This window comes from Rhodoplanes sp. SY1, from assembly GCF_046000175.1.
Lineage (GTDB): Bacteria > Pseudomonadota > Alphaproteobacteria > Rhizobiales > Xanthobacteraceae > Rhodoplanes.
This window is the reverse complement of the sequence record NZ_JBEOMB010000002.1, coordinates 1-172,597: the sequence shown is the minus strand read 5'-3', so window position 1 is coordinate 172,597 and position 172,597 is coordinate 1. Positions and strand designations below refer to the sequence as shown.

Here is a 172,597-nt window from a genome sequence, read left to right as displayed (position 1 = left end):
GCCGCCTCGATCGTCGCGTTGAGCGCCAGGAGGTTGGTCTGCTCGGCGATCGCCGTGATCAGCTTCACGACGTCGCCGATCCGGTTCGCGGCCTGCGACAGCTCGCCGACCCGCGCATCCGTCTTCTCCGCCTGCCGGACCGCGTTATCCGATATGCGGCTCGAGGTCTGTACCTGCCGGCTGATCTCGCCGATCGACGACGTCATTTCGTTGGTCGCCGCCGCCACGGCCTGCACGTTCGTCGACGCTTCCTCGGAGGCCGAGCTGACCGTGGAGGACAGGCCCTGTGTCATGTCCGCCGTGCGGGTCAGTGTCGTGGCGGTCGCTTCCAGCTCGTTCGCCGAGGACGAGACGGTGGCGATGATGCCGCCGACCGCGGCCTCGAACTGGTCGGCCAAGCGGTGCATATCCGCGCGACGCTGTGCTGCCGCTCGCGCCTCGGCATCTTTCTGCTCGGCTTCCAGCCGCTTGTTCTCGATGGCGCTCGCCTTGAAGACGGCAACGGCACCGGCCATGTCGCCGATCTCGTCGCGCCGGCCGATCCCGGGGACCTCGACGTCGAGCTTCCCGGAAGAGAGTTCCTTCATGGTGGCCGTCATGTTCTGCAGCGGCTTGGTGATCCGCCGGGCGACGACGGCCGACACGGCGAGCGTGACCAAGAGGACGACGAAGCCGACGAGGAGCAATTCCCGGGTCGCACTCGCGATCTGGCGATCGAGATCGTCGATGTAGACGCCGGTGACGATCGCCCAGCCCCATGGCGAGAAGCCGATCGCGTAGCTGAGCTTGGGCTGCGGCTCGGCGACGCCCGGCTTGGCCCAAACGTAATCGACGAAGCCGCTGCCGTTCTTGCGGACGGCGTCGACGATCTCCCCGACGAGGCGCTTCCCGTTCGGGTCGCGCGAGTCCGACATGTCCTTGCCGACGAGGTTGGCCGAGACGCCGTGCGCGAGAATGCGCGCCTGCAGGTCGGTCACGAAGAAATATTCGTTGCCGTCGTAGCGCAGCGCCGCGATGCGTCGGAGCGCGGTCGCCTTCGCATCATCGGCCGGCACAGCGCCCCGTTCGGCGGCCGCGTGCTCGTCCCTGGCGATCGACAGTGCGAGTTCCGCGAGGTGCTGGAGTTCGATGCGTTTCTGATCCGTCAGGCCGGAGGCCAGCTCCCGGACACCCAGTGCGGCGCTGCCGACGAGCCCCAGAAATCCGAGGCCGACCAGGGCGAAGATTTTGACACCGATGGTGAGCCGTAAATTCCGAAGCATGGTGTTCTCCTACCAATTTTCGCATTCCGAGAGTTCTCCCCCGAATGGGTTAATTGGGAATAAATTACCTCAATCGATGATTTACGTACGTAATAACGTATAACCAAGTTAAACCAACCGGAAAGAGCTATAGTCGCGGGTTGCGGCTCTGACCGGTGCGGAACCGGGCTCCATGTCTGATCACGTCCGCCGGCAGATCCGCGAAGCCTTCGTCGCTTTGGTGACCGGCCTGCCGACCACCGGTCCGCGGGTCCATTCCGGTCGCGTGCGGCCGCTCGGCTCCGGCCACGAGCCGTGCCTCCTGGTCTACGCCACCGACGAGTCCGCCGAGCGTGCGACCATCGGCCGGAATCCGCTGCTCGCCCGCACCCTCCTGGTCGCAGTCGAAGGTCGGGTGTCGGTGGCGTCTGCCCAGGCCGCCGAGGATCTGCTCGACACCATCGCGGCCGAGATCGAGGCGCGGGTCGCCGGATCGTCGCCGCGGCTCGGCGGGCTCGCGAGCGACCTCGTGCTCGCCGCCACCCGCATCCTCGTCACGGCCGAGGGCCACCGCCACGACGGCGAGATCCGGCTCCTGTTCCGCGTCTCCTACCGCACCCGCGCCGAAGCCCCGACCGTCGCCGAATAGCCGCCGCCGTCACCGGAATGCGCGCAGCGCCGTCCGGGGCCGCCGCCGCGTCACCCGAACGACGTCGCGGGTCGCTCCGCGTCCCGGCGCAAAATTCCGATCCACGTCCGAGGAGAGTCCGATGTCCTACCAGTCGCAATCGAACGCCTGGGTGGCCTTCAAGGCGCAGTCGGCGTTCGGCGCCGCCGCCTCCGCCGCCGGCGCGACGCTCCTGCGCACCACCGGCGGGCCGGGCGGACGGCTGACCAAGGCGACGTCGCCCTCGAACGAGGTGCGGCCGGACGGGATGCGCACCCGCGGCCGCCACGGCGGCAAGCGCACCAGCGGCTCCTACGCCTGCGAATGGTCGCTCGGCCTCGCCGATCCGGTGCTCGAGGCGGTGATGCGCGGCACCTGGAGCGCCGCCGATCTCACCCTCGACCAGGGTGACTTCACCTCGCTCACGACCGAGGCGGACGGGATCGTGCTGGCGAGCGGATCGCCGATCGGGCTCGGGCTGCGCGCCGGTGAGGTGGTCCGGCTCGTCGATCATGCGACGCCGGCGAACAACGGCCGCAACCTCCGCATCGCCGCCCTGTCGGCGAGCAAGATCACCACGGCCGAGACCCTGGTGGCGAACGCAACCCCGGACACCGCCTGCGCGATCGTCCGTCCCGGCCGGGTGCTGATCAATCCGCCGGAGCCGCTCAAGCGCTGGTTCACGATCGAGGAGCACGAGCGCGACATCGACGGCTCCGAGGTGTTCGAGGACTGTCTCTGGGGCTCGGTCCAGATCCAGATGCAGCCGAACGGCCAGCTGGTCTTCGCCCCGTCCTGGACCGGCACCGGCGCCTTCCGGGCGCTGACCGGCGGCGCCGCGCCGCATTTCACCGACCCGGTCCGCCCGGGCGGCGCGCCGATGGCGGTCGCCGACGCCACCGTCCGGGTCGGCACCACCGACGTGGTCGACCTCACGGCGTTCGAGATCACCCTCGACACCGCGCCCGGCGTCACCGACGTGATCGCCTCGAAGCTCTCGCCCGACGTCTTCCCCGGCCAGCTCGCCGTCACCATGAGCCTCACGGCGTTGCGCAAGGATCTTCAATACCTGCTCGATTTCGACGCGGAGACGCCATACGCGCTGCACGTCCTCGCGGTCGACGAGACGGCCGAACCGAAAGGCTTTCTGTCGCTGCTCGTCCCGAACTTCACCCTCGGCGAGGTGCAGAAGTCGGCCCTGTCGCGCGAGGGCGGCGCGCGGACCCAGACCATCCAGGTGCCGGCCGACCTGGTCGGCGTCGATACCCGGGGCGGCGCCTGGGATCACACCATGGTGAAGCTGCAGGTGAGCAATCCGGTATGAGGCTCCCGCCCGAGGCGCCGCAAAGACCGGACCGTTCGAGGTAGTCTTCGGTCGGTTCCGCGGGACGCGTCCGTCGGGCGCCGCCTGCAACGGCCGATGGTTCGGCCGCTCCCGGCCGCCCCGGAGGTGATCACGGATGGCTGACAGCTCGCCCGACCTCAAGGCGTTCCTGCTCGCGACCCCGTTCTTCGGGGGCCTTTCCGAGACCGGTCTCGACCGCCTGATCGCGATGCTGATCGAGCGGCGCGCCGACCGCGGCACCGCGGTCGTGAGAGAAGGCGAGCCCGGCCGTTCGCTGTTCGTCGTCGCCGCCGGAACGCTCACGGTCTCGAAGATCGGGGAGACGGGGGAGGCGATTCCCGTGGCCCGGCTCGGTCCCGGTGATTTCTTCGGCGAGATGACGCTGATCGAGATGCAGAATCGATCGGCGACGGTCGCCGCCGAAGAACCGACCGTGCTGTACGAGCTGACCGCCGCGAGCCTCTACACCTGCTACAAATCGGATCTCTCGGCCTATGTGATCGTGTTGCAGAACATCAATCGCGAGCTGTGCCGCCGCCTCCGCCGTGCCGACGAGCGGATCGCCACCCTCGCCAGCGGTCGCGACGACCGCGGAAGCGGTTCGCGGGCTCGGTGACGGAGCGCGGAGCGGGACGGCTGCGACGAGACTTCGATCGGCGAATTCGGTCGTCCTCGGCCGCGGTTCTCGATGACCATCCCCACCATGGGCTCCGCACCGGGCGGTTTCGATCGACGGGCTTCGATCTCTCAACAGGAGCGCATCATGATCAAAAACTGGGGCGGCCTCGCCGCCAACGTCACGATTCCGTGCCGCATGACCATCCGGCATCCGGCGACCGGGCAGCCGATCGTCGATGCGGCCGGGCGGCAGGCGCATGTCGATCTGCTCTCGCAGGACTCCGGCCCCGGGCGGCAGCTGTTCAAGGATCGGACCGCGGCCGAGATCGATCGCCTCGCGCGCGGCGAGAAGACCGCCGCCGGTCCGGATCCGATCGACGACCAGGTCGAGACGCTCGCGGTGCTGACCACCGGCTGGCACCTGGTCGATCCGGTCACCCGCGAGCCGATCGACTATGCGTTCGACGGGCCGGCCTCGGCCCGCGCGCTGTTCGCCGCGCCGGAGCTCGCCTGGCTGCGCCGTCAGGCCTGGTCGCACGTGGTCGACGAGCGAAATTTTATGCCGGCCTCACCGGCGAGCTGATCGCCTGGGCGAGGCACCAGTTCGAGCTGGCGCGCGCCGACGCCTCCGGCGCGACCGAGCGGGAGCACCTCGAAGGCTTGCTGAGGCGGGCCCGCACGGAGGAGAGGCAGCGTGCGCTCGCGGTCGAGCTCGCAGGCCCACCGTTCCCGCAACCACTGCGACACCTGTGGTCGCTGTTCTCCGAGATCGCCGAGGGCCTCGACGCCGGCGGCTTCGGTCCGGCCACCGTCACCTGGCAGAGCCTCGACGCCTGGTCGCGCCTGACCGGCGTGACCCTGGACCCCCGCGAGGCCGTGGCGCTGGTGCGGCTCGGCGCTGTCCGAGCCGAGGTGATGGATCGGTCGAAGGGCTGACGGAGGGCGGTCCATGGGCATCCGGTCCGACATCGATCCGCTCGAAGACGCGGACATCGAGAGCCTGGTCGCGGCGGACGCGCTGCTCGCCGAGGCGCTCGGAAAATTCGCGGGATCCGAGTTCGCCAAGGCGAACCGGACGAACCACGACGTCGTCGGCGATTGGGTGCCCTACAAGGTCATGGTCGATGGCCGGACCGTCCACGAGGGGCGCGGCGAGATCTTCCCCGAGCACCAGGTCGCGGCCTATATCCCGCGCGCGAGGACGCGCAGCGAGCGCCGGCGCGAGGCCGTCCGCCGGCTGCAGACGATCGTCGTCGAGTGAGTGTTCGCCTGGACCCGCAAGCGGCTGCTGCGACGCGCGATCGAGGGCTTGCTGGCGGCTCGGAAGACCTATTACGACGTTCAGGACGTCGGCAAGCTCGTCGATGTCATCCTGTCCTCGCCGGAGCTCGCCGACCTCGGAACCTATCTCGTCGAGCGCTGGATCACCGGCCGGACCCGCTGGTTCCGCGGCATCGAGGATGCCCGGACCATCTGGCGCGTCGTCAGCCTCTACCGGCGCGTCCGCGGCGCGGCGCGGGGCGGCGACGACGTCGATCCCGAGCGGGCCGACCTGTTGCGCTGGATCGCCGCCGAGCTGATCGCCCAGAGCCCGGTCGTGACCGGCGACTATCGTGGCGGCCACACCCTCTACGTCGATGGCAGACGCGTCGCCAGCGCCGAGGAGATCGACGCCGGTGCGGCGATCCCGGACGGCAAGGTCTATGCGTTCGTCGCCGGCGTGCCCTATGCCCGACGCCTCGAGGTCGGCACCGCCCGGACCGGGCGACGGAAGGGACAGCCGTTCGTGCGGCAGGGGCCGCCGCACATCTACGAGCGCGTCGCGGCGGCGGCCCAGGGCCATGCCGGCGCCGATGGGATCATCCGGTTCGACTACACCGACGTCGAGGACGGCCGGACGGCGCCGCGCTCCGGCTCGCGGTATCAGCTCCTGTTCCCCACCATCGTCGTGACGTTCCGCTGAGAGCGTTCCATGCCGATCGACGACGTCATCAAGCGCCTCACCGTCGTGCACACCACGCCGGGCGCCGAGACTGCGGCGCGCCGGATCCGCGACGTCGGCAGCGCGATGCGCGAGGCCGCGACGTCGTCGGTGACGCTCGAACGCGCGGCGGCACCGACCGATGCCGCCGTGTCGTCGATCGCGCAGCGCGTCACGGCCGCACAGCAGGCGTTGACCGGTCTGCGATCGCGTTATGCCGACAACGCCAGGGTCTATCAGCAGTACAATCAGATGCTGGCCGAGCAGGGCCGGCAGGAAAAGATGCTGACCGACCTGCAGATCGCGCGGCGCGCCGCGACCGCGACGGCGCGCTCGACGATCGCGGAGTCGGGCCTGCTCGGACCGGCGGCCGGCCTGGCCGGCGGCATCGCCGGCTTCGTCGCAACGGCCGCCGCCATCGGGATCGTCACCCGGACCGCAGGCGAAGCGGTCGCCGCCTATCGAAAGCTCGAAGACCAGACCGTCGTGCTCAACAACGTCATCGCCATGACGGGCGGCGCCGCGGGCAAGACGACGGCCGACGTGCTGCGGCTCGCCGACTCGATCGGCAACATCGCCGAGAGCCGGCAGGCGGCGCAGGCGCTGCTCGCGTTCCGTACCATCGCCGGCGCCACCTTCGACGCGGCGCTGCGGGCGGCGAACGACCTCAGCGCATCCGGCTTCGGCGACGTCACGACCGCCGCGAAGGCCATGGGCCAGGCGCTCGCCGATCCGGTGCAGGGGCTCGGCGCCCTCGAAGCGGCCGGGCTGCGGTTCTCCCGCACCCAGAAGGTCGTCTGGCAGGACATGGTCGAGACCGGCCGGTCGGCCGAGGTGCAGCGCCAGATCCTCGCGCGCGTCGCCGAGCAGGTCGGCGGCGCCGGCGCGGCGCGGTCGGGATCGCTGTCGGGTGCCTGGACGAACCTGTCCGACGCCATGCAGCGCGGCAGCGAGTGGTGGGGGCAGTCGATCGCGCAAGGGCTGCGACTGGCCGAGGTGCTCAACGGCGTCGCGTCCGCGATGGACCGGGTGAACAAGGCCCTGCCGAGCGACGAGCGCAGCGTCGACGACATCAAGGCCGAGCGGCAGTTTCAGAAATACGCGCTACGCCTGCAGGGGCGGACGCCGGGCGCCGTCTTCGGCAATGCGTTCGAGAGCGTGCCGGTGACCCGGCTCGGTCCGGCCCAGGACGTCTATTCGGCCGTCGGCCCGTTGCGCGAGCAATACGCCGACCAGAAGGACCGCATCGACGCGGTCGTCCAGGCGCTCGACCGAGAGGCGGAGGCGCTGCGCAAGACGGCGATCGAGCGAAAAATCGACGAGGAGCTGCGCAAGGCCCAGATCTCGGCGACCGATGCCGAGGCCGGCGCGATCTCCGAGCGGGTGAAGCGGAACGACGCCCTGCGCGAGGCGAACGAGAAGCGAGCCGAGGCGGAGCGCAAGGCGGCGGCCGAGGCGGAACGGGCGCGGGAGCTTTCGGCGCGGCGGAATCTGGAGGCCCGGCAGTCGCTGGAGACGGCGCAGCTCGAGATCGATCTGGTCGACCGATCGATCGCGCAGCAGACCGAGCTGCGCGCCAACCTGCAAGCCCGTCACCAGCTGGAGCAGGACGCGGCCCGGACCCGCACGGCCTTCGATCAGGCGGAGTACGAGCGGATCAAGGAGATCAACGCCGAGCTCGGCCGGCGCGCCCAGCTGCGGGCGGTCGCGAACCTGCGCAGCGAAATCCAGTTCGACTCCGACACGGCCTTCATGTCCTCGTCGGATCAGCAGATCGCCGCGCGGCTGCGCCAGGTCTACGGCGGCGAGTGGCGGTCGCACATGAACGACGCGATCGCCGATCAGATGCGGTTCAACGAGGTGATGCGGCAGACGTCGAGTCTCCTGGAGAGCAACATCGCGTCGGGCCTCGCCGACGTCGTGATGGGGACCAAGAGCTTCAAGGAGGCCTTCGTCGACACCTCGAAGGTCGTGCTGCGCGCCGTCGAGGAAATGGCGATCAAGATGTACATCCTCCGGCCGCTGATGTCGGGGTTGAGCGGCGTCCTCGGAGGCGGAGGCGGGGGATTCGACCTGACGACCATCGGCAGCCTGTTCGGCGCGGCACGCGGCGCGGCCTTCGAGAACGGCCGCGTCGTTCCCTTCGCGGCCGGCGGGGTGATCGACCGGCCGATCCTGTTCCCGATGGCGCGCGGCACGGGGCTCGCCGGCGAGGCCGGGCCGGAGGCCGTGATGCCGCTGCGGCGGGGACCGGACGGCCGGCTCGGCGTCGCCGCAGCGGGCGGGGCAGGGCCGTCCCGTACCATCACGGTGCACGCGCCCGTCACCGTGATCGCGCCGGAGCCGCAAAAGTTCAACCAGTCGCGCGGGCAGGTGTCCCGCACGATCGGGCGGGCCTGGAAGCAGGCGCAGCGGTACAGCTGACATGCCGGCCTTCGACGAGGTGCAGTTCCCGACCGGCATCTCCTACGGGGTCACCGGCGGCCCACGTCGGCGCACCGAGATCGCGACGCTCGCCTCCGGGGCCGAGGAGCGCAACGTCCTGTGGGCGGACTCGCGGCGCGAGTACAACGCCGGCTACGGCATCCGCTCGCACGACGATCTTCATGCCGTGCTGGCGTTCTTCGAGGCGCGGCTCGGACAGGCGCGGGCGTTCCGGTTTCGCGACTGGGCCGACTACAAGAGCGGCCCGCCGCTGCAGGCGCATGCGCCGACCGACCAGGTGCTCGGCACCGGGACCGGCGCGCAATCGGTGTTCCAGCTCGTCAAGGTCTATGCGTCCGGGCCGCAGTCCTGGACCCGGGTCGTCAAGAAGCCGGTCGCCGGCACGGTGCGCCTCGCGGTCGGCGGCGCCGAGAAGGTTTTGGGCTCCGACTTCACCGTCGACACCACCACCGGCGTGGTGACGTTCCTGCCCGGGCGGGTCCCGGGCGCCGGTGCCGCCGTCACGGCGGGTTTCCAGTTCGACGTGCCGGTGCGGTTCGCCACCGACTTCCTCTCGGTGAACCTGTCGCAGTTCGAGGCCGGCGAGATCCCGGATATTCCCCTCATCGAGGTGCGGATCTGATGCGCGATCTTTCCGCGACCATGGCGGCGAACCTCGCCAGCGGCGTCACCACCTTCTGCCGGTGCTGGCTGTTGCAGCGTGCCGACGGCGCGAAGCTCGGCTTCACCGATCACGACCGCGACCTCGTGTTCGGCGGCGTCACCTACGAGGCGCTCGCCGGCATGACGGCGTCGGCGCTTCATCAGACCAACGCGCTCGACATCGACACAATGGACGTCGCCGGCGCTCTGCAGTCGAGCCACCTCAACGAGGCGGACCTCGCCGGCGGGCTCTACGACAACGCCGCCCTGATGCTGTGGCTGGTCGACTGGAGCAACCCCGCCGATCGCGACATCCTGTTCGCCGGCTCGATCGGCGAGGTCTCGCGCGGCCGCACCAGCTTCAAGGCCGAGATGCGCGGCCTCTCGCACGCCCTCAATCAGGAGCGGGGCCGGCTCTATCAGCGGGGCTGCGATGCCGATCTCGGCGACGGCCGCTGCCGGATCGACCTCGCGTCCGGGACCTGGCGCGGCACCGGCACGGTGACCGGGGCGAGCGCGAACCACGCCTTCTCCGCCTCGGGCCTCGCCGGCTATGCGGACGGCTGGTTCACGGGCGGCAAGGTGACGTGGTCGTCGGGGGCGAACGCCGGCGCCGTCATGGAGGTGAAGACGCACGCGGCCGCCGGCGCCGTGGTGGCGTTCGACCTGTGGGAGTCGATGGCTTTCGACATCGCGGTCGGCGACACGTTTTCGGTGACGGCCGGGTGCGACAAGAGCCTCGCCACCTGCCGCGACCGCTTCGGCAACGTGCCGAATTTTCGCGGCTTCCCCTTCATCCCCGGCAACGACGCCATCACGGCCTACGCCAACACGGGAGACCGCAATGACGGACAGTCCCGCGGTTGACCGCGCCCGCATCGTCGCCGAGGCGCGGGCCTGGATCGGCACGCCGTACCGGCACCAGGCGTCGCTGCGCGGGGCAGGGTGCGACTGCCTCGGCCTGGTGCGCGGCATCTGGCGCGCGCTCTACGGTACCGAGCCGGAGGCGCCGCATCCCTACACGCACGACTGGGCCGAGGAGACCGGCGAGGAGACGCTTCGGGACGCCGCCCGGCGGCACATGCCGGAGCTCGACGCCGAGCCGCTCCGGCGTGGCGGCGACCTGCCGCTCGGATGCCTGATCCTGATCCGGATGAGGGACCGCGGTCCGGCGAAGCACGCCGCGATCGCGAGCGGCCCGCATACGATCGTGCATGCCTACTCGGGCCACGCGGTCGCGGAGAACGAGTTGCCCGAAGCCTGGGCACGGCGGATCGCTTTCGCGTTCGACTTTCCGGCACCGGCAGGCTGACCGCCGGCGGTCTCTATCTGACGCTCCATACCAGTCTTAACGGTCACGGAGAAGGATTAGAATAGTTCGGAGCTTCTCGAGATAAATCATGCAGTGAAGGAATTAGGATGCCATGAAGTACGCGACTTTTGATCCGATCTGCAGGCATTCCAATAATCAAATTTATCGCATGCGCGGACTGGTCGGCAAATGAAAGTAATTTACGGAGCTGATCATTGATCAAAGGAAGAAGCGGCTCGCGAGTAATCCATCCGTGCTGCCCATACAGCCATAAATAAAACTGGCGTCCATCTGAGGCGATGTTCGCGTTAGCTCCGCGATGTGCCAAGGCGTCTCTAAAGCTTCGCAGCTTCCAGAACCAATCAAAATCGGATGTCAGAACTTTTGTCACGGCCGGTCTAAGTCGAGTCTCATTTTTTTGAGACCAACTCAATAGATCTCGAAGTCCATTCTTGGGAACTTGCCCCGGCTTTTCCGATGCATATTCAGCTAACGCGGATGCTATCACATCACATGCGGTTCTTACGGTGTACATGAACGCTTCGGTCATTGCAGAGACAGCGACAACACTGCGTGCGTCCTGAATTCGGGATTGGTCCAGCCAGTTTAGGATTTCGTGGGTAAAAGTTGCCAGATTGACTATGTCATGACCAAAAGCGTCGGATGCAGCCGACAGGACCGTATAGTGTGAGGTCAGGCGAGGATCGATGGACTCCCAGTGGTCCCAGTAATCAAACATGCCCGAATAGAGATCATTCTCGGTCAGATCCCAGTCGGACCACTCGATGATGCTACCTAACGCCTTGAGTTTCAAAGTTACCTCCTTCGCTCTAGGTCAGATGGTGGCTTGAGCCTTTGTACCACCTGCACTGGCTGATGCGATTTGTCAGCAGAGCGTTGCTTCAGGTTACTTGCGGTCCCATCGGGGGCTGCGAATAGCGTGTCGCTCGTAACCGAGCGCAAGATTTGATTCACAGAAATGGCCTCGCTCGTCCTCGGCGCGGTCGGGAGCGCGGTCGGCGGTCCCGTCGGCGGGCATGATCGGTGCTGTCGTCGGGCCTGATCGACCGCGCCGTCGCCGGCAGCCTCCAGAACACTGCGAGCCCGGTCGTCTCCACTCAGGAGGGGCCGCGGCTGCAGAGCCTCGCGACCGCCCGCCGGCAACCATCGCCGTCGACTTTGCCAAGCCTTGTCTCGTAAGCGCCGGACACGCCCTGTACGAGCGATAGAGCGCCGAATTCTGCCGCCGCCTCGATCTCCCGTTCGATGGATGAGTGTCCGGCGCTCGGCTGCGCGTACTGCGCCGGTGCGCCGCGGGCAATTCGTTAATGGATTGTTACCCGCTGGATACACCCGGCAGGAATTGATTCTGGCTTTGTGGGTTTACGTATTTGCGGCTGCGGCCATCGACAGCAAGCTGGGGTTGAATCTGCTGCCGGGGTCGGGGGCGAGGCGGGAACGCCAGCGTTTGGCGCATCCTCGTCGAACAGGAATGGACATGGTCTCCGCTGTCCAGAGTGAGCCGCGCGGCGCCCATTGTGCACGGTTGCCGGCGTGGCGGCGTGCGTGGCTCTTCAGCGAAGCGATGCGGGCGCGCGTGCTGCGGCGCGTGGCTGCCGGCGTGCAGACTGCGGTGATCGTCCTGCTCGGTGCTTCGCTGCTCGCTGCCGCGCCCGCTCGTGCCGACGGGGGCGCCGGCGCGGGCGGCGGCGGGCCGGGCGGGGCCGACAACGCGACCGGTACGGGCGGCACCGGCGCGGCCGGAAATGCGAGCGCGAGCGGTGCCGGTGGCGGTGCCGGCGCCATAGGCGGCGCTGGGGGTAACGGCAACGGCGGCAATCTCGGGGGCGCGGGCGGTGCGACGCCCGGGGCGAGCGGGCAGAACGGGACACTATCAGGTCTTACCCTGGTCGGTGGATCGGGCGGCGGCGGCGGCGCCCATGGCTTCGTCGGCACCTCGCTCCCAGGCGTCGGCGCAACCGGTGGATCGGGCGGCGGCGGCGGGCAGGGCAGCGACGCCACCCCCGATCCATTTGGAACGGACCGGGGCGGCAACGGTGGCGGCGGTGGCGCCGGCGGCTGGGGTGCGGTCGTGACCGGCGAGGGTGCGCTCGGCACGCTCGGCGTCGCGGTCACCGGCGGGAACGGAGGTGGCGGCGGCTTCCCGGGTCAGGGGTCCACCAGTTCCGGACTCAACGGCGACGCCGGCAGTGCCGGCACCGGCGGCATCGGGCTCGCTCTCACCGGCGCATCGCCGCTCGTCACCATCGGCGCGGCTGTGAAGGGCGGCAATGGCGGCCCCGGCGGCAATGGCGGCAGCGGCGCCGGCGGCGATGGAGGCGCGGGCGGAGCGGGCATCCTTGCGACCGGCGCAACACTGACGATTCTCGGGCCTGTTACCGGCGGCACGGGGGGCGCACGCGGCTCTGGCTTACCCGACGGTGACCAAGGAGCGGGCGGCATCGGTGTCACCGGCACGAACCTGACCATTGTCGGCGGTGACGGGGGCTCGGTCACCGGCGGGCTTTCGGGTGGCGGCGTTCGCGCGAACGCGATCCAGTTCACCGGCGGCACCAACCGGCTCGAGCTGCAAACGGGCTTCACGATCATGGGCAACGTGGTCGCTTTCAGCGCCGCCGACACGTTGGCGCTGGGCGGCAGCGGCAGCGCGAGTTTCGACGCCTCGCAGATCGGGCCTGCCGCGCAATACCAGGGCTTCGGTGTCTTCCAGAAGATCGGCAGCAGCACCTGGACGCTGACCGGCACCACGGCCGCGGTCACCTCCTGGGCCGTCAACGCCGGCACGCTTGCCGTCTCGTCCGACGGCAACCTCGGCGCTGCTTCTGGCGGGTTGAGCTTCGATGGCGGGACGCTGCAGTTCCTGGCCGCCTTCAGCTCGAACCGCGTGATCGCCCTCGACGCCGGCGGCGGCAGCTTCGACAGCAACGGCAACACCGCGACGCTCGCCGGCACGATCGGTGGCACCGGCGGCCTGACCAAGCTCGGCGCCGGCACGCTGACACTGTCGGGCGCGAGCACCTATGCCGGGCCGACCAACGTCAATGCCGGCACGCTGCAGGCCGGGGCGGCCGACGCCTTCGCGCCGGCGAGTGCATTCACCGTGGCGAGCGGCGCGGTGCTCGATCTCGACGGCTTCAACCAGACGATCGGTTCGCTGGCGGGCGGCGGCAATGTGATGCTCGGCGCGGCCACGCTGACCAGCGGCGACACCACGTCGACGATCTATTCGGGCGTGATGGCGGGCGCCGGCGGCTCGCTCACCAAGACCGGCACCGGCACGCTGATGCTCACCGGCATCAACACTTATACCGGCGCCACGGTCGTCGATGGCGGCGCGCTGATCGTGAACGGGTCGATCGCGCCGTCGAGCGGCCTGACGGTGGACCCGGGCGCTCTCGTCGGGGGCAACGGGTTTCTGCCGACGACGATCATCAACGGCATCCTGTCGCCCGGCAATTCGATCGGCACCATCACAGTGAACGGCGACCTCACCTTCGGGGCAAGCAGCAGCTATCTGATCGAGGTGTCGCCGAGCGCCGCCGACCGCACCAATGTCACCGGCACGGCCAACCTCAGCGGCGTGGTGCTCACGAGCTTCGGGGGCGGCAGCGCGTTTCAGAGGCAGTATACGATCCTGCACGCCGATGGCGGTCTCGGCGGCACCAGCTTCGGCGGCCTTGCGACTGCGGGCGCCCCTTCGGGTTTCTCCACCAGCCTCAGCTACGATCTCACCAACGTCTATCTCGACTTGCGTGCGGTGCTGGGCCTCGGGACGCCGCTGAGCCGGAACGAGCAGAATGTCGCCACCGCCGTCAACACTCACTTCAACAATGGCGGGACGTTGCCGGCCAATTTCTCCAATCTGTTCTGGCTGACCGGAACAAATCTCGCCGCCGCGCTCGATTCGCTCTATGGCGAGGCGGCGACCGGGGCGCAATTCGGCGCTTTCCAGTTGGGCAATCAGTTCCTGTCGCTGATGCTCGACCCGTTCACGTATGGCCGCACCGGCGGCTTCGGCGGCGGTTTTTCAGGAGCGGGCGGAGCGCTGCCGTTGACCGCCGAACCGTCGGCGCTGCGGCCGGAGATCGCCCTTGCCTATGCCAAGGTGCCGACGGCGCCGGCCGATGTGCTGCCCGACCGTCGGTGGAGCGTGTGGGGCGGAGGCTTTGGCGGATCGAGCAGCACGAAGGGCGATCCCTGGAGCGTCGGCTCGCATGACATCACCACGCGTAGCGGCGGCTATGCGACCGGGATCGATTATCGCGCAACGCCCGACACCGTGCTGGGCTTTGCGCTTGCCGGCGGCTTCACCAATTGGGGGCTGGCGGGTGGGCTCGGCGGTGGCAACAGCGACGCCTTCCAGGCCGGCCTCTATGGTGTGACGCGTCACGGTCCCGCCTATCTCGCCGCCGCGGCAAGTTTTGCCGAACACTGGATCACGACCGACCGCCTCACCGCCTTTGCCGGCGATCATTTGCAGGCGAGCTTCGATGCGCAGAGTTTTGGCGGCCGCATCGAGGTCGGCTATCGCTTCGCCACCGGGCTCGCCGGCGTGACGCCCTACGCCGCTTTGCAGGCGCAGCACTTCCAGGCGCCGGGCTACAGCGAGACCGACCTCAACGGCCGCGGTTTTGGCTTGAACGTCCATGGCCGCGATGCCAGCGCGACGCGCAGCGAGCTCGGCGCGCGCTTCGACTGGCGGCTGCCGATTTCGAGCATCGCGTCGTTGGCGCTGCAGGCACGCGCCGCCTGGGCGCACGATCGGGTGAGCGATCCGACGTTGGCGCCGGTGTTCCAGACGCTCCCCGGTGCACCGAGCTTCGTCGTCAACGGCGCAATGCCGGTGAAAGACTCCGCGCTCACCTCTGCCGGCGCCGAGCTGCGTGTCCTCAACGGTTGGTCGCTCGGCGCGCGCTTCGATGGTGAGTTCGCCGACCGTTCGCAAACCTACGCCGGCACCGGCACACTACGCTACACGTGGTGAGCGTCGAAGGCGGCCTTGGGTCAATGTCCGCCTCGTGAACCGCTGCGAACAGCGCCTTGCTGCCAGACGCCGAGCCTCACACCTGATCCACTGACATGGCCTCCCTCGTCCTCGGCGCGGTCGGGAGCGCGGTCGGTGGTCCCGTCGGCGGCATGATCGGGGCCGTCGTCGGCGGCCTGATCGACCGCGCCGTCGCCGGCAGCCTGCAGAACACCACGAGCCCGGTCGTCTCCAATCAGGAGGGGCCGCGGCTGCAGAGTCTCTATGTCACCTCGTCGGCCGAGGGGGCGCCGGTGCCGCGCGTGATCGGGCGGCAGCGGGTCGGCCCGCAGCTGATCTGGGCGACGAATTTCCGCGAGGTCGTCACCGTCACGACGACGACCACGGGCGGGGGCGGCGGAGGAGGCGGCGGGGGAAAAGGGGGCGGCGGTGGAGGAGGCGGCGGGGGTGGCGGCAGTCCCGCCGTGACCACGACCACCACGACCTACGCCTATTTCTGCTCGTTCGCGCTCGGCCTGTGCGAGGGGCCGATCCAGGACATCGGCCAGGTGTGGGCGGACGGCAAGCCGCTCGACCTGTCGCCCTACACCTGGCGGCTCTACCGCGGCGACGAGGGGCAGGGGGCCGACCCGAAAATCGAGGCGGTCGAGGGGGCCGGCACCGTGCCGGGCTTCCGCGGGCTCGCCTACCTGGTCTTCGACGAGCTGCCGCTGGAGAAGTTCGGCAACCGCATCCCGCAGATCTCCGTCGAGGTGATCCGCCGGCCGGCGCCGACCGGCATTCGGGTCGAGGACATCCTCGCCGGGGTCACCATGATCCCGAGCCTCGGCGAGTTCGCCTATGCGGTCGACTCCGTCTATCGCGACGACGGGTTCGGGCACGCCGTCCCGGAGAACCGGCACGCCGCCGGCAAGTCGGACCTGCAGGTCGCCCTCGACCAGCTGCGATCGGCGGCGCCCAATCTCGGCACCGTCGCGCTCGTCGTCGCCTGGCACGGCACCGACCTGCGTTGCGGCGCGTGTGAGATCAGGCCGAAGGTCGAGGTCGGCGCCTCCAAGGTGACGACGCCGTGGAGTTGGCAGGTGTCGGGCCTGACCCGCGCGACCGCCGAGCTGGTGTCGCAGGACTCCTTCGGGGCGCTGCTCGGCGGGGCGCCGTCCGACCGATCGGTCGTGCAGGCGATCCAGGAGATCAAGTCCCGCGGCCTGCGCGTGCTGCTCTACCCGTTCGTCGTGATGGACATCCCGGGCGGGAACACGCTGCCGAACCCGTACAGCGACCATGCCGCCACGGCGGGCCAGCCGACCTTCCCCTGGCGCGGCCGGATCACCTGCTCGCCGGCGCCCGGCTTCGCCGGCTCGCCCGACAAGACGGCGGCGGCCGCCTCCCAGGTCGCGGCGTTCTTCGGCGCGGCGGCGCCCGGTCACTTCGGCGCCTGGACCAGCGACACCATCCCGTATGCCGGGCCGGCCGAGTGGTCGTTGCGGCGGATGGTGCTGCACTGCGCCGCCCTCGCGGCGGCGGCCGGCGGGGTCCACGCGTTCCTGATCGGCTCGGAGATGCTCGGGCTGACCAGCGTCCGATCGGCGGCCGGCACCTATCCGGCCGTGGCGCAGCTGAAGGCGCTTGCCGCCGACGCGCGCGCGATGCTCGGGGCCGGCACGAGGATCGGCTACGCGGCCGACTGGACCGAGTACGGCAACCATCGCCCGAGCGACGACTCCGGCGACGTGTATTTCCACATGGACCCGCTGTGGTCCGATCCGAACATCGACTTCGTCGGCATCGACAACTATGTCCCGCTCTCCGACTGGCGGGGCGGGCGGCTTCACCTCGACGCCCAGGCCGGCGCGAAATCGATCTACGACCGCGCCTATCTGCAGGCGAACATCGAAGGCGGTGAGCTGTTCGACTGGTACTACGCCTCGCCGGCGGACCGGACCGCGCAGGTCCGCACCCCGATCGGCGACGGCGCCTGGGGCGAGCCGTGGGTGTTCCGCTACAAGGACATCCGGTCGTGGTGGTCGAACGCCCATCATGATCGCCCGGGCGGCGTGCGGTCCGCCGCGACGACCGCGTGGGTGCCGCAGTCGAAGCCGATCTGGTTCACCGAGTTCGGCTGCCCGGCGATCGACAAGGGCACCAACCAGCCGAACGTCTTCTACGACCCGAAATCGAGCGAGAGCGTCTTTCCCTGGTTCTCGACCGGGCGGCGCGACGACCTGATCCAGCGCGCCTATCTCGAGGCGATCATCGACTATTGGAATCCGGCGAACGGCCGCAACCCGGTGTCGAGCGTCACCGGCGGCCGCATGGTCGACACCGCGAATCTTTATGCTTGGACCTGGGACGCGCGGCCGTATCCGCAATTCCCGACCGCGACGCTCGTCTGGCGCGACGGCGGCAATTGGCGGCGCGGGCATTGGCTGAGCGGCCGGCTCGGCCTCGCGACGCTCGCCGACACCGTCGCCGAGATCTGCGCCGGGCTCGGGGTCCCCGTCGACACGTCGGGGCTCAACGGCGTCGTGCGCGGCTATGCGATGCCGAACGTCATGAGCCCGCGCAGCGCGCTCGCCCCGCTGATGCAGACGTACTTTTTCGACGCGGTGGAGAGCGGCGGTGCGATCCGGTTCGTCCACCGGGGCGGCGCGGCGGGCGCGACCTTTACGGCCGACGACCTGGTCGACGGCGGGGCCGGGGCCGGGGGGGACGAGGTCGGGTACTATGCGCTGACGCGGGCGCAGGAGACCGATCTGCCGCGCACCGCGCATCTGCAGTTCGTCGACCGCGACAACGATTTTCAGGCGGCCGACGTCTACGCCCGGCGGCTGCGCGGATCGAGCGCCCGCACCATCGCGTCGCAGCCGCCGCTGGTGCTCGACGTCGGCGAGGCGCAGGGCATCGTCGACGCGCAGCTCGTCGACCAATGGGTGATGCGCGAGCGGGCCGAGATCACGCTGCCGCCCTCCGCCTACGCGATCGAGCCGACCGACGTGGTCCGCCTGCAGGTGAACGGCCGCACCCTGGAGATGCGGGTCGAGGAGGCCGGCTGGCAGCACGCCCGGCCGGCGAAGCTGGTGCGCACCGATGCTGCGACCTATGGCACGCCCGACGGCCCGGCTCCGACAAGGCGGCCGCAGCCCATCGTCGAGCCCGGCGCCGCGGTGCTGCACGTGATGGATCTGCCGGTGCTGTCCGCGGCCGAGGTCGCCGGCGTGCCGCGCCTCGCGGCCTACGCGGATCCGTGGGCCCGGGTCGCCGTCGCGCGATCGCCGGCCGCTACGGGTTTCGTGCTCGACCAGCTGATCGTCAACCGCTCGACCATCGGCAAGGTCCTGTACGACTTCTGGTCCGGGCCGGTGTGGACCTGGGACGCCGCCAACAGCCTTTATGTTCAGCTTCCCCCCACCCAGAGCCTCGCCTCGCTCGACGACCTGCTCGTCTTCGCCGGCGGCAACACGGCCGCGATCAGGAACGCCGACGACCAGTGGGAGGTGCTGCAGTTCGCCACCGCCGAGCTGATCGGGCCCGATCGGTACAAGCTGACGCGCCTGCTGCGCGGCCAGCTCGGGACCGAATACGCCATGCGCGACCCGGTCGCGGCCGGCGCGGCCTTCGTGCTGCTCGACGCCACTGTGATGCAGTCCTCGATCTCGCCCTCGGAGCGCAACCATCCGCTGAACTGGAAATGGGGACCGTCGACCAAGGCGATCGACGATCCGACTTGGCGCGTCGCGACCATCACTTTCACGGGCGCCGGCTTGCGGCCGTTGAGCCCGGTGCAGCTCGCCGGCCGGCGTGATCCCGCATCGGGCGACTGGACGCTGACCTGGATTCGCCGCACCCGGATCGACGGCGACAACTGGGAGGCGCCCGAGGTGCCGCTCGGCGAGGAGGTCGAGCGCTACGAGCTCGACATTCTCCACCCGGTCTCCGGGGCGGTGCTGCGCACCGCCGCGATCGGCGCGCCGAGCTTCGTCTATGCGGCGGCGATGCAGACGGCCGACTTCGGCGGCGCGCAGACGCAGGTGACGTTCGCCGTTCATCAGATCAGCCTCGCCTACGGGCGGGGGACCGGCGCGACCCGAACGGTGTCCTGACATGGCCGACACACCCCATCTCGGGCTGCCGCTGATCGCGGCGAGCCAGAACCAGAAGCACGTCACCCACAACGCGGCGCTCGTCGTTCTCGACGCCGTGGTGTCGTTGTCGGTGGTCGACTCCGGCCACACGGCGCCGCCCGGTGCGCCCAACGAGGGCGACCGCTACAAGGTCGCGTCCGGCGCGACAGGCCCATGGGCCGGCTGGGACCTGAATATCGCCTTGTACACCAGCGGCCAGTGGACCAAGCTCGTCCCGCGAAAAGGCTGGTTCTGCTTCGACGAGGCGACCGGAGCCATGACGGTGTGGACCGGCGCGGCCTGGACCGACCTCGGCGTCGCCGCCGGGTTCCTGAGCTTCGGCACGGCCGGGAACGGCAGCCTGACCCGGCTCGGCATCCTGACGGCGGCCGACACCACCACCCGGCTCGCCGTCAAGTCGAACGCCGTGCTGTTCAGCCACGACGACGTGACGCCCGGAACCGGCGACATTCATGCGGTCGTCAACAAGGCGGCGGCGCTCAAGGATGCGGGCTTCGTGTTCCAGAGCGACTGGAGCACGCGCGCCCTGTTCGGCCTGCTGGCGAACGACGACTTCACCGTCAAGGTGACGCCGGACGGATCGACGTTCCACACCGCGGTCGTGATCGAGCGGACGAGCGGCGCCGTAAGCCACGTGCGCGGCTCGAAGTTCTCGGCGTTCCTGAACTACGGGCAGGACTACGCGGCCGGCGCCTGGCGCGATCTCCAGTTCAACAACTTCCGTCACAACGATCAGGGCCACGCCGCGATCGCGTCGAACGTGCTGACCTTCACGGCGCCGACCGCCGGCGTCTATCTGTTCGGGCTGTCGGCGACCTACGAGGCGGGGAGCGGCCCGAGCAAGATGCAGATCGGCCTCTCGGTCAACGGCGCCGCGCCGGCCGCCGACACGCTCGGCACCACCGGTGATGCCGCCGTGGTGTCGGGCGAGACGCAATGCAGCGCCACCGCGCTGCTCAAGCTCGCGGCCGGCGACACCGTGGCCCCGAAGATCCTGTTCTCCGGCGCGAACGGCCGGGTGCTGGCGAACGAGAACAGTGTGTGGGGGGCTCGGATCGCCTGAACCTGTCGGCTCCTCTCGCCGGCGCGGGCACACGCGGATCGTGACGCGTCGCCCGGCGCGTCTGCCTGGGCGAGGGCCGCGGCGAGGTCGTGCGACTTCGAGACACAACGGTTACGGGAAATTTGCATCTCGCGAGTACGGTGCGTCCGCGTCGTGGGAGGTCGCCATGCTCGAGAATCTGTTGCCGGGAGTGCCGTCCGACCGTATCGAGGCGATCTATGGTGGAGCGCCAGGGAACGAGATCGACAGCGGCAAGTTCGCGAGTTCCGAGTCGTCGGCGGCCCTGGTGGCGAACACGTTCGGCTTCTTCATCCATCGATGGCACTTGCTGCCGCCGCTGCCCGGGACCGAACGGGACGGCTGGCCCGCGACAGCAGGCGAACTCGAACAGATCGTTCGCTTCCCCTGGCGTGGAGGTCGCCATCCTTGTCTCGACGTCCTGTTGCGGACGACCGGCGCCCTGATCGGGATCGAGTCGAAGCGGTACGAGCCGTTCCGGTCACACCATCGGACGTCGATGTCGAGTGCCTTTCTTCGGCCGGTCTGGGGCGATCGGATGAAAGGCTATCAGATGATTCGGGACGACGTTCGAGGCGAGACGTCGTGCTTCCGTCATCTCGATGCCGGACAGCTGGTCAAGCACGCTCTCGCGCTTCGCCATGCCGCGAAGGTCTCGATCGGAGAGCCCGAAATCAGGCCAGTCCTCGTCTACCTCTATTCCGAACCCGATCGCTGGATGAATTCCGATCGTCGCATGTCACCCGACGAGATCATGGTCCATCGACGGGAGGTTCGGTCCTTCGCTGATCTGGTGGCGGAGGACGAGGTGCGGTTCGTGCCTCTCCGATACGCCGATCTGCTCGACTCTTGGTCGCTCGATCACGATCCACGTGTCCGAGATCACGCGGCAGCCGTTCGCGCCTGTTTCCAGGTGTGACGAGGAGAGCGGCGCGATGAGCGGGACGCAGCGGACCTCCGTCGACTGGACGGAGGTGAGAGGCCTTCTCGACCGGATGGACACTTCGATCGACCGCCTGGCGGCACTCTTTCCCGGGCGGAAGTTCACACTGGACGGGCACCTCGTCGGAAGCATCGGCGAGGTGGTCGCCGCTCACATGTTCGACCTCGATCTCTCCCGGAGTTCGACCAAGGCTCACGACGCGGTGGCGTCGGATGGCCGGCGTGTCCAGATCAAGCTGACGCGAAGGAATGTGGTCGCGATCCGTCACGCGCCGGATCACCTGATCGTCCTCCGCCGAACGAGACAAGCCCCTCTCGAAGTCGTCTACAACGGGCCGGGGATGTGCGCCTGGGCAGATGCGGGCCGGCTGGGGAGCAATGGTCAACGACCGATTTCGGTGAAGCGGCTTCGGGAGCTCGATCGGACCGTGTCGGAGTCCGATCGTCTGCCTCCCGTGCGGCCTGCCCCCCTCTGATCGACGGTGATAGAGCCGCGGCCTGTCCACCGGCGCGCCTGCCGCCGGGCAGCGCTCACGGCACCTCCCGATCGGCCCGGGCACCCCCAGGCCACTCCCGGCCTCGGGAACGGCGCCGGTAGGCCGAACGGCTACGCACCGCGGATCCAGAACCAGAGCAGTTGGAGCGCCGGATAGAGCGGCGCGAGAAAGGCCGGCCACAGCGCCAGGCCGAGCACCAACAATGCGGCGTCGGCGGCGCGCTCGCGCCGGCGTTCGGCGTGGCTCGGCACGCGCAACCGGATCGCTTCGCGCCTCGCTTCGGGGATCGCATCGGAGATCGCATCCGGGACCGGTGCCGTCGTGACCGCGGCACGGACATGCGCACGCCCGTGCATGCGCAGCGCCCTCCGGGAGGTGCGGTGACGGTGACGGTTCGGGCGGCCGACGCGACGCATGACCCATCCTAGCGTCTCTGCCGCGCGCGCGCATCGACGCGGGAACGCTGTCGTCGAACCCGCGCCCGGCGGCTTCCGGGCATTCCACCAACAATCGGAGATCCTGCCATGGCCCCGACGCCAGCGCAGACCGCGAGCGGTTACCGCAACCTTTGGGACCGCGCCGTCGTCGACCCCGACCGTCGCGACGACGCCGCGGCGGTCGCTCAACGGATCCTCCGGGTGAAGGACCGATACGGGCCGGTCCAGGCCGCGACCGGCGTGCCGTGGCCGATGATCGGCGCGCTGCACGTGCGCGAGAGCGGCCTGTCCTTCGCCGGCCACCTGCATAACGGCGACAGCCTGAACGGCTACACCCGGCAGGTGCCGGCCGGGCGGCCGAAGGTGGGACACGGCCCGCCCTTCACCTGGACCGAGAGCGCCGTCGACGCGCTGGCGCTCAAGCGCCTCGACAAGGTGACGGTCTTCTCGCTGGAGCGCATCCTCTACGAGTGCGAGCGCTACAACGGCTGGGGCTATCTCGGGAAGACCAACAGCCCTTATCTGTGGAGCTGGACGAGCCTCTATACGGGCGGCAAGTACGTCCGCGACCACGTCTACTCGGCGACGACCAAGGACCGGCAACCGGGCTGTGTCGCGATCTTCAAGGCCCTGATCGACGCCGACCCGGCGGTCGCCGTGCTGTTCGCCGCGGCGCCGCGCGAGGCCGTCCCGCCGGCGGAGGTGCATGCCGAGGCGACGCGACGACAGCGGGCGATCCGCAATGCAGGGGCCGCCGGCACGGCCGCGGGCGGCGGCGGCGAGGCCGCCAGGCAGGCCGGCACCGTGCAGCCGGATACGCCGGTCCTGCATCCAGTGCTGATCTGGTCGCTGGTCGGGATCGGCGTAGCCGTCGCCCTCGCCGCCGGCATCGCCATGGTCCGACGCCGCAGGGTGATCACGGCGGCCTGGACCGGCGCGAGGCCGCCGGGCGCGACGGCGGTCGAGGTGCCGGTCGATCCCAAGTCCACCACCTGATCGGGGAGGTTTCGATGCTTGCGACGGGGCTCGCGATCGTCGTGCCGTTCGGCACGGCCATCGCCGTCTATGTCCTGGTGCTGCGGCCGGTGCTGCGTCAGCGGTCGTGGCTGCGTCCCTTCTACGATCGCGCCGACACGGTGTGGGGACGGATCGGGCTCTACCTGAAGGGCTGGAAGACCGTCGTGGTCGGTCGCCTGTCCTACATCGCCGGCTGGGCGACCGTGGCGCACGAGGCGATCGTCGTCTTCCTCCAAGAGAGCGCGCCGGGGCTCGACTGGACGCCGCTCACCACGCTGGTGCTCGACCGCCTGGGCGTGCCGGCCGAGATCCGGCCGACGATGGTCATGCTGGCCGGGGCCGTCCTGGTCGCGGCGCTCGGCCACACCATGGTGGCGCTGCGCAAGGTGACCGACGGTCCCGTCGGTCACAAGGGCATCGGCGAGCCGGGAGCGTGACATGGCCTGGCTCGTGACGCTGCTCTTCCGTTGGCTCGATCCGGACACGCTGATCCGGAGCGCGATCGACGCTTGGGCCAAGGCGAAGGACGTCGATCTCGAAAAATTCCGGACCGCCGCAACCACCAGCGACAGCATGGTGGCGCACATCGTGGAGGCGAACGTCGCGCACGGCCGGACCAAGGCGCAGTACGCCCTGAGCGTGCTCGCCTGGTGGCCGTTCAGGCTGATCCTGTTCGGGCTCCTGTTCTTCCCGGCCGTGCACTTCGTTGCCATCGTGCTCGACTCGAGCTGCCCGCAGGCCTGGGGCCTGCATCTCGTCGGCGGCCGCAGCGTCGGCGGCTGCGGCTGGGGCGTCCCGGCCATTCCCGATACGGTCCGCGACATCTATCGCGAGCTGCTCCTGTTCTTCGTGATCGCCAAGCCGGCCGACACCGCGATCAGCGGGGCGCTGGCGCTGGCGAGCGCCCGGTTCGGGCGGAGGTGAGCCATGCCCGACGACTGCCCGATGCCGGGCCGGCCGTGCCCGTTCGACGGCGAGGCGCGCGAGCGGATCGCCGTGCTCGAGGCGGAGGCCCGCCACACCCGCGAGACGCTCGACAAGATGGCCCGCAACGTCGAGCGCATCACGCTCGACCTCGACAAGGTCTCCGACAAGTTCCTCGAGCCGAAGCGCTGAGCCGTGCTATGCTTGCTTATATGAGTGATCGGTCGAACCCGTGGAATGCCTATCCGGGCTACTGGGGACCGTTCACTGTCGTTGGCGAGGGTGGGGCTGTAGAAAAGCCGGTTGGCCAAAGGACCGGCGAGACGTCCGGCAAAGCTGACCGCGGTGACGGTTTCCCCCTGTTGCCCGGCGCTCGGCCCATTCGCAGCTCGCCCAGTTTTCGAAGGAATTGGGATCCGTGAGTGCCTGTCGACCGTCGATGGCGACCTTGAGAGAACCGTGCCCACTTCGCCGTCGGGTCACGATGGCGAACCCACAAGACAACCACCCCGGCCAGAAAGGACGCTGCCGGCTGGACCAGCCCGCGATCACTAAGGTAGCGAATGAAGCGAGGGCTGCCTGATGGCGCTCCGTTTCAACATGTTGCTGGAAGACGCGGGGATTGCCCCTTCCGACGTGCGTCTTCTGAGGCACCAGACAGTGAGGGTGATCGGCCGGACTCCCTATTCGCTTTGGCGAGATGATCCCGCGGCCTTCGAAAGTTACCAAGCCATACAGGACGGCACTCCGCGGCACCGGGCGCGCTTCGGTGGCCGATACTGGGCGAGCTTCGTTGCGCCGTCCCCAGCAAGCTCGCTATTCGTAGGACTGTACGAGGTCCGGCTGGTCGGCCCGGTCGTGGCTGGAACCATTGATCCGCTTACAAGGCTCCCCGTCGGCGGGAACCTCGAACGATATCTGCTGTTCGACCGCTACGATTGCGTGAAAATGACTGCGCTCTCCGATTACATCGGTCGGCTGTCCGTGCATTGGGGAGACACATCCAGCGCACGCCGAGCATGGGTGCAGCGCGCCGACAACCAGGACAAGGAGATCGTCGAACTCAACAGAGTCTTCCAGGAGGAGCAGTTTCCGGGCTTCACTAAGCTGATCCGGCCACTGTCTGAGATAGAGACCATGCCCCGTACATGGAAGGAGATCCTGCGCGCGAGCTGCGGCGTCTATCTCCTAGCCTGCCCCGCCACCAGAGAGCATTATGTAGGCTCCGCCTATGGAAAAGACGGTTTTCTAGGGCGATGGCAGTCCTATGCCGCTAACAATCACGGCGGCAATGTCGGGTTGAAAACCCGCAATCCAAGTGACTATTTCGTCAGTGTTTTGGAGGTAGCAGGATCGGCATCTACGGTTGAGGAGATCCTAGCTTTGGAGAACACCTGGAAGGCGAAGCTTCACAGCCGCGACATGGGTCTGAATCATAACTGACTGTCCCAGCGGAGTGCCCAGTTCAGTGATGCGCTTCAATTTTTAAGTAGAGGATTTCGAAGGGGAAAAGGGGCAGAGATTCGTTTGATTTCTGGTGCGTTTTTTCAATTTGGGACCGCCGTACCTCTGCTTGTGCGTTGAAGTCATGGATGAAAACCATGATTGGTGCTGCCTTCCAAGCTGTTGACCTGGATTCGATTCCCGAGCTGCCGCACGCAGAGCACGAAGGTGCGGGAGGCCGGGTGAGCGGAAGGCGGCAGAATTTCCCGTCGCCCAGCTTCATCACCGCCCGGAACCGACGAGCCGCCATTGGAAAGGCAGTGTACGGGGGGATCGACCGTATCGGACCTCCGCTACCATTTGTTCACCACCCCGCGGCACAGCCGACCTTGCCCCCGCTCCGCGGGCGGGCGCGTCGAATCGCGGCCGCCACCGACCTCGCTCGGGGCTCTGTCCGAACTCCCGGGACGCCGGGTTCGTAACCTCCCGATAACCAGCCCGACAGCCTCCGTAATCGTGCGGATTCAGCGCCTGTGGGGCCGTCCCGCAACGGCTCCGGCGCTGCTGCGGCGCAGCGTTCACGGTCCCTAAACGGCTCATTCAGCGGGCATTCATGTGCCGGCTCACAGGTTGCCGGCCGTGAGAGGCTGCCGGCTCCAAAAGCCTCGGGGGAAGCGCAGGACCACCCATCCCGTCCGTGTCGTCGCGCGCGCCGCATCGGCGGCGAGCGGCACCCCCTCACCACCGGGACCCGGCAGCACGGTACGTCAGCACGACCTCGGCCCGGCGCGGGCAACCGCGCAGGACCGCAACCAGAGCAGACCGATGGCCCATCGTATCGACTTCGGCGACCTCCGCGACGGCGCGACCGGCGGTTCGGCCCGGATGCAGGAGGCGCTCCGCGCCGGCCTCGCCGCGGGAGAGGGCGAAAGTCTGGGCCAGGGCCAATCCCAGGGTCATGCCCAAACGATCGGCGGCCACGACGTGCTGTTCTGCGGCAGCCCCGACCCGTCGCCGCGCTGGCGGGCGGGCGAGCGGCTGAATCATCTGTTCGAGGACGCGGCCGATCGGTTCGGCCGCAACACCGCGGTGGTCACGTCCGACGCGACGCTGACCTATGCCGAGCTCGACCGCCGCGCCAACCAGGTCGCGCGCCATCTCGTCGCCCGTGGCGTGAAGGCCGGCGATCGCGTCGGCCTGCTGTTCGACAAGACCGTCGAGACCTACGTGGCGCTGGTCGCCGTGATGAAGGCGAACGCCACCTATGTGCCGCTCGATCCCGGCCTGCCGGCCGAGCGCATCCGCTACATGCTCTCCGACGCCAAGATCCGCACCATCGTGTCGATGGCGAGCTTTTCCGAGCGCCTCTCCGCCCAGGACGCCACCGCGGTGCTGCTCGACGCCGAGCGCGCCGAGATCGACGCCCGTGCGCCCGACCGGCTGTTCGCCGGCGAGGTCGGCGAGACCGACGACCAGGGCTGCTACGTCATCTACACGTCGGGCACCACCGGCAACCCGAAGGGCGTGCTGGTCGAGCATCCGAGCATCTGCAACTTCGTGCGCGTCGCCGCCGACCGCTACGGCTACCGGCCGGGCGATCGCGTCTACCAGGGCATGACCATCGCGTTCGACTTCTCGATCGAGGAGACCTGGGTGCCGCTGATGGCCGGCGCCACGCTGGTGCCGGCGCGCGCCGGCGGTGGGCTGGTCGGCGAGGAGCTGGCCGACTTCCTGCACGAGCGCCGCGTCACCGCGATGTGCTGCTGCCCGACGCTGCTCTCCACCATCGAGCGCGACCTGCCGCATCTGCGCCTGCTGATGGTCGGCGGAGAGGCGTGCCCGCAGAACCTGGTGATGCGCTGGAGCCGGCGCGGCCGCACCATCCTCAACACCTATGGTCCGACCGAGGCGACCGTCACGGCGACCGTCACCGAGCTCGTGCCCGAGAAGCCCGTCACCATCGGCATCCCGATGCCGACCTACTCGATCGTGATCCTCGACCCCACCGAGCCGCGCTCCATGGCGCGCGGCGAGCTGGGCGAGATCGGCATCGCCGGCATCGGCGTCGCCGCCGGCTATCTCAACCGCGAGGAGCTGACGGGACAGAAGTTCATCGCCGACTTCGTCGGCATCCCGAACAACGCGTCGAAGCGCATCTATCGCACCGGCGACCTCGGCCGGATCAACGACGCCGGCGAGATCGAGTATCTCGGCCGCATCGACACGCAGGTGAAGATCCGCGGCTACCGGATCGAGCTGGTCGAGATCGAGTCGGTGATGATGGAGATGCCGCAGATCGCCCAGGCCGCGGTGTCGACCTTCGAGCCCGAGCCCGGCCAGCCCGAGCTGGTCGGCTATTATGCGCTCAAGCCCGGCGCGGCGGCGCTGCCCAAGGCCGAGATCGTGCAGGCGCTCAAGCGCCGGCTGCCGGCCTACATGGTGCCGGCCTATCTCGAGGAGCTCGCCGCGATCCCGATGTCGGCCTCCAACAAGGCCGACCGCAAGCGGCTGCCGAAGCCGACCGGCGGCCGCGTCCAGGCCGGCGGCAGCGACAAGGTGGTCGCCGCCCGCACCGACAACGAGCGCCTGCTGGTCGAGGCGATCGCCGAGATCCTGACCGTCGAGCGCGTCTCGATCGAGGACCACTTCTTCGACGACCTCGGCGCCAACTCGCTCCTGATGGCGCGCTTCTGCGCCCGCATCCGCCGTAACCCGGGCATGGAGAACGTCTCCATGCGCGACATCTACACCAACCCGACGATCGCGAAGCTCGCCGCGATCTTCGACGCCGACGGGCAGGCGGCCGCGGTCGCGGTCGCCCCCGAGCCGTTCCACGTCCCGTCGGACTTTTCCTATTACGCCTGCGGCGCCGCGCAGCTCCTGTTCTACGGCGCGATGAGCCTGCTCGGCCTCGCCGTGTTCGACATCGGCCTCGAATGGGCCTATGCGGCGGCCGGCGACCCGGTGCAGCTCTATCTGCGCAGCGTCACCGCGGCGGTCGCCGGCTTCTTCGGCCTGACGGCCGTGTCGGTGATCGGCAAGTGGCTGCTGGTCGGCCGCTTCACGGAGGAGCGCATCCCGATCTGGTCGGCTCGCTACTTCCGCTTCTGGGCCGCCAAGACGCTGATCCGCAACGCGCCGGTCGCGCTGTTCGCCGGCCACCCGATCTTCAACGTCTATCTGCGCCTGCTCGGCGCCAAGGTCGGCCGCAACACCATCGTCAAGACGCGCTTCGTGCCGGTCGCGACCGACCTGATCTCGATCGGCGACGACACCATCCTGCGCAAGGAGACGATCCTGCTCGGCTACCGGGCGCAGTCGAACTACATCTACACGGGCCGCGTCAGCATCGGCGACCGCGCCTTCGTGGGCGAGGCGAGCGTGCTCGACATCGACACCGCGATGGGCAACGACACCCAGCTCGGCCACGCATCCTCGCTGCAGAGCGGCCAGCGCGTGCCGGACGGCAAGCGCATGCACGGCTCGCCCGCCGTCGAGACGACCGCCGACTACGTGCGGGTCGAGGCGCAGCCGGCGTCGATGCTCCGCCGCGTGCTGGCCGAGACCGTGCAGCTCGCCGGCCTGTTCGCCATCGTCATCCCGCTGCCGATCGTCGCGCTCGCCATGTGGGACCAGCACACGGCCGTCGCCGCCGGCGCCGCCGCCGCGACCGGCTTCTGGACCTCGCTGCCGACCGTGCTGGCCGTCTCGGTGATCTCGTTCTTCGGCTCGCTCGTCACCGGGCTCGCCGGCGTGTGGGCGGTGCCGCGGCTCGCCCGCCTCTTCCTGAAGGAAGGCCGCACCTACTCGACCTTCGGTATCCACGCCTGGCTGCAGGGCCTCACCGAGAAGTTCTCGAACTCGCAGTTCTTCAACGTGCTGTTCGGCGACTCGTCGGCGATCGTCCACTACATGCGCTTCGTCGGCTGGAACCTGAACAAGGTCGACCAGACCGGCTCGAACATGGGCACCAACCAGAAGCACGACAACCCGTTCTGCTGCGAGATCGGCTCCGGCACGATGGTCTCGGACGGGCTGTCGATGATCAATCTGGAGATGTCCGCCTCGGCGTTCCGGCTCTGCCACACGCGGATCGGCGACAACAACTATCTGGGCAACAACATCCACTATCCGCCCGGCGGGCGCACCGGCGCCAACGTGCTGCTCGGCACCAAGGTGATGATCCCGATCGACGGCCCCATGCAGGAGAATGTCGGCCTGCTCGGCTCGCCGCCCTTCGCCATCCCGCGCATGGTCGAGCGCGACAAGTCGATGCTCGGCGCCATCCCCGAGGACGAGCGGCTGCGCCGCCTCGCCGCCAAGAACCGCTACAATGCCGTCACGGCGGCGCTGTTCCTCGCCACCCGCTGGCTCCTGGTGTTCGCCTCGCTGGCCGTGTGGCAGGCGGCGCTCCTGACCTACGACCGCTTCGGCGTGCTCTCGCTGTTCGCCGCCGGGGCCGTCACGTCGGCCGCGGCGGTGCTGTGGTTCACGTTCCTGGAGCGCGCCTCGCTCGGCTTCGGGTCGCTGAAGCCCGAGATGGTGACCATCTACGACCCGTATTTCTGGAGCCACGAGCGGCACTGGAAGCTGTCCGACTGGCCGCACGTGCAGCTGTTCGGCGGCACGCCGATCAAGAGCCTGATCCTGTGGCTGATGGGCGTGAAGGTCGGCCGCAAGGTCGTCGACTTCGGCTGCTCGATCACCGACCGTAGCCTCACCCAGGTCGGCGACTACGCCAACCTCAACGAGGGCAGCGTCCTGCAGGCGCACTCGCTGGAGGAGGGCGTGTTCAAGTCCGACCACATCCGCATGGGCGCCGGCTGCACGCTCGGGCCGTCGGCCTTCGTGCACTACGGCGTCACGCTCGGCGAGCACGTGGTGATCGACACCGACGCCTTCCTGATGAAGGGCGAGGTGGTCGACTCCCACACCACCTGGCGCGGCAATCCGGCCAAGCTGTTCCGCCGGCACGGCTCCGCCGACGGCGCGCTCGGCGCCGCCGTCTACCGGGCCCCGGAGGCGGTCGCCCCGGCCTACCGGATCGCGGCGGAGTAGATCCGTGCCGCCGACCGACCTGATCACGTCGACAAGCATGGCCGGGCTCGCCCCGGCCATTCGCGTTGTTCGCGCCGGCCGCGGCCGGGCGCGCCGCCGGAGCATGCAGCCGTGGACATGACGACGAAGCCGAGAGCCCAGCGGTTCTTCCCCGGCGCTCCAGCGCCGGCGAGCGTGCGGCTCGCCGACGTGACGGCGGACAATTGGCGCGACGTCGCCGCGCTCGAGCTCGAGCCCGAGCAGCGCGATCTCGTCGCCGGCAACCTCTACTCGATCGCCGAGTCGAAGTTCGACCCGCTGGCGCGGCCGCGCGCCATCTACGCGGGCAGCGAGCTGGTCGGCTTCCTGATGTACGACGTCGGCAGCGACGATCCGCGGCGCGCCGTCATCTACCGGTTCATGATCGACCGCCGCTTCCAGGGCTTCGGCTACGGCCGTGCGGCGCTGGAGCGGGCGCTCGACGAGATCCGCGCCGTGCCCGACGTCGCCACGATCGCGATCTGCTACGAGCCGGCCAACCCGGCCAAGAAGCTCTATGCCAGCGTCGGCTTCGTCGAGATCGGCTCCGACGAGGACGGCGAGGTGATCGCCGAGCTTCCGGTGTCGGCGGCATGAGGCGGGGGACGGATGCTGCTCGACGGTGACACGATGCACGATGCGCTCACCGCGGCGGGGCGGGTGCTCACCGGGACGGCCCGACACCCCGAGGTCGCGGCCCTGCAGCGCGCCCTCGACGCCTTCGCGCCCGGCGTCGCGACCGGCTGCCGGCCGATCCTTCCCGGTGACGAGGCGGCGCTGCACGAGGCGGAGGCCGACTCGATCGCCTCGTCCATCGTCGCGGTTCGGCGGGCCAGCGGCGCCGCCCGCGCCCTGGCGCGCGGCCTTCTCGACGGCTTCGGCCATCGCGACGTCGCCCTGGTGCGGACCGCTTCGGGTGCGCCGGCTTGGCCGGAGGGAATCGTCGGCTCGCTGGCGCACGACCAGGAGGTCGCGGTCGCCGCGGTGGCGCTGCGGTCGCGCATCGCGGCGCTGGGCATCGACGTCGAGCCGGCCGACCCGCTGCCGGACGACATCGTCGATCTCGTGATGACGGTCGCCGAGCGCGACGGCCTCGAGCGCGGCGGCCTCGACCGCGATCCTCTGCACGGGCGCCTGCTGTTCGCCGCTAAGGAAGCCGTGTACAAGGCGATGCATCCGCTCGAAGGGGTTTTTCTCGACTTCCACGATATCGTGGTCGACCTCGCCGCCCGCACGGCCGTCGTCCCGAGTGGCCGCATCCTCGATCTCGCCGTCTGCCGCGCGCCGCGGATCGTCGTTCTCGCCCTCCTGCGCGCGTGAGGCCGGGGCGACGCCCCGCAGAGCTCATGATCACGATCTACAGTGACGCGCACGCCCTGCACGACGGCAAGGCGGAGTTGCACGACGGCAAGCTGGTGTCGAGCTTCGAGATGCCGCGCCGGGCCGAGCTGGTTCTCGCCCGCGTGAAGGAGGTCGGTCTCGGGCCGGTGTCGCCGCCGAAGATCTTCGGGCTCGATCCGGTGCGGCGCGTGCATGCGCCCGACTACGTGGCGTTCCTCGAGACCGCCTGGGACGAATGGGTCGCAGAGCACGGTGAGCACGACGCGCTGCCGTTCACCTGGATCGGTCCGGGTATGCGGCGCGTCGTGCCCGATCATATCGACGGCAAGCTCGGCTATTATTCGTTCGACGCCGGCACGCCGATCACGGCCGGCACGTTTCGTGCGATCAGGAGCGCGGCGGACGTCGCGCTCACCGGCGCCGAGCTGATCGTGCGGGGCGAACGCGCCGCCTTCGCGCTCACCCGGCCGCCCGGTCATCACGCGCATCGCGCCTGCTACGGCGGCTACTGCTTCTTCAACAATGCCGCTGTCGCGGCGCAGGCGCTGCGCGACGCCGGGGCCGATCGCGTCGCCGTGCTCGACATCGACTATCACCACGGGAACGGTACCCAGGACATCTTCTATTCGCGCGGCGACGTGCTGTTCGTCTCGCTGCATGCCGACCCGGTGCAGGAGTACCCTTATTATCTCGGTTTTTCCGATGAGACCGGAGAGGGAGCGGGCGAGGGCGCGAACGCCAATTACCCGCTGCCCTTCGGCACCGGCTTCCACACCTGGCGAGCGGCACTGGACGACGCGCTCGCGCGCATCGCCGCTTTCCGGGTCGACGCGCTCGTCGTGTCGCTCGGCGTCGACACCTACAAGGGCGATCCGATCTCGCGCTTCCGGCTCGACACCGCCGATTATCCGCTGATCGGCGCGGCCCTCGCCGGCGCGGGGCTGCCGACCCTGTTCGTGATGGAGGGCGGCTACGCCGTCGAGGCGATCGGCGTCAACGCCGTCGGCGTGCTGCAGGGATTCGCGGACGTCGCGTGACATACGGGCGCGCAAAACCATCGGTGCGGACTCCGCACCGATGGCTCTGCGTGACCAGATCAGCTCATCAGATGCCGTGGGATCACGGGCAGTACCACACCGGGCCGATCTGGATGCAGCCACGGTTGCGCCAGCCCGGCGGACGACCGCCGTAGCGCCGCCAGCCGGGCGGCGGGCCACGATAGCCGCGACGCGGCCCGTCCCAGGCGCGGCCGCGCCGCCAGTCGTCGCGCCTGCCGACGCGCCCGTCGCGACCGTCGAAGCGCCGCTCGTTCATCCGCCCGTCGCCCGGGCCGCGCCCATCGCCGGGCCCGAGGCCGCGTTGCGCGAGCGTGATCGGCGCTTCGGCCGAAACCGCGCCGCGCGCGGCGCCGTCCTGCGGCGCGCCGGCCGGTGACGCGGCGAGCGCCGGCGCTCCGCCCAGCATCAGAACGACGGCCGCTGCGCTCAGGAAACTCTTCGGCATGCACTGTCCTCCGGGATGTCTCGCGTCGTGGGTGGTGATCGCTCTCTGAGGACAAAGCCCGACCGGCGCACAAGTTTCAGGAGGCGCGGCAAATCGCCCGCGACGGTTTGCATCGCGCCGTCGTTCCGGCGACAATGACGGTACGCAAGGCAGGGCGAAACCGGACGGGTGGTGCGGGCCGCGCGATGCAGGACGGGGTTGTATCCATCGCGGTGGTCGACGCCGACCGGGCCCGTGCGGCGATCGTCGAGGAGGGCCTGCGCGCCGCCGGCATTCCGCGCGTCGCCATCGTGCCCGACTCGCCCGATCTTCTCGACCGTCTCGTCGCGCTGGCGCCCGACGTCGTGGTGATCGCCCTCGACAGCCCCAACCGTGACGTGCTCGAGCAGATGTTCAAGGTCTCGCGCGTCGTCGAGCGTCCCGTCGCGATGTTCGTCGACCGCTCCGATGCGGCCACCATGCAGGCCGCGATCGACGCCGGCGTGTCGGCCTATGTGGTCGACGGGCTGAAGCCCGAGCGGGTGCGCGCCATCGTCGACATGGCGGTGATGCGCTTCAACGCCTACAGCCGCATGCGGCGCGAGCTGGAGGAGGCGAAGACGGCACTCGCCGACCGCCGGACCATCGACAAGGCGAAGGGACTCCTGATGGCCCGCAAGGGCCTGTCCGAGGAGGCTGCCTACGCGCTGCTGCGGCGGACCGCGATGAACGAGAAGAAGCGCATGGTCGAGATCGCCCAGGCGATCATCACGGCGGCGGAGCTGTTCTGATGGCCAAGACCCGTCTCACCGTGGGCTGGGTGCCGCTCACCGACGTCGCCGTCCTGATCGCCGCGGCCGAGCGCGGTTTCGCGGCCGCCGAGGGCCTCGACCTCGTGCCGGTGCGCGAGACCTCGTGGGCCAACACCCGCGACAAGCTGGTGTTCGGCCACTTCGACGCGGCCCATATGCTGGCCCCGCTCGCCGTGGCGACGACGCTCGGTCTCGGCCATGTCGCGCTGCCGCTGGTCGCGCCCTTCATGTTCAACATCGGGGGGCATGCCGTGACGGTGTCGCGGCCGCTCGCCGGCCTGCTCGCGCCGCGCGGCGGCCTGTCGGGCCGCGTCGAGGACGCTGCGGCGGCGCTCGGTGACGTCGCCCGCGCGCGCGCCGCCGCCGGGGAGGGGCCGTTGACCTTCGCGGCCGTGTTCCCGTTCTCGGTCCATGCCTATCTGCTCCGCCGCCTGTTCGTCGCCGCCGGGCTGGATCCCGAGCGCGACGTCCGCCTCGTCGTGGTGCCGCCGCCCTTCATGGTCGACGCGCTGAGGCGCGGCCTCGTCGACGGCTTCTGCGTCGGCAGCCCGTGGAACAGCGTCGCGGTCGATCAGGGTGTCGGCACCATCGTGCTGCTCGGCAACACGGTCGTGCCGGGCGCTCCCGACAAGGTGCTGGCGCTGCCGGCCGACCGCGCCGACGCGCCGGAGGCGGCGGCGCTGATCCGTGCGCTGGCGGCGGCGGGGGCCTGGTGCGCGGCGCCGGAGAACCGTGCCGATCTCGCCGGATTGCTCGCCGAGCCGCGCCACCTCGATCTGTCCGCCGACGTGATCCTGCGCACCTTGGAGGGCGCACTGGTGATCGACGGCGAGGCGACGGTGCGCAACGACCCCGGCTTTCTGGTGCTCGGCGAGGGCCGGCCCGAGCGCGCCCAGGCCGACTGGCTGCACGACGCCATGGTCGCGGCCGGCCATCTGCCGGACGGCGCGCGCGATGCCGTGCGCGCCGTGTTCCGCGGTGACCTCTACGATTCCGCCTGCGCCGCCGCGGCGCCGGGCTGAGGCGTCACGTCTGCTTACGACGTATTCATCTGCTGCTTTTGCAGTGCCGAAAAGTCGCGCATCGTGACGAAGCGTGGCGATCGCTCGCATGCAGCACGCGCGTCCTAATTCACAGACACTACGTGATTTTCCGCAGCGCGGCAGGTTTGGCACGGGCCTTGTATATAACATTCGAGTAGCCCCGCCGACGCTGACGGGGCCGACTCCCAAACGCAGCAACGCCGCTGCTTCGATCTGTCCAGCGCTCCGCATCCCGGGCGGCGCGTCGTGTCGGTTCGAAGCGGCGGCGTTTTTTTGTTTTTTCGCCGACCGAGGACGAGAGAGCATATGATCAGCACCCCCCGCGCGCCGCGCTCCACCCGCCGCCGCTTCCTGCGCGACGTCGCCAACACGGCCGCCCTCCTCGCCGCCGCCAAGGCCGCGCTGCCGGCCGGTGCGTTCGCCCAAGGGGCAGGCCCCGAGGTGAAGGGCACCAAGCTCGGCTACATCGCGCTCACCGACGCCTCGCCGCTGATCATCGCCAAGGAGAAGGGCTTCTACGACAAGCACGGCCTGCCCGACATGGACATCGCCAAGCAGGCCTCGTGGGGCGCGACGCGTGACAACATGGCGCTCGGCACCGAGCGCAACGGCATCGACGGCGGCCACATCCTGCGGCCCAAGACGCATCTCTACGCGACCGGCAAGGTGATGCAGAACAATCAGCCGCTGCCGATGTACACGCTCCTCAATCTCAACGAGGACTGCCAGGCGATCTCGGTCTCCAACGAGTACAAGGACCTCAAGATCGAGAAGGACGCCTCGCCCCTGAAGGCCGCGTTCGAGCGCAAGAAGGCGCAGGGCAAGGAACTCACCGCCGCCATGACGTTCCCGGGCGGCACCCACGACCTGTGGATCCGCTACTGGCTCGCCGCCGGCGGCATCGACCCCGACACCGACATCAAGGTGATCACCGTGCCGCCGCCCCAGATGGTGGCGAACATGAAGGTCGGCAACATGGACTGCTTCTGCGTCGGCGAGCCGTGGAACGAGCAGCTCGTCAACCAGAACATCGGCTACACGGCGCTGACCACCGGTGAGCTGTGGTTCCGCCATCCCGAGAAGATCCTCGGCATGCGGGCCGACTGGGTCGACAAGAGTCCGCGCGCCGCCAAGGCCCTGATGATGGCCGTGATGGAGGCGCAGCAGTGGTGCGACAAGCCCGAGAACAAGGACGAGATGGCCGCCATCATCGGCCGCCGGCAGTGGTTCAACGTGCCGGTGCCGGACATCATCGGCCGCATCAAGGGAGACATCAATTACGGCCTCGGCCGCACCGCCAAGGGCACCAATCTCTACATGAAGTTCTGGGGCGAGGGCGGCTCGACCTCCTATCCGTGGAAGAGCCTCGACACCTGGTTCGTCACCGAGAACATCCGCTGGGGCAAGTTCGATCCGTCGTTCGACATCAAGGCGCTGGTCGACAAGACCAACCGCTCGGACCTGTGGATCGAGGCGGCGAAGACCCTCGGCGTCTCGGGCATCCCGACCGCCGACAGCCGCGGCGTCGAGACCTTCTTCGACGGCGTCAAGTTCGATCCCGCCGACCCGATGGCCTATCTGCGCGCCCAGCGCATCAAGCGCGTGACCGTGTGAGGTCGAGACCGACCTCGACGGTGCAGTCCTCGGTCATTCCGGGGCGCACCGAAGGTGCGAACCCGGAATCCAGCAACGATGTCGGAGTGTCCCGCTGGATTCCGGGTCCGGCGCTTCGCGCCGGCCCGGAATGACCACTCGAACACATCGACCCAGGAGCCAACCGTGGCGACATCCATGCCGAAGCTCAAGACCGTGTCGCAGGTGCGGCTCGCCGCCGAGAGCGGCGCGCCGCCCGCCGTCGTGCCTGCCGCGCAGAAGCCCGCGACCGTCGTTCCGCTCGCGCTGAAGACGCCGCCGCTCGCGGCGCGCGTCCTGCCGGTCGTCCGTCGCGTCGCGTCGATGTTCGTGCCGCCGCTGATCGTCACAACGCTCCTGTTGCTCGTGTGGGAGATGGCGTGCTGGAGCCCGACCTCGTCGCTCCCGCCGCCCTCGCGGGTGTGGAGCGAGGCGAGCGACCTGATCCTCGATCCGTTCTTCGTCGCCGGTTCGCAGGACATCGGGCTCGGCTGGCGCGTGCTCACCTCGCTGCAGCGGGTGGCGATCGGGTTCGGCCTGGCGGCCGTGGCGGGTGTGCTGATCGGCGCCGTCGTCGGCCAGTCGGTGTGGGCGATGCGCGGCTTCGATCCGGTCTTCCAGGTGCTGCGCACCGTGCCGCCGCTCGCCTGGCTGCCGATCTCGCTCGCCGCGTTCCGCGACGCCAACCCGAGCGCCATCTTCGTGATCTTCATCACCTCGATCTGGCCGATCCTGATCAACACCGCGGTCGGCATCCGCAACATCCCGCAGGACTACCGCAACGTCGCCCGGGTGCTGCGGCTCAACCACCTCGAGTTCTTCGTCAAGATCATGGTGCCCTCGGCGGCGCCCTACATCTTCACCGGCCTGCGCATCGGCATCGGGCTCGCCTGGCTCGCCATCGTGGCGGCCGAGATGCTCACCGGTGGCGTCGGCATCGGCTTCTTTATCTGGGACGCGTGGAATTCCTCGCGGCTCCCCGACATCGTGGTCGCGCTCGCCTATATCGGCGGCGTCGGCTTCCTGCTCGACCGGCTGGTGGCGGGTGCCGCCGTGCTGGTCACCCGCGGCACCGCGTCGAACTGATGGAGCCCGCCATGGACGCCTGTCTCAAGGACGCCTACCTGAAGATCGACCACGTCGGCATCAGCTTCTCGCGCGCCGGTACCACGTCGGAAGTGCTCCGCGACGTGACGTTGCGCATAACGGCCGGGGAGTTCGTCTCGATCATCGGCCATTCGGGCTGCGGGAAGTCGACGCTCCTCAACATCGTCGCCGGCCTGCTGCGCGCCTCCACGGGCGGCGTGATCCTCGAGGAGCACGAGGTGAACGAGCCGGGGCCGGACCGCGCCGTCGTGTTCCAGAACCACAGCCTGCTGCCGTGGCTCACGGTCTACGAGAACGTCGCGCTCGCCGTCGACAAGGTGTTTCGCGGCAAGCGCTCGCGGGCCGAGCGGCGCGAGTGGATCATGGAGAACCTCGCGCTCGTCAACATGGCGCACGCCAAGGACAAGCGGCCGGCCGAGATCTCCGGCGGCATGAAGCAGCGCGTCGGCATCGCCCGGGCGCTCGCCATGGAACCGAAGATCCTGCTCCTCGACGAGCCGTTCGGCGCGCTCGACGCGCTCACCCGCGCGCACCTCCAGGATCAGGTGATGGAGATCCACGCCCGCCTGAACAACACGATGATCATGATCACCCACGACGTCGACGAGGCCGTGCTGCTCTCCGACCGCATCGTGATGATGACCAACGGCCCGGCCGCCACAATCGGCGAGGTCCTGACCGTGAATCTCGCCCGCCCGCGCCGCCGCCTCGAGCTGGTCGACGACCACGAGTACAACCGCTGCCGCGCCGCCGTGCTCGAGTTCCTCTACGCCCGCAACCGCTTCGTCGAGGCGGCGTGAGGGGATGATGGTGGGGATGTCGGGACGCGCGGTCGTGAGACGCTTGTCTCATATCGGGTACAGCGCCGGCTCTCCCTCTCCCCGCACGCGGGGAGAGGGGTGGGGTGAGGGGGTGTCTCGTGGATACGGAAACGCCCCCTCACCCGACATCCGCGCTGATCGCGCGAATGTCGACCTCTTTGTCGCGGCAAGTGCCGCGATCCCGCGTGCGGGGAGAGGTGAAGGCTCGTCGGCGTGGGGATCCCGTCATGCGTGAGCGTCTGGTCGTCGTCGGCAACGGGATGGTCGGTCTGCGCTTCGTCGAGGAGGTGACGCGGCGGGCGCCGGACCGTTTCGACATCACCGTGATCGGCGCCGAGCCGGTGCCGGCCTACAACCGCGTGCTGCTCTCGGCGCTGCTCGCCGGCGGGGTCACGGACGACGACTGCCGATTCCGCGACCGCCGCTGGTATCTCGCCAGCCGGGTGCGGCTGATCACCGGCGCGCGGGCGACCGGCATCGACACTGCGGAGCGCGAGGTTCACATCCGCGGCCACGGCTTCGTGCCGTTCGATCGTCTCGTGCTGGCGACCGGCTCGGAGCCGATCCGGCTGTCGGCGCCCGGCATGGACCTGCCCGGCGTGATCACGTTCCGCGACCTCGCCGACGTCGCCGTCATGCGCGCGGCGGCGCAGCGGAAGACACCGGCCGTGGTGATCGGCGGCGGTCTGCTCGGCTTGGAGGCCGCCTACGGCCTCGCCCGCGCCGGCGTCGCCGTCACGCTCGTTCATCTCGCCGACCGGGTGATGGAGCGGCAGCTCGACACCGGCGCCGCGCGGATCGTCGAGGCGGCGATGCGCGAGCGTGGAGTCGATATCGTGCTGGAGGCGCAGACCGCCGGCGTGGTGGGTCGTGATCAGGTCGAGGCGGTGCGGCTCGCCGATGGTCGCACGATCCCGGCCGGGCTCGTGGTGGTCGCGGTCGGGGTACGGCCGTCGGTCGGGCTCGCCGTCGGGGCTGGTCTTTCGGTCGAGCGTGGCATCGTCGTCGACGATGCCCTCGACACGTCGGCGGACGGCATTCACGCGATCGGCGAATGCGTGTCGCATCGCGGCATCGTGTACGGCCTCGTCGAGCCGGGCTACGCCCAGGCCACCGTCCTGGCGCGCCGACTCGCCGGCGAAGATGCACGCTATACCGGCACGCTTCTTTCGACGCGCCTGAAGGTCTCTGGCGTGCCGGTGTTCTCGGCCGGTGACGTGACGCCGCCCGTCGGCGCCGAGGTGATCACGCTCTCCGATGCGTCGGCCGGCCGCTACGCCCGGCTGGTCGTCGAGCGAGACAGGCTCGTCGGCGCCATCCTGGTCGGCGAGACGCGCCATGCCGGTTTCTTCCAGGAACTGATCACGAACCGAACGGACATCTCCGGGAGTCGCGACGAGCTGGTGTTCGGGCCGCGCCTCGCGTCGGCGTCCGCCGCGATCGAGAATCAAGCCGAGCCAGCCCCCGAGCCGGCCGCCGACGTGGTCGCCGAGGCGGCCTGAGGATCGTCCGATGACCGACTTCTCGGCCGAGCAGAAACGGTATCTGGAGGGCATGGCGGCCGGCATGGCCGTGATGAAATCGGTCGCCGACGCCGGACCCGCAGCCGCGGCGCAGCCTGCTCCGAGCGGACCGGATGCGCCGCATCTCGCCGCTCAGGACAAGGCGCTGGCCGAGGGAAAGAAGCTCGCCGATCAGGAGAAGTGGAAGCGGGCCGAGCACCCGCTCGACGCTTACGCACGACTGAAGCGCGAGGCCGATGCCGGCAAGGCGCCGAACCCGCAGGACAACTTCCGCTGGCGGTATCACGGACTGTTCTGGGTGGCCCCCGCTCAAAGTTCCTACATGGCGCGGCTGCGCATCCCGAACGGAATTCTGAATCACTGGCAGTTCGCCGGGGTGGCCGACCTCGCGGAAAGACACGGGGGCGGCTATGTGCACGTGACGACGCGCGCCAACCTGCAGATCCGCGAGATCGCGCCCGAGAGCGCGGCCCCTTTCCTCGAAGGCCTGTCCGACCTCGGCCTCATGGCGCGCGGCGCCGGCGCCGACAACATCCGCAATGTCACCGGCTCGCCCACCGCCGGCATCGACCCGCAGGAGCTGATCGACACGCGGCCGTTGGCGCGCGCCTGGCACTTCCATGTCCTCAACGACCGGTCGTTGATCGGCCTGCCGCGGAAATTCAACGTGTCGTTCGACGGCGGCGGAAAAATTCCGGCCCTGGAGGAGACCAACGATATCGGCTTCCAGGCAGTCGAGGTTCTGGACGGCGCCGCCGTGCCGGCCGGCGTCTGGATGCGGCTGGCGCTCGGCGGAATCTCGGGCCACCGCGATCTCGCGCGCGACACCGGGGTCGTGGTGAAGCCGGCCGACTGCACGGCGGTCGCCGATGCGATCGTTCGGGTGTTCATCGCCGAGGCGGACCGCACCAACCGGGCCAAGTCGCGGCTCAAATACGTGCTCGACCGGGTCGGCTTCGAGGCCTTTCTCACGCAGGTCGAGGCGGTGCTGGGCCGCGCGCTCGATCGGGTCGATGCCGCGCATGTCGCGCCGCGGCCGGCGACGGACCGCATGGCGCATCTCGGCAGGCATCCGCAGGTGCAGAACGGGCGCGTCTATGTCGGCGTCGTCGTGCCGGTGGGCCGCCTGACCGTCGACCAGATGCGCGGCGTCGCGGCGATCGCCCGGGATTTCGGCGACGGCGACCTCCGCCTCACCGTCTGGCAGAACCTCCTGATCTCCGGCGTCGCGGCGGACCGGGCCGGCGAGGTGGAGGCGCGGCTCGCGGCCCTCGGCCTGTCGGCGCAGCCGACCTCGATCCGGGCCGGTCTCGTCGCCTGCACGGGGATGACCGGCTGCAAGTTCGCCAACGCCCACACCAAGGAGCATGCGCTCGCGATCGCCGATCGGGTCGAGGCGCGGCTGGCGCTCGACATGCCGATCAACATCCATCTCACGGGTTGTCCGAACTCCTGCGCCCAGCACTACATCGGCGACATCGGCCTGATCGGCGTGAAGGTGCCGGTCGGCGACGACGGCGACACGGTGGAAGGCTACGACATCGTGGTCGGCGGTGGCTTCGCCGAGAACGCGGCGATCGGCCGCGTGCTGTGGACCGGCGTTCGCGCCGACGCGGCCGCCGATCACGTCGAGGCGCTGCTGCGGGCGTATCTGGCCGGCCGCACCGGCCCGGCCGAGACCTTTCAGCACTTCACGTCGAGGATGGGCATCGATCATCTGAAGGGTGTGGCGCCACGTGAGACGCGCGCCCTGGAGGCCGTCGAATGAACGCATCCGTGCAACCTCCGCCCGTCTTCGTGCTGCCCGAGACGGCGCCGTTCTCCACCGAGCAGCGCGTGTGGCTCGGCGGCTTCTTCGCCATGCTCGTGGCGCCCGGCACGGCGCCGCTGCCCGTCGCTGCGCCGGACGGAACCGCCGCGTCCGCGGGTCCGGCGCTCGCCGACAACGACGACGCACCGTGGCACGACCCGGCGCTGCCGCTCGCCGAGCGTCAGCAGCTCGCGAAGGAACGCCCGCTGGCGCCGCGTCTGATGGCGGCGATGGCGCAGCAGGATTGCGGCCAGTGCGGCTACACCTGCGCGGCCTATGCGAACGCGCTCGTCACCGGCGCCGAGGCGCGGCTCAACCTGTGCGCGCCGGGCGGCAAGGACACGTTCCGGGCCGTGAAGGCGCTCGCGGCCGAGATCGGTGCTAACGAGAAAGCCGCCGCGCCGTCGCTCGCCCCGGCCGTGATCGCGACCGCGTCTGTCGTGCCGGCCGAGCGCGGCTATGCGCGCGAAGCGCCCGTCGAGGCCGTGTTCGTCGGCCGGCACCGTCTCAACGGGCCGGGCTCGGAGAAGGAGACCTTTCATATCGAGCTCGATCTGTCCGAGAGCGGCGCGACCTACACGGTCGGCGACAGCCTCGGCGTGCTCGCGCGGAACGCGCCGGGCCTCGTCGATGCCGTGATCGCGCAGCTCGGCGCCCGGCCCGAGGGTCTCGTCGGCGGCAGGCCGCTGTTCGAGGTGTTGTCGCGCGACGTGTCGCTCGGCGTCGCACCGGACGCGCTGTTCCAGCTCTTCTCCTACGTGACGGGCGGCGCGCTGCGCCGGAAGGCCCGCGCACTCGCCGCCGGCGAGGACCCGGACGGCGACGCGGCGTCGCTGGACGTGCTCGCGGCGCTGATGAAGTTCGGCGTGCGCCCGTCGGGGGAAGCTTTCGTCGAGGCGCTCGATCCGCTGCAGCCGCGGCTCTACTCGATCTCCTCGTCGCCGAAGGCCAACCCGGGCCGCGTGTCGCTCACGGTCGACGCGGTGCACTACACGGTGAACCGGCGCGGCCGCTTCGGCGTCGCTTCGACGTTCCTGGGCGAGCGACTCACGGTCGGCGCACGTGTTCCGGTCTATGTCCAGCGGGCGCACGGATTCGGCGTGCCGGCGGATCCCACGACGCCGCTGATCATGATCGGGCCCGGCACCGGCATCGCGCCGTTCCGCGCTTTCCTCCAGGAGCGCGCCGCGACCGGCGCGCCGGGGAAGAACTGGCTGTTCTTCGGCCATCAGCGACGTGATCACGACTTCTTCTACGAGGGCGAGATGACCGCACTGAAGAACGCCGGGGTGCTGACGCGGCTGTCGCTCGCCTGGTCGCGCGACGGCGCCGAGAAGTTCTACGTGCAGGATCGCATGCGCGAGGTCGGACCCGAGCTGTTCGCGTGGCTCGAGGAGGGCGCGCAGGTCGCCGTGTGCGGTGACGCCAAGCGCATGGCCAAGGATGTCGAGCGCGCGCTCGTCGACATCGTCGAGCAGCACGGCGGCACCACGGCGGACGCCGCCGTCGCCTACGTGGCGGCGCTGAAGAAGGCGGGCCGCTATCAGGCCGACGTGTATTGAGGGCGCTCACCATGGCTTCCGGGACTGCGTCGGTGCGCACCACCTGCCCGTATTGCGGCGTCGGCTGCGGCGTCGTTGCGACTCCGGACGGGCAGGGCGGTCTCGCCATCGCGGGCGATCCGGATCACCCGGCGAATTTCGGGCGCCTCTGCTCCAAAGGTGCGGCGCTCGGCGAGACGCTCGGGCTCGCGACCCGCCTCCTGCATCCGGAGGTCGATGGCCGCCGCGCGGACTGGGAGACGGCGCTCGACACCATCGCGTCGCGTCTCTCCGATGTTATCAGAACGCACGGCCGCGACAGCGTCGCGTTCTATCTCTCGGGTCAGCTCCTCACCGAAGACTATTACGTCGCCAACAAGCTGGCGAAGGGGTTTCTCGGCACGCCGCATGTCGACACCAACTCGCGGTTGTGCATGGCGTCCTCGGTCGCCGGTCATCGCCGCAGCTTCGGCGCCGACGTGGTGCCGGGCTCTTATGCGGATCTGGACGAGGCCGATCTGATCGTGCTCGTCGGCTCCAACGCGGCGTGGTGCCACCCGGTCCTGTTCCAGCGCATCGTCGCGGCGCGCCGCGCCCGCGGCACGCGGCTGATCGTGATCGATCCGCGCCGCACCGCGACCGCGGAAGAGGCGGACCTGCATCTCGCGATCGCGCCCGGTCAGGACACGGTGTTGTTCTCCTGGCTGCTGACGCGGCTCGCCGACGGCGGAACGCTCGACCGTGCGTTCATCACGACGCACACGACCGGGCTCGACGAGACGCTCGCCCGCGCCCGTGAGATTGCGCCGTCGCTTGCCGCCACAGCCGCCCGCGCCGGTGTGACGGAGACCGCCGTGACGGCGTTCGTCGGCGCTTGGCGCGACACCGAGAAAGTCGTCACGGTCTACTCGCAGGGAGTCAACCAGTCGGCGCAGGGCACCGACAAGGTGACCAGCATCGTCGCCTGCCATCTCGCCACCGGCCGCATCGGAAAGCCCGGCACCGGGCCGCTGTCGTTCACCGGGCAGCCGAACGCGATGGGCGGCCGCGAGGTCGGCGGTCTCGCCAACATGCTGGCCGCGCACATGGGCTTCTCTCCGGCCGAGGTCGATCGCGTGCGCCGCTTCTGGAACGCACCGCACATCGTCACGGGCGAGGGGTTGAAGGCCGTCGATCTGTTCGGCGCCGTCGCCGACGGCCGCATCAAGGCGCTGTGGGTGATGGGTACCAACCCGGCCGCGTCGCTGCCGCGCGCCGACGCGGTGCGGGCGGCGCTGCAAAAGCTCGATCTGCTGGTGGTCTCCGAGAACGTCGCGTCGAATGACACGCTGTCCGCCGGCGCGCATATCAGGCTGCCGGCGGCTGCGTGGAGCGAGAAGGACGGCACCGTCACGAACTCCGAGCGGCGCATCTCGCGCCAGCGCGCCGTGCTGCCGCTGCCCGGCGAGGCGAAGCCGGACTGGTGGATCCTGTCGCGCGTCGCGGCGCGGCTCGGTCACGGCGCGGCGTTCGACGACACGAGCCCGGCCGCGATTTTCCGCGAGCACGCGGCGCTCTCCGGCTTCGAGAACGACGGGGCGCGGGCCTTCGACATCTCCGGCCTCGCCGATATCGCCGACGCGGAATACGACGCGCTGGCGCCGGTCCAGTGGCCGGTCCCGCGCGGAAAGCCGGAGGGCACGGCACGGCTGTTCGCCGCCGGCGGCTTCGCCACGCCGGACCGGCGCGCCCGCTTCGTGCCGACCGCGATCCCGGCGCCCGCCGCCGCCGCGTCGCCACGTTTTCCGCTGCGCCTCAACACCGGCCGCATCCGCGACCAGTGGCACACGATGACCCGCACGGGTCTCGCGCCGCGGCTCGGCGCGCACCGGCCCGAGCCCTTCGTCGAAGTTCATCCCGACGACGTCGCCCACTTCGGCCTTTCGGATGGCGGCTTCGCCAGGGTGGAGACGGCGCACGGCAGCGCGGTGCTGCGCGTCGTCGCGACCGACGTGGTGCGGCCGGGCGAGATCTTCGCGCCGATCCACTGGACCGCCGAGACGTCGTCGCACGGCCGCGTCGGGCCGCTGGTGCAGGGCGCGACCGATCCGTATTCGGGCCAGCCCGAAATGAAGGCGACACCTGCGGCCGTTGTCTGCGTGACGATGCGGCGCGCCGGCTTCGCGCTCTCGCGCGGGCCGTTGTCGCTGCCACGTGATCTGTGGTGGTCGCGCATCGCCGTGACCGGTGGATTCGCCTGGAGCCTCGCCGGAGACGCGCCGATCGAGGTGCTGGTGCCGTCCCTACGCACCCTGTTCTCGCAGTCCGAATGCGCCGAGCTTCACGATCCCGCCCGCGACGTGATCAGGATCGCGGCGTTCGCGGACGGCCGGCTCGCCGGCGCCGTCTTTCTCGGTCCGGCTGTGCGGGCACCGCGCTGGGAGACGCTGGCGCCGCTGCTCGGCGCGGCCGTCGCGCCGTCGACGCGCCTCGCCGTGCTCTCCGGCCGCGCGCCGGAGGGGACGCCGGCTTGCGGACCGCTGGTCTGCTCGTGCTTCTCGGTCGGGCGCGACGCGATCCTCGCGGCCGCCGCGGACGGCGCGACCGACACGGCCGCCATCGGCGTGGCCGTGAAGGCCGGCACCAATTGCGGCTCCTGCCTGCCCGAGCTGAAGCGGCTTCTCGCGGAGGTGTCTCGTGCGGCAGCCTGACCGTCACGCGGTTGAACGCCACCCGGAGGAGACCCGCGCCGGTGGGCTCGCGCCGCTCGCCGTGTTGCCCGTGTTCGTGCCGTTGCGTGGCCAGCGGGCGGTCGTGATCGGCGGCCATGCCGGCGCGGCCTGGAAGGCGCGGCTGCTCGCCTCGGCCGGTGCCTGCGTCGACGTGATCGCCGAGGAGATCTCCGACGAGATGCACGCCGCGCCGCAGTCGGTGCCGGACGGCGCCGTCGCGCTCCATGCTCGCGCCTGGCGGCCCGACGATCTCGCCGGCGCACGCTTCGTCGTCGTCGCGCTGGAGGACGAGGTGGATGCGCAGGCCGCCGTCGCGGCGGCGCGCCAGGCCGGCGCCATCGTCAACGCGGTCGACCGGCCGCATCTGTGCGACGTGCAGTTCGGCGCCATCGTCAATCGCTCGCCGCTCGTCGTCGGCATCTCGACCGACGGGGCCGCGCCGGTTCTCGCCCAGACGCTGCGCTCCAGGATCGAGGCGCTGATCCCGCTCGGCCTGGCGCGTTGGCTCGACGCCGCCAAGGCTTGGCGGGCCGAGGTCGCTGATCGCGTCGCTTGCATGACGGCGCGCCGCGCCTTCTGGCAGCGCTTTGCCGACCGCGCATATCAAGAGCCCGATCGCAGCCCGACGCGGGACGACCTCGACGATCTGCTCGCCGGCGGCGCCGGCGACAAGGAGGGGAGCATCGTGCTGGTCGGTGCCGGTCCGGGCGATCCCGAGCTGATGACGCTCAAGGCCGTGCGGGCGCTGCGCAGCGCCGACGTGGTGCTCTACGACGATCTCGTCTCGCCCGAGGTGCTCGCCTTTGCGCGGCGGGAGGCCCGCACGCTCCTCGTCGGCAAGACCGGCCATCGCCCGTCCTGTCGGCAGGACGACATCAATGCCCTGATGGTCGGTCTCGCCCGGCAGGGCAAGCGGGTGGTGCGGCTGAAGAGCGGCGATCCCGGTGTGTTCGGGCGCGCCGGCGAGGAGATCGCGGCGGCGCGCGCGGCCGGGATCCGGGTCGCCGTGGTGCCGGGCGTCACGGCTGCGCAGGGCGCGGCGGCCAGCCTCTCCGTGTCGCTCACCGCCCGCGGCGTCGCGCGTCGCGTGCAGTACGTCACGGGTCACGATCGCGATGCACGCCTGCCCGACGATCTCGACGGCGCGGCGCTGGCCGATCCGTCTGTCACCACCGTCGTCTACATGCCGCGCAAGACCTTGCCGGCCCTTGTCGCGCGGGCGCTCGCGGCCGGGCTGCCCCCGACGACGCCCGCCATCGCCGTGGCGAGCGCGAGCCGACCCGACGAACGCGACGTGATCACGACCGTCGCGTCATTAGCTGAGGATATCGAAGCGCTCGCGGCTGGTCCGTGCGTCGTGATGATCGGCGAAGCGATGCGGGCGGCGGCACGTGAACGACTCTCCGACGACGTGAGTCAGTATTCGTCCCGAGGTCCGGCCTGCATGACCGCCATGCGGAATTCTGTCGCGGCGCGTGTCTGATCACGTCGGATCACAACGTCAGGGCAGTCGAAACGGCGCTCCACGGAATGCCGCGTTTACGACGTTCGAGCCAGCGTGGTCGGGTCGAAATGCCACGGCCCGTTGCATGTTTCCATGTTCGCGACGGTCCGGTGACGGTGCAACCGGTAACGCCGCGGCCTCGGGTCGAGATGAATTATAAACGATATTTCTGGAGTCTTTATTAGTAAGTGCACATTACCGGGGCGATCACCTGTTAAGTCTGGCTTAAAGCCGGACCGGGTAAGTCCCGTGGCGGAAAGACCAAAGGCGGCAATGCCATAATCGCATCGCCCCGACGATCGCCACAGGTGTGTACCGTGATCACTACCAATCAGAATGCTGTTCCGGAGGTCGCGGTCGTCGACCTCGCCGGTGCGCAGACGGTCCGCACCATCGCGGCTGCGCACGAGCGACTCCGGGCCGAGCTCGACCGCGCCGACGCGGTGCGGATCCGGCTCGACGACGTCTCCGAATTCGACCTCACGCTCGTCCAGCTCGTTCTCGCCGCCCGGCGCAGCGCGCGGGCGGCCGGCAAGTCTCTCGATCTCGCTGCGCCCGCCAGGGGCGCGCTGCGCCGCGCGCTCGATCGCGCCGGCTTCCTCGCCACCGATCCCGCCGACCCGTGCGGCGGCGCTGCGTTCTGGCTGCAAGCAACGGATCATCCATGAGCAAGACCATCCTCAACGTCGACGACTCCGCCAGCGTGCGCCAGATGGTGCAGCTCACGCTGCAGGGCGCCGGATACCGCGTGCTGCAGGCGAACGACGGCGCCGACGGCCTCGCCAAGGCGAAGGCCAACCCGGTCGACATGATCGTCACGGATCTCAACATGCCGGTGATGAACGGCCTCGCGCTGATCCGCGAGCTGCGCAAGCTGCCGAGCTATCGCGGCGTGCCGATCCTGTTCCTCACCACCGAATCCGACGCCAACGTGAAGAAGGAGGCCAAGGAGGCGGGCGCCACCGGCTGGATCACCAAGCCGTTCCAGCAGGATCAGCTCGTCGCCGTGGTCAGGAAGGTCCTCGGCGCATGACCATCGTCGACGCAGCGGACACGTTCCGCCAGGAAGCCCAGGAGCTGCTCGAGCAGCTCGAGCACACGCTCCTCGACCTCGAGCACCGGCCCGGCGACGCGGACCTGATCGACGCTGCCTTCCGGGCGCTCCATACGTTGAAGGGCTCGGGCGCGATGTTCGGTTTCGACCGGCTCGCCGCCTTCACGCATCACGTCGAGACCGCGTTCGATCGCGTCCGCAAGGGCGAGGTGGCGGCGACCGCCGAGCTGATCGCGCTCACCCTGCACGCGAAGGATCAGATGCGGCGCCTGATCGAGGCGCCGGTCGAGGCCGACGAGGCGGCCAGCGACACGATTCTTCGTGGGCTCCACCTGATCCTCGCGAGCGGGCCGACGACCAGCGCGGCGCGCGCCGCCGCGACCGGTGTGGCACCGCCCGCCGGCGCGGTCCCGGTGGCGGCCGGCGCAGAGCAGATCTTCCGGGTGACGTTCCGTCTGCCCAAGGGCGCGATGGCGACCGGCACCAATCCGCTCCTGCTGATCGAGGATCTTCATTCGCTCGGCACCGCGACCGTGATGGCGCGCATCGGCGAGGTTCCCGCACTCGACGAGATCGATCCGCTCGATTGTCACGTCGGCTGGGAGGTGCTGCTCACCACCGCGAAGCCGCGCGACGCGATCGAGGAGGTGTTCATGTTCCTCCTCGACGACATGGAGCTGAGCATCGAGACGGTCGCTTCGGACGCGGCTGCTTTCGTGCCGCAAGGCACTTCGACGGACGTTCCGGTCCTGTCCGATCCGCCGGCCGGGTGGAGCGCCCTCGATCGGCGCAGCGACGCCGGCGAGCCTCGCAGCGAGCCTCTTGCCGGTCCGCGTGCCGACTCTCGCGCCGCGTCGTCCACCGAGACGGCCGCTCCGGCCGCAGCGGGTCAGGCCGCGTCCGGCAACGGCGCGGGAGCCGCGCCCGCCGGCCGCCACGGCGCCGGCAGCATCCGGGTGCCGGCCGAGCGGCTCGACGAGCTGATGGACCGGGTCGGCGAGCTCGTCATCGCCCAGTCGCGGCTCAAGCAGATCGCCGCCGCCTCGCACGACCCGCAGGTGAAGTCCGTCACAGAGGAGATCGAGCGGCTGGCTCGCGAGCTGCAGGACACCACCATGGGTGTCCGCATGATGCCGATCGGCTCGCTGTTCGGCCGATTTCGCCGACTCGTTCACGACCTCTCCCGCGATCTCGGCAAGGACATCGAGCTCATCACGTCCGGCGAGGAGACCGAGCTCGACAAGACCGTGATCGAGCGGCTCGCCGATCCGCTCGTCCACCTCATCCGCAACGCCGCCGACCACGGCCTCGAGCCGCGCGACGGGCGCGCCGCCGCCGGGAAGCCGGCGACCGGCCGGGTCTCGCTCACCGCCCGCCACGCCGGGGCCGCCGTGCTGATCTCGGTCGGCGACGACGGCCGCGGGCTCGATCGCGATCGCATCCAGGCGCGCGCCGAGGAGAACGGGCTGATCGCGCCGGGCACCCGGCTCGCCGACGAGGAGCTGTTCAAGATCATCTTCGCGCCGGGCTTCTCGACGGCCCGCGAGGTAACGAATCTGTCCGGCCGCGGAGTCGGCATGGACGTGGTGAAGCGCACCATCGACGACCTGCGAGGCTCGATCGACGTGAAGAGCACGCCGGGCCTCGGCTCCGAGGTGACGTTGCGCCTGCCGCTCACCCTGGCCATCATCGACGGCCTCCTGGTCCGGGTCGGCAAGGGCCGCTACGTCATCCCGCTCGGCGCGGTCGAGGAGTGCGTCGAGCTCACCCCGGAGGAGGATCTGCGCGCAAAGGGCCGCTGCTTCCTCAACATCCGGGGCGATCTCGTTCCCTATATCCGGCTGCGCGAGCAGTTCGCCTCGCGACTGCCGCCCGATCCTTATCAGAAGGTCGTCATCGTCTCGGCCGCCGGCTTCCGGGTCGGTCTCGTGGTCGACCAGGTGATCGGCGACCATCAGACGGTCATCAAGTCGCTGTCGCGGCTGCACGCGGGCATCGGCGTGTTCTCCGGCGCCACCATCCTGGGAGACGGCAGCGTCGCCCTCATCCTCGACGTGCCGCAGCTCGTCGCCGACGGGCAGGCCGCCGAGGAGCGGCTCAAGGCCGCGAGCTGAGCCGCGAAGGATCACGCCATGAACCGCTTCGAAACGTCAGATCACGATGCCGGCCGGCCCCTCGAGGTGCTGACCATGGATCTGCAGGGCCAGACCTTCGCGCTCGAGGCGTCGCAGGTCCGCGAGATCCTCGATCTCGTGCCCGTCACCGAGGTGCCCGGCAGCGAGCCCTTCGTCAACGGGCTGATCAACGTGCGCGGCAAGGTCGTGCCGCTCGCCGACCTGCGCCTGAAGTTCGACATGGAGCAGGGGCCCGACACGATCGACACCCGTATCGTCGTCACCGAGATCGAGATCGACCGGGTGCCGACCGTGATCGGAATCCGAGCCGACAAGGTCCACGAGGTGACCGAGCTCGCCGCCTCGGCGTTGGAGGACGTGCCGCGCGTCGGCACCCGCTGGCGGCAGGACTATATCCGCTTCATCGGCAAGCGCGGCGACGACTTCATCGTCGTTCCCGATCTCGCCCGCATTCTGTCACCGTCGTCGGCCGATCCGGCTCTCGACACAACCAAGTCAGAGCGACGACCGACCTGTTCGCCGGCCGCGCGTTCAGGAGATCTGTGATGCGCTTCACCATCAAGCTCAAGCTGGCCCTCGCCTTCGCCGTGGTCATCGTCCTGTCCGGCGTCACCGCCTGGCTCGGCATCTCGAACCTCGCCTCGCTGGACGCGACGCTCGCCCGGGTCGTCGAGGTGCCGGTCCAGCGTCTGGCCTTCTCGCTCGAGATGAACACCTCCCTCGTCTCGATCGTGCGTGCCGAGCTGAACATGCTCATGGCCGAGACCAAGGACGAGGTCGCCCGCTACGGCAACGACCTCGTCCAGGAGCGGCAGTCGCTCATGAGCCGCATCGACAAGGCCGACGAGACGGCGGCGGCGCAGTACAAGTCGATCTGGGCCAACAACCGGAGCCTGCTCAACCAGATCGGCGGGCTGCAGGACAAGATCCGCCTGCTGGTCGACCAGGGCGCCCGTGATCAGGCGCGGGCGATCTCGACCGGCGAGCGACGCAAGCTGACGGCCGATCTCCAGAAGCAGTTCGAGCGCGGCGCCGACATCAATCGCGGTCTGCTCGAAGACGCCAAGAAGGCCGCCAATGCGCAGTACGAGAGTGCCCGTGATCTGATGCTCGGCGTCGTCGGCGCCTCGCTCCTGTTCGCCGCCGTGATCGCGATCTGGATGGCGACCGGCATCAGCCGCAGCCTCGCCCGGGCCGGCGCGCTCGCCCAGGCGGTCGCCGCCGGCGACCTCACCCGGACCGTCGACTCGGCGTCCAGGGACGAGATCGGCGACCTCATCGGCCACGTCAACGCGATGGTGGAGAAGCTGCGCCAGGTCGTCGCCGAGGCGCTCGCCGCGGCCGACAACGTTTCGGCCGGCAGCCAGGAGCTGTCGTCGAGCGCCGAGGAGCTGTCGGAAGGCGCGACCGAGCAGGCTGCGTCGGCCGAGGAGGCCTCGTCCTCGATGGAGGAGATGGCCGCGAACATCAAGCAGAACGCCGACAACGCGACCCAGACCGAGACGATCGCCCGCAAGTCGGCCTCCGATGCCGAGTCGAGCGGCGACGCGGTGGGCCGCGCCGTCGAGGCGATGCGCACCATCGCCGAGAAGATCACCATCGTGCAGGAGATCGCCCGTCAGACCGATCTCTTGGCCCTCAACGCGGCCGTCGAGGCGGCGCGCGCCGGCGAGCACGGCAAGGGGTTCGCGGTCGTCGCGTCGGAAGTGAGAAAGCTCGCCGAGCGCAGCCAGACCGCGGCGGCCGAGATCGGCACGCTGTCGTCGCAGACCGTCAAGGCGGCCCAGGAGGCCGGCGAGATGCTCACGCGCCTGGTGCCGGACATCCGGCGGACCGCCGAGCTGGTGTCGGAGATCAGCGCGGCGTGCCGCGAGCAGGACATCGGCGCCGAGCAGATCAACACGGCGATCCAGCAGCTCGACAAGGTGACGCAGCAGAACGCCTCGGCGTCCGAAGAGATGTCGGCGACCTCGGAGGAGCTGGCCGCCCAGGCCGAGCAGCTCCAGGCCAGCATCGCCTATTTCCGCACCGAGGAGAGCGCGACGGTGGCGCCCGTCGCGGCGGTGCGACGGGCGACGGCCGGCAAGGCCGCGGCCGTGAAGTCTGGCGCGGCGGAGCGCCCGATGCGTCCGGCCGGCAAGGCGGCGAGCGGCGCCAACAAGCTCGTCGATCAGGTGCGCGCCGCCTATGCGACGCCTGCCCGGGCGCCGGGCAAGGCCGGCTTCCGCCTCGACATGACGTCCGGCGGGCCGGATGCACACGACGTCCAGTTCGAGCGGGCGAGCTGACCCCATGTCGCAGACCAGTGCCGGCGAGACCTTCTATGTCACGATCGGGATCGGCCGCGAGATCTTCGCCGTCCCGGTGTCCATGGTGCTCGAGATCCTGCCGACCCAGCAGGTGTTCCGCATCCCCGACGCGCCGGCGCATCTCGACGGCCTGATCGACGTGCGCGGTCGCGCCGTCGCCGTCATCGACCTGCGGACCCGGCTCGGCCTGCCGCGTGTCGCGGGCGACGAGCAGACCCGCATCGTCGTGCTCGACGTGCCGCTGCCCGGCCGCACCCTCGCGATCGGCCTCACCGCCGATCGGGTGTTCGAGGTTGCGGCCCTCGACGAGGGGCGGCTCGAGCCGCCGCCCGACATCGGCGTGGCGTGGAGCCACGATCACATCCTCGGCGTCGGCCGTCACGGTGGCGGCTTCGTCGCCGTGCTCGACATCGTCCGCCTGTTCACGTCGGACCCGGCCGTCCTCACCGCGCAGCGGGCGATGCCCGCGGCCCGGGACGACGGCGCGGCCCCGACCGTGCGAGCCGCCTGACGTATCGCTGACGTGCCCTGAAACGCCCTGACGTGCCTGAAGTACGCTGAACTACCCCGAAGTGCCCTGAAGTGCCCTGAAGTGCCCTTACCAGGAATGCCCCGATGCGACTCACGATCAAGCTGAAGCTCGCTCTCGCCTTCGCGACCATCATCGTCTTGTCGGGCATCACGGCCTGGCTCGGCGTCTCGAGCCTCGCCGCGCTCGACCAGACGCTGCAGACCGTTGTCGACGTTCCCGCCCATCGTCTCGCGATGTCGCTTCAGATGAACGCCGATCTTCTCACGCTGGTGCGAGCCGAGAAGAACGCCGTCCTGGCTTCCGGAAGGGACGAGGTCGACCGGTTCGCCGGTGAGATCTCGACCCGTCGCCGCGACCTGATGTCCCGCTTCGAAAAGGCGGAGGAGGGAACGACTGCACTGGGCAGGCCGCTGTGGGCCGCGGCCCGAAGCGGCCTCCATCAGCTCGGCGCCACCCAGGACAAGATTCTCGACGCGATCCGCCGAGGCAACCGCGACGACGCGGCGGCGCTGTCGTCGACCGAGGCCCGCCAGCATGTCGGCGAGGTTCAGAAGAGCCTGGAGAGCCTCAACGACATCAACCGAAAGCGCCTCGCCGACGCGAAGGCCTCTGCCGCACAGCAATACGAGAGCGCCCGGACGATGCTGATCGGCCTCGTCGCCTTTGCGCTCGTGGTCGCGGTCGGTACCGCCCTGTTCATGGCGCTGTCGATCAGTCGCGGCCTCGCCAAGGCCGGCACGCTCGCGAAGGCGGTCGCCATCGGCGATCTGAGCCAGGAGATCACCGTCAAATCGAACGACGAGATCAAGGATCTGGTCGACTCGCTCAACCAGATGACGGACAACCTGCGGACCAACGCCCAGGTCGCCGACACGATCGCCAACGGCGACCTCACCGTGCGGGTGGAGCGCTTCTCCGACAAGGACACGCTCGGCATCGCGCTGGAGCGCATGGTGGCGAAGCTGCGCCAGGTCGTCGCCGAGTCGCTCTCGGCGGCCGATAACGTCTCGGCCGGCAGCCAAGAACTGTCGTCGAGCTCGGAGGAGCTGTCGCAGGGCGCGACCGAGCAGGCCGCCTCGGCCGAGGAAGCGTCGTCCTCGATGGAGGAGATGGCCTCCAACATCAAGCAGAACGCCGACAACGCCACCCAGACCGAGAAGATCGCCCGCCAGTCCTCCGAGGACGCGGAGAAGAGTGGCGAGGCGGTCGGCCGTGCCGTCGAGGCGATGCGCACCATCGCCGAGAAGATCACCATCGTGCAGGAGATCGCCCGCCAGACCGATCTGCTCGCGCTCAACGCGGCTGTCGAGGCGGCACGCGCCGGCGAGCACGGCAAAGGCTTCGCAGTCGTCGCGTCCGAGGTGCGGAAGCTCGCCGAGCGCAGCCAGACCGCGGCGGCCGAGATCGGCACGCTGTCGTCGCAGACCGTCAAGGCGGCGCAGGAGGCGGGCGAGATGCTCACGCGCCTCGTGCCCGACATCCGGCGGACCGCCGAGCTGGTCTCGGAGATCAGTGCGGCGTGCCGCGAGCAGGATATCGGCGCCGAGCAGATCAACCAGGCGATCCAGCAGCTCGACAAGGTGACGCAGCAGAACGCCTCCGCCTCCGAAGAGATGTCGGCGACCTCGGAGGAGCTTGCGGCCCAGGCCGAGCAGCTGCAGACCAGCATCGCTTATTTCCGCACCGACGAGAGCGCGGCGGCTGCGCCCGCCGCGGCGCGCCGTCCGGCCGCCGGCCGGACGCCCTCCGGCAAGCCGGCCGCCTCGAAGGCGACCATGGCGGAGCCGCCGGCACGTGCCGCTTCCCGCCCGGTCGCGAGCGGCGCCAACAAGCTCGTCGAGCAGGTGCGGGCCGCCTACGCCCAGCCGCAGGCCAGGGCCCAGACCACGACCCAGACGCGCGGCGGCTTCAAGCTCGACCTCTCGTCGGGCGGGCCGGATGCGCATGACGCGCAGTTCGAGCGTGCGAGCTGAGGCGGGCCGAGGTCGTGAGCCGAGCACTCGCCAGGGCGTCCGCCGATGCCGACACCGGGGCCGCCGAGCCGAGCTGGGTCGACGGCCACGATCGGCTGGGCGCGCGGGACTTCCAGCGTCTCGCCGCCTTCATTCACGACTACAGCGGCATAAAGGTGCCGCCGTCGAAGTCGACCATGATCGAGGGGCGGCTGCGCAAGCGCGTGCGGGCCCTCGGCATGCGCAGCCTCGACGAGTACTGCAAATACCTTTTCAACGGTCAGGGGCTCGCCGCCGAGGAGGTCCATCTGATCGACGTGGTCACCACCAACAAGACCGAGTTCTTCCGCGAGCCGGAGCATTTCCGCATCCTCACGGAGAGTGTGCTGCCGCAGATCGCCGCCGAGCGGCGGATCTCGGTGCGTGCGCCCGTGAAGGTGTGGAGCGCTGCCGCCTCGACCGGCGCCGAGGCCTACACGATCGCCATGGTGCTGGCCGAGCAGCAACGCCGCACGCCGGAGCTGTCCGGCGTCGTCTATGCGACCGACATCTGCACCGAGGTTCTCGGCACCGCGCAGGGCGGGATCTTCCCGCAGGAGATGGTGGCGCCGGTCCCGGCCGAGATGCGCACCCGCTACGTGATGCGGGCGAAGGACCGGTCGTCGCGCCTCGTGCGCATGGTGCCGGAGCTGCGCGCCATGGTGCAGTTCGGCCGCCTCAACCTGATGGACGCGAGCTACGCGATGGAGCGCGACCTCGACATCGTGTTCTGCCGCAACGTCCTCATCTATTTCGACAAGCCGACGCAGCTCGCGGTGCTGCGCCGGCTCTGCGATCATCTTCGGCCGGGGGGCTGGCTGTTCCTCGGCCATTCCGAGACGCTGTCGGGCTTCGACCTGCCGGTGCGGCCGGCCGGCACGGCCGTCTATCGTCGGAGCTGAGCCATGGCGGCGCCGGTCCGGGTTCTGGTCGTCGACGACTCCGCCTCGGTGCGGCAGACGCTGGCCGGCATCCTGGCCGAGGATCCGGACATCGCGGTGATCGGCACGGCGTCCGATCCGTTCGTGGCGGCGAAGCGGATCCAGTCCGAGGTGCCGGACGTGATCACGCTCGACGTCGAGATGCCGCGCATGGACGGCATCACGTTCCTGCGCAAGCTGATGAGCCAGCGGCCGGTGCCCGTGGTGATGTGCTCGTCGCTCACCGAGGCCGGCTCCGAGACCCTGGTCCAGGCGCTGGAGGCCGGCGCCGTGGACGTCATCCAGAAGCCCCGGATGGGCGTCACCCAGTTCCTGATCGAGTCGCGGCTGCGCATCTGCGACGCCGTCAAGGCGGCGGCGCGGGCGCGGCTGCACTGCCTGCCGCGCCGATCGACTCTCACGGTGCAGAAGAAGCTGACCGCCGACGTGATGCTGGCGCCGCCGCGCGCCAGCCAGGCGATGGCGCGCACCACCGAGACCGTGGTCTGCATCGGCGCCTCGACGGGCGGCACCGAGTCACTGCGCGCCGCGCTCGAGGTGCTGCCGGCCGACTGCCCGCCGATCCTGATCGTCCAGCACATGCCGGAGATGTTCACGGCCGCCTTCGCGCGCCGGCTGAACGGCCTGTGCGCCGTGGAGGTGAAGGAGGCGGCCAATGGCGACACCGCGCTGCGCGGCCGCGTGCTGATCGCGCCGGGCGATCGCCACATGATGCTCCAGCGCAGCGGTGCGCGCTATTACGTCGAGATCAAGGACGGGCCGCTGGTGTCGCGTCATCGCCCCTCGGTCGACGTCCTGTTCCGCTCGGCCGCACGCTATGCGGGGGCGAACGCGGTCGGCATCATCATGACCGGGATGGGCGACGACGGGGCTCGCGGGCTCCTCGAGATGAAGCAGGCCGGCGCCCACACGGTGGCCCAGGACGAGGCGACCTCGGTGGTGTTCGGCATGCCCAAGGAGGCGATCGCGCTAGGCGCCGCCGACCGTGTGCTGCCGCTCGATCGCCTGCCGGCGGAGATTCTTCGCGCCGGCGGGTGAGACGCGTCGCTACTCCACTTTCGTATTGGACGAATCAGATCCAGCGTCCGCTCGTCTCCGCGAAAGCGGGGACCCAGGGGCGACATGGCCCGGTGCCCTTGTATGCCGCCTTCGCGGGCATGAGCGGAGACCGGGGCGACGTCGGCCGGGGCGGCTTCAGACTCCGGACAGGCTCCCGCCGGCCTCGGACGACTCGAGATTTCAGAAGAGGAAGTCGTCGACGCTCGCCTCGGCCGCTGCCGCGACGGCCGGCGCCGGCGCCGCGGCGGCGAGTGGCGGAGCCCCGGCGTGGAGCGGCAACCCGCCGGAGCGGCGGGGGGCGGGCGCGGTCCGGGCGTGGACCTCGCGCTCGCGTGCCATGGTGTATCGGCTCGCGATGTCGGCCAGCATGGCGTCGGCGGCGGCGCCCTTCGGCAATGGTCCTGTGCCGGTCGCCGCCGCGGCGAGCCGCGCCGCGTTCTCGCGCAACGCCGTCTCGATCGTCTCGGCGCGGGCGAGCCCGGCCGCCGTGTCGGCGAGGAGGTCGATCACGGTGGTTCCGTCGCGTCCGAGCGAGGCGAGCGCCTCGGCCAGTGTCGCGCCGACGCCGTGCAGGCAGGCGATCGCGGTGCCGATGTCCTCGATCACGCCGGTGATCTCGGCGCGCCGCGCGGCCTGTCGCTCGCCCGCCAACGCCTCGGCCGTGTCGACGATGGTGCGCACGTCGGTGCCGGCCGCAACGGCCTCGGTCGCGGTGCGGGCCGACGACCGGGTGAGCTCGTCCGCGACGACGGCGAGCGGCCGCCCGACGGTCCCGAGCCGGCTGCTCTTCAGCGTCGCGTTGACGCCCATGATGCGGATGTCGGCCTCGACGGCCCGCACCGTGCCGATATGGCCGACCAGCCGCTCGGCGATGCGCAGCACCTGCGCCATGATGCGGTCGGCGGTGTCGCGGGCGGTGCGCACGCTCTCGAACAGCAGGCGGGTGCGCGACACGTCCGCTTCGAGCTCGCTCAGGAAGGACTCGTCGCCCCGGCTCGCCGAGCCGTAGACGTCGCGGCCGAGCCGGACGACCTCGCGCGCGTCGTCGCCGAGGCGGGCGAGCGAGCGGTGCACGGCCGCGATCTCGCCGGCGAGCTGGTCGGCCGCGTCGGCGAGCTGCGCCGCCTGCAGGGCGCAGCCCTGGCCGACGAGGGAGCGCCGTGCGTCGGGATCGAGATCGGCGAAGGCCCCGCTGCGGTCGTGACCCTCGGCGATCCGGGCCAGGAGGCCTGCGGTCGCGACGACGTGCTCGATGCGCTGCCGGGTGGCGTCGCCGCATTGCAGCGCCATGACGACCCGTCCGACCCCGTCGGCGAGCCGCCGGGACCGGATGCCCACCTCGGCGGCGGCGCCGGCGGCGCAGCGCGACCGATCGGTGATCAGCGCGATGCTCGCCTCCAGCCGGCGCGGCACCTGCGCGATCGTCTCGGCGTGGCGGGCCGAGAACTCCGACTCGCCCTTCGAGGCGGAGCCGAGATGGGCCGCGACCTCGGCCAGCTCGGCGCGGAAGTTCTGCAGATTGGTGGTGGTGACGGCGAGCGAGCGCCCGATGCCGCCGATGTAGTCGAGGAACTCCGCCCCCGCCGAACCGATGCCCGACGCGGTGATCCGGGCATTGATGGTCAGCACGTCGATGGTGCGGATCTCCTTGGCGATCTCGTCGATGCGCCGGCGCAGCCGATTGGTCACGCCGATCAGCTCGTCGAGCGCGGCGTGCTCGTCGCGACGATCGCCGCCGAGGGTGGCGGCCCGCGCCGCGACGGCCGACAGGCTGCCGGTGGCGCGCCGGAATGCGTCGCCGTCCAGCTCGCCCTGCAGGCTGCCGAACCGCTCGACGAGATGCTCGAGAAGTCCGACCGCATCGCCCAGCCGGCGCCCGGTGTCGAGAAACGTCTCCTCCGCCACGCCGGCCGTATCGCCGAGTGCCTTGGCAGTGGCGAGGATGATGTCGCGCAAGGTCGGTCCCGCAGGCTCGGCGGCGGCCGCGATCGAGGCCGGACAGGGAACCGCCGCCGCGCCGCCGGCGACGAAGGTGACTTACCATGGTGACTTCGGGTTAAGGTCCGGTTGAGGCGGCGCCCCGGCGCGTGCGGTCGACGCGCGGCGGCTCTGCGTGCAAATTCGCACGCTGGGCGCGGTGATTCCGGACCACCGTCTTCGGATCGCCGTGGCGTTCAAGCAGGGGCGAGGTCGGGCGATCTCCGAGCGCGGCGAAGTGTGGAACAAAGGTGCTTCAGTAAAACTGCGTTTGTTCGGTGTTTAACGTTCCGGGAGGCCGTCGTGGTGTAGTAGGCATCGGTACGCATCATGACAGTTCTGCGTGGTTTTACCGAAGTGTCTGAATTTTGATCTTTCTATATTGAGTTTGTTTTCGAGGAGCCTGCATGAACATCGGATGGACGCCGAGGGCGTCGTCTCCGCCCCCTCCGCACCCGTCCCCGGGCACGGCGGCCGGGCCGGCGCCCGTCGGCGGCGGCTTCGCTCCGTCCGGCCTGTCGATCCGCCAGCGTCTCGTGCTGATCGTGCTGATGGCGGCGATCCCGATGGTGCTGCTGTCGGTCGACATCGTCTGGCGGCTGGCCGAGCGCGAGCGCGACAACAACACCCAGGCGATCCTCTACGCGGCCCACTCGGTGCTCAGCGCCGTCGAGGCGCAGCTCGGCAACTACGCCGCGGTCGGGCAGGCGCTCGGCGAATCGCCGGCGCTCCAGAGCGACGATCTCGCGGTGTTCCGAGGCGAGGCGGAGCGCGCCATGATCGGCCTCCCCGGCGCCTGGGTGACGCTGATTTCGGCGGACGGGCAGCAGGTGATCAACACGCTTCTGCCGCCCGGCGATCCGTTGCCGCGCGCCCCCGAGAGCGTCATGGCCGGGGCGCGCTTGGCGTTCGCCGAGCGGCGCGTCGTGATCACCGATGTGGTGAAGGGCCCGGTGGCGGGCGGACCGGTGGTCGGCGCCGGCGTGCCGGTGCTGCGCGACGGCCGGCCGGCCTACTATCTGGTGATCGGGGTGCTCGCCGATACGTTCCGGGAATTGCTCAACACCCGGCAGATGCCGCAGGGATGGATCGCCGCCATCGTCGATCGCGACGGAAATTTCGTCGCCCGGTCGCTCGATCACGAGCGTTGGGTCGGCCGGCCGGCCTCGCAGGGCTGGCGCGCCGTCATGCATGCCGACGGCATGTCCGAGGTCAACAGCGTCGAAGGGCGGCCGCTGATCACGGCGACCTCGCGGTCGTCACTCGGCTGGGCCGTCGGTGTCGCGACCGAGAAGACCGTGTTCGAGGCGCCGATCCGCCGCACCATGCTCACGGCGGCGTTGCTGACCTCCGCCGTGGCACTGATGAGCATGCTGCTCGCCGGCTTCGCGGCGCGCCGCGTCACCGGACCGATCGCGGCGCTGGAGGCCGGTGCCGTGCGCCTGGAGCGCGGCGAGCCGCCCGATGTCCGCCCCACGGGCGTGCCGGAGGTCGACCACGCGCTGTTCGCGCTCGACACCGCGGCCCGCACGATCGCTGCGCGCGAGCGGTCGCTGCGCGAGAACGAGAGCCGCATCGCCGCCATCCTGGATGTGCTCCCGGTCGGCGTCGCCCTGGTCGATCGCGACGGCCGGATCATCGTCGGCAACGGCAACTACCGCCGCTTCGTCCCGCAGGTGGTGGCGTCGCGCGACGAGATGCGGCAGGAGCTGTGGGAGGGCTGGGACGCCAACGGCCGGCGGATTGCGCCCGAGGCTTTCCCGTCCGCGCGAGCCCTGCGCGGCGATCCGGTCTGGCCGGGCGTCGAGCTGTTCTTCCGCGGCGACGACACACAGCCGGCGACCTGGACTCGGGTCGCGGCGCTGCCGTTCCGCGACGAGAGCGGCGAGATCTCCGGCGCCGTGCAGATGATCGTCGACATCGATATGGAACGCCGGGCCGAGGAGGAGCGCCGCACCCTGCAGGCCGAGCTGCTGCATCTGTCGCGAGTCTCGGACATGGGCCAGATGGCGGCGGCGCTCGCCCACGAGCTGAACCAGCCGCTCACCGCGGTCGCCGTCTACATCGGCGCCTGCCAGAAGCTGGTCGGTTCCGGCCCCCTCGAAGAGGGACGCCGCGACAAGCTCGGCGAGCTGCTGCGGTCGACCAGCGAGCAGGCGTTGCGGGCCGGCGAGATCATCCGCCAGCTGCGCGAGTTCGTCCGCAAGGGCGAGAACGAGCTGCGGGTGGTGAGCGCCGCCGCACTGATGCGCGAATCCTGCACGCTGGCGCTCGCGGCGGCGCGCCACAAGGACGTGGTGGTCCGGCTCGACGTCGACGCGCCCGGCGAGATCCTCGTCAACAAGGTGCAGATCCAGCAGGTCGTGTTCAACCTGGTGCGCAACGCGGTCGAGGCGATGGAGACGAGCGAGCGCAAGGAGTTGGCGATCCGGCTCGTCACCGGGCGGGACCGGATGGAGCTGCGGATCGCCGACACCGGCAGCGGCCTCGCTCCCGAGATCGCCGACCGGCTGTTCATGCCGTTCGTCTCCACCAAGACGCAGGGCATGGGCATCGGCCTCTCGGTGTGCCGCAACATCATCGAGGCCCATCACGGGCGGATTTCCGCCGAGCCCAACCCGGGTGGCGGCACCGTTTTCAAGTTCTGGCTGCCGCTGCTGCGCGACGAGTGAGGACGGCGCCGGCCGCCGCGCAGCCGGTCCTCACGGGCGACCGCCGACCCGCATGGCCGGCATGGCGGTCGGGGCTCCGGTCGCCTGCGCGTCGGGGCTTCCGGTCGGCTCGCTCCCCGACCGGACGCCGGATGCCGCGGCGCGCGCCGCCGCCCGCCGGGCCTCCCGTTCGGCGCGGCGTTCCGCCCGACGCGCGGCGCGTCGCTCGGCCTTGGTCTGCCGGCGCGACTCGACTTTGCGGTCGGGCTCGGGGTCGGCTGCCGCGGCGAGCCGCTCGGGTGCATAGGCATAGGCGCGGTCGATCTCGCTCAGATATTGTCGAGTCGCCTTCGGCAGGCGTCCGGCTTCGCGCAGCGGCGTGAAGTCCGCGGCATCGTGCGGCGCGCGGCCGCGTCCGGTGAAGACGTGCACGCCGGCCTCGGTGACGACGATGTCGCCGCGTTCCAGCGTCGCGTCCTCGCGCAGCCGCGCCAGCGCTCCCTCAACGGAGGCGCCGCAGCGGCAGCCGGGCGTCAGCGACGTGCGGTGCGCGAAGGCGGTCGGGAGGGCGCCGTAGCGCTTGCCGCGCGACGAGACCGCATCGGCGATGCCGTCAGGGCCGTCGTCGCCGCCGCGGAACACCATCGTCTCGGTCCCCGGGCAGAGCGCGTCGCAGCGCCGCTCGGCGGCCGCGCCACTGAGGTCGTTGCCGATCGGGATGTAGTAGCCGTCGCAGGTTCGCACGCACCAGGCCCGGCCCCTAGTCGACCGGCGGGTCTCGGTGCCGCGCGAGCGCGGCGTGATGGTGATCGACGGCCGTTGCGGCTTGCCTTGCGGCGCGCCCCATGGATGCCCGAAGGGTGTTCCCCAGGATGGGGCTCCCCAGGACGGGGCTCCCCACGCCGGCCGTGCCGGCGCGCTGCCCCAGCCCGACCATTCGCGTCGCCAGAAGTCGAGTGCGTCGTTGGCCTGCGACGAGACGGCGATGCCGCAGAACGTCGCGAGGCAGAGGGCGAACAGGATGCGGATCATCGGACGGCCTCGTCGACGTGGATGGTGATGCAGCGAGGTGGCGCTCAGACAGGGGACCGCGACGGCCGTCACGGCGAGGCCGCCGTTTCGAGAACCGGAGCACAGGCCGACGGTTCCTCGTCCGGTGTCAGGTGCCGGACGGTCGCGCGGTCGATCACTTGCAACGCGGCCGCGGAGGGACGCCGGCAAGGAACACGCCGGTGCCGCACTGGTTGATCCCCGGGCGCAGCACACCGTGGCCGCCCCAGCTCACCCCCTCGACATCCGGAGACCGTGATGACGCCGCAAACCGCCCGTGACCTGTTCGTGACCGGCCTGCGCAACGCCCATGCGATGGAGCGCCAGGCCGAGGAGCTGATGGAGCGCCAGATCGAGCGCACCGACGCCTATCCCGAGGTCCAGGCGCGGCTGCGCCGGCATCTGGAGGAGACGCGCGCCCAGATCGGCCGGCTCGACCGCTGCCTGGAGGCCTGCGACGCCAGCGCCTCCACCCTCAAGGACGCGACCATGGCCTTCATGGGCAACATGGCCGCCATGGGCCACATGCCGGCGGCCGACGAGATCCTCAAGAACACCTTCGCCAACAACGCCTTCGAGCACTACGAGATCGCTGCCTACAAGTCGCTGATCGCGCTCGCCGAGCGTGCCGGCATCGACGCCTCGGCGCTGCTGTCGCAGTCGCTGAAGGAGGAGGAGGACATGGCCGCGTGGATCGATGCACACGTGAAGGACGTCACGCTCGCCTATCTGGCGCGCGAGGCGAGCGCCGCCTGATCAGGTCCCTGGTAGCCTGATCACCATCCATGATCCTGCGACCCATGATCCTGCGATGTGAAGACGCCCGGGGGTGCAGCTGCACCCCCGGGCGTCTTCACGTCCATCCCGGCAAATGACGTGATCAGCTCCGGCCGGAGCCCGGCTCGGCCATCTTGCGGTGCTGCTCGGCGAGCGTGCCGGACGGCGTGACGGTGGCGAGCATGGTGGCGAGCTTGTTCTTCCAGCCGCTGACCACGTCACCCTCGCCCTTCATCATCGCCTGGAAGCCGGTCTCGGCCACCATGGCGGGATCGTCCTTCGGGGCGGTGCCGACCTTGGTGTCCATCATGCCGGCGCGCTCGAAGAACTCGGTGTCGGTCGGGCCGGGCATCAGGCACGTCACGGTGACGCCGGTGTCCTTCAGCTCGTTGCGGAGCGCGAACGAGAACGAGTCGATGAACGCCTTGGTGCCGTTGTAGACGGCCTGGTAGGTGCCCGGCATGAAGCCGGCGATCGAGCCGGTCAGCATGATGCGACCGTGCCCGCGCGCCCGCATGTCGCGCGCGACCTTCTGCACCAGATAGATCGTGCCGGTCACGTTGGTGTCGATCACGTGACGGAAATCGTCGAACGGCTGGTCGAGGAAGCCGTGGCCGAGCCCGCGGCCCGCATTGGCGAGCAGCGCGTCGATCGGTCGGCCCCCGGCCGCGGCATGGAGGCGGTCGACGCCCTCCCGGGTCGCGAGATCGGCCTCGATCGCCTCGACGCCGGCGCCGAGCTCGCGGAAATTCTCCGCGGCGTTGTGGATGCGCGGCTCGTCGGCCGCGACGATCAGGTCGTAGCCGTTGCGGGCGCAGACGCGGGCGAGCTCGAAGCCGATGCCGGTCGAGGCACCGGTCACCATGGCGAGAGGGCGGGGGGCGGTCGGCATCGGGGGCTCCAGTCGGATCGGGTGGGCGGCTCAGGTCGGGCGAACCCGGTTCCGGGGCGACGGGCCGGCCGACGGCGATCGGGCGACAGGCGATCCAGAGACAGGCGAACCAGGGACAATTGTCCGGTCGGCCGGGCGTTCCTGGCGGTAGGTGGCGCCGGGCCGGCATGCCGCCGGGAGTGCGGCCTGCGGCGTTCACGCATCCTCGTCGACGCGGAGCGGCAACCCGCGGGCCGCGATGGCGTTCACCCATGACGGGCCGACGGATGCGGCTCGGGAGCCAAGCGTGACACCCAGGCGGAATGGACGAGGCGATCATGGACGATCCGACGCGACAAGACCGGCGCGGCACCCGACAGCTGATGATGGCCGCCGCCGCATTGGCGATCGTTCTCGGCATCGGCGTGATCGTGTGGATGGTGATCCCGGGCTACGATCGCCACCAGTCGACCCAGGACGCCACCGGACCGCGCTTCGGCCAGGATGCGGGGACCAGCACGGTCGGGCGCTCGCCGGCCCCACCGGACGCGGCCGCGGCGCCGCCGGACGATATCGCGGTCGGCCGCAACCAGGGCATCTCGGCGACGGCGCAGAACCGCGTCGACGTCACGCCCGAGCAGCAGCAGGCGCTGCAGACCTTCGCGCAGGCCAATGCCGGCCAGCAGGTCGATCAGGTCGCCTTCACGGTGGCGGTCGGCGTCGCGGTGCCGCGGCAGGTGGCGCTGCAGGACATGACGGCGGAGCTCGCCGCCGCCTTTCCGGAGTACCGCGACGCGCAGTACCTGCTGATGCCGGGGAAGGTTGTCATGGTCGAGCGCGAGACGCGGCGCGTCGTCGCCATCCTGCCGACGGCGGCCTGACGACGAGCCGTCGCGGCTCGACAGCGTTTCGGTGATCGGGAGGGCGCAGGGGACAGCTCGCCGGCGCGCTCGACCTGTCGGTCGGCCGTGCGGTCGGGCCGCGGTTAACCTGGCGTTGACGCCCGGAGCGCATGCTCGGTCGGCTGTAAAACCGGGTGTTGCCGCGATGCAGAACCGTTCGCCACGTTCCGCGGTGCGCCGGCCCCTTCAGGGGCGCCGGGTGGCGATGATCAGCGGCGTCTTCTTCGCCATGATCGTCGCGACGCTGACGATCGAGCAGACCTTCGACAGCCCGCTTCGCCGGCTCCTGTCGGTGCCGCCCGTCGAGCGGGAGGTCAGCCACGTCGGCTCGATCCGGCTCGGGCCGGGCCATGACGGCCGCTGCCCGCAATATGTCTTCGACAACGACACCGGCTGGATCGTGCCGTCCGGACGCGTCTCCTGCGACCTCTTCGATCAGCCGCCAGCCCGCTTCGGCGCAAACGGCACCGACCGCATGGACACGATCCGCGACGGCTTCCGCCGCCGCTGAGCCGGGCCCTCCCTCCGAAGCGAGTGTTTCCGACGCCGGACCGCACGGGTCCGGCGCGCCGGCGGGATCACGGCTGGACGATCCGCCCCTCCGGGTCGTCGGATCAGAACAGCCAGATCAGGAACAGGATGAAGACGACCAGGCCGATCAGGAAGTTGCGCTGCTTGAGCCCGAACTTCACGAACGCGGGCTTGATCTCGGCGAACAGCACCTTGACGTCGGCCCAGACATACTGGGCATAGGCCTGGGTGACCTGGATCGCCTTGTCGACGATGGTGGTCGGCGGCTCGCGGCGCGGCGGCGGGGGCGGCGGCGGCGGCTCGCTGGCGCGCGGCGACACGATCGGCGGCTCGGACGGGGCGACCGGCGTCTCCACCGGGGTGATCGTCGGCTTGGTCACGGGCGAGGGATCGGACATGATCGAAAGCTCCTGATACGGCGTTTAAATCCGGACGGCCGAGGCCGCGAGCGGCAAGACGGCGGAAATCTCTCCAGAAGGGTGATCCGATGATTGCAACCGTGGCGCCTCGTGCCCGAGTGAGTGCCCGAGTGCGACCGCCGGCTCGTCGATCGGCTCTCCTCCCGATCCAAATCGATGTCCCAATGGACAATCCCGATCCACGGACAAATCCAATCCAAATCGCCGTTCGCCGCATCGCGACGTGCGGAACGTGCTGCGAGGCGCCGCCGACATGCGGCCCGGCACCATGCGCATGTTACCTTGGATGAGCGCGCGATTCGAGAATTTGCGTCAAGCGGCGGGGCGCGCCGGGGCGCGGCCGTCCACTGCCGCTTGGTCGCACGTCCGCGCGGGTGTATCGACGGGCGGCGCCCTGTCCTGAAGGATGTGTCCCGCGTGTCCTCTGGTTCCGTCCCGGTCGAAAATCGTCCCACCCCGGGTGCGGCTCCCGTGCTGCCCGTGCACGTGCTCACCGGCTTTCTCGGCAGCGGCAAGACGACGCTGCTCACCCGCCTGCTCGCCGACCCCGGCATGGGCGAGACGGCGGTGCTGATCAACGAGCTCGGCGAGGTCGGCATCGATCACCTGCTGGTGCGCCGGCTGGAGGACGACGTCGTCCTGCTCGAATCGGGCTGCCTGTGCTGCACCGTCAAGAACGAGCTGGTCGAGACGCTGGCCGATCTCGCGGCGCGCCGCGCCGCGGGTGACCTGCCGGCGTTCCGCCGCATCGTCGTCGAGACCACCGGGCTCGCCGATCCGGCGCCGATCGTCCACACGCTGATGACCGACGCGCGGCTGACCCCGCATCTGCGCCTCGCCGGCGTCACCGCCACGGTCGACGCGACGCTCGGGGAGGGCACGCTCGCGACCCATGCCGAGGCCGTGAAGCAGGCCGCGATGGCCGATCGGCTGGTGACAACCAAGACGGATCTGGCCGACGCCACGACCCGCACCCGCCTCGCCGCCCGGCTCGCCGCGCTCAATCCCGGCGCCCGCCGGTTCGAGGCGTCGCTCGCAACCGCCCCGTCGCCGGCGGACCTGTTCGAGGGCGAGACGTTCTCCATCGGCGCCGGCACGGATGTCGCGACGTGGCTGGCCGCCGAGGCGGCGCACGAGGATGCGCATGACGATCATGATCATCACCATCACGGCGAACATGATCATGAAGACGATCACTCTAGACACCACCTCCATCATCACGACCCGCAGCGCCACGGCGATCGCGTCGCGACGTTCTGCCTGACCGCCGACGCGCCGCTCGACTGGGACGTGCTGACACGCTGGCTCGAGCTCCTGCTGACCGCGCGCGGCGAGCAGATCCTCCGGCTGAAAGGGATCGTGAACGTGCGCGGGCGTGAACGGCCGGTCGTCGTGCACGGCGTCCAGCACGTGCTCTATCCGCCCCGGGAGCTCGCCGCCTGGCCGGACGACAGCCGCGCCTCGCGCATCGTCGTCATCACCCGCGATCTGTCACGCAGCGCGGTGGAGCGCGCGTTCGTACGGGTGACGGAACGTCGTGCTTAGTGCCGATGTCGGCTGTCGCGCAACTCGCTCCGTCCTCACCCTGAGGAGGCCGCGAAGCGGCCGTCTCGAAGGGCGAGGACGGCGCTGGCGGCGGGCCTCATGGTTCAAGACGCGGCCGGAGTTTACACTCGGGCCGCGCACAGCGCGGACCCGGGTGGCCGCTCCTCACCATGAGGGGTGAGCGGCGATGAGCGCGATCCTCAATCATACGTCGTCGTCGTCACCGGGGTCGCGCCCATCACCAGGCCGGCGCGGCGGACGACGTCGGCGGCGCGGCGGCGCGCCTCCACATGGAGGGCCTTCTCGTCGACCGTCGCGACGCAGCCGTTGGCGTAGAGGGCACGGCCGTTCACCCAGGTCTGGGCGATCGAGGCCGGGCTCGACGAGTAGACGACCGCCTGCAGCGGGTCGCCATAGGGCACCCACTCGAAGTGATCGAGGTCGAACAGCACGAAGTCGGCGCGCTTGCCCTTTTCGATCGAGCCGATCTCGTCCGCCCAGCCGAGCGCCTGGGCGCCCTCGATGGTCGCCATGCGCAGCGCCTTGCGGGCGCCGACCAGCGTCGAGTCCATGCGGCTGTCCTTGAACATGCCGGCGACCATGTAGAGCTGGCGCATCAGGTTCATGGTGCCGCCGGCCGAGACGCCGTCGGTACCGAGCCCGACATCCATGCCGGCGTCCATCATCTCGGGATACTTGCCGATGCGGGTCGCGCCTTTGGCGAGCTTCACGGCGGTCGCCGGGCAGAACGCCACCTTGGTGCCGGCGTCGGCCATCAGGCCGACCTCCTCGTCCTGCACGGCGACGCAGTGCGCGATGACGAGGTTCGAGGCGAGGCCACCATGCTTGGCGATGCGCGAGATCGGCCAGAGGCCGTGCTTGCGCTCGCACACATGCGCCTCCTCGATGCTGGTCGCGAGGTGATAGGTGGTGCCGACGCCGAGCTTCTCGGCGAGCGCCCGGGCGCCGACATGCAGCTCCAGGCTGCACGGCTCCTTGCCCTCGATGTTGCACCACACCCGCACCCGGCCGCCGCCGGCGCCGTCGAAGTCCTTCACGGTGCGCTCCAGCGCGGCCAGCGCCGTCGTGTGATCCGGGAAGAAGTGATGCGCCATCATCTCCTCGGTCCAGCCCGGCGGAATCACGTCGGGCCGCACGTCGGCGGCGTGGCGGCCCGTGATGCCGCGCATGCCGATCCTGTCGATCGCGGCGACGACGCCCGCGACGTCGTTCTGGGCGCCCATGTCGAGGAAGCAGGTGGTGCCGCAGCGGAGCATCTCGGCCATGCCGAGCGTCGCCCCGCACACCTCGTCCTCGCCCGTCACGCTCGCGTAGAACGGCTTCGCCCAGTGGAACACCCAGGCGCGGGTCGCCAGGCAGTCCGGGAACACGGCGCGCGACAGGGTCTCGGAGAGATGCACGTGCGAGTCGACGAAACTCGGCGTCATGCCGTAGCGCGAGCCGTCGACGATCCGGTCGAAGCTGTCTCGCGAATAACGGGACGCGATGACCGGCGCGGGCGCGACGTCGGCGATGCGCTCGCCGTCGATCACCACCGAGGCGCCGGTCAGCACCGTGTCGGCCTTGTCGACGGTGAGGACGAATTCGAGATTCTCGATCAGCGTGCGCACGGGCGGGACCTTTTCTGGAGCACGACGATGGCGGGTGGTGCGCCGGCGGGACGGAGAGCTTAGCCGGACGCAAGGACGAGGCCAACGCCGCGCCGCCGCACGCCGCGGCGACCCTCTCCCGCTGCGTCGCCGTGGTTCACGGTTGCGGTGGGGCGGGGTCCGGCTCTAACGTGCGGGGCGTCAGTTCGGAAGGATCGCCGTGGCCATCATCGACTGGTCGAAGCTCGTCATCGGCATGCTCGGCGGCGACCGCCGTGAGCAGGAGATCGCCCGGCTCGCCGCTCTCACCGGCGCCGAGGTCCGGGCCCACGGTTTCCCGTGGCCGGAGGGCGGCATTCCCGGCGTGAAGCGGCTCGACGATCCGGCCGCGGTGCTGCGCGGCGCCAAGATCGCGCTGTTCCCGATCCCCGGCATCGCGCCGAGCGGCGCCCTGTTCGCACCGGCGGCGACGTCACCCATCGTCCCGGACCGGGCCATGCTGGCCGGCATGGCGCCACGCGCCCACATCGTGCTGGGTTGGGCCGACGCCAACCTGAAGGCGCATGCCGACGCGCTGGGCATCGGCCTGCACGAGTACGAGTGGGATCGCGCCCTGATGCTGGAGCGGACGCCCGCCATCATCGAGGGCCTTCTCAAGATCGTCATCGAGAACACCGAGACGACGATCCACAATTCCGAGGTCTGCGTGGTCGGGCAGGGGACGATCGGCACCGTGCTGGCCCGCTACATGGTCGCGCTCGGGGCGCGCACCCACGTGGTCGCGCGCAATCCCGAGCAGCGCGCCGCGGCGTTCGTCGCCGGGGCGACGGCGCACGGGCTCGAGGCGCTGCCGGAGCTCGCGCCACGGCTCGACCTCCTGTTCTCCACCGTGCCGTCGCGGGTCGTCGGCGCCAACGTGATCGGCATGCTGCCCGACCACGTCCTGATCGTCGATCTCGCGGCACCTCCGGGGGGCGTCGACTTCGAGACGGCGAAGCGGCTCGGCCGCAAGGCGATCTGGGGGCGGGGGCTGGGCAGCCGGGCGCCCGTCACGGTCGGCGGCAGCCAGTGGCGCGGCATCAGGGCTCGGATCGAGAAGATCGTCCAGGACGAGCACTGAGCGCCGCGCTCGCGCGCGCCGCCGTGCCGTTCCCCGCCTTCCGTCACACCCTCACCACGCCCAGCCCGCAGAGAGGACCAGCATGCCCGTCGTCACGGTGGAGATGTGGACCGGCCGCAGCCGTGAGCAGAAGCGCGCCTTGGTGCGCGCCATCACGGATGCCATGGTGACGCATGCCGGGGCCAAGCCCGACAACCTGCACGTCATCATCCACGAGGTGCCGAAGGAGGACTGGGCGCTCGCCGGCGTGATGGGCGACGAGCGCAAGGACTGACCCGGCCCTGCGGTCGGGTCGATGCGGGCGCGCCTGCGCGGCGCGCCGGCCGGCTCAGTACATGTCGCCCTTGCGGCGCGCCTTCTTGGCCGCCTTGCGGGCGGCGTAGCGGGCGTCGCGCGCGGCCTTCTGCTCGGCCTTGAGGGCGGCGTCGGCGACGGCCCGCTCCTCGGCCTCGCGCGCCTCGCGCTCGGCCCGCTCGGCGGCCTCGCGGGCGGCGATCGCCTCGGCCTCGATGCGGGCCTTCTCGGCCGCCTCGGCGGCGATTCGCGCCTTCTCGGCCGCCTCGGCCTCGCGCTTCGCCCGGATCGCGTCGCGCTCCGCCTTGCGGGCGAGCCGCTCGGCCTCGAGCGCCGCGCGGCGCTCTTCGAGCGCCGGATCCGCCACCGCGGTCCGGAATTTCTCCAGCAGGGCCTTCTTGGCGGCGTCGGCGTTGCTCTTGCGGTCCTGCAGGTCTGTGTCGCGGAAGCGAGCCATTCGGTCTCCGGTGTCGTGCACAAAGGCCGGACCGGGCCCGTGGCCCGCGGTCCGCCCGTTCGAGGTCTCGATTGGGAGCCGCTGATATAGTCCGACCGGCCGGCCGCATCAACGCTTCCGACGCATACCAACCGTGCGTTGCGTGGTCGCCCGGCACCGTCACGCCAGCGCGACCACCACGACCGGGAAGGCGGCGAGTGCGCCATTGGCCAGCGCATGCGCCACCATCGGCACGATGCTGCTGCCGCTGGTCAGGCGGAACATCCCGAGGACGCCGCCCATCACGATGTAGTGTGCGACCGAGAGCAGGTCGACGCCGCCGGCCCGCATCCAATAGCCCCAGTGGAAGGCCGCGAACACTACGGATGTCCCGGCGAGGGCCGCGACCGCGCCGTGCCGCCGGGCGATGCCGTGCCACAGGAAGCCGCGAAACACCGTCTCCTCGACAAACGGCGCGAGCAGCACGGTCGACCACCAGGCGAGCAGGATGGCGACCGGCCCGGCGCCCGGCGGCGTCCGGCCGGTGCCGCCGGCATGCACGTCGGCGGTGCCGGCCAGCAGCGTCAGCGCGACGAGCCCGGCGTAGAGGGTGAGCACGAATCCGGCCGCCAGGGCGACATCGGCGAGCCGCGGCCGCCGCCACGCGACATACTCGCGCAGCGGCACGTCGGTGAGCCGCACCGCCAGCACGACGACCAGCAGGACCGAGCCCCAGCGCACGAGCGTATCCAGCGCCCGCGGCAGGCCGCCGACGGCGTATCCCCGCAGGCCCCAGACCGGCAGCCCGGCCGCCGCCATCAGGTCGCGCAGCGGACCCTCGGCCGCGAAGGCCAGCACCACGAAAGCGAGCGAGGTGGTGACGCCCCACGGGCCGCGCAGCGGGGCGACCGAGGAGGTCGGCGCCATCGCGACGGCGGCACGGCGATCGAGAGAGGACATCGCGACGCTCCGGGGTGCCGAGCCCCGCGTGGAAGGTTCTGCGCGGCAGGACCGTCGTCACGGGGACGTTTCGGCAACCCGGCAGACGCCGGCCGGTTCGGCGGCCGCACGGCACCACCGCTGCGGCACCGCGGCGCAGCCCTCATGGCGCGTCGGTGGCGTGGGCGGTCAGGCCCGGACCGTGTAGCGGGCGATCTTCGCCTCGTCGGCCGCGATGCCCATGCCGGGCCCCTCGGGCAGCACGATCGCGCCGTCGACGAGCCGCATCGGCGCGGCGATCAGGTCGTCCTTGTAGTAGATGCCGCCGACCCGGCCAGCGAGCGCTTCGGCCGGCGTCGACACCGGCACGACGCAGGACAGCGTCACGGCCGGCGCCGCCGCGGCGAGCTGGATGTTGGCGAGGTTGCCGATGCCGGTCTCCACCGAGCCGTTGACGTTGCAGACGATGCCGGCGGCCCGGCACACCGCGGCGACCTCCATGGCCTTGAACAGGCCGCCCGGCTTGGTCGTGTAGATAGACACGATCTGGGCGGCGCGCTTCTCGACGATCTGGATCACGTCGTGGGCGTTCCAGGCGCTCTCGTCGGCCATCACGGGCGCATCGATGGCGCGCGCCACCTCGGCGATGCGCTCGATGCCTTCGACCGGCTGCTCGAAATACTTCAACTCGCAATGCTCGATCTTGCGGAAGGTGCGGATCGCCTCGCCCGGCGTCGCATAGCCCTGGTTGGCGTCGACGCACAGCGTCGTCTTCGGTCCCACGGTGGCGCGGATGCGCTTGACCATCTCGACGTCGCGGTCGGGATCGACCCCGACCTTGATCTTGATGGTCCTGATGCCCTCCTCGACGACCTTCGCGACCTCGCGCTCGGCCTCCTCGAAGCCGAGGAGCCCGATCGAATGCGTCACCGGAATGCTCTTGCGCGCGGCGCCGCCGAGCAGGCGGTGCACGGGCAGGCCGCACTGCTTGCCGGCGAGGTCGTAGGCGGCGAACTCGACGGCCGCCTTGGCGTAGGGGAAGCCCTTGATGATGCGGTCCATGCGGGCGTGCAGGTCGACGATGTCGCCGGGCACGGCGCCGACGACGACCGGCGCCAGATAGGATCTGATCACCTCCATGGTGGTGCCCGGGCTCTCGCCGAAATAGCGGCCGAACTCGCCGCCCCAGTCCTTCAGGGCCGGCGCCTCGCCCCAGCCGGTCACGCCGTCGCGGTCCGTCATCTTGACCAGCACATAGCCGCCGATCGGCTCGGTGAGCCCGGTCCATTTGTGCTCGCGCCGCGTGGGCAGGGCGATGTGCACGAGGTCGACGGAAGCGATCGGAGAGTCGGTCATGATGGTTGCGGACTGGATTTGAGGAATGAAGGGCGGGAGCACCAGCATAAGCCGCGCGAGGTCGGTATGCAAAGTGGCGTAGGGTGGGCATGCGACGGCATGCCCACGCCGTAAAACGTCGATCAGACGGAGAACTCGGACGGCGTGGGCACGGCGCGTCACGCCGTACCCACCCTACGGCTTCGCGTCCCGGATCATCTGCCAGACGCGGATCGGCGTCAGCGGCAGCGCGCACGGCTCGATGCCGAGATCGGCGAGCGCGTTCGCGACCGCATTGGCGATCACGCCGCCGACCGGGATGATGCCGCCTTCGCCGCCCCCCTTGGCGCCCAGCGGGTTGCCGGGCGCCGGCACGATGTCGATCGCGCGGGCCGAGATCGGCGGCACGTCGATCGCGGTCGGCAGCAGATACTCGGCGAGCGAGGCGGTGACGATCTCGCCGTCGTCGTCGTAGACGATCTGCTCGAAGAGCGTGCCGCCGAGCCCCTGCACGATGGCGCCGACCGTCTGGCCGTGCAGGGTCGCCGGATTGATCGCCCGGCCGACATCCTCGACCGCCGTGTAGGCCAGGACCGCGACGACGCCGGTCTCCGGATCGACCGTGACATGCGCGGCGTGCGCGCCGTAGCTGTAGGCGCGGGCATTCGCCGCGAACCTGCCCTCGGCGTCCGGCACCTTTCCGGCGAGGTCCTTCAGCACGATCGAACGGCCGTCGGGCCCGCGGGCCGTGCCGTCGTCGAGCGTCACGTCGTCGGCCGCGCAGCCGAGCGCCTCCGCGGCTGCGGCCCGGATCGAACGTTTCAGACTTTCCGCCGCGGCCAGCACGGCCGAGCCGCCCATCACGACCGCGCGCGACGAGTAGGAGCCGAAGCCGTCGCGCACCGCGTCGGTCGAGCCGTGGACGACGCGGGCGATCGCGTCGAGCGGACGCTCCAGCGCATCGGCGGCGATCTGCGCCATCACGGTCTCGAGCCCCTGGCCGAGCGCCGAGGAGCCGACATGCACGGCGACCCGCCCGTCGGGCTCCAGCCGCAGCATGGCGCTCTCGGCCGGCCCCGGCGCGCCGCCTTCGAAGTAGCAGCCCGTCGCGATGCCGTGATAGCGGCCGTCGATCAGCCGCCCCTGCAGCGCCGACTTCTCCTCCCAGCCGAAATCGGCGAGGCACTGCGCGAAGGTCGCGGCGTAGTCGCCGCTGTCGCATTCGCTCTCGATCCCGAGCGGCGTCACGGTGGGGAGCCGCCACGGCATCTCGTCGCGACCGACCAGGTTCTTGGCCCGCATCGCGACCCGGTCGACTCCGAGATCCTTGGCCGCCATGTCGATCAGCCGCTCGCGAAAGAAATCCGGCTCGAACCGCCCGGGGCCGCGATAGGTGCCGACCGGCGTCTTGGTCGTGAGCATCAGATCCACGTCGATGGCCACGTGCGGAATGCGGTACGGCCCGGGCAGGAACTGGGCGATGCTGCGGGCCGGGGTCGCCCCGGTGGTCCGCACATAGGCGCCGAGATCGACCGTCGCGGTGCCGCGCAGCGCCAGGATGGTGCCGTCCCGCGTGCAGGCGATCTCGATCGTCGCCTCCATCTCGCGGGCGTGATTGGTGGCGAGGAAATGCTCGCGGCGACCCTCGATCCAGCGCACGGGCCGCCCCAGTGTCCGGGCCGCGAAGGGGATCAGGAAGTCCTCCGGATAGAACTCGCCCCGCACCCCGAAGCCGCCGCCGACATCGTCCTCGACCAGCCGCACCGCTTCCTCGGGCAGGCCGAGCTGCCCGGCGAGGATCTTGCGGTTGGCGAACGGCACCTTGGCGGCGCCGTGCAGGGTGAGGCGGCCGGCGGCCGCGTCCCAGGCGGCCAGGAGCCCGCGCGGCTCCATCGGCACAGCGGTGTGGCGATGGATGCGGAAGGTCTCGCGCCGCGTGTAGTCGGCGCGTGCGAACGCCGCGTCGGCGTCGCCGCGTCGCCCGGAGAGCGTGCCGGCGCGATTGTCCGGGATCGTGTCGAACAGCCGCGTCGCGGCGTCGCGTGCCGCTGCGACGCTGGCGATCGCCGGCTGCGGGTCGATGGCGAGCCCGACCCGCTCGGCCGCGTCCTCGGCGAGTGCCGCCGTGTCGGCGATCACGATCGCCACCGGCTCGCCGACATAGCGAACCACCGCGTGCGCGATCACCGGCTGCGCGGCGCGAACGAAGTCGGGCGAGGAGTCCTGCCGCAGCGGAATATCGGGGACCGCGCCGAGCGCCGCGATCACGTCGGCGGCCGTCAGCACGCCATGGACGCCGGGCATCGCGCGCGCTTCGTCGATATCGATGCCGCGCAAAAGACCGTGGGCGACGGGGCTGCGCACCACCACGGCGGCGAGACGGCCCGCCATGGCGACATCCCCGACATAGCGGCCTCGGCCGGTGACCAGCCGGAAATCCTCCAGCCGCGGCACGGCGCTGCCGATCAGGGCGTTGCGGGGCGGCACGGGAGGGGCGGTCATGGGAAACGGGGAGCTGCGATCGGCGGGATCGCGAGGATGGATCACGTCACCGCCTGCGACAAGCCCCGCGGAGTGCGCCCGAGCGCGATGAGGATCGCGGCGACGATCTCCTCGGGCGTCCTCGCGATGTCGACCGTGACGGCATCGTCCGGCTCCTCCAACGTGGCGAGCTGGCTGTCGAGCAGGGCCGGGTTCATGTAGTGGCCGGTGCGGCCGGCGAGCCGCCGCGCGATCAGATCCGCCGATCCCTTCAGGTACACGAAGGTCACGTCGCCGTTCGGCGCGAGGACTTCGCGATAGGTTCGCTTGAGGGCCGAGCAGGCGAGCACGTGGTCGACGCCCCGTGCCTCCCAATCCTCGATCGCCTTGCGCAGCGCCATCAGCCACGGCCGCCGGTCGTCGTCGTTCAGCGCGATGCCGGCTCGCATCTTCTCGACATTGGCAGGCGGGTGGAAGCTGTCGGCGTCGGAGAAATCGCAGCCGAGCCGCGCGGCGAGCAACGTTCCGATCGTGGTCTTGCCGGAGCCCGAGACGCCCATCAGCACGACGATCATGTCCGCCTCCGTTCAGGCCCCGAGCGCCAGAGGCAGCGTGAATCAGAACGGGCGGAAACGAAAGCGGCGCGGCCTCGCGGTCCGCGCCGTCGAATTCAGCTCGCGTGGCGCGGCGTCACTGCCGCCGCCCGCGGTCAGCGCTCAGCGGGCACTCTGGCGCACCGGTGCCGGCGCGTCCGGCTTGTTCGCGGCGGCCTTGCCGTCGGCGGGCTTGGCGTCGGCGGGCTTGGCGTCCGATGCGGCGAACGAGAACGGCGCGGTGATGGCCGAGAACACGGCCGGCACCTGGGCACCTCCGGTCGCGCGTGCGACCGTCAGCCGGGTGCGGTTGAACGCCTCCTCGACGGTCTGGCCGGTGTTGCGCATCTGGGCGATCAGCTCGCGGGCGAACACGCTCTGGCCGTCGCTCTCCTGGTCGGCGACCTTGCCGGGCGCCACCGCGTAGAGCACCAGCGTGCCCTCCGGCCCGGCGATCGGCGCGAGGCCGGACGAGAAGCCGCGCAGGCGGCGCTCGAACGGATTCTTGCGGGCGGCATCGAGCACCACCAGCTTTCCGGCGGCCCCGCGCGCGTCCATGGCGGCGACCACCGGCTCGAGGCCGATGCCGTCGCGGCGCACGTCCTCGGGACGCCAGATCTGGGCGCTGACCGGCACCAGGAAGCTCTCGCGGCCGATCTGCAGGCCGTGGCCGCTGAAATAGAGAAGCGCCGTGGCGCCGGGCGTGATCTTGGCGGTGAAGCGCTCGACGGCGCGCTCCATCGCCTGCTTGCTCATGTTCTCGCCGAGCTCGACGTCGAAGCCTTTGCCGCGCAGCTCGTCAGCGACGGCGCGGGCGTCGGCGATCGGCGCCTGGAGCGGGGCGTCGCCGTCCGGATAGGCGCCGTTGCCGATCACCAGCGCCAGACGCGGGCCGGTGGCCGCGACCGGAGCCGGAACGTCGGCCGCCGCCGCGACATCGAGCCGGGCAGGGACCGGCCGCGTGTCGCCGGTCGCGTCGCCGCGGCTCGGCGCCAGGGCGACCCGGGTGGGTTCGCTCCGCGAGGATTCTGTGCGCGAGGACTCGGCACGGTTGTCGAACTGCTGCCCGACCGCGGTCCGGATGACCTCCGCCGAGACCAGCGTCAGGCTCACGAAGGCGAGCGCTGCCGCCCCGGCGAATTTCACTGTCCGCATGATCCCTCCACGTTCCGTCGCAGCGCGACATACAGACAAACCGAACGCAAGGCAAGCTTTGCTGAATTTTGTCTGGATTGGGGCGCGGGAGGTGGCGCGCGGGCATCAAGCTGAGAGTGTGTATACTGAAGTATAAAAGTGATCTACCAGATTAAAATACGCTGCCGTTGAACGGATCATCAGAATTGTGGCAGTGAAGGTCGCGTCGGTACAATCCCGTAATCCAATCGACGAAGGCTGTTCACGATTTCGTCAGTGAAAACGATACCGCCGGCCCGAGCGGGGCGCGGGCCGGCGGTAGTATTGCGCTGCAGCAAAACGGTAAATGGATCCGGCCGGTCAGCCACCGAGCACGCGCACCGGCATGCCGTTCAGATACGCGCGGATGTCCTCGACCATGTCGCGGAAGTAGATGGCGTAGTTCTGCTTCGTCACGTAGCCGAGATGCGGCGTGGTGACGACCGTGTCGAGCCGGCGGAACGGATGGTCCACGGGCAGCGGCTCGACGTCGTAGACATCGAGCCCGGCGCCGCCGAGTTTGCCGCCGGTCAGCGCCGCGACGAGGGCCGCCTCGTCGACGATCGGGCCGCGCGACGTGTTGATCAGGAGGGCGTCCGGCTTCATCAGGCCGAGCTCGGCCGCGCCGACCATCCCGCGCGAGCGGTCGGACAGCTGCACGTGGATGGAGAGGATGTCGGCGCGGGCGAATAGCTCCTCCTTGCTCACCAGCGTGGCGCCGCCGGCCTGCGCCTTCTCGGCCGTCAGGTTGGGGCTCCAGGCGATCACCGGCATGCGGAACGCCTGGGCGATGCCGGCGACCCGGGTGCCGAGCTTGCCGAGCCCGAGGATGCCCATCGTCTTGCCTTCGATGTCGTCGCCGATGGTCGCCTGCAGGGGCGCGCCGGCCTTCATGCGGGCGTTCTCGAAGCCGATCCTCCGGGTCAGCTCCAGGATCAGGCCGAACACGATGCCGATGGTCGGATTGCCGTAGCTGCCGGTGCCGCACACCGTGACGCCGTGCTCGCGCGCCGCCGGCAGGTCGATCGCCCGATTGGCCGCGCCCGTGGTGATCAAGAGCTTCAGGTTCGGCAGCCCGGCGAACATGGCCCGCGGGAACGGGGTCCGCTCGCGCATCAGGCAGACGATCTCGAACGGCTGGAGCGCCGCGCGGGCGGCATCGGGGGTGGGGAAAGGCGTATCGAAGACCGTGACGTCGACGTCACCGGTGACCACCGACCAGTCGGCGGTGGAAAGGGCGACGTTCTGATAGTCGTCGAGGACGGCGCAGCGGACGGCCATGGGCCGGAACTCCCTTGTCGGTCGCGAGACACCGCGAGCTAGCCCGTGGCCGCGGAGAGAGACAAGGGATTTCGATTGAGCGCAGAGGGGGCCGGACGAAAGCGGCGGTGCCGTGCAGCCGGCGCCGCCGCGCCAGTCGGTCAGGGAGGGTACTCAGACGCGAACGCGAATCCGGGCGGGGCGGCTGCGCATCGAGCGGTCGGGCCGGATCACGATGTGGGTAATGGTGTTCTTCGCCCGCCATTTCGGACCGGGGCCGCGCATGTAGTGGCGCTCCGGCCGATAGGTGGTGAAGAGATCGGTCAGGATCGAGCGGCAGGCGGCCAGCAGGGTCTTGCCGATGGGGGCACTCGGGGCACTGGAGGCGTTCATGACACGCTCCGTGGGTTGGCGATCCAGGTCCGGCTTTCTGCCGCTGACGATGATCCTGAGGGTCGCTCTAAGGCCTTTTGTGGATCGAAATCGTTAAAATTCGGTTCATTTTCGGGATCCGTCGCAACTTCGTCGCGCAGCGTTGCCGGTTCGTTACAGTCGGACGTTGCGTCCCGGCGACACGCGGACCGTGATCGGGGGGCGGCAGTAGCGATCCAGCTTGCGCGTTGTTGGGCGGACACGGCGACGCTCCATCGGCTCTCGCAGAATGGGTCGCCGGCGGATGGTTCGGGGTTTGTGAGGCGGATCACGCAAGCCGCGGGACGAGCCCGGCGGATGCGACGGGGGAGGGCCCGGCGACGCCGCCAGCCGCCCGGGCGCCCAGCTTGCCCTCGGGCGCGGCGGTCGCTACATCAGCGCGCGAATCCCGACAACCGGACGAGGACGAGGCGCGGCAATGGCCCGGCAGTTCATCTACCACATGCAGGGTCTGTCCAAGACCTATCCGGGCAACCGCAAGGTGCTCGACAACATCCACCTCTCCTTCTACCCGGACGCCAAGATCGGCGTGCTCGGCGTCAACGGCGCCGGCAAGTCGACCCTGCTGCGCATCATGGCCGGCATCGACAAGGAGTACACGGGCGACGGCTGGGTGGCCGAGGGCGCCCGCGTCGGCTACCTGCCGCAGGAGCCGCAGCTCGAGCAGAGCCTCACGGTGCGCGAGAACGTCATGCTCGGCGTCGCCGCCAAGAAGGCGATCCTCGACCGCTACAACGAGCTGATGATGGACTACTCCGACGACACCGCGGAGGAGGCCGCCGCGCTCCAGGACAAGATCGATCACCAGAACCTGTGGGATCTCGACTCGCAGGTCGAGCAGGCCATGGACGCGCTCGGCTGCCCGCCCGACGACTGGGCGGTCGACAAGCTCTCGGGCGGCGAGCGCCGCCGCGTCGCGCTGTGCCGGCTGCTGCTCGAGCAGCCCGAGCTGCTGCTCCTCGACGAGCCGACCAACCATCTCGACGCCGAGACGGTGAACTGGCTGGAAGGGCACCTGCGCAACTATCCGGGCGCCATCCTGATCGTCACCCACGACCGCTACTTCCTCGACAACGTGACGGGCTGGATCCTCGAGCTCGATCGCGGCCGCGGCATCCCCTACGAGGGCAACTACTCGTCCTGGCTGAAGCAGAAGCAGAAGCGGCTCGAGCAGGAGGGCCGCGAGGAGGAGACGCGCCAGAAGACGCTGGCGCGCGAGCAGGAGTGGATCGCGTCCTCGCCGAAGGCCCGCCAGGCCAAGTCCAAGGCGCGCTACCAGCGCTACGAGGAGCTTCTGCAGAAGGCCAACGACAAGGCGCCGACCACGGCCCAGATCGTCATTCCGGTGGCCGAGCGGCTCGGCCAGAACGTCATCGACTTCGAAGGTCTGACCAAGGCGTTCGGCGACAAGCTCTTGATCGACGATCTCACCTTCAAGCTGCCGCCCGGCGGCATCGTCGGCGTGATCGGTCCGAACGGCGCCGGCAAGACGACACTGTTCCGCATGATCACCGGCCAGGAGCAGCCCGACAAGGGCACGATCGTGATCGGCGACTCGGTCAAGCTCGGCTATGTCGACCAGTCGCGCGACAGCCTCGATCCGAAGAAGACCGTGTGGGAGGAGCTGTCCGACGGTCTCGACATCCTCATGCTCGGCAAGCGCGAGATCAACAGCCGCGCCTATTGCGGCGCCTTCAACTTCAAGGGCGCCGACCAGCAGAAGAAGGTCGGCAACCTGTCGGGTGGCGAGCGCAACCGCGTGCATCTCGCCAAGATGCTCAAGTCCGGCGCCAACGTCCTGCTGCTCGACGAGCCGACCAACGACCTCGACGTCGACACGCTGCGGGCGCTCGAAGAGGCGCTGGAGGACTTCGCCGGCTGTGCCGTGATCATCAGCCACGATCGCTGGTTCCTGGACCGCATCGCCACCCACATCCTCGCCTTCGAGGGCGACAGCCACGTCGAGTGGTTCGAGGGCAACTTCCAGGACTACGAGGCCGACAAGATGCGCCGGCTCGGCACGGATTCGATCCTGCCGCATCGCCTCAAGTACAAGAAGTTCTCGCGCTGACGGTCGTGACGCCGGCCCCGCGTCGCCGCGGGACCGGCGTGTCGCCGATCATACCGGTGCGGCAATTGCGGCGCGCCGGCTGCGGCGCATGTCCCTCGTTTCGCCCTATTCCTGCCCCCATACCGGGCATCGGGAAAAGTGTGTTCGGCCGTCCGGCCGTGCGTGGGGGATATCGATGAAGCGGTTCGGATCGGCGGCGCGCGCCGCCGTCATGGCCTCGGGCCTCGTGGCCTCGGGTCTGGCGCTGACGCTGGCCGGCTGCGCCGGGGATCCGGCCACCGGCATCGGGGCGCGCGAGCAGACCGGCACGCTGGTCGGCGCGCTCGGCGGCGCGGCGCTCGGCGCCGCCGTGACGGGCGGCGGCACCGGCTCGAAGCTCGCCGGCGGTCTCGCCGGCGCGGCGATCGGCGGCCTGCTCGGCAATCGCATCGGCGCCGCCATGGACGACGAGGACCGCCGCCGCGCCTACGAGGCCCAGATGGCGGCGCTGGAGACCGGCCGGTCGGGCGCCCCGGTGTCGTGGCGCAATCCCGACTCGGGCCGCTACGGCACCATCGTGCCGGGGCCGGCCTATGACCAGGGCGGCCAGAACTGCCGGCAATTCACCCACACGATCTATATCGACGGGACGCCGCAGACGGCGCGCGGCACCGCCTGCCGCAACCCGGACGGCTCGTGGACGCCGATCGGCTGATCGGCGCGGCCCAACCGGTACCAAATTACGGATTGGTTTGACGGATCGCGGCGTCTGCCGCGCTCCGTTTAACGCGTTCTTCAGATCGCGCCCCTATACCCGAGCCAGGATATTCCGCTCGGCAAGGTGTGTGGATGGCAGGCGAGGAGCAAGCCTCCGAGAAGTTGCGCGCGTATCTGCGTCAGCTGTCGCCCGAAGCGCGGGCCATGCTGATGGCGGAGGTCGAGCGCGGCCTGCAGGCCGGCCACGACCATCTGCCGGCGCCCGACCTGCTGCTCGAGCATCTGCGCGAGGTGCTGCGCGAGAACGAGGACGATCCGGCCCCGGAGCGTGCCGCCAACCCGTCGCGGCTGTTCTTCGTCCCGATCGAGCCGTTCGTGACCGACGACGAGTCCTCGGCGGAGCCCGACGGCCGGGTGTCGCGCGCCAGCCTCGCCCCGCTGTGGGACTGGATCGTCACCGAGATCGCCCCGGCCGAGGCCAAGACCTTCGTCGCCGACGTCGGCCGGCATCTCGCCGCCAAGGACCAGGGCAAGGCCGATTTCGCCGCCCGCGCGTTCCAGGATCTCGTGGTCCGCAAGCTCGGCGACATCCTCCAGGCCGCCGGCAAGGACGACAAGGCGCGGCGCCGCATCGCCTTCCGCATCGGCACGGCGCGGGCCCAGTCCGACGTCGTCGAGTTCTTCACCATCATGAAGAACCGCGACACCCTCTCGGCGATCGGTAGCCGCCTGCCGTCGCGCATCCGCTCCGCCGCCGGCGACCAGCTCGACCAGATCGTCGGCGTGATCGACACCGCGGTCGCACGCGACAAGGCGCTGATCCGCTACGGCCTGATCCTCGTCATGAACCGCATGTCGGCGCCCTGGCATCTCGTCCGGGTGGCGGTGCGGGCGGCGCAGTCCGACAAGGCCGAGCGGATCGCCGAGAGCGCCTACGGCCTGGCGCTCGGCATGGTGCTGACCGAGACCGAGCGCGCCATGCGGGAGCTCGTCCACCATTTCCGCCGCGGCCAGATGGGCCGCGCGATCGAGTGCCTGAAGGACGTCCACGAGGCGGTGCGCGGCCTGCGCAGCGAGGTCAACATGTCGTCGGGCACCGGGCCGGCGCGGCAGCTCGCCGCCATCCGGGCCGGCGTCGCCGACGCGCTGAAGTCCGAGCTCGACACCATCCCGGGACGGGTCCGCCGCATCATCCGCATCGTCCCCGGCAAGCACCTGCCGGCCGGCGCCGCCATCGACCAGGGCGAGGTCGCCGAGATCGAGGCGCTGCTCGGCTTCCTGGCGGCGTGCAAGAACTACGCGAGCGAGCTCGCCCTCAACGAAATCACCCTGCGGGTGCTCTCCGACCTGCAGAGCCAGCTCGACAACGGCTCGCGCTCGATCATCGACGTGCTGCGCGCCTGCGAGCCGGGCGAGCTGCCCTACCGCAAGGCGCAGATGGAGGCGGCGATCCGCTTCTGCGCAAAAATTCTCGGCGACGAGTTCGCCGCCGTCATCGCGCGCGCCGCCGAGGTCGCGGTGAGCAGCGAGCGCAAGGCCGCCGGCAAGGTCGCCGCGAAGGGGTGAGGCGTCGCGCCCCGCCCGCGGGACACGAGGCTGCTCCGAGCGCCGCCGACGGCGTCTCGCGCACCCGGCCATAATTTTCCCGAACCGTCGCCCTATCGGGCTGCCGGCTGCGTCACGGGGCTTTGACATTTCCCAAGGTTGCGACCGGGGGCGTCATGGTCAATGACGGGGCCACCGGCTAGGGTCTCGCCCATGACGCTCTCCATATTGCTCGCGCTGATGACGGCGGTGGCGCTCGGCGCCGCGCTGTGGCCGCTGGTCCGCCGCACCGGACCCGGGCGCGGCGGCGACGATGCCGCCGTCTATCGTGACCAGCTCGACGAGATCGAGCGCGACCTGTCGCTCGGCGCCATCGGCCCGGCCGAGGCCGAGGCCGCCCGGGTCGAGGTGTCGCGCCGGCTGATCGCCGCCGCCGAGGCGGCCGCAGCCGCGCGCCCGGCGTCGCAGCCCGGCGGCGGGTCCGCGGTGCGCAAGGTGGCGGCCGCCGTGCTGGTGGCGCTGCCGCTCGCCGGGCTCGGCTGGTACCTCGTCACCGGATCGCCGGAGATGCCGGGCCAGCCGCTCGCCGAGCGGCTCGCCCGCCTGCATGCCGGGAAGAGCGGCGAGACCGACCAGAACGCCGCCATGGCCGCCATGGTGCCGAAGGTCGAGGCGCATCTGCGCAGCAATCCCGAGGACGGCCGCGGCTGGGCCGTGCTGGCGCCGGCCTACATGCGGCTCGAGCGATTCGACGACGCCGTGAAGGCGTATCGCAACGCCATCCGGCTGCTCGGCGAGACCGGCGACCGGGTGGCCGATCTCGGCGAGGCGCTGACCGGCCAGGCCGGCGGCACCGTCACGCCGGCCGCCAAGGCGCAGTTCGAGCGCGCCCTGGTGATCGACCGCGAGCACGTCTCCGCCGCCTATTATCTCGGCCTCGCCGCCCAGCAGGCCGGCCGGCCCGACGAGGCGCGCACGATCTGGCAGGGGCTCTTGGCGCGGGCGCCGGCCGACGCGCCGTGGACCGGCTTCGTCAAGACGGCGCTGTCGCAGCTCGATCGCGGCAGCGTCGCAGCGCCCGGTGGCGTGTCCGAGGACGTGCCGCAGGCGCTGACCGAGGACCAGAAGGCGATGGTGCGCGGCATGCTCGCCCAGCTCGCCGCCCGCCTCGAGAAGGACGGTACCGATGTCGACGGCTGGCTGCGGCTGATCCGCTCCCACATGGTGATGCGCGAGACCGACAAGGCCCGCGCCGCGCTCGCCGAGGCGCGGCGGGCGCTCGCCGACATGCCGGACCGGCTGGTGCGGCTGGAGGCCGAGGCGAAGCCCTACCGGCTCGATGCCGGCGTCGCGACCGCGCCGGCGGCCCCCGCCGGCCCGCGCGTCGCTGCGCCGGCGCAGAGTCCCGGCATCGCGCTACCCTCGCTGCCGGCCCCGGCCCGGCCGGGTGCGGCTCAGGGGGCAGGGGCGGGCGAGCAGTCGGCTGCGACCGGCGGCGGTGCCGACTACGACGAGACCATGCGGGGCCTGATCGACCGCCTCGCCAGGAAGCTCGCCGCCGACGGCAGCGACGTCGACGGCTGGCTGCGCCTGGTGCGCACCCATATCGCGCTCGGCGAGCGCGACCGCGCGACCGCGGCAGCCGCCGACGCGCGAAAAGCGCTCGCCGGCGCGCCCGAAAAACTCGCCCGCATCGATGCCGTCGCGAAGGAGCTCGGGCTACCCGAGCCGCGACCCGCGTCCGGTTCCGGAGTCGTGCAATGACCCGCAAGCAGCGTCGCTTCGCCCTGATCGCCGGCGGTGTCGCCGTGCTGGCCGTGGCGGTCGGCCTCGTCCTCAACGCGCTGACAGACTCGATCGTGTTCTTCAACTCGCCGACCGACGTCGTCGAGAAGAAGGTGCAGCCCGGCACGCGGCTGCGCATCGGCGGTCTGGTCGCCCCCGGCTCGGTGGAGCGCGGCGAGAATCTGGCGGTGCGCTTCCAGGTGACCGACGGCGCCAACACCATCGCGGTCGCCTACAAGGGCATCCTGCCGGATCTGTTCCGCGAGGGGCAGGGCGTGATCGCCGAGGGCGTGCTCGACGGCTCCGGCGTCAAGGCCGACAGCGTGCTCGCCAAGCACGACGAGAAGTACATGCCGCGCGAGGTCGCCGACGCGCTGAAGAAGCAGGGCCACTGGCAGGCCGACTACGACAAGGGCAAGGCGCCCAACGCTGCGCCCGCCGCCGCGCCGGCCGCGGCGCCCGGCCCGCAGTCGTCGGTGACGATGCCCGCCGCCACGGGAGCCGCGACGCGATGATCCCGGAGCTCGGCCACTACGCTCTCGTCCTGGCGCTGGCGCTGGCGCTCGCCCAGGCCATCGTGCCGTTGATCGGCGTGAAGACCGGCGACGACGCCCTGATGGCGGTGGCGAAGCCGACCGCGCTGGTGCAGTTCGGGTTCGTCGCGCTCTCCTTCGCGGCGCTGACCGCGAGCTACGTCGTCTCCGACTTCTCGGTCGAGAACGTCGCGGCGAACTCGCACTCGACCATGCCGCTCGTCTACAAGTTCACCAGCGTGTGGGGGAACCACGAGGGCTCGATGCTCCTGTGGGTGCTGATCCTCGCGCTGTTCGGGGCGATGCTGGCCGCCCTCGGCCGCAACGTGCCGGCCGTGCTGCACGCCGCCGTGCTCAGCGTGCAGGCGATCGTCGCGATCGCGTTCTACCTGTTCATCCTGATCACCTCCAATCCGTTCGCGCGGCTCGCCCAGCCGCCCTTCGAGGGGCGCGACCTCAATCCGATCCTGCAGGACATCGGCCTCGCGATCCATCCGCCGCTCTTGTACGTGGGTTATGTCGGCTTCTCGGTCGCCTTCTCGTTCGCGGCCGGCGCGCTCTTGATCGGCCGTATCGACGCGGCGTGGGCGCGCTTCGTGCGACCGTGGATCCTGATCGCCTGGATCTTCCTCACGCTCGGCATCGCGATGGGCTCCTACTGGGCCTATTACGAGCTCGGCTGGGGGGGCTGGTGGTTCTGGGATCCGGTCGAGAACGCCTCGCTGATGCCGTGGCTCGCCGGCACGGCGCTCCTCCATTCGGCCCTGGTGATGGAGAAGCGCGACGCCCTCAAGGTGTGGACCATCCTGCTCGCCATCCTCACCTTCTCGCTGTCGCTGATGGGCACGTTCCTGGTCCGCTCCGGCGTGCTCACCTCGGTGCACTCCTTCGCCACCGATCCGACGCGCGGCGTGTTCATCCTGGCGATCCTGGTCGTCTTCATCGGCGGCTCGCTGACGCTGTTCGCCTGGCGCGCCCCGATGCTGCGGCAGGGCGGCCTGTTCGCGCCGGTGTCGCGCGAAGGCTCGCTGGTCTTCAACAACCTGTTCCTCACCACGGCCTGCGCCACCGTGTTCGTCGGCACGCTCTACCCGCTGGCGCTCGAGGCGCTGACGGGGGCGAAGATCTCGGTCGGAGCCCCGTTCTTCAACATGACGTTCGGCCCGCTGATGGTGCCGCTGCTGATCGCCGTGCCGTTCGGCCCGCTGCTCGCCTGGAAGCGCGGCGACCTGTTGGGAGTCGCGCAACGGCTGGTCACCGCCGCGGGCGCCGCCGTGCTGGCGCTGGTGATCACGTTCGCCCTGCAGGGCGGACCCGTGCTGGCGCCGCTCGGCATCGGCCTCGCCGCGTTTGTGATCGTCGGCGCCGCGACCGACGTCGCCGAGCGTATCGGCCTGTTCCGTCTGCCGGCCGGCACGAGCTTTCGGCGCGCCGTCGGCCTGCCGCGCTCGGCCTGGGGCACGGCGCTCGGCCATGCCGGGCTCGGCGTCATGCTGCTCGGCATCGTCGGCGAGTCGCAGTGGAACATCGAGCGCATCGTCGCCATGAAGGCCGGCGACGTCGCCACGGTCGGCCGCTACGAGCTGGTGTTCGACGGGCTCGACCAGCGCGAGGGCCCGAACTACCGCGAGCTGTCGGTGCGCTTCGCGGTGCGCGAGGGCGGCGTGAAGATCGCGACACTGGCGCCGGCCAAGCGCGCCTTCACGCATCGCGAGATGGCGACCACCGAGGCCGCGCTGATGCGCCACGGCGTCGGCCAGCTCTATGTCTCGCTCGGCGACCTCAATCCGGACGGCTCGGTCGCCGTGCGGGCCTACGACAAGCCGCTGGTGCTGCTGATCTGGATCGGCACCATCGTGATGTCGATCGGCGGCGGTCTGTCGCTGTCGGATCGCCGCCTGCGCGTCGGCGCGCCGCGCCCCTCCAAGGCGAGGCTCGCCGCCCAGCCGGCGGAGTGAGAAGGTTGTCGCCGGCCGTGATCGCGCGCCGAATGCGCCGCGTCTCAGCGGTGGGGCGTCTTGCGGCCGGCTGCGCGTTGCGCGGCTTTCTTGCGCGATGGTGCTTCGGGCGATCCGAGGTCGTTCTCGACGGGCGCCAGGAGATCGAGCGGCACGGAGAGCACCCGGGCGAGCTTCCGGTGCAGGGCGAGCGGTCCTGCTCGCTTGCCGCTTTCGAGGTCCGACAGGTAGCCTTGGGTGATCCCGAGCGCAGTGGCGAGCTCGACCTGGGTCATTCCGCGAAATCCGCGCAGCACGCGGATCGGGTTTTCTCCGTCGGCGAGCGCCTCCGCGACCGCGAGCGGAAAGACCGGCGCGCCGGCCGCGATCTCCTCGCGGGCCTTCGCGACCAGTCGGGCCGTGCCGGCATCCTCGGCGGCTTCCGCCGCGAGGGCGACGAGCCGCTCGTATTCGGCGCGCGGCAGGATCGCCACCTCGCCCTTCGGGGTCGTCTCGAAGCGGACCTTCATGTCGGCCTCCCGGCCTCTTTCGTGTCAATCGTAGATGTCGCGGCGATGGCCGACCGCCACCACCACGATGGTGTCGCCGTCAGGGTCGAAGATCACCCGCCAGTCGCCGACCCGAAGGCGTGCCCCGGCCCGGCCCTTCAGCACCTTGACGTCGCCGTGGCCGGTGGCCGCGTAGGCCTCCAGCCGCGCCCTGATGCGGGTCCGCGCCGCCTTGGACAGCTTCGTCCACTGCCGCGTCGCGGCCGGAGTGAAGACGATCGACCGCATGCCTCGATATCGCATTCTGCGATATCGAGGTCAACCGGGATTATGCCGTGATGATCCGACGACTGTTGATTTGCGTTTCGATGGCGCTCGCGATCGCCGGTCCCGCTCTCGCCGTGCAGCCCGACGAGATGCTGAAGGACCCGGCGCAGGAGCAGCGGGCGCGCGACATCTCGCAGCATCTGCGTTGCCTCGTGTGCCAGAACCAGTCGATCGACGATTCAGACGCCGGGCTCGCTCGCGACCTGCGCCTGCTGGTGCGCGAGCGGATCGAGAAAGGCGACAGCAACAGCCAGGTGATCGACTATCTGGTCGCCCGCTACGGCGAGTTCGTGCTCTTGAAGCCACGCTTCTCGTGGCAGACCGCGATCCTGTGGGTCGCGCCCGCCCTGATCCTGCTCGCCGGCGCGATCGGCTTCGGCGTGATGCTCCACCGCCGCCGCGACGCCGCCGAGATGGCCGTCGCCGCACCGCTCAGCGACGAGGAGAAGAAGAAGCTCGCCGAGCTGACGAAGGGCTGAGGTTTCGGCTGTTCGATCCATTCGGTGGTCATTCCGGGGCGGCGCGCAGCGCCGAACCCGGAATCCAGCCCAGATCGCGGAGCTCGAGCTCGCCGCTGGATTCCGGGTTCGCGGCTTCGCCGCGCCCCGGAATGACAACGCCGCGTGCAAGAGGGAACGCCCCCGTTCCTACAGCCACCCCACCCGGCGGAACCACCAGAACAGCCCGCCGCAGGCGGCCAAAATGCAGCCGACCACGACGTAGTAGCCCCACACCCAGTCGAGCTCCGGCATGTGCTTGAAGTTCATGCCGTAGATGCCGGCGACCGCGGTCGGCACAGCGAGGATGGCGGCCCAGGCGGCGAGGCGCCGCGTGATCACGGTCTGCTGCATCTGCCCGACCATCAGGCCCGCTTCGAACGCGAAGGCCAGGACCTCGCGCAGCGCGTCGATCTCCGACTGGACGCGCTTGATGTGGTCCGTCACGTCGCGGAACAGCGGCTGCAGATTGGGGTCGATGGCGGTGAGCTTGGAGTGCTCCAGCCGCTGGCACACGTCGACCAGCGGGCCGGCGGCGTTGCGCAGCCGCAGGAGGTCGCGGCGCAGCGTGTAGAGGCGCTCGATCGCCTCGGTGCCGAGGCTGTTCTCCAGCACCCGGTCCTCGATGCGCTCGACCTCCTCGGTGATCGCCTCCAGCACCGGGGCGTAGTTGTCGACGATGAAGTCGAGCACCGAATAGAGGATGTAGTCCTCGCCCTGGATCAGCATGTCGGGCGAGGCCTCGCAGCGCCGCCGGATGTCGGCATAGGAGCGCGAGGCGCCGTGCCGCACGCTCACCACGTAGCCGTGGCCGACGAACAGATGCGTCTCGCCGAAGGCGACGCGGCCGTCGACCATCTGGGCGGTCCGCGCGACGACGAACAGCGTGTCGCCGTACTGCTCGAGCTTGGGCTGCTGATGCGCCTTCTCGGCGTCCTCGATGGCGAGCGGATGCAGGGCGAACTGCTGCTGCAAGGCGGCGAGCAGCTCGTGGTCGGGCTCGTAGAGGCCGATCCAGACGACATGGCGGGGGCGTTGCGCCCAGCTCCCGGCCTCCTCGACCGGGATGTCGGCGAGCCGCCGTCCGTCGCGGTAGACGACCGCGTTGACGAGGCCGTGCGCGTCGCCGTCCCGCGGCCGCAGGGCGGTGAGGGCGGGCGGCGCCGGCGCGGGCGGCCGGTCCGGCAGAGTCTCGGTCATGCTCGGTCTCCGCGGCCCGGCCGAGGCGACCGCCGCGACGTGCCGCGGCGGGACGGGCAGGGGCCGATGTAACGCGGCGGGGCGCCAGCGCCAAGCCGCGCCTGGCCGGGGGCGCCTTGGTTCGGTCCAACTGATTGAAATAAATAAGGTTTTATGAGCCCCCCCAGATTACGGAGTTTTAATCCGGCGGTCAGGACGCGGTAATCCGGCGATCTCCATCTTCTCCGACGACGGTGATGCGGTTCGCGCCGCCGAACGAGCCGAACGACGTGATGTCGGACGACATGATGCCGAACGACCTGAAGATGGAGCCTTCGATGAACGAGACCGAATCCCTGACCGGCAAGGTGCGCAGCCTGGTGTCGGCGCGGCGCCTGGCGCTGCTCGCGACGGTCGGCGCACTCGGTGCCGGCGTGCTGTTCGTCAATCCCGATTTCGTGCCCGGCAGCCGCCAGACTGCGCTGCTCGCCCCCGCCTATGCCCAGAACACCCAGCGCCCCGCCGGGTTCGCCGACATCGTCGACAAGGTGAAGCCGGCCGTGATCTCGGTGAAGGTCAAGGTCAGCAACGAGCGGCCGCGGGTCGGCACCCGGGGCGAGGATCCGTTCGGCCAGGGCTCGCCCTTCGAGTTCTTCTTCCGCCGCTTCGGCCAGGGCCAGGACGGCATCCCGGACCAGCCGCAGAACCCGCGCCGCCGGCAGTTCTCGACCGGCCAGGGCTCCGGCTTCTTCATCACGCCGGACGGCTACGCCGTGACCAACAACCACGTGGTCGACAAGGCCGAGAGCGTCCAGGTGACGACCGACGACGGCAAGACCTACACGGCCAAGGTGATCGGCACCGATCCGCGCACCGACCTCGCGCTGATCAAGGTCGACGGCCGCACCGACTTCCCCGCCGTCGCGCTCGGCGACAAGGCACCGCGCATCGGCGACTGGGTGCTGGCGGTCGGCAATCCGTTCGGCCTCGGCGGCACTGTCACGGCCGGCATCGTCTCGGCTCGCGGCCGCGACATCGGCGCCGGCCCCTACGACGACTTCCTGCAGATCGACGCGCCGGTGAACCGCGGCAATTCGGGCGGCCCGAGCTTCGACATGGACGGCAACGTGGTCGGCGTGAACACGGCGATCTTCTCGCCGTCCGGCGGCTCCGTCGGCATCGCCTTCGCGATTCCCGCCGAGACCGTCCGCACCGTCGTCGCCCAGCTCAAGGACAAGGGCAAGGTGTCGCGCGGCTGGATCGGCGTGCAGATCCAGTCGGTCACCGACGACATCGCCGACAGCCTCGGGCTCAAGACCGACCAGGGGGCGCTGGTCGCCGAGCCGCAGTCCGGCAGCCCGGCCGCCAAGGCCGGCATCAAGTCGGGTGACGTGATCACGGCCGTCAACGGCGAGCCCGTGAAGGACTCCAAGACCCTCGCCCGCACCATCGGCATGATGGCGCCCGGCGCCACCGTGAAGCTCGACGTCTTCCGCAACGGCAAGACCGAGACGCTGAACCTGACGCTCGGCGAGCTGCCCAAGGAGCAGCGCCTCGCCTCGCGCGGCGACGGCGACGGCGAGCGCTCCGGCCGCAGCGGCGACACCAAGGTGCCGCGCCTCGGCCTGACGCTGGCCCCGGCCGGCGCGGTGGCCGGCGGCGGCAGCGAGGGCGTGGTCGTCACCCAGGTCGATCCCGACGGCGCGGCCGGCGACCGGCTGCGGACCGGCGATGTCATCCTCGACGTCGGCGGCACGACCGTGAACTCCCCGGCCGACGTCCGCAAGGCGCTCGGCGAGGCCCAGACGGGCGGCAAGAAGACCGTCCTGATGCGCGTCAAGACCGGCCAGAACACCCGCTTCGTCGCGGTGCCTCTCGCCAAGGGCTGACCGCCGCCTCGGGGCGCTGCCGTCGGTCCTCGAGTCGCCCCGGCCCGGCAGCCTCCGAACACGGGACGGTCTCGGCCGTCCCGTCTGTCTTCGCGCCCCGAGGGCCGGCCTGCCGGCTCTCGGTCGTAGGAACGGGGCCGGCTTGCCGGCTCTCGGTCGTAAGAACGGGGCCGGCCTGCCGGCTCTCGGTTGTAATACGGGGACGTTCCGCCGCCACCGGTCACGACGATCGGGACGGCGCGCCCGTCCCGCCTGCCATCTGACGGATCCGGCATATCCTCGCCCCGCCGGGCCGTCGGAGGAGGGGACGGCGGTCCGCCGTCGTCCCCTTTCCGCTCCGCCCGGCGGTGTGCCGTGCGATCCGATCCCCGGCGCGGTTGTCATGGCGTCGAGGGCTCGCTACTTCTCCGGATGGAGGCGCCCGTGTCACCCGTGTCCACGTCACCCGTGTCCGTGTCGCCCCTGTCCGGGTCGCCGATGCAGCGGATGCCGACGGTCGAGGCGCCCCCCGAACGGACCGCCGTCGGTCCCGAGGCCAAGGTTCACACCATGCGCCTGTTGATCATCGAGGACGATCGCGACGCCGCCGACTATCTGGTCAAGGCGCTGCGCGAGGTCGGTCACGTGGCGGATCACGCCGCCGACGGCGAGGAGGGCCTGGCGCTCGCCAGCCACGAGACCTACGACGTCCTGATCGTCGATCGCATGCTGCCCAAGCGCGACGGCCTCTCGGTCATCGGCGCGCTGCGGGCCAAGGGCGCCACGGTTCCGGCGCTGATCCTGTCGGCGCTCGGCGCCGTGGACGATCGCGTCAAGGGACTGCGCGCCGGCGGCGACGATTATCTCGCGAAGCCGTACTCGTTCGCCGAGCTGCTCGCCCGCGTCGAGATTCTGGCGCGGCGCCACGGCGGCCGCGAGGAGACGGTCTACCGGGTCGGCGATCTCGAGCTCGACCGGCTGTCGCACCGGGTGACCCGCGGCAAGGAGGAGATCGTCCTGCAGCCGCGCGAGTTCCGCCTGCTCGAGTATCTGATGAAGCACGCCGGCCAGGTGGTCACCCGCACCATGCTGCTGGAGAACGTGTGGGACTATCACTTCGATCCGCAGACCAACGTGATCGACGTGCACGTCTCGCGTCTGCGCGGCAAGATCGACAAGGGCTTCGCGCAGCCGCTCCTCCACACGGTCCGCGGGGCCGGATACATGATCCGTGACGGCGCTCGCTAAGCTCCTCAAGACCACGGTCTTCCGCCTCACCCTTCTGTACCTCCTGGTGATGGTGCTGTTCGCCGCGTTCCTGCTCGGCTATTTCGCCCTCAACACGCGGCGGTTGATGAACGAGCAGATCGTCCGCACGGTCGAGACCGAGACGGACGAGCTGACCCGCCAGTACGAGGCCGCCGGCCTGCGCCGGCTCCTCTTCATCGTCGAGAGCCGCGGCAACCAGCCGGGATCGAGCCTCTATCTCGTGACGACGCCGACCGGCGGCGGCATCGCCGGCAACGTCGCCTCGCTGGAGGCGGGCGTGATCGAGCGGTCGGGCTGGGTCGAGACCAGCTATCGCCGGCTGGAGGAGCCGGACGGCGGCGACCACACGGCGCTCGTCAAGGTGACCGAGTTGCCCGGCGGGTTCCGCCTCCTGGTCGGCCGCGACCTCGCCGAGCGCGAGCACCTGTTCCGCATCGTCGCCACGGCGGGGCGCTGGTCGGTCGCGATCGTCGTCGTCCTCGGCCTGCTGGGGGGCGTGTTCGTCAGCCGCCGGGTGCTGCGCCGCATCGACGCGATGACCGACAAGGCCCGTGTCATCATGGCGGGTGATCTCGCCGGGAGGCTCCCCGTGGCCGGCTCCGGCGACGAGCTCGACCGCCTGGCGACCAGCCTGAACACCATGCTGGAGCGCATCGAGACGCTGCTGCGCGGGCTCAAGGAGGTCACCGACAACGTCGCCCACGACCTCAAGACGCCACTCACCCGGCTGCGCAACCGCAGCGAGGCGGCGCTACGCCATGCGTCGAGCGAGGCCGACTATCGCCAGGCGCTCGAAGCCGTCATCGAGGAATCGGACGGGCTGATCCGCACCTTCGAGAGCCTGCTGATGATCGCCCGCGCCGAGTCCGGGGAACCGCGCGCCGACATGGTGGTGTTCGACGCGGCCGCGATCGCCCGCGACGTCGGCGAGCTGTACGAGCCGCTCGCCGAGGAGAAGGGGCTCGCCTTGCGGGTCGAGGCGGCGGAGGCGGCGCCGATCCGCGCCAACCGCGAGCTGATCGGCCAGGCGCTCGCCAATCTGATCGACAACGCCATCAAGTACGCGGCCGAAGCGGATGCCGCGGACCGGGCGACCGCGGCGTCGCCGGCCGGCCTTCCGGTCGCGGTGGGCGCCGGCGCCGGCGTGGGTGCGCCGGGAGACGGCGGGACCATGGTGGCCGAGGCTCCGCCCCAGGTGCCGCCCGACATGCCGCCGATGTTCCCGCCGCCGCCGGCCGACGTGGTGGTCGCCGCCGCGACGCTCGGCGACCGGATCGAGATCTCGGTCGCGGATCGCGGCCCCGGCATCGCCGCCGCGGATCGCGGCCGGGTGCTCGAACGCTTCGTCCGGCTGGAGAAGAGCCGCTCCCAGCCGGGCTCCGGGCTCGGATTGAGCCTTGCATCCGCGATCGCGCGGCTTCATGGAGGTGAGCTGCGGCTGGAAGACAATGCGCCGGGTCTTCGGGTCGTCCTCTCCCTCCCTCGCGCGGCGCCCGCCTGAAGGACCCTCCGTGGCGAACCAGCCGGCAGCGATGGCCGTCGAAGCAAGGTCCGCGACGCTCGCGGAGCGTCTCGTCCGTGCACCCCTTCTGGTCGATGCGGAGGCCGCTCGGGCCGCCGTCGACGAGTGGATCGTCGAGGCGGGCGAGGCCGGCGCAGCCTTCGCGGAGATCGCGGCGGTGCATCCGCTGGCCCGCGCGCTGACCGAGGCGCTCGCCGACGGCTCGCCCTATCTGTGGGAGCTGATCCGGCGCGATCCCGCGTGCTTCGTCCGGCTGCTCGACCGCGATCCCGACGCGCATCTGCGCGACCGCATGTCGGAGACGTTCCGGGCCGTGGCGCACGGCGCCGACGACGCCGAGGTGATGCGGCTCTTGCGTCGGCTCAAGGCGGAGGCGGCGCTGCTGATCGCGGTCGCCGACATCGGCGGCGTGTGGCCGCTCGCGCAGGTGACGCGGGCGCTGAGCGATCTCGCCGACACGGCCGTGCGGGCGGCGGTGCGCCACCTGCTGCTCTCCGCGATGCGGGCCGGCAAGCTGGTGCCGCGCGACCCCGACCACATCGAGGAGCATTGCGGCTATGTCGTCTTCGCGATGGGCAAGGGCGGCGCCCACGAGCTCAACTACTCGAGCGACATCGACCTGATCGTCTTCTACGACCCGGCGGCGCCGCTCGCCCCCGACATCGAGCCGGGTCCGCAATTCGTGCGGATGACCCGCACGCTGATCAAGCTGCTGCAGGAGCGCAACGGCGACGGCTACGTGTTCCGCGTCGATCTTCGCCTGCGGCCCGACCCCGCCTCGACCCAGGTCGCCGTCTCGGTGCCGGCGGCGCTCGACTACTACGAGAGCGTCGGCCAGAACTGGGAGCGCGCCGCCTTCATCAAGGCGCGGCCGGTCGCCGGCGACCTCGCGCTCGGCGGCCTCGTGCTCAAGGAGCTGACGCCGTTCGTCTGGCGCAAGTATCTCGACTTCGCGACGCTCGCCGACGTGCACGCGATGAAACGCCAGATCCACGCCTACAAGGGGCACGGCGACATCGCGGTCGAGGGCCACAACGTCAAGCTCGGCCGCGGCGGCATCCGCGAGATCGAGTTCTTCGTGCAGACCCAGCAGCTCATCGCCGGCGGCCGCAATCCCGGCCTGCGCGGCCGCGAGACGCTGGAGATGCTGGACGCGCTCGCCGAGGGCGGCTGGATCGCGCCGGAGGCGGCGACCGAGCTCGCCCGCGCCTACCGGTTCCTGCGCGAGGTCGAGCACCGGCTGCAGATGGTGGCCGACGAGCAGACCCACAATCTGCCCTCCGACCGGCCGGCGCTGGAGCGCTTCGCCCGCTTCCTCGGCTACGAGAGCCGCGACGCCTTCGCGACCGCGCTGCTCGCCGAGCTCAACGTCGTCCAGCGCCATTACGGTGCGCTGTTCGAGCACGCGGCGCTGCGCGCCGCCGAGCAGCGCGGGCTCGCCTTCCCGACCGACCGCGACGACAAGGAGACGCTCGACAAGCTCGGCGCCATGGGGTTCCGCACCCCGCTCGAAGTATCGACGACGGTGCGGCGCTGGCTCTCCGGCGCGCCGCGGGGCCTGCGTGGCGAGGCGGCGCGCAGCCACTTCACCCAGCTCGTGCCGATGCTGCTCGATCAGCTCGCCGCCGCCGAGAATCCCGACGCTGCGGTGCTGGCCTTCGACCATTTCCTCGCCGGCCTGCACGGCGGCGCGCGGCTGTTCGCGCTCCTCAACCAGAATCCCGACCTGGTCGCGCTGGTCGGCCTGCTGCTCGGCACCGCGCCTCGCCTCGCCGACATCCTCGCCGCCCACCCCCAGGTGATGGACCCGCTGATCGACCCGGCCTTCTTCGGCGCGCTGCCCGACGCGGGGAGGCTCGACGAGGAGCTGGAGCGCTCGCTCGCCCAGGCGCGCTCCGACGAGGACTTCCTGGACCGCGTGCGGCTGTTCGGTCAGGAGCACATGTTCCTGATCGGCGCCCGCATCCTCTCCGGCACCGTGTCGGCCGTGCAGGCCGGCGACGCCTTCGCCGGGCTCGCCGACGTCGTCATCAAGGCGCTGCACCGCTCCGTCGAGACGAGCTTCTCGCGGATCTACGGTCGCATCCCGAAGGGCGAGAGCGCCGTGCTCGCGATGGGCAAGCTCGGCGGCCGCGAGATGACGGCCTCCTCGGATCTCGATCTGATCGTCATCTACGACTTCGACGAGGCGCATCCCGAATCCGACGGCGAGCGCTCGCTCTACGGCAGCCAGTACTTCGCCCGCTTCACCCAGCGGCTGATCAACGCGCTCACCACCCAGACCAATCACGGCCGCCTCTACGAGGTCGACATGCGGCTGCGGCCGTCCGGTCGCTCCGGCCCGGTCGCCACCTCGCTCGCCGCCTTCCGCGATTATCAGCGCAGCGATGCCTGGACCTGGGAGCACATGGCGCTGACCCGGGCGCGCGTCGTCTCCGCGTCACCGGCCTTCGCGCGCGGCGTCGAGCAGGCGATCCGCGCCGTGCTGTGCGTGCCGCGCGACGCGAAGACCATCGCTGGCGACGTCGTCGAGATGCGCCGCGCCATCGCCACCGAGAAGGGCGACGGCGACCGCTGGAGCCTCAAATACGTCGCCGGCGGGCTCGTCGATATCGAGTTCGTCGCCCAGTACCTGCAGCTCGTCCACGCCGCGAAGACGCCGGCGATCCTCGACACCTCGACCATCCGGGTGCTGGAGAAGGCAGCCCGGCTCGGCTTCCTGTCGGTCGAGGACGCCGAGGTGCTGCGCCCCGCGGCGCGCCTCTATCACGACCTCACCCACGTGCTGCGCCTGTGCCTGCCCGGGGCCTTCGAGCCGGAGAAGGCGGGTGCCGGTCTCCTCGCGCTGCTCACCCGCGCCGCCGACGTGCCCGACTTCGCCACCCTCGAAGCCCACCTCGCCGAGACCCAGGAGCGCGTCCGCGCGAGCTTCGTGCGGGTCTTGGGGGAGGAGCCGTAGGGGGCGGGGCCCGGTCCTCTTGCGTATCGCTTTCAGTAGCGCGATATTCTGAAATCGAAACGCAATTGCTCGTGGGTCAGCTCATGTCGACGGCCGTCAGCCGCATTCTCGATCGGCTCCGGGAGGGGGGCGGCCTCCAGGGGCGCGACATCGCCAACATCGTCGCGGTGTCGCCCGCGACGGTCTCGCGGTGGTCGAGCGGAAAGGCGATGCCCGACCTGAAGACCCAAACCGTGATGGCCGAGCTTCGCTATGTCGTCGACCGGCTGGCCGAGTTCTACACGCCGGACGAGACGCGCCTCTGGCTGCACGCCAAGCATCCGATGCTCGGTGGCGATCGGGCGATCGACCTGATCCATGCGGGCCGTACCGAAGCGGTGCTGGCGATCATCGACGCGCTGGATCAGGGCGCCTTCACTTGATGCCGCCCGATGTCCACCGGGCTCGCGATGTCGCGCTTCTCGATCTCGTCGATGCGTGTGCTCGCGAGCCGTTCGACGGCGAGACGTGGCGTGTCTGCCGCGACGGACGCGACCCCTGTCTGGGGGGAGCTTCGCTCAGCCGGTGGTGCAACGGGCGCTTCGAGGTCCTCTATACGGCGTTGGCGCGCGACGGCGCGGTGGCCGAGATCCATGCGCTCCTCTCGTCGCAGCCGGTCTTTCCGTCCCGGCCACGCTGGTTTGCTCATCGGCTTCGCGCCGCGACCGCGCGAACCCTCCGGATCGCCGACATGGCGATGCTCGGCCGGCTCGGTGTCGACACGGCCCGATGGACCGAGCGCGACTACGACAGAACCCAGGAAATCGCCGACGCCGCGCACTTCCTCGGTTTCGATGGTCTCTTCGCTCCCAGCGCGCGCTGGTCGTGCCTGAACTTGGTGCTCTTCACCGATCGCCTCCCAGCCGACGCGATCACGGTGGTCGCCAGCGAGCCCGATCCCATCGACTGGACCGAATGGCGGCGGCGCGCCCGTCGCTGAACCGTCCGTTCACCCGCAGCTGCGGATCGGCGTGGCGACCTCGCGGTCCTTGTTGTAGAGCGCGGCGTCGAAGCGGCGGGCGGCCGCCTGCAGGGCGTCGATGCCGGCGCTCGGCTTGCGCGTCCCGCCGATCGGCAGACGCACGACGACGATCGTGCCCTTGTTGAGCGTCGAGCGCAGCCGCATCGAGCCGTGGTGAAGCTCGACCAGCGACTTGGAGATGGCGAGCCCGAGGCCCGAGCCCTGGTGGCTCTTGGTGAACTGGTCCTCGACCTGCTCGAACGGCCGGCCGAGCCGGGCCAGCGCCTGGCGCGTGATGCCGATGCCGGTGTCGGCGATGGCGATGACGATGTCGTCGCCGCTGCGCCGTCCATGCACCCGCACCTCGCCGCCGTCCGGGGTGAACTTCACGGCGTTGGAGAGGAGATTGAGCACCACCTGCTTGACGGCGCGGCGGTCGGCGACGAGGCCGATCTCCGGCGCGATGCAGGACGTGACGGTGAGGGCCTTGTCCTGGGCCCGCTTCGACACCACCCGGATCGCCTCGCCGAGGATGCGATCGGCGTCGACCGGCTCGAAGTCGAGGCGCAGCCGCCCGGCTTCGATGCGCGACATGTCGAGAATGTCGTTGATGACGTCGAGCAGATACTGGCCGCTCTCGCGGATGTCGCGGCAGTACTCGTCGTAGCGGTCGACGCCGAGCGGGCCGAACAGCCGCGCTTCCATCATCTCGGAGAAGCCGAGGATCGCGTTGAGCGGCGTGCGCAGCTCGTGGCTCATGTTGGCGAGGAACTGCGACTTGGCCTGGTTGGCGTCCTCGGCGCGGGTCTTCTCGGCGGCGTATTTCTCGGCGAGCTCGGAGAGCTGGCGGGCCTGGGTCTGCAGCGCCTGCTGGGAGTTGCGCAGATCGTTGATGGTCGCCATCAGGCGCCGCTCGCTCTCGATCAGCTTCTCCTCGTGGCGCTTGATCTTGGTGATGTCGGTGCCGACCGAGACGTAGCCGCCGTCCTTGGTGCGGCGCTCGCTGATCTGCAGCCAGCGGCCGTCGTCGAGCTGCGCCTCGAAGGTGCGGCCGCCCGTCGTAGCGCCGCTCTCGGCCACGATGGTGCGCACCACGTGCTGGCTGCCGGCGGCGAGCACGGCCTCGTAGGAGGTGCCGGCGACCACGGCCGAGTCGGACAGGTTGTACAGCTCCTGGAAGTTGGAGTTGCACATCACGAGCCGGTTTTCGGCGTCCCACAGCACGAAGGCCTCGGGCACCGTCTCGATGGCGTCGCGCAGGCGGATGTCGGCCGCGACCGTCTTCTCGACCAGGCTCTTCTGCTCGGTGATGTCGACCGCGATGCCGATCAGATGCACGCCGCCGTCGCCCTGGCGGATGATCTCGCAGCGCACCCGCAGCCACACCCAGTCGCCGCGGGCGTGCCGCATCCGGAAGGCGCGGTCGATCGCCCGGGTCTGGCCGTCGGCGATCTGGGCGGCGAGCCCGGCGAGGTCGACGTCCTGCGGATTGACCAGCGCCTCGAGGTCCTCGAACTCCAGAAGCTCGTCGCGGCATTCGATGCCCAGGATGGCGAACATCGAATGCGACCAGAAGATCCGGCCGGAGGCGAGATCCCAGTCCCACAGGCCGCAGCGGCCGCGGTTGAGCGCCGTGTCGATGCGGTGGCGCACCGTGTCGTGGATCAGGTCCGCCTCGCGGGCCCGCATCGCCTGCCAGTGGAAGGCGAAGCCGAGAATCAGGACGACGAAGCCGGTGGTCGCCGACAGCGTCACCGTCATGGCCGTGTCGGAGCGCCACCCGGCCGTGGCGTTCGCGGCCGGCGTGATCACGAGCATCCGGCCGAGCGGGGCGGGGAGGTCGCGCAGCGTGACGAAACCGCGGCCGCCCTCGGCCAGGGTGCTCTCGACCACGCTGCCGCGCCGGCCGAGCAGCGCGGTCCCGGCGATCGGCACGGCGAGCTCGGCGATGCGCCGGCCGCGGCCGCGCTCCGGCGGGGTCGAGGCGATCACGACGCCGGCCGCGTTGGCGACGAAGACGTCGCGGTCGCGCAGCATCGGATCGGCGCCGATCGCCGCCGTCACCTCGTCCTGCAGGCGGGTCGGCGCGGCCGCCAGCGCGATGATCTCGAGGCGTTGCGCCAGCACGGCGGCGACGAGCTCGAGCTCGTCGGCCGCCGCCGCGACGGCACGACGATGATTGTCGCGGATCTGCACCGCGGCGCCGGTCGCGATGGTGATCAGGAAGACGAGGATGAGAACCGGAACCGCCCGTCGCAGCACGGGCTCGGCGATCAGCAGTCGGCGATACGCGGGCTTGGCGACGCTCTGCGCCAGAGCCTTGATGGAATCGGTACTCGCCGACGCGCTCGCACCGTGAGCGGGCGCCATCGCCAGCCTCCGTTCGGATCAGTCCTGAAAATGTGCCGGAAGGATGTGCCGCATCTCCCCGAACGGCGGCATTTGAATCGAATATTAACGATTTGTCGAGAGTCCCGGAATCGATTTCGGAGCCGCTTTTCGGGCTCGTGAAATACCTGAATCATTTGAATCGCGTAGGCGGCGGGAGCGCGACCAGCGACGCCCGCCGCAGACCGGTCTCAGCGCTCGCCGAGCGACCGCTCGACGATGTCGGCGAGATCGCGTGACAACGAGGGATTCGCGGCGACCCGCTCGAGTGTCGCGCGCGCCTTGTCGCGGCGACCGGGCTCGAGCGCCCGCCAGCTCCGGAACGCCGTCATCAGCCGCGCCGCGACCTGAGGATTGCGCCCGTCGAGGGTGAGCACCATGCCGGCGACGAAGTCGTAGCCCTTGCCGTCGGCGCGATTGAACTGGGTGTGGTTGGCCTGCGCGAAGGAGCCGAGCAGGGCGCGCACCCGGTTCGGATTGCCGAGCGAGAAGGCCGGATGGTCGATCAGCCGCTCGACCCGCGCGAGCGTGCCCGGATCGGGGATCATGGCCTGCAGGGCGAACCACTTGTCGATCACCAGCGGGTCGTCGCGGAAGCGCTCGGCGAAGTCGGCGAGTGCCGCCTCGCGCTCGGCGGTGTCGTGCAGGCTCAGCGTGCCGAGCGCCGCCATCCGGTCGGTCATGTTGTCGGCCTCGGCGTACTGGGCGGCGGCGAGCGCCACGGCGCCGGCATGGCCGGGCGCCGCCAGGAGATCGAGGCAGACATTGCGCAGCGCGCGGCGTCCGGCGCTCGCTGCGTCGGGCGAGTAGGGGCCGTCGTCGCGCAGGCGGTCGTAGAGGACTCGCAGCGTCGGCGCGAGGTCGTTGCCGATCGCCCGGCGCAGCGCGTGGCGGGCGTTGAAGATCGCCTCGGGGTCGACGTCGCGGCCGATGTCGCGGGCGATGTCGCCCTCGGACGGGATCGACAGCACCTGCGCGACGAAGGCCGGCTCCAGCCGCTCGTCGTCGAGCACCGAGGCGAGGGCGTGGACGAGGCCGCCGTCGTGGCGCACCCCGCCGCCCGCCCGGATCACCGCGACGTTGCCGATCAGGATCTCGGAGGCGAGCGTCTGCACGGCCTGCCAGCGATTGAACGGATCGGAATCGTGGGTGGCGAGGAAGCGCAGGTCGTCGCTGCCGAGATCGGCCTTGATCTTCACCGGGGCCGAGAAGCCGCGATTGAGCGACGGCACCACCGGCACCGTGATCCCGTCGAACACGAAACGCTCGGCCGGCCTGGTGAGCACCAGCACGCCGCGCTCGACCGGGCCGTGCCCGCGGCGCACCAGCGGCACGTCGCGGCCGTCCGGCCCGACGAGTCCCAGCACCAGCGGAATCTGCATCGGCGACTTCACCGGCTGGCCCGGAGTCGGAGGCACCACCTGGGCGATGTCGAGGACGAGGGTGCCGCCCTGCGCGTCGTGGCGGCGCGTCACCGCGAGCTCGGGCGTGCCGGCCTGGCCGTACCAGAGCATGAACTGGGAGAAGTCGGTGTCGCCCGCCTCGGCGAAGCAGGCGACGAACTCCTCGATGGTGGCGGCGCGGCCGTCGTGGCGGGCGAAGTAGAGATCCATGCCGGCCCGGAACGTCTCCGGCCCGAGCAGGGTCTTGAGCATGCGCACCACCTCGGCGCCCTTCTCGTAGACGGTCGCCGTGTAGAAATTGTTGATCTCGCGATAGGTCTCCGGCCGCACCGGATGGGCGAGCGGCCCCGCGTCCTCGACGAACTGATGACCGCGCAGCACCCGCACGTCGGCGATGCGCTTCACCGGCCGCGAGCGCATGTCGGAGGAGAATTCCTGATCGCGAAAGACCGTCAGGCCCTCCTTCAGGCAGAGCTGGAACCAGTCGCGGCAGGTGATGCGGTTGCCGGTCCAGTTGTGGAAGTACTCGTGCGCGATCACCGCCTCGATATGGGCAAAGTCGGCGTCGGTCGCGGTCTCGGGCGAGGCGAGCACGTACTTGTCGTTGAAGATGTTGAGGCCCTTGTTCTCCATGGCCCCCATGTTGAAGTCCGCCACCGCGACGATGTTGAAGACGTCGAGGTCGTATTCGCGGCCGAACGCCTGCTCGTCCCAGCGCATCGAGCGCTCGAGCGCGGCGAGCGCGTAGCCGGCGCGGTCCGCCTTGCCGGGCTCGACATAGACGGCGAGCTCGACCGAGCGGCCCGACATCGTGGTGTAGGTCGTGCGGCAGACATCGAGCCGGCCGCCGACCAGGGCGAACAGATAACAGGGCTTCGGGAAGGGATCGTGCCAGACGGCGAAGTGTCGGCCGGTGCCGGGCACGTCGCCGCGCTCGACCAGATTGCCGTTGCCGAGCAGCACCGGCGCCTCGTCGCGGTCCGCCTCGATGCGGGTCGTGTAGACGGCCATCACGTCGGGCCGGTCCAGGAAATATGTGATGCGGCGGAAGCCTTCGGCCTCGCACTGGGTGCAGTAGTTGCCGCTCGACCGATACAGGCCCATCAGCTTGGTGTTGGCGGACGGGTCGATCTCGGTCTCGACCTCGAGGACGAAGGGGCCGGCTGGCGGCTGCGGTATCTCGAGACCGTCCGGTCCGGCCGCGTAGGCGGTTTCGGGCAGCGCGGCGCCGTCGATCGTGACCGACAGGGGCGTCAGCTCGTCGCCGTCGAGCACCAGCGGGGCCGGGCCGCGCGCCGCCGGGTTGGGACGCAACGCGAGGCGGGCCTTGATGCGGGTGCGGCTCGGGTGCAGCGCGACATCCAGATGGACCGTGTCGACCAGCCAATCGGGGGGACGATAGTCCGAGAGGCGGATCGGGCGTGCATGTTCGGTGCGCATGAAGGTCCTCGGTGTCTGCGAACCCCATGTAATCCGGACGGCAGCGGAATTCCATCCGCCCGCGGCACCGGTGCAGCCATTTCGCCGCAGCGATGGGTTCGCCGATCGGATTTGCGCGATGCGACCTTTGTGGTTTAGTGGCGAGATCAGCGCGGTGTCCAGGCACGGACATCGCGGAGCGACAACGCGAGACACATCGCGGCGCAACAAAGCGATCGGCCCCGCCCTGCATTCACCGATCGCCTCAGGAGGATTCGCGACGGCGCCGAACCGGCGCCCGCCGGACGAACAACAGCGGACCGTCGCTCCCGCGAGCGGCGCATGTCCCGCGACGTCATCAAAAAACCAGGGAGAAGACGCCATGACACTGCTCGACACGAGACTCTTCGGGCCGAAGGCCATGAAGACCGCCATCGCGGCCGGGGCCGCGCTGATGGCGATGGCCCTGCCCGGGGCGGCGCAGACCTCGGGGAGCGACGCCGCCGGCGCCTATCCGAGTCAGCTCGTCAAGATCATCGTACCGTTCGGCGCCGGCAGCATCACCGACAACCTCGCCCGCATCCTGGCCGACAAGCTCGGCGAGATGTGGAAGCAGCAGGTGATCGTCGAGAACCGGCCGGGCCTCACCGGCACCACGGCGGCGGCCAAGTCGCAGGCCGACGGCTACACGCTGATGCTCACCTCCAACGGCCACACGGTGGCCGGCACGGTGAACAAGAACATCCAGTTCGATCCGGTGAAGGACTTCGTCGGCGTCGGCAAGGTCGCCTCGGTGCCGCTCGTCGCCATCGTGCCGCCGGAGCTCGGGGTGAAGTCGCTGCCCGAGTTCCTCGCGATGGCGAAGGAGAAGCCGGGCAAGCTGAATTTCTCCTCGGCCGGCGTCGCCTCGACCTCGTTCCTCGGCTCCGAGCTGATGCGCCAGGGCGCCGGCGTCAACATCGTGCACGTGCCCTACAAGGGCGTGCCGGACGCCGTCACGGCGGTGGTGCGCAACGACGCGCAGCTCTATTTCGCGCCGATCCCCAACGCCCAGGAGCTCGCGACCGCCGGCAAGGTGCGGATGATCGCCATCAATTCCAACACCCGCAACGCCAAGCTGCCCGACATCGCCACCGTCAAGGAGGCGGTGCCGAGCTACGACTACGATTCGTGGTTCGCCGTGCTGGCGCCGGCCGGCACCCCGAAGGCGATCGTCGCCAAGGTGAACGCCGACATGACCAAGGTGCTGCGCATGCCCGACGTGGTCGAGAAGCTCGACACGCTGGGCGCCGTGGCGTCGCCCGGCACGCCGGAGGCGCTCGACACGCAGCTCGCCAAGGAGACCGACTTCTACGCCAAGGTGCTGCGCGAGGCCGGCATCGGCGGCACGAACTGAGGCGGCTGCATCTCGACCTGTGGTCGATGCAGCGATCTCCGTTTCACCTCTCCCCGGCGGGGAGAGGTCGTCGCGCGGAACGCGGCGGGTGAGGGGGCCGTCGTCTCCACCGAGGCAGACGCCCCTCACCCCGGTCGCGCGCCGTGCTTGAGCCCGACCCTCTCCCATCGGGAGAGAGGTCCGGTGCAGACCGTTCGCCCGACGCGCTCGTCGCGCGCAACTCTTGCGCTCGGCCCGCGGCGGCGCCACGTCCGGATGTGAAGACAGCCTCCGGAGGCGGCCATGCCGGGCGATGCCACATCGAGCGATGTCGTGCGTCCCGAGACCATGCGGGCCATGGTGCTGGAGCGTCCGGGCACGCCGCTGGTGCTGCGCAAGCGGCCGGTGCCGCGGCCCGGACCCGGCGAGGTCCTGCTGCGGATCGCGGCCTGCGGTGTCTGCCGCACCGATCTCCACGTCGTCGACGGTGAGCTGACGCATCCGACCCTGCCGGTCGTCCCCGGCCACGAGATCGTCGGCCGGGTGCTCGCGGTCGGCGACGGAGTCGCAGGCTTCCAAACGAACCAGCGCGTCGGCGTGCCGTGGCTCGGCGCCACCTGCGGCACCTGCCCGTATTGCCGCGACGGACGTGAGAATCTCTGCGACGCGCCGGGCTTCACCGGCTACACGCGCGACGGTGGCTACGCGACTCATGCGCTCGCCGATCATCGCTACTGCTTCGCGCTTCCGGACGGCACCGGCGGCGGTGCGCTCGACGACGCCCACATGGCGCCGCTTCTATGCGCCGGACTGATCGGCTGGCGCAGCTACAGGATGGCGGGCGAGGGGATCACCGGCGAGGAGATGGCCGGCGAGGCGCGGGTGCTCGGCCTCTACGGCTTCGGCGCCGCCGCCCATATTCTCACGCAGATCGCCGTGCAGCAGGGGCGCCGCGTCTTCGCCTTCACCCGCGCCGGCGACGACGCCTCGCAGGCTTTCGCCCTGACGCTCGGGGCCGAATGGGCCGGCGCCGTCGACGCGACGCCGCCGGCGGCGCTCGACGCCGCGATCATCTTCGCGCCGGTGGGCGCGCTGGTGCCGCCGGCGCTTCGGGCGGTGCGCAAGGGCGGCCGCGTCGTCTGCGCCGGCATCCACATGTCCGACATCCCGAGCTTCCCCTACGCGATCCTGTGGGAGGAGCGCCAGCTCGTCTCGGTCGCCAACCTGACCCGCGAGGATGCGCAGTCGTTCTTCGCGGCGCTGCCGTCGCTCGACCTGAAAACCGAGGTGACGCTCTATCCTCTGGCGCGAGCGAACGCGGCACTCGCCGATCTGCGGGCCGGGCGGCTGCAGGGCGCAGCGGTGCTGCAATGTTCGCCGGCCGACGAAAAGTCGAACCAAGTCAACGGCTCCCGTCTCGCCTAAGGGAAAATACTTCCGTCACGGCGGAACCTCCCTCCAACACGGCCGTTCTATGTCGGAGTGTCGCCGGATCGAACGTGCGGGGTTCCGCTCCTCGCATCACCAGTGAACTCATCATTCCAATCGGGGCGGGGGAGCGGACGAGGGACAGCATGGCTGTTGCGCGCAGGATTCGTCGACGCGGCTGGATGACGGCCGCCAACAAGACCAACCAGACCGTGGAGCCGAAGCGACCGGTGGTGCGCCATCTGGCGGTGCGCTCGCGCGCCGGCGGCTCGCTCGCCGAGGCGAAGGCCTACGTGTTCGTGGTGGAAGGCGCCGTGATCGACACGGTGCTGACGTCGACGAACTGCTGGCTGCAGACGCTCACCGAGTTCGGCCACACGTTCCGCACCGCCGACGTGCATCGTTATCACGGCATGGATCCGGACGCGCTGCTCGACGCCCTGCTGCCGGTGGTCGACACGCCGGAGACCAAGGAGTTCATCCTCGCGAAGTATCGCATGCGCTGGGCCGGCGAGGTGATGCCGACGCTGCGTCCCTTCCCCGGCGTGCGCGAGCTGATCGTCGATCTGGCCTCGCGCGGGGCCGCGGTGGCGCTGGTCACCCACGCTTGCGGCGAGGAGCTGACGCAGATGCGGGCGCTGCTCGGGCTCGACGAGACCGTGACGGTCGTGTCGGGCGACGACGTCCCGCGCGGCATGCCGCATGCCGACCGCATCGGTGCCGCGCTGGAGCGGCTCGGGATACGCCAGCCCGGCGATGCCCTCGTGGTCGGTGCGAGCCCGTGGGACGCCGAGGCGGCGCACGCGGCGCACACCCGCTCGGTCGGCGTGCTCTCCGGACTGTTCGCCCGCGCCGACCTGCTCGAGGCCGGCTGTCAGTCGGTGTTCCTCGACGCCAAGAGCCTCGCGGGCGCGCTCGCCACGCCGGAGATCGCGGCCTGAGGCCGGCCCGCGATACACATTCGTTTCGCCATATGCCTTCGAAGCCGCCGCGACCGACCCGTCGCGGCGGCTTTTTTTTTTGTCGAGCCGACATCCTGCGACGAAGGTCGAGGCGGACCGGGCCGCAACCGGCTTGCCGGCCGGCGGCCGGGGCGCATAAGCTCTCTCATCAAACAACAGGAGCGCCCGGCCGCATGGACCGGAGCGCCGAGGGAGCGCCGATGACCGATCTCTTCACACGCCCGAATTCCGTTCTGCCGCGGGCCGCGCTGTCGCGCGGGCTGTCGCGACGCGCCTGTGTCGTCCTCGCCGCCGTCGCCGCGACGACGCTCGGGCTCGCCGCCACGGCGGTCGCCGCCCTCGACTATCCGACGCGGCCGGTGCGCTGGATCGTCTCCTATCCGCCGGGCGGTGCGACCGACATCACGGCGCGCCTCGTCGGCCAGGCCGTGTCGGAGCGGCTCGGCCAGCAGGTCGTCATCGAGAACCGGGCCGGCGCCGGCAACAACATCGGCACCGAGATCGCCGTCAACGCCGCGCCGGACGGCTACACGCTGTTCTTCGTCAATCCGGCCAACACCATCAACGCCACGCTCTACAAGAAGCTGTCGTTCGACTTCGTGCGCGACATGCAGGGCGTCGCCGGCATCATCCGGGTGCCCAACGTGATGGTGGTGAACCCGTCGGTGCCGGCCAAGACCGTGCAGGAGTTCATCGACTGGGTGAAGGCCAATCCAGGCAAGGTGAACCTCGCCTCCTCGGGCAACGGGACATCGATCCATCTGTCCGGCGAGCTGTTCATGGCGATGACGGGCGCCAAGATGACTCACGTGCCGTATCGCGGCTCGGCTCCGGCCGTGACGGATCTGCTCGCCGGGCAGGTGCACGTGATGTTCGACAATCTCCCTTCGGCGATCGAGCACATCCGGGCCGGGCGGCTGCGGGCGCTCGCCGTCACCACGGCGGAGCGCTCGGCCATGCTGCCCGACGTGCCGACCGTCGCCGAGACCGTGAAGGGCTACGAGGCGAGCGGCATCTTCGGCATGGGCATCCAGAAGGCGGCGCCCAAGGAGATCGTCGACAGGCTCAACGCCGCGGTGAACGAGTCGCTCGACGATCCCAAGCTGAAGACGCGGCTCGTCGAGCTCGGCGGCATCGTGATGAAGACGACGCCGGCCGAGTTCCAGAAGACCATCGAGGACGAGACGGCGAAGTGGGGCAAGGCCGTGCAGTTCTCCGGCGCCTCGGTGGACTGACGCCGGCGGACGATTGACGGGGTGTCATTCCGGGGCGCGAGCCGAAGGCTCGTGAACCCGGAATCCAGCGCAGGCCTCCGTAACGGCGGCTGGATTCCGGGTTCGCGGCTTCGCCGCGCCCCGGAACGACGGATCGATCGGATCCGCACGTCGTGACAGAGCCGCAGCCGCTCAGTGTCGGTCGCGATCTCGCGGCACGCCGCCCGTCGCCGGTCGACGCAGCCCGACAATCCGCGGCGCTTTGCTCACCTCGCATTCACGCTCCGACGAAGGTTCGGTTGTCTGTGGGCGCCTCTGCCTCTTACGATTGATGCAACCAGAAGCCGAGCGAATCGGCCGGGCCTGACAGGTGGCGGCGACGTGCCGCGAAGGAGGAATGGAAATGCGAGTTTTCGGACAATTCGGCTCGAGCTTGGCGGCGGTCGCGCTGACGGCGACGCTGACGGCGAGCCTGGCGGTCGGCACGGCGGTCGCCGACGATGCAGCGGATTATCCCAGCCGGCCGGTGCGCATCGTGGTGCCGTATCCGCCCGCCGGCACCACCGACATCCTGGCCCGCATCGTCGGCCAGCACATGTCGGAGACGCTCGGCCAGCAGTTCATCGTCGAGAACAAGCCCGGCGCCGGCAACAATATCGGCACCGAGATGGTGGTGAACTCGGCGCCCGACGGCTACACGCTGCTGCTCGCCAATCCGGCCAACGGCATCAATGCGAGCCTCTACAAGAAGCTGTCGTTCAACTTCCTGCGCGACATCGTCCCCGTCGCCGGCATCGTGCGGGTGCCGAACGTGATGGAGGTCAACCCCAACTTCCCGGCCAAGACGGTGGCCGAGTTCGTCGCCTACGCCAAGGCCAATCCCGGCAAGGTGAACATGGCCTCCTCGGGCAACGGCACCTCGGTGCATCTGTCGGGCGAGATGCTGATGGCGATGACCGGCATCAAGATGACGCACGTGCCGTATCGCGGCGCAGGCCCCGCGCTCACCGACCTGATCGCCGGCACGGTCGACGTGATCTTCGACAACCTGCCCTCGTCGATCGCCCACATCCAGTCCGGCAAGCTGCGCGCGCTCGCGGTCACCACCGATGCGCCCTCCGAGCAGCTTCCGGGCGTGCCGACGGTCGCCGCCACGGTGCCGGGCTACGAGGCGAGTGCCTGGTTCGGCTTCGGCGCCCCGAAGGGCACGCCGCCGGCCGTGATCGCCAAGCTCAACGCCGCCGTGAACAAGGCGCTCGCCGATCCCAAGGTGAAGGCGCGCCTCGCCGAGCTCGGCGGCGCCCCGCTCGTCGGCCCACCCGAAGCCTTCGGCAAGGTGATGAAGGACGAGACCGAGAAGTGGGAGAAGGTGGTCAAGTTCTCCGGCGCCAGCGTCGACTGACCTCGCCGCGGACACCGCGTGCCCCGGACAAGGCGCGTCGGGCCGAAGGCCCGATGCGCCGCGGAGCCGGGGCGAAGGGGCGACACGACGGGCGCGGTGCGCTGTCGCCCCTGGGGCCCGGGTCACGACGCTTCGCGTCGCGCCCGGGACACGAGTCGTGCGCCGTTGCCGCAAAGCGGGGTCTCGTCGGAAGCGGATTGCGCTCCGTGCCGTCCGGGCTACGCTGACGCGCCCCCTTCGAAACCCGCCGGCATTCCCGTGACATCTCGCAAAAAGACTCCCGAGACGCTGCGCAGCCATCGCTGGTTCGGCGTCTCCGATCTGCGCTCCTTCGGCCACCGCTCGCGGCTGCGCCAGCTCGGCTACGATGCGGCCGACTGGGTGGGCAAGCCGGTGATCGGCATCGTCAACACCTGGAGCGACATCAATCCCTGCCACGGCCATCTGCGCGCCCGCGCCGAGGACGTGAAGCGCGGCGTGCTGCAGGCCGGCGGCCTGCCGATCGAGCTGCCGGCCATGTCGCTCGCCGAGCCGATCGTGAAGCCCTCCGCGATGCTCTATCGCAACTTCCTCGCGATGGAGACCGAGGAGCTCGAGCGCAGCCATCCGATCGACGGCGTCGTGCTGATGGGCGGCTGCGACAAGACCACGCCGGGCCTCCTGATGGGCGCGATCAGCATGGGCCTGCCGGCCATCTACGTGCCGGCCGGGCCGATGCTGCGCGGCCACTGGCGCGGCGAGACGCTCGGCTCCGGCTCGGACACCTGGAAGTACTGGGACGAGAAGCGCGCCGGCCGCATCGGCGAGGCGGAGTGGACCGAGATCGAGGGCGGCATCGCGCGCTCCTACGGCACCTGCATGGTGATGGGCACGGCCGCCACCATGATGGCGATCGCCGAGGCGCTCGGCTTCACGCTGCCCGGCGCGTCGTCGATTCCGGCCGTCGATGCCTCGCATTCCCGCATGGCCGCGGCCTCGGGCCGCCGCATCGTCGACATGGTGTGGGACGATCAGACTCCCGCCCGCATCCTGTCCTCCGCGGCCTTCGACAACGCCATAAAAGTTCACATGGCGATGGGCGGCTCGACCAACGCCATCATCCATCTGGTCGCCATCGCGCGCCGCGCCGGGCTGACCATCGACATGGCCCGCTTCGACGCGATCTCGCGCGAGATTCCCGTGCTGGCGAACGTGCGCCCGTCCGGCCAGTGGCTGATGGAGGATTTTTATTACGCCGGCGGCCTCAAGGCGCTGATGGGCGAATTGCGCGAGGCGCTGGATCTCTCCTGCGTCGGCGTGTCGGGAAAGCCGCTCGGCGAGGCGCTGGCCGGTGCCCGCGTCCACCGGCCCGACATCATCCGCACGCTGGCCGATCCGGTGTCGCGGGCCGGCGCGACCGCGGTGCTGACCGGCAATCTCGCGCCGCGCGGCTGCGTGATGAAGCCGCCGGCCGCCGATCCGCGCCTCCTGAAGCACTGCGGTCCGGTGCTCGCCTTCGAGGACTACAACGAGATGGCGGCGGCGGTCGACCGCGACGACCTCGACGTGACGCCCGACCATGTTCTGGTGCTGAAGAACGCCGGTCCCAAGGGCGGCCCCGGCATGCCGGAATGGGGCATGCTGCCGATCCCGAGGAAGCTCCTGCGCGCCGGCGTGCGCGACATGGTGCGGGTGTCGGACGGCCGCATGAGCGGGACGAGCTACGGCGCCTGCATCCTCCACGTCTGCCCGGAGAGTTACGTCGGTGGCCCGCTGGCCCTGGTGCAGACCGGGGATCGGCTGGAGATCGACGCCGACGGGCGGCGCATCCATCTGCATGTCGGCGAGGAGGAGCTGGCCCGCCGCCGCGCCGCCTGGACCCCGCCGCCGCCACGCTTCGAGCGGGGCTGGGGCGCCATGTACGCGGCCCATGTCGGCCAGGCCGACGAGGGCTGCGACTTCGATTTTCTCTCCGGCACGGCGCCGACCGCTGAGCCGGAGATTCATTGAGGGCTTGTGGTCATGCCGGGGCGCTGCGCAGCAGCGAACCCGGCATCCAGCGACGAACTCCGAACGCTCGGCTGGATTCCGGGTTCGGCGCTGTGCGCCGCCCCGGAATGACCGAGCACATGATGCCGGCGCTCAGAACCGGGAGCTCGTCATGCCCGCGCTCGTCACGGGCATGACGAGTTGAAAGCTCGGAAGGACAAGATCGTGGATGGCCGGGACGAGCCCGGCCATGACGAAAGACGTGAGTCGTCGTCGACGAGGGCCGCTCTCACACCGGCTCGAAGTTGACCGACTTCAGAAGCTCGCTGTTGCGCTTCACGTCCTTGACGATGAAGTCGGCGAACGCCTCCGGCGTGCCGCTGACCGGGTCGATGCCGAACTCGGCGAGCTTGCCCGAGGCGGCGAGGTCCTTGATGGCGGCGTTGCAGGCGGCGTTGAGGGCCGTCACGGTCGCGGGCGGCATGCCCTTCGGGCCCCACACGCCGTACCAGGTCGCGTATTCGAGGCCCGGCATGCCGCTCTCCGCGGCGGTCGGGATCTCGGGGGCGAGCCCGGCCCGGGTCTTCGACGTGACGGCGAGCGCCTTGACGTTGCCGCCGCGCGCCATCGGCAGCAGCGCCAGCACCGGGTCGATCATCAGCTGCACATGCCCGGCGGCGACGTCGGTGAGGCCCGGCGCGGTGCCGCGATAGGGGGCGATCGTCAGGTTGATGCCGGCGAGCTTGTTGAACAGAACCGTGGCGAGATGACCCGGCGCGCCGAGCGCGGCCGTCGCGAAGGTCCACTTGTCGGGCTGCTGCTTGGCGTCGGCGACCACCTCGGTGATGGTCTTGAACGGCAGGCCCGGCGCCATCACGAGCAGCATCGGCGCCTCGCCGACACGGGCGATCGGCGTGAAGTCCGTCACCGGGTCGTAGGGCGGGCTCTTCATCACCTGCTTGGCCATGGTGTGCGTCATCGCCGAGAACAGGAGCGTGGTGCCGTCCGGCTCCGCCGAGCGCACGGCCGAGCCACCGATCGAGCCGTTCGCCCCGCCGCGGTTCTCCACCACGATCGTCAGGCCGTACTTCTCCTTCAGCTTCTCGGCGAGCAGGCGGGCGAACACGTCGACGCCGCCGCCGGCCGCGAACGGCACGACGAGGCGGATCGGGCGCTTGGGCAGCGCGTCGGTCTGCGCGAGAGCCGGCGCGAGGCCGAGCGTCCCCAGAGTCGCGGTGGTGGCGATCAGAAAGTCCCGGCGATGAATCATGGTGCAGTCCTTCTTCTTGCTCGTGCGATAGGCGGGCAAAGCGCCCGGATGACCGGCGTCGCCACCGGATCGGCAGCGGCGTTGACGAGACGCGTTCGGCGCGCGAGGTGCGCGCCGCATTACAAAGCGTGGACGGAGCCCGAAGGGCCGAAGACGTCGAAGTCGAAGGTCGGAAGCTCGAGAACCAGAAGTCCGGATGGAAGAGTCCGGGAAGCCAAGTCGAAAACGAAGAGAGAATGGCCGGCCCGAAACCGCGGGCCGGCCGAGTTGCCCCAGGTCAGGGAGACAGTTCTTCCAGCACGCGGCCCTTGGTCTCGATGGCCATCAGCGTGGTGACCACCCCGCCGAGCACCGCGACCCCGGCGAACGCCGCGAACACGTAGGAGATGCCGTAATCGGCCATCAGGAAGCCGACCATCAACGGGCCGATCGACGAGCCCGCCCGCAGCCAGGCGCTGCCCATGCCGGTGCCGATCGCCCGCAGGCGGGTCGGATAGAGCTCGGCCGAGTAGAGGTAGAGCGAGAAGGCGATGGTCTGCAGGATCGCGTAGACGCAGGTCGCCAGCACGAGCACCTGCACGGCCGAGGTGCCGCCGAGGAACGACAGCAGCAGGAGCGGGATCGTCGCCAGGAAGAAGGCGGCGATGTACCAGGGCCGACGGCCGACCTTGTCGATCAGGAGGGCGCAGGCGATGGAGGCCATGACGCCGACCGCCGAGGTGGTCCAGCCGTAGGCGAGCGCGGTCTGCAGCGGCAGCTTGAACACGCTCTTGTAGAGGGTCGGAAGCCACGTGATCATGCCGTTGTTGATCATGTAGGCGCAGACCCACAGCGACCAGATGGTCAGGGTGCGCTTCAGGTAGATGCCCTTGAACAGCTCACGCCAGTCGGACTTCGCCGTCGCCTTCGGGTCGATCGGGCGGACCACCGGCTCGGGCAGCGCGACGCCCCGCTTGGTGACGTCGTTCTCGAGCATCTTGACGACCTTCTCGGCCTCCGCGATGCGGCCCTTCGACGCGAGCCAGCGCGGCGATTCCGGCATCAGCCATCGCAGCGGGATGGTCAGCACCGAGGGGACCAGGCCGACGATGAACATCGCCTTCCAGCCGTAGATCGGCACCAGGAAGTAGCCCACCATGCCGGCGAACATCAGGCCGATCGGGAAGATCACCTCGTAGAGCAGGAAGAAGCGGCCGCGCTTCTTGGCGCCGATGAACTCGTTGATGTAGGCGCTGGCGACCGGAACCTCGGCGCCCGTGCCGATGCCCTGGAAGAAGCGGAACACCATCATCGACAGGCCGCTCCAGGCGAACAGGCAGCCGATGTCCATGGCGACGAACAGGATGATCGTGAACATCAGGACGTGCAGGCGTCCGATTCTCTCGGCGAGCCAACCGAAGAACACGGCGCCGAAGAGCTGGCCGACATAGCCGGCCGAGATGATGAACCCGACCTCCGACGGCGTCAGCTTCCATTCGCCGACCAGCGCCGGCATCGCGAAGGCGATCGCGAGAACCGTGTAGGCATCGAAGAAGGTGGCGATTCCGACGATGACGCGGATCAGCATCAGCCGGCGGGAGACCGGGAGACGCTCGATCCGGGCGACCAGCATCTGGATCGCTTCGGGGGAGACCGCGGGCGCGGCGGCCTTGGTGGCCGCGGCTTGTGCGGCGCCCGCGTAGGCTTGGACGGACATTGGAAACCCCTGTTGTCGCGACGGCGGCCCGCTCGGGGGTGCGAAGGGCACGAGCCTCCAGGTCCGGGCGGCCGATAGGGCCGCCCGGGATGGTCGCGTTGCGGAAGAGAGCGCGGCGCCGCCGGTCGCCCGGCGACGCCCGGCGTCGTCAGGCCGCGATCGCGGCGGGCTGGTCGCTGACGAGACCGGCCGACTTCATCGCGTCGGCGATCTCGACATCGGCACCGGCCGGCAGCGGCAGCAGCGGGGTGCGCACGGTCGCATGGTCGAGGATGCCGCGGGTGACGAGGGCGTGCTTGAGCGCCACCGTGCCCTCCATGTGCGAGCCGCGGTGATACACCGCCTTGGTCACCGGCAGCAGGCGATCGTGCAGGGCGCGCGCCTTGGCGTAGTCCTGCGCCTTGCCGGCCTCGATGAGGGCGATCAGCAGCTCCGGCGCGATGTTGCCGTAGCCGACCAGCGCGCCGTCGACGTCGAACATCGTGTGCAGCAGATACTCGTCGTGGCAGGTGAGCACCTGCAGGTCCGGATGGGCCTTGCGGATCACCGGGATCTCGGTGTCCCAGCGGCGCATGTTGCGCACGCCGTTCTTCATCGCGAAGACGCCCGGCTGCGCGGCGATCTCCATCAGGGTGTCGAGATTGTAGGTCGCCTTGGTGGCGTCCGGATACTGGAACAGGATCAGCGGCAGGCCGGACTCCTCGTAGACGGCCTTGTAGCGGTCCTGCGGGGCGCCCTTCTGATAGCCGAAGCGCAGCCAGCCGTGCGACGGATAGAGGAGGCCGGCCTTGGCGCCCGCCTTCACGGCGCGCTTCGCCTCGGCGGCGGCGACGCCGGTGCCTTCCAGCGTGATGCCGGCGATCACCGGGACGCGGCCGTCGGTCGACGCGACGAAGCTCTCGATCACCGAGGCCTGCTCGTCGGCGGTGAGGAACGTGCCCTCGCCGGCATGGCCGAGCACGACGAGGCCCTTCACGCCCTTGAAGCTGCCGAGCCACGAGCCGAGGCGCTTGATGGCGGCGTGATCGATGGCGCCGTCACGGGTGAACGGCGTCACGGGGGCGGGCACGAGACCCCTGAGATCGAGCTTGTTCTTGGTCGACATGTGGTTCTCCTTTTTGAAGGGGCAGGTGAAAATTCGAAGGGGTAGGTGACGCGGGACGCGGGGGGGCGACGCCGGCGCCGGCCGGCGACGTCGTTTCGGGTTCGGCTCAGAGGCCGGGGACCGAACTGGTGCTGCCCACCGCCTCCTGGGCGCGGGCGATGTGGTGCGCGGTCGCGAGCATCGGCTCGAGCGCGCGGGCTTTCAGATCCTCGTCGGAGGATTGCGACCACGGGGCGACGACGCTGATGGCGCCGGTCGCCCAGCCGTCGGCGCCGATCACCGGCACTGCGAGCAGGCGCAGATCCGGGGTGATGACCGACTTCTCGAGCACGTAGCCGTCGCGCCGCAGGGCGGCGAGCAGCGGGTCGAGGGTGGGGCGGTCGGGAGTCTTCAGGGTCGGGCTCGGATGCCGCGGCGGCGTCGCCAGCACCCGCTCCAGCCGGTTCTCGGGCAGGAAGGCCAGGATGGCGCGGCCGATCGAGGTGACGGCCGCGGGAATCGTCGTGCCGATGCGGATGTCGACGCCCAGTCGTGTGAAGCCAGCCCGCACCCGCTCGATATAGAGAACGTCCCCGCCTTCCAGCACGGCGAAGCTCGCCGCCTCGCTCACCTCGTCGACCAGCGTCTGCAAGAGCGGCCGCACGATGTCGCGCAGATCCTTGTGGGCGATGGCGTTGAAGCCGAGGTCGAGCACCTTCAGCGACAGGCGGAAGCGCCGGCTCTCCGGGATGCGGACGACGTAGCCGGCCGACACCAGGGTGTTGAGCATCCGGAAGGTCGTGCCGGCATCGAGCCCGGACGCGGCGGCGATCTCGCTCAGCGTCATCTCGTCGATGCCGGGCTTGAACGCCTCCAGCACGCGCAGGCCCTTGGCCAGCGACTGGACGGAGCTTTTGCCCTCTTTCGGATCGAGGCGGCGAATCCCCATCGGAGCGGGGCTCATCGTCGTGGTGCCGTTCGGAAGGGACATCGTCATTTCCCTCTTGACACTTTCGGACTGCGAAATTATTTTCGCCTCGTTGAGCAGAAAGTATGACCGGTCGCCGATTGTGTCAACGGCGGACCGACACCTTTGCGCCTGTATCCGCAATCATACGGAAGGCGATAAGTTTTTCGGAATCCGAACAAATTTCAGATCGCGCAACACAGTGGGAGGTTGATCCGGGGGTGTCGCCGCCGGGTGAGCACCCTTCAGCGGCGCGTCGGCGCGGTCATCCGCCGCGCGGCCGGCGCAGCAGCGGCAGCAGCGCCATCACGAGGACGTTCGATCCGAGCATCAGCACGAAGGCGGCGTCGTAGCCGCCGAGCCGGTCGAACGTGACGGCGCCCACATAGGCGCCGAGCCCGCCGGCGATGTGATGCACCATCGTGATCAGACCGGTCAGCCCGCCGAGATGGCGGCTGCCGAAGTGCTGATTGACGAACACCACGGTGAGCGGCGCCGTCACCAGGAAGGTCGCGCCGAACACCAGCGCGAAGATCGCGACCGACACGGGCGACTGGTCGATCAGGATCAGGCCGAACACCGCGAGCCGTGCCACGAAGGACGCGGTCGCCGGCCACAACGGGCCGGCCCGGTCGCTCCAGGCACCCGCCGCCATCACGCCGATCAGCGCGGTGAGCCCCATCACGGCGAGCAGATTGCCGGCCAGATACGCATCGAGCCCGCGGTCCTGCGCCAGCGCGACGACATGGGTGGAGACGAAGAAGTCGTCGAGGCCGCAGATCGCGTAGACGCCGAGCAGCGCCCAGAACGCGCGGGTGCGCGCCGCCTGCCGGATCGACAGGCCGGTCGCGTCGCGTCGCGTGTGCGCCTCGCCGCGCGCCGCGCCGCCGCCCCGGATCGCGCCGAGCAGCAGCGGCAGCAGGATCAGATGCGCGGCGCCGAGCCAGACGAACACCGAGCGCCAGCCGATCGCCACCAGCACGGCGGCGAGCACGGCGATCATCACGAGCTGGCCGAGGCTCATGCCGGCCGTCACGGCGGCGTTGGCGAGCCCGGCGCGGGCCGGGAAGGCGCGCGTCACCATCACGCTCACCGGGATCAGCGAAGCGGCGCCGTTGCCGGCCGCGAACACGACGCCGTACAGCACCAGCGCGTGCCAGGGCGCGGCGACGAGGCTCATCGCGCCGATGCCGATCCCCGCGACGAGCAGTCCGCCGGCGAGCACCAGGCGCGGGCTCGCCCGGTCCGACAGCCGGCCGGCGAGAAACATGCAGACGGCCGACACGACCTGGAACAGCGCCACCGCGAGCCCGAGCTCGGACCGCCCCCAGCCGAGATCGTCGACCACCGCCTTGAGCGTCAACCCGATCGCGAAGCGCGCCCCGCCGCCGACGAACAGCACCGCGAAGCCGGCGACCAGCACCAGCGCCGCGCCGGCGGGGAGGGAGGATTTCGGGGGCATGCAGTTACGGTCACCAGTGGGAAACGACACACGACATCCTGCCAGAGCCGGACAGAGTTTTCCCAGCCTCGTGGTGGCCGAAATGCCCCTTGGCTTCCGCCGCCCGACGGCTTACCTCCTGCGGCGCCACCTTCCAGAAAAGCAGCCCCCGATGAGCAGCAACGAAATCGTCTTCGACAAGAGCTTCGCCCTGCCGCCCGGGCAGGTGGAGGAGGTGGCGCCGGGAGTGCGGCGGCTCTTGTGCGACAACCCGAGCCCGTTCACCTGGAAGGGGACGGTGAGCTACATCCTGGGCCGCGGCAATGTCGCGATCGTCGATCCGGGGCCGGACGATCCGCGCCACGTCGCGGCGCTGCTCGACGCCGTGCGGGGCGAGACCGTCACCCACATCCTGATCACGCACACGCATCGCGACCACTCGCCCGCCGCCGCCGCCGTGAAGGCGGCGACCGGCGCGCCGATCTTCGCCGAGGGGCCGCACCGGCCGTCGCGGCCGATCAATGTCGGCGAGGCGCCGCGGCTGGACGCCAGCGCCGACACCGACTTCCGGCCCGACCATGTGCTGGCCGACGGCGACACGCTCACGGCGGGCGGCTTTTCGGTCGAGACCGTGACGACGCCCGGCCACACCGCGAACCACGTCGCCTTCGCGCTGCGCGGCACCGGGATCCTGCTCTCCGGCGATCACGTGATGGCGTGGGCGACCTCGGTCGTGGCGCCACCCGACGGCGCGATGAGCGACTACATGGAGTCGCTGCGAAAGCTCGCGCGGCGCGGCGAGGCGCTGTACCTCCCCGGCCATGGCGGCGCGGTGCGCGACGCCCAGAACTTCGTCGTCCAGTACATTCGCCATCGCGAAGGGCGTGAGGCCTCGATCCTCGGCCGTCTCAGGAAGGGCGCGGCCGACATCCCGACGCTGGTGCGGGCGATCTATATCGGGCTCGACCCGCGCCTCGTCGGCGCCGCCGGCCTGTCGGTGCTGGCCCATCTCGAGGACATGGCGGCGCGCGGCGTCGTCGTGACCGAGGGCACGCCCTCGGTGACCGGCACCTATCGCCTCGCCGACTGACCGCCCTTGGCGGGGGCGGCCGGCTTCGGCGGCGCCCGTTCCGGCTTCACCACGCTCGTCACGTCGTCGATGTCGTCGAGCAGGCTGCGGACCCGCGCGGCGTTGCTGCCGAAATCGATGCGGCCGTAGCGCGAGGCCGAGCGCATGTCGATGCGGCTGCCCGGCCCGACGGCACGGATGCGGATCGCCACGTCGTCGCGGAACGCCATGATCGGCGTCAGCGCCACGGCCTCGATGAACCCGTCGCGGCGCCCGGCCTGCGGGCTGCGGGCGTTGACGACGCGCCACTTGCGCTTGGTCACCAGCGCCATCGTCGCCTCGTAGGCGGCCTCGGGCGGAACATTGACCATCAGGGGCTCGATGTCCGGCCACATGGCGCGCTGCTGCTCGGCCGTGTAGAGCCCGGCATAGAGCACCGGATTCGCCTGTCGGGTGCGCAGCCGCGCGATCGCCTCGAAGCGCGGCGGGTCGAGCGCGTCGGTGGTGATGTCGGCGATCATCGGCAGCTTGCTCGCCTTGTATCCCAGGTAGGACGGGTAGGCGATCAACGCGGCGCCGAGCGCGAGCGCCGTGACGGCGTGGCCGAAGCCGCGCGCCCCGGACTGCCAGATCACCCCGAAGGCGACGAAGGCGACGAGAATTCCGAGCACGGCCAGCACCAGGCCGGCGCCGAGCGTGACCAGCACGGGCAGCGTGTCGAGCAGGCCGGCGCGGGCGATGACGATCGCCAGCAGGACCACGGCGAGCGAGAACAGGACGAGCCGCCGCGACCAGACGGCGAAGCGGGACAGCGGTTCCTCGGGCAGCCGGCGGCGCGCCATCGTTCAGCCTTTCCGGGCGCGCATGCGTCGGCCCGCCGGCCGCATCGATAGAGCGAAGCGGTGCGGCTGGCAACGTCCGGTCGGGCCTTGCGCCGGGCCGTGCCCGGCCGCGTGATTCGGCGAGCCGTGCCGCGGGCCTCGGCGGCACGGGCACCCGCGCGCGCCGGCGCCGGTCCTGCTATGGTGCCGCACCGCCCCCCGTTTTGCCTGCCTCGTGAAAGTTTCAGCCATGACCGTATTCGGAAACCAAGCCGTCCGCGACATCGAGACCGTTCTGCATCCCTACACGAACCTCGCCGCCCACCGCGACACCGGCCCGTTGATGCTGGAGCGCGGGCAGGGCGTGTTCGTCTACGACACGAGCGGCAAGGACTACATCGAGGGCATGGCGGGCTTGTGGTGCCTGTCGCTCGGCCACGGCAACGAGGAGCTGATCGAGGCCGCCTCCGCGCAGATGCGCAAGCTCTCCTTCGCGCATCTGTTCAACGGCAAGAGCCACGATCCGGCGATCGAGCTCGCCGAGACCCTCAAGGCCCTGATGCCGGTGCCGACCTCAAAGGTGTTCTTCTGCAACTCGGGCTCCGAGGCGAACGACACCCAGGTCAAGCTGGTGCGCTACATGAACAACGCGCTCGGCCGGCCGGAGAGGAAGAAGATCATCGCCCGCGACAAGGCGTATCACGGCGTCACGGTGGCGTCGGCCTCGCTCACCGGCCTGGCCGCGAATCATGCCGACTTCGACCTGCCGATTCCCGGCATCCTGCGCACCGCCTGCCCGCACTACTACCGGGGCGCGCAGCCGGGCGAGAGCGAGGACGACTTCGCGACCCGCCTCGCGGCCGAGCTTGAGGCGCTGATCGAGGCCGAGGGGCCCGAGACGGTCGCCGCCTTCATCGCCGAGCCGGTGATGGGGGCGGGCGGCGTCGTGGTGCCGCCGGCGAGCTACTTTCCGAAGATCCAGGCGGTCTGCGACAAGTACGAGCTGTACGTCATCTCCGACGAGGTGATCTGCGGCTTCGGGCGAACCGGCAAGATGTTCGGCTGCGAGACGCTCGGCTTCCGGCCCGATTCGATCTCGGTCGCCAAGGCGCTGTCCTCCGCCTATGTGCCGATCGCCGCCGTGACGATCCCGGACGTCATGTACGAGGCGATGCTGATCGAGAGCCGCAAGATCGGCACCTTCGGTCACGGCTTCACCTATTCTGGTCATCCGGTCGCGGCCGCGGTCGCGCTGAAGACCCTCGAGATCTATGCGCGGGAGAAGATCGTCGACAAGGTCGCGGCCAGGGCGCCGCAGTTCCTCGGCCATCTGGCGCGGCTCGCCGATCACCCGCTGGTCGGCAACGCCCGCGGCGTCGGGCTCGTCGGCGGCATCGAGCTGGTCGCCGACAAGGCGACAAAGCAGGGCTTCGAGCCGAAGCAGGGCGTCGCCGCGGCCTGCGTGCGCTTCGCCGAGGAGGAGGGCCTGATCGTCCGGGCGCTCGCCAACGACACGATCTCGGTCTGCCCGCCCATGATCATCACGGCCGAGGAGATCGACGAGCTGTTCCGCCGCCTCGACCGGGCACTCGCCCGCACCCAGGAATGGCTACGGAAGGGGTGAATTGCTGTTCGTCCCTGGCGCGTCGCGATAGGCGATGCCGTTGCCCCGAAGGGCTGCCGCGTGCCCCGGACAAGGCGCGGCAGGCCGCAGACCTGATGCGCCGCAGAGCCGGGGCCCAGAAGCCGCCCGACGGGCTGCCTCGTCCGATCGCTCTTGGGTCCCGGTTCACGGCGCGTCGCGCCGCGCCCGGGACACGAGGCCACAATCCAGGCGGCGCCCCGAAATGACGGCCGACCAAGCGAGCCGGGCCGGAGCGCATAAAAAAAGTCCCGCGCCTTCGAAAGACGCGGGACTTTGGATGGCGCCGTGAGCCCCCCAGCCCGGCGCGCAGTGATCAGTCGATCAGTTGTTGCCGAGGCCGGCGACCTTCGCCCCGCTCATCGGCGAGGGCTGGCCGGTGCCGGGCGCCAGCACGACGACCGTCGTGCCCGTCTTCACCCGGCTGTAGAGGTCGATGACGTCCTCGTTGGTCAGCCGGATGCAGCCCGACGAGATCGCCGTGCCGATGTACTCCGGCTGGTTGGTGCCGTGGATGCGGTACAGCGTGTCCTTGCCGTTCGCATAGAGATAGAGCGCGCGCGCGCCGAGCGGGTTCTCGGGACCGCCCGCCACATGCGCCGGCAGGCCCTCGATGCGCTTGTGGATGTCCGGGGTCGGCGTCCAGCCGGGCCACTCGGCCATGTTGCCGACCTTGGCGATGCCGGAGAAGGCGAGCGCCTCCTCGCCGACCGTCACGCCGTAGCGGATCGCCTTCTTGTTCGGCAAAACGAAATAAAGGAACCGGGCATCCGAATCGACCACGATGGTGCCGGGCGTCTCGTTGCGGTGATAGTCGACGATGTGCCGCTGATAGGGCGCCGGGATCGACGCCTTCTGATACGGCGCCCGTGCGAGAAGCTCGCGGTCGCGCGGCTTCAGGGTCGCTTCCGGCGCCGGCTCCGGCGTCGCTGCCGTCACGCACGCGCCGAGAGACAGCCCCGCAAGGACAACCACGATCGCCTTCGGAATCATCACCGGCCCCATCCCGTTCCTGTATTTCGGTCGACTCATGGTGTAACGAAATCCGCCCGGCCGTTCCAGGCTGCGGCGCGCCGGCGTGGCAAGAACGCCCGTGGCTGTTGCGGTTTTGCCGCACATTCCCGGAACTTGGCGAAAATACGGCGAGTTCTCGGGACTTTGCCGGACGCTTGGCATGATTTCGGATGCTGCCAGCATTCCGCGATTAACATGCCGAGCCTTTCGCGGCTCCTTTAACATATGAGCGCTCAACTCGGGCCGACGGCTCGTCGCACAGCGGGCATCCGACCCGTTGCAGGACGGGCATCCGGCCCGTCGATCGGCACCGAATGGCCGCGCTCTCGGACGGTTTTCCACCCAAATCCGCCGAGGTCGGTCGCCATTTCCGGGGCGCCCCGGCCGAGGCCGCCGGGTGAAGCCCCTCGAGGAGTTCGACATGACGAAGACTGCCCAAGATAAGGCTGTGTCAGCCCAGGCTGTGTCGGCCCAGGCTGCCGGCGCCATCGCCGACGCCACCCACGACCAGCATTTCGCCCGCATCGGCATCGGCGCCGTCGCGGCGGCGGTGAACTGCCAGCATCTCCCGGAGCCGGCCAAGCTCGTCCACACCGCCGAGGACGACGAGTGCTGGGGCGGCCACCACGACTTCGCGGCCTGACGGCCCGAAGCCATCCGACCCAGACCGCGACGATCCGGCGCCGGGCCGCGTGCCCGGGCCGGCAAGCCGCCGCCGCGCCGCCCTGGCGCGGCCCATCTCCGGCGTCGTCTCCGCGCGCTCGGGCCGGGGCGGTGCCGCGCCGGCGTCGGCGGCCTCCTGCGTCTCCGGTCTTTGGCTCTCCACCCGCCTCTCGCCCCCGCCCGCGCTCGCATCGCCGACGCGCGCGTCGCCGCTCCCGTCGGCGATGCGGCCGGACCGCGGCATCGCCCGCAAGGGACTTGCGAAAATCGCCGAATAGGTCTCGATTACGCTCAGCCGCTTCGGCGGAGTTCCTTGTCACCGCCGAGGCCCGATGCTCGTCGTCAAGCTTCCCACCGGCACGACGCTCGAGGGGCGCGTCATCGCGCCCGACGAGGAGATTCCCGACTCGGCCGTGTGGATCGACCTCGTCTCGCCGGTGCCGCCCGAGGACAAGATGGTGGAGCGGGCCGTCGGGGTCTATGTCCCGACCCGCGAGGAGATGCAGGAGATCGAGCCGACCAGCCGGCTCTATGTCGAGAACGGCGCCCGCTACATGACGGCGACGCTGATGTGCCGCTCGGACTCCGACAGCCCGACCACCACGGCCGTCACCTTCATCCTGGCCGGCCACCGGCTCATCACGGTGCGCTACGACGAGCCGAAGCCGTTCAGCCTGGTCGCCAACAAGCTCGCCCGCCAGTGCTCGGCCACGATCTCGGGCGAGATCGTGTTGATGGAGCTCCTCGACGCCATCATCGACCGCTCCGCCGACATTCTCGAGCGGATCGGCACCGAGGTGGACGCGGTGTCGCGCACCATCTTCCTGCCGGAGCGGCCGGGCGGGCGCATCCGCAGCCAGGACATCCTGCGCGAGATCGGCCGCACCGGCGACCTCACCTCCAAGGCGCGCGAGTGCCTGGTCTCGATCGGCCGGCTGGTGCTCTACCTCGCCAACGAGGCGGACGGGCTGCGCTGGGCCAAGGATCAGCGCGCGACCCTCAAGGGCATGCAGCGTGACGTCCAGTCCTTGTCCGATCACGCCACGTATCTCGCCAACAAGATCACGTTCCTGCTCGACGCCATGGTGGGTGTCGTCACCATCGAGCAGAACAACATCATCAAGATCTTCTCGGTCGCCGCCGTGGTGCTGATGCCGCCCACGCTCGTCGCGTCGATCTACGGCATGAACTTCAAGCATATGCCGGAACTCGACTTCCCTTATGGCTACCCGATGGCGCTGGTCCTGATGGTGGTCGCGGCGGTCGTGCCCTACGTGTTTTTCAAGCTGAAGAAATGGCTGTGACGCGCGCCGGCCGGCCGCCGGGCGACGCCCTCCAGGGCCGCGGCGCGGTCCCGTCAGCGATGCAATTGCGGGAATTTACCTATGCGATGCGCGCTCGCCCGCATGGCGAGTGTTCCATGAAGCTGCTATAGCCCGACAGATCGACACTGGAGCGGACCGAGGGACATGTTGGCGACGACGAAGATTCCCCCCCATGTGAAAAGCGAGCGCCTGAAGGCCTGGGTGACCGAGATGATCGCCCTGTGCAAGCCGGCGGACGTGCACTGGTGCGACGGGTCTCAGGAAGAGTATGACGATCTCTGCGAGCAGCTCGTCCAGGCCGGCACCTTCAAGCGCCTCAACCCGGCCAAGCGGCCGGGGTCGTACCTCGCCTTCTCCGACCCGAGCGACGTCGCCCGCGTCGAGGACCGCACCTACATCTGCAGCCTCAAGAAGGAGGATGCCGGGCCGACCAACAACTGGGTCGACCCCAAGGAGATGAAGGCGACGATGACGAAGCTGTACGACGGCTGCATGGCCGGTCGCACGCTCTACGTCATTCCGTTCTCGATGGGGCCGATCGGCTCGAACATCTCCTACATCGGCTACGAGATCACCGACTCGGCCTACGTCGTCACCAACATGAAGCTGATGACGCGCATGGGGCGCGCCGTCGACGAGGCGCTCGGCGACTCGGACGTCTTCGTGCCGTGCCTGCACTCGGTCGGCGCGCCGCTCGCGCCCGGCGAGAAGGACGTCTCCTGGCCGTGCAATCCGACCGTGAAGTACATCGTGCACTTCCCGGAGGAGCGGCTGATCTGGTCCTACGGCTCGGGCTACGGCGGCAACGCGCTCCTCGGCAAGAAGTGCCTCGCGCTGCGCATCGCCTCGGTGCTCGGTCGCGACGAGGGCTGGATGGCCGAGCACATGCTCATCCTCGGCGTCACCGACCCGAAGGGCCGCAAGACCTACGTGGCGGCGGCGTTCCCGAGCGCCTGCGGCAAGACCAACTTCGCGATGCTGATCCCGCCCAAGGAGATCGAGGGCTGGACGGTCTCGACCATCGGCGACGACATCGCCTGGCTGAAGCCCGGCGCCGACGGCAAGCTCTACGCCATCAATCCGGAGGCCGGCTATTTCGGCGTCGCGCCGGGGACGAACTACAAGACCAACCCCAACGCGATGCGGACCATCGAGAAGAACACCATCTTCACCAACGTCGCGCTGACCGACGACGGTGACGTGTGGTGGGAGGGCATGGACGGCGAGCCGCCCGCGCACGCGATCGACTGGCAGGGCAAGGACTGGACTCCGGACTGCGGCCGCAAGGCGGCGCATCCGAACAGCCGCTTCACCGTGCACGCCTCGCAGAACCCGGCGATCGATCCCGAGTACGAGAACCCGAAGGGCGTGCCGATCTCGGCGCTGATCTTCGGCGGTCGCCGCTCGACCGTGACGCCGCTCGTCTACCAGTCGCTGTCGTGGGCGTTCGGCGTCTACGCCGCCGCCACCATGGGCTCGGAGATGACGGCCGCCGCCTTCGGCAATATCGGCGAGGTGCGCCGCGACCCGATGGCGATGATCCCGTTCTGCGGCTACCACATGGGGAGCTACTTCAACCACTGGCTCGACATGGGCCGCAAGTTCCCGATCCCGCCGCGCATCTTCAACGTCAACTGGTTCCGCAAGGACAAGGACGGCAAGTTCCTGTGGCCGGGCTACGGCGAGAACATGCGCGTCCTGAAGTGGATCGTCGAGCGCGCGAACGGCAACGCGCGGGCCGTCGAGAGCCCGCTCGGCTACACCCCGACCTACGACGACATCGACTGGCGCGGCAGCGACTTCACCCACGAGCAGTTCGAGGAGGTGATGTCGGTCGACCGGGCCGAGTGGATGAAGGAGATCCTCAGCCACGAGGAGCTGTTCATCAAGCTGTTCGACCGCCTGCCGAAGGAGCTGCTCGCCGTGCGCGACCTGATCCTCTCCGGCCTCTACCGCTCGCCGAACCGCTGGCTGCCGCCGGACTACGGCACGATCAACAGCTGATCTTTATCGCGATCACGCGAGACGCGACGGCCGGGCGAAAGCCCGGCCGTTTTGTTGTGAGACGGCTTTGCATGAGAAGTCATCCCGGGGCGCGGACCCGAGGGTCCGCGGGCCCGGGATCCACGACACCGGCGGCCGCGAACCTCGACCCGTCATCCTGAGGTGCTCGCGCAGCGAGCCTCGAAGGATGCGGTCCGGGCCGTCGCCCTTCGAGGCCCGGCTTCGCCGGGCACTTCAGGTGACGGGGAGAGTCGATCGTCCGAGCCTTTGGTATGAGTCTCGGCGTTGGCGGCTCTCGACAGATCGAAGATATGGGTTCCGGGCTGGCTGCTTCGCAGCGCCCCGGAACGACGGGGGACGGAGGTGCGCCGCGCCGCCGTGCCTTCCGCACCAATGGCCCGATTGGTCGCTCGCCGGGCCTTTCACCCTGCGCGGGGCTCGGGCTAGAGTGGAGCCACTGAAGTCGACCCACCTTCCGCTCGGTTCCGCGCAAGCGGGACTCCTGAGCTGCACGTCGTGACGCCCTTGGGTCCCCGCCTTCGCGGGGACGAGCGGACGCTGCCGATTCAGCGCCACCGAAACTCGCTGCAGACTCGCTGCCCGTTCTTCGAGAGACCTCCGATGCCTGTCGATATCCCCCATTTCGTCGCCGGGGCGCGCGTGCCCGGCCGCAGCGGCCGCACGGCCCCGGTGTTCGATCCCGCCACCGGCGAGGTCACCGGCACGGTGCCGCTCGCCTCGCGCGACGAGGTGAACGCCGCCGTCGCCGCCGCGCACCGCGCCTTTCCGGCCTGGGCCGCGACCCCGCCGCTGCGCCGCGCGCGCATCCTCGCCCGCTTCCTGCGTCTCCTGGAGGACCGCACCGACGATCTCGCCGCCGTCATCACGGTCGAGCACGGCAAGGTGCTGTCGGACGCCAAGGGCGAGGTGCAGCGCGGCCTCGAGGTGGTGGAGTTCGCCACCGCCGCGCCGCAGCTCCTCAAGGGCGAGATGACCGAGAATGTCGGCACCAGCGTCGACAGCCACTCGATCCGCCAGCCGCTCGGCGTCGTCGCCGGCATCACGCCGTTCAACTTCCCGGCCATGGTGCCGCTGTGGATGCTCCCGGTGGCGCTCGCCTGCGGCAACTGCTTCGTGCTGAAGCCGTCGGAGCGCGACCCGTCCGCGTCGCTGCTGCTCGCCGACTGGCTGAAGGAGGCCGGCTTGCCGGACGGCGTGTTCTCGGTGGTGCACGGCGACAAGGAGGCGGTCGACGCGCTCCTTGAGAACCCCGACATCGCGGCGGTGTCGTTCGTCGGCTCGACGCCGATCGCCAAGTACATCTACGAGACCGCGACCCGCAGCGGAAAGCGGGCGCAGGCGCTCGGCGGCGCCAAGAACCACATGGTGGTGATGCCCGACGCCGATCTCGACCAGGCCGTCGACGCGCTGATGGGCGCCGCCTACGGCTCGGCCGGCGAGCGCTGCATGGCCGTGTCGGTCGCCGTGCCGGTCGGCGAGAGGACGGCCGATGCGCTGATCGCCCGCCTCGCGCCGCGCGTCCGGGCGCTGAAGATCGGCCCCGGCACCGATCCCGAGGCCGAGATGGGGCCGCTCGTCACCAGGCAGCATCTCGACAAGGTGCGCGGCTATGTCGACGTCGGCGTGCAGGAAGGCGCCGAGCTCGTCGTCGACGGGCGCGGCCTGAAGCTGCAGGGCCACGAGAACGGCTTCTTCATCGGCGGCTCGCTGTTCGACCGCGTCACGCCGTCGATGCGCATCTACAAGGAAGAGATCTTCGGCCCGGTGCTGGCGGTGGTGCGGTCCCAAAGCTTCGAGGATGCGGTGGGGCTGATCAACGCGCACGAATACGGCAACGGCACCGCGATCTTCACCCGCGACGGCGACGCCGCCCGCGAGTTCGCGACGCGAATCCAGGTCGGCATGGTCGGCATCAACGTGCCGATCCCGGTGCCGATGGCGTTCCACTCCTTCGGCGGCTGGAAGGCGTCGCTGTTCGGCGACCATCACATGCACGGCCCCGAAGGCGTGCGCTTCTACACCCGCCTCAAGACCATCACGACCCGCTGGCCGACCGGCATCCGCTCCGGCGCCGAGTTCGTGATGCCGACGATGAAGTGAGGACGACGCGACGGAGCGGCTCGGCGAGTCGACTCTGTTCCGCCCTCGTCCAGAGGAGCCCGGTGCGAGGCCTCGTGCCCCGGACAAGGCGCGTCAGGCCGCAGGTCTGACGCGCCGCAGAGCCGGGGCCCAGGGGCCGCACGACGGGACCACGAAAAGCCGCTCGGCGACCGCCTCACGTGGCGCCCCTGGATCCCGGTTCGCGGCGCGTCGCGCCGCGCCCGGCACACGAGGCCTCGGCCGGTGGCCGCATGGTTCGAGACGCGCTCCTTCGGAGCGCTCCTCACCATGACGGGAGAGGCTACACGTGCTGGCCGCCGTTGATGTGGATCTCGGCGCCGTTCACGTAGGACGAGGTCTCGGTGCACAAGACGTAGATGATCTTGGCCACCTCGTCGGTGGTGCCGAGCCGCTGCATCGGGATTTGCGCCACGATCTTGTCGGTGCCGGGGGACAGGATCGCCGTGTCGATCTCGCCCGGCGCGATGGCGTTGACCCGGATGCCGACCCGGCCGAAGTCCGACGCCATCTCGCGGGTCAGCGCGGCGAGTGCCGCCTTCGAGGTCGAGTAGGCGGAGCCGGCGAACGGATGCACGCGCGAGCCGGCGATCGAGGTGACGTTGACGACCGAGCCCTTGGCCGCCTTCAGCTCGTCGATCAGGCCGCGCGCCAGCATCACGGGCGCGAAGAAGTTCACCTGGAACACCGACTGCCAGGTGTCGAGCGTCGTGTTGATGGTGCTCAGCCGGCCGCCCTCCTCGTCCTTGGGCGAGATGCCGGCGTTGTTGACCAGCGCATGCAGCTCGCCGTCGAGCCGCTCTTTCACCTCGGCGATCGCCTCGCGGGTGGAGGCCGGATCGGCGAGGTCGACCTGGATGTGGTCCTCCGGGCCGCTCGCCCACGGGCAGTTCTCCGGGAAGGCGTGGCGCGAGCAGGTGATGACCCGCCAGCCGGCGGCCGAGAAGCGCTTCACGGTGGCGTGCCCGATGCCGCGGCTCGCACCGGTGAGCAGAAGTGTGCGGCGCGGCTGGTTGCTGATCGGCGTGGTCATGAGCGGCCTCCGGTCGACGGGTCGAAGCGTCGGGTCAATGGCAAGGTGGTGAAAAGATCAGGACAAGATCGGGAGCAGGGTCGGGTCAGGGGTAGAGACGGAACTTGGTCCACGGGGCGCTCGGGCGCTCGCGCTTGAACACGACGCGGTCGTGCAGGCGGAACGGCCGGTCCTGCCAGAACTCGATCGACAGCGGCGCGATCCGGTAGCCGACCCAGGTCGGCGGCCGCGGCACGCTGCCGATCGCATACTTGGCCGTGTAATAGGCGACCGATTTCTCGAAGGCCAGTCGGCTCTCCAGCGGGCTCGACTGCTTGCTGGCCCAGGCGCCGATCTTCGACTGGCGCGGCCGGCTGTCGAAATAGGCGTCCGACTCGGCGTCCGGGACCTGCGAGACCGGGCCGCGCAGCCGCACCTGGCGCTGCAGCGACTTCCAGTGGAAGACCGCGGCGGCCGACGGGTTCGCGGCGATCTCCTGGCCCTTCTGGCTGGTCTGGTGCGTGTAGAACACGAAGCCGCGCTCGTCGAAGCCCTTGAGCAGCACCATCCGGACGTTCGGCATGCCGCCGGCGTCGGCCGTGGCGATCGCCATGGCGTTCGGGTCGGCCGGCTCGCTCTTGCGCGCCTCCTCGAACCAGGTCTCGAACAGCACGAAGGGCTCGTCGGATTCGGTGAAATCACCGGACGTTAACCGGATCGGTTGTTCAATCGGACGAGTGTCGGACATGGTTCGGAGCACCTCTTGGCAGTCGATCAGCCGGCTTTCACGGTCGGGTCCGGGCCTTATAGGCCCGGTGGCCCCGGTCGCCTACGCCGCCGTGGTGGGGGCCGCCACCGGCGTGGCGTATGGGCCGTCGGGGTCGCCGTCGCGCTGCTGACCGGGCTGCTCGGCAGTGGCTGTGCCTATCAATTAGGGTCGCTCGGCGGGAAAGACGAGGACCAGCTCGCCGCCACCGGGGCGCTCGGGGCGCGAACCGTGACCGGCGGCCATATCGGCGCGACCGGCACCGGGTCGCCCGCCGAGGCGGCGCTGCCCGGCGAAGCCGACCTCGCCCTCGCCCGCACGGCGATCGCCGAGGCGCTCGGCAAGAGCGGCACCACCACGAGCTCGTCCTGGGAGAACCCGACGACCGGCGCGCGCGGCACCGTCACGCCGATCACCTCGGCCTACCGGGAGGACGGGCGGACCTGCCGCGACTTCCTGGCGAGCCATGTCCGCGACGGCGCCGAGACCTGGCTGGAGGGCGGCGCCTGCCGGGCCGGCCACGGCCGCTGGGAGGTGAAGCGGCTGAAGCCCTGGAAGCGAGCCTGAGCCGGGCGCGCCCGGCGCGGCCCCGCGCCGTTATCCATCCCGTCGATCGGCGCCCGAATCTTCGCGTCGAACCGCCGTGGAGACGTCCGCCTCGCGTTGCGAAATGGGGCGATTCCCCCCACATTTACCCGCGAACGGGTGAATCGCCCGACCTGCGTTTCGGAGTTTTCAGAGCATGCGCAACCCCTACGAGGTCCTCGGGGTGCCGCGGACCGCGGACGCGGCCGCGATCAAGAGCGCGTTCCGCAAGCTCGCCAAGAAGCTGCATCCCGACGCCAACCAGGACGACCCGAAGAGCGCCAAGCGCTTCGCCGAGATCAACCAAGCCTACGAGATCATCGGCGACGAGAAGAAGCGCAAGGCGTTCGACCGCGGCGAGATCGACGCCGAGGGCAAGCCGCGCTTCCACGGCTTCGAAGGTTTCGGCGCCCATCCCGGCGCCGGCGCGGCCGGCGGCGGCCCGGGTGGCGCCCATTTCGAGAACTTCTCGTTCGGGCCGGAGGGCTTTCGGCGCGCCGGCGGTGGCGCCGGCGCGCGCGGCTTCGGCGGCGGCTTCGAGGACATCCTCAAGGACGTGTTCGGGGCGGCCGCGGCGGGCCACGGCGGCCGCCGCACCGGCTTCGGCGGAATGCCGTTCGAGGCCGAGGACATGCATCAGCCGGCCGGCCGCGACGTCGAGGCTGCCGTCACCATCACGCTCGCCGAGGCCGCCAAGGGCGGCACCCGGCGCGTCCACCTGCCGACCGGCAAGGAGGTCGAGGTCAAGATCCCGGCCGGCCTCGTCGACGGCCAACAGATTCGCCTGAAGGGGCAGGGGCTTCCCGGCCCCGGCGCGGTCGGCGACGCGCTCGTCACCGTGACCATCGCGCCGCATCCGCTGTTCGAGCGCGACGGCGCCAACCTGCGCCTCGACCTGCCGGTGACGCTCTACGAGGCGGTCCTGGGCGGCAAGGTGCGGGTGCCGACCCTCGACGGCGCCGTCGAGCTGAACATCCCGCCCGGCACGTCGAGCGGCCGCACCTTCCGGCTCAAGGGCAAGGGCCTTCCGGCGAAGGGCGGCACCAACGGCGATCTCCTCGCCAGCATCCGCATCGTGCTGCCCAAGGAGCACGACATCGAGCTCGACGAGCTGATGCGCCACTGGCGCGACGCCAAGCCCTACGATCCCCGCCGCGACATGGAGTGAGCGGGGCCGGACGGCCGTCCGCCCGCGGGCGGACGCCGTTTTCCCAAGATCCGTTTCAAGATCCGTTTCCGGCGTCCGCCGATCGTTGCCCGCGGGGTTCCCGATCGCCCCCGCGCCGTTGCCGACCGGTCCGGCTCGGTCTGGTGAAAACGTTTTCATCGTAAAGGCTTGGCGCTGTTGTTGTGAGGCGCGACGGAACCGGTCGCGCGGTCCGGATGCGACGGGCGCGGAGCGTGAGGGTGAGTCCGTGTCGCACGATCCAACCAATGGCGGGCCGCGTGGGCGTCCGCCCCGCCTTGCCGCCGCCCGGCCCGGCGTGCCATAGGTGCGGCCGCGCCGGTCACGGCGGTTCAGAGGATCATCATGCCGGATACTGCAGGGCTCCTGCGCGGCAAGCGCGGGCTCATTTTTGGCGTTGCCAACAATCGTTCGATCGCCTGGGGGATCGCCAAGGCGGCCCGCGCCCAGGGGGCGGAGCTCGGCTTCACCTACCAGGGCGACGTGCTCAAGAAGCGGGTCGAGCCGCTCGCCGCCGAGCTCGGCGCGCGCCTGCTCGGCCATTGCGACGTCACCGAGCCCGAGACCATCGACGCCGTTTTCGCCGCCGCCGCCGAGGCGTGGGGCACCATCGACTTCGTCGTCCATGCCGTCGCCTTCTCGGACAAGGACGAGCTCGACGGCCGCTATGTCGACACCTCGGTCGACAACTTCACCAAGACGATGCTGATCAGCTGCTACTCGTTCACGGCGATCGCCCAGCGGGCCGAGAAGCTGATGCCGAACGGCGGCGCGCTGCTGACGCTCACCTACTACGGCGCCGAGAAGTGGATGCCGCACTACAACGTCATGGGCGTCGCCAAGGCGGGCCTCGAGGCGTCGGTGCGCTACCTCGCCGCCGACCTCGGCGCCAAGGCGATCCGGGTCAACGCCGTCTCGGCCGGCCCGATCAAGACGCTGGCCGCCGCCGGGATCGGCGACTTCCGCTACATCCTGCGGTGGAACGAGTACAACTCGCCGCTCAAGCGCACCGTGACGATCGACGAGGTGGGCGACACCTCGGTCTATCTCCTGTCCGACATGTCGCGAGGCGTGACGGGCGAAATCCATCATGTCGACGCCGGCTATCACGTCGTCGGCATGAAGCGGCCGGACGCGCCCGACATCTCCGTCGTCAAGGAGTAGCCGCCGCGACCGGTGCTCCGGGCCGGCCTGCCGGCTCGGCCGGACGGCCGATTTGACCCCCGGGGTTCCGGCGCGCTACCAGACCGGCAGCGCAGGACCCCCGTTAGAAAAATGTCGTTCAACACCTTCGGCCATCTGTTCCGGGTCACCACCTTCGGCGAGAGCCACGGGGTGGCGCTCGGCTGCGTGGTCGACGGCTGCCCACCGCGGATTCCGATCGAGGCGGCCGAGATCCAGGCGTTCCTCGATCGTCGCCGGCCCGGCCAGTCGCGCTTCACGACGCAGCGCCGCGAGCCGGACGCGGTGAAGATCCTCTCCGGCGTGTTCACGGATCCGGAGAGCGGCGTCCAGGTGACCACCGGCACGCCGATCGCGCTCGTCATCGAGAACACCGACCAGCGCAGCAAGGACTACGGGGCGATCAAGGACGCCTACCGGCCCGGCCACGCCGACTACACCTACGACGTGAAGTACGGGCTGCGCGATTATCGCGGCGGCGGCCGCTCCTCGGCGCGCGAGACGGCGGCGCGGGTCGCGGCCGGCGCGATCGCGCGAAAGGTGGTGCCGGGGTTCTCGGTGCGGGCCGCGCTGGTCCAGGTCGGCCGCCACACCATCGATCGCGGCCGCTGGGACTGGGACGAGGTCGACAAGAACCCGTTCTTCTGCCCGGACGCCGAGGCGGCGCGCGTCTTCGCCGACTTCCTCGACGACGTGCGCAAGGCCGGCTCCTCGGTCGGCGCCGTGGTCGAGGTGATCGCCGAGGGGGTGCCGCCGGGTCTCGGCGCGCCGGTCTACGGCAAGCTCGACGCGGACCTCGCCGCCGCCCTGATGGGCATCAACGCCGTGAAGGGGGTCGAGATCGGTGCCGGCTTCGCGTCCGCCGCCCTCACCGGCGAGGAGAACGCCGACGAGATGCGCCTCGGCAACGACGGCGCACCACGCTTTCTCACCAATCACGCCGGCGGCGTGCTCGGCGGCATCTCCACGGGCCAGCCGCTCGTCTGCCGCTTTGCCGTCAAGCCGACCTCCTCGATCCTGACGCCGCGGGCGACCGTGAACCGCTTCGGCGAGGAGACCGAGATCCTCACCAAGGGCCGCCACGACCCCTGCGTCGGCATCCGGGCCGTGCCGGTCGCCGAGGCGATGGTTGCGTGCGTGGTGGCCGATCATTATCTGCGCCAGCGCGGGCAGGTCGGCACGCCGCCGGCCTGGCCGTTCGCGCGCCCTGCCGGGGCTCCCGAAGAGATCCCCGCCGCTCATACGAAAGTCCGCGAATGACCAACGAGAACAGCAGGCGCGTGGAGGCGGCTGTCGCCGCCTTCGCGCGGGGCGAGCTGGTGATCGTCACCGACGACAACGACCGCGAGGACGAGGGCGATCTGTTCGTCGCCGCCTCGATGTGCACGCCCGAGAAGATGGCCTTCGTGATCCGCCACACCTCGGGCATCGTCTGCGCGCCGCTCTCCGCCGAGGAGGCGCGGCGGCTGCGGCTCGACCCGATGGTGGCGTCGAACGACGCGCCGCTCGGCACCGCCTTCACGGTGTCGGTCGACGTGAAGCGCGGCTTCGTCACCGGCATCTCGGCCGAGGAGCGCACCAACACGGTGCGGGCGCTCGCCAACCACAACACCGTCGCGTCCGACTTCGTGCGGCCCGGCCACGTGTTTCCGCTGGTCGCCCGCGAGGGCGGCGTGCTCATGCGCTCCGGCCACACCGAGGCCTGCGTCGACATGTGCCGGCTGGCCGGCCTGCCGCCGGTCGGCGTGCTGGCCGAGCTGATGAACGACGACGGCACCGTCATGCGCGGCCCCGAGGTCGCGACCTTCGCCCAGAAGCACGGGCTCGTGTCGATCTCGGTCGCCGACCTGATCGCCTACCGGCAGGTGCGCGACAAGCTGGTCGAGCGCATCTCCACCTTCACGGTGCAGACCGAGATCGGCCCGCTGAAGGGCCATGCCTATGTCACGCCGTTCGAGGCCGTGCACCACATGGCGCTGGTGGTCGGCGACATCGGCGACGGCCGCAACGTGCCGACCCGGCTGCACCGCCACAACCTGCTGCGCGACACCTTTGGAGGCGCCCCCACCGTCCACGCGGCGCTGCGGCGCTTCAAGCAGGAGGGCCGCGGCGTGCTGGTCTTCCTGCGCGACGGCACGGTCGGCGTGCCGGCCGCGGACCTGCCCAAGAACGGGAATGTCAACGGGAACGGTGGCGGGACCGCCGACGCTCCGACCGAGTCCGAGGCGGCCCGCACCCTGCAGTGGCGCGAGATCGGCGTCGGTGCGCAAATCCTGAAGGATCTCGGCGTCACCTCGATCCGCCTGCTCACCTCGGCCGAGCACAAATATGTCGGCCTCGCCGGCTTCGGCATCGAGATCACCGGCACCGAGCCGATCGGGGCGTAGCGGGCTTACGACGCCCGTCGTACCGGGGCGGCGCGGAGCGCCGAGCCCGGAACCCATAACCCCTGCGTTCCGAAAGCAATTTGGACCGGGCGTATGGATTCCGGATAGCCGCTTCGCGGCTTCCGGAATGACCCTTCCTCCGTTTATGCCCGATAAATCGATCGTGAACTCCGGTTCAGCGCCGTCCGTGAGAGCATTGCGATTCTCGGCACGGCGGAGACGGGCATGCGCACGGGGTATTCGGCGGTTGCGGCGGCGGTGCTGGCGGGGCTCGCGGCCCTCGTCGTGGCGGGCGCCGGGCCGGGACTCGTCGCCGCGCCGGCGGTGCGACTCGCGGATCTCCCGAAGTCGCAGGCCGACTCGACCGTCGACGTCGAGCTGGTGCTGGCCGTCGACATCTCCTACTCGATGGATCCGGAGGAGCAGGCGCTGCAGCGTGAGGGTTACGTGTCGGCGCTGACCTCGCCGGAGTTCCTCGCCGCCCTCAAGCAGGGCATGCACGGCAAGATCGCCGTCACCTATGTCGAATGGGCGGGCTCGGCCGACCAGCGGGTGCTGGTGCCGTGGCGCGTCGTCGACGGTCCCGGCAGCGCCGAGGCCTTCGCGGCGTCGATCGCCGAGGCGCCGTATCGGCGCGCCTACCGCACCTCGATCGCCGGGGCGCTCCTGTTCTCGGCCGATCTGTTCAAGGACAGCGGCCAGCGCGGCATCCGCCGCGTCATCGACGTCTCGGGGGACGGGGCCAACAACCAGGGCGCCCAGGTCGATCACGTCCGCGACGAGGTGGTCGCCAAGGGCATCACCATCAACGGCCTGCCGCTGGTGCTCAAGCGCCCGAACGCCGCCACCATGGATCTCGAGGCGCTCGACATCTACTACGAGGATTGCGTGATCGGCGGCCCGTCCGCCTTCATGATCCCGATCCGCGACCGCACCCAGTTCAAGGAGGCGACCCGCACCAAGCTGGTGCTGGAGATCGCCGGCCGCACGCCGGAGGTCCGGGTGATCCCGGCCGCCGACACCGAGCCGCGCGCGACCCCCCGGGTCTCCTGCACGATCGGCGAGCGCATGTGGCAGCAGCGCTGGGGGCGGGATTTCAATTAGGCGGGTCTCGAGACGCGGGTCGCCCCGGTGTCATCAGCCGTCATGCCCGGCCTTGTGCCGGGCATCCACGTCTTTCGCTTCGCTGAATGGTCGAAGATCGTGGATGGCCGGGACGAGCTCGGCCATGACGATGGCAGGGCCTGATCACGTCATCGCCCTTCAGCGCTTCTTGATCTCGAGAAGCCGCGCCGGCGCCCGCTCGTCCCCGCGAAGGCGGGGGACCCAGGGGCGACACGGCACGCGGCTTCTGGATCCCCGCTTGCGCCGGGATGAGCGGTGCATGGGGCCGCATCAGTGGAAACCGCGCGAGCTACCGCACGAACTTCGCGACGATCTCGACGTGATAAGAATACCTGAACTGGTCGACGGGCGTGACGTCGGTCAGACGGTAGCCGCCGGCGGTCAGGATCGCGGCGTCACGGGCGAAGGTCGCGCTGTTGCACGACACCGCGACGATGACGGGCACGCGGCTCGCCGCGAGCGCGCGGGCCTGCGCCTCGGCGCCCTGGCGCGGCGGATCGAGCACCACGGCGTCGACCTTCATCAGCTCCGCCGCGACCAGCGGCCGGCGGAACAGGTCGCGCGCCTCGGCCGTCACGGGCTTCAGCCCGGACGTGTTCTGGGCGGCGCGTGACAACGCCTGCACGGCGGCGGCGTCGATCTCGACGGCCCGCACCTTCGCGCGTTCGGCGAGCCGCAGCGTGAACGGCCCGAGGCCTGCGAACAGGTCGACGACGCTCTTCGCGTCCCCGACATGGGCCTCGACCAGCCGGGCGAGCGTCGCTTCGCCTTCGGCGGTCGCCTGCAGGAACGGGCCGGGCGGCAGCGCCACCACGGTCCGCCCGATCCTTATCGTCGGCGCGACCCTTTGGGCGACCAGCTCGCCGTGCCGCGTGAGACGCGCGAGCCGGTGCTTTTCGGCGACCGCGGCGAGCGCGCCGGTGCGGCCGGAATTGAGCGGGCCAGAGCCGCGCACGTCGACGTCAAGGCCGTCGTCGGTCGCCGTCACCTGGATGTCGAGCGGCTTCTTGACCGGCCCGAGCGCCTCGGCGATCGCCCAGGCGACCTCGACGAAGCCCTTCAGGCCGGGCGCCGTGACCGGGCAGCGGTCGATCGCCACGATCTCGTGGGCGCGCTGCGCCGAGAAGCCGACCTGGAGAATGTCGCGGGTGCCGCGCCGCGCATGCAGGGTGACGCGGCGACGGCCCTCGCCATGCGCGTCGACGAGATCGCCAACCGGCGCGTCGATCCCGGCGGCGCGCAGCGCCTCGACGAGAAGCTCGCGCTTCCAGGTCCGGTAGGGCGCCTCGGCGAGGTGTTGCGTGGCGCAGCCGCCGCACACGCCGAAATGCGGGCAGATCGGCACGATCCGGTCCGGGCTCGCGGCCTCGACCCGCACCAGCCGGCGGCGGTCGGGATGGCCCGGGACCGGCTCGGCCGCGACCGTCTCGCCGGGCAGCGCATAGGGCACGTAGACCGGGAACGCGGGTCCGTCGACGACGCCGTCGCCGCGCCGCCCGAGCGACGCGATGGTGAGGTGCTCGGTCACGTCGGGGCTCCGGGCGGCGCGCCGCGTCGGGCGACGAGCAGGAATTCCCGATTGCCGTCGCCGCCGGCGATCGGGGAGGGGAGCAGGGTGCGGACCTGGCAGGCGAGCGCGCGCACCCGTGCCGCGGCGCTTTCGCACACGGCGTCATGCACGGCGGGATCCCGTACGATGCCCTTCTTCAGGTGCTCGCGGCCGGCCTCGAACTGCGGTTTTATCAGAACCACGAGGTCGCAGGCGGGGGCGGCGAGCGCGAGCGCCGCCGGCAGCACGAGAGCGAGCGGGATGAAGCTGACGTCGATCACGACGAGGCTCGGTGCGGTGTCGAAGGCGTCGGGCGTCAGCGCGCGGATGTCGGTCGCCTCGCACGAGACGACGCGCGGATCGGCACGCAGCTTGGGGTGGAGCTGATCACGGCCGACGTCGACCGCGTAGACCTGCGCGGCGCCGCGGCCGAGCAGCAGATCGGTGAAGCCGCCCGTCGAGGCGCCGACGTCGAGGCAAACGCGGCCGGCCGGGTCGATCGCGCCCGCGTCGAGCGCCGCCGCGAGCTTCAGGGCGCCGCGCGACACGTAAGGATACGCCGGCGCGGCTGCGATCACGGCGTCGACCGAAAGCGTGTCGGAGGGCTTGCCGACCGGCACGCCGTCGGCCGCGACGAGGCCGGCCGCGATGGCGGCCTGGGCCTTGGCGCGGCTCTCGAACAGGCCGCGCTCGACCAGCAGTCGATCGGCGCGCAGGCGAGGGGACATGATGTGTTGACGAGTCGTGCTGACGTGTAGGGTGGGCAAAGCGAAGCGTGCCCACCGTGTCGTGTTCGATCGTCGAAGCGATCGATCATCCGAGGACCGGACGCCGAAGCGACAGATCGTCGAGCCCCGATCGCGTGGGCACGGCGCTCGCGCGCCTTTGCCTACCCTACGGTTCAGGCCGCCCGGCTCAGGCGAGCTTGGCGATCTCCTTGGCGGCGTCCTTGCCGAGCGCCTCGAACACCTTGGTGACGATGCCCTTCCGGTCGAGGCCGGCGACCGCGTACATGGCCGGCTGGGTGTCGTGGTCGATGTAGCTGTCGGGCAGCACCATCGACCGCACCTTCAGGCCGCGATCCAGGAGGCCGTGCTCGGCGAGCGCGTGCAGGCAGAAGGCGCCGAAGCCGCCGATCGAGCCTTCCTCGATGGTGATCAGCACCTCGTGCTCGCGGGCGAGCCGGGCGAGCAGGTCGACGTCGAGCGGCTTGGCGAAGCGCGCGTCGGCGACCGTGGTGGAGAGCCCGAGCGCGGCGAGCTCGTCGGCGGCCTGCAGGCACTCGGCGAGCCGCGTGCCGTAGGAGAACAGGGCGACCTTGTGGCCCTCGCGCACGATCCGGCCCTTGCCGATCGGCAGCGGCGTGCCCTCGAGCGGCATCTCGACGCCGTTGCCCTCGCCGCGCGGATAGCGCAGCGCGGTCGGGAACTCCTCGCAGGCGACCTGGGTCGCCACCATGTTGACCAGCTCCGCCTCGTCGGCGGCCGCCATCAGCACCATGTTGGGGATGCAGCCGAGATAGGCGATGTCGAACGAGCCCGCATGCGTCGGGCCGTCGGCGCCGACCAGGCCGGCGCGGTCCATGGCGAAGCGCACCGGCAGCTTCTGCAGGGCGACGTCGTGCACCACCTGGTCGTAGGCGCGCTGCAGGAAGGTCGAGTAGATGGCGACGAACGGCTTGTAGCCCTCGGTCGCGAGGCCGGCCGCGAAGGTGACGGCGTGCTGCTCGGCGATGCCGACGTCGAAGCAGCGTTCCGGGAACAGCTTGCCGAACAGATCGAGCCCGGTGCCGGACGGCATCGCGGCCGTGATGGCGACGACCTTGGAGTCCTTGCGGGCCTCCTGCACCAGTGCCTCGGCGAACACCTTGGTGAAGGAGGGCGCCTTGGCGTTGGACTTCACCTGGGTGCCGGTCGCGACGTCGAACTTGACGACGCCGTGATACTTGTCGGCGGAGGTCTCGGCCGGCGGGTAGCCCTTGCCCTTCTGGGTCACGCAGTGGACCAGGATCGGCCCCTTGCGCTTGGCGTCACGCACGTTCTTCAGCACGGGCAGCAGGTGGTCGAGATTGTGCCCGTCGATCGGGCCGACATAGTAGAAGCCGAGCTCCTCGAACAGCGTGCCGCCGTGGGTGATCATGTTGCGGGCGAACTCTTCGGCCCGCACCGCCTGCTCGTGCAGGCGCCGCGGCAGATGCTGGGCGAGCTGCTTGCCGATCTCGCGCAGCGACAGGTACGGCTTGCCCGACATCAGGCGCGCCAGATAGGCCGACAGCGCCCCGACCGGCGGCGCGATCGACATGTCGTTGTCGTTGAGCACCACGATCAGGTTGGAGTCCATGCCGCCGGCGTTGTTGAGCGCCTCGTAGGCCATGCCGGCCGACATCGAGCCGTCGCCGATCACCGCGACGACGTGATTGTGCTTCGTCTTGTCGAGGTCGCGGGCGACCGCCATGCCCAGCCCGGCCGAGATCGAGGTCGAGGAGTGGGCGGCGCCGAACGGGTCGTAGGGGCTCTCGGTGCGCTTGGTGAAGCCGGAGAGGCCGCCGCCCTGGCGCAGCGTGCGGATGCGGTCGCGCCGACCGGTAAGGATCTTGTGCGGATAGGCCTGATGGCCGACATCCCAGATCAGCCGGTCGGCCGGCGTGTCGAAAATGTAGTGCAGCGCCACCGTGAGCTCGATGACGCCGAGGCTGGAGCCGAGATGGCCGCCGGTCTGGGAGACGGCGGCGATCGTCTCGGCGCGAAGCTCGTCGGCGAGCTGGCGGAGCTCGCTCGTCTCGAGGCGGCGTAGATCCTCGGGAAGGACGACGCGGTCGAGCAGCGGCGTTTGCGACGGCTGGTGCGACGGCTGGGGCAAGACACTACCTCCCTCGAGGGGTCAACAAACACGTCCAGTCAAGGACTTATCGTACAAGAGCCAGTCCGACAACTCGGCCGGGCAGGGGGCGTCTTCGCAATTGCGTCATCGCCCCGGCCGGAACCGCTCGCCGGCATTCAGCGTTCTCACTCAACCACTTGGCAAACAGATCGACCCCGCTCGAACAGTCCGGACCGACATGTCGGCACGTGCAAACCCTAAAACTTACCTCGAACGGCCGGCTCTGTCATGTGGGCGTCACCACCTGCTCCCGGCCGCCCGGCGGCTCCGTCTCAATACACTTAGTCAAACGAAGTGGCATCGGGTTCGCAACATTATGGTGGATTCCGGGGCCGGCGCGTCGGCTCCGAGCGACGACTCCGTGTTTCCGTACCGCGCGTTCGGCCGGATCGCTCCGCTCTACCTCGCCGCTTCTTACGATACGGTTCCCGACGTGGCGACCAAACCCCGGGGCGGTAAGAGCCGGTGATGGCACTCGACCTCTATCGGCAGAAGCGGAAGTTCGACGTCACCCCGGAGCCGCGTGGCCGCAAGGCACGGACGAAGGGCTCGACCTTCGTCGTGCAGAAGCACGCGGCGCGGCGGCTGCATTACGATTTCCGGCTCGAGCTGGACGGCGTCCTCAAGAGCTGGGCCGTCACCCGCGGCCCCAGCCTGGTGCCGGGGGAGAAGCGGCTCGCGGTGGAGACCGAGGACCATCCGCTCGACTATGGCGGCTTCGAGGGCACGATCCCGAAGGGGCAGTACGGCGGCGGCACCGTGATGCTGTGGGACCGCGGCCGCTGGATCCCGGACGGCGATCCGCATGCCGGCCTGAAGAAGGGGCACCTGCAGTTCACGCTGGAGGGCGAGAAGCTCAAAGGGCACTGGCATCTCGTGCGCATGCACAAGCGCGCCGGCGAGACGCACGACAACTGGCTGCTGATCAAGAGCGAGGACGCGGCGGCCCGCACGCCCGCCGACCCGGACCTGCTGGAGGAGGCGACGCTCTCGGTCGAGACCGGCCGCTCGATCGACGAGATCGCCGCCGGCAAGGCGCCGAAGCGCAAGTCCAGCGTGAAGGCCGCCGCGGTGTGGCAGTCGTCGCGGACGGAGACACCCGACAAGACAAGAAAGAGCCCCCCACCCCCGACCCCTCCCCGCCACGCGCTTCGCGCGCGGGGGGAGGGGAGTCGAGGTGTTGCGGCTCCCCTCCCCCCATTCGCGTTAGCGAATGGCGGGGAGGGGTCGGGGGTGGGGGGAGCAGCGGCTCCGCAAGCTCGAAGCTCCCGACGCGGCAAGGCCGCGCTGCAACCCGCCGCCCCGACGAAAAGCAAGGCCAGGCCGACCCGCGCCCCGAAGCCCAAATCGAGCTTCGCCCCGCTCCCCGACTTCGTCCCGCCCTGCCTCGCGACGCTGGCCGATGCGCCGCCGGACGGACCGGACTGGATCCACGAGATCAAGTTCGACGGCTACCGCATCCAGGCGCGGCTGGAGGACGGGGCGGTGGTGCTGCGCACCCGCAAAGGACTCGACTGGACGAAGCGCTTCCGGTCGGTCGCCAAGGCCGTCGCGGCGCTGCCGGCCGCGACGGCGCTGATCGACGGCGAGATCGTCGTCGAGACCGCGGCCGGGGTGTCGGACTTCGCCGCGCTTCAGGCGGCGCTCGAGGCGGGCCGAGACAACTTCGTCTACGACGTGTTCGATCTTCTTCATCTCGACGGACGTGATCTGACGACCCTGCCGCTCGCCGAGCGCAAGGCGGCGCTCGCCGCGCTGATCGCCAACGCCCCCGGGGGCACGCTGCTGCGCTTCTCCGACCATCTCGCAGAAAGCGGCGCCGTGGTGCACGAGCATGCCTGCCGGATGGGACTGGAAGGCATCGTCTCCAAGCGCAGCGACGCGCCGTATCGCTCCGGCCGCGGCACCGACTGGATCAAGAGCAAATGCGCCGACCGCCAGGAGTTCGTGGTCGGCGGCTATCGGCTCGCCACCGGCGCGACCCGGGCCGTGGGGGCGCTCGCGGTCGGCACGTTCCAGGACGGCGTTCTCCAGTACGTCGGCCGCATCGGCACCGGCTACACCGAGAAGACCGCGCGCGATCTGTTCAAGCGCCTGTCGCCGCTGAAGGTCGACAAGATGGCGTTCGAACGCCTGCCGGCCGACGAGCGGCGCAAGGACATCGTCTGGGTGAAGCCGGAGCTCGTGATCGAGGCCGAGCTGCGCGGCCGCACCGGATCGGGCCTCCTGCGCCACGCCGCCTTCAAGGGACTTCGCGAGGACAAGGCATCGCACGAGGTCGTGCGCGAGACGCCGGTGCCGGTGCGCGACGTGGAGGAGACGATGGCGACAGCGAGGAAGTCTGCATCGAAGACGTCACGCGCCGCGTCGCCTCTCCCCGCGCGCGGGGAGCGGAATCGCGGTACCGCGGCCGCGACGGCTGCCCCACCCAAGCTCACCAATCCGCAGCGGGTGTACTGGCAGGACGTCGACATCACCAAGCAGGGGCTGGCCGACTATTACGCGCAGGTGTGGGACTGGATCGCGCCTCACGTCGTGCGCCGGCCGCTGGCGCTGCTGCGCTGCCCGAACGGCGTCGGCTCGGAGTGCTTCGTCCAGAAGCACGCGCACGCGACCTTCGACAAGAGCCGCATCCTCACGGTCGACGACGACGGCGAGAAGCTGATCGCGATCGACAGCCTCGACGGGCTCCTGGCACTGGTGCAGGCCGGCGTGCTGGAGATCCATGTCTGGGGCTCGACCATCGACCGCGTCGACCTCAACGACCGGCTGGTGTTCGACCTCGATCCCGGTCCCGACGTGACATGGGTCGACGTGGTGGCCGGAGCGAAGGAGGTGCGCGACCGCCTCGCCGACCTGAAGCTCGAGAGCTTCGTGAAGACCTCGGGCGGCAAGGGGCTGCATATCGTCGTGCCGCATGCCGGCGCCGACTGGGCGACCGCCAAGGAGTTCTCAAAAGCGATCGCGCTCGCGATGACGGCGGACTCGCCCCAAAAATATCTGGCGAAGATGACCAAGAGCGCGCGGGTGGGGAAGATCTTCGTCGACTATCTGCGCAACGGTCGCGGTGCCACCGCGGTCGCGGCCTACTCGCCGCGCGCCCGCCCCGGTGCGCCGGTGTCGACTCCGGTCGCCTGGAGCGAGGTGACGGCGAAGCTGTCGCCGGCGCGCTGGACCGTGCTGAACCTGATGGATCGCCTGAAGCGCCTGAAGTCCGATCCCTGGGCCGAGATCGGCAAGGTCAAGCAGAAGCTCCCGAAGGCCTGATCGCGACCAGCCTTCGATCGATGCCGCCGCCTCACGGCTTCGGAGCCGACGCCGGATCGGCGCCGAGCGCGACCCAGGTCAGCACGGCGTCGTGGAAGCGGCGCGCCGGCGCAAGGCCGGTGATCTCCTCGAACTGCCGCAGCCGATAGGCGAGCGTGTTGCGGTGGATGCCGAGCGCCGAGGCCGCGGCGCTGGCGTCGAGATTGGCGGTCAGCACCGCCGCGACGGTCTCGCGCAACGCCGGACGTCGGGCGAAGGCGGCCGCGATGCGCGCCGCGAGGGGCTGCGCCGCAGCGCCGCCGTCGCCGGCCATCAGGCGGTCGCGCAGATAGTCGGCGAGCAGCGGCTCCTCCGTCACGGCCCGCACCGGCAGGCGCTTGCCGGCGCGGGCGAGCGCGAAGCGCGCCTGCCGGAACGAGGCAGGGAACCGCCCGGGCGTCGCGTGTCCGCCGACGCCGGCGCGCACCACCAGCCCGGATCGTCGCGCCAGATCGCGTCGCACGGCATGGACGCGGGCGAGCAGCGCCGCGTCCGGCGGGCCGGCCGCCGCGAACAGCACCGCCACGGTCTTCTCCAGCGTGCCGACGAAGTCGCCCGGCTGCAGCGTGCCGCTGCGCCGCAGGTGATCCTCGCAGTCGGCGAGCGGCATCGCGGCGAGGCTGCCGACCCCCTCGGCCGCCGTGGCGCCGGGGCCGGCATCGGCCACGAACAGCGCGACGATCCGGGCCGGCTCGACGTCGAAGCCGACCGAGCGGGCGAGCCGGCGCGCCGCCGCCGGCAGCTCGTCGCCCTCGTGCATCAGGAGGAGCTGGGTGAACTCCTCGCGCATCCGGCGCGTCGCGCCGGATTCCCGCTGCAGCGACTCGCGCTCCAGCACCAGCTCGGTGATCATCTTCACGAGCTGGGCGGTGGCGCGCACCTCGGGCGGATCGCCGAACACCCCGACGACGCCGATCGGCCGCTCGTCCTGGATGATCGGCATATTGATGCCCTGCAGGGCGCCCGGATAGCGGGCGAGCTCGTCCGGGAAGATCTCGATGGTCTCGCCGTGCTCGATGGCGATGCGGGCGCCCATGTGCACGGTGCCGATCCGGTGCGGATGCCCGGAGGCGATAATCTGGCCCCGCAGATCCATAAGGTTCACGTTGCGGTGCACGACCGGGATGATGATGTCGACGATCCGCTGGGCGAGGTCGGGGCTGATGTGCATGGTCGCCGCCTTTTGTGCAGGGCGCACAAAAACGGATTAACGGGCGAGCGCCTTCGCAGCAAGCTTCCTGTTCGCGGCGCGCACCGCCGCGCCTATCCTCGCACCGTACTCACCGGCGCAGATCGAGCCTTCGCTCTCCCCCGCCGTGCCCCGCTCCGGGGCACGGAGCGCTGTCCTTCGCCTCCGCGCCAGTCGCCCCGCTGGAGCCTTCGCTGGAAGGACACCATGACAACGGAACTCTATCTGCTGGTGCTCGTCGCCAGCATCGTCCTGCTACTGGTGCTCACGATCGCCGTGAAGCTGCACCCCTTCGTGGCGCTCGTCACCACCACGGCCTTCGTCGGCTTCGCCACCGGCATGCCGCTCGATCAGATCCTGAAATCGATCGAGGGCGGCATCGGCGGCTTTCTCGGCATGCTGGCGCCCATCCTCGTGCTCGGCGCCATCGTCGGCAAGATGATGGAGGTCTCGGGCGGCGCCGAGCGGCTCGCCCGCGCGCTCATCCGCGTGCTGGGCAAGCGCAACACCCACTGGGCCATGATGATCGTCGGCTACATCTGCGGCATCCCGGTGTTCTTCCAGGTCGGCATCGTGCTGCTGATGCCGCTGCTGTTCAGCGTCGCGCGCGCCGCCGGCATGTCGCTCGTGATGGTCGGCCTGCCGATGATCATCGGCCTGTTCACGGTGCATTGCGTGGTGCCGCCGCACCCGGCCGCGACCGCGGTCGCCGTCGCCCTGCACGCCGATCTCGGCAAGGTGATCCTCTACGGCCTGATCGTCGGCCTGCCGGCCGCCGCCGTCGCCGGCCCGATCTTCGGGCGGATGATCGGCGACAAGTTCACGCTGCAGCCGCCCGAGCGGCTCAAGCAGATCGCCGCCCTGCCGGACGAGGCGCTGCCCCGCCTGGACGTGACGCTGATCACCATCCTGTCGCCGCTGGTCCTGATGATCAGCAAGACCGTGTTCGAGATGGCGCTCGGACCGAAGCACCCGATCATGCCGATCGTCAACTTCGTCGGCCAGCCGATCACGGCGCTGTTCATCGCCGCGATCCTGTCCTACTTCACGCTCGGCCTCGCCCGCGGGCGCGACATGACGTCGCTGCGCGAGTTCAGCGAGCAAGCGATCGGGCCGATGGCCGCCATCCTGGTGATCATCGGGGCGAGCGGCGCCTTCAACAAGGTGCTGATGGACTCCGGCATCGGCGCCGCCCTCAAGGTGGTGCTGACCGCCTGGCAGATCGACCCCTATCTGCTCGCCTGGGGCACGGCGCTGATCATGCACATCGCCATCGGCGGCGCGACCATCGCGATGCTCACGACCGTCGGCCTGATCCTGCCGATCCTGCCGCTCTATCCGGGCGTCGACCCGGCGCTCGTCGCGGTCGCCATCGGCATCGGCACCATCGGCTTCTCGCACGTCAACGATCCGGGCTTCTGGTTCGTCAAGGAATACTTCGGGCTGTCGATGCCCGACATGTTCAAGACTTACACGGCGTCGACCGTCATCGCCGCCTTCGTCGGACTGGCCGCCCTGATGGCCTTCCGCTTCGCCATCGGCGCTTGAGAGGAGAAGTCCCATGAAAGTCACGGTCGCGATGGACAACAATGTCCCGATCAGCGCGCCGCTGCCGCTCACGGCCGAGCACGGCGCCGCCTTCCTGATCGAGGTCGACGGCAAGACCATCCTCTACGACACCGGCCAGACCGGTGCCGTCACGGGCAACATCGCGCTGCTCGGAAAGCACCCGCAGACGCTCGACACGGTGGTGATCAGCCACGGCCATTACGACCATGTCGGCGGTCTCGTGCGGGTGCTGCAGGAGGCCCGCAAGGACATCGAGGTGGTGATGCACGCCAAGGTGTTCGGCGATCGTTATTCGGTCGCGGGGGGCCGGCGGCGGCCGATCGGCGTTCCTTATCCGGAGGACTATCTGCGCTCGCACGGCGGGGTGTGGGATCTGCGCGAGACGCCGCGGAAGCTCACCCCGCATCTGTGGTTCTCCGGGACGGTGCCGCGCGTCACCGACTTCGAGTTCGGCGACACCTGGCTGGTGCTCCGCGGCGACGAGGGCGACGTGCAGGATCCGATCGAGGACGACGCCGTCCTCTACTGCGAGGGCGAGCGCGGCCTGATCGTGATCGGCGGCTGCAGCCACTCCGGGCTCGTCAACATCGTCAAGCACGGCTTCGCCGTGACCGGGCTCAACCGGCTGCAGGGCTTCGTCGGCGGCACCCATCTGGGTCCCGTCTCGAAGGCCCAGCAGGACAAGACGATCGAGCAGCTCGTCGCGTGGAATCCGGAGTTCGTCGCCGCCAACCACTGCACCGGCTTCGCCATGATGGCGCGGCTGAAGGAGGCGTTCGGCCAGCGCTTCATCCCGGCCTTCGTCGGCGAGTCGATCACCACGAGCTGAGATCGGGGATCCCCGGCCGCGACCATTTGCAATGGTCGCGCGGCGTCGGTGGCATTGCATGACTTGGTCATTCCGGGGCGGCGCACCGCGCCGAACCCGGAATCCAACCCCGAATGTCGAGGTCGCCGCTGGATTCCGGGTTCGCGCCTCGGCGCGGAATGACGGCTGATCCAAAGCACTCGCCGCGGCGAAGCCCTCATACGCCGCAGTGTGTTCGATTGAATCGACGGGTCGGCGGACGCTCGGGTGTTCGCTCGCCCCGCGTCACTCCGGCAGCGGGATGAGCTCGCTCTCGCCCGGCACGGCGGCGAAGCGGCCGGCCTTCCAGTCGGCTTTTGCCGCCTCGATGCGGTCCTTTCGCGACGAGACGAAGTTCCACCAGATGTAACGTGGTCCATCCATGGGCGCGCCGCCGAGAATCGCGAGCCGCACCAGCGTCAGCGCCGTCACGGTGATGCGGTCGCCGGGGCGGAAGACGAGCAGCCGCCCGGCCTCAAAGCGGTCGCCGGCGATGTCGACCGCGCCCGAGGCCAGATAGATGGCCCGCTCCTCGGCGGCCGGATCGAGCGGCAGCAGCGCGCCGGCCTCCATCGTCACGTCGGCGAACAGCGTCTCCGAGGCGGTGGCGAGCGGCGAGGTGCGGCCGAACAGCGAGCCGGCGACGATGCGGACCGTCTTGCCTTCGGCCGCCTCCACGGGCAGCGCGGCGCTGTCGTGATGCACGAAGGCGGGCGCGCTCTCCTCGCGGGCCGTCGGCAGCGCCACCCAGCACTGCAGCCCGTGCAGCGGCTCGCCACCGTGGCGGTGGTCCGCCGCCGTGCGCTCGGAATGGGCGATGCCGGAGCCGGCGCTCATCCAGTTGACGGCGCCGGGGCGGATCGCCTGCGCGGTGCCGAGGCTGTCGCGATGAAAGATCTCGCCCTCGAACAGATACGTCACGGTGGCGAGGCCGATATGCGGATGCGGCCGCACGTCGAGCCCGTCGCCGACCTTGAACTCGGCCGGTCCCATCTCGTCGAGGAAGACGAACGGGCCGACCATCCGGCGGCGCGCCGAGGGCAGGGCGCGGCGCACCGCGAAGCCGCCGATGTCGCTGGTGCGCGGCACGATCACTTGCGCGATGGCGTCGCACGCGAAGGCGTCGCCGGGAGCGGGGTCGTTCGCCGGGAAGAAGCTCATCGGGCCTCCGGGGGTACGAGGCGTTTTTTACGCGGGGTGCTTCGAGTGATGCGGGTGCATCACCCGACGTCAAGCGGTTCGGTGCCCTTCGGCTTGCCGGCGGCATCGAGCGTGATCTTCTGCACGCGCGCCTCGGCCTGGGTCAGCAGCTCCTCGCAGCGCCGCTTCAGGCTCTCGCCGCGCTCGTAGATCGCGACCGATTCCTCCAGCGGCACGTTGCCGCTCTCCAGGCGCTCGACGATGCTCTCGAGCTCTTCGAGCGCCCGCTCGAAGCTGAGCGTCGCGACCTCGACTTGCTTCTTCTCGGCCATCCTGTCCGTCGACTCCGTTTTTCTCGGGCCGCAGAAGAGCCCGGCGCGGCGCGTTTGTCCACCGCCGGCCGAGCTACCCCGCCGGCGCGCCGGCCGGGATCGACGCGTCGGCGGTGCGCGGCTCGGCGTGACCGATGGCGCGGCGGATCTCCGGGAAGCGCCGGCGCAGGTCGCGCTCCAGCGCGTCGACCGCCTCGTGCACGTCGATGACGCTGCGGGCCGGGTCGATGTGGCAGTGGAACACCACGATCTCGCCCTCGGGTGTCTCGCGCACCCGCACGTCGTGGACGTTGCGCAGCGGCTCGTGCTCGCGGGCGAGGTCGGACAGGGTGCGCGCGAGCGCGGCGACCCGGTCGGGCGTCGCCTCGCGGCCCGGAATGTTGGGCGCCTGCAGCGGCTCGATATGGGTCTCGACCTCGACCGAGGGGCCGAGCTCGGCCGCGACGGCGTCCTCCAGCGCGCTCGCGATCTCGTGGGCGGCGCCCATCGGCATGTCGCCGTCGACCTCGATGTCGAGCGCCACCGCGAGCCGCTCGCCGATCGCCTGCACGGTGAGGTGATGGACGGCGAGCCCGCGGTTGCGGGCGATCACCATGATGCGCTCCTGCACCGACTCGTCGTCGAGCGCGACCGGCGTCGTCGTGATCGTCACGTCGGCGTCGGCGTCGCCGAGCGTCGCGGCGATGGCGTCCTGCAGCACGCCCTTGAGGGCGGCGACGCGATCGAGCGGCAGCGTGCGCGGCACCGCGATCGCGAGGTCGACGAAATGCCGCGGGCCGACGGTGCGGACCCGCAGCCGCTCGACCCGCACGACGCCGGCGACGCCCGACACTACACGCGACACCCGGTCGCGCACGCCGGGCGGGGCGGCGTCCATCAGCGCCTCGATGGTGCGGCGGCTCATGCGCAGGCCGAGCACCGCGATGATGACGGCGACGACGAGCGCGGCGGCCGCGTCGCCCCAGCCGTAGCCGTACGCCGCCAGCCCGAGCCCGATGATCACCGCGACCGAGCCGTACATGTCGGAGGCGAAGTGGAGCGAGTCGGCCTCCAGGGCCTGGCTGCCGGTTTCGCGCGCTGTCTTCTTGAGCACGTGGGCGCGCCAGCCGTTGACGACCATCTCGATCGCCAGCACGCCGAAGGGCAGGAGCGAGAAGGTCGGCGCGCTGCCGCCCTCGCGCAGGCGCTGCACGGCCTCCACGGCGACGCCGCCGGCGAGCAGGAACAGGAGCGCCGTCTCGGCGAGCGCGGCGAGGCTTTCGACCTTGCCGTGGCCGTAGTGATGGCTGGCGTCCGGCGGCCTGTCGGAGACCCGCACCGCGTACCAGGTGACGAGGGTGGCGCCGAGATCGATCAGGCTATGAAGGGCGTCGGAGATCAGCGCGAGGCTGCCGATCGCGACGCCGATGACGAACTTGGCGCAGGCGAGCGTGCCGCTCGCGGCGACCGACACGGCGGCCACCCGCTCCTTCTTGCTCAGCATGGTCGCGGTCGCGTCCCCGTCGTCGCTCCGGCCCGTCCCTCCGCGTCGAAGGTCGCGCCGAGCAGAATGCCCGTGCTCGCCGATCGGGTGCACGGCCCGATCGCGCACGCCAGGATAGCCGATCGCGGTCGGGGATTCACGGCGGCCGCCACCACCCGCCGACACGTCGTTGGGACCTCGGATCGAGACGACGCCCCGGCCGGGTGGGGCGGCCGCCCCGCGGACCTGTCGCCGCCAATTGCGGCATCAACGTGCCGCAGCGCAGCAGAGCCGACGATTTCTCACAGGCGCCGATTTTTCACAGCATCTCCAGCGCCGTCTTGCGAACCGGTGGCGGAAAGGCGCGATCGAGCGCGGCGAGGTCCTGGGTGTCGAGGGTCAGGTCGAGGGCGCCGCGATTCTCGCGCACGTGTGTCGCGTTGCCGGCGCGCGGGATGGCGATGGTGCCGGGTCGGCGCAGCGCGAAGGCGAGCGCCACCTGGGCGGGCGTGGCGCCGTGGCGCGCCGCGATCGAGACCAGCGTGCGATGCTTCAGCACGCGGCCCTGCTCGATCGGCGAGTAGGCCATCACCGGGATGTTGTGCTGCTCGCACCAGGGCAGGAGATCGAACTCGATGCCGCGCCGCGTCGGATTGTACAGCACCTGATTGGTCGCCACCGCGTTGCCGCCGGGAACGGCGAAGAGCTCCTCCATGTCGTCGGTGTCGAGATTGCTGACACCCCAGTGGCGGATCTTTCCGGCGCGTTGCAGCGTCTCGAACGCCGCGACGGTCTCCGCGAACGGCACGCCGCCGCGCCAGTGCAGCAGATAGAGGTCGATCCGGTCGGTGCCGAGCCGATTCAGGCTCGCCTCGCAGGCTTTTATGGTGCCGGTCCGCGAGGCATTCCCGGGCAGCACCTTGTCCACCACGAAGACCGTGTCGCGTCGGCCCGCGACGGCGCGCGCCACCACCTCCTCGGCGCCGCCGTCGGCATACATCTCGGCCGTGTCGATCAGCGTCATGCCGAGGTCGATGCCGAGCTGCAGCGCCGCCACCTCCTGTGCCGGCGACCGCGATCCCTCGCCCATCCCCCAAGTCCCGAGCCCCAGCACCGGCACGGCCTCGCCGGAGGGCAGGAGGGTGGTCGGAACGGCGGAGAGCGGCGAGGACGATGCGGGCACGGCGGGACTCGTTGATACGTGAGGGATGGGCAGACCTTTCCTAACGCCCGAACACGGCGGCGGCAAAGGCGCAGCGCTGCACGTCTGGGCTGCGACCGGGCCGATCCGCGCCGGGCGTCCATCAGCCGTTGCGTCCGCCGCCATTGCGTTCGCGCCGTCGCGGCGGCAAGGAGAGGCGGCATTTCGGAAAGGCAATCGCGATGGACCGCCGCTCGCTTCCCCACACCGATCTCACCGTCTCGCGCCTGTGCTTCGGCACCATGACGTTCGGCAAGCCGGTCGACCAGCCGACCGCCGACCGCATGGTGGCGCGCTGCCTCGACGCGGGGATCGACTTCTTCGACACGGCGAACGCCTATCAGCTCGGCGGGTCCGAGGAGATCCTCGGACGGGCGCTGGGGGCGCGGCGCAAGGACGTGGTGCTCGCCACCAAGGTGCAGCACAAGATGGGCGAAGGCGCCGACCAGCAGGGGCTGTCGCGCGCCGCCATCCTGCGCCAGATCGACGAGAGCCTGACGCGGCTTCGCACCGATTACGTGGACCTCTACTACCTGCACCAGCCCGATCCGGCCGTGCCGATCGAGGAGAGCCTCGCGGCCATGGACGCGCTGGTGAAGGCCGGCAAGGTGCGTTACGTGGCGACGTCGAACTACGCGGCCTGGCAGGTCTGCGAGATGTTCTGGCTGTCGGAGAAGAACGGCTGGCGGCCGCCGGCCGTGTCGCAGCCGATGTATTCGCTGGTGGCGCGCGGCATCGAGCAGGAGTACCTGCCGATGGCGAAGCGCCTCGGCGTGTCGAGCTTCGTCTACAATCCGCTCGCCGGCGGCCTGCTCACCGGCAAGCACGACCCGAAAGCGGTGACGGCGGGCGGGCGCTTCGACACGGCGTTCTGGGGCAAGTCGCTCTACGCCGACCGCTACTGGCACCCGCGGACCTTCGAGGCCGTGGAGCGGCTGAAGGCGATCGCCGCCGAGGCCGGCCGCTCGCTGGTGAGCCTCGCCTTCGCCTGGGTGCTGCACCACACCGCCGCCGACGGCCTGATCCTCGGCGCCTCGCGCCCCGACCAGCTCGACCAGAACCTCGCCGCCTGCCGCGAAGGCCCGCTGAGCCCCGAGACGGTCGCAGCCTGTGACGCGGTGTGGGACGCTTTCCGCGGGCCGGTGCCGGTCTATAATCGCTGAACTTGCGGCGTCTTCGCGAGACACACAGCCTCGTGTCCCGGGCGCGGCGCAGAGCGCCGTGACCGGGACCCAGGAGGAGGGCCGTCATCGCCCATAAAGAACCGCACTGACTCGTCTCAGGACCGCGCCCGCCGCGGCCTCCCCCTCACACGCACGTGTCTGGACTGTCGTCGGATACCTCCGCAGGTTTCGTCCCCCTGCCATTGCGAGTGCCCGACATGACCACGCGACGCGACTTCGTTCAGGCGGTGCCGGCGCTCGGTGCCGCGTTCTGTGTCGCCGGCAGCCTGGCGACGGGCGACCGGCCCGCCCAGGCTCAGACCCAGAGCCAGCCGGCCGCCGGCCATTTCCATCCCAAGGGCAAGGCGCCGTCGCGCCACACCGCCGAAGTCTTGAAACGGGCGCGCGACGGGCTGCCCTTCGCCGACACGCGCGACCTCGAGGAGCAGAAGCGCGGCCTGATCGCGCCGATGAAGGACATGACGATCATGGCCGACGGCGGCCATGTCGCCTGGGACATGGAGCAGTTCCGGTTTCTCGACACGCCCGGCGAGTTCGACAGCATCCATCCGTCGCTGCTGCGCATCGCGCGGCTGAACAACAATTACGGGCTCTACGAGGTCGTCCCCGGCATCTACCAGGTGCGCGGCTTCGACCTCTCGGATCTGACGATGGTGCGCGGCAAGACCGGCTGGATCGTCTTCGATCCGCTGGTCAGCGCCGAGACGGCGCGGGCGGCGTGGACACTGTTCCAGCAGCATGTCGGACAAGGCCTGCCGATCTCGGCTGTCATCTACTCGCACACCCACGGCGACCACTGGGGCGGGGTGCGCGGCATTCTGGACGAGGCTGACGTGCGCTCCGGCAAGGTGCCGATCATCGCCCCGGTCGACTTCATGGCCCACACGGTGGCCGAGAACGTCTATGCCGGCAACGCCATGAACCGGCGGCTGTTCTATCAGTACGGGCTGCTCCTGCCGGTGGCGCCGCACGGCTTCGTCAGCCAGGGGCTCGGGCAGCGCGTCTCGGCCGGCACGGTCGGGCTGATCGCACCGACTCGCTTCGTCGAGAAGCCGATCGAGGAGATCGAGGTCGACGGGGTGCGGATGATCTTCCAGAACACCCCCAACACCGAAGCGCCGCGGGAGATGAACACCTACATCCCCGATCTGAAGGCGCTGTGGATGGCCGAGAACGTCACGGCGACACTGCACAACATCTACACGCTGCGCGGCGCCCAGGTGCGCGATCCGCTGAACTGGTCGAAATACATCGCGGAGGCGCTGTATCGCTTCGGCGTCGAGGCCGAGGTGATGTTCGCCTCGCATCACTGGCCGCGCTGGGGCAATGCGCGCATCCAGGAGGTGCTGCGGGCACAGCGCGACCTCTACGCCCACATGAACAACCAGGTTCTGCATCTCGCCAATCAGGGCGTCACGATCAATCAGATCCACAATGTCTACGAACTGCCGAAGAGCCTGCAGCAGAAGTGGGAGTGCCGCGGCTATCACGGCTCGGCCCAGCACAATGCCCGCGGCGTCGTGCAGCGCTTTCTCGGCTTCTGGGACTGCAACCCGACGACCCTGATCCCGCTGTCGCCGTCCGACAGCGCGCCGCTCTACGTCGAGATGATGGGCGGGGCCGACAAGATTTTGGCGCGCGGCCGCCAGCTGCACGACGAGGGGCGTTATCTGCTGGCGCAGGAGATCGTCAACAAGCTCGTCCAGGCGGAGCCGGGGAACCGAGCCGCCAAGGATCTGCTCGCCGACATCTTCGAGCAGATCGGCTACCAGCAGGAGAACCCGGGGCTGCGCAACAGCTTCCTGTCCGGCGCCTACGAGCTGCGAACCGGCATCCCCACCGGCGAGGCGGCGAACTCCTCGAGCCCGGACGTGATCCGGGCGATGTCGACGGAGCTGTTCCTGAACTTCCTGGCGATCCGCATGGACAGCCGCAAGGCGGAGGGGCTGCGCTTCACCATCAATCTGGTCACGCCCGACACCGGCGAAAAATTCGTCGTCGAGCTGGAGAACGCCACCCTCACCAGCATCGCCGGCTTCCAGGCCGACAAGCCGGACCTGACGCTGACCATCGATCGCTCCGCCCTCGAGCAGACCATGATGGGAGCCAAGACCCTGGAGGCCCAGATCGCCGACGGCACCGCGAAGGTGCAGGGCGACCCGAGCGTGCTGGCCAAGCTCGCCGCGACGATGGTGGACTTCGATCCGCGCTTCGAGGTGATGCCGGGCACCAAGGCGCGCCCCGCCGCCGTGCAGCACGCCGACGCCTACCAGGCCGTGCCGGAGCGGATCATCGCGGAATAGCCCGCGCGACCGGCCTCACGCTCCGGCACCACGGGAGGCGCGCGAACATGGTCGAGGCGCACTCCTTCGGAGCGCGCCTCACCATGAGGGGCGAGTCGATCCCATCGCTCGACGGTTTGACGGAATCACCCCGCGCGGCCGCCGATCCGCCGGCGGGCCGGGCTGCGACGCACGACTTCGGATACTTCGACGACATCGGCCCAGCGGTCCCACTGCGAGACGTTCTTGAGCCGCTCGTAGCGGCGCTCGGCCCGCGCGACCGCGCATTCGGGGGTGTCCGCGTTCCTCACCTCGAGCCGGTCCTGCAGACAGCAGAACGGGTGACCGTCCGAGCTGAGCAGCCGCTTGAAGAAGCGGATCTGATAGGTCGCCATCGAAACCTCCCGGTGGTGTCTGCACCTCCGTCTTGGTCTCTCGGATGCGTTTCCTCAGGGTGGCACTCTACGCCGCTTCGCGTCGCGGGATTTGTCCGCAGTGGGATCCCACGATCAAACGCCCGTGATCATCACTCGAGAATGGTATCCAAGTGAGTCAGGGCGCCGTGCCGGACGGGCCGCCGGAGCCCGGCGGCCGCTCCGCTGCCGCCTCGCTCGCCCGGCGCACCCGCTCGCGGCTGTTGGCGAGGTGCATGCGCATGCCGGCGCGGGCCGATTCGGCGTCGCGGCGGCGGATCGCGTCGAGGATCGCCTCGTGCTCGCGGTTGGTGCGCGACAGGTAGGACTCGGCCGTCTCGGCGGCGAGCGTCGAGGTGTCGATCCGGGTGCGGGGGATCGTCGCCGTGCCGAGCTGGCGGAAGATCGTCTCGAAGAAGCGGTTGCCGGTGGCGAGCGCGATCTGCATGTGGAAGCGGAAGTCGGGGTCGACGCCGTTGCGACCGGCGCTGATCTCGGCCTCGAACGCATCGATGGCGCGCTGCATCTCGGCGAGGTGCTCGTCGCCGCGTCGGCGCGCCGCCAGCGCCGCCGCCTCGGTCTCCAGGCTGATGCGCAGCTCCAGCATGGCGAGCACGTCCTGCACCGTGACGACGGTGCCGATCTGCACCGGCCCTGCCGGGCTCTCGCACACGAAGGTGCCGACGCCGTGCCGGGTGGCGACGAGGCCGCTCGCCTGCAGGCGCGACATCGCCTCGCGCACCACGGTGCGGCTGACCCGCAGCTCCGCCATCAGCTCGGGCTCGGTGGGCAGCTTGCCGCCGACCCGGTAGACGCCGCCGCGGATCCGTTCGCCCAGCGTGCGCACCACCGTCTCGGCGAGGTTCGGCCGGCGGGTGCGCTCGACCGTGGGAGCGGGCGTGTCGCAGGGTGGAGCGGGGTCGATGGTGGACATGGGCTGACTCGGTCACCCGACCGGGAGTGGTGGGCTCAGTCATCATACGTCTTATGAAAAAGGACGCAAGCGGCCTCTTCCATCACGGGCGAGAATTCAGTAATATTTCGGATTGAGGCCTCATCCTCGTTGCGGCACTTGTTTGCCAAGCCGTCCCGTCGCCGCTCCAATCATACGACGACAGATGTTTTCCTGCTGGCCGATCCAGCAGGCCGCGTTCGCCGCTCGTTCGCCACGGAGTCGAGCCCATGACCACCGAAGCCGCGACCCGGACCAAGCCGCTCCGCATCAAGGTGCATGCCGACGACAACGCCGCGATCGTCGCCACCTCCGGCGGGCTGCCGGCCGGCACCGTGTTCGACGACGGGCTCACCCTCGTCGATCACGTCCCGCAGGGCCACAAGGTGGCGCTCGAAGACATCCCCGAGGGCGGCATCGTGCGCCGCTACGGCGAGGTGATCGGCACCGCCGACCGCGCGCTGCCGAAAGGCGCGTGGATCGACGAGTTCGCCCTGCTGCTCCCACAGCCGCCCGCGCTGGAGAAGCTGCCGCTCGCCACCCGCGTGCCGCCCGATCTGCCGCCGCTCGAGGGCTTCACGTTCGACGGCTACCGCAATCCGGACGGCTCGGTCGGCACCCGCAACATCCTCGGCATCTCCAGCAGCGTCCACTGCGTCGCCGGCACGGTCGATTACGTGGTGCGGCTGATCAAGGAGCGCCTGCTGCCGCGCTACCCGAATGTCGACGACGTGGTCGGGCTCAATCATCTCTACGGCTGCGGCGTCGCCATCAATGCGCCGGCCGCCGTGGTGCCGATCCGGGCGCTGCAGAACATCGCGCTCAACCCGAACTTCGGCGGCGAGATCATGGTGATCTCGCTCGGCTGCGAGAAGTTGCAGCCGGAGCGGCTCGTGCCCGAGGCTTACGAGGGCGCGGCGGACGACACGATCGTCCGCATGCAGGACGAGCGCTTCACCGGTTTCGGCGCGATGGTCGACGCGATCCTCGCAGCGGCCGAGACGCATCTGAAGACGCTGAACGGTCGCCGGCGCGAGCCGGTGCCGGCATCCGAGCTGGTCGTCGGCACGCAGTGCGGCGGCTCCGACGCCTTCTCGGGCATCACGGCGAACCCGGCGGTCGGCTTCTGCTCGGACCTGCTGGTGCGGGCCGGCGCCACCGTGATGTTCTCCGAGGTGACCGAGGTGCGCGACGCCGTGCATCTGCTCACGCCGCGTTGCAGGACGCCGGAGATCGGCCGCGCCCTGATCCGCGAGATGGCGTGGTACGACCGCTATCTCGCCGCCGGCGAGACCGACCGCAGCGCCAATCCATCGCCGGGCAACAAGAAGGGTGGCCTCGCCAACATCGTCGAGAAGGCGCTCGGCTCAATCGCCAAGTCGGGCACCAGCCCGATCTCGGCCGTGCTGGCGCCGGGCGAGAAGGCGACCACCAGGGGCCTGATCTTCGCGGCGACGCCGGCCTCCGACTTCGTCTGCGGCACCATGCAGCTCGCCTCCGGCATTACGCTGCAGGTGTTCACCACGGGTCGCGGCACACCCTACGGCCTCGCCGCCGTGCCGGTGATCAAGATGGCGACCACCAAGGACCTCTCGGCGCGCTGGCACGACCTGATCGACATCGACGCCGGGCGCATCGCGACTGGCGAGAAGACCATCGAGGAGATCGGCTGGGAGCTGTTCCACCTGATCCTCGACGTCGCCTCAGGCCGCAAGAAACCGTGGTCCGACCAATGGGGCTTGCACAACGCGCTCGCCGTCTTCAACCCCGCGCCGGTGACGTGACGACCACAAACTCGACGACCATCAACTAGATGCCATCGACCCGACGGCGATCGACCCGACGACTTCAACGAGAACAACAGCAGCACCTTCCAGCCTAAAAAACCCCCGGGAGAAACGCGATATGACGACAGACCTCAGCCGCCGCACGCTGCTCGCGCTCGCGGGCGGCGGTGCGACGCTCGCTCTCTTCCCCGCGCCGGCCTTCGCGGCGTGGCCCGACAAGGCCGTCACCGTGGTGGTGCCGTTCCCGCCCGGCGGCTCGACCGACATGGTCGCCCGCCAGGTCGGCCAGAAGCTGAACGAGCGGCTCGGGCAGCCCTTCGTGGTCGAGAACCGTTCGGGCGCCACGGGCGCCATCGGGGCGACCTCGGTCGCCCGCGCCCAGCCGGACGGCTACACCATCCTGGTCGCCTCGATCGGCGTCTACGCGACCAACCCATTCCTGCAGCCGAAGCTGCAATACGATCCGCTCAAGGACTTCGATCTTCTGACCGTCGCGGTGCGCGCCCCGAACGTGCTGGTCGCCAACCCGAAGTTCCCGGCCAACACGGTCGACGAGCTGGTCGCCGAGCTGAAGAAGAAGCCCGGCAAGATCTCCTTCGCGAGCTCGGGCGCCGGCTCGTCCGATCATCTCACCGCGGCGTTGTTCTGGCAGAAGACCGGCACCACGGGCCTGCACGTGCCGTATCGCGGCGGCGCGCCGGCGATCAGCGACCTCGTCGCCGGCCACGTCGACGTGTCGTTCCAGAACATCAACGCGGTGATCAGCCAGATCAAGGGCGGCAACCTGAAGGTGCTCGCCGTGACTGGCGACAAGCGCTCGCCGCTCCTGCCGAACGTGCCGACGCTGTCGGAGGCGGGCGTGTCGGGGGCCGACGTGTTCTCGTGGCAGGCGATCGCCGCGCCCAAGGGGCTGCCGGCCGACGTGAAGTCCAAGCTGCACGGCGAGATCGTCGCGTCGCTCAACGCGCCCGACGTGCGCCCGCGCATGGAGGAGCTCGGCTTCGAGATCGTCGCCAACACGCCGGACGAGTTCCGCGCCTTCCTGGTGCAGGAGCTCGCCCGCTGGAAGCAGGTCATCGAGGTGGGGAAGATCTCGATCGAGTGAGATCGAGAGGAGCCACGGGGTCTTGGTCATTCCGGGGCGCCGCGCAGCGGCGAACCCGGAATCCAGACCGGATGTCGACGTGTGTCGCTGGATTCCGGGTTCGCGGACCTCACGGTCCGCGCCCCGGAATGACGGGAATCGAACGAGACGCGCGTCAAAGAGTGGCGCTGCGCAGGAGAGAGACGACGCCATGACCACCAAGGATGCGGCCACCGCGCAGGGCACCGCCGTGAAAGGCACCCCGGTCGTCACCGGGCTGCGGGTCGTGCCGGTCGCCGGCCGCGACAGCATGCTGCTGAACCTCAGCGGCGCGCACGGGCCGTTCTTCACCCGCAACCTCGTGATCATGACAGACTCGTCGGGCCACACCGGCGTCGGCGAGGTGCCGGGCGGCGAGGCGATCCGCAAGACGCTGGAGGACGCGACGCCGCTCGTCGTCGGCCAGCCGATCGGCGCCTACAACGCGATCCTCAACGGCGTGCGAAAAACCTTCGCGACGCGCGACGCCGGCGGCCGCGGCTTCCAGACCTTCGATCTGCGCGTCACCATCCACGCCGTCACGGCGCTGGAGTCGGCGCTGCTCGATCTGCTCGGCCAGCATCTCGGCGTACCGGTGGCGGCGCTGCTCGGCGAGGGCCAGCAGCGCGACGCCGTCGAGGTGCTGGGCTATCTGTTCTATGTCGGCGACCGCAACAAGACGCCGCTGCCCTACGAGGCGCCGCCCGCCAAGGGCGCCGACTGGCAGAAGCTCCGCCACGAGCCGGCGCTGACGCCGCAGGCCGTGGTGCGACTCGCCGAGGCGACCGAGGCCCGTTACGGGTTTCGTGACTTCAAGCTGAAGGGCGGCGTGCTCGCGGGCGACGAGGAGGTCGCGGCCGTCACGGCCCTCAAGCAGCGGTTTCCCGAGGCGCGCATCACCCTCGATCCGAACGGCGCCTGGCATCTCGACGAGGCGATCCGGCTGTGCCGCGGCCTCGGCCACGTGCTCGCCTATGCCGAGGATCCGTGCGGCTCGGAGGGCAACTTCTCCGGCCGCGAGGTGATGGCCGAGTTCCGCCGCGCCACCGGCCTGCCGACCGCCACCAACATGATCGCCACCGACTGGCGCGAGATGGTGCACTCGCTGGTGCTGCAGTCGGTCGACATCCCGCTCGCCGATCCGCATTTCTGGACTCTTCAAGGCTCGGTGCGGGTGGCGCAGACCTGCCGCGACTTCGGCCTCACCTGGGGCTCGCACTCCAACAACCATTTCGACGTGTCGCTCGCCATGTTCACGCATGTGGCGGCGGCGGCGCCCGGCCGCGTGACGGCGATCGACACGCACTGGATCTGGCAGGACGGCCAGTTCCTCACCCGCAACCCGCTGCAGATCGAGGGCGGCCGGATCGCGGTGCCGACGGCGCCGGGGCTCGGCGTCACGCTCGACATGGACGCCGTCGAAAAAGCATACCGGCTCTACCAGGAGCACGGGCTCGGCGCCCGCGACGACGCGGTCGCGATGCAGTACCTGATCCCGGGGTGGACGTTCGACCGCAAGAAGCCCTGCCTGGTGCGCTGACTTTTCCGTGCAGACAACCATGCGCTCTCTCGGGCGCCTCACTCCCGCAAGACCGACGGATCCACGATGAGCACCCCTTACTGTCCCTTTCCAAATCAGTTCCGCGCCGACATCCGGTCCGGCAAGACCGTGATCGGCTGCTGGGCCTCGCTGGCGAGCCCGATCACCACCGAGATCCTCGGCCTCGCCGGCTTCGACTGGATTCTTCTGGACGCCGAGCACTCGCCCAACGACGTGCTGTCGCTGGTGCCGCAGCTGATGGCGCTGAAGGACAGCGTCTCGGCGCCGGTCGTCCGCCCGCCGTGGAACGAGCCCGTGATCCTCAAGCGGCTGCTCGATGTCGGCTTCCACAACTTCCTCATTCCCTACATCGAGAGCGTCGAGGAGGCCGAGCGCGCCGTCGCCTCCACGCGCTATCCGCCCGCGGGCATCCGCGGCGTCTCCATCGCCCAGCGCAGCAACAACTACGGCACGCTGAACCCGAAGGGCTACTTCCCGGGCATCAACGACAACATCACGGTGCTGCTGCAGATCGAGACCCGCAAGGGCGTCGAGGCCGTGGACGCGATCGCCGCCGTGGACGGCGTCGACGGCGTCTTCGTCGGGCCGAACGACCTCGCCGCCGCCTACGGGCATCTGGCGAACCCGGCGCATCCGCAGGTGCAGGAGGTGATCAGGCACATCTTCGATCGCGCCCGCGCCGCCGGCAAGGCTGCCGGCATCCTCACCGGCGTCGAGGCCGAGGCGCGCCGCTATCTCGAGTGGGGCGCCACCTTCGTCGCGGTCGGCAGCGACCTCGGCCTGTTCCGCAACGCGACGCAGGCGCTGCGCGACAAGTTCAAGGCGGGCTGAGGCCGGCATCGTCCGCCTTTCGTTCCACACATCGGCGTCGCGCGAAAAGCACCGGCGGCGCACCTCCGAAGGAGAGACACATGAGCAAGATCGGCTTCGTCGGCCTGGGCATCATGGGCACGCCGATGGCGGGCCACCTGATCGCCGCAGGCCACCAGCTCTTCCTGTACGACCTGCGGCCGCCGAAGGCCGAGCTGACCGACAAGGGCGGCGTCGTCTGCGCGTCCGGCAAGGAGGTCGCGGAGAAGTCGGACATCATCTTCGTGATGGTGCCGGACACGCCGGACGTCGGCGCCGCGCTGTTCTCCGAGGCCGGCATCGCGGCCGGCCTGTCGAAGGGCAAGATCGTCGTCGACATGAGCTCGATCTCGCCGGTCGAGACCAAGGAGTACGCGGCCAAGATCGAGGCGCTCGGCTGCGAGTATCTCGACGCGCCGGTGTCGGGCGGCGAGGTCGGCGCCAAGCAGGCGTCGCTCACCATCATGGTCGGCGGCAAGGACGCCGTGTTCGCCACCGTGAAGCCGCTGTTCGAGCTGATGGGCAAGAACATCACGCTGGTCGGCGGCACCGGCGCGGGCCAGACCTGCAAGGTCGCGAACCAGATCATCGTCGCGCTCACCATCGAGGCGGTCGGCGAGGCGCTCTTGTTCGCCTCCAAGGCCGGCGCCGATCCTGCCAAGGTGCGCCAGGCCCTGATGGGCGGCTTCGCCAACTCGCGCATCCTCGAGGTGCACGGCGAGCGCATGGTGAAGCGCAACTTCGATCCGGGCTTCCGCATCGAGCTCCACCAGAAAGATCTGAACCTCGCGCTCTCCGCGGCCCGCAAGATGGGCCTGAGCCTGCCCAACACGGCGACGGCGCGCGAGCTGTTCAACGCCTGCGAGGCCCACGGCGGCAAGGCCTGGGATCACTCCGGCATGGTGAAGGCGCTGGAGATGCTGGCGAACTTCGAGATCGGCCAGAAGAGCTGATCGGGACGGAGCGTCGCCTCTGATTTCGTCCTCATGGTGAGGAGCGATCCCCCCGGGTCTGCGCTTCGCGCAGCCCGAGGGCAGGCTCCGGATCGCGTCTCGAACCATGTGGCCCCGTTCCGGGGCCGCCCTCACCCTTCGAGACGGCCGCTTCGCGGCCTCCTCAGGATGAGGGCGGAACGAGAGCTGACGTCGCCTGTTGCGACCGCCGTCCGGCCGACCGCTTCTCCTGGCGGGGACCGGACGGTGACTGCCAGACGCGCCGCTGTTCGGCGCGGTCGGTCACTGCGGCCGGGCGAGAGCCCGGCCGATTTTTTTCAGATCAGCTTCTGTCGTGACGAAACGGCCCCGAGTTCCGCTCGTCCCCGCGCAGGGGTCCAGGGGCGACACGGCGCGACGCTCCTGGATGCCCGCCTTCGCGGGCATGAGCGGAGTGTGGGGCGCTTTCAATCGAAACTACACGTCGCGCCCCGGGACGGCCGCGCTCACCACTCCAGGCTCTTGCCGTCGTAGTTGAAGAAGCCGCCGGTCTTGTCGATCGTCAGTTCGTCGATCACGCCGACGATGCCGCGGGTCGACTGGGCGACGGTGAGGGCCGCGCCCTTGCCGCCCATGTCGGTCTTCACCCAGCCCGGATGCACGACCGCGACGGCGATGCCCATCGGCCGCAGCTCGGCGGCCAGCCCTTGCATCACCTTGTTCACGGCGGCCTTCGACGTGCGATAGGCGACGTCGCCGGCGCCGCCGCCGGAGAGCTGGCCCATGATGCTCGACACCGTGATGATGCGGGGCCGCTCGCCGCGGCGCAGGTTCGGGAACAGCGCCTGGGCGACGCGCAGCGGCGCCAGCGTGTTGATGGCGAGCGTCTGCGCGAAGCCGTCGAAATCCATGTCGAGCGCGCCCTGGCGGTCCGGGCCGCGCACGCCGGCATTGTTGACCAGCACGTCGACTGCCTGCCCGTCGAGGCTGCCGGCGAGCCGGGCCACCGAGTCCTGGTCGCCGACGTCGAGCCGATGTGTCGTGATCTGCTCCGGGTGGCGGGCGGCGACCGCCGCGAGATCGGGCGCGGCGGGATCGCGGGCGCAGGCGAGCACGCGGTCGCCGCGGGCGGCGAGCCGCTCGACGAGGCCGAGTCCGATGCCGCGGCTCGCGCCGGTGATCAGGAACGTGGTCATGCAGTCACTCCAGCGAATGCGGCGACCGGCCGCGTCGCTCGCGCGAGCCAGTCGCGGGTCGAGGTATCGAGCGCGGGCGACAGGGTCTCCCGCACGCGGGCGTGATAGGCGTCGAGCCAGGCGATCTCGTCGGCGCTCATCAGCGATGGAGAAACCAGCCGCAGGTCGATCGGTGCCAGCGTCAGCGTCTCGAACGCGTTCAGCGGCTTCTCGGCGCCGGGCACGAAAGGCGCTTCGGTGACGAGCAGCAGATTTTCGATGCGGATCCCGTAGGCGCCGGTCTTGTAGTAGCCGGGCTCGTCGGACAGGATCATGCCGCGCATCAGCGGCGTGGTGCCGAGCTTGGAGATGCGGGCCGGCCCCTCGTGCACCGAGAGATAGCTGCCGATGCCGTGGCCGGTGCCGTGGTCGAAGTCGAGCCCGGCCGACCATAAGAACATGCGAGCGAGGCTGTCGAGCTGGGCGCCCGTGGTGCCGTCCGGGAAGACGGCGCGGGCGACCGCGACATGGCCCTTCAGCACGCGGGTGAAGCGGTCGCGCATCTCGTCGCTCGGCGTGCCGATCGCGACCGTGCGGGTCACGTCGGTGGTGCCGTCGACATACTGGGCGCCGGAGTCGATCAGGAACAGCTCGCCGGACGCCAGCCGCCGGTTGGTCCGGCGCGTCACCCGATAGTGGACGATGGCTCCGTTCGGGCCGGCGCCCGCGATGGTCGGGAACGACACGTCCTCGAGCATCCCCGAGTCGGCGCGGAACCGCTCCAGCGCCTCGACGGCGTCGATCTCGGTCGGCATGCGGTCCGCCGCGCCGTCCCGGCAGGCGCCGTCGAGCCAGGCGAGGAAGCGGGTGAGGGCGAGGCCGTCGCGGCGATGGGCCGTGCGGGCGCCGTCGATCTCGGTCGGGTTCTTCACCGCCTTCATGAGCGCGATCGGATCGGCGCCGCGCGAGATCTGGCCGCCGGCCTCCGTGACGATGCGGGCGATGGCGTCGGCGCCGGTCGCGTCGTCGATCCGAATGGTCGCGCCGGTGGCGGCGAGGCGCGCGAGGTCGCGCTCGAAGGCGTCGGGGCCGGGCAGGTCGGCGAGGCCGGAGAGCGCCTCGCGCACCGCCGGCTCGATCTTGTCCGGGTCGACATGGAGGCTCGGACGGCCCTCGGCCGGCACGATGGCGGTCGCCAGCGGCAACGGCGTGTGGGCGACGTCGCTGCCGCGGATGTTGAACAGCCAGGCGACGGCGTGCGGATCGGAGACCACCAGGGCGGCCAGGCGGCCGGCGGCGAGCTCGCCGCGCAGGCGGGCGAGCTTGTCGGTCGCGGCCTCGCCGGCATGCCGGGTGTCGTGGATCACCACGGCGCCGCGCGGCGGCGCCGGCCGGTCGGCCCACACCGCGTCGACCGGGTTGGTCTCGACCGGCACCAGCGTGCCGCCGGCCTGCGCGCAGGCGCTCGCGAGCTTCTCGGCGCCCCGCACCGTGTGGAGCCACGGGTCGTAGCCGAGCCGGCGGCCGGCCGGCAGGTTCGCCTCGATCCAGTCCGACGGCGGCGTGTCGGTGAGATGGGCGATCTCGAACAGGTCGGGGTCGACCTGCTCGGCCGCCTGCAGGGTGTAGCGGCCGTCGACGAACAGCACGGCGCGATCGGCGAGCACGATCGCCGCGCCGGCCGAGCCGGTGAAGCCGGTGAGCCAGGCGAGCCGCTCGTCGCAGGGGGCGACATACTCGTTCTGCCAGCGGTCGGCGCGCGGCACGACGAAGCCGTCGAGGTCTCGGCGCGTCAGCTCGGCCCGCAGCGCCGCGAGGCGCGGTCGTGTCGCGGCCGGATCGGCCGGATCGTCGAAGCTCTGGAATCGGGAGGGCATGGCGGCAAGCTATCGGGGCCGGCGCAGCGCGGCAATGCCGCCCGCCGGGCGTGAATGCCGACGGCGGATCGCCGCAGCGGTCCGCTGTCGCGATCCGCCGCGTTCGATCTCCCGCGCGGGGGCATGGCTGCCATGCAGCCCGGATGTCGCTCCTGAATGAAAATGCGCGGCCGGGGAGCGGGGCGAAACGAGCCCGGTGCGCAACCGTGCCGGCGCGAGCATTCGTGTCGCGGCGCCGGACCCGCCCCGCGGCGGTTGTCGGACGCCCTCTTCACGGCGCTCGAACGCGGAGCTAACCTTCAGAAAAACAAGACGATACCAGGGACGACCAGGGAGGCTGTCGTTCGAAAGGAACGATCGCCATGTCGATTCTCAGCTTGAACCACGTCGGTTCGCTCGCGGACGGCAAGCCGGTTCCCCACGAGACCTTGCTCGATCGCGTCTTCCGGGCGCTCTATCGGGCCCGGATGGCCCAGGCCGAACGTGTCATCAACCATTATTGCCCGATCATCCACCAGGCCGGCGTCCCCACGCCCGGCGACCCGCCGAGCTGTCGGACGCACTGATCCTCGACCGGAGAGGGGGCAGCCCGCCGCCGTGGGTCGGGGATATCCCCGTTGGGGGCGGCAGGCTGCGCCACGGCGAGGGTTGCTCGCGGCTCATGTTGCGACGCACAAGATCGCCGCGGATCGTCGCGCGGACCCCCTGCCTGTGAATACAAGTCTGGCTAGTCGCATCTGATCAATTCTCGCAATAAGCGAGAAATCTTCTCTTCATGTGAAAGAACATTTCACCCTTGCGACAAAGGCGGGTCCGAATCCGGGTTTTCCCGCTGTCGCGAGTCGCGCGGCACGCCTATGTTGGCATTGCAGCAAAAAACACTGCAGTGCAGAAAATCGCTGCTGAGCACGGGTGGGAGACCGACAGGAGGGCGCAGACCAAAAAGGATCATGCGCCATGCCCACTGACAACAGCCCCGAAAAAGCCGCGGCCGTTTCGCCGTTCGCTCCGTACTACGCGTTTTTCGCCGATTTTTACGAAGCCCAGATCACCAACGCCAAGCACGTGCTCGATTATCACCTCGCCATGGTGAAGAGCTTCGGCCGCGTCAACGAGGACTTCCACTCCTACGTGGTCGGCAGCGCCATCGAGGCCCCGGATGCCGTCGCGCGTGCCTGGGCGATGCGCTACACGGCCGGCGGCCTGTCACCCTCGGCGTAGGACCAGCGTCGCCCATCCGTCGAGGGTGAGGCGGCCGGCGAGGCGGAGCCCCTGCGCCCGATAGGCCGCGAGGGCGGCGTTCGCCTGCGACGCCAGGAGCCCCGACAGGATCACGACTCCGCCCGGCCCGAGCGCTCCCGCGATCGGCCGGGCGAGCCTTTTCAGCGGCCCGAGCAGGATGTTGGCGAAGACGAGCCGGGCTTTTCCGCGCTCGCGGAATGCCGGTGCCGTCAGCCCGGCGCCGATCGCCAGCGCGACGAAGCCTCCGGCCCGGTTGAGCCGCACATTGTCGCGCGCCACCCGCACGGCGGCCGGGTCGATGTCGCTCGCCAGCACGGGCCGGTGCAGCGCGCGGGCCGCCGCGATCGCCAGCACGCCGGTGCCGGTGCCGATGTCGAGGATGGCCGATCCGCGCCGCCGCCGGTGGCCGGCGGGCCGGCGCGCCGGGCGGGGACCGTCGGTCTTCAGCAGGCGGTCGAGCGCCACGAGGCAGCCGCGCGTCGTGCCGTGATGGCCGGTGCCGAAGGCGAGCGCCGCGTCGATTTCGATCGCGATGCGATGGGTCGACACCCGGGCCCGGTCGTGGGCGCCGTGGACGACGAAGCGGCCGGCCGGCACCGGGGCGAGCCCCTCCAGCGAGGCGGCGACCCAGTCCTTCTGCGACAGCGTCTCGAAGACGAGCCCGGCCGCGGTCGCCGGGTCGGCGGCGAGGGCCACCAGGTCGCGAACGGCCGCCTCGTCGGGGGCGTGCTCGAAATAGACCTCGACGCCCCAGCTCCTCTCGTCCGGCATCTCGTAGGCCGCCACCGCGGTTTCCTCCGGATCGAAGCTCTCGCCGAGCAGGTCGGCGATGCGACGCGCCTGCGCCTCGGTGGTGACGAGGCGGGCGACCGTGGAGGGCCGGGCGGGCTGGAGTCCTTCGCGCATGCCGGCTGGTGTGGCCCGGCGCCGGGGCCGATGCAAGCGGCACGACGGCGACGCCGGGCTGCGCGGGGCGGGAGCGCGGCGCGGGCGCGGCCGATCGAGAGGCTGTTCCGGCGAGGGCCTCGATCGAAATCCTCACGATTCACATTAACGATCTAAAGCCGTGCGGCCGAGTTCGACCGAAATATCAACAGTCGGGTCTTAAGATTTATGGTTAACGATATGTAAATGCAGAAATTTCATCAGCTCGGTGACGGTCGCATGACGGTGGCCAGAGCGCGGCTCGGGGACGACACGATCCGGTCGCGGCGGCCCGCGACAGCCTCACGCGCCGCCGAATGTCCCCACCAATTCACAGACCAGTTCACAGGTCTCGCCGGGTCTCTTCCACACAGCTGTGCACATGCCTGTCCAATCGGGGGTCACAGCTCGTGCATGGCCTGTCCACAGGTTTGTCCACGGACCTGTCCCGGGCTCGTCGCCTGCTCGCCCACAGACTCCGCACAGGCTTGTCCACAGGCCTGTCCACAAACTTTCCCACTGGCCCGCCCGACCACCTTACCAGCGCTGATACGGGTACGGCGGCGGCGCGTAGGGGGCGAACGGACGGTAGACCGGCGCGTAGGCGGGGGCCGGGGCGTAATAGGTCCGCGGCGCGTAGACGACCTCTGCCGGACCGTCCGAAACCACCCTCCGGGGCGCCCGCGCCACCGCGGCCGGCGCGGCGCCAGTGACGACGATCCGGGTCGCGCCGGTGCCGTGCTGCTTGACCAGCGAGAACAGGGTCGCGGCATTGGACGGGTGCAGCCGCACGCAGCCGTGCGAGGCCGGGCCGCCGAGCCGCGAGATCTCGTAGGAGCCGTGGATCGCGTAGCCGCCGTGGAAGAAGATCGAGTAGGGCATCGGCGAGTTGTAGTACTTCTTCGAGAAATACGTCCGGTGCAACCGCTGCGGCGAGTAGGTTCCGCTCGGCGTGCCGTAGCCGGCCCGTCCGGTCGACACCGGCCAGGAATACCGCGGCGCGCCGTCGGCCACGACCGACATGGTCTGGGTCGACTTGTCGATGCGGACCAGCAGGGCCGCCGCGGCGGGGGCGGCCGGGATTACGAGCGACGGGACGACGAGCGCCGCGGCGAGGATCGCCGGGCGGACCAGCACGCGAAGACGGGTCATCACGCGAAGACGGGTCATGGGCTCACTCGGACTGGGGCCGACACCGGCCGGGTGGTTTTGCGCGCGACTCAACGTGCGACCCTGGGGTCGGTTCCGGAGGCTCGCATGAAATGGTTAGCGCAGACGGGTGGCGGGGAAGGGGCGCAGTGAGTCAGGGGGAGGGCGACTTCAAGCCGCGTCGGCTGCGACCGGCGCCGGCACCAGCGCCACCATGTGGGCTGCGATGTCGCGGGCGACCTCGGGGTCGCGCTTCAACTCGGTCAAGGTGCGGGCCGGCGGCATCGTGCGGCCATCCTCGGCCAGCGCCCCGGCGTAGAGCGCCACCGCCTCGGGCGCGTTGCGCAGAGCCTCGTCCAGATCATCGCCGCCCGAGAAGCACCCGGGCAGGTCCGGAAACCAGACACCCACGGCGGTACCCGGCCCAGCCTCCTCGACGATGGCGACGTAGTGGGTCATAGGGCAGGGCTATCGCGTTT

The 172,597-nt window shown here is 70.0% G+C and carries 140 protein-coding genes; 94 read left to right on the top strand and 46 right to left on the bottom strand.

What is annotated here, in order from left to right; translation table 11 throughout:
- The coding region (locus ABTU92_RS01020) for a cache domain-containing protein (protein ID WP_408086774.1) at positions 1-1,262 on the bottom strand (1,262 nt) is incomplete at its 3' end.
- 172 nt (positions 1,263-1,434) lie between these two features.
- On the opposite strand from ABTU92_RS01020, the gene ABTU92_RS01015 reads away from it, so the two are divergent.
- The 11 genes from ABTU92_RS01015 (at position 1,435) to ABTU92_RS00965 (ending at position 10,251) form a co-directional block, all read left to right on the top strand.
- Positions 1,435-1,890, top strand: a complete 456-nt coding sequence (locus ABTU92_RS01015) for a hypothetical protein (protein WP_408086772.1) — start codon at positions 1,435-1,437, stop codon at positions 1,888-1,890.
- 121 nt (positions 1,891-2,011) lie between these two features.
- On the top strand, positions 2,012-3,232 hold the full coding sequence (locus ABTU92_RS01010; RefSeq protein WP_408086770.1) for a phage tail tube protein: 1,221 nt from the start codon (positions 2,012-2,014) through the stop codon (positions 3,230-3,232).
- A 136-nt stretch (positions 3,233-3,368) separates the two neighbouring features.
- The gene (locus ABTU92_RS01005) at positions 3,369-3,869 is read left to right on the top strand and encodes a Crp/Fnr family transcriptional regulator (protein WP_408086768.1); all 501 of its coding nucleotides are present in this window, start codon (positions 3,369-3,371) and stop codon (positions 3,867-3,869) included.
- A gap of 147 nt (positions 3,870-4,016) precedes the next feature.
- On the top strand, positions 4,017-4,454 hold the full coding sequence (locus ABTU92_RS01000; RefSeq protein WP_408086766.1) for a hypothetical protein: 438 nt from the start codon (positions 4,017-4,019) through the stop codon (positions 4,452-4,454).
- 77 nt (positions 4,455-4,531) lie between these two features.
- Positions 4,532-4,807 carry a hypothetical protein gene (locus ABTU92_RS00995; protein WP_408086764.1) on the top strand — a complete coding sequence of 92 codons (276 nt, stop codon included), beginning with the start codon at positions 4,532-4,534 and terminating at the stop codon, positions 4,805-4,807.
- A 13-nt stretch (positions 4,808-4,820) separates the two neighbouring features.
- A complete protein-coding gene (locus ABTU92_RS00990) occupies positions 4,821-5,132 on the top strand; it encodes a hypothetical protein (RefSeq protein WP_408086762.1) in 312 nt (103 codons plus the stop codon).
- The gene (locus tag ABTU92_RS00985) at positions 5,133-5,834 is read left to right on the top strand and encodes a hypothetical protein (protein ID WP_408086760.1); all 702 of its coding nucleotides are present in this window, start codon (positions 5,133-5,135) and stop codon (positions 5,832-5,834) included.
- Between the two features lie 9 nt (positions 5,835-5,843).
- Positions 5,844-8,276, top strand: coding sequence for a hypothetical protein (locus ABTU92_RS00980; protein WP_408086758.1), 2,433 nt, complete (start codon positions 5,844-5,846; stop codon positions 8,274-8,276).
- Between the two features lies 1 nt (position 8,277).
- Positions 8,278-8,919, top strand: coding sequence for a TIGR02217 family protein (locus ABTU92_RS00975; protein ID WP_408086757.1), 642 nt, complete (start codon positions 8,278-8,280; stop codon positions 8,917-8,919).
- A complete protein-coding gene (locus ABTU92_RS00970) occupies positions 8,919-9,806 on the top strand; it encodes a DUF2163 domain-containing protein (protein WP_408086755.1) in 888 nt (295 codons plus the stop codon). The genes ABTU92_RS00975 and ABTU92_RS00970 overlap by 1 nt, the downstream gene beginning before the upstream one ends.
- Positions 9,784-10,251, top strand: a complete 468-nt coding sequence (locus ABTU92_RS00965; RefSeq protein WP_408086753.1) for a peptidase P60 — start codon at positions 9,784-9,786, stop codon at positions 10,249-10,251. Before ABTU92_RS00970 ends, ABTU92_RS00965 begins: the two co-directional genes overlap by 23 nt.
- A gap of 43 nt (positions 10,252-10,294) precedes the next feature.
- On the opposite strand, the gene ABTU92_RS00960 is transcribed toward ABTU92_RS00965, so the two are convergent.
- Positions 10,295-11,065, bottom strand: a complete 771-nt coding sequence (locus tag ABTU92_RS00960; protein ID WP_408086751.1) for a hypothetical protein — start codon at positions 11,063-11,065, stop codon at positions 10,295-10,297.
- A 678-nt stretch (positions 11,066-11,743) separates the two neighbouring features.
- Between ABTU92_RS00960 and ABTU92_RS00955 the strand changes: the two genes are divergently transcribed.
- The 5 genes from ABTU92_RS00955 to ABTU92_RS00935 all read left to right on the top strand — a co-directional run bounded on the left by ABTU92_RS00955 (position 11,744) and on the right by ABTU92_RS00935 (position 21,897).
- Entirely contained in the window at positions 11,744-15,256 is a 3,513-nt protein-coding gene (locus tag ABTU92_RS00955; protein WP_408086749.1) for an autotransporter domain-containing protein, read from the top strand.
- Positions 15,257-15,351: 95 nt separating this feature from the next.
- Complete coding sequence (locus tag ABTU92_RS00950; protein WP_408086747.1) at positions 15,352-19,356, top strand: glycoside hydrolase TIM-barrel-like domain-containing protein; 4,005 nt, start codon at positions 15,352-15,354, stop codon at positions 19,354-19,356.
- Position 19,357: 1 nt separating this feature from the next.
- Positions 19,358-20,461, top strand: a complete 1,104-nt coding sequence (locus ABTU92_RS00945) for a DUF2793 domain-containing protein (RefSeq protein WP_408086745.1) — start codon at positions 19,358-19,360, stop codon at positions 20,459-20,461.
- Between the two features lie 166 nt (positions 20,462-20,627).
- Positions 20,628-21,398, top strand: coding sequence for a hypothetical protein (locus ABTU92_RS00940; RefSeq protein ID WP_408086743.1), 771 nt, complete (start codon positions 20,628-20,630; stop codon positions 21,396-21,398).
- Between the two features lie 16 nt (positions 21,399-21,414).
- Positions 21,415-21,897 carry a DUF6998 domain-containing protein gene (locus ABTU92_RS00935; RefSeq protein WP_408086741.1) on the top strand — a complete coding sequence of 161 codons (483 nt, stop codon included), beginning with the start codon at positions 21,415-21,417 and terminating at the stop codon, positions 21,895-21,897.
- Between the two features lie 131 nt (positions 21,898-22,028).
- On the opposite strand, the gene ABTU92_RS00930 is transcribed toward ABTU92_RS00935, so the two are convergent.
- Entirely contained in the window at positions 22,029-22,334 is a 306-nt protein-coding gene (locus ABTU92_RS00930) for a hypothetical protein (RefSeq protein ID WP_408086739.1), read from the bottom strand.
- 108 nt (positions 22,335-22,442) lie between these two features.
- Between ABTU92_RS00930 and ABTU92_RS00925 the strand changes: the two genes are divergently transcribed.
- From ABTU92_RS00925 to ABTU92_RS00885, 9 genes are all read left to right on the top strand, one after another.
- Positions 22,443-23,351 carry a hypothetical protein gene (locus ABTU92_RS00925; RefSeq protein WP_408086737.1) on the top strand — a complete coding sequence of 303 codons (909 nt, stop codon included), beginning with the start codon at positions 22,443-22,445 and terminating at the stop codon, positions 23,349-23,351.
- 14 nt (positions 23,352-23,365) lie between these two features.
- Positions 23,366-23,809 carry a hypothetical protein gene (locus tag ABTU92_RS00920; protein WP_408086735.1) on the top strand — a complete coding sequence of 148 codons (444 nt, stop codon included), beginning with the start codon at positions 23,366-23,368 and terminating at the stop codon, positions 23,807-23,809.
- Between the two features lies 1 nt (position 23,810).
- Positions 23,811-24,296: a hypothetical protein gene (locus tag ABTU92_RS00915; RefSeq protein ID WP_408086733.1), complete on the top strand. Its 486-nt coding sequence runs from the start codon at positions 23,811-23,813 to the stop codon at positions 24,294-24,296.
- Positions 24,297-24,299: 3 nt separating this feature from the next.
- Complete coding sequence (locus ABTU92_RS00910) at positions 24,300-24,488, top strand: hypothetical protein (protein ID WP_408086731.1); 189 nt, start codon at positions 24,300-24,302, stop codon at positions 24,486-24,488.
- A gap of 390 nt (positions 24,489-24,878) precedes the next feature.
- Complete coding sequence (locus ABTU92_RS00905) at positions 24,879-25,739, top strand: GIY-YIG nuclease family protein (protein WP_408086729.1); 861 nt, start codon at positions 24,879-24,881, stop codon at positions 25,737-25,739.
- 825 nt (positions 25,740-26,564) lie between these two features.
- Positions 26,565-30,797 carry a Pls/PosA family non-ribosomal peptide synthetase gene (locus tag ABTU92_RS00900; protein ID WP_408086727.1) on the top strand — a complete coding sequence of 1,411 codons (4,233 nt, stop codon included), beginning with the start codon at positions 26,565-26,567 and terminating at the stop codon, positions 30,795-30,797.
- Between the two features lie 117 nt (positions 30,798-30,914).
- Positions 30,915-31,412: a GNAT family N-acetyltransferase gene (locus tag ABTU92_RS00895; protein WP_408086790.1), complete on the top strand. Its 498-nt coding sequence runs from the start codon at positions 30,915-30,917 to the stop codon at positions 31,410-31,412.
- Between the two features lie 12 nt (positions 31,413-31,424).
- Entirely contained in the window at positions 31,425-32,135 is a 711-nt protein-coding gene (locus tag ABTU92_RS00890; RefSeq protein ID WP_408086725.1) for a 4'-phosphopantetheinyl transferase, read from the top strand.
- A 26-nt stretch (positions 32,136-32,161) separates the two neighbouring features.
- Positions 32,162-33,193 (top strand): histone deacetylase family protein, encoded by a 1,032-nt coding sequence (locus tag ABTU92_RS00885; RefSeq protein ID WP_408086723.1) that lies wholly within the window; start codon positions 32,162-32,164, stop codon positions 33,191-33,193.
- Positions 33,194-33,275: 82 nt separating this feature from the next.
- Here ABTU92_RS00885 and ABTU92_RS00880 read toward each other — a convergent pair whose 3' ends face one another.
- Positions 33,276-33,659, bottom strand: a complete 384-nt coding sequence (locus tag ABTU92_RS00880; protein WP_408086721.1) for a hypothetical protein — start codon at positions 33,657-33,659, stop codon at positions 33,276-33,278.
- A gap of 185 nt (positions 33,660-33,844) precedes the next feature.
- Here ABTU92_RS00880 and ABTU92_RS00875 point away from each other — a divergent pair, with 185 nt between their 5' ends.
- From ABTU92_RS00875 to ABTU92_RS00785, 19 genes are all read left to right on the top strand, one after another.
- Positions 33,845-34,429: an ANTAR domain-containing response regulator gene (locus ABTU92_RS00875; RefSeq protein WP_111360652.1), complete on the top strand. Its 585-nt coding sequence runs from the start codon at positions 33,845-33,847 to the stop codon at positions 34,427-34,429.
- Complete coding sequence (locus ABTU92_RS00870; protein ID WP_408086718.1) at positions 34,429-35,472, top strand: CmpA/NrtA family ABC transporter substrate-binding protein; 1,044 nt, start codon at positions 34,429-34,431, stop codon at positions 35,470-35,472. The genes ABTU92_RS00875 and ABTU92_RS00870 overlap by 1 nt, the downstream gene beginning before the upstream one ends.
- Positions 35,473-35,799: 327 nt before the next feature.
- Entirely contained in the window at positions 35,800-37,107 is a 1,308-nt protein-coding gene (locus tag ABTU92_RS00865) for a CmpA/NrtA family ABC transporter substrate-binding protein (RefSeq protein ID WP_408086716.1), read from the top strand.
- A 177-nt stretch (positions 37,108-37,284) separates the two neighbouring features.
- Positions 37,285-38,211: a nitrate ABC transporter permease gene (gene ntrB, locus ABTU92_RS00860; RefSeq protein WP_408086788.1), complete on the top strand. Its 927-nt coding sequence runs from the start codon at positions 37,285-37,287 to the stop codon at positions 38,209-38,211.
- 11 nt (positions 38,212-38,222) lie between these two features.
- Complete coding sequence (locus tag ABTU92_RS00855) at positions 38,223-39,032, top strand: ABC transporter ATP-binding protein (RefSeq protein ID WP_408086714.1); 810 nt, start codon at positions 38,223-38,225, stop codon at positions 39,030-39,032.
- A 248-nt stretch (positions 39,033-39,280) separates the two neighbouring features.
- Entirely contained in the window at positions 39,281-40,555 is a 1,275-nt protein-coding gene (locus ABTU92_RS00850) for an NAD(P)/FAD-dependent oxidoreductase (RefSeq protein WP_408086712.1), read from the top strand.
- A 10-nt stretch (positions 40,556-40,565) separates the two neighbouring features.
- The gene (locus ABTU92_RS00845; protein WP_408086710.1) at positions 40,566-42,344 is read left to right on the top strand and encodes a NirA family protein; all 1,779 of its coding nucleotides are present in this window, start codon (positions 40,566-40,568) and stop codon (positions 42,342-42,344) included.
- Positions 42,341-43,948 (top strand): sulfite reductase subunit alpha, encoded by a 1,608-nt coding sequence (locus ABTU92_RS00840; RefSeq protein ID WP_408086708.1) that lies wholly within the window; start codon positions 42,341-42,343, stop codon positions 43,946-43,948. Before ABTU92_RS00845 ends, ABTU92_RS00840 begins: the two co-directional genes overlap by 4 nt.
- Positions 43,949-43,959: 11 nt before the next feature.
- A complete protein-coding gene (locus tag ABTU92_RS00835) occupies positions 43,960-46,617 on the top strand; it encodes a molybdopterin-dependent oxidoreductase (RefSeq protein ID WP_408086706.1) in 2,658 nt (885 codons plus the stop codon).
- The gene (gene cysG, locus ABTU92_RS00830) at positions 46,604-48,121 is read left to right on the top strand and encodes a siroheme synthase CysG (protein WP_408086704.1); all 1,518 of its coding nucleotides are present in this window, start codon (positions 46,604-46,606) and stop codon (positions 48,119-48,121) included. Before ABTU92_RS00835 ends, cysG begins: the two co-directional genes overlap by 14 nt.
- Before the next feature lie 338 nt (positions 48,122-48,459).
- Complete coding sequence (locus ABTU92_RS00825) at positions 48,460-48,810, top strand: STAS domain-containing protein (protein WP_408086702.1); 351 nt, start codon at positions 48,460-48,462, stop codon at positions 48,808-48,810.
- Positions 48,807-49,175, top strand: a complete 369-nt coding sequence (locus ABTU92_RS00820) for a response regulator (protein ID WP_408086700.1) — start codon at positions 48,807-48,809, stop codon at positions 49,173-49,175. The genes ABTU92_RS00825 and ABTU92_RS00820 overlap by 4 nt, the downstream gene beginning before the upstream one ends.
- Entirely contained in the window at positions 49,172-51,310 is a 2,139-nt protein-coding gene (locus ABTU92_RS00815; RefSeq protein WP_408086698.1) for a chemotaxis protein CheA, read from the top strand. Before ABTU92_RS00820 ends, ABTU92_RS00815 begins: the two co-directional genes overlap by 4 nt.
- An 18-nt stretch (positions 51,311-51,328) precedes the next feature.
- On the top strand, positions 51,329-51,877 hold the full coding sequence (locus ABTU92_RS00810) for a chemotaxis protein CheW (RefSeq protein WP_408086696.1): 549 nt from the start codon (positions 51,329-51,331) through the stop codon (positions 51,875-51,877).
- Positions 51,877-53,619, top strand: coding sequence for a methyl-accepting chemotaxis protein (locus tag ABTU92_RS00805; protein WP_408086694.1), 1,743 nt, complete (start codon positions 51,877-51,879; stop codon positions 53,617-53,619). Before ABTU92_RS00810 ends, ABTU92_RS00805 begins: the two co-directional genes overlap by 1 nt.
- Positions 53,620-53,623: 4 nt before the next feature.
- On the top strand, positions 53,624-54,151 hold the full coding sequence (locus ABTU92_RS00800; RefSeq protein WP_408086692.1) for a chemotaxis protein CheW: 528 nt from the start codon (positions 53,624-53,626) through the stop codon (positions 54,149-54,151).
- Positions 54,152-54,255: 104 nt separating this feature from the next.
- Positions 54,256-56,145, top strand: coding sequence for a methyl-accepting chemotaxis protein (locus tag ABTU92_RS00795; RefSeq protein WP_408086690.1), 1,890 nt, complete (start codon positions 54,256-54,258; stop codon positions 56,143-56,145).
- Positions 56,146-56,240: 95 nt separating this feature from the next.
- Positions 56,241-57,065 carry a CheR family methyltransferase gene (locus ABTU92_RS00790; protein ID WP_408086786.1) on the top strand — a complete coding sequence of 275 codons (825 nt, stop codon included), beginning with the start codon at positions 56,241-56,243 and terminating at the stop codon, positions 57,063-57,065.
- Positions 57,066-57,068: 3 nt separating this feature from the next.
- Positions 57,069-58,142, top strand: coding sequence for a chemotaxis response regulator protein-glutamate methylesterase (locus ABTU92_RS00785; protein ID WP_408086688.1), 1,074 nt, complete (start codon positions 57,069-57,071; stop codon positions 58,140-58,142).
- A gap of 201 nt (positions 58,143-58,343) precedes the next feature.
- On the opposite strand, the gene ABTU92_RS00780 is transcribed toward ABTU92_RS00785, so the two are convergent.
- Entirely contained in the window at positions 58,344-60,119 is a 1,776-nt protein-coding gene (locus tag ABTU92_RS00780; RefSeq protein WP_408086686.1) for a hypothetical protein, read from the bottom strand.
- Between the two features lie 428 nt (positions 60,120-60,547).
- Between ABTU92_RS00780 and ABTU92_RS00775 the strand changes: the two genes are divergently transcribed.
- The gene (locus tag ABTU92_RS00775; RefSeq protein ID WP_408086684.1) at positions 60,548-62,812 is read left to right on the top strand and encodes an ATP-binding protein; all 2,265 of its coding nucleotides are present in this window, start codon (positions 60,548-60,550) and stop codon (positions 62,810-62,812) included.
- A gap of 30 nt (positions 62,813-62,842) precedes the next feature.
- On the opposite strand, the gene ABTU92_RS00770 is transcribed toward ABTU92_RS00775, so the two are convergent.
- Entirely contained in the window at positions 62,843-63,823 is a 981-nt protein-coding gene (locus ABTU92_RS00770) for a DUF2865 domain-containing protein (protein WP_408086682.1), read from the bottom strand.
- Positions 63,824-64,099: 276 nt separating this feature from the next.
- Here ABTU92_RS00770 and ABTU92_RS00765 point away from each other — a divergent pair, with 276 nt between their 5' ends.
- Entirely contained in the window at positions 64,100-64,597 is a 498-nt protein-coding gene (locus tag ABTU92_RS00765; RefSeq protein WP_408086680.1) for a ferritin-like domain-containing protein, read from the top strand.
- 124 nt (positions 64,598-64,721) lie between these two features.
- Here the strand turns inward: ABTU92_RS00765 and ABTU92_RS00760 are convergent, their stop codons facing one another.
- On the bottom strand, positions 64,722-65,510 hold the full coding sequence (locus ABTU92_RS00760; protein ID WP_408086678.1) for an SDR family NAD(P)-dependent oxidoreductase: 789 nt from the start codon (positions 65,508-65,510) through the stop codon (positions 64,722-64,724).
- A gap of 317 nt (positions 65,511-65,827) precedes the next feature.
- Between ABTU92_RS00760 and ABTU92_RS00755 the strand changes: the two genes are divergently transcribed.
- Positions 65,828-66,370 carry a DUF1236 domain-containing protein gene (locus ABTU92_RS00755; RefSeq protein ID WP_408086676.1) on the top strand — a complete coding sequence of 181 codons (543 nt, stop codon included), beginning with the start codon at positions 65,828-65,830 and terminating at the stop codon, positions 66,368-66,370.
- 220 nt (positions 66,371-66,590) lie between these two features.
- Complete coding sequence (locus ABTU92_RS00750; protein ID WP_408086674.1) at positions 66,591-66,902, top strand: hypothetical protein; 312 nt, start codon at positions 66,591-66,593, stop codon at positions 66,900-66,902.
- A gap of 103 nt (positions 66,903-67,005) precedes the next feature.
- Here the strand turns inward: ABTU92_RS00750 and ABTU92_RS00745 are convergent, their stop codons facing one another.
- The gene (locus ABTU92_RS00745; protein WP_408086672.1) at positions 67,006-67,320 is read right to left on the bottom strand and encodes a hypothetical protein; all 315 of its coding nucleotides are present in this window, start codon (positions 67,318-67,320) and stop codon (positions 67,006-67,008) included.
- Positions 67,321-67,812: 492 nt separating this feature from the next.
- Between ABTU92_RS00745 and ABTU92_RS00740 the strand changes: the two genes are divergently transcribed.
- Entirely contained in the window at positions 67,813-68,886 is a 1,074-nt protein-coding gene (locus tag ABTU92_RS00740; protein ID WP_408086670.1) for a CobW family GTP-binding protein, read from the top strand.
- Between the two features lie 200 nt (positions 68,887-69,086).
- On the opposite strand, the gene ABTU92_RS00735 is transcribed toward ABTU92_RS00740, so the two are convergent.
- Positions 69,087-70,517: an amidohydrolase family protein gene (locus ABTU92_RS00735; RefSeq protein WP_408086668.1), complete on the bottom strand. Its 1,431-nt coding sequence runs from the start codon at positions 70,515-70,517 to the stop codon at positions 69,087-69,089.
- A gap of 199 nt (positions 70,518-70,716) precedes the next feature.
- On the opposite strand from ABTU92_RS00735, the gene ABTU92_RS00730 reads away from it, so the two are divergent.
- Both ABTU92_RS00730 and ABTU92_RS00725 read left to right on the top strand, forming a co-directional pair.
- Positions 70,717-71,616, top strand: coding sequence for a dipicolinate synthase subunit DpsA (locus ABTU92_RS00730; protein WP_408086666.1), 900 nt, complete (start codon positions 70,717-70,719; stop codon positions 71,614-71,616).
- An 82-nt stretch (positions 71,617-71,698) separates the two neighbouring features.
- The gene (locus ABTU92_RS00725; protein WP_111360130.1) at positions 71,699-71,890 is read left to right on the top strand and encodes a 2-hydroxymuconate tautomerase; all 192 of its coding nucleotides are present in this window, start codon (positions 71,699-71,701) and stop codon (positions 71,888-71,890) included.
- Between the two features lie 54 nt (positions 71,891-71,944).
- Here the strand turns inward: ABTU92_RS00725 and ABTU92_RS00720 are convergent, their stop codons facing one another.
- From ABTU92_RS00720 to ABTU92_RS00685, 8 genes are all read right to left on the bottom strand, one after another.
- Positions 71,945-72,367 carry a DUF6481 family protein gene (locus ABTU92_RS00720; protein WP_408086664.1) on the bottom strand — a complete coding sequence of 141 codons (423 nt, stop codon included), beginning with the start codon at positions 72,365-72,367 and terminating at the stop codon, positions 71,945-71,947.
- 159 nt (positions 72,368-72,526) lie between these two features.
- Positions 72,527-73,306, bottom strand: a complete 780-nt coding sequence (locus ABTU92_RS00715; protein WP_408086662.1) for a lysostaphin resistance A-like protein — start codon at positions 73,304-73,306, stop codon at positions 72,527-72,529.
- 168 nt (positions 73,307-73,474) lie between these two features.
- Positions 73,475-74,641, bottom strand: coding sequence for a mandelate racemase/muconate lactonizing enzyme family protein (locus ABTU92_RS00710; RefSeq protein ID WP_408086660.1), 1,167 nt, complete (start codon positions 74,639-74,641; stop codon positions 73,475-73,477).
- Between the two features lie 174 nt (positions 74,642-74,815).
- Positions 74,816-77,122, bottom strand: coding sequence for a xanthine dehydrogenase family protein molybdopterin-binding subunit (locus tag ABTU92_RS00705; RefSeq protein WP_408086658.1), 2,307 nt, complete (start codon positions 77,120-77,122; stop codon positions 74,816-74,818).
- A 41-nt stretch (positions 77,123-77,163) separates the two neighbouring features.
- Positions 77,164-77,676 carry a gluconokinase gene (locus ABTU92_RS00700; RefSeq protein WP_408086656.1) on the bottom strand — a complete coding sequence of 171 codons (513 nt, stop codon included), beginning with the start codon at positions 77,674-77,676 and terminating at the stop codon, positions 77,164-77,166.
- A 141-nt stretch (positions 77,677-77,817) separates the two neighbouring features.
- On the bottom strand, positions 77,818-78,849 hold the full coding sequence (locus ABTU92_RS00695; RefSeq protein ID WP_408086654.1) for a caspase domain-containing protein: 1,032 nt from the start codon (positions 78,847-78,849) through the stop codon (positions 77,818-77,820).
- A 339-nt stretch (positions 78,850-79,188) separates the two neighbouring features.
- Positions 79,189-80,148 carry a D-2-hydroxyacid dehydrogenase family protein gene (locus ABTU92_RS00690; RefSeq protein ID WP_408086652.1) on the bottom strand — a complete coding sequence of 320 codons (960 nt, stop codon included), beginning with the start codon at positions 80,146-80,148 and terminating at the stop codon, positions 79,189-79,191.
- Between the two features lie 153 nt (positions 80,149-80,301).
- Positions 80,302-80,520: a hypothetical protein gene (locus ABTU92_RS00685; protein ID WP_408086650.1), complete on the bottom strand. Its 219-nt coding sequence runs from the start codon at positions 80,518-80,520 to the stop codon at positions 80,302-80,304.
- 457 nt (positions 80,521-80,977) lie between these two features.
- Here ABTU92_RS00685 and ettA point away from each other — a divergent pair, with 457 nt between their 5' ends.
- From ettA to ABTU92_RS00655, 6 genes are all read left to right on the top strand, one after another.
- Entirely contained in the window at positions 80,978-82,630 is a 1,653-nt protein-coding gene (gene ettA, locus ABTU92_RS00680; RefSeq protein ID WP_408086648.1) for an energy-dependent translational throttle protein EttA, read from the top strand.
- Between the two features lie 175 nt (positions 82,631-82,805).
- A complete protein-coding gene (locus ABTU92_RS00675) occupies positions 82,806-83,324 on the top strand; it encodes an RT0821/Lpp0805 family surface protein (protein ID WP_408086646.1) in 519 nt (172 codons plus the stop codon).
- Between the two features lie 134 nt (positions 83,325-83,458).
- The gene (locus ABTU92_RS00670) at positions 83,459-84,892 is read left to right on the top strand and encodes a hypothetical protein (protein ID WP_408086644.1); all 1,434 of its coding nucleotides are present in this window, start codon (positions 83,459-83,461) and stop codon (positions 84,890-84,892) included.
- A 192-nt stretch (positions 84,893-85,084) separates the two neighbouring features.
- Positions 85,085-86,635, top strand: a complete 1,551-nt coding sequence (gene ccmI / locus ABTU92_RS00665) for a c-type cytochrome biogenesis protein CcmI (protein WP_408086642.1) — start codon at positions 85,085-85,087, stop codon at positions 86,633-86,635.
- Positions 86,632-87,171 (top strand): cytochrome c maturation protein CcmE, encoded by a 540-nt coding sequence (gene ccmE / locus ABTU92_RS00660; protein ID WP_408086640.1) that lies wholly within the window; start codon positions 86,632-86,634, stop codon positions 87,169-87,171. The genes ccmI and ccmE overlap by 4 nt, the downstream gene beginning before the upstream one ends.
- Entirely contained in the window at positions 87,168-89,147 is a 1,980-nt protein-coding gene (locus tag ABTU92_RS00655; RefSeq protein WP_408086638.1) for a heme lyase CcmF/NrfE family subunit, read from the top strand. Before ccmE ends, ABTU92_RS00655 begins: the two co-directional genes overlap by 4 nt.
- 44 nt (positions 89,148-89,191) lie before the next feature.
- Here the strand turns inward: ABTU92_RS00655 and ABTU92_RS00650 are convergent, their stop codons facing one another.
- A complete protein-coding gene (locus tag ABTU92_RS00650; protein ID WP_408086636.1) occupies positions 89,192-89,656 on the bottom strand; it encodes a helix-turn-helix transcriptional regulator in 465 nt (154 codons plus the stop codon).
- A gap of 24 nt (positions 89,657-89,680) precedes the next feature.
- Complete coding sequence (locus tag ABTU92_RS00645; RefSeq protein ID WP_408086634.1) at positions 89,681-89,923, bottom strand: type II toxin-antitoxin system RelE family toxin; 243 nt, start codon at positions 89,921-89,923, stop codon at positions 89,681-89,683.
- A gap of 80 nt (positions 89,924-90,003) precedes the next feature.
- On the opposite strand from ABTU92_RS00645, the gene ABTU92_RS00640 reads away from it, so the two are divergent.
- Positions 90,004-90,441: a cytochrome c-type biogenesis protein gene (locus ABTU92_RS00640; RefSeq protein ID WP_408086632.1), complete on the top strand. Its 438-nt coding sequence runs from the start codon at positions 90,004-90,006 to the stop codon at positions 90,439-90,441.
- 168 nt (positions 90,442-90,609) lie between these two features.
- Here the strand turns inward: ABTU92_RS00640 and corA are convergent, their stop codons facing one another.
- Positions 90,610-91,659, bottom strand: coding sequence for a magnesium/cobalt transporter CorA (gene corA / locus ABTU92_RS00635; protein ID WP_408086630.1), 1,050 nt, complete (start codon positions 91,657-91,659; stop codon positions 90,610-90,612).
- A gap of 305 nt (positions 91,660-91,964) precedes the next feature.
- Here corA and ABTU92_RS00630 point away from each other — a divergent pair, with 305 nt between their 5' ends.
- The 6 genes from ABTU92_RS00630 (at position 91,965) to ABTU92_RS00605 (ending at position 100,235) form a co-directional block, all read left to right on the top strand.
- Positions 91,965-93,527, top strand: a complete 1,563-nt coding sequence (locus ABTU92_RS00630; RefSeq protein WP_408086784.1) for a Do family serine endopeptidase — start codon at positions 91,965-91,967, stop codon at positions 93,525-93,527.
- Positions 93,528-94,076: 549 nt separating this feature from the next.
- Positions 94,077-94,754 (top strand): response regulator transcription factor, encoded by a 678-nt coding sequence (locus ABTU92_RS00625; protein WP_408086782.1) that lies wholly within the window; start codon positions 94,077-94,079, stop codon positions 94,752-94,754.
- Positions 94,738-96,276, top strand: coding sequence for an ATP-binding protein (locus tag ABTU92_RS00620; protein ID WP_408086628.1), 1,539 nt, complete (start codon positions 94,738-94,740; stop codon positions 96,274-96,276). The genes ABTU92_RS00625 and ABTU92_RS00620 overlap by 17 nt, the downstream gene beginning before the upstream one ends.
- Positions 96,277-96,307: 31 nt before the next feature.
- On the top strand, positions 96,308-99,256 hold the full coding sequence (locus ABTU92_RS00615; protein WP_408086780.1) for a bifunctional [glutamine synthetase] adenylyltransferase/[glutamine synthetase]-adenylyl-L-tyrosine phosphorylase: 2,949 nt from the start codon (positions 96,308-96,310) through the stop codon (positions 99,254-99,256).
- A gap of 83 nt (positions 99,257-99,339) precedes the next feature.
- A complete protein-coding gene (locus ABTU92_RS00610) occupies positions 99,340-99,678 on the top strand; it encodes an antitoxin Xre/MbcA/ParS toxin-binding domain-containing protein (protein ID WP_408086626.1) in 339 nt (112 codons plus the stop codon).
- Complete coding sequence (locus tag ABTU92_RS00605) at positions 99,678-100,235, top strand: RES family NAD+ phosphorylase (RefSeq protein WP_408086778.1); 558 nt, start codon at positions 99,678-99,680, stop codon at positions 100,233-100,235. The genes ABTU92_RS00610 and ABTU92_RS00605 overlap by 1 nt, the downstream gene beginning before the upstream one ends.
- A gap of 9 nt (positions 100,236-100,244) precedes the next feature.
- Here ABTU92_RS00605 and ABTU92_RS00600 read toward each other — a convergent pair whose 3' ends face one another.
- Together ABTU92_RS00600 and pepN are read right to left on the bottom strand one after the other, a co-directional pair.
- A complete protein-coding gene (locus tag ABTU92_RS00600) occupies positions 100,245-102,626 on the bottom strand; it encodes an ATP-binding protein (protein ID WP_408086624.1) in 2,382 nt (793 codons plus the stop codon).
- A 209-nt stretch (positions 102,627-102,835) separates the two neighbouring features.
- Complete coding sequence (gene pepN, locus ABTU92_RS00595) at positions 102,836-105,487, bottom strand: aminopeptidase N (RefSeq protein WP_408086622.1); 2,652 nt, start codon at positions 105,485-105,487, stop codon at positions 102,836-102,838.
- 361 nt (positions 105,488-105,848) lie between these two features.
- On the opposite strand from pepN, the gene ABTU92_RS00590 reads away from it, so the two are divergent.
- From ABTU92_RS00590 to araD, 6 genes are all read left to right on the top strand, one after another.
- Positions 105,849-106,862: a Bug family tripartite tricarboxylate transporter substrate binding protein gene (locus ABTU92_RS00590; RefSeq protein ID WP_408086620.1), complete on the top strand. Its 1,014-nt coding sequence runs from the start codon at positions 105,849-105,851 to the stop codon at positions 106,860-106,862.
- 327 nt (positions 106,863-107,189) lie between these two features.
- Positions 107,190-108,266: a zinc-dependent alcohol dehydrogenase family protein gene (locus tag ABTU92_RS00585; protein WP_408086776.1), complete on the top strand. Its 1,077-nt coding sequence runs from the start codon at positions 107,190-107,192 to the stop codon at positions 108,264-108,266.
- Positions 108,267-108,415: 149 nt separating this feature from the next.
- On the top strand, positions 108,416-109,210 hold the full coding sequence (locus tag ABTU92_RS00580; RefSeq protein ID WP_408086618.1) for an HAD family hydrolase: 795 nt from the start codon (positions 108,416-108,418) through the stop codon (positions 109,208-109,210).
- A gap of 221 nt (positions 109,211-109,431) precedes the next feature.
- Positions 109,432-110,466, top strand: a complete 1,035-nt coding sequence (locus tag ABTU92_RS00575) for a Bug family tripartite tricarboxylate transporter substrate binding protein (RefSeq protein ID WP_408086616.1) — start codon at positions 109,432-109,434, stop codon at positions 110,464-110,466.
- Between the two features lie 382 nt (positions 110,467-110,848).
- Positions 110,849-111,847: a Bug family tripartite tricarboxylate transporter substrate binding protein gene (locus tag ABTU92_RS00570; RefSeq protein ID WP_408086614.1), complete on the top strand. Its 999-nt coding sequence runs from the start codon at positions 110,849-110,851 to the stop codon at positions 111,845-111,847.
- Positions 111,848-112,105: 258 nt separating this feature from the next.
- A complete protein-coding gene (gene araD, locus ABTU92_RS00565; RefSeq protein ID WP_408086612.1) occupies positions 112,106-113,836 on the top strand; it encodes an L-arabinonate dehydratase in 1,731 nt (576 codons plus the stop codon).
- 268 nt (positions 113,837-114,104) lie between these two features.
- Here araD and ABTU92_RS00560 read toward each other — a convergent pair whose 3' ends face one another.
- From ABTU92_RS00560 to ABTU92_RS00540, 5 genes are all read right to left on the bottom strand, one after another.
- Positions 114,105-115,085 carry a Bug family tripartite tricarboxylate transporter substrate binding protein gene (locus ABTU92_RS00560; RefSeq protein WP_408086610.1) on the bottom strand — a complete coding sequence of 327 codons (981 nt, stop codon included), beginning with the start codon at positions 115,083-115,085 and terminating at the stop codon, positions 114,105-114,107.
- Positions 115,086-115,362: 277 nt separating this feature from the next.
- Positions 115,363-116,781, bottom strand: coding sequence for an MFS transporter (locus ABTU92_RS00555; protein WP_408086608.1), 1,419 nt, complete (start codon positions 116,779-116,781; stop codon positions 115,363-115,365).
- Positions 116,782-116,929: 148 nt separating this feature from the next.
- Positions 116,930-117,886, bottom strand: coding sequence for a dihydrodipicolinate synthase family protein (locus tag ABTU92_RS00550; RefSeq protein ID WP_111355435.1), 957 nt, complete (start codon positions 117,884-117,886; stop codon positions 116,930-116,932).
- A gap of 106 nt (positions 117,887-117,992) precedes the next feature.
- Positions 117,993-118,856: an IclR family transcriptional regulator gene (locus tag ABTU92_RS00545; RefSeq protein WP_408086606.1), complete on the bottom strand. Its 864-nt coding sequence runs from the start codon at positions 118,854-118,856 to the stop codon at positions 117,993-117,995.
- Positions 118,857-119,097: 241 nt separating this feature from the next.
- Positions 119,098-120,294 carry an MFS transporter gene (locus ABTU92_RS00540; protein ID WP_408086604.1) on the bottom strand — a complete coding sequence of 399 codons (1,197 nt, stop codon included), beginning with the start codon at positions 120,292-120,294 and terminating at the stop codon, positions 119,098-119,100.
- A 151-nt stretch (positions 120,295-120,445) separates the two neighbouring features.
- Here ABTU92_RS00540 and ABTU92_RS00535 point away from each other — a divergent pair, with 151 nt between their 5' ends.
- A complete protein-coding gene (locus ABTU92_RS00535; RefSeq protein ID WP_408086602.1) occupies positions 120,446-121,363 on the top strand; it encodes an MBL fold metallo-hydrolase in 918 nt (305 codons plus the stop codon).
- Here ABTU92_RS00535 and ABTU92_RS00530 read toward each other — a convergent pair.
- Complete coding sequence (locus ABTU92_RS00530; RefSeq protein ID WP_408086600.1) at positions 121,345-122,184, bottom strand: DUF1499 domain-containing protein; 840 nt, start codon at positions 122,182-122,184, stop codon at positions 121,345-121,347. The two genes, ABTU92_RS00535 and ABTU92_RS00530, sit on opposite strands and share 19 nt — an antisense overlap.
- A gap of 229 nt (positions 122,185-122,413) precedes the next feature.
- On the opposite strand from ABTU92_RS00530, the gene ABTU92_RS00525 reads away from it, so the two are divergent.
- Positions 122,414-123,787: an aminotransferase gene (locus ABTU92_RS00525; RefSeq protein ID WP_408086598.1), complete on the top strand. Its 1,374-nt coding sequence runs from the start codon at positions 122,414-122,416 to the stop codon at positions 123,785-123,787.
- Between the two features lie 342 nt (positions 123,788-124,129).
- Here the strand turns inward: ABTU92_RS00525 and ABTU92_RS00520 are convergent, their stop codons facing one another.
- A complete protein-coding gene (locus ABTU92_RS00520) occupies positions 124,130-124,837 on the bottom strand; it encodes a L,D-transpeptidase (RefSeq protein ID WP_408086596.1) in 708 nt (235 codons plus the stop codon).
- A gap of 403 nt (positions 124,838-125,240) precedes the next feature.
- Here ABTU92_RS00520 and ABTU92_RS00515 point away from each other — a divergent pair, with 403 nt between their 5' ends.
- The 4 genes from ABTU92_RS00515 to ABTU92_RS00500 all read left to right on the top strand — a co-directional run bounded on the left by ABTU92_RS00515 (position 125,241) and on the right by ABTU92_RS00500 (position 130,932).
- Positions 125,241-125,462 (top strand): hypothetical protein, encoded by a 222-nt coding sequence (locus tag ABTU92_RS00515; protein ID WP_408086594.1) that lies wholly within the window; start codon positions 125,241-125,243, stop codon positions 125,460-125,462.
- A 352-nt stretch (positions 125,463-125,814) separates the two neighbouring features.
- Positions 125,815-126,786 (top strand): magnesium transporter CorA family protein, encoded by a 972-nt coding sequence (locus ABTU92_RS00510; protein ID WP_408086592.1) that lies wholly within the window; start codon positions 125,815-125,817, stop codon positions 126,784-126,786.
- A gap of 165 nt (positions 126,787-126,951) precedes the next feature.
- A complete protein-coding gene (locus tag ABTU92_RS00505; protein WP_408086590.1) occupies positions 126,952-128,811 on the top strand; it encodes a phosphoenolpyruvate carboxykinase (GTP) in 1,860 nt (619 codons plus the stop codon).
- Positions 128,812-129,432: 621 nt separating this feature from the next.
- The gene (locus ABTU92_RS00500; RefSeq protein ID WP_408086588.1) at positions 129,433-130,932 is read left to right on the top strand and encodes a CoA-acylating methylmalonate-semialdehyde dehydrogenase; all 1,500 of its coding nucleotides are present in this window, start codon (positions 129,433-129,435) and stop codon (positions 130,930-130,932) included.
- Positions 130,933-131,233: 301 nt separating this feature from the next.
- Here ABTU92_RS00500 and ABTU92_RS00495 read toward each other — a convergent pair whose 3' ends face one another.
- Together ABTU92_RS00495 and pdxH are read right to left on the bottom strand one after the other, a co-directional pair.
- Positions 131,234-131,983 carry an SDR family NAD(P)-dependent oxidoreductase gene (locus tag ABTU92_RS00495; RefSeq protein ID WP_408086586.1) on the bottom strand — a complete coding sequence of 250 codons (750 nt, stop codon included), beginning with the start codon at positions 131,981-131,983 and terminating at the stop codon, positions 131,234-131,236.
- Positions 131,984-132,068: 85 nt separating this feature from the next.
- Entirely contained in the window at positions 132,069-132,710 is a 642-nt protein-coding gene (gene pdxH, locus ABTU92_RS00490; protein ID WP_408086584.1) for a pyridoxamine 5'-phosphate oxidase, read from the bottom strand.
- Positions 132,711-132,725: 15 nt separating this feature from the next.
- On the opposite strand from pdxH, the gene ABTU92_RS00485 reads away from it, so the two are divergent.
- The 6 genes from ABTU92_RS00485 to ABTU92_RS00460 all read left to right on the top strand — a co-directional run bounded on the left by ABTU92_RS00485 (position 132,726) and on the right by ABTU92_RS00460 (position 139,172).
- Entirely contained in the window at positions 132,726-133,295 is a 570-nt protein-coding gene (locus tag ABTU92_RS00485) for an RT0821/Lpp0805 family surface protein (RefSeq protein WP_408086582.1), read from the top strand.
- 175 nt (positions 133,296-133,470) lie between these two features.
- On the top strand, positions 133,471-134,481 hold the full coding sequence (locus ABTU92_RS00480) for a DnaJ C-terminal domain-containing protein (protein ID WP_408086580.1): 1,011 nt from the start codon (positions 133,471-133,473) through the stop codon (positions 134,479-134,481).
- 363 nt (positions 134,482-134,844) lie between these two features.
- Positions 134,845-135,663: an enoyl-ACP reductase FabI gene (fabI, locus tag ABTU92_RS00475; RefSeq protein ID WP_408086578.1), complete on the top strand. Its 819-nt coding sequence runs from the start codon at positions 134,845-134,847 to the stop codon at positions 135,661-135,663.
- A gap of 111 nt (positions 135,664-135,774) precedes the next feature.
- Entirely contained in the window at positions 135,775-136,941 is a 1,167-nt protein-coding gene (aroC, locus tag ABTU92_RS00470; RefSeq protein WP_408086576.1) for a chorismate synthase, read from the top strand.
- On the top strand, positions 136,938-138,068 hold the full coding sequence (gene ribB, locus ABTU92_RS00465; protein WP_408086574.1) for a 3,4-dihydroxy-2-butanone-4-phosphate synthase: 1,131 nt from the start codon (positions 136,938-136,940) through the stop codon (positions 138,066-138,068). Before aroC ends, ribB begins: the two co-directional genes overlap by 4 nt.
- 225 nt (positions 138,069-138,293) lie before the next feature.
- Positions 138,294-139,172, top strand: a complete 879-nt coding sequence (locus tag ABTU92_RS00460) for a DUF1194 domain-containing protein (protein WP_408086572.1) — start codon at positions 138,294-138,296, stop codon at positions 139,170-139,172.
- Between the two features lie 310 nt (positions 139,173-139,482).
- Here the strand turns inward: ABTU92_RS00460 and ABTU92_RS00455 are convergent, their stop codons facing one another.
- The 3 genes from ABTU92_RS00455 to dxs form a co-directional block, all read right to left on the bottom strand.
- Positions 139,483-140,721: a class I SAM-dependent RNA methyltransferase gene (locus tag ABTU92_RS00455; protein WP_408086570.1), complete on the bottom strand. Its 1,239-nt coding sequence runs from the start codon at positions 140,719-140,721 to the stop codon at positions 139,483-139,485.
- Positions 140,718-141,470, bottom strand: a complete 753-nt coding sequence (locus tag ABTU92_RS00450) for a TlyA family RNA methyltransferase (protein WP_408086568.1) — start codon at positions 141,468-141,470, stop codon at positions 140,718-140,720. The genes ABTU92_RS00455 and ABTU92_RS00450 overlap by 4 nt, the downstream gene beginning before the upstream one ends.
- Before the next feature lie 187 nt (positions 141,471-141,657).
- Positions 141,658-143,601 carry a 1-deoxy-D-xylulose-5-phosphate synthase gene (gene dxs, locus ABTU92_RS00445; RefSeq protein WP_408086566.1) on the bottom strand — a complete coding sequence of 648 codons (1,944 nt, stop codon included), beginning with the start codon at positions 143,599-143,601 and terminating at the stop codon, positions 141,658-141,660.
- A 489-nt stretch (positions 143,602-144,090) separates the two neighbouring features.
- Here dxs and ligD point away from each other — a divergent pair, with 489 nt between their 5' ends.
- Positions 144,091-146,889, top strand: coding sequence for a DNA ligase D (gene ligD, locus ABTU92_RS00440; RefSeq protein WP_408086564.1), 2,799 nt, complete (start codon positions 144,091-144,093; stop codon positions 146,887-146,889).
- A gap of 31 nt (positions 146,890-146,920) precedes the next feature.
- Here ligD and ABTU92_RS00435 read toward each other — a convergent pair whose 3' ends face one another.
- A complete protein-coding gene (locus ABTU92_RS00435; RefSeq protein ID WP_408086562.1) occupies positions 146,921-148,099 on the bottom strand; it encodes a CdaR family transcriptional regulator in 1,179 nt (392 codons plus the stop codon).
- Between the two features lie 225 nt (positions 148,100-148,324).
- Here ABTU92_RS00435 and ABTU92_RS00430 point away from each other — a divergent pair, with 225 nt between their 5' ends.
- Entirely contained in the window at positions 148,325-149,665 is a 1,341-nt protein-coding gene (locus ABTU92_RS00430; RefSeq protein ID WP_408086560.1) for a gluconate:H+ symporter, read from the top strand.
- A gap of 13 nt (positions 149,666-149,678) precedes the next feature.
- On the top strand, positions 149,679-150,515 hold the full coding sequence (locus ABTU92_RS00425; RefSeq protein ID WP_408086558.1) for an MBL fold metallo-hydrolase: 837 nt from the start codon (positions 149,679-149,681) through the stop codon (positions 150,513-150,515).
- Positions 150,516-150,779: 264 nt separating this feature from the next.
- Here ABTU92_RS00425 and ABTU92_RS00420 read toward each other — a convergent pair whose 3' ends face one another.
- From ABTU92_RS00420 to ABTU92_RS00405, 4 genes are all read right to left on the bottom strand, one after another.
- Positions 150,780-151,694, bottom strand: a complete 915-nt coding sequence (locus tag ABTU92_RS00420) for a pirin family protein (RefSeq protein WP_408086556.1) — start codon at positions 151,692-151,694, stop codon at positions 150,780-150,782.
- 59 nt (positions 151,695-151,753) lie between these two features.
- Positions 151,754-152,005 (bottom strand): exodeoxyribonuclease VII small subunit, encoded by a 252-nt coding sequence (locus ABTU92_RS00415; protein ID WP_408086554.1) that lies wholly within the window; start codon positions 152,003-152,005, stop codon positions 151,754-151,756.
- 73 nt (positions 152,006-152,078) lie between these two features.
- The gene (locus ABTU92_RS00410) at positions 152,079-153,488 is read right to left on the bottom strand and encodes a cation diffusion facilitator family transporter (RefSeq protein ID WP_408086552.1); all 1,410 of its coding nucleotides are present in this window, start codon (positions 153,486-153,488) and stop codon (positions 152,079-152,081) included.
- A gap of 298 nt (positions 153,489-153,786) precedes the next feature.
- Positions 153,787-154,650, bottom strand: coding sequence for an aldo/keto reductase (locus tag ABTU92_RS00405; protein ID WP_408086550.1), 864 nt, complete (start codon positions 154,648-154,650; stop codon positions 153,787-153,789).
- 200 nt (positions 154,651-154,850) lie between these two features.
- Between ABTU92_RS00405 and ABTU92_RS00400 the strand changes: the two genes are divergently transcribed.
- Together ABTU92_RS00400 and ABTU92_RS00395 are read left to right on the top strand one after the other, a co-directional pair.
- A complete protein-coding gene (locus ABTU92_RS00400) occupies positions 154,851-155,831 on the top strand; it encodes an aldo/keto reductase (RefSeq protein ID WP_408086548.1) in 981 nt (326 codons plus the stop codon).
- Between the two features lie 218 nt (positions 155,832-156,049).
- The gene (locus tag ABTU92_RS00395; RefSeq protein ID WP_408086546.1) at positions 156,050-158,155 is read left to right on the top strand and encodes an alkyl/aryl-sulfatase; all 2,106 of its coding nucleotides are present in this window, start codon (positions 156,050-156,052) and stop codon (positions 158,153-158,155) included.
- Positions 158,156-158,280: 125 nt separating this feature from the next.
- Here the strand turns inward: ABTU92_RS00395 and ABTU92_RS00390 are convergent, their stop codons facing one another.
- On the bottom strand, positions 158,281-158,529 hold the full coding sequence (locus tag ABTU92_RS00390; protein WP_408086544.1) for a hypothetical protein: 249 nt from the start codon (positions 158,527-158,529) through the stop codon (positions 158,281-158,283).
- A 157-nt stretch (positions 158,530-158,686) separates the two neighbouring features.
- Entirely contained in the window at positions 158,687-159,481 is a 795-nt protein-coding gene (locus ABTU92_RS00385; RefSeq protein WP_408086542.1) for a FadR/GntR family transcriptional regulator, read from the bottom strand.
- 248 nt (positions 159,482-159,729) lie between these two features.
- Between ABTU92_RS00385 and garD the strand changes: the two genes are divergently transcribed.
- The 5 genes from garD to ABTU92_RS00360 all read left to right on the top strand — a co-directional run bounded on the left by garD (position 159,730) and on the right by ABTU92_RS00360 (position 165,772).
- Positions 159,730-161,283, top strand: coding sequence for a galactarate dehydratase (gene garD, locus ABTU92_RS00380; protein ID WP_408086540.1), 1,554 nt, complete (start codon positions 159,730-159,732; stop codon positions 161,281-161,283).
- 121 nt (positions 161,284-161,404) lie between these two features.
- Complete coding sequence (locus tag ABTU92_RS00375; RefSeq protein ID WP_408086538.1) at positions 161,405-162,391, top strand: Bug family tripartite tricarboxylate transporter substrate binding protein; 987 nt, start codon at positions 161,405-161,407, stop codon at positions 162,389-162,391.
- Between the two features lie 190 nt (positions 162,392-162,581).
- Positions 162,582-163,949: a glucarate dehydratase gene (gene gudD, locus ABTU92_RS00370; RefSeq protein ID WP_408086536.1), complete on the top strand. Its 1,368-nt coding sequence runs from the start codon at positions 162,582-162,584 to the stop codon at positions 163,947-163,949.
- A 66-nt stretch (positions 163,950-164,015) separates the two neighbouring features.
- A complete protein-coding gene (gene garL, locus ABTU92_RS00365; RefSeq protein ID WP_408086534.1) occupies positions 164,016-164,801 on the top strand; it encodes a 2-dehydro-3-deoxyglucarate aldolase in 786 nt (261 codons plus the stop codon).
- Positions 164,711-165,772 (top strand): 2-hydroxy-3-oxopropionate reductase, encoded by a 1,062-nt coding sequence (locus ABTU92_RS00360; protein ID WP_408086532.1) that lies wholly within the window; start codon positions 164,711-164,713, stop codon positions 165,770-165,772. Before garL ends, ABTU92_RS00360 begins: the two co-directional genes overlap by 91 nt.
- Positions 165,773-166,257: 485 nt before the next feature.
- On the opposite strand, the gene ABTU92_RS00355 is transcribed toward ABTU92_RS00360, so the two are convergent.
- Together ABTU92_RS00355 and ABTU92_RS00350 are read right to left on the bottom strand one after the other, a co-directional pair.
- The gene (locus tag ABTU92_RS00355) at positions 166,258-166,947 is read right to left on the bottom strand and encodes an SDR family oxidoreductase (protein ID WP_408086530.1); all 690 of its coding nucleotides are present in this window, start codon (positions 166,945-166,947) and stop codon (positions 166,258-166,260) included.
- Positions 166,944-168,803 (bottom strand): aminopeptidase P family protein, encoded by a 1,860-nt coding sequence (locus tag ABTU92_RS00350; protein WP_408086528.1) that lies wholly within the window; start codon positions 168,801-168,803, stop codon positions 166,944-166,946. The genes ABTU92_RS00355 and ABTU92_RS00350 overlap by 4 nt, the downstream gene beginning before the upstream one ends.
- A gap of 362 nt (positions 168,804-169,165) precedes the next feature.
- Between ABTU92_RS00350 and ABTU92_RS00345 the strand changes: the two genes are divergently transcribed.
- Positions 169,166-169,369 carry a hypothetical protein gene (locus ABTU92_RS00345; protein ID WP_408086526.1) on the top strand — a complete coding sequence of 68 codons (204 nt, stop codon included), beginning with the start codon at positions 169,166-169,168 and terminating at the stop codon, positions 169,367-169,369.
- A 391-nt stretch (positions 169,370-169,760) separates the two neighbouring features.
- Positions 169,761-170,024, top strand: a complete 264-nt coding sequence (locus ABTU92_RS00340; protein WP_111355974.1) for a hypothetical protein — start codon at positions 169,761-169,763, stop codon at positions 170,022-170,024.
- Here the strand turns inward: ABTU92_RS00340 and ABTU92_RS00335 are convergent.
- The 3 genes from ABTU92_RS00335 to ABTU92_RS00325 all read right to left on the bottom strand — a co-directional run bounded on the left by ABTU92_RS00335 (position 170,010) and on the right by ABTU92_RS00325 (position 172,577).
- Entirely contained in the window at positions 170,010-170,951 is a 942-nt protein-coding gene (locus tag ABTU92_RS00335) for a 50S ribosomal protein L11 methyltransferase (RefSeq protein WP_408086523.1), read from the bottom strand. The genes ABTU92_RS00340 and ABTU92_RS00335 overlap by 15 nt on opposite strands.
- Before the next feature lie 555 nt (positions 170,952-171,506).
- Positions 171,507-172,139: a L,D-transpeptidase gene (locus ABTU92_RS00330; RefSeq protein WP_408086521.1), complete on the bottom strand. Its 633-nt coding sequence runs from the start codon at positions 172,137-172,139 to the stop codon at positions 171,507-171,509.
- 150 nt (positions 172,140-172,289) lie between these two features.
- Entirely contained in the window at positions 172,290-172,577 is a 288-nt protein-coding gene (locus tag ABTU92_RS00325; protein ID WP_408086519.1) for a type II toxin-antitoxin system HicB family antitoxin, read from the bottom strand.
- Positions 172,578-172,597 lie beyond the last annotated feature (20 nt).

Bases quoted from the DNA above. Each gene is read 5' to 3' on its own strand.
- ABTU92_RS01015 (WP_408086772.1), top strand. From the start codon at position 1,435: ATGTCTGATCACGTCCGCCGGCAGATCCGCGAAGCCTTCGTCGCTTTG.
- ABTU92_RS01010 (WP_408086770.1), top strand. From the start codon at position 2,012: ATGTCCTACCAGTCGCAATCGAACGCCTGGGTGGCCTTCAAGGCGCAG.
- ABTU92_RS01005 (WP_408086768.1), top strand. From the start codon at position 3,369: ATGGCTGACAGCTCGCCCGACCTCAAGGCGTTCCTGCTCGCGACCCCG.
- ABTU92_RS01000 (WP_408086766.1), top strand. From the start codon at position 4,017: ATGATCAAAAACTGGGGCGGCCTCGCCGCCAACGTCACGATTCCGTGC.
- ABTU92_RS00990 (WP_408086762.1), top strand. From the start codon at position 4,821: ATGGGCATCCGGTCCGACATCGATCCGCTCGAAGACGCGGACATCGAG.
- ABTU92_RS00980 (WP_408086758.1), top strand. From the start codon at position 5,844: ATGCCGATCGACGACGTCATCAAGCGCCTCACCGTCGTGCACACCACG.
- ABTU92_RS00975 (WP_408086757.1), top strand. From the start codon at position 8,278: ATGCCGGCCTTCGACGAGGTGCAGTTCCCGACCGGCATCTCCTACGGG.
- ABTU92_RS00970 (WP_408086755.1), top strand. From the start codon at position 8,919: ATGCGCGATCTTTCCGCGACCATGGCGGCGAACCTCGCCAGCGGCGTC.
- ABTU92_RS00965 (WP_408086753.1), top strand. From the start codon at position 9,784: ATGACGGACAGTCCCGCGGTTGACCGCGCCCGCATCGTCGCCGAGGCG.
- ABTU92_RS00955 (WP_408086749.1), top strand. From the start codon at position 11,744: ATGGACATGGTCTCCGCTGTCCAGAGTGAGCCGCGCGGCGCCCATTGT.
- ABTU92_RS00950 (WP_408086747.1), top strand. From the start codon at position 15,352: ATGGCCTCCCTCGTCCTCGGCGCGGTCGGGAGCGCGGTCGGTGGTCCC.
- ABTU92_RS00945 (WP_408086745.1), top strand. From the start codon at position 19,358: ATGGCCGACACACCCCATCTCGGGCTGCCGCTGATCGCGGCGAGCCAG.
- ABTU92_RS00940 (WP_408086743.1), top strand. From the start codon at position 20,628: ATGCTCGAGAATCTGTTGCCGGGAGTGCCGTCCGACCGTATCGAGGCG.
- ABTU92_RS00935 (WP_408086741.1), top strand. From the start codon at position 21,415: ATGAGCGGGACGCAGCGGACCTCCGTCGACTGGACGGAGGTGAGAGGC.
- ABTU92_RS00930 (WP_408086739.1), bottom strand. From the start codon at position 22,334: ATGCGTCGCGTCGGCCGCCCGAACCGTCACCGTCACCGCACCTCCCGG.
- ABTU92_RS00925 (WP_408086737.1), top strand. From the start codon at position 22,443: ATGGCCCCGACGCCAGCGCAGACCGCGAGCGGTTACCGCAACCTTTGG.
- ABTU92_RS00920 (WP_408086735.1), top strand. From the start codon at position 23,366: ATGCTTGCGACGGGGCTCGCGATCGTCGTGCCGTTCGGCACGGCCATC.
- ABTU92_RS00915 (WP_408086733.1), top strand. From the start codon at position 23,811: ATGGCCTGGCTCGTGACGCTGCTCTTCCGTTGGCTCGATCCGGACACG.
- ABTU92_RS00910 (WP_408086731.1), top strand. From the start codon at position 24,300: ATGCCCGACGACTGCCCGATGCCGGGCCGGCCGTGCCCGTTCGACGGC.
- ABTU92_RS00905 (WP_408086729.1), top strand. From the start codon at position 24,879: ATGGCGCTCCGTTTCAACATGTTGCTGGAAGACGCGGGGATTGCCCCT.
- ABTU92_RS00900 (WP_408086727.1), top strand. From the start codon at position 26,565: ATGGCCCATCGTATCGACTTCGGCGACCTCCGCGACGGCGCGACCGGC.
- ABTU92_RS00895 (WP_408086790.1), top strand. From the start codon at position 30,915: ATGACGACGAAGCCGAGAGCCCAGCGGTTCTTCCCCGGCGCTCCAGCG.
- ABTU92_RS00890 (WP_408086725.1), top strand. From the start codon at position 31,425: ATGCTGCTCGACGGTGACACGATGCACGATGCGCTCACCGCGGCGGGG.
- ABTU92_RS00885 (WP_408086723.1), top strand. From the start codon at position 32,162: ATGATCACGATCTACAGTGACGCGCACGCCCTGCACGACGGCAAGGCG.
- ABTU92_RS00880 (WP_408086721.1), bottom strand. From the start codon at position 33,659: ATGCCGAAGAGTTTCCTGAGCGCAGCGGCCGTCGTTCTGATGCTGGGC.
- ABTU92_RS00875 (WP_111360652.1), top strand. From the start codon at position 33,845: ATGCAGGACGGGGTTGTATCCATCGCGGTGGTCGACGCCGACCGGGCC.
- ABTU92_RS00870 (WP_408086718.1), top strand. From the start codon at position 34,429: ATGGCCAAGACCCGTCTCACCGTGGGCTGGGTGCCGCTCACCGACGTC.
- ABTU92_RS00865 (WP_408086716.1), top strand. From the start codon at position 35,800: ATGATCAGCACCCCCCGCGCGCCGCGCTCCACCCGCCGCCGCTTCCTG.
- ntrB (WP_408086788.1), top strand. From the start codon at position 37,285: ATGCCGAAGCTCAAGACCGTGTCGCAGGTGCGGCTCGCCGCCGAGAGC.
- ABTU92_RS00855 (WP_408086714.1), top strand. From the start codon at position 38,223: ATGGACGCCTGTCTCAAGGACGCCTACCTGAAGATCGACCACGTCGGC.
- ABTU92_RS00850 (WP_408086712.1), top strand. From the start codon at position 39,281: ATGCGTGAGCGTCTGGTCGTCGTCGGCAACGGGATGGTCGGTCTGCGC.
- ABTU92_RS00845 (WP_408086710.1), top strand. From the start codon at position 40,566: ATGACCGACTTCTCGGCCGAGCAGAAACGGTATCTGGAGGGCATGGCG.
- ABTU92_RS00840 (WP_408086708.1), top strand. From the start codon at position 42,341: ATGAACGCATCCGTGCAACCTCCGCCCGTCTTCGTGCTGCCCGAGACG.
- ABTU92_RS00835 (WP_408086706.1), top strand. From the start codon at position 43,960: ATGGCTTCCGGGACTGCGTCGGTGCGCACCACCTGCCCGTATTGCGGC.
- ABTU92_RS00820 (WP_408086700.1), top strand. From the start codon at position 48,807: ATGAGCAAGACCATCCTCAACGTCGACGACTCCGCCAGCGTGCGCCAG.
- ABTU92_RS00815 (WP_408086698.1), top strand. From the start codon at position 49,172: ATGACCATCGTCGACGCAGCGGACACGTTCCGCCAGGAAGCCCAGGAG.
- ABTU92_RS00810 (WP_408086696.1), top strand. From the start codon at position 51,329: ATGAACCGCTTCGAAACGTCAGATCACGATGCCGGCCGGCCCCTCGAG.
- ABTU92_RS00805 (WP_408086694.1), top strand. From the start codon at position 51,877: ATGCGCTTCACCATCAAGCTCAAGCTGGCCCTCGCCTTCGCCGTGGTC.
- ABTU92_RS00800 (WP_408086692.1), top strand. From the start codon at position 53,624: ATGTCGCAGACCAGTGCCGGCGAGACCTTCTATGTCACGATCGGGATC.
- ABTU92_RS00795 (WP_408086690.1), top strand. From the start codon at position 54,256: ATGCGACTCACGATCAAGCTGAAGCTCGCTCTCGCCTTCGCGACCATC.
- ABTU92_RS00785 (WP_408086688.1), top strand. From the start codon at position 57,069: ATGGCGGCGCCGGTCCGGGTTCTGGTCGTCGACGACTCCGCCTCGGTG.
- ABTU92_RS00775 (WP_408086684.1), top strand. From the start codon at position 60,548: ATGAACATCGGATGGACGCCGAGGGCGTCGTCTCCGCCCCCTCCGCAC.
- ABTU92_RS00770 (WP_408086682.1), bottom strand. From the start codon at position 63,823: ATGATCCGCATCCTGTTCGCCCTCTGCCTCGCGACGTTCTGCGGCATC.
- ABTU92_RS00765 (WP_408086680.1), top strand. From the start codon at position 64,100: ATGACGCCGCAAACCGCCCGTGACCTGTTCGTGACCGGCCTGCGCAAC.
- ABTU92_RS00760 (WP_408086678.1), bottom strand. From the start codon at position 65,510: ATGCCGACCGCCCCCCGCCCTCTCGCCATGGTGACCGGTGCCTCGACC.
- ABTU92_RS00755 (WP_408086676.1), top strand. From the start codon at position 65,828: ATGGACGATCCGACGCGACAAGACCGGCGCGGCACCCGACAGCTGATG.
- ABTU92_RS00745 (WP_408086672.1), bottom strand. From the start codon at position 67,320: ATGTCCGATCCCTCGCCCGTGACCAAGCCGACGATCACCCCGGTGGAG.
- ABTU92_RS00725 (WP_111360130.1), top strand. From the start codon at position 71,699: ATGCCCGTCGTCACGGTGGAGATGTGGACCGGCCGCAGCCGTGAGCAG.
- ABTU92_RS00720 (WP_408086664.1), bottom strand. From the start codon at position 72,367: ATGGCTCGCTTCCGCGACACAGACCTGCAGGACCGCAAGAGCAACGCC.
- ABTU92_RS00715 (WP_408086662.1), bottom strand. From the start codon at position 73,306: ATGTCCTCTCTCGATCGCCGTGCCGCCGTCGCGATGGCGCCGACCTCC.
- ABTU92_RS00710 (WP_408086660.1), bottom strand. From the start codon at position 74,641: ATGACCGACTCTCCGATCGCTTCCGTCGACCTCGTGCACATCGCCCTG.
- ABTU92_RS00705 (WP_408086658.1), bottom strand. From the start codon at position 77,122: ATGACCGCCCCTCCCGTGCCGCCCCGCAACGCCCTGATCGGCAGCGCC.
- ABTU92_RS00700 (WP_408086656.1), bottom strand. From the start codon at position 77,676: ATGATCGTCGTGCTGATGGGCGTCTCGGGCTCCGGCAAGACCACGATC.
- ABTU92_RS00695 (WP_408086654.1), bottom strand. From the start codon at position 78,849: ATGCGGACAGTGAAATTCGCCGGGGCGGCAGCGCTCGCCTTCGTGAGC.
- ABTU92_RS00690 (WP_408086652.1), bottom strand. From the start codon at position 80,148: ATGGCCGTCCGCTGCGCCGTCCTCGACGACTATCAGAACGTCGCCCTT.
- ABTU92_RS00685 (WP_408086650.1), bottom strand. From the start codon at position 80,520: ATGAACGCCTCCAGTGCCCCGAGTGCCCCCATCGGCAAGACCCTGCTG.
- ettA (WP_408086648.1), top strand. From the start codon at position 80,978: ATGGCCCGGCAGTTCATCTACCACATGCAGGGTCTGTCCAAGACCTAT.
- ABTU92_RS00675 (WP_408086646.1), top strand. From the start codon at position 82,806: ATGAAGCGGTTCGGATCGGCGGCGCGCGCCGCCGTCATGGCCTCGGGC.
- ABTU92_RS00670 (WP_408086644.1), top strand. From the start codon at position 83,459: ATGGCAGGCGAGGAGCAAGCCTCCGAGAAGTTGCGCGCGTATCTGCGT.
- ccmI (WP_408086642.1), top strand. From the start codon at position 85,085: ATGACGCTCTCCATATTGCTCGCGCTGATGACGGCGGTGGCGCTCGGC.
- ccmE (WP_408086640.1), top strand. From the start codon at position 86,632: ATGACCCGCAAGCAGCGTCGCTTCGCCCTGATCGCCGGCGGTGTCGCC.
- ABTU92_RS00655 (WP_408086638.1), top strand. From the start codon at position 87,168: ATGATCCCGGAGCTCGGCCACTACGCTCTCGTCCTGGCGCTGGCGCTG.
- ABTU92_RS00650 (WP_408086636.1), bottom strand. From the start codon at position 89,656: ATGAAGGTCCGCTTCGAGACGACCCCGAAGGGCGAGGTGGCGATCCTG.
- ABTU92_RS00645 (WP_408086634.1), bottom strand. From the start codon at position 89,923: ATGCGGTCGATCGTCTTCACTCCGGCCGCGACGCGGCAGTGGACGAAG.
- ABTU92_RS00640 (WP_408086632.1), top strand. From the start codon at position 90,004: ATGGCGCTCGCGATCGCCGGTCCCGCTCTCGCCGTGCAGCCCGACGAG.
- corA (WP_408086630.1), bottom strand. From the start codon at position 91,659: ATGACCGAGACTCTGCCGGACCGGCCGCCCGCGCCGGCGCCGCCCGCC.
- ABTU92_RS00630 (WP_408086784.1), top strand. From the start codon at position 91,965: ATGGAGCCTTCGATGAACGAGACCGAATCCCTGACCGGCAAGGTGCGC.
- ABTU92_RS00625 (WP_408086782.1), top strand. From the start codon at position 94,077: ATGCGCCTGTTGATCATCGAGGACGATCGCGACGCCGCCGACTATCTG.
- ABTU92_RS00615 (WP_408086780.1), top strand. From the start codon at position 96,308: ATGGCCGTCGAAGCAAGGTCCGCGACGCTCGCGGAGCGTCTCGTCCGT.
- ABTU92_RS00610 (WP_408086626.1), top strand. From the start codon at position 99,340: ATGTCGACGGCCGTCAGCCGCATTCTCGATCGGCTCCGGGAGGGGGGC.
- ABTU92_RS00605 (WP_408086778.1), top strand. From the start codon at position 99,678: ATGCCGCCCGATGTCCACCGGGCTCGCGATGTCGCGCTTCTCGATCTC.
- ABTU92_RS00600 (WP_408086624.1), bottom strand. From the start codon at position 102,626: ATGGCGCCCGCTCACGGTGCGAGCGCGTCGGCGAGTACCGATTCCATC.
- pepN (WP_408086622.1), bottom strand. From the start codon at position 105,487: ATGCGCACCGAACATGCACGCCCGATCCGCCTCTCGGACTATCGTCCC.
- ABTU92_RS00590 (WP_408086620.1), top strand. From the start codon at position 105,849: ATGACACTGCTCGACACGAGACTCTTCGGGCCGAAGGCCATGAAGACC.
- ABTU92_RS00585 (WP_408086776.1), top strand. From the start codon at position 107,190: ATGCGGGCCATGGTGCTGGAGCGTCCGGGCACGCCGCTGGTGCTGCGC.
- ABTU92_RS00580 (WP_408086618.1), top strand. From the start codon at position 108,416: ATGGCTGTTGCGCGCAGGATTCGTCGACGCGGCTGGATGACGGCCGCC.
- ABTU92_RS00575 (WP_408086616.1), top strand. From the start codon at position 109,432: ATGACCGATCTCTTCACACGCCCGAATTCCGTTCTGCCGCGGGCCGCG.
- ABTU92_RS00570 (WP_408086614.1), top strand. From the start codon at position 110,849: ATGCGAGTTTTCGGACAATTCGGCTCGAGCTTGGCGGCGGTCGCGCTG.
- ABTU92_RS00560 (WP_408086610.1), bottom strand. From the start codon at position 115,085: ATGATTCATCGCCGGGACTTTCTGATCGCCACCACCGCGACTCTGGGG.
- ABTU92_RS00555 (WP_408086608.1), bottom strand. From the start codon at position 116,781: ATGTCCGTCCAAGCCTACGCGGGCGCCGCACAAGCCGCGGCCACCAAG.
- ABTU92_RS00550 (WP_111355435.1), bottom strand. From the start codon at position 117,886: ATGTCGACCAAGAACAAGCTCGATCTCAGGGGTCTCGTGCCCGCCCCC.
- ABTU92_RS00545 (WP_408086606.1), bottom strand. From the start codon at position 118,856: ATGTCCCTTCCGAACGGCACCACGACGATGAGCCCCGCTCCGATGGGG.
- ABTU92_RS00540 (WP_408086604.1), bottom strand. From the start codon at position 120,294: ATGCCCCCGAAATCCTCCCTCCCCGCCGGCGCGGCGCTGGTGCTGGTC.
- ABTU92_RS00535 (WP_408086602.1), top strand. From the start codon at position 120,446: ATGAGCAGCAACGAAATCGTCTTCGACAAGAGCTTCGCCCTGCCGCCC.
- ABTU92_RS00530 (WP_408086600.1), bottom strand. From the start codon at position 122,184: ATGGCGCGCCGCCGGCTGCCCGAGGAACCGCTGTCCCGCTTCGCCGTC.
- ABTU92_RS00525 (WP_408086598.1), top strand. From the start codon at position 122,414: ATGACCGTATTCGGAAACCAAGCCGTCCGCGACATCGAGACCGTTCTG.
- ABTU92_RS00520 (WP_408086596.1), bottom strand. From the start codon at position 124,837: ATGAGTCGACCGAAATACAGGAACGGGATGGGGCCGGTGATGATTCCG.
- ABTU92_RS00515 (WP_408086594.1), top strand. From the start codon at position 125,241: ATGACGAAGACTGCCCAAGATAAGGCTGTGTCAGCCCAGGCTGTGTCG.
- ABTU92_RS00510 (WP_408086592.1), top strand. From the start codon at position 125,815: ATGCTCGTCGTCAAGCTTCCCACCGGCACGACGCTCGAGGGGCGCGTC.
- ABTU92_RS00505 (WP_408086590.1), top strand. From the start codon at position 126,952: ATGTTGGCGACGACGAAGATTCCCCCCCATGTGAAAAGCGAGCGCCTG.
- ABTU92_RS00500 (WP_408086588.1), top strand. From the start codon at position 129,433: ATGCCTGTCGATATCCCCCATTTCGTCGCCGGGGCGCGCGTGCCCGGC.
- ABTU92_RS00495 (WP_408086586.1), bottom strand. From the start codon at position 131,983: ATGACCACGCCGATCAGCAACCAGCCGCGCCGCACACTTCTGCTCACC.
- pdxH (WP_408086584.1), bottom strand. From the start codon at position 132,710: ATGTCCGACACTCGTCCGATTGAACAACCGATCCGGTTAACGTCCGGT.
- ABTU92_RS00480 (WP_408086580.1), top strand. From the start codon at position 133,471: ATGCGCAACCCCTACGAGGTCCTCGGGGTGCCGCGGACCGCGGACGCG.
- fabI (WP_408086578.1), top strand. From the start codon at position 134,845: ATGCCGGATACTGCAGGGCTCCTGCGCGGCAAGCGCGGGCTCATTTTT.
- aroC (WP_408086576.1), top strand. From the start codon at position 135,775: ATGTCGTTCAACACCTTCGGCCATCTGTTCCGGGTCACCACCTTCGGC.
- ribB (WP_408086574.1), top strand. From the start codon at position 136,938: ATGACCAACGAGAACAGCAGGCGCGTGGAGGCGGCTGTCGCCGCCTTC.
- ABTU92_RS00460 (WP_408086572.1), top strand. From the start codon at position 138,294: ATGCGCACGGGGTATTCGGCGGTTGCGGCGGCGGTGCTGGCGGGGCTC.
- ABTU92_RS00450 (WP_408086568.1), bottom strand. From the start codon at position 141,470: ATGTCCCCTCGCCTGCGCGCCGATCGACTGCTGGTCGAGCGCGGCCTG.
- ligD (WP_408086564.1), top strand. From the start codon at position 144,091: ATGGCACTCGACCTCTATCGGCAGAAGCGGAAGTTCGACGTCACCCCG.
- ABTU92_RS00435 (WP_408086562.1), bottom strand. From the start codon at position 148,099: ATGCACATCAGCCCCGACCTCGCCCAGCGGATCGTCGACATCATCATC.
- ABTU92_RS00430 (WP_408086560.1), top strand. From the start codon at position 148,325: ATGACAACGGAACTCTATCTGCTGGTGCTCGTCGCCAGCATCGTCCTG.
- ABTU92_RS00425 (WP_408086558.1), top strand. From the start codon at position 149,679: ATGAAAGTCACGGTCGCGATGGACAACAATGTCCCGATCAGCGCGCCG.
- ABTU92_RS00420 (WP_408086556.1), bottom strand. From the start codon at position 151,694: ATGAGCTTCTTCCCGGCGAACGACCCCGCTCCCGGCGACGCCTTCGCG.
- ABTU92_RS00415 (WP_408086554.1), bottom strand. From the start codon at position 152,005: ATGGCCGAGAAGAAGCAAGTCGAGGTCGCGACGCTCAGCTTCGAGCGG.
- ABTU92_RS00410 (WP_408086552.1), bottom strand. From the start codon at position 153,488: ATGCTGAGCAAGAAGGAGCGGGTGGCCGCCGTGTCGGTCGCCGCGAGC.
- ABTU92_RS00400 (WP_408086548.1), top strand. From the start codon at position 154,851: ATGGACCGCCGCTCGCTTCCCCACACCGATCTCACCGTCTCGCGCCTG.
- ABTU92_RS00395 (WP_408086546.1), top strand. From the start codon at position 156,050: ATGACCACGCGACGCGACTTCGTTCAGGCGGTGCCGGCGCTCGGTGCC.
- ABTU92_RS00390 (WP_408086544.1), bottom strand. From the start codon at position 158,529: ATGGCGACCTATCAGATCCGCTTCTTCAAGCGGCTGCTCAGCTCGGAC.
- ABTU92_RS00385 (WP_408086542.1), bottom strand. From the start codon at position 159,481: ATGTCCACCATCGACCCCGCTCCACCCTGCGACACGCCCGCTCCCACG.
- garD (WP_408086540.1), top strand. From the start codon at position 159,730: ATGACCACCGAAGCCGCGACCCGGACCAAGCCGCTCCGCATCAAGGTG.
- ABTU92_RS00375 (WP_408086538.1), top strand. From the start codon at position 161,405: ATGACGACAGACCTCAGCCGCCGCACGCTGCTCGCGCTCGCGGGCGGC.
- gudD (WP_408086536.1), top strand. From the start codon at position 162,582: ATGACCACCAAGGATGCGGCCACCGCGCAGGGCACCGCCGTGAAAGGC.
- garL (WP_408086534.1), top strand. From the start codon at position 164,016: ATGAGCACCCCTTACTGTCCCTTTCCAAATCAGTTCCGCGCCGACATC.
- ABTU92_RS00355 (WP_408086530.1), bottom strand. From the start codon at position 166,947: ATGACCACGTTCCTGATCACCGGCGCGAGCCGCGGCATCGGACTCGGC.
- ABTU92_RS00350 (WP_408086528.1), bottom strand. From the start codon at position 168,803: ATGCCCTCCCGATTCCAGAGCTTCGACGATCCGGCCGATCCGGCCGCG.
- ABTU92_RS00345 (WP_408086526.1), top strand. From the start codon at position 169,166: ATGTCGATTCTCAGCTTGAACCACGTCGGTTCGCTCGCGGACGGCAAG.
- ABTU92_RS00340 (WP_111355974.1), top strand. From the start codon at position 169,761: ATGCCCACTGACAACAGCCCCGAAAAAGCCGCGGCCGTTTCGCCGTTC.
- ABTU92_RS00335 (WP_408086523.1), bottom strand. From the start codon at position 170,951: ATGCGCGAAGGACTCCAGCCCGCCCGGCCCTCCACGGTCGCCCGCCTC.
- ABTU92_RS00330 (WP_408086521.1), bottom strand. From the start codon at position 172,139: ATGACCCGTCTTCGCGTGATGACCCGTCTTCGCGTGCTGGTCCGCCCG.
- ABTU92_RS00325 (WP_408086519.1), bottom strand. From the start codon at position 172,577: ATGACCCACTACGTCGCCATCGTCGAGGAGGCTGGGCCGGGTACCGCC.